The following is a 170307-nucleotide window of genomic DNA, read 5'->3' as shown; positions in this document are numbered from 1 at the left end:
TCAGCGCCCAGACAATCCGCGCCATCTTGTTCGCTGGGGCCACGCGGACCAGCATCGTCGGCTTCCGCTCCAGCATTCCCGCCAGCCAAGTGCCCGGGCGCGCCGACGCGTGGCAATGGCGCTTGATGATGACGCTGTTGGCACCGATGATCAGCAGACGCCTCAGCGAGCGCTCGCCCATCTTTGTCGTGGCCCCGAGCCTCTGCTTGCCGCCTGTCGAGTGCTGCCTGGGGGTGAGCCCAAGCCATGCCGCGAAGTCTCGGCCCTTGCGAGACATTTCCGGTGGCGGCGCCAACGTGGCGATGGCCGTGGCGATCAACGGGCCGATGCCCGGGATCGTCATCAGGCGCCGGGCGACGGCGCTCTCGCGGGCGCGGCGGCCGATCTCGGCGTCCAGCGTCTCGATTTGCTCGTCGAGCTGGGCAAGCGTTGCAGTCAGGACCGTCAGGGAGGCCCGGGCCGAGGCGGGCAGGCCCGTTTCCTCGTCCGCGACAAGGGCAACCAGGTGCCGGGTATTTGTCGCACCCTGAGGCACGACCCAGCCCTATTCGGTGAGCTGTCCGCGAAGCGCGTTGATGGCTTGGCTGCGCTGCCGGATGGGCAATTCTCGGACGCGGAAGACGCTGGCCGCCCCTTGCGTTTCCTCGCTTTTCACGGGCACGAAGCGCATGTTCGGTCTCTGCGCTGCCTCGCAGATTGCCTCGGCGTCGGCCGCATCATTTTTTTTGCCGCTTGATGAAGGGCTTCACATAGGCGGGCGGAATGAGCTTAATGTCGTGGCCGAGCTTGGCCAGCTCCGGACCTCAGAAATGCGCGCCGCCGCAGGCTTCCATCGCCACCGGGCAGGGCGACAACTTGGCGAAAAACTCAAGCGCCTGAGCCCTTCCGAGCTGCTTGCGCAAGAGCGCACTGCCTTTGCTGTCAGCACCGTGGACCTGAAACACATTCTTCGCCAGATCCGGTCCGACCGTGATAATCTCCGACATGACCGCCTCCCAATATGGATTGTTGCGATCCCACCTTGGCACGTCGATGCCGGCGGGGGGCGGTTACACCATCAAAGCCGGGTATACGCCAAAAACGAAAACGCCGGGCGCGCGTGGCGGCCCGGCGTCTGTCTCTCTGGCGAAAGGCGGCCCTGCCTATTTCTCGGGGACCAGCCCGCGCGGCGCGAAGCGCAGCACCAGAAGCAGCGTCAGGCCCATGGCGACAAAACGCATATGCGGGGCGCTGGCCAGCAGGTGATCGCGGAAGGCCCCATCGGGCAGTGGCGCCGTGATCAGGTTCATGAGTTCCGGACCCCAGACCTCGGCCTTGATCCAGAGGAACCAGATCAGCACCGCGCCAAGGACCGCGCCCCAGTTATTGCCCGATCCGCCGACGATCACCATGACCCAGACAAGAAACGTATAGCGCAGCGGGTTGAAGCCGCCCGGAGACAGAAGCCCGTCCAGCGTCACCATCATCGCGCCCGCAAGCCCGATCACCGCCGAGCCGATGACGAAGATCTGCAGGTGGCGGCCCTTGATGTTCTTGCCCATGGCGCTCGCGGCGGTCTCATTGTCGCGGATCGCGCGCATCATCCGACCCCAGGGCGATTTCAGCGCAAGCTCGGCCAGCAGGATCAGGCCCAGAAGCACGGCTCCGAAGAGGCCCGCGTAAAGCAGCTTGACCCAGATCGCCGAGGCGGTCGAGGGATCCATCCCCCATTCCGCCGCCTTGGCGACGAAGCCCGGATCGTTCTGCAGGTCCAGCTCATAAGGGACAGGACGCGGAATGCCCGACATGTTCTTGACGCCGCGCGCGAGCCATTCCTCGTTGCGCAGCACGGCGACGATGATCTCGCCGATGCCCAGCGTCGCGATGGCCAGATAGTCCGAGCGCAGACCCAGCGCGACCTTGCCGACACCCCATGCGGCGGCGGCGGCGAAAAGCGCTCCGACCGGCCAGGACAGCAGGACCGGCCAGCCAAGCCCGCCAATATTGCCCGCCGAAGCAGCATTATTCGCCTCGATCGCCACGACCGCAGGGTCAAAGACCGCGCGATACAGAACGAAGCCCAAAAGCAGCACCAGCGGCATGGCGATGAGGTTCAACGGTGCTTTCACGCGTTTCCAGATCTGCGTGGCCAAGGCCAGCGTGCCCAGTCCCACGGCCAGCGCCAGCAGGACACGCGGACCGCCTGCGGCCCAGGCGCCCTCGACCGGAGCGGTCGAGACCAGCACCGGACCCAGCGCGCCAAGCGCGAGGAAGCCCACAACGCCCGCATTGAAAAGGCCCGCATATCCCCATTGCATGTTCACGCCCAGGGCCATGACAGCGGAGATCAGGCCCATGTTCAGGATGGCCAGCGCCGAGTTCCAGCTGCCCGAGAAAAGCGCGTTGCTGGTCGTGCCTTCCAGCACGAAAAGTGCTGCGATCAGCAGGAAGACCACCGGAGCGTGCCAGCGGCTCGAGGCGTCGGCTTGACGAGTATTCGACATGTTTCAGCCCCTCCCGTTAGTAGGCTTTGCCGCGGAACAGGCCGGTGGGCCGGAACAGCAGGACGACGATCAGGATGACGAAGCTGACCGCGAATTTATATTCGGTGGACAGAAGTTGCAGCAGACCCTCGGGCTGGAAGCCCAGATAGGTCGCGATCTTTTTCCACGGATAGGTCACCGCGACTTCCGAGAAAGCGACGATGAACCCGCCCGCGACTGCGCCGAGCGGGCTGCCAAGACCACCCACGATGGCCGCGGCAAAGATCGGAAGCAGGATCTGGAAGTAGTTGAAGGCCTTGAAGCTCTTGTCGAGGCCGTAAAGCGTTCCCGCTGTCACGGCCAGCGCGGTCGCGATGATCCAAGTCAGGCGCACGATACGCTCGGGGTCGATGCCCGAAAGCAGCGCGAGATCCTCGTTATCGGCATAGGCGCGCATCGCCTTGCCCGAGCGCGATTTATTCAAGAAGCGGAACAAAGCCCAGCAACAAAGCGCGGTCACGACCAGCGTCAGGGCTTGACTGAGGCGCAGGGCCAGACCCTCGGTCAGACCGGTCCAGGCCTTGAAGTCCTGCACGCTGATCAGGAAGCGCGCGCCGTCGTCAAAGCGGATCTCATCGACGCCGATCAGCAGGCGGGTCAGGCCGTTCATCACGAACATCACGCCGACCGAAGCCATGACCATGATGATCGGCTCGGATTTCTTCTTGCGATAGAAGCGATAGACCACGCGATCCGTGCCGAGAACAAAGACCGAGCACAGCACGATGCCGATGGGCAGTGCCAGCAGGGCGACGGGCAGCGGTCCAAGGCTGATGCCAAGCGCCTGCAATCCCCAGGTGACAAGGATCACCAGACCCGTGCCGAAGGCCATGGTGTCGCCATGCGCGAAGTTCGAGAAGCGCAGGATGCCATAGATCAGCGTCACCCCGAGCGCACCGAGCGCGAGCTGCGCGCCATAAGCGGCGGCGGGGATCACCACGAAGTTGAGGATGGCCACGAGGGCGTTCAAAAAGTCCATGTCAGCCCCCAAGGAACGTGCGTCGGACCTCGGGATCGGCCATCAGGGCCTTGCCAGAGTCGGTGTAGCGGTTCGTGCCCTGCACGAGGACATAGCCGATATCGGCAATTTCCAGCGCCTGACGGGCGTTCTGCTCGACCATCAGGATCGAGATGCCGGTGCGGGCCACCTCGATGATGCGGTCGAAAAGCTCGTCCATGACGATGGGGCTGACGCCCGCGGTAGGCTCGTCCAGCATCAAAAGGCGCGGCTTGGTCATCAGCGCACGTCCGACGGCGACCTGCTGGCGCTGACCGCCGGAAAGTTCGCCCGCATTCTGCTTGCGCTTGTCGGCGACGGCGGGAAAGAGGTGATAGACCTGCTCGATGGTCTCGCGGTAATCATCCGTCCGGATGAATGCGCCCATCTCGAGGTTTTCCTCGACCGTCATGGTCGGGAAGATATTGTGGGTCTGAGGGACGAAGCCCATGCCTTTGTGGACCCGCTGCTGCGGCGTCAGGCCGGTGATGTCCTCACCGCCCAGTTTCACCGAACCTTCGCGTAGGTTCAGCATGCCGAAAACGGCCTTCATCGCGGTCGATTTGCCAGCGCCGTTCGGGCCGACGATCACGGCGATCTGGCCTTGGTCCACGGTCAGCGTGCAGCCGTTCAGGATATCGGCCTTGCCATAGCCGCCGCGCATCGCGCTGGCGGAAAGATAGGGTTCAGCCATCACAGATCTCCCGCGGGCTTGCCGTCGCCGCCAAGGCCCGCCTCGGCCCCGAGGCCGGGCTGCGCGCCATGGCTCTCGCCGAAGCTGGTCTCTTCGGCGACTTCCGCCGCCACCTTGTTCTTCAGGCCGGTGCCCAGATAGGCCTCGATCACGGCCTCGTTCTGCATGATGCTCGAGGCCGAGCCCTGCGCCAGCACCTTGCCCTGCGCCATGACGATCACCGGGTCGCAAAGGCGGCCGATGAAGTCCATGTCATGCTCGATGACGCAGAAGGTATAGCCGCGCTCCTTGTTGAGGCGGACGATGGCATCGCCGATCGTCCCCAGCAGGGTGCGGTTCACGCCCGCGCCGACCTCGTCGAGGAAGACGATCTTGGCATCGACCATCATCGTGCGGCCCAGTTCCAGAAGCTTCTTCTGGCCGCCCGAGAGATTGCCCGCCTTTTCATCCGCGACATGGGTGATGGTCAGGAATTCCAGAACCTCATCCGCCTTCATGCGCAGCGCACGCTCTTCCTCGCGGATGCGGCCGCGGCGGAACCAGGTATTGGCGAGGGATTCGCCGGTCTGCGCGCCGGGAACCATCATCAGGTTCTCGCGCACGGTCATCGACGAAAATTCATGGGCCAGCTGGAAGGTGCGCAGCAGGCCCCTATGGAAAAGCTGATGCGGCTTGAGGCCGGTAATGTCCTCACCATCCATGATGACGCGACCGGAGGTCGGCGGCAGCACGCCAGCGATGACGTTGAAAAGCGTGGATTTCCCTGCGCCGTTCGGGCCGATCAAGCCGGTAATCGAACCGGTCTCGATCGTCAGGCTGGCCCCGTCAACGGCGCGGAACCCTCCGAAATGGCGGTGCAGGTCATGGACCTGAATCATGTAGTCTCCCCATTTCTTCGCTGTTTCCGCGAAGATTGCCCCATGCGGGGTAGTGATATTAGTCAAATATAGCAGGCAAAAAGGCCCGGATCGAATCCGGGCCTCTCCGCATCAGGCGAAACGGATCAGCGATAGCCGATGACGTTGAGCTTGCCGCCCTTGAAATCGACCTCGCGATAGACGCCGGCGCTCTCGCCCGGCTCGACCAGCTCGACCGAGGTCGCGCCGACATAGTCGACGTCCTGGCCGGCAGCGATCAGTTCCAGGGCCTTCGCCAGCTCGCCCGGATAGATCTTCTCGCCCGGAGCGTTGGCGACGTCCATCACCTTGTCCTTGTAGACCTTGGCGTCGGTCGACTTGGCCGCCTGCATGGCCAACATGATCAGAGCGCTCGAATCGTAGGATTCACCGGCATAGGCCGAGGTGCCGTCGAAGCCGGCGTCCTTGGCCAACTCGGCGAACTTGTCATGGCCTTCACCCTCGGCCGAGGGGTTCTGGCCGAACGAGGTCTCCAGCTGGTCGCCGAATTTCTCGACCAGCGTGTTGTTCACCATGCCGTCGGGCAGGACGAAGGTCGAGAAGGCGCCGGTGTCCAGCGAGCCCTGGATCACGCCCGAACCGCCCTGGTCGGCATAGCCCGCAACGACCAGCGCGTCGCCACCGGCAGCAGCCAGCGCCGCGACTTCGGCCGAGTAATCGGCCTTGCCGTCGTCATGCGCGGCGACGATGGTCACGGCGCCGCCCTTGGCCTTGTAGGAATTCGCGAAGCTATCCGCGAGGCCCTTGCCATAGTCGTTGTTGGTATAGGTGATCGCGACCGACTTGATGCCTTTTTCCAGCACGATATCGGCCATGACTTCGCCCTGACGCGCGTCCGAAGGCGCGGTGCGGAAGAAGAAGCCCTTGTCGTCGATCGTGGACAGCGCCGGCGAGGTCGCCGAGGGCGAGATCATCACGATGCCGTTCGGCACGCCGACCTTTTCCAGCGAGGCGATGGTTTCGCCCGAGCACATGCCGCCCATGATGCCCTTGACGCCTTCGCTGACCAGGCGCTCGACCGCCGCGACCGAAGCTGCCGCATCGACGCAGGTATTGTCCGCGACCGCCGAGGACACCGTGGACCCTTCGAGAAACTTGCCGCTCTCCGAAACTTCCTTGATCGCCAGTTCCGCGCCTTTTTGCATCGCCGGAGAGATCGATTCCAGCGGCCCGGTCAGACCCAGCGAAATGCCCAGCTTGATCTCATCCGCGCCCGCAGCCCCCGCGAAAACCGCCCCGGCAACACTGGCCAGAAGAAGCTTTTTCATTGTCCGTCTCCCTGTTGGACTTTTCTTCTGTGGGGCAAGCTATAATCTCGACGCGGAAAAGAAAAGTGCGCAACTGCGGCAAGCATGCAAACTATCTGCGCAAATTTTACGCGACAAACGAAAGGAAATGCCCGCGATTCGAGCGCGGCGCGGATTCACCCGCTTTCCCTTGACTTTGGAGAGCCGCTAGAGTCCCAGCCGATCGCGCAGGGAATACCAGGACATACCCGCCACGAGCATCGGCCAGCGCAGCATCGCGCCGCCCGGAAAAGGTCGGGAGGGCAGCGCCGCCATGGCATCGAAGCCCTCGGAGGCACCCTGCACCGCCTGAGCCATCAGTTTCCCCGCCAGCGTCGCAAGGGCAAGGCCGTGACCCGAATAGCCGCTGGCGGACAGGCAATTCGGCGCGGGGCGGATAAAGCAGGGCATCCGGTTCATGGTAATCGCCAAGGTCCCGCCCCAGGCATGGGTGAAATCCAGATCCGCGAGGCCGGGATAGATCTCTAGAAGCGGGGTGCGGACCTTGGCCGCGATATTCGTGGGAAAGGCGTAGCTGACATTCTCGCCGCCGCCAAAGATTAGCCGCCCCTCGGGGTCGATCCGCCAATAATTCACGACGAATTTCGTGTCATGGACGGCAATGTCCCGCGCCAGAACCTCGGCGCGCCTCGGGCCAAGGGGCTCAGTCGCGACGATGAAATTGTTGATCGGCATGACCCGCGCTGCGACGCGCGGTTCCAGATCGCCAAGATAGCCATTCGCCGCGAGGATCAGGTGGTCGCAGCGCACCCGACCCTGTGCCGTGCGCAGAATGGTCGGATCCCCTGCCCTGACGCCATGCTCCAGCCCTGTCACTTCGGAAAGCTCATGGATCCGGGCCCCGGCCGCCTCGGCCAGCCGGGCCATGCCCAAAGCCAGATTGAGCGGATGCAGATGCCCCGCCCCGTGATCGATCTCTCCCGCGAGATATGCGTCCGAGGGAACCAGCGCGCGGAATTCCTCCCGATCCAGCGCCTCGATCCGGTCATAGTCATAGTCTCGCGCGAGTTTGTCGATCATGCGCCGGGCATGGTCGAACTCGTCCCGCTTGCGAAAGGCATGCGCGACGCCGTCCGCCACCGGAACCCCCGCCCGCGCGGCCAAGTGGCGGGTCAGGGCCTTGGCCTCTTCGGCGAGGTTCCACAGACGCCGCGCGGCGTCTTTCCCCGCCATCTTCTCAAGCTCGTCCACCTCGAGACGCTGGCCCGAGCCCAGCTGCCCGCCATTCCGCCCCGATGCCCCGAAACCCACGCGATGGGCCTCGAGAAGGATGACGCTGCGGCCCGCCTCGGCAAGGTGCAATGCGGCGGAAAGACCCGTGTAACCCGCCCCGATGACGACGACATCGGCCCGCGCCTCGCCGACCAGCGCGGGAAAGGGGTTAAGCGGGTCGCGTGTCGCGGCGTAAAGGCTGGGGGGATATTCCCCCAGCCGGTCGTTGGCATGGAGCAGGTTCATACGTTCAAGAGCAGGTGCTCCCGCTCCCACGGGCTGATGACCTGAAGAAACTCCTTGTATTCATTGCGCTTGACCGCCTGATAGACATCAATGAACTCAGAGCCCAGCACCTCGCGCATCGGCTGGCTCTCATCCATCAGATCCAAAGCATCGCCCAGATTATAAGGCAACTCGTCCTGCGAGATATAGGCGTCGCCCAGACATTCGGCGCGGGGGTTTTCCTGCTCGAGAAGGCCCAGATAACCGCAGGCAAGGCTCGCCGCGAGACCCAGATAGGGGTTGCAATCCATGCCCGCGAGCCGGTTCTCGATCCGCCGCGCCTCGGGACCCGAGATCGGCACGCGCAGGCCCGTCGTGCGGTTGTCCCTTCCCCATTCCAGATTGATGGGTGCCGCGAAATCAGGGACATAGCGGCGGTAGCTGTTGACATAGGGTGCCAACAGCGCGACCGCAGCGGGCAGGTGCTTCTGCATCCCGGCGATGAAATGCATGAAGGCCGGGGTCTCGCTGCCCTGCCCGTCCGAAAAGATGTTCCGCCCGGTCTCGAGGCTCACCACTGAATGGTGGATATGCATGGCGCTGCCCGGCTCATTCTCGATCGGCTTGGCCATGAAGGTGGCAAAGCAGTCGTGGCGCAGGGCAGCCTCGCGGATCAGGCGCTTGAAGTAAAAGATCTGATCCGCCAGATGCACCGGATCGCCATGGTTCAGGTTGATCTCGACCTGCCCCGCGCCGCCCTCTTGCAGGATGCCGTCGATCTCGAATCCCTGCGCTTCGGCGAAATCGTAGATGTCGTCGATGACCTTGCCATATTCATCCACCGCCGACATGGAATAGGCCTGTTTCGCGGCGGCGCGGCGGCCCGAGCGGCCCATCGGCGGGATGATCGGCTGGTTCGGGTCGATATTGCGTGCGACGAGAAAGAATTCCATTTCCGGCGCGACGATCGGCTTCCAGCCTTTTTGCCGATAAAGCTCGACCACGCGCTTGAGCACGTTGCGCGGCGCGGTCGGGACCGGATCGCCGGATTGCGTCGAGACGTCATGGATCACCTGCAGCGTCACATCGGCCGTCCAGGGCGCGGCGGTCGCCGTCGAGAAATCCGGCGTCAGGATCATGTCCGGCTCGGTAAAGGCCCCAGAGGGATTGTCGGCCCAATCGCCGGTAATGGTTTGCAGAAAAATCGAATTTGGCAGGTAGAAACGTTCCTGATGCGCAAATTTCGAGGCCGGCATGGCCTTGCCCCGCGCCACCCCTGCAATATCGGCAACGATACATTCGATCTCGTCCAGCCGACGTCCCGCGACGTAATCCTGCGCGGCCTGCGGCGCATCCTCAATCCAATGCGGTTTCATGCGGCACCCTGTTCGCGCGCGGCCGCGCGAGGGGCCTTGAAAAACACTTCGATCCGGTCAGCGATGCTGGCGGATTGCAACGGAACGCCGATGCGGGCGCGCGCGGTGTCCAGCACCGTCTCGGGGACGATGCCTTTTGCGCGGGTCTCGATCAGACCTTCGACGAAATCGTCGCGAAACTCGGGATGAGCCTGGACCGTGAAGGCACGGTCGTCATAGACCAGCGCCGCATTCTCGCAGAATTCGCTTGAAGCGGCGACGCGGGCAGCCTCGGGACGCTCGACGACCTGATCCTGATGCCAGGCATTCAGCGTGATCCGCTCGCCGTTGAAATCGTATTCCTGCGGGCCGACCGACCATCCGCCGGCATATTTGCGGACCTTGCCGCCAAGCGCCTGAGCGATGGCCTGATGGCCGAAGCAGATCCCCACCAGCGGCACATGCGCGGCATAGGCACGGCGGATGAATTCCTCGAGCGGGGGAATGAAGGGGTGATCTTCGTAGACGCCGTGTCGCGAGCCGGTCAAAAGCCAGCCTTCGGCGTCATGGATGCTGTCGGGAAATTCCATCTTCTCGACGTGGTAGCTGGAAAATTCGAAACCGCGCCCGTCGAGCAGCTTTTCGAACATGTGGTCGTAATCGCCTAATTCGCCACGAAGAGTTTCGGGCGATTGTCCGCATTTCAGAATGCCGATACGCATGATTGGCCTGTTGATTGTCCGAATCCAAGCGTAGTCGCGCGGCCGGGTGGGAACAAGTCCCCCCTTCCTGATCGGACTGGCGGTCGCGCGAGCGCCGCGCTACGGTCCCGGGAAAATCCAGAGGAGGAAAGGAAAGCCGATGCCCGGTCTTCGCCCTGATGTCGATCCCGATGGCCTGCAGGAATTCTCGGTGGTCTTTACCGATCGTTCGCTGAACCACATGTCGCAGAAATACCAGCAGGTGATGCGCGACATTTCCGCGACCCTGCGCGAGGTCTACAAGGCCGAGGCCGTGGCGCTCATCCCCGGCGGCGGAACCTGCGCGATGGAGGCCGTCGCCCGCCAGTTCGGCCGCGATGCCCATGCGCTGATCGTGCGGAACGGTTTCTTCAGCTTCCGCTGGAGCCAGATCTTCGAGATGGGCGGCTTTGCCCGCGAGACGACCGTGATGATGGCCCGCCCGCAAGGCAATGAGCCCCTGCCCCCCTTTGCGCCCGCCCCGATCGACGAGGTGGTGGCCAAAATTCGCGAAACCCGCCCCGATGCGGTCTTTGCACCCCATGTCGAGACCGCTGCCGGCATGATCCTGCCCGACGATTATATCCGGGAGATGGCCGAGGCCGCGCATGAGGTCGGCGCGCTGATGGTGCTGGATTGCATCGCCTCGGGTGCGATCTGGGTCGATATGGAAGCCACGGGCGTGGATGTGCTGATCTCGGCCCCGCAAAAGGGCTGGTCGGCCTCGCCTTCGGCGGGCATGGTGATGCTTTCGGCCCGCGCCGCCGGGCGGCTCGAACAGACCGTGTCGAACAGCTTCGCGCTGGATCTGAAGAAATGGCGTGCGATCATGCAGGCCTATGAGAATGGTGGTCACGCCTATCACGCGACCATGCCGACCGACGCTCTTCTGGGGCTGCGCGAGGCGATGGACGAGACCCGAGAACTGGGCTTCGATGCCGCATGTGACGCGCAATGGCGGCTGGGCAATGCCGTTCGCGCCGAACTGGCGCAGCGCGGGTTGCGTTCGGTCGCAGCAGAGGGCTATGCCGCGCCGGGGGTGGTGGTCTGCTATACCGAAGACCCGGACATCCAGAACGGACGGAAATTCCTGGAAAACGGTTTCCAGATCGCGGCCGGCGTTCCCCTGCAGGTGGGCGAAAGCGACGGGTTCCGCAGCTTCCGGATCGGGCTTTTCGGGCTCGACAAGCTCAAGGATGTCGAGGGCACCCTCGCCCGCCTGAAGGCGGGCCTCGACGCCGCCCTGCGTTAGGATTCCTCGCCCGGGATGGCCAAACTGTCCCGGGCGCAGGTCTGGTTGATCCGGTCAGACCGCGCCGAATGCGTTTTCCAGAATCTCAACGCGGCCGAACCGATCGACCAGCGCGAGATCGAAGCGCATCGGCGTCATCAGGCCCGCCGGCAGGTCGGCACAGAATTCCTGCGCCGCCAGAGTGATGCGCCCGATCTGCAATCGCCCGAGCCTCCGGGCTGCCAGATCATGCGTCGCCGCTTTCTTGACCTCGACGAAAATGACCTCGTCCTTCCCGCGGAAGATCAGGTCAATCTCTCCGGCCGCGCCGCGCCAGCGCTCGGCCAATGCCTCATGCCCGGTGTCCAGATATGCCCGGCTGACCGCATCCTCGGCCATGCGCCCGGCGGAGCAGGCGACAAGCCCGCGTGACGTCCTTTGACTGGAGCCTTGGGCAGCGGGCAGCCCGATCACGACATTTCCTTTTTCATCGCCACCGCCAGCGCATAGATTTCGCGACGCGGCAGATCGAACCGCGCCGCAACCTGGCTTGCCGCCTCTTTCACCGGCATGTCGCCCAGCAACCCGGCCAGGGCCGCGCGCAGGTCATCCTCGCCGATTTCGCGCGGCTCGGGATGGCCGAAAAGCACCACGACTTCGCCGCGCAAACCCTCTGCCGGGATCTGATCGCGCAACTCGGCCACGGTTCCACGCATCACCTCTTCGAATTTCTTGGTCAGTTCCCGGCAGATCACGGCCGTCCGGTTCGGCTCGGTTTCGCAGATATTCTCTAACAATTGCCTAACGCGTCTGGGGCTTTCAAAGCAGATCACCGTCGCCTCGACGGATGACCAGCTTTCGACCCATTTCCGCCTTGCCCCTGCGGCCGAGGGCGAAAACCCCACGAAAAGAAAGCGGTCGCTGGGCAGGCCCGAGACGCTGAGACCGGCCAGCGCCGCCGAAGGTCCGGGCAAGGCGCGCACGGTCAGACCGGCCTCGGTCACCTCGCGCGCCAGCCTGTAGCCCGGATCCGCGACCAAAGGCGTGCCCGCATCCGAAGCATAGGCGACCGAGAGGCCCTGTTCGAGCGCGTGAAGGATCGCCGGTTTCGCGCGTTCGGCATTGTGATCGTGATAGGCGATCATCCGGCGCCCCCGCAGCGGGATGCCGTGGATATCCAGCAAATGGCGTAGATTTCGCGTATCCTCGGCCGCCAATACATCGGCGGTGTTCAGCACGTCGAGCGCCCTGAGCGTAATGTCGCGCGCGCTGCCGATCGGGGTCGCCACGAGGAAAAGCGCGACCTCGGGCGCGCGGTCCGAAATCGTGAGCGCGATGCTGCGCGGCCCCATGCCCGATGCCTGTCCGGTTTCGCTCATCTTGCTTTCCTTTGCGCCTGCCCGGATCCGGCCGGGTCCGTTGCCAACCCCCGGATATGCCAATAACCTGTCATGGTTAATACCTCAGCTCGCAGGAACAGGGAATCACGCCATGACCGTCACGACAATCCGGCGCGGCCGCGTCGATCTGCGCCGCCTGTCCGCACGCATGACCGCCTTTGCCTCGGCGCTTCTGCTGGCCGCATGTCAGCCCTTCGAGACCGGTGTTTCCGGCGCATCGACCGGCCAGATGATCGACCCGTCCCAGCCCGTTCAGGTCGCCCTGCTCGTTCCCGGCGGCACCGGCAGCGCCGATATGGACTGGCTGGCGCGTTCGCTGACGAATTCCGCCAAGATGGCTGCCGCCGACGCCCAGGGCGCGACCATCGACCTGCGGATCTATACCGCCAGCGCCGATCCCGCGGCTTCGGTCGCGCAGGCCAATCAGGCGGTCGATCAGGGCGCCAAGATCATCCTCGGCCCGCTTTTCGCCGATGCCGCGAATGCCGTCGGGCTGGCCATGGCGCCGCGCGGCGTGAACGTGCTGTCCTTCTCGAACAATTCCGACATCGCAGGCGGCAATGTCTTTGTTCTGGGCAATACCTTCGCCAATACCGCGAACCGGCTTGCAGAATATTCGGTCAGGAACGGCAAGCGCCGCATCCTCGTCGTGGCCGAGGACGATGCCGCGGGCCAGATTGGCTCACGCGCCATTCAGGCGGCGGTGCAGCGCAATCGCGGTGCCGTCGCGGGGATCATCAACCATCCGCTTTCGCAAGAAGGCATTGACGGGATCATCCCCGGCGTGACCCAGACCACCGCCGCGGGCAATGCGGATGCGATTTTCATGACGGCCAATCAGGGCGCGGTCCTGCCCTATCTGACCGATGCTCTGGCCAATGCCGGGATCACCTCGTCGACGGTGCAGCTGATGGGCCTGACGCGCTGGGACCAACCGGAATCGCGGCTTGGCCTGCGCGGCGTTCAGGGTGGCTGGTTCGCCATTCCCGACACCCGGATGCGTGGCCAGTTCGAGCAACGCTACCGCGCCGCCTATGGCGAGGAGCCCCATGAGCTGGGCTCGCTGGCCTATGACGGCGTTGCCGCCATTGCCTCGCTTGTCCGCGCCGGGAAACGCAATGCGCTGACGACCGCCGGCCTGACGCAGAACTCGGGCTTTGCCGGCGTGAACGGCGCCTTCCGCCTGCGGCGCGACGGCACGAACGACCGCGCGCTGTCGATCGCGACGATCCGTAACGGTCGGGTCGAGATCCTCGACGCCGCGCCCCGTGGCTTTGGCGGGATCGGGTTCTGATCTTGGACGACGCGACCACCGAAAGACTGCCCCAAAGCGCCCCGGCCCTGCCCGGGGCGCATTCCCTGTTCGCCCCCGAGGAATTCCTGCCCTGGCTCAGCGAAGCGCTGGCCGAGGCGGCCGATGCGCGCGAGATACGCCGGCGCACGGTCTCGATTCTGGCCGAGGCGCGCGCCGCCGCGCTGGCCGATATCGTGGCCGGCTTTCGCTCGCATCCCCGCGCCGCGCGCGAGACGGTGCGCGCCATCGCCAGCCTGACCGATGCCACGGTCGTGGCGATCCATCATGTCGCCACCACGATCCTGCATCCCCAGACCAACCCGACCGATGCCGAGCACCTCTCGGTGCTGGCGATCGGGGGCTATGGCCGGGCCGAGATGGCCCCGCAATCCGATGTGGACCTGCTGTTCCTTACGCCGTGGAAGATCAGCGGCTGGGCGGAAAGCGTGGTCGAGTCGATGCTCTACATGCTTTGGGATCTCAAACTGAAGGTCGGCCAATCCACCCGCTCGATCGATGATTGCCTGCGGCTGGGCGCGGGGGACATCACGATCCGGACCAGCCTTCTGGAACATCGCCTCGTCTGCGGCTATGCGCCCACGGCAGAGACGCTGCGCGAAAGGCTCTGGGGCGAACTGTTCGAGAGCAGCATCCCCGAATTCATCGAGGCCAAGCTTGCCGAACGCGCCGAACGCCATCGCCGTCAGGGCGGCCAGCGCTATGTGCTCGAGCCCAACGTGAAAGAGGGCAAGGGCGGCTTGCGCGACCTGCAGACGCTCTACTGGATCGCGAAATACATCCACCGCGTGGACCGCGCGGTCGAACTGGTCGATCTGGGCTTTTTCACCAAGGAAGAGCATCTGACCTTCTGGCAGGCCGAGGATTTCCTCTGGGCGGTGCGCTGCCATCTGCATCTTCTGGCCGGGCGTCCGAGCGACCAGCTGACTTTCGACATGCAGGTCGAGGTTGCCCGCGCGATGGGCTATCGCGATCAGGGCGGCCGCCGCGCGGTCGAGATCTTCATGCAGGAATATTTCACCCATGCCACCCGCGTGGGCGAATTGACCCGTGTCTTTCTTGTCGCGCTCGAGGCGCGCCATCTCTACAAGGCCCCGCTGCTCAACGGGCTGTTCGGGCGGCGCAAGCGGTTCAAGCCCGGCTTCCGGATGGATCGCGGGCGGCTGAACTATGTCGATGAAAAGCAGTTTCTGGCCGATCCGCTGAACATCCTGCGGCTCTTCGAAGAGGCCCTGCGCACCGGCATCCTGCTGCATCCCGACGCGATGCGCGCCGTGGCCGCGAATCTGAGCCTGATCGACGACCGCGTCCGGCAGGACCCCGAGGCCGTACGGATCTTTCTGGGCCTGCTCTTGCAGCACGGAAACCCGGAACGCTCGCTCAGGCGGATGAATGAACTGGGCGTGCTTGGGGCCTTCATCCCGGAATTCGCCCCGGTCGTCGCGATGATGCAGTTCAATGTCTATCACCATTACACGGTGGACGAGCATCTCATCCAATGCGTCGCCGCGCTTTCCGCGATCGAGCGGGGCGAAGAAATCACCGACCTGCCCACCGTCAGCCGGATCATGAAAGGCAAGATCAACCGCCGGATCATCTATCTGGCGGTGCTCTTGCATGATATCGGCAAGGGCCGGGCCGAGGATCATTCGATCCTGGGCGCGCGGCTGGCGCGGCGGATCTGCACCCGTTTCGGCCTTGATCCGGACGAGACCGAGACCATCGAATGGCTGATCCGCAACCATCTGCTGATGTCGGACGTGGCGCAAAAACGCGACATCTCGGACCCCCGCACGCTGCGCGACTTTGCCAAGCTGGTCAAGACGCGGACCCGGCTCGACCTGCTGACCGTGCTGACCGTCTGCGACATCCGTGGCGTCGGCCCGGGCACCTGGAACAATTGGAAGGCCGTGCTGCTGCGCCGCTTGCATGGCGAGACCGATCTCGCCCTCAGGAACGGGCTCGAAGAACTGAACCGCGACCGCCGCTCGGGCGAGGCCAAGCGCGCGCTGCGGCATCTGCTCTCGGCCAAGGGCTGGGAGCCCAAGGCAATCAAATCCGAGTTGGGCCGCCATTACGAGAATTACTGGCCCAGCCTTCAGACCGAGACGCAGTTCATCTTTGCCGATCTGCTGAATGGTCTTGGCGATGACGAAATCCGGATCGACCTGCATCAGGATGTGGACCGCGACGCGACCCGCGCGGCCTTCGTGCTGACCGATCATCCGGGGATATTCTCGCGCCTCGCCGGGGCGATTGCTCTGGTCGGGGCGAATATCGTCGATGCCCGGACCTATACGACCAAGGACGGTTTCGCGACCGCGGTCTTCTGGATGCAGGACCGGGACGGCCATCCCTATGCGGCCGAACATCTGCCGCGCCTGCGCAAGATGATCGAGCGCACGCTCAAGGGCGAGGTCGTCCCGCGCGAGGCCCTGGCCGGGCGCGACAAGCCCAAGAAACGGGACAGCGCCTTCCGCTTCCCGACCCATGTCACCTTCGACAATGAGGCATCCGACGTCTATACCGTCATCGAAGTCGATACCCGCGACCGACCCGGCCTGCTTTATGATCTGACCCGGACTTTGGCCGAGAACCATATCCAGATCTCCAGCGCGGTGATCGCGACCTTCGGGGCGCAGGTGGTCGATACCTTCTATGTCAAGGACATGTTCGGGCTGAAGCTGCACCAGCAGCACCGCCGCGACGCCTTGTCCAAGAAACTGCAACAGGCGATCAAGGACGGGGCCGAGCGGGCAGAAAAGGCCGAGCGCACCCTTGGCGGCTCGTTCTGAGATCACGGAAAGACATTCATGCAACCGATCAGATTAATCCGGGGCTTCCTCTCGGTGGGGGCCTGGACGCTGGCGAGCCGCGTCGTGGGTTTCGTCCGCGACGTGATGATCGCGGCCTATCTGGGCACCGGCCCGGTGGCGCAGGCCTATCTGGTGGCCTTCACCCTGCCCAATATGTTCCGCCGCTTCTTTGCCGAAGGGGCGTTCAACACGGCCTTCGTGCCAATGTTCGCCAAGCGCCTCGAGGCGGGCGACAACCCGCGCGGCTTTGCCGAAGAGGCCTTTTCGGGCCTTTTCTCGGTGGTGCTGGTGGTGTCGCTCATCGCGCATCTCGCCATGCCCTGGCTGGTTCTCGCCATGGCGGCCGGTTTCAGGGGCGACGAGCGTTTCGATCTGGCGGTGGTCTATGGCCGGATCTGCTTTCCCTATATCCTGTTCATCTCGCTGACCGCGCTCTTGTCGGGGCTGTTGAATGCGGGTGGCCGCTTCATCGCCGCTGCCGCCGCGCCGGTGCTGATGAACTTCATCCTGATCGCCGCGATGCTGATGGCGGATCATTACGGCTGGGACATGGGCAAGGCCATGGCCTGGTCCACGCCGGTCTCGGGCCTGGCACAACTGGCGACGGTCTGGTGGGCCGCCAAAAAGATGGGCTTTCCGCTACGCCTGCGCCGACCCCGACTGTCGCCAGACATGCGCCGCCTTCTGGCCGTCGCCGCCCCCGCCGTTCTGGCCGGAGGCGTCGTGCAGATCAACCTGCTGGTCGGGCGCCAGGTCGGTTCCTTCTATGACGGCGCGATCGCCTGGCTGACCAATGCCGACCGCCTGTATCAACTGCCGCTGGGAGTGGTTGGCATCGCGATCGGCATCGTGCTGCTGCCGGACATCTCGCGCAGGCTCAAGGCCGGAGACAGCGATGGCGGACGCCATGCCTATAATCGTGCCGCCGAATTCGCCCTGTTCCTGACCGTACCCGCCGCCGTGGCGCTGGTCATGGCGAGCTATCCGCTGATCTCGGTCCTGTTCAAGCGTGGCGCGTTCCTTGAGGCAGATGTCGGCCCGACGGCACTGGCGCTGGCGATCTATGGGCTGGGCCTGCCCGCCTTCGTGCTGCAAAAGGTCCTGCAGCCCTTGTATTTCGCGCGCGAGGACACGCGCAGCCCGTTCCGCTTTGCCGTCTGGTCGATGGTAGTCAATGCCGCCGTGGCTTTGGGTCTGGCCCCCATCATCGGTTTTTCGGCAGCGGCTTGGGGGACGACCATTGCGGGTTGGACGATGGCGGCGCAGCTCTGGCGCGGCACGCAGGGTTTCGGCGAGGCGGCTGCGCTGGACGCAAGGCTCAAGCATCGCCTGCCGCGCATCATCCTGGCCTCGGGCGTGATGGGGGTTGCGATCTGGGGCATGATGGCCCTGCTCGGAGAGATGCTCTACCAGCCGCATCAGCGCTATCTGGCCCTGGCGCTGCTGGTGGTGGCGGGGATCGCGGCCTATGGCATTGCCGCGATCCTTCTGGGGGCCTTCCGTCCCGCGGATCTGAAGGCAGGGTTGCGCCGTCAGCGCTGACGGATCTGGCGCATGACCCGGGCGACCCCGCCCGGGATCAGCACGAAGGACATGAGAAACCCGGTGGCAAAACCCGCGATCTCGGCGATCCAGGTCTTGCTGCCGTCCTGAAACAGAATGCCAAAGACCAGTTGAAAGGCGAGCAGCATCCCGATCAGGGTAAAGGCCCGCATCCGGTTCGCGTTCTCCTGCCCGAGCCGGGTCCAGAGCAGGAAGGTAAAGGCCCCGACCAGCCCATAGACCGCCGGATAGCCGCCGATCAGCGGCTGGAAACGGAATTGCGGCAAAAGCCCCGCGACCAGCGTATAGACCAGCGCGCCCCCGATGGCCGAGCCGAAAAACAGCGCCGCCACTGCCCAGGCGCGGAACTGGCTGGCCACCAGATTGCCGAGTGCAAGACAAAAGACGATGACAAAGATCGCATGGGTCAGCGACAGATGGACAAAGGGATAGCTCAGGATGCGCCAGCTCTGATCCCAGATCAAAACCCGCATCTGCCAGAGTTGCAGCATCATCTCGGGGATATAGGCGGTGCGCTCGGCCGCGACCTGCCGCATGGCAAGCCCGGCCCCCGGCCCGCCTCCGCCCGCAAGGCCCAATTGCCCCAGCCCAAAGACCGCTTCGCAGGCGATCATCGGCAGGACCAGAGCCCAGACCACGGCGGGAACGGGGTTCAGCGGGGATTCATCGTAACCGGGACGCATGCTCTACCTTCTCTCTGAGCGGGCGGTTGCGCCCGGACGGGTCAAGGGGTAAGCCAGCCTCCGGGAATTTCCAAGCAGGTAGTGCCATGACCACGAGCTTCGCTCCGCGCATCTTTTCCGGCATCCAGCCCTCGGGCGGGCTGACGCTGGGCAATTACCTTGGCGCGTTGAAACGCTTTGCCGAGTACCAGGGCCAGGGAGCCGAGACGATCTATTGCGTCGTGGACCTGCATGCGATCACCGTCTGGCAAGATCCCGAGAAGCTGCGCCACAATACGCGCGAGGTCGCGGCGGCCTTCATGGCCTCGGGCGTCGATCCCGAGGTCTCGGTCCTGTTCAATCAAAGCCAGGTCTCGCAGCATGCCGAACTGGCATGGCTCTTCAACACCGTGGCGCGGGTCGGCTGGATGTACCGGATGACCCAGTTCAAGGACAAGGCCGGCAAGAACAGCGAGAATTCCAGCCTCGGCCTGCTCGCCTATCCCTCGCTGATGGCCGCCGACATCCTGGCCTATCACGCCACCGAAGTGCCGGTCGGCGAGGATCAGAAGCAGCATCTGGAACTGACACGCGACATCGCGGCCAAGTTCAACCATGATTACGGCGTGGATTTCTTCCCGATCACCAAGCCCATGATCGAGGGCACCGCGACCCGCGTCATGTCGCTGCGCGACGGCTCGAAGAAGATGTCGAAATCCGATCCCTCGGACGCCACCCGCATCAACCTGACCGACGATGCCGATGCGATCGCGCAGAAGATCCGCAAGGCGCGGACCGATGCCGACCCGCTGCCCGGCTCGATGGAGGGCCTGCAGGACCGCCCCGAAGCCAAGAACCTCGTCAACATCTTCGCGGCACTAACGGGCGAATCTGCTGATCAGGTTCTGGCCCGTTTCGAGGGTCAGGGCTTTGGCGCGTTCAAGCCGGCACTGGCCGAGGTCGCGGTGGAAAGCCTCGCGCCGATCACCGAGAAGATGACGCGCTTCATGGCCGACCCGGCCGAGATCGACCGCATCATGGGGCGCGGCGCGGATCAGGCGGCGGCGATTGCCCAGCCCATCGTCGAGCGCACGAAGGAAATCATGGGCATGATCCGCTCGCGCTGAAGCGACGGAAAAATCAGCCCTTTCCGCGCGGGATGTGCTAGGCTCATCCCGTGCGAGAACGGATATTCAGATGACGGACATCCTGTCCCGGCTCTTCGGGACGCGCCCCTGGCTCTTGGCCGATGGCGCGACCGGGACCAATCTTTACAATATGGGCCTTCAGCCCGGCGACGCCCCAGACCTGTGGTGCGTGACCCATCCTGACCGGGTGCGCGAATTGCACCGCCAGATGATCGCGGCAGGAGCGGATCTGATCCTGACCAATAGCTTCGGCGCCAATGCCAGCCGCTTGCGGCTGGTGGGGGCGGAGGGTCGCGTGGCCGAAATCAATCACGCCGCCGCGCGCCTCGCCCGTGAGGCTGTCGCGGAAAGCGGCCGTTCGGTCATCGTCGCGGGCTCGATCGGACCGACCGGCGAGATCATGGCCCCGGTCGGTCGCCTGACCGAGGCCGATGCCGTCCGGTTGTTCACCGAACAGGCCACGGCCCTGAAAGAGGGCGGCGCGGATATTCTCTGGATCGAGACCGTCAGCGCCATCGAGGAGCTGCGCGCCGCCGCCCGCGCCGCGCAATCGACCGGCCTGCCCTGGTGCGGCATGATGAGCTTCGAGCCCGGCGGGCGCAGCATCATGGGCGTGAGCCCGGCGCAGCTTGCCGCTCTGGTCGAGCGCCTGCCTTATCCGCCGGTCGCTTACGGCGCGAATTGCGGCACCGGCCCCGCGGAATTGCTGCTGGCCGTTGCAGGCTTTTCGGCCACGGGCTGCGAGCGCCCGTTGATCGCCAAACCCAATGCGGGCGTGCCGCGTTATCAGGATGGCGGGCTGATCTATGACGGGACGCCCGAGGTCATGGCGGAATTCGCGGTCCTCGCCCGCGATCTGGGGATCCGCATTATCGGCGGATGCTGCGGAACAACGCCAGAGCATCTCGCCGCGATGCGAGAAGCTCTGGAAAGCCGCAAGCCCGGGGCGCGACCGACCAGCGACGCGATCTCGACCCGGATCTCCGGGCTGATGGTGGATCGTTAGAACAGCGAGAGTTGGTCACCCGCCCGTGGCGGCTGCGCGAAAAGGCTGCAATCCAGCACCGGCTCGGCGCGGTCGAGGCCAAGGCGCTTGCGCGCCAGTCGGAAGCGCTGATGCAGCAATTCGGCCTCGGGTCCCTCGCCGCGAAATCGGCTGCCGAAACGCGGATCATTGTCGCGCCCGCCCCGCATCGCCTGAATGCGAGACATGACATGCGCGGCCTTGCCCGGATGGCGGCGTTCGAGCCAGTCGCGAAACAATGGCGCGACCTCCAGCGGCAAGCGGACCGGGATCATCGAGGCGGCGCGCGCGCCAGCGTCCCGCGCCGCTTGCAGGATCCGTTCCATCTCGTGATCGTTGAGCGAGGGGATCATCGGCGCCGCCATGACCCGGACCGGAACGCCTGCCTGCGCCAGCCCCTCGATCATCCGCAACCGGGTCGCGGGAGCGGGGGCGCGCGGTTCCATCTCGCGGGCAAGCTTTGCGTCGAGCGTCGTGATCGAGACCCCGACCCAGACCAGCCGCAAAGCCGCCATCCCGCCCAAGATGTCGAGGTCGCGCAGAATTTGCGCGCCGCGCGTCACCACTGAAAGCGGATGATGCCAGTCGCACAGCACTTCAAGGCAGCCGCGCATGATCCGCAGGCTGGATTCGGCGGGCTGATAGGGATCGGTATTCGTTCCGAAGGCGATCGGGGCGACGGCATAGCCGCGTCGCCCGATCTCTTGCGCCAGAAGCTCGGGCGCATTGGGCTTGGCGGTGATTTTCGTCTCGAAATCAAGGCCCGGCGACAGGCCCAGATAGGCATGGCTGGGGCGTGCGAAACAATAGATGCAGCCATGCTCGCATCCGCGGTAGGGATTCACCGAGCGGTCGAAGGGAATGTCGGGCGAGTCGTTTCGCGCCAGGATGGATCTGGCCCTTTCCAGCGTCACGTCTGTTCGCAGGGTTGCGGGTTCGATCGGGCTGTCCCAGCCATCATCCTCGCGTACGGATTGATAGGGTTCGAACCGCCCTGCCGGCCGCGCGGCGGCGCCACGGGCCAATAGGGCTTCATCCGGATTGCGAGGCGGCAGTGTCATGATCCGATCATATCGGTCGAACGAGAACATAGCAAGAACGCCTGCGGAGTTGCATCCCGCCTCGACCCGATTTCCTGCCTCGCTGGAACCCGAAATGCGGCCTTTCCGTTTTGCTGATCTCAACTCATAATGGGATCATGGGAGGTCGATATGCCGCTGCCGCGTTTTCTCATCCTGATTCTGGCCGTGATACTTGCCGCCGCGCTGACCATTTGGGCCGCCAGCAATATCGGTGTTCCGCTGCTGATCCTGGGTCTGGCCGCCCTGACGGCAGCCGTGATCGTCCATTTCGCGATGCGCGAGCAAGGCTGATCGGAATGCCGCCCTAATCGGCCAGCAGTTCGGTGTCCCAATAAAGGAAGTCCATCCAGCTTTCATGCAGGTAATTCGGCGGGAAGCGACGTCCAACCGCATGCATTTCCTCGGAACTGGGACGGCGCGCCGGGCGGCGCAGGCGCAGACCGGAATTCCGCAGGGACTTATTGGCTTTTTTCAGGTTGCAGGGCGAGCAGGCCGCGACCACGTTTTCCCAGCTGGTGACGCCCCCGCGCGAGCGCGGCACGACATGGTCAAAGGTCAATTCCCCCTTGGCCCCGCAATACTGGCAGCAGAATTCGTCCCGCAGAAAAAGATTGAAGCGCGTGAATGCCACGCGCTTCTGAGGTTTCACATAATCTTTCAGCACAACGACCGAGGGGATGCGTATGCTCTCCCGCTGGCTTCGCACCACCGCCTCATATTCGGCGATGATCTGGACCCGATCGAGACATACCGCCTTGATCGATTCCTGCCAGGGCCAGAGGGACAGTGGAAAATAACTGAGCGGACGGAAATCCGCATTCAGCACCAATGCCGGATGGTGGCGCAGGCTCGAGGGCTCGCGCACGAATTGGGTACGAAAATCGCCATGATCGTCCAGCATCGGCCCTTGCCTCGCCTGACAGGAACTTGTCGGAACTTTCTTCCGGCCGACTATATATCGCGACCAGCATCTGACAAGACCCTGAATATATGTCTCGCCGTCGCTTTACCGTGGTGAAGTGACATCTGCGTGACATAGCGGCACGCCCGCTTCGTCCTTGCCCTTGCCCGATCAAGCTGACAGGATTCAGGCATGAGCACAGCCCCTGCGGTCCTTGGCACCTTGGAATCTGCCCTGTATGCAGAAGATCTTGTGCTGGCCGAGACCTTCTGGACCGAGATCATGGGGCTAAGGGTGATCGGGCGCCAACCCGGCCGGCATGTCTTTTTTCACTGCGGGGCGCAGGTCCTGCTGGTTTTCGACCCGAAAATCACGATGGAACCGCCCCGCGACGCCCGCCTGCCTGTGCCGCCCCATGGCGCGACAGGGCCAGGGCATTTCTGCCTTGCCGCAGCATCCGGGCTGATCGACGCATGGCGTGCGCATCTGGAACGAAGCGGCGTGACAATCGAGGCGGATTTTGTCTGGCCTCAGGGAGGCCGGTCGATCTATTTCCGCGACCCGGCGGGAAACTCGATCGAGATCGCCGACCCGGCGATCTGGGACAAGGCCGGAACGCTCCGGCCCTGAAGCGAAAAAAGGTCAGCGACGGGCGCGAACAGCCAGTTTCCGCAGTTGCGGCCGCGGCATCACGAGAATGGAAACAGCGCTGACGCCGATTGCCGCAAGTGTCATCCAGATCAGATCCATCGCAACCACTCCTCATTACCTGATTTGAACCTAGGGCCTCAATCGAGCACTTCAAGCCCCAATTCGCTGCGCCGCCTATGACCTCGCGGCAAATCGCTCACGCAGGAATTGCAAGGCCACGGTCAGCCCGTCGGGTGAAATGCCATGCGGCGTGCCGCGCATCACATGGGTGCGGACATCAAAACCCGCCCGGGTCAGCCCCTCGGACGCCAGCCCCATGCTTTCGAAAGGCACGACCGGATCCTGATCGCCATGCGCGAGCAGGACCGGAGGCCGAGACCTGACATCGCGCGCCAGCGCATCGGGGTCCAGAAGCCTGCCGGAAAAGCCCACGACGCCGGCGATCTTCTCGCTTCGGCGGGGCGCAACCTCCAGCGACATCATGGTGCCCTGCGAAAAACCGACCAGCGCCAGCCGCGACGGGGAAAGCCCCTCTGCCGCGAGCACCGTGTCGAGAAAGGCATTGATGTCGTCAAAGGATTGCTCGGCCGAGGCGCGGGCCTGCTCAGGTGTCGATCCATCCATCCAGGGGATGGGGAACCATTGAAAACCCATCGGATTGTTGACGCAGCGCTCGGGCGCATCGGGCGCGTAGAAGGCCGTGCCCGGCAGATGCGGGGCCATCGGATCGGCAAAGCCCAGCAGATCGGCCCCATCGGCCCCATAGCCATGCAGAAAGACAACGATCTGCGAGGCCTGCTCGGGTCCCCTGCGTTTCGAATTCAGCTGTCGCGTCATGACTTCACCCCCTCGCGTCCTTTTGCCAGCCGGTAATAGGCCCAGAGACCCCGGGCCGCAACCGCACGCCAGGGCCGCCACGGCTCGGCCATCTCGGTCAGCGCCTTGGGGCTAGGCCGCGCGGGCAATTCGTAAAGCAGCCGCGCGGCCTCGGCCAAGGCAAGGTCGCCCGAGGCAAAGACATCCGCCCGGCCAAGGGCGAATTTCAGATAGATTTCGGCGGTCCAGCGCCCAATGCCCGGCAATGCGGTCAGCGCGGCAATGGCCTCGTCATCGGGCAGATCGCGCAAGCCCTGCCAGTCAAGCCCGGCCTGGGCGATGCCCCGCAGATAGCGGATCTTTGGGCGCGAGAGCCCCACGGCACGCAGGGCCTCGTCCTCGGCCCCGGCAATCGCCGCCTCTTCGCCCAGCCCAGCCGCAACCAAGCGCGTCACGATGGCGTTGGCGGCATGGGTCGAAATCTGCTGCGAGACGATCGCATCGCGGATCGAGACGAAACCCTCGTCCCAGCGGCGCAGCGGCAACGGGCCGATTTCTGGCAAGGCCCGCGCCCAGACCGGACAGACCCGGGCAAGATGGGCCGCGCCCTCTTGCAGATCCGCCTCGGCCCGAATCAGCCGCATCAGACCTCCGGGCCGGATTCGGCTGCGATCCGCGCCTCTTCCTTGAGGCGGGTTTCATAGGCCATGGAGATATGGCGTCGCAGCGCCGCCTCGGCGCGCGCGCCGTCATGGGCGGCAATGGCGTCGACGATTTCCTGATGCTCGTCCAGCGTCACCGTGTCGCGGCCCTTGGCCGCCAATGTCGTGCGCGCCATCAGCGCCATGCTGCGATGCACGATTTCCAGTTGCTGCACGAGATAGCGGTTATGCGAGGCCAGATGGATCTGGTGGTGAAAGCGGCGATTGGCCCGCGACAATGCCTGCGGATCACCAAGAATTCTGTGATCCTCTTCGACCATGCCCGCCAGGACGCGGATTTCTTCGGGCGTGGCATGGCGAGCGGCGAGGCGGGCGGCAAGCGCCTCCAACTCGGCCCGCACGGTATAAAGTTCGGCAAGCTGGTTATGGTCCAGCGTCGCGACGATCAGGCTGCGCCCGTCGCGCTTGAGCATGGATTGCGTCTCGAGCCGTTGCAGCGCCTCGCGGACCGGGGTGCGCGACACCCCGAAGCGCTCGGCCAATTCGGATTCCACCAGGCGGTCGCCGGGGCGGTATGTGCCATTGTCGATGGCGGAAAGGATCAGGGAATAGGCATCTTTCATGGCGGCACGATCCGCCGTCCCGCGCGGGATTGCAAGCGCCCCGCCTCGGGCTTAGGCAGGGCGCATGGATTTTGATCATGTGACGACCTGGATCTTCTGTTATAACGTTAAAGTCACTACTCGAAACGATAAGAAATATACCCATAAACATAGGAACTTAGCGAAGCGATTCGCGCCACGAACTGCACCTTACTGTATCGTGGTGGACAAAGAAAAGGTGGACAGATGGTGGACAATTCGACCGCACCCCAAAAGCCAAAACGGGGCGGATTGAGGTCTTCCGAAATACCCAGACTCAAAGACGGAAGGCATTCGGACGGCAACGGCCTAATTTTCGTGGTGCGGGGCGGTTCCCGACTCTTCGTCTATCGACATACAGACCCGCTGACAGGCAAGCGGCGGGAAGTTTCCCTTGGCTCGTATCCCGATCTCACCCTGACTGAAGCCCGCCTGAAACGCGATGCTGCTAAGTTACAGGTGAAGTCCGGCAAACGCGCCTCGCCCCGGATTGAACGTGCCGACGCAGAGCGTTCCCTGTCGATCTGGGCAAGTCGCGCCCATGAGGCAAACGCCCGACGGCTCAGGCGTGGTGGGCCGACATGGCTTCGCTGCTTGGAAAACCATATCCTGCCCCAACTTGGCGATGCGGACATAACCAAGGTGACAGCGCGGGATATCGTCGCCACGATTAGACCGATCTGGACCGAAAAGCCGTCGTCGTCGACCGAAGTCGTGTCTCGTCTCCGGGCGGTATGGCGGTATGCCGCAGCAGAGTTTCCGAATCTTGACCTGACGGTAATCGACCGGGCGGTGATCCAACTCGGCCACCAAGGACACAAGGTCACGAATTATGAAGCCCTGCCCCATGCAGATATCCCCGCCGCCTATCAGAAACTCGGCGACGACTCCCTCGGGGCATTGGCCGCGCGTCTCTTGATATTGACCGCCAGCCGAAGCCGACCGATCCGCATGGCAAGGATCGCAGATTTCGACCTTGAAGATCGGGTGTGGACTGTTCCGGGTCCTGATATGAAATCTGGCCGCCCATTCCGCGTTCCTTTGAGTGATGAGGCAATTCATGTGATCGGCCTCGCAAAGATACTGACCCGCAGTAACACACTCCTTTTTGCGGCAAGACACGAGCAGAACATCGAGAGTTCAACGATTTGGACAATCATCCGAAGAAACGGCATCAAGTCGACCGCCCATGGCTTCAGATCAAGTTTCAGGTCATGGTGTGCGGATAGCGCCATTGACTTTGCCACCGCCGAAGCAGCCCTAGATCATGTGGTCGGCAACGCCACGTCGCGGGCGTATCAACGTAGTGACCTGCTCGACCTTCGCCGCCCGGTCATGGCCGATTGGGCGAAATATGTGACAACGGCGCATGTGTGAAAGACAGAAGGCGATCCTCGAAAGGATCGCCCCCTTTTAATCCGGACTCCGGTCAACCTTCGCTTTCTGAGCAAAGATCGGCGGCCCATTCCAGAACGTCGACCTCAGTGAGCGTGTACGGGTTCCGACCCTCATCACTTCCAGGATGGACTGGCAGACCATCCATATCCGTAAGAAGGTAAAATCCGCCCCACTCACGCAGGATAAATCCATGCCGGGAAAACCTTTCCGACAAGGCTTCGAACACTTCAGCAGTCATCTGATCTCTCCTAGCAGTCGAGCGAAAATGCAAGACTGCCAGGCCTCACCAAGACGGCCCAAGCTTGACTAGCCTAGCCAACCCCGACTGCCGAGCCACACCTTCCGCGACCATCGTCGGCGAGTCTGTGGTCACTCTCCCCGGCGATGCATTCCAACTTGAATCCTAGCATCGGATCGGGCGGCGTGACTATGCATTTGTTAAGGTGTAATCCTGAAGTATTATTCCCCGATCCGTGGATAATCCGGTTTGCCCGGATCGAAGATGCGGAGTGCGCCCCCGTTCCAGAGGCGGGGGCGTTCGCATTTGTGGAACTCGGATTCACGATATCCGCGCCGCCAGTGCGCCGGGGGGCGAACTGAGTACACCCAGGCATAGTGGACAAACTCAGGCAATTTGCCTGACTGACTTCAGTCTTCGACCCGCGCCAATGCCTTCAGGCTCGACCAGACTTCGCGCGTCTGCTCGGCGTTCGGACAGGCGGCGGCGGTGATCAGCGAGCCGCCGCGATCATACCGAAACCAAAGCAGACGATGCGAAAGCCAAATGCGGACGGCATCACGCGACCAGCTTTCGCGCGGTACCTCTCTGGCGAAATGTTCAGCGGCTCTGACGTAATCGCCACGGCGGGCAAGATTCCTGCCAGCGGCGCGGCGGATCGGCTCAGTGATCAGGCGATGATTGTGATCGCGGATCGCGTGATCGGTGATTGTGCTATGGTGCATTCGTCGCTTCCCTTTCCCGACAGCGACAAGCGCCCTTCGGCCCCTTACACGGACCGGGGGCGCGTCAAGTTTCGAAGATCAGCGGGCCTTCCCCCGCATGTTTCGCGTCGGGCAGATCGGCCAAGGAATGCCCCCCGCGCAGAACGGCCAGACGCTTGACGGGCAAGCCCCGGTCGTCGGCGGTGACAAGCAGGACCGGGGTATCAGACTCGGCCAGCCCGCGTATCTCGGCGTCGAGACTGTTCGGCCCTTCGTCGAGGATCGGGGCGCGCCAATATGCGCCGCCATGCAGCTTCAGGGCGGCGCGATCCATTTCGATCACGGCCAGCGCGCGACCGATCTCGAAACCCTGTTCCCGCCCCGCCGCCTTGATCGTCGGCACCAGCGCAAGAACAACTTCCTTCGCAAAGTCGTACCGTTCCTGAAACGTCATCATCACGCGATTTCCCCTAATTTCACCGTTGCCAAAGCCCGCCGCGCGAACCGGGGCGGGCAAAGCGTGTCGAGCATCAACCCGCGATCCGTGCGGGTCTTTCCGAGCGCCGTCACGACGCGGCAAAGCTTCGCGCGGCCCAGCGTTCCGAGTCTGGCATCGAGCGCCCGCGTTGCCGCGACGACTGTCGCCGCCGCCGTGAATGAGCCCGTCCATTTGGCGCGCCAGCGGGCATCGTCATCGGACAGACCCGCCTTGAAATAGACGGGTTCGAGCGCGGGATGATCGATTGCCCCCGCCTTCAGGATCGCCAATTCGGCCTTCGGATGCGCGATGCAGGGGCCAAGGCTGGCAAGCGCCATGACGCTTTCGAAGGACTCGCGGGACATGCCGACGGGGATGATCGTGAAAGAGCCGTTGCCGTCGCCTTCGTCGGCGATGACGGTTTCGAGCCCCTTCGTCGAGACGCCAAGATATTGCGATGCGACTGCCGCCGCCAACGCATGCCGGACCTCATGCAGCGCGGCGACGGTCATGGCGATACCGTCAATTTTCGGATGATCTGCCCCGACTCTGCCGCCTGTTTGCCGCCGTTCTCGTCGCGGGGGGCATTGCGTTCGCCGCCGATCACGGCGCGGATGAAGGGCGAAGGCTCGCCCCGGATGATCGCAGCTTTGCGAAGTTCGATCTGTTCTGCCACGCGAGCCAAGGCGGCAAGGTTCGCGGCGATGACAGCGCCCCCGGCAGACTTGATCAGATGCGCGCCGTCGATCCGGTCGAGGCGGTCAGACAGGTCGGCAACCTGTTCCTTGATCACGGCCCCCGCCGCGTCTGTGACCTTGACCGCCAGCGCATCCGCTTCGGCCTCGCGGTCGGCGGCGACGGCCTGAAGCACGGCGTCGAGGATATCCGCCAAAGCCTTGCCAGATACGGCCCTGTCGCCGACTTCTGTTTTCAGCCATGCGACAAGTTGCGCGACGCGGGCGCTTTTGACTGTGGCGCTCATGCGTTCCCCCATGCATCTTGTGCAGCGGATTCCAACTCGCGGCGGGCTTCGGCCCTTTGCGCTAGGCGCTTGTCGGCGACCTCTTTTCGCTTTTCGCCAAGGGTCAGACGGGCGACCGACCGGATATGCTCAGGCAGAAGCGCCCTTTGCCGTTTCATGGCGCTTTGCAAGCGCGGCGTCGGGGTGAACTCGGACAGGATCGCTGTCGCGTCTGTGCCTTCGAGGCTCAGGGCGGTGTCGACCGCCTCGGCCAGCAAGTCTTGAACCATTGCCAGCCGCTTGCGGGCGGTGCTTACGTCCTCGGCGACCAGATGCGCGACGGCCCGAAGATGCTCGGCGGTTTCCTCGGCCTCTGTCTCGTCGGCGTCAGGCACGGCAGCGCGGATGAAAGCAAGGCTCGCGCGGGTTTCGAGCGCCACGCCGATCAGCGGCGATGCCCCGTCGGCTTCGCCCGTTTCCAGCGCGCGGGCGGCGGCGCTGAGTGACTTGCCCGCCTCGGCGCATGCCCGGATCAGGGCGACCGCCTCGCGCACGACCCCGCGCATTTCGCGTAGGGCTTCGATGACTTTGGCGGGGGCGGTATCGGGCAAACGCTTGGCGATGGTGCCGACCATACCCGTCGCGGTTTTGACCCCGCGCGATGCGAGATAGCGGCTCAGGCTCACTTCAGCCCCGCCGATGCGGAGCACGGGGGTGGATAGGCTTCGGGTCAGCATCACGGCGTCTCCTTTCCGGCGACAAGCCGCAGACGGGCGGCGATCCGGTCATCTGGCGGCGGCAAGGCGCGTACTTCGCTCACAGGGGCCGCTGGCAGGGACACGACGGCATCGGGCTCGGCCACGGCCCCCGCCGCGCTGAGTGGCACCATTTGGCTTTGTGCGCGCGGCTCATCGCCAAATGGCGTATCGGGCAAGCCTTCGCGCAAACGGGCTTCGTTTGGCGACAGGATGCCATTGATCACAAGCTTCGCCAGAACTTCGGCGCGCGCCGCCTGATCGGCCCGCAGAAGGGCCGACTCGTCCAAGTCGAGGCGCTGCGTCGGCGGCAGATTGAAGAAGCGCGAAATGCCTGTCTCGATCAGTTCGAGGGTATGGCCGAGTCCCATCGCTAACCAAAGCGAAGCAAGCGCCTCGGTCGTGCCGTATTGGCTCGCGCCAGACTGATCGCCAATCAGGGGCAGCGGGACTCTGAAGGCGCGGGCGATCTCTTTCGCGCCAAGTTCGTAACTGGCGATCAGTTGCGCGTCGACCGAATTGATCGACAGGCTTTGCCACTTCAGACCTGAACCCAGAATAGGGACGCGGCCAGAGTTCAGCGCGGCGGATTGGCTCTGCCAAGTCTCGCGCAGGACCGCCATTTGCTCTTTTGTCAGACGTTCGTCGGTCGTGATGACGCCGCTCGGACGGCTCATGTTTGAGAAGAATGTCGCCCCGTTCTGCATGATCGAGTTCGTCATCTCGATACTTGCGGCCAGATGCGCGACGGGGCTTTGGCCGACCAGCGGGCTTCGCGCCGATGTGTGAAGCCGCAGATGCAGCACGTCGCGGGCGGGCAGGATCGCCCCGGCAAGGGTGCGCGGCAGATGCGCTGAAGTCGGCAGTTGATAGAATACCGCCGTGCCGCCGTCGTCATCATAGGCAACATGCAGCGGCGTTTCGCGGGCGGGCAGCGGGTGAAGTTCGGCGATCTGATGACGGTCGTCGCGGATCGCGGCGCACATTGAGTTGCCAGTCGCGTAAAGATCGCGAACCAGACAGTCGAGAAAATCAACGCCGCTTTGATATTCATTCGGCGATCTCAGGATGCGCGACAGGGGCGAAGTCGTGACAACCTGGACTCCTTGCCCCGGCACTTCCGAAACGTGGCGGGCGGGCAGACTGGCGACAGTTTCGGCATAGGTCGAGACGCATGCCGCGACGATGGGGGAAACCCCGGCGCTGACCGGATCGCGGCCCTGTTGCCACCAATTCCAAGGCCAGCTTTCTGGGATGAATCCGCCTGTGATCGGCAAGGGATAACCCATCGCTGTCGGGGGTGCGCCCTTGACGGCGGGGGGCCGGATCGCGGCGGCGAGACGTTGAAGCAGGTTCGTTGGGGCGCGGGACATGGCGACGGCCTTTTGTCTCAGTTGTCCGACCAGCTTCCGCCCCGATACCGGTCCCTGTCAAGCGATTCCTTCTGAATTATGAGGTCCTATCAATTACTTAGTGTAGTACACTTTCGCGATTTCGACTTTTTTCGGACGGCGCGCGGTGTCGCATTTATCCAGCCAAGTATGTCGGACTCTTCGACCTCGAACCCCAGAACCGCCAGCCATTCCGCCGCGTTGCGCCAGTCCCGCGCCGTTAGGGGGCGATCCTTCGCCAGCGCATGCAAATAGCCCTGTTCAACAAACAAAAGCGCGGCGATCAAATCGCGACAGGCGCAGGGGTCGATTTCATGGGGTGGAGTCAGCCGCGCCGTCAGAACCCCTTCGAGATCGGCAAGCAAGGGGTCGGCAAGGTGTCGGACCTTTGTCGGGTCGGACAGGATGCGCCAGACCCAAGTATCAGTCGGCGGCTCTTTCGCGGGTTGGCGGTGGAATGTCATTGGCGGCGCTCCTACGGCTGATCTCTGCTCGGATCATGTCGAGGGCTCGGCGCGCCTGACTTGGGGTCGGGGTGAACGTCTCAGGGCGTTCGGTCGTGGGCTCAGGATCGGGGCTCATGGGCGATGGCTCCGGGGTTGAACGCAATCAATGATAGGTAAGCCGGGGGCAGAATCCAGAGAAAAGCCGTGCTAATTACGGGGGCGCAGAGGTCGTTTTGAGCCCATCGCCGACATTCGCGGGGCACGCGGAATCTCTCTCGGTTTGCAAGCGCAGTTCAATCTCGACATTGCCGAGGATTTCAGTGGTCGACGACAGGGAATTGAAAGCCGCGATCAGCCGCTATGCGCGCAAGCCCACGGATCGCCATGCTCGCCTTCACTTGGGACATTGGGGTTGGTCTCACGATAGGCATCTCCCCAGTCCCGCAATGACACAAGGATGGGCGCTAGGGTTCGACCGAAATCCGAGATCTCGTACTCTACCTTTGGCGGGACTTGCGGATAGACGTGTCTGAGGATCACCCCGTCAGTTTCAAGCTCGCGGAGTTGCAAGGTCAGCATCCGCTGGGTCGCGCGGGGGACGAGACGGGACAGTTCCATGAAGCGCTTCTTGCCTTCGAGCAAGTGGAACAAGATCACGGGTTTCCATGCACCGCCGATGACCGAGAGGGTAACCTCAACGGCGCAGCCGCTCTTGGGGTCAAAGCGCTTGGTTCGCATCTGTACGCTCATTTTTGATAGTACCTATCATAATTGTACATTCTTGCTGCAAGAGTGTCTACTATCTAGATCTCGGCCCTAAGCAACAACTATGGGCTATCAACATGACCTTCAGAGCTTTACTCGCCACCAAGCCCCATGACGCGATCTCAACCCAAGTCGTGGAGTTCGACGAAGCTGATCTTTCGCCCGGCGATGTCACCGTCGCGGTCGACTACTCGACGGTGAATTACAAAGACGGACTGGCAATCACCGGTCGGATGCCCATCATTCAGAGCTTCCCTCTGATCCCCGGCATCGATTTTTCCGGCACCGTGATCGCGTCGACCAACCCCGACTTCGCGGTTGGCGACCCTGTATTGGTGAACGGCTGGGCGCTTAGCCATGATCATCACGGGGGATACGCGCAGCGCGCCCGTGTGAAGAGTGAATGGCTGGTGAAGATTCCTCAGCCGCTGTCGACACGAGACGCGATGGCCATCGGCACGGCTGGTTACACCGCGATGCTCAGCGTGCTCGCGCTGGAGCATGGCGGTCTGACCCCGGATCGCGGCGACGTACTTGTCACAGGTGCGAGCGGCGGGGTTGGTTCCGTCGCGGTCGCGCTTCTGTCTGGCCTCGGTTATCGCGTGGTCGCTTCGACCGGACGGCTTGAGGAAACCGATTACCTGAAAAGCCTCGGCGCAACTGAAGTGATCGACCGCCGAGAGTTGTCTCAAGCTGGCGCGCCCGTGGCAAATGAGCGATGGGCCGGTGCTGTGGATTCGGTTGGAAGCCACACTTTGGCCAATGTCTTGGCTCAGACCAAATACCGTGGCGTGGTAACGACCTGCGGAATTGCCCAAGGCCCAGACCTGCCGGGTTCCGTATTGCCGTTCGTTCTGCGGAACGTGACTTTGGCAGGCATCGACTCGGTCAATGCGCCGCAGAAGGTCCGGCTAGAGGCGTGGTCGAGGCTCGCCAAGGATCTGGACCTGAACAAGCTGAACAGCACGACCAGTACGATTGGTCTCGCTCAGATCGATGACGTTGCGCGGCTTGTTCTGGACGGGAAAATTCGTGGGCGTACGCTGGTTGATGTGAACGCTTAAAACTCAACTGAAGCAATAGAGAATTATTCTCGGAGCCCGAGGCAAAAAGGCATACGGGCTCCGAGTAAAGAAGGAATTCGACAATCTCCATTTAGCATTAATCAGGAAGCGTCCACTTTTTGCCCTGCAGGACGATCTTGCCACGACGAAAGTCGTTGGCATGCTGCATCTGCGAACGTCTGAAGTGTCCGCATTGCCGACATGCGGGGCCTGACCAATTTCTTCGACTGCGCGTGATCAGTCGAGGGATGTTGTGCGGGGGCGCTGTGGTGGAGTGTCATTGGCGGCTCTCCTTCGGCTGATCTCGGATCGGATCACGTCGAGGGCGTAGCGCGCCTGACTTGGGGTCGGGGTGAACTTCTCAGGGTGTTCGGTCGTGGGCTCAGGATCGGGGCTCATGGGCGATGCCTCCGGGGTTGAACGCGATCAATGATAGGCCAGCCGGGGGTAGAATCCAGCGAAAAACCTTACTTTTTGCGGGGGCGGCAGGGCGCGCGATCCCCGCATTTTTTACGCGGGAAGCTCCGTGGTGCGGTCCCGACGGGGCAAGGGGCAGAAAAAAGCGGATAGGCCCCCAGAAAGAGCCGATTCCCCCGGAGTCCAGCGGATTCGACACGGATTCGCGCCGATCTCGTCGCTTTTCTGGGGATAAGTCGGGGGTGTCCCGTCGGGACAGGCGCGGGGCCGTCGAGTGTTTATTTAAGCACTCGGCGCGGGGCCGGATTCCCAGGTTGTACTACGCTTCGGGCTCAGGCTTCGCCCGATGCCCATCGCTCGACCTGTGATCGGCTCACACGTCGCGCCGCCACCATCCGAACGAACCGCTTGCCGCCCGGAAACTCGACCAGCCCCAAATGCACCATCCCGGCCCCGCAAGGTCGCGTTCCTGCATGCCAGCCCGCCGCCCCCCGTGCCAGGTCGAAGCGTAAGGTAGCGAAGGCGGGTTGATCACCGTCGTACCAGACAAGCCCCGCTTGCCCGTTGCAGGTCGTGCCTGTCCATTGAAGCGCGGCCCATCGGCCAGCCCATAGTTGACCGGATGAGCTGTCAGGCGCTCGATCTCGGCAATGCGGGCGCGCTCTGTGTTGTCGAGCGCATGCGAAAGGTGGAACATCTGGCATCACCATCGGGCCGTTAGCCTTTAGCCGCCCGTTTAGCTTCCCATCTTTTTTGGGCGGCATCACGTTCGGCTTTTTCCTCGGCGAGAATGTCAAAGACCTGATCGGCGCTCATGCCCGTATACTGGACGTATGCCCCTGACTTGCGGACATAGATGTTCACGCCGATGCGGATCACCTTCGCCCGCTCGACGGGGGTGAAGGCCGATGACGATATGTATTTCTCATCATCGAACGGGATTACGACTTTCCATGCGATGATGGGTTCTTCGACGATTATGCGCTTTCCGTCCTGCTCCATCACATCGAGCCCCACGCCCCCCAGATGATCGGGAAATACCGACACATAGGCGTTGTAATCGTGAATGCCGCCGTAATTGTCTATCACGTCGATACGTTCACCGTCGGTCGTGACAGCATAGGGTTGCAATGACCCCATACCTTCGAACCGCAGGATATGCGTGGGGTTCAGACACGTTCCGTCGGCACCTTGAATGAATGGCTTTTGCATTCCGTGGTTCTCCAACTGTTCACCAAGTCCGACCCACGGGCAGAGTCGCATGTCCGATGCCCGCGCGGCAAGTTTCTCCTGCTGGACGAGCGTTTTTCACTCGGCGGTAACGATGCATTTGGCGGTAACGATGGGCCAAACGTATCGTTACCGCTTTTTTGTTAATGAAATCATATACTAACGCGCTTCGGTAACGATGGTAACGATGGTAACGCTGTTTTCCAATCGTTAGGAAACGAGTGAAAAGTGAAAAGTGAAATTCACTTTTCACTTTTCACTGACTTCCCATTGGTTTGTCTCCATTTCTATCGTTACCATCGTTACCGGAAGATCAAATCATTGAAATAATTTATATAAATGCGGTAACGATGCCGGTAACGATACTTTTGGCATCGTTACCATCGTTACCGTTGTGAAAAGAGTGAACTACGACAGAGTATTGAAAAGGCGAGGTTTTTTTCCGCGCTTGTTTTTCACTTCGTCTCAGGCGGTAACGATGCCGTCGAGCATCCGCCGAAAACGCCAGATCGGTGAAAAAAGTGAAAAAGGCAGGTGAAAAGCCAGCCGGAAGTCGTAAATTACTGTTTTTTATGTGAAATACGGGCTCATTGGCGTTTTTCACTTCGTTTTTCACTCATGCGCCTCGACGCGGTAACGATGGAAACGCGGGTTGCTCAAAGTGAAAAGTGAAGTGAAAAATCCCGACGCCTACAAAGGGCGATCAGGCATATCATTGATATCACTCAAAAAAGGTGTTTCCCGTGACCGTTTTTCACTTTTTCACTCGCGGGTCAGCGTGCGGTAACGATGCAAATCCATCGTTACCGCACGGTAGTCGAGGCGGTGAAAAGTGAAAAAACCATCGTTACCCGACCCACCTTCTAGGCGGTAACGATGGTATCTCTCATGTCGAGCAGGGCTTTCTCACGGTGAAAAGTGAGAAAACCGGACCCTTCAGACATACGAGATCAGCACGCCGCATGGGGCATGCTGATCGCCGCATTGCCTGTCAGGTCAGTTGGCGGGTCGCCGTCGCCGTCGGCCTGTCCCCTTGGGTGGCACCGGATCGGGGTCGGTCGAGGGCATCGTTACCGATGCGCGCTCGCTCAATTTTTGCTCTTGCTTTGCTCGACCCGACAAAACCCGCGAGATCTCGTCATCCTGCCTTGCGCGTTCCTGCCGCGCCTCGTCGAGATCGACGACTTCACCCTTTGGCTTTTTATAATCGCTCGGCTCTGCCAGCCAGCGCAGATACTCGGCCTTCTGATCTTCGACCCTCTCGATCCTGTTGCGATCCGCGAAACGGTCGAGGACACGCGGGCGATGGATTTCGCCTTTCACCTTCAACTGGCCGGTATTAGGGGAAGCGCATGCGGCAACTGTTGAGCGGTTCGTTAACCAGTCGCGCGCGATATAAAGAAGCTTACTTTCGTCGGCGGACGGTTCAAGCCTAAGCATCCTCTCGGCAATATATGGTGCCGAAACAATCCAGCAGGGATCAGGTTCGCCGAGACGAAGAATTTCCTCGATCATCTCGTCATAGCGGCTTTTCCCATCCGAGATCATGGCGCGTTTCGCACTCGTCTCGCGCGGCTCACGGGGGTTGAAGTTCGACAGGTCAACTTTCTCGGTCAGGTACCGATAGACCTTTGTCAACTCGATCTCATCGCCGCCTCGGATTCTACCCTGCCAAGTGACAATATCCGGCATCACGTCGTGCAGCATTTGCGTATTACCGCCAAGGACGCTGAAACGGCGATCTCCTTCGACCAATGGCAGCGCGCCAGAACTATTCGTTGCGATCATGAACGACGTGAAAATCTCCGCCGTCTGGCCGTCATAGCCTTTGCGCTCGACGAGAACTGTGCGTTCATCGGGGTCGACCAATTCTTTCAGGCGGCCAAAAACGGCGCGACTCACACGGTAATTCTCATTGCCAGCGTCGCCTTCCTCGACCTCGCCGATGGTCAACAACAAGTTATCCGCCAGATGCGAGTTGAATTGACTCGCTTGCTTGCCGAATAGACGATTGGCCATGATCGTCGAGCAATTGCCACCGACAAGGCGGCGCATGATCTCGAAAACCGTGTTCCTTCCGCTTCCCATGACCGTCGCCACTGAGACGAGTGCGGTCATACGAGCATGCGGATTCCGCAATTTGTATCCCATCCATTGCATCACCCATTCGGCATCGCCCTCGTGCGGGAAAACGTGGCGGATCAGCCGCAGGAAGTCTGTCGGCTCGGCATCATCAACATCGGCCAGCGGAACAAAGGGCGCAAAGACGTTGATCCATCCGAGCCCGTCACCAGTCGGATTCCAACCCGGCGAGTATCTCGGATCAAGGGCGGGAAGGCGCAAGGTCTTGTTCTTTGCCCGCGTTCGCATCCATACATCGACGGGGTTTTTCACGCTGTCCCCGTCATAGACTTCATGTCCGTCCCAAAGTCCCCGCGCCCCGTCGACGGTCATCATGACCGCGCGCCCCTTGGTATCGAGGGCGATTATTTTCTCCTTCGGCGCGTACCAGACATAACCCGCGACAGTCGGAAGTGCGGGGGGCATTTCATTCTTGGGATTGCTCGCCAGCGCCGCGTCTTGTTTGCGACGTGCATGCGGGATTTCATCATCCCCTCTCGCGGCGGTTCCTTTGACCATGGCCGCGCCGCCCGCCGCGATGATCTTGGATAGACGTTGCGCAAACATCATCTTGTCGTCATCACTCAGGTCGACAGCCAAACGGATGATCAGTTCGGCATGGCGGGCCGCTGCCATAGCGGCCACCGGATCGGCAATCCCCTCGGCCTCGGCCAATGCGCGGGCAGCATCCTCGGCATCTGGCAGGACACGGAAGTTCTGCCCGCCATGGGCATAGGAATGGATAAACCAACCGTTAGGGCCGTTGTCATAGATTTGCGCTTTACCTCGGCGATCTGGTTCCAGAGGATCGGCCAGCGTTTCCCCTGCTCGATCACAGTCCGGTCGGAACAGGTCGCGCACGGGCATCACCATGCCGTCGTCGAAATGCAGCACAAAATCGCTAGAAAGGATTTGCGTCTGGCGCGCCCGGTCGAGCGATGCCTTGACGCGCGTCCTGATCTGCTCGGCCTGAGCGTCGGTTAGCGCCGGGTTCTTCGCCCGCTCGGCCTTCACATAGTCATCGGCCTTTGCCTCATCATAGGCTTCGCGAATGGCCTTTGCTTCGGCTTCCCTTTTCTCCTTGGCGTAATCGACACGGTCATCGACCGATTTTTTCTGCTTCTTCGTCAGATCAAGAATCAGCGTCGTGTCGAGAGTCGGCGGCTGATCAGGGTTCATCAGGATCGGCTCGCCTCGACGCTGTACAAGCCCATCAAGGCATGTTGCGCCAGCCGCATAGTCGACACGCTCGGCTTGCCAAACTAAAGCATCGAGCAAGGTGCGTACCAGCAAATTCCCGCTTTTTGATATGTCGATGCGCCCATACTTGGCGAGCCAGAGATGACCGATAGCGGCTTTCATCGCGCGCGGAATATCAGCGGCATTGTCGGCGATGATATAACCACGCCAGCCGCGTTGGCCTGTCAGGTTATTCCCTTCGGCGTCGTGGATATGCGACGAAGATGACGGCCACCAAAGACTCTGGCATTGCCCAAGAGCCGGAACCGCGCCTACCAGCTTCGCCAGCAGGTCTTGCGCGTCCAGACCCTCCGCACCTTCAGCCGGGTCGTAGTCCAGTAGGACGAGCCCCCGGCCTTCCGGCCAGTGGAAGTGTCCTTTCGTGCGGGGAATTATCGATGCCGCACGGCCACGGTTCATAAGCTTCTTATGCCGCGCGTCTGTGACGATCCCCCATCCCGTGTCGGGCTCCGATCCTTTTGGGATGCCAAAGGTCAGCACGTCGCGACCGGGCCGCAGGTCCTTCAGAACTTGGGCGAATTCAGTCAAATTCTCGACCTGAACTGTCCTTGCTCGGCCCCGGATCAGAGCGCCCGTGTTTTCGGTGATCAGAGCGCCAGCGGGCATCTTGGCGGTCTTGCCGACCGGACGCGGATCGGAATAGGCGATCCGCGTGAAACTCGCGGCTCCTGCCCTATTCTCAGCTTCGCCGCATACAGCATTGACGGCATTACAATCTTTTGCCATTCTTGGCCTCGATCATGGGACCCCGCTCGTTCACTCGACGCGGGGTTTCTTTGTGCCGCGTGAGGCTTAGCGGCTTCGGGGTGACATGCGCGGGTCGCAACCATCATCCCCCGACAAGCGGCGGTGACGATCACTCTCATGTTCACAGGTTTTCACAGTTTCCGTGGGTCGCCGCGCCGCCTCAGACGCCTAGACCCGACCGCCCACATGCGGCGGATGCCCTACCTCAGCAGGGCTTCTCATCTCGTCGTCACGCTACTGCGCGACCGCAGGGGGCAAGCGTCTCCCTCCGCTTGCAGCGGGCCAAAATCACTTGTCGGAACGGGGATTGCGGCCTAGATTCTAGCCAAAGCGATCCGCCGTTACGGTTCGTTTTTTCGGGGGTTCGTTGTTCGTCGCGTCGAACCCCCCTCGCCTTCCAGCTTACCCGAAGCACAAGACTGATCAAGCGGCATCTCTTGCCAGATTTGGCGAAAAAGCCTTACAGATCAAACTTGTACCACACCCCAGAAGGACCGAACCGAACTTGCCACATACCGAATAAGATTGTGTAACAAGTTCAACGCGAATTGACTCGCTCTGTACTACAGTGCCGTGCTAATCATTTCTCGATCTCCATTCCTAGTGGGTTCAAAGGCCGTCGCGCTCGACCAAAAGCCGCGACGGCCATTCTCCGAATTTCCCTCAGTCAGCGCCGAAACATGTCGACCCCGATGCGAATCGCACGGTTTCATCATGCGTCCTTCCGCCGCTTGTATGCGCGCCGACGGCGCTCGGCTTCATGGCCGATTGCGGCAAAGTTGACTTCACCAACACCGCCGAGCGTCAGCGCGAGATCGGCAGGAAGGTAGCGAATTGCACCACCGATCCGCACGAAGCGGGGTCCTTGGTTTTCCTGCCGCAGCCGGAACAAGGTCCTTTCGCTGACCTGAAGTTCACGCGCCTTCTCATCCGTGGTCAGAAAGCGGACCTGACCCGTGTCGTGTTCCTGCATGCATCCTCCTACCCCGCTTCGGGGGTCGCTACAGATTTCGGATTTGCTATGTTGCAGACGTTGAGCCCGCTGGACTTCCCGTCTAAAAATGACACTAGAAACAATGTCCTACCCTGTCAATATTGGTGGTTAACGTGGTGGCCTTAAAGCAAGATATTTCTACGTTATCCTTGTTTAACAGTAACTTATTTGACGGCGTATCAACTTGGATCTTCGATCTGGACAATACGCTCTATGCGCCCGAGATGAAGCTTTTCGACCAGATCGAACGGCGGATGACGGCCTATGTCATGCGCGAATTGGGCCTTTCAGAGGCCGAGGCCGACCATCTGCGCCAACAATACTGGCGCCTGCACGGCACGACCCTGTCCGGGCTGATGGTGGAAAGGCAGATCGACCCCCTGCCCTTCCTGCGCGAAGTCCATGACATTGATTTCTCGCATCTCGCGCCGGCACCGGAGCTCGCCGCGCTCATCACCGCTCTTCCGGGCCGCAAGATCGTGCATACAAATGCCGATACGGAATATGCCGCAAAGGTGCTTCACGCGCGCGGCTTGGATATTTTCGACGAGGTCCATGGCATCGAAACGACCGGCTTCCTGCCCAAGCCCGACCCGCGCGCTTATGCCGCAGTCCAGCAGAGCGCCGGTTTCCAGCCCAATGCCGCCGCCATGTTCGAGGACGACCCGCGCAATCTGGAAATCCCGCATTCGCTGGGGATGCGCACGATTCTGGTCGGCAGCGGACGGCACGGACCGGATGTCCTGGCCGCCGGGCAGGACCAGGCGGGACATGTTCACCACCGCACGATGGACCTGACCGCCTTCCTGCGCGCGCTTGCCGAGACCCGAGGTCACGGGCAGAATTAGGCCAACCCGTCTCGAACCCGCGCAAAGGAACGCAACATGGCGACCACTCATGCCGATCCGGCCGAAACACTTGCCGAGGCGCGCATGACGCGTGTCCTGTTTCTCTTTGTCCTTGCGCTGGTCGCGGTCGCGGTCATCGCCACCACGCTCTGGGGTCTTCCAGCCTTGGCGATGATCGGGCTGATCGGAACCCTGGCGGTTTTTGGCATGCTTCTCGCCTATGCGGCAGGTTTTTGAGCGCATGGAACGGACGGAAATCCTTGTCTCCGGTGGCGGCATTGCCGGGCTGATCGCGGCGGCGGCCTTTGGCAGCGCCGGACATGAGGTCACCTGCGTCGATCCCGCGCCCCCCATCACCGACGAGGCCGCCGACGGCTCGGATCTGCGCAGCACGGCCTTTCTGCATCCCTCGATCGCGGTGCTTTCGGCGGCGGGCCTCTGGGATCGTCTTGCCCCCCATGCGACGGCCTTGCAGGTCATGCGCATCATCGACGCCGGCGGGAAGCTGTCACAAGCGCGGCTGACGCGGGATTTCGACGCCTCCGAGATTTCCGACCAGCCCTTTGGCTGGAACCTGCCCAACTGGCTGCTGAAACGCGAGATTTCGGCCCGCCTCGCATCGCTGCAAAATGTACGTTTCCTGCCCGGAACCGGGACCGCCGATCTGGTGGCGCGAGACAGCGAGGCGCTGGTGACGCTGACCGACGGCAGCCGCCTTGCGGCGAAGCTGGTCATCGGCGCGGATGGCCGCAATTCCCCGGTGCGTCGCGCCTTGGGGATCGGGACGCGGACCCTGCGCTATGGCCAAAAGGCGTTGGCCTTCGCCGTGACCCATGAGCGCCCGCATGAGAATGTCTCGACCGAAATCCACCGCTCGGGCGGGCCGTTTACGCTGGTCCCTCTGCCAGATCGCGACGGCAAGCCCTCTTCGGCGGTGGTCTGGATGGAGCGCGGCACCGAGACCGCCCGCCTTGCCGCCCTGCCCCGCGAAGATTTCGAGGCCGAGTTGAACCGGCGCTCGGCGGGTGTGTTGGGGCATCTGACGCAGGCGACCCGTCTGACCGAATGGCCGATCATCAGCCAGATCGCTGACAGCTTTACCGGCCCGCGCACGGCGTTGATCGCCGAGGCCGCCCATGTCGTGCCGCCGATTGGCGCGCAGGGATTGAACATGAGCCTTGCCGATCTCGCCGCGCTGGTCGAGCTTTCGGCGGGCAATCCGGGCAGCCAGTCCTCGCTTGACGCTTACGCCCGCCGCCGCCGCCCCGAGGCCATGGCGCGGCTTCTCGGCATCGACGCGCTCAACCGCGCCAGCATGATCTCGGCCCGGCCCCTGCGCGATCTGCGCGCGGCGGCGCTTGGCAGCCTTTATGCCGTGGCCCCGGTGCGCCGGGTGCTGATGCGCGCCGGACTCGGCATCAGCTAAGCATTTGGCGTCGCGCCATTCCCAGTGGCGCGCCCCTCGGCAATCTGCCATTCAGGGCGCATGGCAAGATCGATCACCGCTTTCACCTGCACCGCCTGCGGCGCCAGCCACAGGAAATGGAATGGCCGCTGCGAAGCCTGCGGCGAATGGAACACCATCATTGAGGAAGCGCCCTTGTCGCAGGGGCCGGGGCGCGGCCTTGGCACGCTCAAGGGCAAGGCGATTGCGCTTTCCGGCCTTGCGACGCAAGAGACCCCACCCGCCCGCGCCCATTCCGGCATTGCCGAATTCGACCGCGTCTTGGGGGGCGGGCTGGTGCCCGGCTCGGCGATCCTTGTTGGCGGCGATCCGGGGATCGGGAAATCGACCCTGCTCTTGCAAGCCGCCGCTGCTTTTGCCCGCGCGGGCCAGCAGGCGATCTATATTTCCGGCGAGGAGGCCAGCGCACAGGTCCGGCTGCGCGCGCAGCGTCTTGGACTTGGCGATGCGCCGGTGCGGCTGGGCGCGGAAACCGCCTTGCGCGACATCCTGACCACGCTAGACGCCGAGCGGCCCGATGTTGCGATCATCGACTCGATCCAGACCTTGTGGTCAGACCAGATCGAGGCCGCGCCCGGCTCGGTCAGCCAGGTCCGCGCCACCGCGCATGAGCTGACGACCTTCGCGAAACGACGCGGTACCTCGGTCATCCTTGTCGGCCATGTCACCAAGGAAGGCCAGATCGCCGGACCCCGCGTCGTCGAGCACATGGTCGACACGGTGCTCTATTTCGAGGGCGAGCGCGGCCATCAGTTCCGCATCCTGCGCGCCCATAAGAACCGCTTCGGCCCGGCCGACGAGATAGGCGTTTTCGAGATGACCGGAGGCGGGCTCTCCGAGGTCGCGAACCCCTCGGCGCTGTTCCTGTCCGAGCGCGGCCAGCCAAGCGCCGGGTCGGCGGTCTATGCGGGGATCGAGGGCACGCGCCCTGTCCTGACCGAAGTTCAGGCGCTTGTTGCACCTTCGACACTGGCCAGCCCGCGCCGGACGGTGGTAGGGCTCGACTCGGGCAGGGTCTCGACCATCCTTGCGGTGCTCGAGGCGCGCTGTGCCATCCCCTTTGCGGGGCTCGACGTTTTTCTCAATGTTGCCGGGGGGATGCGCGTCAATGAACCGGCCGCCGATCTGGCCATAGCGGCGGCGCTTCTGAGTGCGCGCGAGGATGTTGCCTTGCCCGCCGAAGCCGTGCTTTTTGGCGAAATCAGCCTGTCCGGCGCGCTTCGCCCGGTGGCGCAAACGGAAAACAGGTTGAAAGAAGCACAAAAACTTGGTTTTTCACGCGCAATCCTGCCTACTTCCAGCAAGGTCGAGGGTATGGGCGGGATGCGGCTCGACCGTGTCCCGGATCTGACAAAATTCGTGGGCGAGACATTCGGGGCCGGATGAACTTGCCACTCAATCGCGGCGCGAACCGCAAAAGGGCGTGACATGGACGGTTTCACCATCATCGACGGCATTGTGGCGGCCGTGATCATCCTCTCGGCGATCCTTGCCTATGCGCGGGGTTTCGTGCGCGAATCGCTCGCCATTCTGGGCTGGATCGGCGCGGCGGTGCTGGCCTTCATCTTTGCCCCTTCGGTCCGCCCGATGGTGGCGCAGGTTCCGGGCCTGAACAAGTTTCTCGCCGATAGCTGCGAGCTTTCCACCATCGCCGGTTTCGCGGTCGTTTTCGCGTTGGCGCTGGTCGTCTTCTCGATCATCACCCCGCTTTTCTCCTCGGTCGTGCAGCGCTCGGCGCTTGGCGGCATCGATCAGGGCATGGGGTTCCTGTTCGGCGTGGCGCGCGGCATCCTGCTCGTGGCGGTGGCCTTCATCGTCTATGACCGGGTGATCTCGTCGCAACCGGTCGCGGTGGTGGACAATTCCCGTTCGGCGCAGATCTTCTCGCGGATGACCGGCCAGATGGACGAGCAGATCCCGCAGGACGCGCCGGGCTGGGTGGTCGCCCGCTACGAGCAACTCGTGCGCGGCTGCATGGCGACCGAACCCGTTGACGCAAACACGCCGACCCCCGCCCCGGCGACGACGCCTGCCCCTGCAAATTAAGCGTTTTCGACGCCGAGTGACCCTTTCGTGACATAAAATGCGCCCTGCCCGGCCGGCAGGGCGTGACTTCACCCGAGCGAGTCCCTATGTTAGCGGCGAAAAGCGCCACATATTCCTCCCCTCCCCTAGCCTTATGAGCCGGTGATGATGCAGCCATTCCTTGCCCATCCCTTCGATTCCGACCGATTGCATGAAGAATGCGGTGTTTTCGGCGTAATCGGTGTCGCGGATGCGGCCAACTTCGTCGCCCTCGGGCTTCATGCCCTGCAACATCGCGGGCAGGAAGCGGGCGGCATCATCTCGCATGACGCGGAACAGGGCTTCAACAGCGCCCATCGTTTCGGCTACGTGCGCGACAATTTCACGAAACAAAGCCTGATGGAAACCCTTCCCGGTTCCCTCGCTATCGGCCATGTCCGCTATTCGACCGCAGGCACCAAGGCCGCGACCGCGATCCGCGACGTGCAGCCCTTTTTCGGCGACTTCTCGATGGGCGGCTGTGCCGTCGCCCATAACGGCAACATCACCAATGCAATGGCTTTGCGCAAGGAACTGATCGAGCGCGGCTCGATCTTCCAATCGAGCAGCGACAGCGAATGCATCATCCACCTGATGGCGCGCTCGATCCAGCGCAACATCCCCGAGCGGATGAAGGACGCGCTGCGCCGCGTCGAAGGCGCGTTCAGCGTCGTCGCCATGACCCGCACCAAGCTGGTCGGCGTGCGCGACCCCTTGGGCGTGCGTCCGTTGGTGCTGGGAAAGATTGGCGACGAGGGCTATGCGCTGTCATCGGAAACCTGCGGCCTCGACATTATCGGCGCTGAATTCGTCCGCGAGATCGAGCCGGGCGAGATGGTCGTGATTTCCAAGGGAGAGATCGAAAGCTCGCGTCCCTTCGGTCCTTCGACGGGCCGCTTCTGCATCTTCGAGCATGTCTATTTCTCGCGCCCGGATTCGATCATCGGCGGCCGATCGGTCTATGAGACCCGCCGCCAGATCGGCGTGGAACTGGCCCGCGAAGCACCGGTCGAGGCCGATCTGGTCTGCGCCGTCCCTGATAGCGGCACGCCCGCTGCCATCGGTTATGCACATGAAAGCGGCATCCCCTTCGGTATGGGGATCATCCGCAACCAGTACATGGGCCGGACCTTCATCGAGCCGACCGAGCAGATCCGCAATATGGGCGTGCGCCTGAAGCTCAACGTGAACCGCGCGCTGGTCAAGGGCAAGCGGGTCGTGCTGGTCGATGACTCGGTCGTGCGCGGCACCACCTCGCGCAAGATCAAGGACATGATCCTCGATGCCGGTGCCGCCGAGGTGCATTTCCGCATCGCCTCGCCGCCGACTTCCTGGCCCTGCTTCTACGGCGTCGACACGCCCGATCGCGACAAGCTCCTCGCCGCGCAGATGTCGGTCGAGGAAATGCGCGAGTGGATCGGCGTGGACAGCCTCGCCTTTGTCTCGCTTGATGGACTCTACCGCGCCGTGGGCGAGGCCGAGGGCCGCAACAAGTCCTGCCCGCAATATTGCGACGCCTGCTTCTCGGGCGATTATCCCGTCGCGCCCTTCGACCAGCTTGAGCGCGGCTTCCGCATGAAGCCCGACTCTGAAACCGCTGGCGCAGCCATTACTGGCCACGCTGCGGAATAGGGCCCGTTCGGCGGGGCCGAACAAGAAAGGCGGGGGCTCGATGCCTGACGCATTCCGTGTGGTGGGAGGTAATGACCGTGGAATGTTCAAGTTAGACCCATGATCGAATAAGCTGCGCCCTTGCTGGGGCGCAGCCATATATAGTGGCACATGGCCACGAAGTGGCTTAATCAGGTGCCTGGAGCGGGCGCCCTCAAGTTGAGGTCGCACAACCTGCACTTCCAGCAAGTCTCCAATCACTTGCCGCTGCCCCACAATTTGGGCGACTTGCCGAAGCATCGCGCTGAGCTGAGGGCGACGACGCGGATTTCGACTGGTTATCTACCGTGTTTCATTGTCGTGAGCCGAGATAGCTGCGACAAGAGCATTTTCACTCACAAATCGAAGCCGGTGACCTTCCTGGATCAGCTCCATGCCGCGCTCGATTTTTGTTCCGAAGTGAGTGGTCCGCCAGTGCTTTGACGCACTTGATGAAACCACAAGGTAGTCTGTTCGTTTGGTCGTGCGCGGATCAAAGATGCCTCCGACGCGCTCGATTTCCATCTTGATGAATGACCGAGGTCCCATCTTCATCGGGCCAGTCAGAACAAAATGCGATCCGGCAAGGCGGATCTTATCCGGATCGGTGATCGGGTCATCCAGCTATGCAAGGGAGCCGATGTTTGGAATTCCAGTGTCAATGAAGCCGTCTCCGACAAGTTGTGCTATCCACTCCTGAACTTCTTCCGCCTCGTCACTCGTCAATACTTGATCTGCCATGGCCGCTTCGACAGCGCGACGAACCCGAGCAAAGGGCGCGGCAGACATCAAGACATTTGAGCTCCGGAACCTGTCCAGAATGGCCTGCGCTTCCCGCTCAAGAATTTTGCCATCACAGATTATTCCTGCGCAGAAGCCCAGGAACTCGTTCATTTCGTCGGATTCTGAGTATGCCGCTCGTGCTTCGACTTCGTCGCGTTTTGCTGTAATCACCACTGAAATCTGCGCCATCAGATCGTCTTCTGATGAAAAGCACCTGGCCCGCAGATCTTCGGCAAGGTCGTCTGCGTCAGGATCTTCAAAGAATTCCCGAAACTTGTCTGCCTCGGCCAGAAGCGCGATCTCCTCGCCGTCCTCGATCCTTCGTGAAGCGAGCGCTCCGTCGAGGAACCCGATCCAGTAGACCGTGCGCTTACGATCGTTGGCCGTCTTGCGGAATGCGTTGTTCCGCTCTTCCTCTTCGCGTTCCAAGATGTGCGCGGCTGCGCGATCCGACAATTTCATAGGGCAAACCTCCGCCAGTTTCATCAATACATTAGGGAAAGTAGTGGTCTTCTGGGAGAATATTGGCTGTATTCCTTGAAACAGAAGAAAAAAGTCCCGGTGATCGGGACTTTTTGTGCCTCGGAAGGGTGGATCCGCGGCTTCGAGAAAATTTTCTCGGGCGCATCACGCTCAGATCAGGCGTCGGAATCGGTCAATCAGCGCATAAAATCAAAGACCTGCCGCGCTGAGCCCGACAGGCTTTGGTGTAGGAAACTCCCACCATACGGAATGCGTCACTCGATGCCCCCGCCTTTCTTTCTTTCCCAAAGCCGCGTCAGGCCCGACCGGCGCTTTCGGGCAGCAAGACCAGAAACCGGCTGCCCTTGCCCCGTTCGCTCTCGATCTTCAGCCGCCCGCGATGACGGTTGACGATATGCTTGACGATCGCGAGGCCAAGCCCGGTCCCCCCCTTCTCGCGCGAGCGATGGGTGTCGACACGGTAGAAGCGCTCGGTCAGGCGCGGCAGGTGGATATGCTCGATCCCCTCGCCCTCATCCTCGACGCTGATCTGCCACGCCGGACCGCGCAGCACCGGCTCATGCTCCAGCCGCTCCAGACCGACGCGCACCACGCCCCCGGAGCCGCCATATTTCATCGCATTCTCGATCAGGTTGTGAAACACCTGCATCAGCTGGTCGGCGTCGCCCGGCGCCATGACCTGACCCGTGATGCCCGCCGCCTCGAGCCGCACCCCCGCCGCCGCAGCAGCAGGCGTAAGCGTGGTGACGACGGCGCGCAGAAGCGATGCCAGATCAATGCTTTCGACCGGACGGCGGCGTTCGTCCTGCTCGACCCGGCTCAGCGACAGAAGCTCGCCGATCAGCCGGTTCATCCGCCCGGCCTCGCGCTCCATGATGCCCAGAAAGCGATCCTGCGCCGCCGGATCATTGCGCGCAGGTCCGCGCAAAGTCTCGATGAAGCCCATCAGGGCGGTCAGGGGCGTGCGCAATTCATGACTGACATTGGCGACGAAATCGCGCCGCATCTGCCCGGTTTCCTCATCTCGCGAGCGGTCCTCCAGCGTGATCCCGGCGGCCCGCGCGCCCGCGAAGACCAGAGGCGTCACCAGCACATCGCAAGAGACCTTGCCATTTCGGCTCGCCATCGAGGCATTCAGCCGCGCCTGCCCGCCTCCTGCCAGCACCGAATCCAGCGCGGCATTGATCTCGGGATGGCGCAGCAGGTGCACGAAGGGCCGTCCGGCCTCGACCGGCCCCAAGAGCGCCTCCATTGCGGCATTGCCGCCCATCAGGCGCGCCTCGTCATCGACCACGACCATCGGCACGGGAACCGCGGTCAGAAGCTGATCCAGCAAGGCCTCGGTCATTCACCCGCCGCAGGTTTCAGCCCGGCCCGGAAGCGTGCCGCATTGGCGCGGTAGCCTTCTGCCGATTTCAGGAGTTTCAGCCGCGCCTGATCATCCAGTTCCCGGACCACCTTGCCCGGAGACCCCATGACCAGCGAACCGGGCGGGATCACCTTGCCCTCGGTCACCAGCGCGCCTGCGCCGATCAGCGAGCCCGCACCGATATGCGCGCCGTTCAGGATAATCGCGCCCATGCCGATCAGCACGCCATCCTCGATGGTGCAGCCATGCAGCATGGCGCGATGCCCGATGGTGCAATTCGCGCCAATGGTCAAAGGATGGCCCATATCGGTATGGCAGACCGTCAGTTCCTGCAGGTTCGAATTCCGGCCTACCCGGATCTCCTCATTATCGCCGCGCAGCACCGAACCGAACCAGACGCTCGCGCCGGGCTCCAGCACGACCTTGCCGATCAGTTGCGCGTCGGGCGCGACCCATGCATCCTCGGCCAGTTGCGGGGAAATCCCGTCCAGATCCCAGATCACTCTTCACCCTCCTCCATAAGCCCGCGCACAAAGGGGCCAAGCCCGGTCTGACGCGCCCGGCGCAGCCTTTCCGCCGTCAGAATGGTTTTCAGCGCCTCGGCGCTCTGGTCAATGTCCTCATTGACGATGACGTAATCATATTCGGCCCAATGGCTGATCTCGTCGCGGCTTTTCTGCATCCGGCCGGCAATGACATCGGGCGCGTCCTGCCCGCGCGAGATCAGACGGCGTTCAAGTTCGGTCAGGCTCGGCGGCAGCACGAAGACCGAGACCACATGCGCCCCCAGCGCCGAGGCGCGGATCTGCTGCCCGCCCTGCCAGTCCACGTCGAACAAGGTGTCGCGCCCGGCCCGCATCGCCGCCTCCACCGGCTCGCGCGGTGTGCCGTAGAAATTGCCGAAGACCTCGGCATGTTCGAGCATATTGCCCGCCGCCACCATGGCGCGAAACTGTTCGCGGTCGCGGAAATAGTAATGCTCGCCCTCGACCTCGCCGGGGCGCGGCTTGCGCGTCGTGGCCGAGACCGAGAAACGCAGGCTCGGGTCCCACTCCATCAGCCGCCGCGCCAAGGTCGATTTCCCTGCGCCCGAAGGCGAGGACAGGATGATCAGAAGCCCGCTGCGTTCCATGGTTCCGATCTCCTTCAGGTGTTTTCGGGAATGCCAGTCGCGGGCTGAATGGCGCAGACCGGGCCGCGGGGTCAAGCCCCGGCCCGCCTCGCTTAACCCTTTGTCAAGAAATTCCTCGGTCACGGAGCCAAGTCGCGCTAATCTTGCCGGGTATCACGAGTATTTCTGGTTAGGTTCGTCATATGCCCGAGGATTCCGGCCGCGATTCCGGCCCCGAGAAAAATGCCTCCCTGCGCCCGCTACATCCGGTCGCGGGTAAACTTCTGCATCTCGGGGATCATGGCAAAATGGGCGCGGATCGGATTCTGCACGAGGTGCGCAGCTACTGGAACGGGTTGCGCGACGGCAGGGCGGTTCCCTGCCGGGCCGATGTCGATCCGCGCGGCATGCGGCGGGCGCTCGATCATGCCTTCATCCTCGAACGGATCGCGCCGGGTGCCGCACGCATCCGGCTCGCCGGTCGCCATCTCGTGGATCTGATGGGGATGGAGGTGCGGGGAATGCCGATCTGTGCGCTTCTGAGCACGACATCGCGCGGGCGGTTCTCTGATGTGCTGGAAAGCACGTTCAAAGCACCGCAGATCGCCGAGATGACGCTGTGCTCGCAGGCGGCCTATGGACGGCCCGAATTGCAGGGAAAGATGCTGCTCTTGCCGCTGCGCTCCGATCTGGGCGATGTCACGCGTGCCTTGGGTTGCATCGTGGCCGAAGGAACGCTGGGGATTGCGCCACGGCGTTTCGACATGACCGCCGATGCGGTCTTTCCAGTCATCCGCGGCGCGCAGGTGCTCGACCCCTCCCCCTCGGCAAACGGCCTGACGGGCCGGCCGCAGGACGCGAAACTTCCCGCCGCGACGCGTTCCAACCCGGCGGCCAGCGCGCCACTCACGGAACCCGGTCCCGAGGAACGCCGCGCCCGCTTTCGCGTCATCAGCAACGAGCCTCAGACCTGGAGCCCACCCCACAGAATGTAAAAGAGCGGCAGACCGGATCTGCCGCTCGCTTGGCTTCGGTGCCAATCTTGCTTAGCCAGCCCTGACCCGGCGCGAATTGTCGACGCGGCGATTGCGCAGCTCTTCTGCAACCAGGAATGCCAGTTCCAGCGACTGGCTGGCATTCAACCGGGGATCACAGGCGGTGTGATAGCGGTCGGACAGATCCTCATCGGTGACGGCGCGGACCCCGCCCGTGCATTCGGTCACGTCCTTGCCGGTCATTTCGAAATGCACGCCGCCGGGGATGGTGCCCTCGGCGCGATGCACGGCAAAGAATTCGCGGACCTCGCGCAGCACCGATTCAAAGGGCCGGGTCTTGTAGCCGGAGGGCGATTTGATCGTGTTGCCATGCATTGGATCGCAGGACCAGACGACCTTGGCGCCTTCGCTTTCCACCGCCTTGATCAGGCGCGGCAGGTGGTCGCCGACCGAGCCTGCGCCGAAACGCGCGATCAGCGTCAGGCGGCCCGGCTCGTTTTGCGGGTTCAGTTTCCACAGCAGCGCCTTGAGGTCGCTGTCCGAAATCGAGGGACCGCATTTCAACCCGATCGGGTTTTGAACCCCGCGCGCGAATTCAACATGCGCGCCGTCGATCTGGCGCGTCCGGTCGCCGATCCAGATCATGTGCCCAGACCCCGCCACAGGCAGGCCGGTGGTCGAATCGATTCGGCACAGCGCCTCTTCATATTCCAGAAGCAGGGCCTCGTGGCTGGTATAGAAATCGACCGTGCCCAGCCCATGCGCGGTTTCCGAAGTCACCCCGGCCGCCGCCATGAAGGCCATGGCATCGCTGATCCGGTCCGCGATGTCGCGGTAGCGCGCAGCTTCCTCGCCGCCGGTGAAATCACTGATCCAGCTTTGAACGCGATGCATGTCGGCATAGCCGCCGGTCGAGAAGGCGCGCAACAGGTTCAGCGATGCCGCAGCCTGGGTATAGGCGGCAAGCATTCGCTGCGGATCGGGGATGCGGGCCTCGGCGGTGAAATCGAAGCCGTTGATAATGTCGCCGCGATAGCTCGGCAATTCGGTGCCGTTCAGCGTCTCGGTCGCGGCCGAGCGGGGCTTGGCGAATTGGCCCGCCATGCGACCGACCTTGACCACGGGAAGCTGCGCGCCCCAGGTCAGCACGATCGCCATTTGCAGCATCACCTTGAAGGTGTCGCGGATATTGTCCGCCGAGAATTCGGCGAAGCTCTCGGCGCAGTCCCCGCCCTGAAGCAGGAACGAGCGCCCCTCTGACACGTCGGCAAGCGAGGCCTTGAGCCTGCGCGCCTCGCCGGCAAAGACCAGCGGCGGAAATTTGGCCAGTTGGGTCTCGACGGCATTCAGGGCGGATTGCTCGGGATAGTCTGGCATCTGGAGGCGCGGATAGGCGCGCCAGCCGCGCTTGTCCCAAGCCTGGGTTGCGGTAGCGGTTTTCTGCGATGCCATGATCCTGTCCTCCTGACGATGGTGAAAGGGGTATAGTGCTTCAAGCTGGCGCTGAAAAGCCTTGCGCGCGACGGCGGGGCCTGCTGATCTGCGCCCATTATCGCATAATCCCACCCATGCCAGATTCACTTCGAGCCCCATCCGCGACTTCCGCCCCCGGACAGACCCGTCCCAGGCGCTATCATTTCCTGCTGCTTGAACGCTTTACGATGATCTCTTTCGCTGCCGCGATCGAGCCTTTGCGGCTGGCGAACCGCATGGCCGGCCAGAGGCTCTACGACTGGCGGATCATCGGCGAGGCGGCGGATTTTGCCATGTGCTCGAATGGCGCGCGCATCGCCTTGGATGCCGGACTGGGAGAAACCGGGCGCGAGGACACGATTCTGGTTTGCGGCGGGCTCGACATCGTGCGGGCGGGCACCCGCGCCATCCTCGCCTGGCTCCGGCGCGAGGCGCGGCGCGGGGCGCGGATCGGCGCGGTCTGCACCGGGGCATGGACACTTGCCGAGGCCGGCCTGCTCAATGGCCGTCGTGCGACAATCCATTGGGAAAACCAGGACGGGTTCGCCGAGAAATTTCCCGATATCCTTCTGATCCGGACGGTATTCGTCGAGGATGGCAACCGCCTGACGGCTGCCGGAGGGACCGCGGCCATCGACCTCATGCTGCATGAGATTGCCCGCGATCATGGCAGCGCGCTGGCCAATCGCGTCGCCGATCAGATGATCCATACCTCGATCCGGGGCACGGACGATCAGCAGCGCCTGTCGATCCCGACGCGCATCGGCGCGCGTCACCCCCGGCTTGCCCAGGTCATCGCCCGGATGGAGGCCAATATCGAAGAGCCTCTCAGCCCCACGCGGCTCGCGCTGGATGCCGGCATGTCGCCCAGACAGCTCGAACGGCTTTTCGCGCGCTATGTCGGACGCACGCCCAAGCGCTATTATATGGAGTTGCGTCTGGAACGTGCCCGCAATCTGCTGGTCCAGACCGAGATGAGCGTGATGGAGGTCGCGCTTGCCTGCGGTTTCGCCTCGGCGTCGCATTTCTCGAAATGCTATCGCACGACCTTTGGCAATTCGCCCTATCGGCGAGGATTTCCCGAAGGGGACGAGGCGAAGACCGGCTGAGACATCCCCTTCAGGCCGCAGTTTTCAGCCCTCTTTCGGCTCGACGATCGCGCCCTCGCGGACAAGATGGGCAAACAGCCCGTCCTGCCCGGCAAGTTCGCGGAAAGTCCCCCTTTCGACGATGCGACCGCCATCCAGAACCAGAATCTGATCGGCCGAGGCCACGGTCGACAGGCGATGCGCGATGATCAACGTCGTCCGGTTTGCCCTGAGCTTGTCGATCGCCCGCTTGATCCTGGCCTCGGTGGCGGGATCCAGGGCCGAGGTCGCTTCGTCGAGGATCAGGATCGGGGCGTTCTTGAGCACGGCACGGGCAATGGCGATGCGCTGGCGTTCGCCGCCGGACAGCGCATTGCCGCGCTCGCCGATGACGAAGCCATAGGCACCGGGCTTGCGCAGGATGAACGGATGGGCTTCGGCAAGACGGGCCGCCTGCTCGACCTCGGCATCCGTCGCATCAGGACGGCCGATTCGGATATTCTCGGCGATCGACCGGTTGAACAGCCCCGCCTCTTGAAACACCACAGCGATATTGGCGCGAAGCGAGGCCAGCGTCACCGCGCCTATGTCCTGCCCGTCGATCAGGATCGTCCCGGCATCGGGCTGGCGCAGGCGCTGCAGCAGCGCAAGCGTCGTCGTCTTGCCCGAGCCGGTTGGACCCACCAGCGCGATGGTCTGGCCGGGCAATGCCTCGAAGGACAGGTCGAACACACCCTGCTCGCTTGCCGCAAAGCGGTAGGTCACGTCGCGATAGGCGACATGGCCCAGAACGGGCTGGGCCAATGCCTCGGCATCGGGCCTGTCATCGACTTCGGCAGGGGCATCGAGCAGGTCGAAATAGCTGCGGATGACAGGTGTCGCACGAAACACGTTCCCGACAAAGGCCGAGAGCCGGTCAAGCTGTCCGACCATCAGCCCCGCGAATGCGCCGAATGAGACGATCTCGCCCACGCTGATCTCGCCCCGCTGCGCGAGGATCGCGCCTGCGGCAAAGATCACCACCATTGTGATGGTCGCCGCGGCGCGCGTCAGGACGGTCAGCAGCCCCCACCAGGTCAGGACGGGATATTGCGCCGCGAGCAGCTTTGCCGTCATCTGCCGCATCGCCTGCATCTCGCGGGCAAAACGCGAATAGCTCTGCACCACCGTCACATTGCCAAGCACATCCCCGACCCGGCCATAGAGCTGGCCGGAATAGGTCTCGACCTGGGCCTGACCTTCGCGGGTCTTGCGGATCACCAGGATATTGATGGCCAGATAAACCGCGCCCAGCACCACGAGGATCATCGCCATGCGCGGGTCGAGGCTGATCGCGGTCGGGATCAGCAGCACGATCCCTGCCAGAGCCGTCAGCTGCTCGCGCAGGATGCCGAGCCAAAGCGCGAAAAGCGCATCCGTCCCGGCAAGGATCGCACGCACGACCGTGCCCGTCCCTTTTGAGGCGTGATAGGCGATCGGCAGGGTGATCGCGCGGCTGTAAGCTTCGCCCAAAGCGGCAAGACGCGCCCGATGCGCCAGCCGGTCCGAGGCGACCGCGGTGACCGCCGAGGCAAAGATCCCGAACAGTCCGAACGCCGCCCAGAGCCCGATCAGGGCAAAGGCCCCGCTGCCCTGCGCAAGCCGGTCCACCATCCGGCCAAAGATGACGGGCTCGGCCAGTTGCACCACGGCAATCGCAACCCCGGTCGAGGCAAGCAAGGCCGCGCGCAGTTTCTCGCGCCCCAGCAGCGTGACCGTCCGGCGATAGACCTCGGCCGTCGCCATGCCGCCTTGCCTCATGCCCGCAGCCTCTTGCGTTTGAAGGGTCGCAAAAAAGACTGGGGTAACCTGCCGTCACGTCAAGAGGGAATTCTCAGGGCAGCCAGGACAGGACTTCGTCGGCCAGCGCCTCGATCTCGCCCCGGGCGATCGGGCTGCGCGCCGTGTCGGCGGCCCCGAGGCCCATGCCCAGCGTCTCGGCATAGGCGACACGATTCGCGATCTGGACTGCGGCGACCTCGGCCCCCAGTTCGCTCGCCTTTCCGGCGATCTCTCCGACAAGACGCGTGTTCGGGCGGGTCCGGTTCAGCACGATCAATGTCTCGCATTTCTCGCGCCTGGCCAGGTCGAGAACGCCTTCGGTCGCCCAGAGATCCACCTGACTGGCCGCGACGGGCACGATGACCAAGGCCGCCACGCGCAGGGCCGGGCGCAGATCGCTGTCGATCTTGGGCGGCGTGTCGATGATCACGAAATCATGGTGCTTCTTCAGCTTCTCGGATTCGTAGCTGGCGCCCCAGGCCGAGGAGGTGCTGAACTCAAGCCCGGCATCCTCGCCCAGCCGCTCGAGCCGCTCCAGAAACCAGCGCCCCATGCTGCCCTGCGGATCGGTGTCGAGCAGCGCAACGCTATGACCCCGCCCACGCAAGGCGACCGCCAGATTGACCGCGATCGTCGTCTTGCCCGAGCCGCCCTTTTGCTGCGCCACGGTGATGATGCGTCCCGCCATGATCGCCCCTCGCCCTTGCCCTTGTCGGTTCAGGACAGACTAGGGGCGGCGTCCCGGCATTGCACGATCAATTCGCAACTGCAGCATCGGGATTCGCAGGCAACTGCCAGGTTTCGACAACTTCATACATCACCGGCTCGAAATGGCGGCACATGGCATGGATCAGCCGGTTGCGCGCGCGCATTTCGGGACTGCGCAGCATCGCCTTGTAATCGTCGCGGTCGCGCCATTGCGAATAGGTGGCGATCCGGGTCTGTGCGTCATTGAGATGCACCGCACCCGAGACATAGCCGGGCTGGCGGCTGATCACCTGATCATAAGCCTCGTTCAGAGCGTCGATCACGTCATGGGCCGTTCCGGGCGTCACCTCGAAGGTGCAGATCACCGTCTGGCCGGGGAATTCCTTGGCGATCTTGGTCATGGCTGGGTCTCCTCACCTCGCTCTTTCCAGATTACGCCGAAATCCGCCCGGTTGAAGGTCTTTTGCCGAACGCGCATGTTGCGCCCGACAATTCAGGAGACCGACATGATTCCGGTATTTGACGGGCATAACGATTTTTTGCAGCGCATGGTCGATGCAGGTGCGGCACGAGACAGCCTTTGGCTCAAGGGTGACGGCACCGGCCATATGGACCTGCCGCGGATGCAGGCAGGCGGGCTTGCGGGCGGTTTCTTCGCGATCTGGACGCCCTCGCCGGAATCGGATCTGGATGCGGCATTAGCCGTGATGAAGGAAAACCCGCCCTTCTCGCTGCCCCTGCCCGATGAGGTCTCGAACGCCGATTCCCTGCCCCGCGCGCTGGCGCAGGCCGGGCAATTGATGGCGATGGAGCGCACGGGCACGCTGGCGATCTGCCGCAGCGCCGCCGATATCCGCGCCGCGATGGAGGCGGGCAAGATCGCCGCGATCCTGCATATCGAAGGGGCCGAGCCCATTGCCGACATGGATGCGCTGCATGTCTGGCACGCGATGGGGCTGCGCTCGCTGGGGCCGGTCTGGTCGCGCCCGACCCGCTATGGTCATGGCGTGCCCTTTGCCTTCCCCGGCTCACCCGATACCGGGCCTGGCCTGACCGAGGCGGGCAAGGATCTGGTGCGCGAATGCAACAAGCTTCGCATCATGCTGGACCTGTCTCATCTGAACGAGAAGGGCTTCGACGACATCGCCGCGCTTTCCGACGCGCCGCTGGTCGCAAGCCATAGCTGCGCCCATGCCGTCGCGCCCAGCACGCGCAACCTGACCGACCGGCAATTGCAGGTGATCGCCGAAAGCGGCGGCCTTGTCGGGCTGAACTATGCCGTGGGCTTCCTGCATCCCGAGGGCCGCCGCGATCCGATGCAGGGCTTCGAGGTCATCCTGCGCCATCTCGATCACCTGCTGAACGTCCTCGGCGAGGATGGCGTGGCGCTGGGTTCGGATTACGACGGCGCGCAGATGCCCGAGGACCTGTCGGACGCCTCGAAGGTGCAGAATATCGTGCAGGCCATGCTGGATCACGGCTACGGGCCGGAACTGACCGCCAAGATCGCCCATCGCAACTGGATAGGCGTGCTCGAGCGGACCTGGGGGGCCTGAGCCCCCTTCAGGGGGCGATGACCACCGGCTCCGCCCCCAGTGCCGAGGCCAGCGAGTTGAAGCGTGCGAGCGCCACCTCGCCCATCAGCGCCTGCCCGGTTTCGGTCAGGCGCAGCTCGACCTGTTTCTTCTTCTGCGAATATTTCAGCCTGCCGGCCTCGGCCGGATCCTTGATCGAGAACATCGCGCCAAAGCGCATGGCCTTGCCCAACACCTCGGCATCGCGGATCTCGGCCTCGCTCAGCAGGCTGAAGAGCGGTGCCATCGCGGAATTGGCGCGGCTGTTGCGATAGCGGTGCAACAGCGAAAGCCCAAGAAAAATCCGTTCGTTATGCGACAAAGCTGCCATGTTCGAACGAGTGACATTGTCGAAACAGGCATCCGCCCGGTAATCGGGATGCGTGCGCCAGGTCGTGTCATGCAAGAGGCAGGCCGCCTTGATCAGCCTTTCCCGCGAGGGTTCAGGGTCTTTGAAAAGCGGCTCGAGGAACTGGTAAAGCTTCTTGCCAAAGCCGGGCATCCGGGCCATCTGGCGCTCGGCAAATCGCGCCGCCTCGATCAGCGGATCGCGCGCGCGCAGGTTTTGCGGCATCTGTTCGTAAAGCAAGCCCTCGCGGATCCCGTAGGACGACACCGCCAGCGAGGGCGGCGCAAAGGCCTTGACCAGTTCCCGCAGCACCTGGCTGGCCAGCGGGACAAGCTCCATCCGGCTGGACGAGATCCCAAGCTTGCCGCGCAACTGGCCCAGATCCTGCTTTGCGATCCAATCCACCGTATCGGCGACGCTGTCGGGCGTCATGCGATATTCATGCAGCACCGTCATCGGATAATCGGCGCGCTGCATGTCCAGCCGCGCAATCGCCCGCCAGGAACCGCCGACAAGATAGATCTGCTCGTGCTCGGTGCCCATCTTGCGGGCCGCGTCCTCGATGATGGCGCGGATATGGTCGCGCAGATCGGCCGGCTTGACCTGTTGCAGTCGGAACGGCCCGAGCGGAGTGGTAATGCGGCGGCCAACCTTGCCATCGGCCAGTTCCGCGAGTTCCATCGAGTTGCCGCCGATATCGCAGACCAGCCCCCTCGCCTCGGGCCAGCCCAAGAGCACGCCCTGGGCCGAAAGACGGGCCTCTTCCTCGCCGTCGATGACCCAAAGGCGCAGCCCGGTCTCGGCCTCGACCGCCTTGCGAAAGGCGGGGCCGTCCTCGGCCTCGCGCACGGCCGCCGTGGCGACGCAGGTCAGGGGCTTGATCCCCATGCCATCGGCCAGGGCCGCGAACCGCTTCAGCGCGGCCATGCCACGGCGCGCGCCTTCGGGATTGAGACGGCCCGTGACGGCTAACCCCTGCCCCAGCCCGGCCATGACCTTTTCATTGTAAAAATAGGCGGGCGAGCGCGCCGCGCCGTCAAAGACCACCATTCGGATCGAGTTCGAGCCGACATCGACCACGCCCACCCGGCTCAACGCCCTTTCGGTCAGCCGCTCGAAAAGAGAGCGACCAAAGGGTTCGATGGTCTGTCCGCTTGTGGTCATGACACCGTTCATCGGCTTCCTTTCGTTTCCGTGCCCGTGCTGCGGCGGCAAGAGTTGGATGGGGCATTAACCTTTCAAGGTCAATCCGCCGAATGGGTGAGGGCGGGCACATCCTTGGCCCCCTTGGTACCCCGGCCGGAAAGTGACGGATTCTCCATGAAGAATTTATGACAATTGAACAGGTCCTCACGGCCGGCGGGCAGGTATCTGAGATATCGGCCATCGGGCTGCAAAAGCCAGCTTTGCGCCTCGTCGGCCAGGTTCGCCGCCATGATCTGGCTGGTGATCTGCGCCTTCACCGTCTCGTTATGGCATTCCACCAGCGTCTCGACCCGGCGCGAGAGATTGCGCCCCATCCAATCCGCCGAACTCATGAAGACCCGCGCCTTTTTCGACGGCAGCCCATGGCCATTGCCGAAGCACACGATCCGGGAATGTTCGAGAAAGCGCCCGACGATGGATTTCACGCGGATATTCTCGGAGAGGCCCTTGATGCCGGGGCGGAGGCCGCAGATGCCCCGGATCACAAGATTGATTCGGACCCCTGCCGCGCTTGCCTCGTAGAGCGCCTCGATCACGTCCTTTTCGATGACGCTGTTCATCTTGGCCCAGATCTCGGCGGGGCGGCCACGCCGGGCATATTCCGCCTCGCGTCCGATCAGCTCGATCAGGGTTTCCTTGAGGTCGATCGGCGAGATGGCGAGGTTTTCCAGCCCGTCGGGCTGCACATAGCCCGACAGAAAGTTGAAGACCTTCGAGGCATCGCGCCCCAGCGCCGCGTCGCAGGTGAAAAGCGACAGGTCCGTATAGATCCGCGCCGTGATCGGGTGGTAATTCCCGGTGCCGAAATGGGTATAGGTCACCAGCTGATCGCCCTCGCGCCGGACCACGGTGCTGATCTTGGCATGGGTCTTGTACTGCATGAAGCCATAGACGACATGCGCGCCGGACCGCTCCAGCCGCCGCGACTGACGGATATTCGCGGCCTCGTCGAAACGGGCCTTCAATTCCACGAGCGCGGTGACCGATTTCCCCGCCTCAGCCGCCTCGCACAGCGCATCCACGATCGGACTGTCCCGCGACGTGCGGTAAAGCGTCTGCTTGATCGCGACCACGTTCGGGTCCAGCGCGGCCTGATTGAGAAAACGCACCACCATGTCGAAAGTCTCATAGGGATGGTGCAGCAGCATGTCCTTTTGCCGGATGGCCGCGAACATGTCGCCCTCATGGTCCTGCACGCGCTCGGGAACGCGCGGGAAAAAGCCCGGCCATTGCAGGTCGCGGCGGTTGTCCAGCACCAACTCGCGCAGATCGGCCATGCCCAGCAAGCCTTCGACCTCGACGACCTCCTCGGGGGTGACATGCAGTTCCTGCATGATCAGGCGGCGCATCCGGTCGGGCGCGCCCGCGGTAATCTTGAGCCGGATCACCGAGCCACGACGGCGGCGCTTCAGCGCGGTTTCGAATTCGCGGACCAGATCCTCGGCCTCTTCCTCGACCTCCAGATCACTGTCGCGCAGCACGCGGAAGGCGCAATGGCCGATGTCGCGATAGCCCGGAAAAAGGCTCGGCAGATGCATCAGCAAAAGGTCTTCGAGCCGCAGGAAGCGCTTGCCGCCCGGAAGTGCCACGAAGCGCGCGATCTGCTGCGGGATCGGCAGAAGGGCCTGCATCTGCCGCCCGTCGCTTTCCCGCGCCAGTTCCACCGCTAGCGAAAAGCCGAGGTTCGGGATGAAGGGAAAGGGATGGGCCGGGTCGATCGCCAGCGGCGAGAGCACCGGAAAGACCTGCTCGGTGAAATAGCGGCGCAGGAATTCCTCTTCGGCGCGGGTGACGCGTGAGCGCGACAGGATCGAGATCTCGGCCAGTTCCATCTCGCGGCGCAGCCCGTTCCAGACCGCCTGCTGCGCGCCCATCAGCCGGCGCGCATCGGCATTGACCAGCGCAAGTTGCTGAGAGGCGGTCAGCCCATCATCGGAAATGGACGCATTGCCTTCGCGGACAAGCTCGCGCAGGCCCGCAACCCGGACCGTGTAGAACTCATCGAGGTTGGTGGCCGAGATGGACAGGAAGCGCAGCCGTTCCAGCAAGGGCACGCGGGGATTGCGGGCCTCGTCCAGAACGCGCCAGTTGAAGCTGAGCCAGCTTATCTCGCGGTTGAAGAACCGGGCCGGACCCTCGGGCGTGCCCTCGGGCAGTTCGCGGGGTTGCGGAAAGGGATTGCGAAGGTAATCGGCCTGGGTCATCGGGTCTCAATCGGCAAGGACAATGCAGAGGTTGGATCTGGCGGCGAGAGCTTGTCCAGAAGCTCGGCGGCCAGACGTCGGGTGACGGGACGGCGGTCGGCAAGCGACTTGCGGTCGATCGCCGCGACGAGATGACGGGCAAGGCCGAGGTCACGCTCCATCCGCAGCGCGAGCCAATCCACCACGTCGGGCGCGACCTGGATCTGGCGGTCGGCGAAGAGCTTGACCAGCACCGCGGGCAGAAGCGCGTCATCGGGCGGGCCCAGCACCGCCTGCGCCGCGGATTCAAGCCGCGACAGCAGGTCCGGCAGGGCGATGCCCCAGTCCCGCGGCGGCATCCGGGCGGTGATCAGCAAAAGGGCCTTGCGCGCTCCGGCAAGGTTCCACAGGTGAAAAAGCGCGTCCTCGGCCTCGGAGATCCCGGCAATTTCATGCGCGCTCTCGACCACCAGCGCGCCGCCCCAAGGGGCCAGCATGCCGACACCGGCGGGCGAGATCGTCGCGGCCCGGATGACCCTCGCGCCATGCTCTTCGGCCCAGAACCGCGCTAGATGGGATTTGCCCGCCCCGGCCCCTCCGATTAGCAGAAGCCGGCCATCGGGCCAGCGGTTCGGCGCGTCGAGCATCGCGACCGCGTCACGATTGGCGGCCGTGGTCAAGAAATCGTCCCGCGACAAGGCGGGCGGAATGGTCAGATCCAGGGCCAGTTGGCGCTCCAAGGATCAGCTATCCTTTCTCGGTCTGGTCATCGTCATTGCGCCGCGCCTCGCGGAAAAGTTCGGCGGGCGAAGGCGGCCCCGCGGTTTGCGAGACTGAGGCTCCGGGATGGCGCATGCGCATGCGGGCCTGATGCTCTTCGAGCATATCCGCCAGTTCCTGCTGGTGATGCAATTCGGCGACGCGCCGGTCATGGGAAAGCTGGGCCATGCGGCGCTCGCGCTCGACCGTGCCGCGCGGCACCAATTCAATCATCGTGGGCGGGGGCGGCGGTGGGGGAACCTCGCGCCCGGTGTAAAGCGCGCTCTCTTTGTAGCGTCCGACGGCATAGCGCACCACGACGCCAAACCCTGCGGCCAAGGGCACCGCCACGAGCAGGCCGACAAAGCCAAACAGCGTCCCAAAAACCGTCAAAGCAAGCATCAGCCAGACCGGGTGCAGCCCGACGCTGCCGCCCACGATCTTCGGCTGGAGGTAATTCCCCTCGACCATCTGGCCGATGACAAAGATCGCGATCACCGCGGCGATCCAGATCGGCTCGCCCCAGAAGCTGAACAGCGCGACCCCGATGGCGGTCGCCCCGCCGATCAGCACCCCCACATACGGAATGAAGGATAACGAGGCCGCCAGCACGCCGATCGCGATCCCAAAGGGCAATCCCACGAGCCCCAGCCCAAGGGAATAGAATGTTCCCAGAATCAGGATCACCAGCCCCTGGCCGCGCACGAAGCCGGACAGCGCCTCGTCGATCTCCGAGGCCAGCCGGCGGATCGTAGGTGCGTGCTCGCGGGGCAGCAACTCATCGAGGCGCGCCACCATCTTGTCCCAGTCGAGCAGCAGATAGAAGGCCACGACCGGCACGATCACGATCAGGGCCAGCATGCTGACCACCCCCATGACCGAACCAAGCACGGTGCTGACCAATTGTCCGCCCTTGGCGCTGACATTCTTGGCCGCATCGGCAAGGGCGGTGTTCAGTGTGCTGCCTTCGGTAAAGATCTGCGGAAACCGCGCCATCAGGAATTGCTGCAACCGCTCGGCCATTTCGGGCGCAGTGTTGATCAGGGCGGTCGTCTGTCGCACGAGCACCGGCATGACGACAAGCACGGCGACGACCACGATCAGGATCGCCAGAAGCGTGATCACCACGACCGAAAGCGTGCGCGACAGGCCCAGCCGTTCAAGCCGGTCCGCCACCGGGTCCAGGAGATAGGCCACGCCTGCCCCCAGGATGAAGGGCAGGATCGCATTGCCCAAAGTCCAGAGGATCACGAGCAGCGCAAAAAGCGCCCCGGTCCAGTACCATACCTGCTTCTGAGCCGGCAACCTCATGGGCGTTCTCTCCGTAACCCCGCGTCACCGACTATTTGGAACGTCCTGACGCGGCTTGCAAGGAAGGTTGCCCCGTCAGTCCTGCTGCGGTAACTCCCTGAACGCCAACATGAGGATAACACCATGCGTCTGTCGCGCTATTTCATGCCCGTTCTGAAGGAAGACCCGAAGGAGGCCCAGATCGTCAGCCACCGGCTGATGCTGCGCGCCGGCATGATCAAGCAGCAGGCAGCGGGCATCTATTCCTGGCTGCCGCTGGGCTTCAAGGTCCTGAACCGGATCCAGCAGATCGTCCACGAGGAACAGCAGCGCGCCGGCCATATCCCGATGCTGATGCCGACGCTGCAATCGGCGGATCTGTGGCGCGAAAGCGGCCGCTATGACGATTACGGCGACGAGATGCTGCGCATCAAGGACCGCCACAAGCGCGACCTGCTTTACGGCCCCACCAACGAGGAAATGGTCACCGACGTGTTCCGCAGCCATGTGTCCTCCTACAAGGACCTGCCGCTGACCCTCTACCACATCCAGTGGAAGTTCCGCGACGAGATGCGCCCGCGTTTCGGCGTGATGCGTGGCCGCGAATTCCTGATGAAGGATGGCTACAATTTCGACCTCGACCGCGACGCCGCGCTGCACGCCTATAACCGCCATCTCGTGAGCTATCTGCGCACCTATGAGCGCATGGGCCTGCAGGCCATCCCGATGCGCGCCGATGGCGGGCCGATCGGCGGCGATTATACCCATGAATTCCTTGTTCTGGCGGAGACCGGCGAATCCGAGGTTTTCTATGACAGCCAGATCACCGATCTGAAATTCGGCGCGCGCGAGATCGACTATGACAGCGTCGCTGAGTGCCAGGCGGTGCTGGAGGAATTCACCAGCCGCTACGCCCGCACCGATGAGACCCATGACGAGGCGATCTTCGCCGAGGTCCCCGAGGAACGCCGCCGCTCGGCCCGCGGCATCGAGGTGGGCCAGATCTTCTATTTCGGCACGAAATATTCGGAAGCCATGGGCGCCACCGTGGTCGGCCCCGATGGCAACCGCGTGCCGGTCGAAATGGGCAGCCACGGCATCGGCGTCTCGCGCCTCTTGGGTGCGATCATCGAGGCCAGCCATGACGACAAGGGAATCATCTGGCCCGAGGGCGTGACCCCCTTCCATGCCGGCATCGTCAATCTGAAACAGGGCGATGTGGCGACCGACAGCGCCTGCGAGGCGCTTTATGCCGAGCTGAAGACCCAGGGGCTGGACGCTCTCTATGACGACCGCGACGAGCGCGCGGGCGCAAAATTCGCCACCATGGATCTGATCGGACTGCCCTGGCGCATCACCGTCGGTCCGCGCGGTCTGGCGAATAACAAGGTCGAACTGACCTCGCGCCGCAGCGGCGAGTCGGTCGAAATGTCGCCGCAAGAAGCCGTGCTGCGCTTGAAAGAGATCTACAAACCGGTGTTTGACGCGGCCTACTGACAGCGCCGCCCAGTTGCGGAGGCGCGTGACCTCCTGCCGCAACCGGGCGGAAACCTGCCGTTTTGGTGCAGTGGACAGCGGGTATCCGCCTACCCCATCATCCCTCGCGTCGGGGAGGGCCGATGCGCAGGGCACGGAGAACACTTGTCTTTCTATTGCTCGCGGGGGCGATCGCCACCGCGGCTGCGGTCTGGGCCTGGCCCAAGCCCGCCCGACCGACCATTCCCGTGCCCTCGGTCGCCCTTGCGCCCGGCGAGGGCGGGACCTGGCTCGACGCCGCCCTCGTGCCCGAACAGCCCGATCTCGTGGCGCTGCCTTTGCTGGTCACGGGACGCGCCTCGGCTGGGCCCAAGGGCGCGCTCTTGCAGGAATGGCCTGGTTTCCATGCCGAGGCGCGGTTTTCGGGCACATCCGTCTCGGTGCGGTTTCAGGACAATGTCAATCGCTGGCGCGTGCTGCTGAATGACGGACGCGCCGGGCAGGTCGAAATCTCGCGCCCGGGCGTCACGGATCTGCGTATCCGAGGCCTCACGGCCGGAGAATACCGCATCCGGGTGGAAAAGATCAGCGAATCCTCGATGCCGACCAGCTTTGGCGGCATTCTCATCGGCGCGGATGCAGCGCCCCTACCCGCCCCGCAACCGGCCCCCCGGCTGATCGAATTCATCGGCGATTCGGACACGCTCGGTTTTGCCAACGGCGCCCAATTGCGCGACTGCAGCGAGGAAGAGGTCTTTTCCGCGACCGATACGAGCCGCAGCTTCGGCCCGCAGGTCGCCGCGCGTCTGGGGGCGGATTACCGCATCATCGCACGCTCCGGGATCGGGCTATTGCGCAACTTTGGCGGAGCAAGCCCGATGGCGCGCATGCCGGGGCGCTACCCGCTGGCCCTGCCCAGTGAGCCAAGTGCCGCGCGCCAACCCGAGCAGCCCGCCGATATCGTCGTCACGGCGCTTGGCTCGAATGATTTCGGCTCGGACCTGACCGAAGGCGAACCCTGGCCCGACCGGGCCAGCCTCAGCCGCGATTTCGGCCCGGCGCTGCTTGAGTTTCTGCGCGCCCGCGTCCGCGACAATCCCGCGGCGATGCAAGTGCTGCTTGCATTCGGGGAATATGGCAGCGATCTGATCCGGCCCCATCAACTCGCCGCCGAGGCCCTGCGCGCCGAGGGGGTGCGGACATTGCTCGTCCCGCTGCCGAAACTCCAGCGCACTGCCTGCGCCTGGCATCCCTCGGACGAGGACCACAGGATGATCGCGGATTGGCTGGTCGACGCGATAACCCGGTAAACCGGAAAAAAACGCTGCGAGATAGATGCATTCGTCTTGGTCTGGCGTCGTAATATTCCGCGCCGAACTGGAGGAAATGCGCCAAACCCTCGATCTGTTCGGCTCGGAAATTCATCGCGACCGGGCGCAGGACGGCGCCAGATAGATCAAAAATCACACGGGACTGACCATTCCACCCGCCAATGTGACCTTCGGGAGTTTCGATACAGTCGGACGCATCCAAGCCTCTGTCGCAAGCCTTGGATAATGCGCGGCGCAAATCAGTTGCTGATCGAGGCCGCCGCGCGATACGGGTTCCCGCCCTATGCCCAATCCACCGATGTGATCGAGGTCCGGCTGGCCGCGCAGCAAGCGACTTCGGAAAATGGATCGACATCAGTTTCGCGGTCAAGAGCAATCCCAATCCCGCCCCCTCGACTGGAGGTGAAACCTGCCCGGTCAACCCGACATCACTTCGGGGGGCTCTCCCCTGACCTTGCGCTGGCGGCGGATTGGCTCCCCGCCCACATCAACTTTACCGGTCCGGCCAATTGCGAGGCGGAACTGCGCGCCGCGATCCAGGCGGGTATGGGCGGGCTGGTGGACGAAAACCTGCGCGAGGCGCGGCGCGCCGATGCCATCGCCACCGAGATTGGCCGGATGCGGCCCCCCATTTGGGTATCGCGCCCGACCGCATGCCAAGGGATTTCGGCGACCAGATGGCGGCGCGCCCCAGCGCCTTCGGCCTCGATATCGAGGAAGTGCCCGAGAGCCTGCCCGTCTTCGCCGCCCCGCCCCATCTGCGCATCGTCGGGCTGCACATCCATTGCGACACGCAATGCCTGCGTGGCGAGGCGAACACAACGATCTCGGGCCCGTCGCTGCCGGGATCAGCCCCGACCCGGATCGGCGCAAGGCCCATCCGCGGATGGCGACGACGAAGATGGTGCTGGACCTCGGCCGCAGCGGCGGGCCGAGCGGCAATCTGGCGGCCTCGGGCAATTTCGGCATGATGATCCGGCGCACCCCGCTGATGCACCGGATCGGCCCCAGCGCGGCGCTCGAGGAAAAGCACGATATATCCCGGCCCGCTCTGCACCTCGATCGGCAAACTTGGCAGCGGGGTCATGCTGCCCCGCATGGCGATCTGCTCGCGGTGCATGGCGGGGGAGCCTATGGGCCAAGGGCAAGCCCGCTGCGTTTTCAGCACACATCCGCTGCCCACCGAGGTCATGGTGAGCGGCGGCCAGATCCGGCAGGTGACCCGGCTGCGCCGGGAATGGGCGTAAGAAGCGCCTCAGCATTGGCGCGAAAACATTTGCAAACGCGATAAAAAAGCGGTGATCGCATCCACTGATGCCAGGTTTTTCCCGAGTTGATCAGTTGTGTTTTCCCATGCCGGTCCTTTACAGTGAGGCATAGCTCCCCAGCCCCCGAAGGACGTCGATGGTCGAACAGAACCTGTTGCTCTTGCTTGTTCTGACGCCCTTCATCTCGGCCGCCCTGGCGGCGACATTGCCCGTTCAATCCCGCAATGCCGAAACATGGCTCGCCGGGCTTACCATGGCGCTCGCTCTGGTGATCCTCGCGGTCCTGGCCCCTGCCGTCACCGGGGGCGGCAAGGTCATCCGCCATGTCGAATGGGCCAGCACCATCGGGCTGGATCTGACCTTCCGTATCGACGGTTTCGCCTGGCTCTTCATGGTGCTGGTGGCGGGGATCGGGATGCTCGTGCTGGTCTATGCGCGCTATTACATGGCGCCCGAAGATCCCGTGCCCCGGCTCTACGCCTTTCTTCTGTGCTTTGCCGGATCGATGGCCGGGTTGATCCTGTCGGGCAATATCATCATGCTGGTGGTATTCTGGGAGTTGACGAGCCTGGTCTCGTTTCTGCTGATCGGCTATTGGCACCATCGTCAGGATGCCCGCGATGGTGCCCGCATGGCGCTGATCGTCACCGCATCGGGAGGGCTGTGCCTGATGCTTGCGATGATCCTGCTGGGCCAGATCGTCGGCAGCTACGATCTGGACGAGGTTCTGGCCGCGGGCGAGCGGATCACCAGCCATCGGCTCTATCCCATCGCTCTGATCCTGTTCCTGCTGGGTGCATTCACCAAATCGGCACAGTTCCCGTTCCATTTCTGGCTGCCCAACGCCATGGCGGCCCCCACGCCGGTCTCGTCCTATCTGCATTCTGCGACCATGGTGAAGGCGGGGGTATTCCTGCTCTTGCGCTTTCACCCGGCGCTCGGCGGAACCGATGAATGGTTTCAACTGGTCACAGGGGCCGGATTGATCACCCTGCTGATCGGAGCCTTTGTCGCGCTGTTCAAGCATGACCTGAAAGGGCTTCTGGCCTATTCGACGATCAGCCATCTGGGTCTGATCACGGCGCTGGCGGGGATCGGCACACCGCTCGCGATCATGGCGGCGGTCTTTCACATCGTGAACCACGCCGTGTTCAAGGCCTCGCTTTTCATGGCCGCGGGGATCATCGACCACGAGACCGGCACCCGCGACATGCGCCGCCTGTCGGGGCTGGCCCGGGCCATGCCGGTGACCGCGACGCTGGCGATCATCGCCTCGGGCGCGATGGCGGGCGTGCCGCTGCTGAACGGGTTCCTCTCGAAGGAAATGTTCTTCGAGGCGACCTATGTTTGGAACAATGGCAGCCCCATCGACAATGCGGCGCCCTATGTCGCGGTGCTGGCGGCGGCGCTTGGCGCGGCCTATTCGCTGCGCTTCATCGTGACGGTGTTTTTCGGCCCTCCCGCGCGCGATCTGCCGCATGAGCCCCATGAGCCACCGGCCCTCATGCGGCTGCCGGTCTTTGTCCTCGTGGCGGCCTGCCTTTGCGTGGGTATCGCGCCACATGCCTTGTTGGGGGGCTGGCTCGAAAACGCCGGGATCGCACTTCTGGGCGACGACCTGCCCGAATTCAGTCTCAAGATATGGCACGGCGTAAATCCGGCCCTGGTGATGAGCGTGATCGCCATGATCCTGGGGATCGCCATCTATCTGGTGCCGCGGCGCTGGATCGACCGCGGCGAAGAGGGTCTGGGGCTCTTGTCCCTTGTCGCCTTCGGCCCCGCCTTCGAGGCGATGCTTCAGTTTCTGACCCAACGCCTGCCGCGAAGCCTGTTGCGGATCGCCAACGCGCCGGGCCTTCAGGCCCAGATGCGGGTCATGGTCCTGATCGGCATGGCGGCGGCCTTTCTGTCGCTGCAGCCGCTGGAATGGAACATCAGCCCGCCGCCGATCGGGGCCCGCGAACTGGTCTTTGTCCTTTTGTGGCTGATCGGCGGGACCTGCGCGATCGGCGCGGCCTGGCAGGCCAAATACCACCGTTTCGCAGCGCTGATCCTGACCGGAGGCGCGGGGCTGGTCACCTGCACGACCTTTGTCTGGCTTTCAGCCCCGGATCTCGCCGTGACCCAGCTTCTGGTCGAGATCGCCACCACCGCGCTTCTGCTTCTGGGACTGCGCTGGCTGCCCAAGCGCGACGAAGAGATCGCCGCGGACGAGACCCCGCGCGCCCGCTTCCGCCGCTTGCGCGACCTGTTGATCGCAGTGACCTGCGGCGGCGGGATGACCGCGATCGCGCTTGCCGTGCTGCTGACCCGGCCCGGAAATTCCGTGGGCGACTGGTTCCTGCGCCATTCCTATGTCGAGGGCGGCGGCACCAATGTCGTCAATGTCATCCTGGTCGATTTCCGCGCCTTCGACACTTTCGGTGAGATCGCCGTTCTGGCCATCGTGGGCCTGACCGTCTATGCCCTGCTGCGGCGTTTCCGCCCCGCGCCGGAAAGCGTCTCGCGTCCCCGCCCGCAGCGCGAGGCCGAGGAACAGGCGCTCGAGGCCTATCTCTTTATCCCGGCCATTCTCATGCAATGGCTCTTTGCGCCGATCATCGCGCTGTCGGCCTATCTGTTCTTTCGCGGACATGACCTGCCGGGGGGCGGCTTTGCGGCAGGGGTGACCTTTGCGATCGGGCTTCTGCTTCAATATGTCGCCTCGAACGTGCGCTGGATCGAGGCGCGGCTGACGATCCTTCCGGTGCGCTGGATGGGGGTCGGCCTGATCATCTCGGCCTCGGTCGGAACGGGATCTTGGATTTTTGGCGCGCCGTTCCTGACCACGCATTACCGCTATCTGGATCTGCCGCTGATCGGCAAGGTCCCGGCCTCGACCGCCATGCTCTTTGACCTGGGGGTCTTTGCGGCGGTGGTCGGCGCGATCGTTCTGGTCCTGATCGCGATTGCCCACCAGTCGCTGCGCATCGCTCCGCGCGCCCGCAATACCGAGCCCGAGGAGACGCTCTGATGGAACTGGTCCTTGCCCTGGCCATCGGCGTGCTGACCGGATCGGGCGTCTGGCTGCTGATGCGGCCCCGCTCGTATCAGCTCATCATCGGGCTTTGCCTACTGGCCTATGGGGTCAATCTGTTCATCTTTTCGATGGGCCGGCTCTATGTCGGGGCCGCCCCCATCATGCCCAAGGGCGGCTTCGTCGATCCGACGGCCTATGCCGACCCCTTGCCGCAAGCGCTGGTCCTGACCGCCATCGTCATCAGCTTCGCCACCACGGCGCTGTTTCTCGTGGTGATGATCGCGGCGCGCGGCACGAGCGGCACGGATCATGTCGATGGCAAGGAGCGCGAGCAATGAGCGCGGATCTGCCAAATCACATGATCATAGCGCCGATCCTGATCCCGATGGTCGCCGGCGCGATCATGCTGTTCTACAATGACCGCGACCGCCAGACCAAGCTGGTGATGGGGCTGGTCGCGGCCGGGTTGACCTTCCTTGCGGCAAGCGAACTGCTCGCCGATGCCAAGGCCCTGACCGATCAGGGCGCGCCTGTGGTGACGCTCTATCGGCTGGGCGATTGGCCTGTCCCCATCGGCATCGTTCTGGTTCTGGACCGGCTTTCGGCGATGATGGTGATGCTGAGCGCGCTTCTGGCGGCTCCGGCTCTGATCTATGCGGCGGCGGGATGGCACGGCAAGGGCCAGCATTTCCACAGCATGTTCCAGTTCCTGCTTGCCGGGGTAAACGGCTCCTTCCTGACCGGAGACCTGTTCAATCTCTTCGTGTTCTTCGAGGTGATGCTGGCCGCGTCCTACGGTATCATGCTGCACGGATCGGGCGCCGAGCGGATCAGGGCCGGGCTGCATTACATCGCGATCAACCTCGCCGCCTCACTGTTTTTCCTGATCGGCGTCGCGCTGGTCTATGGCACGACCGGCACGTTGAACATGGCCGATATCGCCCGCAGGCTCGCGGATCTGGACGAGGCGCAGCGCCTGCTGTTCCATGCGGCCGCGGGCTTTCTGGGCGTGGCCTTCCTGACCAAGGCGGCGGCATGGCCGCTTTGCTTCTGGCTGCCTCCGGCCTATGGCGCGGCCTCGCCGCCCGCGGCGGCGATCATGGCGATCATGACCAAGGTCGGGCTTTATGTGATCCTGCGCATGTCGCTTTTGGTGCTCGGCCCCGAGGCTGGGCCATCCTCGGGGTTTGGGGCGGCGGTCCTGATGATCTGCGGGCTTCTGACGATGAGCTTTGGCGCGGTGGGCATCCTCGCCACGCCGCAACTGGTGCGCAAGGGCGGCTATCTCGCGATCATCTCGTCGGGTACGGTGCTGACCGCGATCGGCTTCGTGCAGGCCGGAGGCGGTGCCGATCTGCTGGGTGGCGCGCTATACTATCTGATTGCCTCGACCGCGGCGATCTCGGCGTTTTTCCTGATCGCAGAACCCGTGTCGCGCGATGACGAGACGGCCGAACAATCGCCCGATCAACCAAGGCTCGAACCCGCCAGCGAGCGCTGGGAATGGACGCCGATGGGGCTGGACACGGTCGATGACACGGCGCTTCCGGCCAGTTCGCGCACAGTCTCATGGCTGACCATGGCGATCTGCTTTGCGCTGATTTCGGCCATGCTGGCCGGGTTGCCCCCGCTGCCGGGCTTTATCGGCAAATTCGCGATGCTGCGGGGCATGATCGACACCAATATCGGACTGTCGGGCGCGCTGCCGACCATGCTGTGGATTTACGCGGCGCTGCTGATCCTGTCGGGCCTCGCAGCGCTGATCGCACTGATACGCTTTGGGCTCAGGCGTTTCTGGGCCGAGGCCGGCCCCTCTCCGCGCATCCTCGCCCTCGAGGTCGTGCCGGTTCTCTTGCTGCTGGGTATGATCCTGCTGCTGACGGTGCGGGCCGATGCCGTGCTGTCCTATGCGCGCGAGACGGCGCAATCTCTGCTCAGCCCCGCGGTCTATCGCGAGGGCGTCCTGGCCCATGCCGCCCGTGTCGATGCCGCCCCGCCGCAGAACCACGCCCCCTATGAGCCGCCAGCCGAGGAGGAGCCATGAGGCAGTTGATCCCTCATCCGCTGCTGTCGGGCAGCCTGGTGCTGATGTGGCTTCTGCTCACGCGGTTCTCGCCAGGCCATCTGGTCCTGGGCAGCATGATCGCGCTGCTCGCGGGATGGACGGTCGAGCGCCTGACCCTGGCCCGGCCGCGCATCCGGCGTTGGCAGGCCATTCCCCGCCTGGCCGGGCTTGTGGCATGGGACATCCTGAGATCGAATATCTCGGTCGCCCGCGTCTTGCTGCTGGGGCCGAACCATCCGGATTATCATTCCGGCTTCATCGAATTGCGGCTGACGCTGCGCGACCAGAACGCGCTGGCGCTTCTCGCCATCATCCTTGCCGCGACGCCGGGAACCGCATGGCTGGAATATGATCGAGAATCCGGGCGGCTGCTTTTGCATGTTCTGGACCTGCGCAGCGAGGATGACTGGCAGGTGCTGATCCGCGACCGCTATGAACGCCTGCTGGGGGAGATTTTCGAATGAGCGCTGGCCTGATCCTGCAATATGCGCTGAGCTATGCGCAGATCGCCCTGATCCTTTCGATCGCGATGACCTGCTGGCGGATGCTGCGCGGACCGCGCGCCCAGGACCGCGTGCTGGCGATAGACACCATGTATATCAACGCGATGCTGCTGTTTCTGCTGATCGGGATGGGCAATGGCAATGTCTTCTTCTTTGAAAGCGCGTTGGTCATCGCCATCCTGGGCTTTGTCACCACGGTCTGCGCGGCGAAATTTCTGATGCGCGGCGAGGTGATCGAATGACCCATCTGGAAGCGCTTCCTCCGCTCGCCGCCCTGCTCATCGCGCTGCTCGTCGTCTGCGGATCGAGCCTGGCGCTTTTGGGCAGCGTCGGGCTGGTCCGGCTGCGCAGCTTTTATCAACGCATCCACGCGCCGACCCTGTGCTATAGCTACGGGACATTTCTGATCATCCTGGCCTCGATGGCGATGTTCTCGCTCGCCGAGGCGCGGCCGGTGCTGCATGAATTCGTCATCGGAGGCTTCATGCTGATCACGCCGCCGATCAGCCTTCTGATGCTGGGCCGGGCCGCGCTACGGCGCGACCGGGATGTCAAGCTGGGCCATGACGAAGTCGTGCCTCCGCATATTCCCGCCAGCGAGGCGCCCGAAGGGGCGCCGCGCGACCTGACGCGCTATGGCGCCGGGCCAAGCGACGAGGGCTGAACCCGCCTAGCGTCGGGAAGCGCCGAGCACTGCGTGCAGCATCGCGGGATCGACCGCATCCGTGACAAAGGCCTGTCCGATCCCGCGCGCGAGGATGAAGCGCAGCTTGCCGTCCTGAACCTTCTTGTCCTGCCCCATCAGTTCCACGAGCCGCGCGTCATCGGGCAGATCGCCCGGAATATCCGCGATGCGCGAGGGCAGCCCCATCGCCGCGAAATGCGCCGCCACGCGCGAGGGCGCTTCCTGACTGCAAAGCCCCATCCGGGCCGAAAGATCGAATGCCAGCGTGCAACCGATCGCGACACCCTCGCCATGCAAGAGCCGATCGCCATAGCCGGTCGCGGATTCAAGCGCATGGCCAAAGGTATGACCCAGATTCAGCAGCGCGCGTTCGCCCTGTTCCGTCTCGTCGCGCTGGACGATCCCGGCTTTCATCGCGACGGAATGGCGCACGGCGCGTTGCAGCGCCGCCTTATCCGCAAAGATAGCCGGTCCCGCGGCTTCCAGCCAGTCAAAGAACCCTTCATCCCCCAGCAGCCCGTATTTCGCGACCTCGCCATATCCGGCCCGCAGGTCGCGCGGCGTCAGCGTCTCGAGCACGTCGATATCGGCCAGAACCAAGGCGGGCTGGTGAAAGGCGCCGATCAGGTTCTTGCCAAGCGGGCTGTTGATGCCGGTCTTGCCACCGACCGAACTGTCGACCTGTGCCAGAAGCGAGGTCGGAATCTGCACGAAACGGACCCCCCGGCGCAGGATCGCCGCCGCAAAACCCGCGAGATCACCGATCACCCCGCCGCCAAGCGCGATCACCAGATCCTTGCGCTCGATCTTCTGCGCGATCAGCCATTCGACGGCCTGGCCCAGTTCGGCCCAGCATTTCGTCGCCTCTCCGGCAGGGAGGGTCAGGGCGGGGGCGTCGATCCCCTCGCGGGCCAGCGCGTCTTGCAGGCGGGCAAGATGCAGCCCTCCGACATTCTCATCGGTCAGGATGGCCGCGCGGCGACGGCCGATCAGCGCGGTGATCTCGCTGCCCGCGCGGTCGATCAGTCCGGAGCCGATGCGCACATCGTAAGAGCGCGGGCCAAGATCGACATGGACGGTTTCAAAGGTCATTTCGGCTCCAGGATCGAAGGGTTGCGGGCGGCGATGGCGCGCAGGACCTGATCTGTCGTCGATTCGACGGTATCATCCTCACGCGCGATGACCTGAAAATCGGCCAGGGCATAGACGGGGCGGCGTTCGGCCATAAGCCGTTCCAGCGTGCCGCGCGGATCGGAGGTCTGCAACAGCGGGCGCGTCGGACGGCTGCGCACCCGATGCCACAGCGTGTCGAGATCGCAATCCAGCCAGACCGAGACGCCATTCGCCGCGATTCGCGTGCGGTTCGGCTCACGCATGAATGAGCCGCCTCCGGTCGAGATGATCGCATTACCTTCATTCAGCACGCGCGACAGGACCTCGGATTCGCGGGCGCGGAAAAAGGCTTCGCCGTCGCGGGCAAAGATTTCGGGGATCGTCATCGCGGCGGCGCGCTCGATCTCGGCATCGGTATCCCAGAAAGGACGAGCCAGTCGGCGCGATAATTCCGCACCGATCGCACTTTTCCCTGCCCCCATCATCCCGACCAGCACGATGTTTCGCCGCATCAATCCCTCGACTGCCCCCGTTTGCGCCCTTTTCCGGGCAAGTCTGCGACCCGGCCCAAGTTTGGAGGCACTGAATGGCGTGATCTTTGCGGAATTGCCATATATATTTCGAACGCGCCGGCGTAAGACCGGCCGCAAGAGGCAAGACCGAGGCTGAAAGGACGGGCGATGAGGCTATTGTGGGTTGTGGTAGGATTGGTGATTCTGCTGCTGGGCGGTCTGACAGGATATGCCTATTTCGGCGACATGAAGGCGGACCCGCGCGAAACCCGGCTGCCCGTGGAACTGGATCTGGGCAGCGAGCCCACGCCGACGCCGGCGCCGGTGCTCGGAGATGCCTCGGTTTCCGCGCCTGCGAAAGCTGCGGAACCTGAGCCCGCTGGCACGGTTTCCCCGGATGCGGAGCAAAATGACCTCGATTGAACGCGGCTTTCTTGTTGGACCGGGTCTCGCGGCGCTGATCGCGGGACTTCTGCTGGCGCCCGCATCTGGACTGGCCCGTCCGCCGCTTTCGGCGAGCGACTGGCTTTCGGGCAGCATCCGCGAGCCCGGCACGGTCTCGGCCTGGCGTCCGGGTGATCCGCGACCGCCGGATGCCCGTCCGGGCAAGGGACTTAGCGATGTCGCGAAAAGCGGCGCGGTCGAGCCGGTCGGGGTGACCCGGCTGGGCGAAGGCAACCCCGACAGCAAGGGCACGGTGTCGGCACGCAGCGCGGGGCTGCCGCAGGATCTCTGGGGCGAAAGCGATGCCGCGACGCTGGCGCGGCTGATCGGCGGTCTCGATCCCCGCCTGCCCGCCTTGCGCCGGCTGACCCGGCGCATCCTGGTGGCGCAGCTTGCGCCTCCGACTTTGGGTGACGGGCCGCAGGGCCAGTTTTTCCTGTCCCGCGTGGACAAGCTGCTGGACATTGCCGCGACCGGCGCGGCTCAGGATCTGATCGAGGCCGCCGGTCCCGCCGATCCCGAGAGGTTCCGGCGGCTCTTTGACATCGCACTGCTCTCCGGAGACGAAAGCGAGGCCTGCCGGATCATGGATCTGACGCCCGGCGTCGCGCCCAGCTTTCCCGCGCGGATCTTCTGTCTCGCCCTTGGCGGAGACTGGGCTGCCGCGGCGCTGGTGTTTCACGGCGCAGACAGTGCCGGCCTGATCGACCCGCGCATGGCAGCGCTGCTCGCGCATTATCTGGACGACGCCTATTCCGATGACAGCGCTTTACTGGATCCGCCCGAACGGGTGACGCCGCTGGATCTGCGCCTGCATGAGGCGATCGGCCAGCCGCTGCCGCTGGCCAATCTGCCCCTGGCCTTTGCCCTGGCCGATCTGGGCGCGAATGGGGGATGGAAGGCCCGGCTTGACGCGGCCGAGCGGCTGGCGCGCGCGGGTGCCATTCCGGCATCGCAGTTGCGTCAGATCTATCTGGAACAGCGCCCGGCGGCCTCGGGCGGGGTTTGGGATCGCGCCGAAGCCATCCAGGAATTGGACCTTGCTTTGACCTCGGGTGATGGCGCTGCAATCGGCGAGGCCTTGCCCGCCGCCTTCGAACAGATGGTCGCGGCCGGACTTGGCCCGGCTTTCGCCGATATGTTCGGCACCCAGCTTGGCCGCTTGCCGCTTGACGGCAAGGCCGGCCAAATCGCGCTATGGCTGGTTCTGGAATCCGGCAGCTGGCGCAGCATCGGGACGCCCCCCAGCGATGCCGATCCCTTCGACCTGTGGCTGCTGGATTTCGCCAGTGGCCTTGCCGCCTCGACGCCGCCCGCAGCGGCGGGCGCCGAACGCGCGCAGGTTCTGCTTGCGGCCTTTGGCGAGGCGATGCTGCCCGAAGAGGCCCGTCGGCTGATCGCCGGAAAACGGCGCGGCGAGGCTTTGCTTGAGGCGATTTCCGACGCGGATGCGGGGCTCGACGGGGATCTCGCCCGGGCGGCGCGGGGCCTGCGCGTGCTGCGCGCCCTGGGTCAGGGTGAAACCGCCCGGCAGGCGGCGGTCGAGTTGATGCTTTCCCCCATGCTCGGCGCCGCGCCGGGCCTTGCGGCGACGGCACCCTGATGAGCACGGGAAACAAGGCAGGCGACTGGCGGCGGATCTCGGCCTTTCTTGACGCTCAGGCCGCCGAGGCAGGATCCGCCCGCAACACGCTTTTGGCCTATGGCCGGGACCTGCGCGATTTCTCGGAATGGCTCGACGGGCACGGGCTGACCCTGCTCTCCGTCGGCAGGGATGACATCGACGATTATCTGGCCCATTGCGACCAGCTCGGCCTGTCCCGCGCGACCCGCGCGCGGCGGCTCTCGGCGATCCGCCAGATCACCCGTTTCGCGCTGGAAGAGGGCTGGCGGGACGATGATCCCGCCGGCCGCATCGCCGGGCCGGGACGGGCGCAGCGGCTGCCCAAGACGTTGGACCGGGCCGAGGTCCTTGCGCTGCTCGCGGCCTTGCCCCAGGTCGGACGGACGCCCACCGAACAGGCGCGCAATCTTGCCTTGCTGGAACTGCTCTATGCCACGGGGATGCGGGTCAGCGAACTCGTCGCCCTGCCTGTCACGGCCTGCCGGGGCAACCCCGCCGTCCTCCTGATCCGCGGCAAGGGCAATATCGAACGCATGGTGCCGCTGAACCAGCCCTCGCGCCTGGCGCTCGCGGATTGGCTCAAGCTGCGCGACGCCGCACCCGAAGACTCGCCGCTGGGACGGCTGATCGCGGGACGCGGGGGGCGCTGGCTGTTTCCCGCCGCCTCGCGCGAAGGGCATATGACCCGGCAATCGGTGAACGGGCTTCTGGACCAATTGGCAATGGCGGCCGGGATAGACCCGTCACGCGTCTCGCCGCATGTGATCCGCCATGCCTTTGCCACCCATCTTCTCGAAGGCGGTGCCGATCTGCGCGCGATCCAGATGCTGCTGGGCCATGCCGATCTGGGCACGACCGAAATCTATACACATGTCATGGATGCAAGGATGCGCGATCTGGTCCTGAACCACCACCCGCTGGCCAATCCGCGGCGCAAGGAGGACAAGGAATGATCGCCCCGAGCACCGTCGAAGCCGCCGCCGCGACGGCAGAAGGCATCGGCGCGGCAGGATCGGCCGAATTCCTCGATCCGGCCTTCTGGATGACAGTCGCCGCGATCCTGGTCCTGCTGGGCCTGTCGGGGTTCTTTTCCGGCTCCGAGACCGCGCTGACCGCATCGAGCCGTGCCAAACTGCGCGCCCGTGCCGATCGCGGCGATGCGGGGGCGCAGGCCGCGCTTTCCGTGACAGAGGATAGCGAAAGGCTGATCGGCTCGATCCTTCTGGGCAATAACGTCGTCAATATCCTAGCGGCCAGCCTTGCCACCGCGCTTTTCACGCGGATCTTCGGCTCGGGCGGCGTGGCGCTGGCGACGCTGGTGATGACGCTTCTGGTGCTGATTTTTTCCGAGGTCCTGCCCAAGACCTATGCCATCCTCGCCCCCGAGGATCTGGCCAGCCGGGTCGCCCGTCCGGTCCGCGCGCTGACCGTGGTGATCGCGCCGGTCGTGGCGGTGGTGCGGATGATCGTGCGCGGGATCCTCGCGCTGTTCGGGCTGCGCTCGGACAGCGGAGATCACGTGTTTTCCGTGCAGGAAGAAATCGCCGGGGCGCTGGCGATCGGCCATTCCAGCGGCACCGTGCAGAAAGAAGAACGCGACCGGCTGCTGGGGGCGTTGGATCTGGGCGACCGCTCGGTCGAAGAGATCATGCTGCACCGCTCGCGGATTGAGATGATCGACGCGGAACTGCCAACGCAAGAGATCATCGACCGCGTGCTGAAGAGCCCGCATACCCGCCTGCCCGTCTATCGCGGCGAGCGCGAGAATGTCATCGGCGTCGTCCATGCCAAGGATTTGCTGCGCGGCGTGAGCCGGATCGTGCGCGAAGCGGGCGAGGCGGGCGTCGAGGGTTTCGACGTCCTCAGCGTCTCGATGCCGCCCTATTTCGTCCCCGAAACCACGCCGCTGGACGAGCAGATGCGCGAATTCCTGGCGCGTCGCACGCATTTCGCGCTGGTCGTGGACGAATATGGCAGCCTGCGCGGGCTGATTACGCTCGAGGACATCCTCGAGGAGATCGTCGGCGAGATCACCGACGAGCATGATACAGAGGCCGCGCAGATCCTCACGCCCAATGCGGCGGGCGATTATCTGGTCGAGGGGGCGATGACCATCCGCGACCTCAACCGCGCGCTGGACTGGGCATTGCCCGATGACGAGGCGAACACGATCGCCGGTCTGGTGATCCATATGGCCCAGTGCATCCCGACGCAGGGGCAGGTCTTTTCATTTCACGGCTACCGCTTCGAAGTGGTCAGCCGGCGTGAAAACCGGCTAACCCGTCTGCGCATCCGCCCCTTGGGCGAGACCCCTGCCCAGGCCATGGCCGATCAGTGATCGGCCATGCTGGCGGCGCGCTTGGCCTCTTCGATGCTGGCGCTGTCAGTCCCGTTGAAAAACGCGTTCAGCCCCACCGCCGAGATCGTCGCAAGCAGGATGCCCGATTCCACCAGCGGGTGGATCGCATGCGGCATCCATTGCTTGAAATCGGGCGCGATCAGCGGGATCATCCCGAAGCCCAGCGAGACCGCGACGACGAACATATTGTTGCGGTTCACCGCGAAATCCACATTCGAGAGGATGCGGATGCCGGTCGCCGCGACCATGCCGAACATCACGAGGCCCGCCCCGCCCAGCACGGCTGTCGGTAGCGATTCCACCGCCGCGCCCATCTTGGGGATCAGTCCGAACAGGATCAGGATCACCCCGCCCGCGACGCAGATATAGCGGCTCTTGATGCCGGTGACGCCGACAAGGCCCACATTCTGGCTGAAGGACGTATAGGGAAAGGTGTTGAAGATGCCGCCGATCAGCGTGCCGAGGCCGTCCGTACGCAGGCCCGCGCTGAGGCGTTCTTGCGTGACCTCGCGGCCGGTCATCTCGCCGAGGGCAAGGAACATGCCGGTCGATTCGATCATCACCACGATCATCACGAGGACCATGGTCAGGATCAGTACCGGATCAAAGATCGGCATGCCGAAATGAAAGGGCGTGACGACGCCGAACCACGCCGCCTCAGCCACCTTGGCAAAGCTCATCTGGCCCAGGGCAATGGTCAGGACGGCACCGATCAGCATGCCCAGCAGCACCGCGATATTGGCCACGAAGCCTTTGCCATAGCGCGCAATGGCTAGGATCGCGATCAGCACCACCGCCGAAACGCCGATATTGATCGGCTTGGCATAAAGCGGGTTTTGCAGGCTGGGAGCAGGCGCGAATTTCTCGGGCAGTGCCGGGACGACGCCGGTATCGGCCATTTCTTTCAGCTGGTTCAGCCAGCCCGTCGCGACCGGATCGACGATCTTGGGCGCGGTCGAGCCGACCGGATTGCCGAAGATCCAGTTGATCCCGATCCGCATCAGGGTGACCCCGATCACGAGGATAATCGTCCCGGTCACCAGCGGCGGAAAGAAACGCAGCATCCGCCCGATGAAGGGCGCGATCAGCATGGCGATGATCCCTGCCCCGATGATCGCGCCAAAGATCATCCTTGCCCCGTCCGGTCCCGGATAGGCATTGGCCATCGCCACCATCGGCCCGACCGAGGCGAAGGTCACCCCCATCATCACCGGCAGTTGGATGCCGAACCAGCGCGTCGCCCCCAAGGACTGGATGATCGTCGCGATGCCGCAGCAGAAAAGATCCGCCGAGATCAGGAAGGCCACATCCTCGGGCGAGAGCTTCAGCGCCCGCCCCACGATCAGGGGCACGGCGACCGCGCCCGCATACATCACCAGAACATGCTGAAGTCCCAGCGTCGTCAGACGCAGAGGCGGCAGGATCTCGTCCACCGGATCCACCGCGGAAGGCGCGGGATGTGCCATGATCTCCCCCGTTTTTGTCGAATTGTCAGAATATCTTCAGATAACGACCGTCATGGCGGCCAAGGCAATGAATTTATGCGCCTTCCCGCTGAGAACCCGGCTTGCGCCGACTGGAAAGGCACAGCGCCAGCTTCGCGACGAAACTGTCGCTTCGTCAGGCGCGACATATCCGCCCACAGGTTTTTTCCCCTTCGGCCTTGCGGTTTGCGCATAATCGCGCCAGCTTGCGCAGGCAGTCGCGCGGGTTCGGGATTGGAAAAGAGCCCCTTTCGCACAGGATAGCCAAGCAATCCCAGAAGGTTGCACCGCTATCCCAGATTGCACAAAGAAGACCGGGCGCGCTATGGCCCGGATGAACCGGCAATCCCCCGATCTGCCGGGTCTTTCGTCATTTTGAGAGGTTCGGGTTGCAACCTTGCGCCTGCCTGAATATCAGGACTTCGCCCGCATCCACAGCACGGAACTCCGAAAATGGACATCGCTGAACGCCGCAAGGCAAATCCCGATCACTGGCGCCTTGCCGCCGCCATTCGCGCCCTGTCGATGGACGCGGTCGAAGCCGCGAATTCCGGCCATCCCGGCATGCCGATGGGCATGGCCGATGTCGCCACCGTCCTGTTCCGCAACCACCTGAAATTCGATGCATCGGCCCCGAACTGGTTCGACCGTGACCGCTTTGTGCTGTCGGCGGGCCATGGCTCGATGCTGATCTATTCGCTGCTGCACCTGACCGGCTACGAGCAGATGTCGCTCGACCAGATCCGCAACTTCCGCCAATGGGGCGCGATCACCGCCGGCCACCCGGAATACGGCCATGTCGAGGGCGTCGAGACGACGACCGGCCCGCTGGGTCAGGGCATCGCGACCGCCGTCGGCTTCGCCATCGCCGAGGAAGCGATGCGCGCGCAATATGGCGCGGATCTGTGCAGCCACAAGACCTGGGTCATCGCCGGCGATGGCTGCCTGATGGAGGGCATCAGCCAGGAAGCCATCGCGCTGGCGGGTCACCAGAAGCTGAAGAACCTGATCGTCCTTTGGGACAATAACGACATCACCATCGACGGCCGCGTCTCGCTGTCGGACAATACCGACCAGCTGAAGCGCTTCGAGGCCTCGGGCTGGCGCGTTCTGGCCTGCGACGGCCATGACGCCGCCGATATCGACCGCGCGCTGACCGATGCCGCGAGCGGCGCGGACGACCGCCCGGTTCTGGTCTCGTGCAAGACCATCATCGGCTATGGCGCGCCGAAGAAGCAGGACAGCTCGGGCGCGCATGGCTCGCCGCTTGGTGCCGAGGAAATCGCCGCGACCCGCGCGGCTTACGGCTGGGAGCATGGCCCCTTCGTCATCCCCGAGGACATCCTCGCCGATTGGCGCGCCATCGGCGCGCGCGGCAAGACCGAGCGCGAGGCATGGAATGCCCGCGTCGACGCGGCCGAAAACCGCGACGAATTCGCCCGCCGGATCTCGGGCGAGGGCAATGAAAAGCTCGCCCCCGCCATCGCCGCGCTGAAAGAGCAGGCGATTGCCGGCAAGCCCAAGGTCGCGACCCGCAAGGCCAGCGAAATGGTGCTGGAAGTCGTGAACCCCGAAATGCCCGAGACGCTGGGCGGCTCGGCCGACCTGACCGGCTCGAACAACACCAAGACCAAGGATCTGGGCATCTTCTCGCCCGAGAACCGCACCGGCCGCTATATCCATTACGGCATCCGCGAGCACGGCATGGCTGCGGCGATGAACGGCATCTGGCTGCATGGCGGATTCCGCCCCTATGGCGGCACCTTCATGTGCTTCACCGACTATGCCCGCGGTTCGATGCGCCTTTCGGCGCTGATGGGCCTGCCGGTCGTTTATGTCATGACGCATGACTCGATCGGCCTTGGCGAGGACGGCCCGACCCACCAGCCGGTCGAGCATCTCGCGATCTGCCGCGCGACGCCGAACACGCTGACCTTCCGCCCCTGCGATCTGGTCGAGACCGCCGAGGCATGGGAAATCGCGCTGAGCGAGGAATCGACCCCGTCGATCCTCGCGCTGTCGCGCCAGAACCTGCCGACGCTGCGCGAAGTTGCAGGCGAGAACCTGACCGCCAAGGGCGCTTATGTCCTGCGCGAAGCATCAAGCGAGGCTAGGGTCGTGCTGATGGCCACCGGCTCGGAAGTCGAGATCGCCGTCACCGCCCGCGAGACGCTCGAAGCCCAGGGGGTGCCGACCCGCGTCGTCTCGGTCCCGTCGATGGAACTGTTCCGCGCGCAGGACACCGGCTATCGCGCCGAAGTGCTGCCCGCAGGCACGGTCCGCGTCGCGATCGAAGCCGCCGTGCGCCAGCCCTGGGAATGGCTGCTTCTGGGTGAGCGCGGCCGCGAAGAGACCTCGGGCTTCATCGGCATGACAGGCTTCGGCGCTTCGGCTCCGGCACCGACGCTCTACAAGGAGTTCGGCATCACCGCCGAAGACACCGTGGCGCTGGCCCGCAAGCTTCTGGGCTGATCCCATTTTCATGAGATCGACGGCCGCGCCCTTTTGCGCGGCCGTTTGCCTTTCCAGGCATGGACCTTCCTGCATGGCGCGGGCATAAGCCGCCCCGAGGGAGTTCCCAGATGAGCCAGCCAGATACCGCCCCGCAGATCCTCGCACCCGCGGGCAGCCCTGCACGCGCCACGCAGCTTCAGGGCATCCTGCTGCTGCTTGCCTCGATCTTCATCTTCACGCTCATGGATGCGACGGCGAAGCATCTCGCCCAGAACTATCATCCGGTGCAGATCGTCTGGGCGCGATTCATCTCGAATTTTCTGATCGTGGCGGTGATCTTTGCGCCGCGTCTGCGCAGCACGATGATCACGAAGCGTCCGGTGGTACAATTGTTCCGGGGCTTGGCGCAGCTTGCGTCCGGGGCGCTCTTTTTCACTTCGCTGCAATGGATCGGGTTGGCCGAGGCCACCGCGATCATGGATATCAATCCGGTCCTGATCACATTGGGCGCAGCGCTGTTTCTGGGCGAAAGCATCGGCATCCGCCGGGTTTTGGGGATCGGCGCGGCGCTTTGCGGTGCGATGATCATCATCCGACCGGGCGCGGGCGTATTTCAGCCCGCCGCAATCCTGCCGCTGATCGCCGCCTTCACCTATGCGGCGGGCGCGGTCCTCACGCGGATCGCGCGCGAGGATTCGACGGCGACCTCGATTCTATGGTCGGCAAGCGTCGGCACGCTCATCACCTCTTGCGCCGTGCCGTTCTTTTGGCAACCCATCGCAAGTGGCGACATCTGGGCCTTTGTCCTGATCGGGCTGCTTGGCACGGTCGCGCAAGCGCTGCTGATTCGCGCCTTCGCTCTGGCCGAGGCGGCCGCCATCGCGCCTTTCGGCTATACCGGCCTGATCTGGGCAGGGCTATGGGGCTGGCTGTTCTGGGGCACGCTCCCCGATCAATGGACGGTGATCGGCGCGTTGATCATCGTCGGCGCGGGCCTATATGTGTGGATGCGGGAAGCGCGCGCCATGCATAAAGCCGGATGAAAAGCAGGACATAGATCTGCGGGATGAGTGACAAAGACGAGGACAAGGTCGAATTGATCGACCGGATCGCCAATGGCGCCTTTCTGGCGATCATGGGACTGGCGCGCATCCTGCCTTACGCGCGGCGCGTGCCCGCGACGGGCTGGTTCTTTGCCCATGTCATCGCGCCGGTGGCAGGCTGGCGCAGACGCATCCGCGCCAATCTGGCCAAGGCCCGGCCCGACCTGACCGAGGCAGAGATCCGCGACCTGACCCGCGCCGTTCCCGACAATGCCGGTCGCTCGCTGGCCGAGATCTATTCGGGCGAGGAGTTCATTCGCCGCATCCATGATGCCGACCCGCTTTGCGGCCCCGGCCTGCCTGCGCTGGAACAGGCCGCCGCCGAGGGTCGCCCGGTCATCTTGGCGGTCGCCCATTTCGGCAATTACGACGCCATGCGCGCCGCCCTGACCGGGCGCGGCTGGCCGGTCGGCGCGCTTTACCGGCCAATGAACAACGAGGCCTTTAACCGTCACTACATCCCTGCCATGCAGGCCATCGCAGAGCCGATGTTCCCGCGTGGCCGCTCTGGGCTGGCGGCGATGCTGAGATTCCTCAAGGGCGGGGGCTGGCTGTCTCTGGGCTATGACCAGTTCGACGGCAATGGCGCGAGCTTGCGCTTCTTCGGCCTGCCCACGAAAACCGTGCTGACCCCGGCAGAGCTTGCGCTGCGTTATGACGCGCTGATCCTGCCGATCGCTGGGATCCGCCAGCCCGACGGGCTGAGCTTCCGGGTCGAGGTCGGCGAACCCATTCCCCATTCCGATGCCGAAACCATGATGCAAAGCCTGAACGACCATCTGGAAGCGCAGGTGCGCGACCATATGGAGCAATGGTTCTGGATCCATCGGCGCTGGAAAACCCGGGGGTCCCGGTGACTGCGACAGGTGAAACCCTTTCCCTCGGGTCACCGCACAGGCTATAAGCTGCGCAACCGCCGTGCCAAAGGGTGCGGCCTTAAATGAAAAACTCCAGAGGACGGCATGAGCGACGATAAAAATCACGCAGGTCAGGACGAACGTACCAGCGAAGGCGATGTGGCCTTCATCCAGGCCCTGGCCGAGCTGCTCAACCGCAATGAACTGACCGAACTGTCGGTCAAGCGCGAATATGGCGAGAATGACCGTCTGACCGTGAGCCTGTCGAAACAGAGCAAGCAGGTCATCCAGACCGTGGCCGCCGCTGCCGCGCCGCTGGCCTCAGCCCCTGTCGCAGCCGCGCCGGCTGCCGCCGCAGCCGCCCCCGCGGCCAGCGAGGATCCGGCCAGCCTGCCGGGCATCGTGACCTCGCCCATGGTCGGCACCGCCTACCTGTCGCCCGAGCCGGGCGCGGCAGCATTCGTCACCGTTGGCAAACAGGTCAAAGAAGGCGAAACGCTGCTGATCGTCGAGGCGATGAAGACCATGAACCACATCCCGTCGCCCCGCTCGGGCACGGTCAAGCGCATTCTCGTCGATGACGGCAGCCCGGTCGAATTCGGCGCGCCCCTGATGGTCGTCGAGTGAGGCCGAGATGTTCGACAAGATCCTGATCGCCAATCGCGGCGAGATCGCCCTGCGGGTGATCCGCGCCTGCCGCGAGATGGGCATTGCCTCGGTGGCGGTCCATTCGACCGCCGATTCGGACGCCATGCATGTGCGCATGGCGGACGAATCGGTCTGCATCGGCCCGCCCTCCTCGTCGGAAAGCTACCTGTCCATGTCCGCGATCATCGCCGCCTGCGAGATCACCGGCGCGCAGGCGATCCATCCGGGCTACGGCTTCCTCTCGGAAAATGCAGGCTTCGTGCAGATGGTCGAAGACCATGGCATCGCCTTTATCGGCCCCTCGGCCGAGCATATCCGCATCATGGGCGACAAGATCACCGCCAAGGACACCGCGAAGGCGCTTGGCATTCCGGTCGTTCCCGGCTCGGATGGCGGCGTGCCCGATGTCGCGGCGGCGAAACGCGTCGCGGCCGAAATCGGCTATCCGGTCATCATCAAGGCAACCGCCGGCGGCGGCGGGCGCGGCATGAAAGTCGCGGTTGACGAAGCGGGTCTTGAGACCGCCTTCCGCACCGCGCGTTCGGAAGCCAAGGCCGCCTTCGGTAATGACGAAGTCTATATCGAGAAGTACCTGCAGCGCCCCCGCCATATCGAGATTCAGGTCTTTGGCGACGGTCGCGGCCGCGCGGTCCATCTGGGCGAACGCGACTGCTCGCTGCAGCGCCGCCACCAGAAGGTCTTCGAAGAGGCCCCCGGCCCGGCGATCACCCCCGAGCAGCGCGCCCGCATCGGCAAGATCTGCGCCGACGCGATGTCGAAGCTGGGCTATCGCGGCGCCGGCACGATCGAATTCCTCTTCGAAGATGGCGAGTTCTATTTCATCGAGATGAACACCCGCCTGCAGGTCGAGCATCCGGTGACCGAGGCGATCTTCGGTGTAGACCTCGTCCGCCAGCAGATCCTTGTCGCGGCTGGCGAAGAGATGGAGTTCAAGCAGGAAGACCTGCAAATCCGCGGCCATGCCATCGAGGTGCGGATCAATGCCGAGAAACTGCCGAACTTCACCCCCTCGCCCGGCAAGATCACCCAGTACCACGCCCCCGGCGGCCTGGGCGTACGCATGGATTCGGCGATCTATGACGGCTACAAGATCCCGCCCTATTACGACAGCCTGATCGGCAAGCTGATCGTGCATGGCCGCGACCGCCGCGAGGCACTGGCGCGGCTTGACCGTGCGCTTGGCGAACTGATCGTCGACGGCATCGACACCACCGTCCCGCTGTTCACGTCGCTTCTGCAGAACAAGGACATCCAGACCGGAGATTACTCGATCCACTGGCTGGAACGCTGGCTCGCGCAACTGGCCAATCCGGACAACTGACGCGAGATGACAATGCTGACCGCGGAAAGATTGCTTCTGGCATATGCGCAGGGCGTCTTTCCGATGGCTCAGTCGGCCGAGGATCCGCAACTCTACTGGTTCGACCCGCCGGACCGGGGCCTGCTTCCGATCGGAGGCGTGCATGTCTCGCGCTCGATGCGGCGCTGGCTGCGGCAATGCGGCTGGCGCGCCACGATCAACCGGGACTTTCTGGGCGTGGTGAACGGTTGCGCCGATCGCAGCGAGACCTGGATCAATGCCCCGCTTGTTGCGCTATACCTTGAATTGCACAAGCTGGGCCACGCCCATTCGCTTGAAATCTATGAGGGTGACGCGCTTGTCGGCGGGACCTATGGCGTCTCGCTTGGCGCGGCATTTTTCGCCGAAAGCATGTTTTCGCGGCGGGACAATGCCTCAAAGGCCGCACTGATCTGGATGTCCCATCACCTGCATCAGGCGGGCTTCACCTTGTGGGACACGCAATACGGCACGCCCCATCTGGCCTCAATGGGCGGGTTCATCATTCCGCGTCAGGAATATCGCCGCAGGCTGGGCACCGCGATCCGCCGCCGCGCCGATTTCACCGCAGCCGAATTGCCCGATATTCAGCTTTTGCTGCAGGACATGACCCAGACATCGTAACGCGGGTCGTCCATGGCCGACAGCGCCGGAGAGGATGCGATCATCCAGCCGGAAAACACCGTGTTGTTCGCGCGCTTGTCGAACACCGTCAACTCGGCATAGGCATCTGATTCCGGGTCATCGGCAGGAAAGCGGCACTCGGCCAGAGTGACGCGCAAGCGCCCGAATTCCGCCTGCTCGCCCGCCGCCATGGTGAAATCGAGAAGCTGACCCGTCACCTTGTCCAGCCCGCGCAGGTTCGCGCCCTGCGCGCGCGCCGTCTCGGGTCCGCGGGCCGCATCAATGGCGGCTTGGCGTTCGGCCGCCGAGGGCTCGGCGACCACCGTCGTATTCGGATCGTCGCTAAAGGCCGGATCCATCTCAAAGTCGATGATCGGTCCCTCTTCGGGGATCTCGCCATCCTCTTGCGCGCGGACAGGAGCCGCGCCAAGGATCAGCACGGCCAGACAGAATCCCTGCAGCAGGCGGATCATTCGCTTTCCTCCCCGGCCTGAGCATCCACGAATTTCATCATCAGCGAAAGCAGGCTGACGGCACCCTGCACATCCTCGATCTCGTCGCCGGGACCCAGATTCTCGGGCGCACCTCCGGGCTGCAGTTCGATATATGCACCCCCGAGCAGGCCATCGGTCTGGATCAGGGCGGCGCTGTCCGTGGGCATGAGGATGTCGCCCGGAATGCGCAGCCGGGCCTCGGCCATATAGGTCCCTGGGTTCAATTCGACTGCGCTGACCCGCCCGACCTTGACGCCCGCGACACGGATATCGGTGCCAACTTCGATTCCGTCGACATTCGGGAAAGCGGCATAAAGCTCATAGCTGTCCCCGCCCAGCCCGCGCGAGGCAGAGCCACCGGTCGACCACAGCAAAAAGCCGCAGGCCAAGGCGAGTATTGCGGCCCCGACCCAGAGTTCAGTCCGTTCCGCGGCGCTTTGCATGGCTTATTCGGGCTGCCATGCGTCATAGTCACGACGCGCAGCGGGCTCGGGGCGATAGAGCGACCCGGCCGGGTGATAGGCCGAGGCGGTACCGGTCTGGTTGGGTTGATGCGGCTTTTCCCAGGATTTCCGGGCCAGCGGGTCGGTCGTGGGCGGCTGCTTATAGGTATGGTGCAGCCAGCCATGCCATTCAGGAGCGACACGGCTCGCCTCGGCCTCGCCGTTATAGATCACCCAGCGGCGCTTGCCGCCACCGGATTGGTAGTAGATGTTGCCCTGATCATCCTCGCCCACCTTTTCGCCATAGAGCTTGGTCCAGACTTGGGTGTTGATGGTCTGGCTGTTCCACCAGGTCAGTACGCGCAGCAGAAAGGACATGGATGCGAACCTCGTCATTATTTGGCCGAGATATGGCGCAATCCGCGGTCGAGGTCCAGTGATTGCGGAGAATTCCCTTGGCCCAGTGGCGGCAATGACCTCAGGCCGCGCATGAAAAGGGGCCGACGCCTGGCGCCGGCCCTCGGATTTCTGCGGGGGGACGGGTTCAGCCCGCCGTCGCAGTTTCCTTTTTCGCATCGGTATGGATCAGGAGGGGCTTGGCATTGCTGTTATCCACCGCCTCTTCGTTCACCACGACCTCCTCGACACTGTCGAGGCCGGGCAGTTCGAACATCGTGTCGAGCAGGATGTCCTCCATGATCGAGCGCAGCCCGCGCGCCCCGGTCTTGCGCTTGATGGCGCGCCGCGCGATGGCGACCAGCGCGTCCTCGGTGAAGGTCAGCTTCACATCCTCAAGATCGAAGAGGCGCTGATACTGCTTGACCAGCGCGTTCTTGGGCTTGGTCAGGATGGCGATCAGCGCATCCTCGTCGAGATCGCCCAGCGTCGCGATGACCGGCAGACGGCCGACGAATTCCGGGATCAGGCCGAATTTCAGCAGATCCTCAGGCTCGAGCTGCTTGAAAAGCTCGCCCACGCCCTTGTCGTTCTCTTCCTTGACCGCTGCGCCGAAGCCCATCGCGGTGCCCTTGTTGCGCTGCGCGATGATGCGATCCAGACCGGCAAAGGCCCCGCCGCAGATGAACAGGATGTTGGTCGTGTCCACCTGCAGGAATTCCTGCTGCGGATGCTTGCGGCCACCTTGCGGCGGCACGCTTGCCACAGTGCCTTCCATGATCTTCAGAAGCGCCTGCTGCACGCCCTCGCCCGAAACGTCACGGGTGATCGAGGGGTTGTCGGATTTGCGGGTGATCTTGTCGACCTCGTCGATATAGACGATGCCGCGCTGCGCCCGCTCGACATTGTATTCGCTGGCCTGCAAGAGCTTCAGGATGATGTTCTCGACATCCTCGCCGACGTAGCCGGCTTCGGTCAGCGTCGTCGCATCGGCCATGGTAAAGGGCACGTCGAGGATGCGCGCCAGGGTCTGCGCGAGCAGCGTCTTGCCGCAGCCGGTCGGTCCGATCAGCAGGATATTCGACTTCGCCAGTTCGATATCGTTCTTCGAGCTGTGGTTCAGCCGTTTGTAATGGTTATGCACCGCGACCGAGAGCACGCGTTTCGCATGTTCCTGCCCGATCACATAATCGTCGAGAACATTGCAGATCTCGCGCGGGCTCGGGACGCCGTCGCCGGACTTCAGCGCCGAGCTTTTCGTCTCTTCACGGATGATGTCCATGCAGAGTTCGACGCATTCGTCGCAGATAAAAACGGTCGGACCGGCAATCAGCTTGCGCACCTCATGCTGGCTCTTGCCGCAGAAGCTGCAGTAAAGCGTGTTCTTGCTGTCGCCGCCGGTCGGATTGGCCATCAGTTCGATCCTCGTATTGCGCCAGATGTCCGGCAAGATCGCCGGGCATCCGCTGCTTCATCGCGCGAATTTGCCCGCGCCTTGCCTTTCTCCGCATGTTACGGGCCGGTTTGGCCCGTCACAATCCCAAAAACGGAACGTTCCCTTGCGGCGGGCCCGTGTCAGGCCGTGGGATCGGCCTTGCCGCGCGCCACGAGAATTTCGTCGATCAGGCCCCATTCCTTGGCCTCTTCGGGCGACATGAAACGGTCGCGTTCCAGCGCTTCTTCGACCTCTTCGAGGGTCCGGCCGGTATGCTGGACATAGATCTCGTTCAGGCGGCGCTTGAGCTTTTCGGTCTCGCGCGCATGGATCAGGATGTCGGTCGCCTGACCCTGGAACCCGCCCGAGGGCTGGTGCACCATGACGCGGCTGTTCGGCAGCGAGAAACGCTGGCCCGGCTGGCCCGCGCAGAGCAAGAGCGAACCCATCGAGGCCGCCTGCCCCACCACCAGCGTCGAGACGCGCGGCTTGATATATTGCATCGTGTCATAGATCGACAGGCCCGCGGTCACGACACCGCCGGGGCTGTTGATATACATGCTGATGTCTTTGTTGGGGTTTTCCGCCTCAAGGAACAGCAACTGCGCCGAGATCAGCGTCGCCATGCCGTCATGCACGGGGCCGGACAGGAAAATGATCCGTTCCTTGAGCAGGCGCGAAAAGATGTCATAGGCCCGTTCGCCCCGGCTGGTCTGTTCGACGACCATGGGGACGAGCGTGTTCATGTAGAATTCTGCCGGATCTTGCATGTCTTTCCTTGCTTTTATCCCTGCCTGCCCGCACCGCGATTCGCCCGGGGAAACCCCATTCGGACCGTGATAACCGCGAAACCTTGAGAGAGTCTTAGTAACGCCTGACCGCGAGGACAAGAGAGCGTTAGAAATTGCTCCCGCCCGCCGGGACCGGTATCCTGCCCGCAATCGACGGAGAAACTGATGAAACTGATCGTCGGCCTGGGCAATCCGGGCACGAAATACGAAAAGAACCGCCACAATATCGGCTTCATGGCGCTGGACCGGATCGCCTCGGATCAGGGATTTGGGCCTTGGCGGGCACGTTTTCAAGGCGAGACCGCCGAAGGGCGGCTGGGGGATATGCGCGTGACGCTTTTGAAGCCCGCGACCTTCATGAATCTCTCGGGGCAATCGGTCGGCGAGGCGATGCGCTATCTGAAGCTCGAGCCCGGCGATGTGATCGTGCTGCATGACGAATTGGACCTGCCCCCCGGCAAGGCAAGGCTCAAGCTTGGCGGGGGACATGCCGGGCATAACGGGCTGCGCTCGATCCATCAGCATATCGGCGAGGCCTATCGCCGCTTGCGCATCGGCATCGGCCATCCCGGCCACAAGGACCGGGTCGCGCATTACGTGCTGTCGGATTTCGCCAAGGCCGAGGAAGCGGGGATGGACGATCTGCTGCGCGGGATCTCGGACGGCGCAGCGGCCTTGGCCTCGGGCGATGATGCGCGTTTCATGAATGCGGTTTTGGCCCGCGTCGCGCCCGCGCGCAACAGCGGCACGCGGCCTCGGGGCGATGCCCCAACCCAATCCAAGCCGACAGCCCCTGCGGCCAAACCCGCCCCCCAAACCGAGGAACCGCAAAGCATCAGCGACCGCCTGCGCGCGCTGAGCGAGCGTTTCCGCTGAGCGAAAGGAGCGCGCAATGGACAGCAAGATCAACGTGCTGGGAGGTAAACTTGAACTTTGTTCGAATACACCTCTGACCGAGTTCTACCGCGACGGATGCTGCAATACCGGGCCCGAGGATGCGGGGCGCCACACGGTCTGCGTCATAGCCACCGCCGAATTCCTCGCTCTTTCGAAATATCTCGGCAATGACCTCAGCACGCCCCGGCCCGAGTTCCGCTTTCCCGGCCTGAAGCCGGGGGATCGCTGGTGCCTTTGCGCCTCACGTTTCCTGCAGGCGGCGCAGGAATTCGCTGCACCCAAGGTCGTGCTTGAGGCCACGCATGAGCGCACCTTGGATATCGTGCCGCTGGAACTGTTGCAGGCGCATGCCTTTCAGCCCTGAACCTCGGCAAGGTAATGGCGCGTGGCATCGACGACATGTCTGAAGCGGTCGCCGCCCAGATGCTTGCCGCCGTACCAGCGCGTCACGACCACGACATGATCGGTGAGACCGGCGCGTTCCAGCATCTGCAGGATGATCTGGCCTGCCCCGGATTCGCCGTCATCATCCTTGACCCCCTCGCCCGAGAGGATCGCGGCCCAGGTGTTATGCGTGGCCTTGGCGAATTTCTTGTTGCGTTTCAACTCGGAAATCAGCGCCTCGGCCTCGGTGCGGTCCCGCGCGGGCCCGCCCGAGACGGCATAGCGCGAACCCCGATCAGAGATGATCTTATCGAAGATGCGCAGGGTCATGGCTTGCGGCGGACGTAAAGCTCGAGCCGGTGGCGGACGATCTCATAGCCCAGTTCGGCTGCGATCTCGGCCTGCAATTTCTCGATCCGCTCGCTGACGAATTCCATGACCTCGCCGGTCTCGACATCAATCATGTGATCGTGATGCTTGCCATCGGCAGGCTCGAAACGGGCGGCGGCCCCCTCGAATTCCAGCTTGTGGATCACGCCCTGCGCCTCGAGCGCGGCGAGGGTACGATAGACCGTGGCAAGCGACACGCCCGCGCCCGCCTCGGTCGCACGGGCATAGAGCTGGCTCGCATCGGGATGGTCATCGGTCGAGGCAAGTACCCGTAAAAGCGCCGCGCGCTGCCGCGTGATGCGGATTCCTGCGCGGCGAAGGGCAGTCTCGAAGGTCTGGGCGCGGCTTTCAATATCCATGTCGGTTTTTCACCCAATCGGCGAAGGATTTCAATTCCCGCGACATTCCGCCGCTCGCGCGGGCGCGGTCTGGCCAATCGGCGCGCGCTCTGCCTATCCTGCTGATAGCCGACCCGTCAGATGGAGTTCGAGGTGATAGAGCGTCATTTGCCAAGCGCCCATCCCGATGATCCGCATTTCATGATGCGCAGCGGCTGGCTGCGCGCGGCGGTTCTGGGGGCGAATGACGGCATCGTTTCGGTCGGCGCGCTGATCTCGGGCGTCGCCGCTGCCAATCCGGACCGCGAGGCGGTGCTGGTCGCGGGGCTGGCCGGGCTGGTGGCCGGCGCGCTGTCGATGGCAATGGGAGAATATGTCTCGGTCAGTTCGCAGCGCGATACCGAACATGCCGACATCGCCCGCGAGGCCGCCGCGCTGCGCGACATGCCCGAAGACGAATTGCACGAGCTTGCCGCGATCTATGAAAGCCGTGGCATGGCCCCCGGAACGGCCCTGCAAGCCGCGCGGGAAGTCACCGCGGCGGATGCATTGCAGGCCCATCTGAGGGACGAGATCGGGCTAAATGAAATCTCGCGCGCCAATCCTTATCTCGCCGCCGCGGCTTCGGCCGCGACCTTCAGCATCGGGGCGGCCCTGCCGCTGGTCGCCGCCGCCATCGCGCCCGGAGGCGCGGTCATCCCGGCGGTGCTGGTCTCGGTGGTGATCGCCTTGGCGCTGCTCGGTGGGCTTGGTGCGCGGGCGGGTGGCGCGCCTGCCCCCCGCGCCATCCTGCGCGTGGTGCTGGGCGGGGTGCTGGCTCTGGCGATCACGGCAGGGGTCGGGCGGCTGTTCGGCGTCGCTGTCTAAACTGGCTCGCGGCGATAGGATTCGCTCGCAGCCAGCAGGTTGCGCGCGTAATCGCTGGTCGCCGCCCCCGCGCGCAGGCTCGCCTGCGGCATTTCCTCGACCACCTCGCCGCCGCGCATCACCGCCAGCCGGTCGCACATATGCGCCACCACCGCGAGATCATGGCTGACCATGACGAAAGTCAGGCCGCGTTCCTTGCGCAGATCCGAGAGCAGGTTCAGGATCTCGGCCTGCACCGAGACATCCAGCGCCGAAGTCGGCTCATCGAGAAGCAGAAGCTGCGGCTCGGCAGCCAAGGCGCGGGCAATGGCGACGCGCTGACGCTGCCCGCCCGAGAGTTGATGCGGATAACGAAAGCGGAACCCCTTGCCGAGCCCCACCGAATCGAGCAGCCGGGTGATGCGCGCATCGATCTGGTCCATGCCCTGCAGATGCAGGGTCTCGGACAGGACCCGATCGACGGAATGGCGCGGATGCAAGCTGGCATAGGGGTCCTGAAAGACCATCTGCACCGTCTTGTGGAAGGCACGCGAGCGGTGGCGGCCATGGACCGCCTCGCCCGCGACCTCGATCCGGCCCGACCAGCTGCCCGCGAGGCCGGTGATGGCGCGCAGGATCGTCGACTTGCCCGAGCCGCTTTCACCGACCAGTCCGAAGCTTTCGCCCTTGGCGACGGTGAAACTGGCCGATTTGACCGCATCGACGCGCTCATGCGCCTCGCCGAACCAGACGTTCAGCGCATCGACTTTCAACATCTGCGCCATTTCAGGCCCCTTTCACATCGTTGCGCCAGCTGTCCTGACGCTGCAAGACCGCAAGACGCTCGACCGGGTGGTCAAGCCGCGGCAGGCTTTCCAACAGCCCCTGCGTATAGGGGTGGCGGGCTTGGTGCAGGTCTTTGGCGGCGATCTCCTCGACCACCTGGCCCGCATACATGATCAGCACCCGGTCGCAGAATTGCGCGACGAGATTCAGGTCATGGCTGACGAAGATCAGCCCCATGCCGCGCTCGGTCACCAGCTTGTCCATGATGCGCAGGACCTCGTTGCGGACCGAGACGTCCAGCGCCGAGGTTGGCTCATCGGCGATCAGGATCTCGGGGTCCGGGGCCAGCATCATGGCGATCATGATGCGTTGGCCCATGCCGCCCGAGACCTCGTGCGGATAGGCGTCGAAGACCCGTTCCGGGTCGCGGATCTGCACCGCACTGAGCATCTCGAGCGCCTTTTCCCGCGCGGCCTTGCCGCCCTGGCCGGAATGCAGGCGATAGGCCTCCATGATCTGCTGGCCGACGGTCATCACCGGGTTCAGGCTGAACTTGGGGTCCTGCATGACCATGCTGATACGCGCCCCGCGCAGGGCCCGCATCCTGCGCTCCGGCAGGTTCAGGATGGTCTCGCCATTCAGGTCCAGCCGGTCCGCCGAGACCTTGCCCGGCGGGCGGACGAGGCCGAGGATCGCGCGGCCGGTCATGGATTTCCCCGAACCGGATTCGCCCACCACGCCGAGCCTCTCGCGGCCAAGGTCGAAGCTGACGCCGCGCACGGCCTCGAAGGTGCCCGAACGCGTCGGGAAGCTGACGCGCAGGTTGCGGACGGAAAGAAGCGGAGCGCTCATTCTTTTGCCCCTTTCGGGTCCAGCACGTCGCGCAACCCGTCGCCCAGTAGGTTGAAGGCGAGGCTGACAATAAAGATCGCCATGCCCGGCACGGCGGCAACCCACCAGAAATCGAGGATATAGGTCCGCCCGTCCGAAATCATCGCGCCCCATTCGGGCATCGGCGGCTGCGCGCCGAGGCCAAGGAAGCCCAAGCCCGCTGCAGAAAGGATGATCCCCGCCATATCCAAGGCCACCCGCACGATCAGCGAAGAGACGCAAAGCGGCCAGACATGGCCGATCAGCAGCCGAAGCGGCCCCGCGCCTTGCAACCGGGCGGCAGCGATGTAATCGGCATGGCGGATGGTCAGGGTCTCGGCGCGGGCGAGCCGGGCATAAGGCGGCCATGAGGTGATCGCCAGCGCCAGCACCGCATTGCCGATCCCCGGCCCCAAGGCCGCGACAAATGCCAGTGCAAGGATCAGCTTCGGGAAGGCGAGGAAAATGTCGGTGATCCGCATCAGCACCTGATCAACCCAGCCGCCCGCGAAACCCGCGACCGTGCCGACGAAAAGCCCAATGACCGGCGCAATCAGCGCCACGGTGCCGACGATGAACAAAGTGATGCGCGAGCCATGGATCAGCCGCGACAGGATGTCCCGTCCCAAAGCGTCGGTGCCCAGCCAATGCGCGGCGCTTGGCGGCTTCAGCCGCTCGGCGAGGTTCTGCGCAAAGGGGCTTTGCGGCGACAGCCAAGGCGCGAAAATCGCCATCAGGACGAGCAAGATCAGGATCGCCAGCCCGAACATGGCGAGCCTGTTGGCGCGGAAAGTCAGCCAGCCCTGGTAGATCGCGCCCAGCCGGGCCTGCCTGCGGGTCTGGGGCGCGTCGGTCAGAAGCCATGCGCGTGTCGTCATCTCGGTCATTTCGCCCTCGGGTCCAGCACGCGGTAGAGGATGTCCGAAAGCAGGTTCAACAGGACGAAGCAGGTCCCGACCAGAACCGTGCCGCCAAGGACCGCGTTCATGTCCCCCGCCAGGAGCGCCTTGGTGATATATTGCCCGATGCCGGGCCAGCTGAAGACGATCTCGGTCAGCACCGAACCCTCCAGCAGCCCGCCGAAACTCAGCGCGATCACGGTGATCAGCGGCACGAGGATATTGCGGAAGGCATGACCCCAGATCACACGGCCCTCGCTGAGGCCCTTGACCCGCGCGGTGGTGACATATTCCGCCGAAAGTTGCTCGAGCATGAAGCTGCGGGTCATCCGGCTGATATAGGCAAGGCTGAAATAGCCCAGAAGGCTCGCCGGCAGGATGATGTGGCTGAAGGCATCGGTGAATGCGCCCCAGTCTCCGGCCAGAAGGCTGTCGATCAGGATCATGCCAGTGACATTCGGAACCATGCCGTCATAGATGATGCCCTGCCGTCCCGGCCCTCCGACCCAGCCGAGCATGCCGTAGAACAGCAGCAGCCCCATCAGCCCGAGCCAAAAGATAGGCATGGAGTAACCGACCAGCGCCACGACGCGGGCGATCTGGTCGATCCAGCCGCCGCGCCGCGCCGCCGCGATCACGCCCAGAGGCACGCCGACAAAGACGCCGATCAGCGTGCCCAGCAGCGCCAGTTCCAGCGTCGCCGGGAAGACCCGTTTCAGATCGTCGAGGACCTGGTGACCGGTCGAGATCGAGCGGCCGAAATCGCCCCTCAGCACCTCGCCCATATAGCGCAGGAATTGCTGCCAGAGCGGCTTGTCGAGGCCCATGGCCTGATAGGCCGCGTCATATTGCGCCTGCGTCGCGCGCTCGCCCACCACCTTCAGGACCGGGTCGATCGGCATGACCCGCCCGATGATGAAGGTGACGAGCAAAAGCCCCAGCAGCGTCAGCGCCAAGGACAGGGCAACCCCGCCCACGCTGCGCGCCCTGCGTCGAAAACGAACGCGCCCAAATCCGGGCGCGCCGCCTTGCGCCGGAGGCAGGCTGCCCTGCCCCGGCGCTTTCACCAAATCCGTCTCGGTCACCTATTATTCCTTCGTGACCTGACGATAGAAGACCGAGCTGACCGCCCCGCCCGCATTCCAGTTCTTGACGTTCTTCTGGATACCTGCCTGCTCGATGCGCTGGAACAGCGGGATGATCGGCGCGATCTCGCGATATTCCTTCTGGATATCCAGATACATCTGCACGCGCTTCTCGGTATCGCCTTCGATGGTGGCGGCGATGGTCGCTTTGTTCATGTCATCCGGAACGGCGAAGCTGTTGCGCCATGCCAGATAGGACAGCTTCGCGTCATCGGCATTGTTCGGGTTATAGGCGAAGGTCGAGGCATTGGTGTTCGGATCGGCATAATCGGGGCCCCATTCGCCGATGAAGATCGGCACCGAACGCGCACGATAGGCGTCCAGAACCTGCGCGCCGGTCATCTGCTGGATCTCCAGCGTCAGCCCGACCTCGGCCATCGAGGCCTGCAGGGTTTGCGCCACGTTCACATATTCCTGAATGTCGCGCACGGCGGTCTTGACCGTGCCCGAGGTGATCCCGGCATCGGTCAGGATCTTCTTGGCCTTGGCGATATCATAGGTCCAAGGGTTCTCGTCCGAGGCGCCCAGATAGCCCTCGGGCAGGAAATTCTGATGGATCTTGAACTGACCCTTCAAGAAGCTGCCTTCGATCCCCTTGTAATCGACGAGGTATTTTATCGCCTCGACGACTTCCGGCTTGGAGAGCAGCGGGTCTTTCTGGCTCAGGCCCATATACAGGATACGGCCGCGCGGCTCGGTACCGATGACCAGATCTTCATCGCCCGAGATGCCATCGACATCGGTCGGCGTCAGGTTGCGTGCCACATCGACATCGCCCTGCTCCAGCAGCAGACGCTGCGCCGAGCTTTCCTGAACATGGCGCACGATCACGCGCTTCATGCTCGGCGCGCCCTGCCAGTAGCCGTCAAAGGCCGTCAGCTGCACAGCCTCGTTCGGACGCCATGCCTGCAGCGCATAGGGACCCGAGCCCGCGGCGTTGGTCGAAAGCCAGGTATTGCCGAAATCCTCGCCCTCGACATGGGCCATGACGGTTTCCTTGTCGACGACCGAGGCCACGTTCGAGGCCAAGCAGTTCAGCACGAAGGATTGGGCATAGGGCTGATCGAGCTTGAGGATCAGCTTGTTGCCGTCGAAGGTGACCTGCTGATCGACGTTTTCAGGGGTGAAGCCGAACTGGTTCAGGATGAAGGCAGGAGATTTGTTCAGCTTGACCGCGCGCTGCAGCGACCATGCGGCATCCTCGGCCCGGACCGGATTGCCCGACTGGAATTTTACGTCGTCGCGCATCGTCAGGGTCAGGGTCTTGCCCTCGTCGGTGACCTCCCAGCTTTGCGCGAGGCTCGGTTTGAAGCCCGCCGCCATGTCCATCGGGTCGAAATCGACCAGACGGTCATAAAGGTTATTGTCGACGTCATTGCCCGAGAACTCGAAGCTTTGTGCCGGATCGAGGCTGATGATGTCATCGATCTGCGCCGCGACGACCAGCGTATCGAGGGGCGTTTCAGCAAAAGCGGCGGGGGCCAGCGATACTGCGGTCGCCAGCAGAATCGCACGAAGCGAGAATTGTTTCATCATATCTTCCCTGTTGTCGCACCCCGTCGTTGCGGGGCTTGAATGGCAGCAGCTTGGCCCGAAGGATTTGATCCGGCAAGCCCCGCTTTGCGCCGCCCCGCCGGTGGACTGCCGTGACGGATCGCCGCTGCCCTTCGGGGTTGCACAAGAGGCAGCGCTCCTCCATCTCGGGAGGCAAGGAGAAAACATGCGCAAACTGACCCTGCCCGAGCGTCCCGACTGGCGCAGCGAGGCCCAGCGTCTGGGCTTCACCTTCGCCGATATGGGCGGAGAACCTTACTGGGACGAGACCTCTGCCTATCATTTCAGCCTTCGTGAAATCGACGCCGATCTGGAAGGCCCCTCGAATGAATTGCATGCCATGTGCCGCGAGGCTGTCGGCACCGCGATCCAAAGCGAGGAATGGCTGGACCGCCTTGCCATCCCGCCCGAGCATCGCGACCTTGTCGCCGCAAGCTGGGTCGCGGGTGAGCCCGAGCTTTATGGCCGCTTTGATCTGGCCTATGACGGCAAGGGTCCGGCGAAGATGCTGGAATATAATGCCGATACGCCGACCTCGCTCTACGAATCGGCCTCGTTCCAATGGCTCTGGTTCGAGCAGCAGCAGGCGCTCGGCGTTTTGGGCGGCGACACAGACCAGTTCAACGGCATCCACGAGGCGCTGGTCGCCCGTTTCGCCGAAATCTTCGCCCCCGGCGAGAACGTGCATTTTGCGGCAGATGCCGAAAACCCCGAGGATTACGCAACCGTCGAGACCCTCGCATGGGCCGCGCGCGAGGCAGGCCTCGGCGCGCATTTCACCGATCTTGCGCAGATCGGCCTGACCGAGGACGGCCAATTCGCCGATGCGGAATCCCGCGTGATCGGCGCATTGTTCAAGCTTTACCCGTGGGAGGACATGCTGCGCGACGATTTCGCGGCGCATCTCGCGCCTTCGGGCGCGCGCTTCATCGAGCCGCCATGGAAGGCGATCCTGTCGAACAAGGGGCTTCTGCCGCTGCTCTGGCAGATGTTCCCCGGCCATCCGAACCTGCTGCCCGCCTTCTTCCTCGACGACGTGCGGGACGCGATCACCGGTGGGGTGCCCGCGTCGCAGGTCGCCAAAGCATTCGAGGCGGCAAGGCCGCTTCTCGCGGCGGGCCATGTCACCAAGCCGATCTTCTCGCGCGAGGGGGCCGGGGTCACGATCTTCGAATCCGGTCATGCCACCGCCCATACGCAGGACGAGACCTATTCGCATCATCCGATGATCCTGCAGGGCCTCGCCCCCCTGCCCGAATTCGAGGGCTTCCATCCGGTCATCGGCGCATGGATGGTGGGCGAGAGTTGCGCGGGCATCGGCCTGCGCGAAGATCGCGCCCGGATCACCCACAACCTGTCGCGGTTCAAGCCGCATTTCATCGAAGGCTGACCCATGACGACACGCAAACGCTCGCGCCATGTGGCGCTGGTACTTCTTGGCACCGCGACCCTCGCCCTTGCCGCCTGCGAGGATGACCGCGTCGATGCGCAGGCCTTTCCAAATCTCGAAAGCTGCATCGCCGCGAGCAAGGAAAACGGCCTCTGGTTCACCGAAGACGACTGCCGCAAGAATTTCACCGCAGCCCAACAGGAACTGGCCGAGACCGCGCCGCGCTACGAATCGAAGGAGCTTTGCGAACAGCAGCATGGCGTGGGGAATTGCGGCGGCGATCAGGCGGCCCAACAGTCGGGCGGCGGCTTCTCCTTCATGCCGCTCTTGATGGGCTACATGATGGGCTCGATGATGTCGCGCGGCGGCGGGGTCTATTCCCAGCCGATGGTGCGCACCGCGAATGGCCAATATTCGACGCCCAAGGGCGATACGAGTTTTGCCAGCAATTCCGGCCGCGGCAAGGTCGCGCCCCAGACCTTCCAGCGTGCGCCGACGACGCTCGGCAAGCCGCCGATGTCGGCGGCGCAGGTCAGCCAGAGGGGCGGCTTCGGCGCGGCCCGCACGGCACGGCCCTCGGTCGGCGGCGGCGGGCGGCTCTTCGGCGGTTAGCGCAAACGCGGCAGCCTTGCGCCGGCGGCGGAAAAAGATCAGTCTGCCCGCGAAATTGCATTGCCCCCGAGGAGATCCGCCCATGACGCCTGAGACCCAATCCCTGACGAGCCGCGCGCTTTGTGAACTCGCCCCGGTGATCCCGGTTCTCGTCGTCAAGGACGCGGGCAAGGCCGAGGGCCTCGCCACCGCCCTCGTCGCGGGCGGTCTGCCGGTGCTCGAGGTGACCCTGCGCACGCCCGCGGCCCTCGATGTGATCCGCGAAATGGCCAAGGTGCCGGGCGGCCATGTCGGCGCGGGGACCGTCCTGACCCCCGATGACGCGAAGCGCGCCAAGGATGCCGGCGCGAGCTTCGCCGTCTCGCCCGGCGCGACCGAGCGTCTGGTGCGCGCCTGCGAGGAGATCGGCCTGCCCCTGCTGCCGGGTGCCGTCACCGCCTCGGAGGTGATGCGGGCGATGGAATATGGCTATTCCATGCTGAAATTCTTCCCTGCCGAGGCCGCGGGCGGGGCGAAATCCCTCAAGGCGCTGGCCGGGCCCCTGCCGCAGGTCAGCTTCTGCCCGACCGGCGGCGTCAGCCTTGGCAATGCCCGCGACTATCTGTCCTTGCCGAATGTGATCTGCGTCGGCGGAAGCTGGATCTCGCCCGATGAGGATGTCGCCTTGGGCAATTGGGACGCGATCGAGACCCGCGCCCGCGAGGCCAGCGGCCTGCGCTGAGCCATGAGCGCCGCCCCCGATCTGCGCCGGGCGCGGCGCAATGTCACCGTCCTTCTGATCGCGCAGGCCGTTCTGGGCGCGCAGCTGTCGATGATCTTCATCGTCGGCGGTCTGACCGGCCAGATGCTCAGCCCAAATCCCTGCATCGCCACCCTTCCCTTGTCGATGCTGGTACTGGGCTCGGCTTTGTCGGCGCGCCCGCTTGCGGGCTTCATGGCGCAATATGGCAGGAGAGCAGGTTTCCTGCTCGCATCGCTTCTGGCGGCTCTGGGCGCGGCGCTGTCTTCCTATGCCGTGATGGCGGGCAACTTCTGGCTCTTCACCTTCAGCACGCTGCTGATCGGCGTCTATATGTCGGCACAGGGCTTTTTCCGCTTTGCCGCTACGGATTGCGCGCCGCCCGAGTTTCAGTCCCGCGCCATCTCATGGGTGCTGGCCGGAGGACTGGTCGCGGCCTTTACCGGACCTATCCTTGTGCGGCTGACCGCCGAGATGACTGCCGTCCCCTTCCTCGCGACCTATGCCACGATCATTGGACTGAACCTGCTCGCGCCGCTGATCTTCGCCTTTCTCGATATCCCGAAACCCGAGCCGCGCGCGAGCGACGCGCCGCGCGGACGCAGCCTTGGCGCCTTACTGCGCGATCCCCGGATCGCGGTCGCAGTGATCTGCGCCATGGTGTCCTATGCGCTGATGAATCTGGTGATGACCTCGGCCCCATTGGCAATCGTTGGCTGCGGATTTCACACCTCAGACGCGGCCAATATCGTCTCTGGCCATGTCGTCGCCATGTTCGCGCCGTCCTTTTTCACCGGTCACCTGATCGCGCGTTTCGGCACGACGCGCATTGTCATGCTGGGCCTCGCGATCCTCGCGGCAGCCGGGGCTGTCGCGCTCTCCGGTGTCGATCTCGCGCATTTCTACGGCGCGATGATCCTTCTGGGTTTGGGCTGGAATTTCGGCTTCATCGGCGCGACCTCGATGCTGACCCGCGCCTATCGCCCGGAAGAGCGCGAGCGCGTGCAGGGACTGAACGATGCCGCTGTCTTCGGCGGGGTGTTTCTGGCCTCGCTGTCCTCGGGCGGGCTGATGAACTGCTCGGGAGGGACGCCGCGCGAGGGCTGGTCGGCGGTCAATCTCGCGATGCTGCCTTTCCTCGTGCTGGCGGGGGCGGCGCTTCTATGGCTGGCCCTGCGCCCGCGCGAGACGCTGCGCTGAAGGGCGGGGGCGCTGCCCCCGAACCCCCGGGATATTTCAGCAAGAAAGAAGCTCAGAAGAGAGACTTCTGGTCCTTCGAAGGTTTCTCCGCCCGCGCGGGTTTGCCCGAAGGGCCTTCGGGGCGGACCGGGGTGCGACCATCGGCGAATTCGATCTCGAAGCGCGGGGTCTCGGCGGCCTGCTGCGCCGAAGTGATTAGGCCCGAGGGGCCATGCACGACCGCATAGCCGCGGCGCAGTGTCTCGGTATAGCCCAAGGTCAGCCGCAAGCGGTCCAGCTTCTCGAGGCTTTCGCGGCGCGGCGGCAGGATGCGCGCCGACGTCCCGTCGAGCCTGCGGGCAAGGGTCGCCACTTCCTGCTTTTGCCGGGCAATCTGTCGCGCCGCATCGGCCAAAGCGCGGCTGCGCGAGCGGTCGAGACGCGCGGCGAGATCGGTCAGTTTTTCGCGGCGACGCAGGCTGTCGCGCGTGCTGCCAATATGCAGGCGGCGAGTCTGGTCCCCTAGCCGATCCTGACGGTGACGCAAGCCGCTGCGTAGCGCCGAGAGCGACAAAGGCATTGCACTCAGCCGGTCGCGGCGGCTGCGCATGAAGGCCCGCAGCGCGGGCTCAAGCCGCATCGAGATCAGATCGAAGCGTTGCCGCGCCGGATCGGTCAGGGCCTGAGGGCGGCCAAGCGCGCGCGCCAGATCCGTCAGGCGGTGGCGCTGACGCTGCTGGCGCTGTTGGCTCGCGCGCATCATGCGCGCCGCGCTTTCGGCCAGACGCGCCGCCAGATCGGCGCGGACCGGCACGGCAATCTCGGCGGCGGCGGTCGGCGTCGGGGCGCGCCGGTCCGAGGCGAAGTCGATCAGCGTGGTGTCGGTTTCATGCCCCACCGCCGAGATCAGCGGGATCTGGCTCGCGGCAGCCGCGCGGACGACGGATTCCTCGTTGAAGCCCCACAGGTCTTCGAGGCTGCCGCCGCCCCGCGCGACGATGATCAGATCGGGGCGCGGGATCGGGCCATCGGGGTCGAGCGCGTTGAAGCCTTGGATCGCGTTGGTGACCTGCGGGGCGCAGGCCTCGCCCTGCACGGCCACGGGCCAGATCAGCACGCGGGTCGGGAAGCGGTCGCGCAGCCGGTGCAGGATGTCGCGGATCACCGCGCCCGAAGGCGATGTCACGACGCCGATCACGCGCGGCAGATAGGGCAGCGGGCGCTTGCGCGCCTCGTCGAACAGTCCCTCGGCGGCCAACGCCTTGCGGCGCTTTTCCAGCATCATCATCAGCGCGCCCGCGCCTGCGGGCTCGATCTCATCAACAATCAGCTGGTATTTCGACTGGCCGGGGAAGGTGGTCAGGCGGCCTGTGGCGATGACCTCGATGCCCTCCTCGGGACGCGTAGCAAGCTTCGCGGCCTGCCCTTTCCACGACACCGCGGCGATGACCGAGCGGTCATCCTTGAGATCGAAATAGACATGCCCCGAGGATGGGCGCGAGACGCGGCCGATTTCGCCCCTGACGCGGACGCGGCCAAACTCGCCTTCGAGCACGCGTTTGACCGCACCCGAGATCTCGGAGACGGTGAATTCGGGGGCGTTGCTGCCAGCGGGGCTGTCTTCGAATAGTTCCATATGCCGGTTCTGGCGCGGGTTCGCGTGGGGTTCAAGGGAAGTTTCGGATTGATCCGAAGCACGCCAGTTCCTATCAGGCGCGTGACATCCGCAGAAGGGGCCTTCACATGAACATCCTGATCCTCGGCAGCGGCGGGCGCGAACATGCGCTGGCCTGGGCGATCCGGCAGAATCCGAAATGCGACAGGCTGTTCGTGGCCCCCGGCAATCCCGGCATGGCAAGCCTTGCCCGTCTGGCCGATCTGGACATCCTGTCGGGCCCCGCCGTGATCGGCTTTTGCGAGGAAAACGCCATCGACCTCGTGGTGATCGGCCCCGAGGCCCCCTTGGCCGCAGGCGTCGCCGATGACCTGCGCGCGGCGGGCATTCTGGCCTTTGGCCCGTCCAAAGCGGCAGCGATGCTGGAGGCATCGAAAAGCTTCACCAAAGAGGTCTGCGACGCATGTGCCGCGCCGACCGCCGCTTGGGCACGTTTTGACGCCGCCGAGCCCGCCCGCGCCTATATCCGCGAAAAGGGCGCCCCCATCGTGATCAAGGCCGATGGTCTGGCCGCTGGCAAGGGCGTGACTGTGGCCATGCTTGAGGCCGAGGCCATCGCCGCCATCGACGACGCCTTTGGCGGGGCCTTTGGCGCTGCCGGGGCGGAAGTCGTGATCGAGGAGTTCATGGCGGGCGAAGAGGCCAGCTTCTTCATCCTTTGCGACGGCAAGGACTGCCTGCCCATCGGCACCGCGCAGGACCACAAGCGCGTCGGCGACGGCGATACCGGCCCGAATACCGGCGGCATGGGGGCCTATTCCCCTGCCCCGGTCCTGACGCAGGAGATCCAGGACGCCGTCATGGCCGAGATCGTCCGCCCGACCGTCGCCGAGATGGCGCGGCACGGAACGCCCTTCCAGGGGGTGCTTTACGCGGGGCTGATGATCGAGAATGGCCGCGCGCGTCTGGTCGAATACAATGTGCGTTTCGGCGATCCGGAATGTCAGGTGCTGATGATGCGCCTTGGCGCGCAGGCGCTCGACCTGATCCTTGCCTGCGCCGAAGGCCGTCTGGCCGAGATGCAAGTGAACTGGGCCGACGATCACGCCCTGACCGTGGTGCTAGCCGCCAAGGGCTATCCCGGCAGCTATGAGAAAGGCACCGAGATCCGCGGCCTCGACACCCTGCCCGAGGATTCGGCGCATATGGTCTTCCATGCCGGAACTTCGGAACAAGACGGCAAGCTGATTGCCACTGGCGGCCGTGTTCTGGCCGCCACCGGGCGCGGCGCTAACCTTGCTGAGGCGCACGCTGAAGCCTATGCGCTGGCCGATGCGATCGACTGGCCGGGCGGCTTTTATCGCCGCGACATCGGCTGGCGCGCGCTTTAAGCTTCTGCCAAATTTTCGAAAGGCGGCGCAGGTTTGCGCCGCCTTTCTCGATTCTCGGGTAGAAAATGACAGTCCGCAGTCATTTCCATCTTTTCAATGACGCCACGTCGGTTCTATAGTCCGCGCCATGACTCGGATGCGACACATCGCCACGGCCCAGAACGCGCAGATCGGCGCGCGTTTCGCCGTGAATCTCCGCGGTCTCCTTCTTCTTACGCTGCGCTGAGCGGGTCTCCGGGCCACCGCTCAGTTTGGCTGCGCCCGGAACAGCAAGCGTAACGAAGGATTCCCCAAAAATGACCGACAAGAACCGCGTCTGGATTTTCGACACCACCCTGCGTGACGGCGAGCAGTCGCCCGGCGCCACCATGACCCATGCCGAGAAGCTGGAAATCGCCCAGATGCTCGATGAGATGGGCGTGGACATCATCGAGGCCGGCTTCCCGATCGCCTCGGAAGGCGATTTTGCCGCCGTCAGTGAGATCGCCAAGCTGTCGAAAAACTCGGTGATCTGCGGTCTGGCCCGTGCCCAGCTGCCCGATATCGACCGCTGCTGGGAGGCCGTGAAACACGCCCGCCAGCCGCGCATCCACACCTTCATCGGCACCTCGCCGCTGCACCGCGCCATTCCCAATCTGGACATGGACCAGATGGCCGAGCGCATTCACCAGACCGTGACCCATGCCCGCAACCTCTGCGACAACGTGCAATGGTCGCCGATGGACGCGACCCGGACCGAACATGACTACCTGTGCCGAGTCGTCGAGATCGCGATCAAGGCCGGTGCCACCACGATCAATATCCCCGACACCGTGGGCTATACCGCGCCGCGCGAATCCGCCGCGCTGATCAAGATGCTGCTCGAGCGCGTGCCGGGTGCGGACGACATCATCTTCGCCACCCATTGCCATAACGATCTGGGCATGGCGACGGCGAACTCTCTGGCTGCCGTCGAGGCTGGTGCGCGCCAGATCGAATGCACGATCAACGGTCTGGGCGAGCGTGCGGGCAATACCGCTCTGGAAGAGGTCGTCATGGCGCTGAAGGTGCGTCACGACATCATGCCCTATGACACGCAGATCGACACCACCAAGATCATGGGCATCTCGCGCCGCGTCAGCCAAGTTTCGGGCTTTGCGGTCCAGTTCAACAAGGCCATCGTCGGCAAGAACGCCTTCCTGCATGAATCGGGCATTCATCAGGATGGCGTGCTGAAAAACGTCGAGACCTTCGAGATCATGCGCCCCGCCGATATCGGTCTGAACGAGGCCAATATCGTTCTGGGCAAGCATTCGGGCCGCGCAGCCCTGCGCTCGAAGCTGAATGATCTGGGCTACGAGGTCGGTGACAACCAGCTGAAGGACGTCTTCGTCCGCTTCAAGGCCTTGGCCGACCGCAAGAAAGAAGTTTATGACGACGATCTGGTCGCGCTGATGCAGGACAGCGCCGCCAATACCGACAGCGACTATCTGCAGGTCAAGCATCTGCGCGTGGTCTGCGGCAGCGACGGCCAGTCGGCCGACCTGACCATGATCGTCGGCGGCGAGGAAAAGACCGTCCATGCCGAGGGCGACGGCCCCGTCGATGCCTGCTTCAACGCCGTCAAGGCGATCTGGCCGCATCATGCCGTGCTGCAACTCTATCAGGTCCATGCCGTGACCGAGGGCACGGACGCGCAGGCGACGGTCAGCGTCCGCATGGAGGAAGAAGGCCGCATCGCCAACGGTCAAGCCGCCGATACCGACACGATCCTTGCCAGCGTCAAGGCCTATGTCGGCGCGCTGAACCGACTGAAGGTTCGTCGCGAAATGGTCGGTGAGAATGCCGACGCCAAACAGGTCAGCATGTATTCGCATTGATCGAATACCGGATACCGGCCCCAAAAGCGGGCCGGTATCCCACGGCGAGACGCCGCCGCAGGGCGGCCTAGCCGACCTCGGCTTTCTCGACGAAACTTAGGTTAACGCCTTGTAAAAACGGAAAATCATCGGCCAGAAGCTTCTGGAAGTCATCCGCCCCGACTTCGCGGAACCAGCGCGGCCATTGCTCGCGCAGGACGCTGGCTGAATCTCCTTCGTCCCAGCGCGTCTGAACATAGCCAAAGCCGTTCACATCGGTGAAGGCGGGAAAATGCTTCGGGAGCTGGAAATGGTTCATCGCATAGATGCATCGGGCCGGAAGTCGCATCCGGACCGCCGCGCCCGCCCCGACAAAGGCCTGATGTCCCCGCCAGAAGCTGACGGGCTGGCCGTCATAGCTGCCAAAGATCAGCCCTTCGGGATAGCTGATGCCGAATCCCGGCAGATCCGAGAAACGCTGCGCATTGCGGCGGATGCGCGCGACATGATGGCGGCTGAAGGCGTCATCGTCATCGACGCGGAACTGGATCACCGGACGCCCGGCCTCGTCCGCAGCGGCAGAGAGCTTCTTTGCCAGCGCTTCCATCGGACTGCGCTTGTCGGACACGATGATTTCGATCTGGGGCACTTCGGCACACAGATCTTGCAGCCGTTCCAACCAGGGTCCGGGCATTTCCGGAGAGGTGAGAATCCAGAAGCGGAAATCCGGATCGGTCTGCGCCTTGATCGAGGGCAGGCAGAGGGTCTCGAAGGCCTTGAATCGCCGGATCAGCCTGGTCTCGGCGTAAAGCATCGGGGCGCGGGCGGCCAGAATTTCGGGCGAGCCGCCCTCTTTCGGACGCGTTTCGACCCAGTCGCATTTCCCAAGGAAGGAAAAGCGACATATCCCCACGATTGCGTCTTGCAAGACTCGTCTCCGATGTCACTGGCTAAGCTTGGTTTTCACTGTTAGGCAGAGCGTCAGATCGGGTCAAGCCATGCATCCGGGCGGCGCAATCGGCCACAGCCGGACGGGATCTTGCCACCTGCGCATATTCAGGGTTTCCGAGAACGATGCCGCGGAATATACGTCCGGCAACCTGATGAGTCATTCATCGGCAAAATCGGACAATGGCCGTCGGCAAACGACGGCAGGCAGGGCCGTCAACGGCAGGGACGGCAGAAGGGATAATCAGATGGCCTTTGGCGGGTTGTTTTCCACCGACATCGCGATCGACCTCGGCACCGCGAACACGCTGGTCTATGTCAAGGGCAAGGGGATCATCCTGAATGAGCCCTCGGTCGTTGCCTATCATGTCAAGGACGGCAAGAAGCAGGTCCTGGCCGTCGGCGAGGATGCCAAGCTCATGCTCGGCCGCACCCCCGGCAGCATCGAGGCGATCCGCCCGATGCGCGAAGGCGTCATCGCCGATTTCGACAGTGCCGAAGAGATGATCAAGCATTTCATCAAGAAGGTGTTCCGTCGCACGACCTTCTCGAAGCCGAAGATCATCGTCTGCGTCCCGCATGGCGCGACCCCGGTCGAGAAACGCGCGATCCGCCAGTCGGTCCTGTCCGCAGGCGCCCGCAAGGCGGGCCTGATCGCCGAGCCGATCGCCGCGGCCATCGGCGCGGGCATGCCGATCACCGAGCCCACTGGCAGCATGGTCGTCGATATCGGCGGCGGCACCACGGAAGTCGCGGTCCTGTCGCTGGGCGACGTCGTCTATGCGCGCTCGGTCCGCATCGGCGGCGACCGCATGGATGACGCGCTGATCAACTATCTGCGCCGCAACCACAACCTGTTGATCGGCGAATCGACTGCCGAGCGCGTCAAGACCCAAATCGGCACCGCCCGCATGCCCGATGATGGCCGTGGCGCCACCATCATGGTGCGCGGTCGCGACCTGCTCAATGGTATCCCCAAGGAAATGGAGATCACCCAGGCCATGGTCGCCGAGGCGCTGGCCGAGCCGGTGCAGCAGATCTGCGAGGCCGTCATGGTCGCGCTGGAAGCTACTCCTCCGGATCTGGCTGCAGACATCGTCGATCGCGGCGTCATGCTGACCGGCGGCGGCGCGATGCTGGGCGATCTGGATCTGGCGCTGCGCGAGCAGACCGGTCTCTCGATCACGCTGGCCGACCAGCCGATGAGCTGCGTCGCGCTTGGCACCGGCAAGGCGCTGGAATTCGAGAAGCAGCTGCGCCACGTCATCGATTACGACAGCTGATCGGGGACAGGCTGTGGCACGCAAGGGCCCTGATTATGTGGCTCCGGTCCGGCGCATCCTCGTTTCGCTGCTGATCCTGCTGCTGCTGTCGATCTTCCTGTTCTGGCAGATCGACAGCCCCCGCGCCGAACGGATCCGGTCCATGGTGATCGACCGCTTCGTGCCCGGCTTCGAATGGGCCATGGCCCCGGTCACGCGGCTCAGCCGCATGGTCGCCGGCTTCGAATCCTATGCCCGGCTCTATGAGCAGAACCAGGAATTGCGGCGCGAGTTGCAGAAGATGTCGGCCTGGAAAGAGGCCGCCGTCCAGCTTGAACAGGAAAATGCCAAGCTGCAGGCGCAGAATAATGTCCGCATCGACCCGGCACTGACCTCGGTTTCGGGGGTGGTGCTGACCGATAGCGGCACGGCGTTCCGGCAATCGGTGCTGCTCAATGTCGGCGCGCGGGACGGCATCCTGGACGGCTGGGCCACGATGGACGGGCTGGGACTGGTCGGCCGCATTTCCGGCGTCGGCCAGACCACCAGCCGGGTCATGCTGCTGACCGATCCCTCGAGCAGGATTCCGGTCAATATCCTGCCTTCGGGGCAACATGCGCTGCTGAGCGGCGATAATACCGCCTTCCCGGCGCTCGATTTCATCGAGAGCCCCGAGAACCTGCGCCCCGGCGATCGGGTCATCAGTTCGGGCGATGGCGGGGTCTTTCCGCCGGGCCTGCCCGTCGGGCAGGTCGCACAGGCCAGCGATGGCAGGCTGCGGGTGCGGCTTGCCGCCGATTACGGGCGGCTGGAATTCCTGCGCGTGCTGCGCAGCCACCCCTCCGAGCGGCTTGCCGATACCGGGCTGTTGATCCCGCCGCCTCCGGCGGAGTTCATCGGCCCGCCGATGCCGCCTGCCATGGATATCGACCCCGCCGCGCAAATCCCCGCCGAGGCCACCGCCCCGGAACCTCCGATCCTGAACACCGAAGCCAACCCGGACGGGCAGGACAATGATTGAGCAGGCCCGCCGCCACCGTCTGGCCGGGCTGATCCTGTTCATCCTGCTGTTTCTCGCCCTTCTCTTTCTGCGGCTGATCCCGCTCAATCCCGGCCGGGTGGTCTGGCCGGGCCCGGACCTCGCGGTCTGCCTGACCCTGGGCTGGGTGCTGCGACGGCCCGAGCAGGCTCCGGTCCTGCTGATCGCCCTTTTGTTCCTGCTCGAGGACGTGTTGCTGTTGCGCCCGCTCGGGCTTTGGGCCGCGATCGTCGTTATGGGCACCGAGGCCGCGCGCCGCCGCGAGCAGCATTGGCGGGAACTGCCATTCATGGTTGAATGGCTGCGGGTGGCGATCTTGCTGGCGCTGATGCTGCTGGCCTATCGCTTTGCCCTTGCGCTGTTCTTCCTGCCCCGGCCTCCGCTGGGTCAGGCGATCCTGCAATTCATCGCCACGACGGCGGCCTATCCCGTCGTCGTCGGGCTGATGCGCTGGCCTTTGGGCCTGCGCCGCAGCCTGGTCGATACCGAAACGAGGCAACGCTGAGCCATGCGCAAGTCGCAAAAGGAAATCGCCGAAAGCAGCCGGCTGATCTCGCGTCGCGTTCTCATGCTGGGCGTGATCCAGGCCGCCGTCATCAGCACGCTGGGGCTCAAGCTGCGTTCGATGCAGCTTGAACATGCCGACCAGTATCGCCTGCTCTCGGACGGAAATTCGATCAAGATCCGCCTGCTGCCTCCGGCGCGCGGGCTGGTCCTGGACCGCAATGGCACCATCATCGCCGGAAATGAGCAGAATTACCGCGTCACCCTTACCCGCGAGGATGCCGGCGAGATATCGACCGTGGTGGCCCGGCTGCGGCGGATCATCCCGATGAGCGACCGGCAGGCCGCCGAGTTGCTGGCCGAGATCCGCCGCCGCAGCGCGGTGACGCCGGTCATGGTGGCCGATCGCCTGACCTGGCAGGAATTCTCCTCGATCGCGTTGAATGCCCCGGCTTTGCCCGGCGTGACGCCGGAATCCGGGCTTTCGCGCAGCTATCCGCGCGCCGGGGATTTCGCGCATGTTCTGGGATATGTCGGCCCGGTCTCGGATTACGACCTGTCCAAGATCGAGAATCCCGACCCGGTTCTGCGCCTGCCCGAGTTCCAACTGGGCAAGATCGGGCTCGAGGCCAAGCTCGAAGAGGAATTGCGCGGCAAGGCCGGAAACCGCCGTGTCGAGGTCAACAGCGCCGGGCGCGAGATGCGCGAACTGTCCCGGCAAGAGGGCCAGCAGGGCGCGACCATCCAGACAACGCTGGACGCGCGGCTGCAGAATTTCGCGGCCCAGCGACTGGGCACGGAAAGCGCCGCCGCGGTGGTCATCGACGTGACCAATGGCGATATCGTCGCGATCTCCTCCTCGCCGAATTTCGATCCGAACAAGTTTGTCCGCGGGATCAGTTCGGTCGATTACAAGGATTTGATGAAGCACGATCACCGCCCGCTTGCGGATAAGACCGTGCAGGGTGCCTATCCGCCCGGCTCGACCTTCAAGATGGTAACGCTGCTCGCCGGGCTGGAAGCCGGGGTGATCAATCCCGGTTCGCGCTTTTTCTGTCCCGGATATACGCAGGTCGCGGGCCGCCGCTTTCACTGCTGGAGCAGGGGCGGCCATGGCACGGTGGATGCCATCCGCAGCCTCGAGCAATCCTGCGACGTCTATTATTACGAACTGGCGCAAAAGGTCGGCATCGACCGCATCGCCGCGATGGCGCGGCGCTTGGGCATCGGCGTGCGCCATGACCTGCCAATGTCCGCGATCACCGAGGGGATCGCACCGGACCGCGCCTGGAAAATGGCGCGATATCAACAGGAATGGCAGGTCGGGGACAGCATCAACGCCTCGATCGGACAGGGCTATGTGCTGGCCTCGCCCTTGCAGCTTGCGGTGATGACGGCGCGCGTGGCGACCGGGCGGGAGGTCATTCCGCGCCTTGTCCGGGCCATAGACGGGGTGGTCCAGCCCGTTCCGGATTTCGCCGATCTGGGACTGAACCCGCTGAACCTGCGCACCGCGCGGGGCGGGATGGACGCGGTGATGAATGGCAGCCATGGCACGGCGCGGCGCGCCCGGATCGTCGCGCCGGAATGGCAGATGGCAGGCAAGACCGGCACCAGCCAGGTGCGCAACATCACCGCGGCGGAACGTGCGCGCGGCGTGATCTCGAATGACCAATTGCCCTGGAACCGGCGCGACCATGCCCTGTTCGTCTGCTTTGCTCCCTATGACATGCCGCGATACGTGGTCTCCGTCGTGGTCGAACATGGCGGCGGCGGCTCGGCCGTGGCCGCGCCCATCGCCCGCGATATCATGCTGTTTGCGCTGGCCGACGGGCTGCCTCCGCTTTCAGCCTATCCGGACAGCGAACGCGCCAAGGTCGAGGAAATGTGGTCAAAGATGAACCTGATGCCCGAACCGACCAGCAAGACCGCCCGAGCGAAGGCCTGACATGAGTTACCTCGATTACACGGTCGAGCGTGTCCCGACCGGCTGGCGCAAGATCCTGTTCCTGAACTGGCCGCTAGTTTTTCTTGTGACAGCCGTTAGTTGCATCGGCTTCCTCATGCTCTACTCGGTCTCGGGAGGAGAGATCGACCGCTGGGCCATGCCCCAGATGGAGCGGTTCGCCGCGGGCATGGCGATCATGTTCGCTCTCGCCTTCGTGCCGATCTGGTTCTGGCGTTCGATCTCGGTCGTGGCCTATGTGATCTGCGTGCTGCTGCTTGTCGCCGTGGAGCTCATGGGCCATGTCGGCATGGGCGCGCAGCGCTGGCTGGTGCTTGGCCCGGTCCGGATCCAGCCCTCGGAACTGACCAAGATCGCCTTCGTGATGACGCTCGCCGCCTATTACGACTGGCTGCCGGTCGAAAAGGTCTCGCGCCCGCTCTGGGTGCTGATCCCGGTCCTCTTGATCCTGACCCCGACCGCGCTGGTCCTGATGCAGCCCGACCTTGGCACCTCGATCATGCTGATCGCGGGCGGAGGCATCGTGATGTTCGTCGCCGGCGTCAGCCTGTGGTATTTCGGCGCGGTCATCGCCATCGTGATCGCCCTGATCACCACGGTGATGGAAAGCCGGGGAACCGACTGGCAATTGCTGCATAATTACCAATTCAAGCGGATCGACACTTTTCTCGACCCCGGTTCGGACCCTTTGGGCGCGGGCTATAACATCATGCAGGCCCAGATCGCGCTGGGTTCCGGCGGCTGGTCGGGCCGGGGCTTCATGCAGGGAACGCAGTCGCGGCTGAACTTCCTGCCCGAGAAGCATACCGATTTCATCTTTACCTCGCTGGCCGAGGAATTCGGCTTTGTCGGCGCGGGAACCCTGCTTCTGCTTTACGTCCTGATCCTGGGCTTCTGCCTGCATTCGGCGCTCACCAACCGGGACCGTTTCGCCAGCCTTTTGACCATCGGGATCGCGGGGACGTTCTTTTTGTATTTCTCGATCAATATGGCGACGGTGATGGGGATGCTGCCCGCCAAGGGCTCGCCCCTGCCGCTGGTCAGCTATGGCGGGACTTCGTTGATGATCCTCTTGATGGGCTTTGGCATCCTGCAATCCGCCCATGTCCACAGGCCGCGCTAGAATGCGGGTGCTCTTCGCGGCCCCTACCCGGCTTTGGGACGATTGGGCACCGGCCTTGCAGGCCGCCTGCCCCGAGATCAAGCTTTGCCGCAAGGGCGCGCCCGAAAGCTTCGACGCGCTGATCTATGCGCCCGGCTATCCCGAGGATGGCACGCCACTCGATTTCTCGGCCTTCGTGAATGCGCGGCTGGTCCAGAGCCTCTGGGCCGGGGTCGAGCGCATCGTGACCAATTCGAGCCTGACCCAGCCCTTGTGCCGCATGGTCGATCCGGGCCTTGCGCAGGGTATGGTCGAATATTGCACCGGCTGGACGATGCGCGCCCATCTGGGCATGGATCTTTACCCACAGGACGGGATCTGGCGGCAGGGGCAGACCCCACCCTTGGCCACCGAGCGGCGGGTGACGGTGCTGGGCATGGGCGAGCTTGGCAGCGCGGTGGCGGGGACGCTGTCGGATCTGGGCTTCGCGGTCACCGGCTGGTCGCAATCGGGCCGCCCTGTCGCGGGCATCGAGGTGTTGGCGCAGAACCGACTGGGCGAAGCCCTATCCCGCGCCGATATCCTGATCTGCCTTCTGCCCGACACGCCCGCAACGCGCGATCTGCTCGATGCAAGCCGCCTTGCCCTGCTGCCCAAGGGGGCCACGCTGATCAATGCCGGGCGCGGCACGCTGATCGACGAAACTGCCCTGCTCGCGGCGCTGGAACAAGACCGCCCCGGACATGCCGTGCTGGATGTCTTCAAGACCGAGCCCCTGCCCCCGGATCATCCCTTCTGGTCGCATCCCCGCATCACCGTCACGCCCCATATCGCCGCCGAGACCCGGCCCGCCACGGCGGCCCGGATCGCGGCTGAAAACCTGCGTCGCGCCATGCGCGGCGAGACGCTGCTTCACCTCGTCGACCCCGCGCGCGGCTACTGATCGGGGCAAGGATGCTTGCCCAAAGGATTTTCCCGTCGGATAAGATGCCTGACGGGAAGAACGAGACCGCCACGAGGGAGTGATGGCATGCAATTGACCCCTGTTCTTTTGGCTGGCGGATCGGGCACGCGGCTCTGGCCCGTCTCGCGCAAGAGCTTTCCCAAGCAATTCGCGCCGCTGATCGGCGAGGAATCGCTGTTCCAGGCCTCGGCCCGCAGGCTGTCCGGGCCGCGCTATGGCGCGCCATTGGTGATGACCAATGCCGATTTCCGCTTCATCGTGGCCGAGCAATTGGACCAGATCGGGATTGCCCCTTCGGCGATCCTGATCGAGCCCTCGGGACGCAACACCGCACCCGCCATCCTCGCCGCCGCCCTGACCGTGGCCCGGACCGATCCCGAGGGGCTGCTGCTGGTCGCCCCTTCGGATCATGTCGTCCCCGATGCCGAGGCCTTTACCCGCGCGGTCGAACTGGGCATCCCGGCGGCGCAGATGGGCCAGATTGTGACCTTCGGGATCACCCCGACCCGACCCGAGACCGGCTATGGCTATATGGAGGCCGCCGCTTCGGGCGAGGGTCCGGTGCAGCTTCGCCGTTTCGTCGAAAAGCCGGATCTCGCCACGGCTCAAACCATGCTCGCCGAGGGTAATTACCTGTGGAATGCGGGCATCTTCCTGTTTTCCGCATGGGCCATGATCGAGGCTTTCCGTGAATACGCCCCAGAATTCATCGAGCCCGTCGAGCAAGCTCTGGCCGAGGCCCGGACTGATCTGGGCTTCCTACGCATCGCATCCGCGCCCTGGGACGCGCTGCCCGATCTGTCCATCGACTATGCGGTGCTGGAAAAGGCGGACAACCTGTCGGTCGTGCGCTTCTCGGGCCATTGGTCGGATCTCGGCGGTTGGGACGCGGTCTGGCGCGAGGCACAGGACGGCGCGCCCGCCCCGCGCGGCAATGTCACCGATCCGCGCTCGACCGCGATCGAATGCGACAATGTGCTGCTGCGCTCGCAGGATGAGGGGATCGAGATCGTCGGCATCGGACTTCAGGACGTGATGGTGGTCGCGACCAATGACGCGGTGCTGGTCGCGGGCATGGATCGCGCGCAAGAGGTCAGGAAGGCTGTCTCGGCACTGAAATCCAAAGGCGCGCGTCAGGCCGAGACCTTCCTGCGCGATCACCGCCCTTGGGGCTGGTTCGAGACGCTGGCTCTGGCCGACCGCTTTCAGGTGAAGCGCATCGTCGTCAATCCCGGCGCGGCCCTGTCGCTTCAATCGCATTTCCACCGCTCGGAACATTGGATCGTGGTCAGCGGCACCGCCAAGGTGACCGTGAACGAGACCGTGACACTGGTGACGGAAAACCAGTCGATCTATGTGCCTCTGGGCGCGGTGCATCGCATGGAAAATCCCGGCAAGGTGCCGATGGTGCTGATCGAGGTCCAGACCGGCGCTTACCTGGGCGAAGATGACATCGTGCGCTACGAGGATGTCTATTCCCGAGGCTGAGGCGTCAGCAGGCGCAAGTAAAGCTGGTCCAGAAAGATCTGAGCCTCGGCAAAAGGATCGTGATCGGGGCCGAGTACGGCCCTGACCTGTACCTCGAAATCGGCATAATGCTGGGTCAGCGCCCAGATCGAGAACAGCAGGTGATGCGGATCGACCTCGGCGATGCGGCCCTCGGCGATCCAGCCCGCGATCAAAGCGGATTTCTCCTCGACCAGTTCTCGCAATTCGCCACCCAAGATCGGCTGCAACCGGTCCGCGCCTTGCAGCACCTCATTGGCGAAAAGGCGGCTTTCCTGCGGGTAATCGCGCGACATTTCCAGCTTGCGCCGGGCATAGGCAAGGATCTGCTCCCTGGGGTCGCCCTCTGCCTGCAAATCGCGCAAGGGGCCAAGCCACAAGTCCAACAGCCCGCGCAGAAGAGCGCTGTGGATCGCCTCCTTGGATTGGAAATAATACAGCACGTTGGGCTTTGACAGTCCCGCCGCTTCGGCGATCTGGTCGATGGTCGTGCCGGCGAAGCCGCCTGCCGAAAATTCGCGCAACGCCGCCGTCAGGATCACCTCGCGGTTCCTTTTCTGGATGCGGCTTTGCCTGCGGGGCTGTTCCTGCATGGGTTTTCCGTGAAAGGCGCGGATCGTCCGAAAGGCGGGTATCGCGGCGCTTGACTGCCTATAGACCCGTGCTAGCCTGATCCTGACCAAATGGTCAATAATTTGCGAAAGGGTCGCAAGGCTGTCGCCGTGGCACATCGCCGACCGATCCACCGACCGCCCAAAGAAGGCGGCGGTCAGACAGGAAGGAAGACGAATGACCGGAACGGATACCGCCGTCATGCCCGCAGCCAATATGAAGGTCGATGGCGACAGGCTTTGGGACAGCTTGATGGAGATGGCCAAGATCGGCCCCGGCATCGCGGGCGGCAATAATCGCCAAGCTCTGACCGATGAAGATGGCGCGGGCCGCCGCCTGTTCCAGTCATGGTGCGAAGAGGCTGGCATGGTCATGTCGGTCGATCAGATGGGCAGCATGTTCTTGCGCCATGAGGGCTCTGATCCAAGCCTCGATCCGGTCTATATCGGCAGCCATCTCGACACCCAGCCGACGGGCGGGAAATATGACGGCGTGCTGGGGGTTCTGGCGGGGCTGGAGGTCATCCGCTCGATCCGTGATCTGGGGATCAGGACGCGCCGTCCCATCGTGGTGACGAACTGGACCAATGAGGAAGGCTCGCGCTTTGCCCCGGCCATGCTGGCCTCGGGGGTTTTCGCGGGCGTGCTGGATCTGGATGACGCCTATTCGCGCAAAGACGCCAAGGGGAAGAGCTTCGGCGAGGAACTCGCGCGGATCGGCTGGAAGGGCTCGGAGACACCGGGCGACCGCAAGATCCATGCCATGTTCGAATATCATATCGAACAAGGCCCGATCCTTGAGGCCGAGGACAAGCAGATCGGCGTCGTGACCCATGGTCAGGGCCTGCGCTGGATTGAATGCACGGTGACCGGAAAGGGGCAGCATACCGGCTCGACGCCGATGAAGATGCGCCGCAATGCCGGTCGCGGATTGGCGCAGCTGACCGAGCTGGTCCATGAGATCGCGATGAAGCATCAGCCCGCCGCCGTGGGCGCGATCGGCCATATCGACGTCTACCCGAACAGCCGCAATGTCATTCCGGAAAAGGTCGTATTCACGGTCGATTTCCGCAGCCACCTGCTTCCCACCCTGCTCGCCATGGCCGAGGAATTCGCCGCCCGCGCGCCGGCGATCTGCGAGGCTTTGGGCTGCGAATTCTCGTCGCAGATCGTTGGGCAATTCGATCCGCCCGCCTTTGACGAAGGGCTGGTCGGGAGGGTGCGCTCGGCCGCCGACCGTCTGGGCTATAGCCGCATGGATATCGTCTCGGGCGCGGGGCATGACGCCTGCTGGGTGAACAAGGTCGCGCCGACTGTGATGATCATGTGTCCCTGCGTCGACGGGCTTTCGCATAACGAGGCCGAAGAGATCAGCCCGGAATGGGCCGCAAGCGGGGCCGATGTCCTGCTGCATGCGGTGCTGGAAACCGCCGAGATCGTGGCGTGAGCCAAAGCCGGGGGCGCTGCCCCCGGACCCCCGGGATATTTAGATACCAAAGAAGGGAAGAGACATGGGCACGGTCATCAGGGGCGGCACCATTGTCACCGCGGATCTGAGCTATAAGGCGGATGTGCTGATCGAGGATGGGCGCATCGCCGCCATCGGCGAGGGGCTGGTCGGCGACAAGGTTCTGGACGCGACCGGTTGTTACATCATGCCAGGCGGGATCGACCCGCATACCCATCTGGAAATGCCCTTCATGGGCACCTATTCCGCCGATGATTTCGAGAGCGGCACGCGGGCCGCGCTGGCGGGCGGAACGACGATGGTGGTGGACTTCGTGCTGCCCTCGCCGGAACAGGGGCTTCTGGACGCGTTGAAGATGTGGGACAACAAGTCCGGCCGCGCGCATTGCGACTATTCCTACCACATGGCGGTGACCTGGTGGGGCGAGCAGGTCTTCGACGAGATGGACGAGGTGGTGCAGCGCGGCATCACCAGCTTCAAGCATTTCATGGCCTACAAGGGCGCCTTGATGGTGAACGATGACGAGATGTTCTCGTCCTTCCGTCGGGTCGGCGATCTGGGCGGCGTGGCTTTGGTCCATGCCGAGAATGGTGATGTCGTTGCTGAATTGTCGGCGCGTCTGCTGGCCGAAGGAAATGTAGGCCCCGAGGGTCACGCCTATTCCCGCCCACCTCAGGTCGAGGGCGAGGCCACCAACCGCGCCATCATGATCGCCGACATGGCGGGCGTGCCGCTTTATGTGGTCCATACCTCCTGCGAGGACTCGCATGAGGCGATCCGTCGTGCGCGCCAGCAGGGCAAGCGGGTCTGGGGCGAGCCGCTGATCCAGCATCTGGTTTTGGATGAGAGCGAGTATTTCAACCGGGATTGGGACCATGCCGCGCGGCGGGTGATGTCGCCGCCCTTCCGCAACAAGCTGCATCAGGACAGCCTTTGGGCGGGGCTGCAATCGGGCAGCCTGTCCTGCGTCGCGACCGATCATTGCGCCTTTACCACGACCCAAAAGCGTTTCGGCATTGGCGATTTCACCAAGATCCCGAACGGAACCGGAGGGCTTGAGGATCGGATGCCGGTGCTTTGGACGCAGGGCGTCGGCACTGGGCGGTTGACGCCGAATGAATTCGTCGCCGTGACCTCGACCAATATCGCCAAGATCCTGAATATGTATCCGAAAAAGGGCGCGGTTCTGGTCGGCGCCGATGCCGATCTGGTCGTTTGGGACCCCGAGGCCGAAAAGACCATCAGCGCCGGAACCCAGCAATCCGCCATCGATTACAACGTCTTCGAGGGCATCACGGTCAAGGGCCTGCCACGCTACACCCTGACCCGCGGTGTCGTGGCCGTGACCGAGGGCAAGGTCGAGAGCCACGAGGGCCATGGCGAATTCGTCCCCCGCGACGCACGTCCGGCGGTGAACCGCGCGCTTTCAGCCTGGAAGGAACTGACCGCGCCCCGACCGGTCGAGCGCTCCGGCATCCCGGCCACCGGGGTCTGAATTGGCGGTCATCGAAGCACAGGGCGTCAGCCTGACCTTTCAGACCAATGACGGCCCGATCCACGCATTGAAGGACGTGGATCTGACCATCGACAAGGGCGATTTCGTCAGCTTCATCGGCCCTTCGGGCTGCGGTAAGACCACCTTCCTGCGCACCATCGCCGCACTCGAGACCCCGACCTCGGGCCGGATCGGCGTCAACGGTCTTGGTGCGGATGAGGCCCGCCGCGCCCGCGCCTACGGCTATGTTTTTCAGGCTCCGGGGCTTTACCCGTGGCGCACGATTTCGGGGAATGTCTCTCTGCCGCTTGAAATTATGGGGTTTCCAAAGGCGGACCGAGAGGAACGCATCGCCCGCGTGCTGGATCTGGTCGAGCTGTCGGGCTTTGGCGGCAAGTTTCCTTGGCAGCTTTCGGGCGGAATGCAGCAGCGCGCCAGCATCGCGCGGGCACTGGCCTTCGACGCGGATATTCTCTTGATGGACGAACCCTTCGGCGCGCTGGATGAGATCGTCCGCGACCGGCTCAACGCCGCCCTGCTGGAGCTTTGGGCCAAGACCGGCAAGACCATCGGCTTCGTCACCCATTCGATCCCCGAGGCGGTTTACCTGTCCACGAAGATCGTCGTGATGTCTCCGCGTCCGGGCCGGATTACCCGCATCATCGAAAGCACCCTGCCGCGCGAACGCCCGCTCGAAATCCGCGACACGCCGGAATTCATCGCCATCGCCCAGCAAGTCCGCGAAGGCCTGCGCGAGGGGCACAGCTATGACTGAGGCGCGGCCATGAAACATGCCCTGCCCGTGCTGACCGTTCTGCTGGCGATCGTGCTGGCCTGGTATCTGGCCGCCGTCGCGCTGAACGCGCCTTGGGCGCAGGATCAGGCCGCGCGCGCTGGCACCAACCTGACCCCGACCGCGCTGCTTCATGCGACTATGGTGCAGGAACGCCCCGTCCTTCCCGCGCCGCATCAGGTGGCGAAGGGGCTTTGGGACGGGATCGCGGGGCAGAAGATCACCTCGAAGCGCAGCCTTGTCTGGCACGCGGGCATCACGCTTTCCGCGACGCTGGCGGGTTTCGCGATTGGCAGCCTCGCGGGTATCCTGCTGGCCGTGGGGATCGTGCATAGCCGGGTCATGGACCTGTCGGTGATGCCTTGGGCCATTGCCAGCCAGACGGTCCCGATCCTTGCCATCGCGCCCATGGTCATCGTGGTCTTTGCCAGCATGGGGGTGACGGGGCTGGTGCCCAAGGCGATGATCTCGGCGTGGCTCTCGTTCTTCCCGGTACTGGTCGGCATGGTAAAGGGACTGCGCACGCCCGACCGGATGCAGATGGACCTGATGCGCTCATGGAACGCCTCGCGCGCGCAAATGTTCTGGCGGCTGCGCCTGCCCTCGGCGCTGCCCTACCTGTTCACCAGCCTCAAGGTGGCCATCGCGGCGGCTCTGGTTGGCACCATTGTCGGAGAACTGCCCGCAGGCGCGACCGCAGGGCTGGGCGCGCGGCTGCTTTCCGGCAGCTATTACGGCCAGACGATCCAGATCTGGGCCGCGCTGTTCACGGCCGCCGCCTTGGCCGCCGCCTTGGTCGCCATTGTCGGCGGGATCGAGCGGGTCACGCTGAAGCACATGGGCCTTGCGCGATGAGTGCCGCCCTGCCCCTGATCGCGGTCTGGCTCGGCGCGCTTGGCCTGAACAGCTGGATCGCCCGGCATCGCGGCCCTATCCCTGCAGCGCTGGTCCCCTTGGTCTTTGGCGCAACCATCGTGATCCTGTGGGAGATGGCCTGTCGCAGCTTCGCGGTCCCGCCCGTGATCCTGCCCGCCCCCAGCCAGATCTGGACGGCCATCGGGGCCAATCTGCCGTTGCTTTGGGGGGATTTCATCCAGACCATCCTGAAGGGCGCGCTGTCGGGCTGGTTGATCGGCGCCGCCCTGGCCGTGGCCACCGCCATCGCGATAGACCGCTCGCCCTTTTTGCAGCGCGGCTTGTTGCCGATCGGGAATTTCGTCGCGGCGCTGCCCATCGTCGGGATCGCTCCGATCCTTGTCATGTGGTTCGGCTTCGACTGGCAGTCCAAGGCCGCGGTCGTCGTGGTCATGGTCTTCTTCCCGATCCTCGTGAACATGGTCGCGGGGCTCAAGGCCACCGATGCGCTGGCACGTGACCAGATCGCGACTTGGGGGGCGAGCTATGCCCAGGCGCTGGTCAAGCTGCGCCTGCCCGCCGCAATGCCCTTCCTGTTCAACGGCCTCAAGATCACCACGACTTTGGCGCTGATCGGGGCCATCGTCGCCGAGTTCTTCGGCAGCCCGACCCGAGGCATGGGCTTTCGCATCTCGACCGCCGTGGGCCAACTCAACATGCCGCTGGTCTGGGCCGAGATCCTTGTCGCGGCGCTGGCCGGGACCGCCTTCTATGGAATTGTCGCGCTGATCGAGACAAAAGTGACCTTCTGGCACCCCTCACAGCGCCAATAAGCCGGGGCCAATGCCCCCAACAGTGGAGAGAGTGATGAAGAAATTCCTGATCTCGGCGGGCATCATGTCGCTGATGGCGGGTGCTGCCTCGGCGGCGGATGACCTGACGCTGCAACTGAAATGGGTGACGCAGGCCCAGTTCGGCGGCTATTACGTTGCCAAGGACAAGGGCTTCTACGAGGAAGAGGGCCTGAACGTCACCATCAAGCCGGGCGGGCCCGACATTGCCCCGGTGCAGGTGCTGGCCGGAGGCGGCGCGGATGTCACGGTCGAATGGATGCCCGCCGCCTTGGCCGCGCGCGAAAAGGGCCTGCCCATCGTCAATATCGCCCAGCCCTTCAAGAAATCGGGCATGATGCTGACCTGTCTCAAGGAAAGCGGCGTGGCCGACCCCAAGACCGATTTCAAGGGCAAGACCCTGGGCGTTTGGTTCTCGGGGAACGAATATCCCTTCCTGAGCTGGATGAACCATCTCGGGCTCAAAACCGACGGCAGCCCCGAGGGCGTCACCGTCCTGAAACAGGGCTTCAATGTCGATCCCATCCTGCAGAAGCAGGCCGCTTGCATCAGCACAATGACCTATAACGAATATTGGCAGGTCATCGACGCCGGGTTGAAACCCGAGGACCTCGTGACCTTCAAATATGACGATCAGGGCGTCGCCACGCTGGAAGACGGGCTTTATGTCCTTGAAGAAAAGCTGAACGATCCCGCCATGGCCGACAAACTGACACGCTTCGTACGCGCCAGCATGAAGGGCTGGAAATACGCCGAGGAGCATCCCGAGGAAGCCGCCGAGATCGTTCTGGAAAATGACGAAACCGGCGCCCAGACCATCGCGCATCAGGCTCGCATGGCCGGAGAGATTGCCAAGCTGACCGCTGGCTCGACCGGCGCGCTCGATGAGGCCGATTACAAGCGCACGGTCGATACGCTCTTGTCGGGCGGATCAGATCCGGTGATCTCGAAAGCCCCGGACGGGGCATGGACCCATGCCATCACAGACAAGGCGCTGAACTAAATATCTTCGTTAGAGAAATATCCTTGGGGGGCGGGGGGCAAAGAGCCCCCCTTCTTAATCAGGGGTGGTCCGGCAAGGCTGGCAGGCTGCGTAAATAAAGCAGGATCGCGTCCAGATCCTCGGGGGTCATCTTCGCGAGATAGGGATAAGGCATGGGCGGCATCATCGCGCTACCATCCGGGCGCTTGGCCTCGATGATCATCGCCTTGATCTCGGCATCGGAATATTCGGCCAGCCCGTCCGCTCCATTGGTCAGATTCGCCGCGACCGAGACGCCCCAGGGGCCATGAAACTCGAAGCCCCCGGCGCCCAGACGCGTATCGACCATTGGACCCTGCGGCCCCATCGGCGTGTGGCATTCCATGCAATGGCTGACCGGCCCGGCAAGATAGGCGCCATATTCCACTGTCACCCCCGCGGGCGGAGGCGTGACGCTCGCGACCGGGGGGCCATAGGCTGGCGGCAGCGGAATGAGATATTCCGACTTGCCGGGATCGCCCTCGACGGCGGGCACACTGCGCAGATACATCACGATCGAGGCCAGATCCTCATCCCCCAGCCCGCGATACATGGTGAAGGGCATGGGCGGCCCGATCAGGCTGCCATCGGGGCGCAGCCCCTCGCGGATGGCGCGGGCAAGATCGGCATCGCTCCAATCCTTGATGCGGCTCGCCGGCGTGATGTTCGGCGCGATCATCTTGCCGGCGGGACCGTCCTCGACCAGCCTGCCACTCAGGTCGCGCGTCATGTCGAATCCATTCGGGCCGAACGGGGTGTGGCAATTGCCGCATCCGGCAGGGCCTTGGACGAGATAGGCCCCGCGCTCAAGGCTGGGCGCGGCCAGCGCCATGCTGGGGGCAAGGGAAATCAGGAAAAGAAAATTGCGGAACACAGGCATGATGGCTTCCAATCGGTGGCTCCGCGCGAAAATTATCACGAATCACGCATGCGTGAAGCCTGTCTCTTTCGAGAGGCAACGTCGCAGGTCGTCATGTCACGAAACGGGGCAATCCGGGGTGGCGTGACACCCAAGCAAGCGGCGGCGGCAGCCCCCAAGAAGAGTGAGGGTCGAGAGCCGCCACCGCTTCGAGGCACGGCCCGAATGCCGGAAAAAGGATGGGCAATTCTGCGCCACTGCCCCAGGCGACAGATTGCAACCGACCAACGATCCTGTACGGGCGAGCGTCCGCGACACCCTCGCGGCGCTGGTCGAACAGGAACGCGCTGCACATCTTGGTCGGTTCCGTTTCGGGCGGAATGTCGTCCGGCGAATGCTCACTGCCGGCTACAGGGATCGGCAACTGACCGGCACATTCGGGACTGAAACCGAGCGGTTCCCCCGACTCGGATCAAGGATCAGGCTGGCAAGATCGCCGAGTGGCGCACGTAGGCCATGCCGTGCTGTCTGCGATTGAGCAGTCGAACGAGGCGCTGATCGCGGGACCAAACGGGTCAGAAAGGCATGAGCGCGTGAACGCCACCGGGCCGAAACCTGCTCGCTCATGCGCCCAAGCGCCTGCATGACGGGTTGAGTGAGCGCTATCGCGACATGATCGCCGCAGCCATCGCCGCCGATGTCGATGTCGATGTCGATGTCGATGTCGATGTCGATGTCGATGTCGATGTCGATGTCGAGAAGCGCCACGGGCTCTTGCCTCCCGCAAGTGGAAACTCATGTGAAGCTCCCTGGCAAACAGCCCTGAGGAAGCGGGCGCTGGGGCCTTTGGCTTCACCCGCCTTCATCTTTGCGGCGAAAATCGGCGCGCTCCGCCGCTGGGATCGAGCCTCTGACCCAGAAATTCTGCCCTGCGCCACAACCATGGCGATGTTTTGGGCTCTTCCGACATCAGGCCAGATCCGGAGTCGAGAGTTTGACGGCTGGAAGGCTCTTTCTTTCCCATGCCCCGCGCCCCTGCCGCCTGACCGGAGCCAGTTCCACCTACCCGGCACGCGTTGCCAAGGAATTTCCACAACATGCGCGAGACGAGCTTTCAGCCCCTTGCCTCTGTCCTCAGCCTTGGGCAGAGCGAGGCCATGACAGAGAAACACGCGAAACACGGTCTGACCGACGATCTTCAGGGGCTCGCCTATGGCAGCTTCATGGCTTCGGTGGGCGTCCTGCTGATGACACATATGGGATTCGTGACCGGCCAGACGGCGGGCCTCGCGATCCTGATCTCCTATGCCACGGGATGGGGCTTCGGCCCGGTCTTCTTCGTGGTCAACCTGCCTTTCTACTGGCTCGGCTATAAACGCTTCGGGCTGAATTTCACGCTGAAGAGCTTTGCCGCCGTCGCGGCCCTGTCGGTGCTGGTCCAGGTCCTGCCAAAGGGCCTGCATTTCGGCGCGGTCCATCCCGCCGTCGCGGCGGTTCTTCTGGGCTGCATGACCGGATCAGCGCTGCTCGCGCTGTTCCGGCATGGTTCGTCTTTGGGCGGGATCGGGATCGTGGGGCTTTACATTCAGGACCGGACCGGATTCCGAGCCGGCTGGACGCAGATGATTTTCGACGCCTGCCTGTTCGGCTGCGCCTTGCTCCTGCGCGACTGGCAGACCGTGGCCTGGTCCTTTCTGGGCGCGGTGGTGCTGAACCTCGTCATCGCGATCAACCACCGCCGCGACCGCTATATCGCCTGAAGGGCGGCCGTCAGGCCGCCACGCCCAATGCGCGTTTCACATTCGCGGTCCAACCGAGAAGGCGGTTCTCGCCCTCGACAATGGCCGGGCGCTTCATCAGCGAGGGCTTCGCCAGCAGCATGTCCAGCGGCGAGGCGGCGCGCTCGGCCTCGGTCATGCCGCGCCAGGTCAGGCTGGCGCGATTGACGATTTTCTCGCCGAATTCGGGGATCATGCGCTGCCAATCCTCGGCCGCCAGCGGTTCGGTCTTCACGTCGCGGAAGCGGACATCCCAACCTGCCGCCTGCAATTCGGCCTGGGCCTTCTGGCAGGTCGAGCAATGGGCCAGCCCATACATGGTGAGGTGCCGGTCCATCAGACGAAGGGGACCAGCGGGACGTTGCAAGCGCAGAGCGCCAGCAGGGCAAGCAGGGACAGGGCAGTTTTCATATGCGGCTCCGGGGGATGGGTTTGCGGTCTTTATCGCGCCGCCACGCACGGGGGGCAAGAGCGCGGAGGCGTCTCAATCCCCGTCATGCAGCCTTGCCCGGATCCGCCGCATGCCGAACCAGACCCCTGCAATAACCAAGGGTGTCAGCACCGCGATCAGCACGGATTTGTCGATCCCCAAGGCCTGCCCGACCGGATAGAGCGCATAGCCCGCCAGCCCCACGGCATAATAGCTGATCGCCACGACCGAGAGCCCCTCGACGGTATGCTGCAACCGCAGTTGCAGATCGGCCCGGCGATCCATGCGCTCCATGATTTCCTGGTTCTGCGCGCCGCGCCAGACATCGACCCGGGTGCGCAGAAGCTCGCCCGCGCGCTCGGCCCGGTCGATCATCGCGCCCAGCCGACGCTCGGCGGATTTCGCGGTCCGCATGGCCGGAGCGTAGCGCCGGGCCATGAATTCGGTCAGCATCTGCCCTCCCATGAAGCGGCTTTCGCGCAAGGCCGCCACGCGGTCCATCACGATCGCCTCATAGGCGGCGGTCGCGCCAAAGCGGAAGCCATGCTGCACGGCCTCGGTTTCAAGCTTGGTCGAGACCGCCAGCAATTCATGCAGCACGGTCTCCGCAGGCCGCCCCTCATCGGCCATCCCGCGCACGATATCGCTGAGCAGCGGGTCAAGGGCATTCATCTGTTCGGTCAGTTCGCGCGCACGCCCCAGCCCCAGCATGGACATCGAGCGATAGGTTTCGAGTTCAAGAAGCCGCTGGACGATGCGCCCGATCCGGCCCGACCCCGTACCGGGCCGGACAAAAACGGCAAAACGCATCCAGCCGGCCGGATCTATGCGGAAATCCCCCGCCACGACCGCCGATTCGTCCAGCACCCAGACCGCCGCCAGACTGTCCGCCGCGAACCATTCGGAAAGCCGCGGCAGGACATCTTGCGGTTCCTCGGGCAGCAGATCGACATGGATGATGACCGCGGCGACCCTCTTGCCGGGGGCGGCGAATTGCCATTCTGCCGGGAACACCTCGCCCACCGAAGGATCGAAGGGCCGCGGCGGCAGGCCGCGGGCGAAGGCCGCATAGGTGACGAACTCGGTATGGCTTTCCCAACGCAGCTTGTGGCGGCCCATCTGTGCGGCGTAATGCCCGGCCTGCGGATCGGGACTTGGCGCGCCGTGGCGGCGGCAGAGCTCGGCCAGATGGGCCACATCGCGGCCACGGTCGCGATTGGCGGCGTCGCTCGGTTCCTTGAATGCGACGAAAACCGCCGTGCAGGGCGCTTCCAGCCGCGGCGAGGGCCTTGCGTGTAGCTCATTGACCAGCGCGTAGCGCAGCGGATGTTCTGCATCATTCGTCATGGCGGCATGATCCGCGTTGCGCCCGCGCATCGCAAGGGGGCAGGTTCCGGCTGCTCAGGATTTCGTGATTGGCCGCGCATTGCCCCACAGGCCCAAGGCAGGCAAAATCGGACAAAACGAAACCTAGGGGACAGTGATGAGAAACTGGATCTGCAGATTGGTCCTGCTTGGAGTGATCGCCGGTGTATCCGCCTGCGCTCCGAGCAAGTTCAAGAAATATTCCGGCCCGCCCGTGACGCAGGTCGTGGTCGAGAAATCCGACCGCAAGATGTATCTGCTTAGCGGGAACCGGGCGATCAAGGTCTATGATATCGGGCTGGGCAACGAGCCGATCGGACATAAGCAGTTCGAAGGCGACGGCAAGACGCCCGAAGGGATCTACTATATCGACCGGCGCAATCCCAATAGCCGCTATCATCTCTCCATCGGGGTCTCCTATCCCAATGTGATGGATACCGCGAATGCCTTTGCCTCGGGGCAGCGGCCGGGCGGCGACATCTTCATCCACGGCCAGGGGCCCGAGGGGCGCGCGCTGTCGCAATCCCGCCGCGACTGGACGGCCGGCTGTATCGCGGTGCGCGACGAGGAGGTCGAGGATATCTATGCAATGGTGCGGAACGGAACGCCGATCCTGATCGCCCCCTGAGCCACCTGTTCAAAAGGCCAGATGGGCATTGCGCGGTGTTCGCGATAGCAGTTTGCCGCAACAATCATGGCAATCCGAACTGGCACTATGTTCCTGTCTCCGCTTAGCCTCGATGAGGTGATCGATTCATCCGAGACTCAGGGTTACGTCCCCGGCGCAATCGAATCGGTCCTGAAGTTCGGCCCGAAATCGCGCTGGAGCGCGGGAGCGATCGTCACCGGGTCGCATGACCGCTCGCAAGCCGTGGCGACGCGCTGCGCGCTGCTGATCCCGCGCCGAGGCAAGCAGACCCGCAAGCTGGCGCTACATCCCGCCTTGCCGGTCGAAGTCGTGAAATCCATGCTCAATGCCCTCTGAGATGCGGGCCTAGTCGCCGCCCTGCCCGGCCTGCAATTCGATAAGGGCGCGCATCGCCTCACCGCTGTGGCTTTCGGGTACGAAGACATGATCATGGTGATAGGCCGCAACCATGTTGCAGGGAATGCCCTGCCCGGCGAGCGCCGCCGAAACAGCCGCCGTCAGCCCCACTCCCTGCAGCGCCGAAAAAACCTCCAGCGTGATGCAGATCATTGGTAGATCGCATGCCAGCCCCTCGCGCGAGGCAAGGGCAAGCGGCAGGATCAGCGAAAGGCCCTCGGCCTCGCGATAGATGCAAAGCGCCTCGGAGATCAGCCGGGCGGCTTGATCGGGGTCGGTGGTGGTGGCGAAAACAAAGCGCCCCGACCGAAGCCGGGGCGACATGCCTTTGATCATTTCACTGGCCGTGTGTGCGAGCGCCATCTTCACCACTCCTGACCAATTATCCCTTCTGCGGGTGACAGGCGCGGGCAGGACAGGCCCGCCGGCGCGAGATCACTCGATCATCGGCAGAAGCGCGTCGATCGACTTCTTGGCATCGCCATAGAACATGCGCGTGTTTTCCTTGTAGAAAAGCGGGTTCTCGATGCCGGAATAGCCGGTGCCCTGCCCGCGCTTGCTGACAAAGACCTGCTTCGCCTTCCAGACCTCAAGGACCGGCATCCCGGCGATCGGGCTGTTCGGGTCCTCTTGCGCCGCCGGGTTCACGATGTCGTTCGAGCCGATGACGATGGCGACATCGGCATTCGGAAAGTCCTCGTTGATCTCGTCCATTTCCAGAACGATGTCATAGGGCACCTTGGCCTCGGCCAAGAGCACGTTCATATGCCCCGGCAGGCGGCCCGCCACGGGATGGATCGCAAAGCGGACATTCTTGCCCCGTGCGCGCAGCTTGCGGGTCAATTCGCTGACCGATTGCTGGGCCTGCGCCACGGCCATGCCATAGCCCGGAACGATGATGACCTCATCGGCATCGTTCAGCGCGGCGGCCACGCTTTCGGCATCGATCGCGATCTGCTCGCCGGTGATCTCCATCGCGGGGCCGGTTTCTCCACCGAAGCCGCCAAGGATGACACTGACGAAATGCCGGTTCATCGCCTTGCACATGATATAGCTCAGGATCGCACCGGACGAGCCCACCAGCGCACCGACCACGATCAGAAGGTCGTTGCCCAAGGTGAAGCCGATGGCCGCCGCCGCCCAGCCCGAATAGCTGTTCAGCATCGAGACCACGACCGGCATGTCCGCGCCGCCGATGCCCATGATCAGGTGATAGCCGATGAACAGCGCGCAGGCGGTGATGATCAGCAGCCACAGGACCGGCGCGCCGACCGTGCAGTAAAGCACCAGCGCCAGAGCCGACAGCGCCGCCGCGCCTGCGTTCAGCATATGTCCGCCCGGCAGTTTCTTCGGCTTGCCGTCGATCTTGCCCGCGAGCTTGCCGAAGGCCACGATCGAGCCGGTGAAGGTCACCGCACCGATGAAGATGCCAAGTGCGACCTCGACCTTGAGCATGGCGATCTCGGCGGGGGTTTTATGCGCCAGCACGGCGGCGAAGCCGTGGAACTCGGCGCTCGCATCTGCGGCCTTGGCGCGCAGGACGCGGCCCAGTTCAAATTGCGCGTTGAAGCCGATCAGCACGGCGGCAAGGCCGACAAGGCTGTGCATCGCGGCGACAAGCTGCGGCATCTCGGTCATCTGGACGCGCTTGGCGACCACCCAGCCGATGCCGCCACCAATGGCGAGCATGACCAGAGACAGGAACCAATTGCCCGAGCCGGGACCGAACAAGGTCGCGACCACAGCCAGGGCCATGGCGGCAATGCCGTACCAGACCGCGCGCTTGGCGCTTTCCTGTCCCGAAAGCCCGCCCAGCGAAAGGATGAACAAGACGGCCGCGACCACATAGGCGGCGGTGGAAATTCCGAACTCCATCACCCTCTCCTTACGACTTCTGGAACATGGCGAGCATCCGGCGCGTGACCAGGAAGCCGCCGAAGATGTTGATCCCCGCCATCAAGACCGACAGCGCGCCCAGGATCACGATCAGCCACGAGCCAGAGCCGATCTGCAAGAGCGCGCCGACGATGATGATCGACGAGATCGCATTGGTGATCGCCATCAAGGGCGTGTGCAGCGAATGGCTGACATTCCAGATCACCTGGAAGCCCACGAAACAGGCCAGCACGAAGACGATGAAATGCGACAGGAAGCTCGCGGGCGCGAAGCTGCCGACGAGCAGCATCACCGCCGCCCCAACGGCCAGCAGCGTGACCTGCGATTTGGTCTGCGCCTTGAAGGCGGCGAGTTCGCTCGCGCGCTTTTCCTCGGGGGTGAGTTCGCGGGCCTTCTCGCGCGGCTTCTGCGCCGCGATGGCCGCGATCTTGGGCGGCGGCGGCGGCCAAGTCACGTCGCCGTCATGGGTGACAGTCGCGCCACGGATGACGTCATCCTCCATGTTCTGGACAAGCTTGCCATCCTTGCCGGGTGTCAGGTCGGCCAGCATGTGGCGGATATTGTTGCCATAAAGCTCGGAGGATTGCGTCGCCATGCGCGAAGGGAAATCGGTGTAGCCGATGATGACGACGCCGTTCTCGGTGACGAACCGCTCATCGGGCACGGTCAGGTCGCAATTGCCGCCGCGCTCGGCGGCGAGGTCCACGATCACCGATCCGGGCTTCATCGCCTCGACCATATCGGCGGTCCAAAGTTTCGGGGCATCGCGGCCGGGGATCAGCGCCGTGGTGATGACGATGTCCATCTGCGGCGCAAGCTCGCGGAACTTCTCAAGCTGCTTTTCGCGGAATTCGGGGCTCGAGGGCGCCGCATAGCCGCCGGTCGCAGCACCGTCCTGCGCCTGTTCCTTGAAATCGAGATAGACGAATTCCGCGCCCATCGATTCGATCTGCTCGGCGACTTCGGGCCGCACGTCAAAGGCATAGACCTGCGCGCCAAGGCTCGTCGCCGCGCCGATCGCGGCCAGCCCCGCGACGCCCGCGCCGACGACCAGCACCTTGGCCGGGGGCACCTTGCCCGCCGCCGTCACCTGGCCGGTGAAGAAGCGGCCGAAATTGTTCGCGGCCTCGATCACCGCGCGGTAGCCCGCGATATTCGCCATCGAGGACAGCGCGTCCATCTTCTGCGCGCGGCTGATCCGGGGCACCATGTCCATGGCGATGGCGGTGATGCCCTGCTCGCGCGCGACCTCCAGAAGATCGGAATTCTGCGAGGGATAGAAATGCGCGATCAGGGTCTGGCCATGGCGCATCTCGCGGATCTCTTCCGCGCTTGGCGGCCGGACCTTGACCACCACGTCCACGTCGTTGATGAGCGCCGAGGCGGTCGGCTCGACCGTTATCCCCGCCGCCTCATAGGCGGCATCGGTAAAGCCAGCGCGGGTGCCAGCGCCCGTCTCGACATAGACCTCATGGCCGAGTTTCTTCAGGTGGGCAGCCGAAGACGGTGTGACCGCGACCCGCGCCTCTCCCTCGTAACTCTCCTTCAAAGCGCCGATCTTCACGAGAGCACCTCCCCTGTTAGCGTGCTACAGGCGAGTTGATAGCATCGCGAAATTATCTTTCACAAGGGCGTGACGGCCGGAGTCATCCGGAAATCCGACGCCACGTTACTTGATGCATTGCTGCCAATCGTCCGCGCCTGCCATGAAAAAGGCCCCGAAAGCAAAGCTTCGGGGCCGGTCGAGACTGGCGGGAATACGTCAAGCCGCCTGCTCGGCCTTGGCTTGGAGGCGACGGGCATGCAGCACCGGCTCGGTATAGCCCGAGGGCTGGACGCGGCCCAGAAAGACGAGATCGCAGGCCGCCTGGAACGCCACCCCGTCATAGCCGGGTGCCATCGGACGATAGAGCGGATCGGCAGCGTTCTGGCGATCCACCACCAGCGCCATCTTGCGCATGGCGTTCATCACCTGCCCCTCGCCGACCACGCCATGATGCAGCCAGTTCGCCAGGGACTGCGCCGAAATCCGCAGCGTGGCGCGGTCCTCCATCAGGCCGATATCGTTGATATCGGGAACCTTCGAGCAGCCGACGCCCTGGTCGATCCAGCGCACGACATAGCCCAGAATGCCTTGGCAGTTGTTTTCAAGCTCGCGGCCTACCTCGGCATCGCTGTAATTGCGCCCGCCCGCCAGCGGGATGGTCAACAGATCGTCAAGGCGCGCAGGACGGTTCAGCGCCGCAATCTCGGCCTGGCGGGCATGGACATCGACCTTGTGGTAATGCGTGGCATGGAGCGTCGCCGCGGTGGGACTGGGCACCCATGCCGTGTTCGCGCCCGACATCGGATGGGCGATCTTCTGCGCCAGCATATCGGCCATCCGGTCGGGCATCGCCCACATGCCCTTGCCGATCTGCGCCTTGCCGGCAAGGCCGCAGGCCAGACCGATATCGACATTGCGATCCTCATAGGCCGAGATCCAGGGCTGCGATTTCATCTCGCCCTTGGCCAGCATCGCTCCCGCCTCGATCGAGCTATGGATCTCGTCGCCGGTGCGGTCGAGGAAGCCGGTATTGATGAAGGCCACGCGATGTTTGGCGGCACGGATGCATTCGCGCAGGTTCGCGCTGGTGCGGCGCTCTTCATCCATGATGCCCAGCTTGACGGTATGGCGCGGCAGGCCCAGAACGTCTTCGACATGATCGAAGATGGCGCTCGCGAACGCCACTTCCTCGGGGCCGTGCATCTTGGGCTTCACGACATAGATCGAACCGGTGACCGAGTTCCCCTCGGTCCCGCGATCAAGGTCTCGCTTGGCGCAAAGCGCGGTGATCATGGCATCCAGAAGTCCCTCGAAGACCTCATTGCCCTCGCGGTCCAAAACGGCGGGCGTGGTCATCAGATGGCCGACATTGCGCACCAGCATCAGCGCGCGGCCCTTATGGGTCACGGTCGATCCGTCGGGCGCGGTAAAGCTGACATCGGGGTTCAGGCGGCGGGTAAAGCTCTTGCCGCCCTTTTCGACCTCTTCAGTCAGCGAGCCATCCATCAGGCCCAGCCAATTGGCATAGGCGAGCGCCTTGTCCTCGCCGTCGACGCAGGCGACCGAATCCTCGCAATCCATGATCGCAGAGAGGGCGGATTCCAGAATGATATCGGAAATCCCCGCCTTGTCCTGACCGCCAACCGGGGTCGAGGGGTCGATCACGATATGGATCAGCAGGCCATTGTTCACCAGGAAGACATCGCTCGGCGCAGCCGCATCGCCGCGATAGCCCGCGAAACGCGACGCATCGCCCAGCGCAGGGGAAAATTCCCCGCCCGCGACCGAAAAGCCCGCGAGATCGGCCCAAGAGCCACTGGCCAGCGGCACAGCCTGATCTAGAAAATCGCGCCCCCATGAAATGACGCGCGCGCCGCGACCGGCATCATAACCCTTGCCCTGTGGCAGGTCGCCCAGCGCATCGGTGCCGTAAAGCGCATCGTAAAGGCTGCCCCAGCGGGCATTCGCGGCATTGAGCGCGTAACGGGCATTGGTGATGGGAACGACAAGCTGCGGCCCGGCCACCTTGGCGAATTCCGGATCCGTGGCCTGGGTTTCGATCTGGAACTCATCGCCCTCGGGAATGAGATAGCCGATCTCGGAAAGGAACGCGCGATAGGCCTGCATATCGACAGCCTGTCCCCTTCGGGCGATATGCCAACCGTCGATCGCCGCCTGAAGTTCGTCCCGCTTTTCCAGCAGGGCGCGATTTCTTGGCCCGAATTCATGGATCAGGGTCGAAAGCCCCTCCCAGAAGCGGCGCGGCTCGACGCCACTTCCCGGCAAAGCGCGATCATTGATAAAATCGGCCAGCGTCTCATCGACCCGCAATCCCGCCTTTTCGACCCTCGCCATCGTCCTGCTTTCCTTCCATATCCCTAAGTTCGGTACACTTTGGTATGCCAAACGCAGCTACCATTCAACCTTGGCCACTATAGAGCAAATTTTGAAGGTGTTTCCCGAACAAATAGAAAAACCGCCGCCCGGATGAGGGGCGGCGGTTCGTTTGCTCGTTGCGCGATCAGTTCGACGGCGCGGTTGCCGGCGGTGGGGTGGTGGTCGAAGCAGGCGGCGTGGTCGGCTCGACGGTCACGGCATCATCTACTGCCTGTTCCGCATCCTCCATCGCCTCGCCGGCAGCGGTGGCCGCGTCGCTTGCGGCCTCTTCGGCGGCATCAACGGCCTCCGAGGCAGCCTGACCCGCAGCATTGGCGGCGTCGCTGGCCGAATTTGCCGCATCCGAGGCAGCCTCGCCGACGGCAGCGCCTGCAGCCTCGGTGGCATTCTCTGCCGCGGTTGCGGCATCGCTTGCCGCCTCGCCAGCGGCATTCGCCGCGTCATTGGCTGCGTCGGCGGCGCTATTGGCGGCGTCGGCCGCGGCTTCCGGCGCGGTTGTCGCAGGTGCGGTCGAGGTCTCGGCGGGGGCCGTCGTGGTCACCGCAGGCTCTGTCCCGGTGGTGACCTCATTGCCATTCATGAAATACTGGACGACGAAATAGGCGATCGCCAGCGCGAGAAGGATGCCGATGATCAGCGGCAAGGGCGAGGCGCGACGCTCGACCGGTTCGACATAGGTCTGGTTGACCTGACCCGGATAGGGATCGACGGGATCATTCCTTTTCGGATCATTGGGATCGTAATTGGCCATCTTGGCTCTCCTCAGCACAAGGTTCCGGGGTCACGCCTGAGGATTGCGATGCATGGGCAATCGCCTCGGTGGGTTGCGACCCTGATATGCCCGGACTAACAATCGGGTTTCCGCACAAGTTCCGTGCCTTGCCAAGTTTTTTGAAGGTCCCCGACATGACCGACACGCAATATCTCTCAGATTGGCGCCCCTATCCCTATGAGATCACCGAGACCCGGCTGGAGTTCCGGCTTGATCCAAGGGCCACGCGGGTGCGCTCCCAGATCGACTTCCACCGCATCTCGGAAGGGAATCTGGTCCTTGACGGCGCGGGGCTGAAGACGCTCGCGCTGGCGATCGACGGCACGCCCCTCGATCTGTCCCTGCTTCCAGAAAGCGGCGAGACGCTGGTGATCCCGGCGGATTCCCTTCCCGAGAGCTTTACCTTCGAAGCCGAGGTCGAGATCGATCCCGAGGCCAACACCTCCCTTGAGGGGCTTTACCTTTCGGGCGGCATGTTCTGCACCCAATGTGAGGCCGAGGGCTTCCGCCATATCACTTGGTATCCCGACCGTCCCGATGTGATGGCCCCCTTTACCGTGACGGTGCATTCCGAGATGCCCGTGCTTCTGTCGAACGGTAACCCTGTCAGCGAAGCACCGGGAAAAGCCGTCTGGCACGACCCTTGGAAGAAGCCCGCCTATCTCTTTGCGCTTGTGGCGGGTGACCTTCGCGCCATCTCTGACAAGTTCACCACCATGTCGGGTCGTCCCGTCGATCTGAATGTCTGGGTCCGCCCCGGCGACGAACCGCGCGCGGGCTATGCGATGGAGAGCCTGATCCGTTCCATGAAATGGGACGAAGAGGCTTACGGGCGCGAATATGACCTCGATGTCTTCAATATCGTCGCCGTCGATGATTTCAACATGGGCGCGATGGAGAATAAGGGCCTGAACATCTTCAACTCGAAGCTGGTTCTCGCCACCGCCGAAACCGCGACCGATGGCGATTACGAACGCATCGAGGGCGTCATCGGCCACGAATATTTCCACAACTGGACGGGCAACCGCATCACCTGCCGCGACTGGTTCCAGCTTTGCCTGAAAGAGGGTCTGACGGTCTTTCGTGACCAGCAGTTCACCTCGGATATGCGCTCGGCTGCGGTGAAGCGTATCCACGATGTGCAGACCCTGCGTGCGCGCCAGTTCCGCGAGGACGCCGGGCCTTTGTCCCACCCCCCGCGTCCTGATCACTACCAAGAGATCAACAATTTCTACACCGCCACCGTCTATGAGAAGGGTGCCGAGGTCATCGGGATGCTCAAGCGGTTGATCGGGGATGCCGATTACCGCAAGGCGCTGGATCTCTATTTCGACCGCCATGACGGGCAAGCCTGCACGATCGAGGATTGGATCAAGGTCTTTGAAGATGCGACAGGCCGCGATCTGACCCAATTCAAGCACTGGTATACGGATGCGGGCACCCCCCGCCTTGCGCTGACCGAGGAATGGTCGGGTGGCAGCCTGACCCTGAACTTCCGCCAAGCGACCAAGCCCACCCCCGGCCAAGCCGAGAAGCCCGCCCGCGTCATCCCCATTGTCCTTGGCCTGATCGGCCCGAATGGCGACGAGGTGCTGCCGACCACCGTGTTGGAGATGACCGAGGCCGAGCAGAGCTTCCGCTTTGAGGGCTTGGGCGCGCGTCCGGTCGTCTCGCTGCTGCGCGGCTTCTCCGCCCCGGTGACAGTGGCCCGCGAGATGACGGCGGATGAGCAGGCCCTTCTGCTTGCCCATGACACCGACCCCTATGCGCGCTGGCAAGCGGGCCATGACCTTGCACTGGACGGGCTGATCGCCCGCGCCAAGGGCCAAGAGGGCGGCGCCGAGTTCATCCGCGCCATTGGGGGTGTCCTAGACGATGCCGAGGCGGATCCGGCCTTTGCGGCACTTTGCCTTGCCCTGCCCGGCGAGGAAGAGATCGCGACCACCATCGCGGCCTCGGGCGTGGTGCCCGACCCCGATGCGATCCACTCCGCCCGTCGCAGCCTGATGCAGGACATCGCCCAGGCCCATGAGCCGGCGCTTGCCGCGCTTTATGACGCCATGACGCCGATCGGCCCCTATGTCCCCGATGCCGAGGGTTCGGGCCGGCGCAGCCTGCGTCTGGCGGCACTTGCCTATCTCAGCCGTCTCGACAATGCCGAACGCGCCGAGGCGCTGTTCGACAGTGCGGGCAATATGACCGAGCGCGAGGGGGCCTTGGGCCAACTCATCGCCGCTGGCCGTGACGCCGACGCTCTCGCCCGCTTCGAGGCCGAGTTCCGCGACAACCGCCTGGTCATGGACAAGTGGTTCACCGTGCAGCCCCTGCGCAGCGAGTCGCATCTCGCCGTCGCCCGTGCCAAAGACCTGGCCAAACGCCCCGATTTCGACTGGAAGAACCCCAACCGTTTCCGGGCGCTGATCGCGGGCGTGACCTCGAACCATGCGGCTTTCCATGCAGCCGACGGCTCGGGCTATGACTTCGTCGCCGATTGGCTGATGAAGCTCGATCCGGTGAATGCGCAGACCACGGCGCGGATGTGCTCGGCCTTCGAGACCGTCTGGCGCTATGACGCCACCCGCCGCGCCAAGGCCAAGGCGGCGCTCGAACGCATCGCGGCGCTGCCGGGGCTTTCGCGCAACACATCCGAGATGGTGACGCGGATCCTTGCCGCCTCCACCTGAGAGAGCATCAACCTCTCTTGCACCTCCTCTCGGGCAGGGCAATACTCGCCTCATGGATGCCCGAGAGGACATGAAACAACGCCTCGATCCGCTGATAGATGAGCGGGCACCTTGGCTATTTTCAGGCCATTGGCACCATAACCTGATACGGCAGGCACTGATGTGGCTGCTACGTTACCCGCGCACTGTCGAGCTGGGGGCCGAATTTCGCGACCTGCCCACCGATGAGATCATGCGCCGCATGGCCCAGTTGATCGTGCGCGATCTGACCGTCGAAGGGCTGGAGCATATTCCGGCCACCGGGCCTGCGCTGATCGTCTCGAACCACCCCACCGGCATCGCCGACGGGATCGTGCTGCATACGGTGATCTCGGCGGTGCGCGATGACCTGTTCATCTATGCCAATCACGACATCATGCGCGTTCTGCCCCAATGCGGCAGCCTGATCGCGCCGGTCGAATGGCGGGCCGAGAAGCGCAGCCATGCCAAGACCCGCGCGACGATGGATTACACCCGCGAGGCGCTGGGGCGTGGGCGCATCGGGTTGATCTTCCCCTCGGGCCGTCTGGCCAAGCGGCGCGGCCTGACCCTGCATGAGCGGCCATGGATGGCCAGTGCCGCGATGATCGCCAAGAAATTCGATGTGCCGGTGATTCCTCTGCAGATCCGGGCGCGGAACTCGGCGCTGTTCTACCTGCTCGATGCGATGCACCCGACAGTGCGGGACGTGACGCTGTTCAATGAGGTCCTGAACAAGGGTCGCCAGCCCTATCGCGTGAGCATTGGACAGGCGATCCAGCCCGCCACCCTGCCCGTTCGCAGCGAGGACGGCATTGCCGTCCTGCGCGACGCCGTCTTGGCGCTGCCGCCGCCTTCGGACGCGGCGGTGCAACTTTCGCAGATCCGTCGCCTGTCGCAGGGACGCGGCGCCTTGGACCCACGCCCGATCAAATGAAAATCCCGCCAATTGGGCGGGATAATTCGAAGTTCAGATCGCCATGTCGTCGCGATGGATCAACGCGGCCCGGCCCGGATAGCCAAGGATCTTTTCGATCTCGTCGCTGCGATGCCCTGCAATGGCATTCGCCTCGGTCGAGGAATAGCGCACCAGCCCAGAAGCCAGCGTGCCGCCCTGCCCGTCCAGCACCACCACCGGATCACCACGCCCGAAGCGCCCCGAGACCGAGGTGACACCCGCAGGCAGCAGCGACTTGCCGCCACGCAGCGCCTGCGCGGCCCCGGCATCGACCCAAACTTCGCCCTTGGGCTTCATCGCCGCAATCCAGCGCTTGCGCGCGACATGGGGATCGGTATCGGGCAGGAACCACGTCACCCGCGCGCCCGTCGCAACCGCATTCAGTGGGTTCAGGACCGAACCTTCCGCAATCGCCATAGCACAGCCACCGGCAACGGCGGTGCGCGCCGCCATCAGCTTGGTCTTCATCCCGCCCTTGCTGAGCCCCGAGATCGGATCGCCGCCCATGGCCTCGATCTCCGGGGTGATCTGCTCGACCACCGGCAGATGCCGGGCGGTCGGGTCGGTCTTGGGATTGGCGGTGTAAAGCCCGTCCACATCCGAGAGCAGCAGCAGTTGATCCGCGCCGCAGGTCACGGCGATCTGCGCGGCAAGGCGGTCATTGTCGCCAAAGCGGATTTCGTCCGTGGCGACGGTGTCGTTTTCATTGACGATGGGCACGACGCCCATGCCCAGCAGGGTCTGCATCGTCGCGCGGCTGTTGAGGTAACGCCGCCGGTCAGTCGTGTCGTCCAACGTCACCAGCAACTGCGCGGTCTTGACGCCATGCGGGGCCAATGCCTCCTCATAGGCGCGGGCCAGACGGATCTGGCCCACCGCAGCAGCGGCCTGCGCCTGCTCGACCCGCAAGGGACCGGCAGGCAGTTCCAGCACCTTGCGGCCCAGCGCGATCGCGCCGGACGAGACCAAAACCACATCCGTCCCACGCGCACGGGCGGCAGCCACATCGTCGCACAGCGCCTTGAGCCATTCGGCCCGCAGGCCTTTGTCATCCACAAGCAGGGCCGAGCCGATCTTGACGACCAGTCGCTGCGCCCGCCCCAACTCGGGGATTACGGCTGCCAAGGTGCGATATCCTCTTCGGTCTGGGGAAGGCGCGAGGGGGCAATCTCGGTCCAGAGCGCGCGCAGGACGTCGGTGACGCCTTCGCGCGAGACGCCGGACATCAGGAAGACCGGGCCGCCGATTTCGGCCTCAAGTTCGGCGCGCTTCTCGGCCAGTTCCTCGGGGTCGATGGCGTCGATCTTGTTCAGCGCGGTGACGCGGGGCTTGCGCGCGAGTTCCGGCGAATAGTTTTCCAACTCGGTCAGGATGGTACGCGCATCGGTCGCCACGTCATCCGAGGTGCCGTCGATCAGGTGCAAGAGTACGCGCGAGCGCTCGACATGGCCAAGAAACTGGTCGCCCAGACCGCGACCCTCGGACGCGCCCTCGATCAGGCCCGGAATGTCAGCCATCACGAATTCATAGGCGTCGACGCCGACAACGCCCAGATTGGGATGCAGCGTGGTGAAGGGGTAATCCGCGATCTTGGGCCGCGCATTCGAGACCGCCGCGAGGAAGGTCGACTTCCCGGCATTCGGCAGACCCAGCAGACCCGCATCGGCGATCAGCTTCAGGCGCAGCCACAAGGTGCGCTCGACCCCCGGCAGGCCCGGATTGGCATTGCGCGGCGAGCGGTTGGTGGCGCTTTTGAAATGCAGGTTTCCGAAGCCGCCATTGCCACCCTTGGCGAGCAGCACGCGCTGGCCCGGCTCGGTCAGGTCGGCGATCACGGTCTCCTGATCCTCGTCGAGGATCTCGGTTCCGACCGGAACGGTCAGCACGACATCGTCACCGCTGGCGCCGGTGCATTGCGAGCCCATGCCATGCTGGCCGGACTTCGCGAAGAAATGCTGCTGGAAGCGGAAGTCGATCAGGGTGTTCAGCCCCGGCACGGCCTCGGCCCAGACCGAGCCGCCACGGCCGCCATCCCCACCATCGGGGCCGCCATATTCGATGAATTTTTCGCGACGGAAGGACACGCATCCCGCGCCTCCGCCACCAGAGCGGATATAGACCTTGGCGAGATCGAGGAACTTCACAACGCTATCCTTGGCAAAAACTGGGGCAGAGCGTGGGATACGCCCTTGGCCCGCTTGGTTCAAGGGCGGCGTGACTTTTCGGCGCGGCAGATGGTAAATGCACGCGCCACCCTGCCCGAGCCCGAGGCCATTCATGCCATTCACGACCTATACCACGCTTGTCACTGCGATCGTCCTCGAGGTGATCGGCACGAGTTTTCTGCAACGCAGCCAGCAGTTCACGCAATGGCTGCCGACGTTGATGATGGCGATCTGCTATGCGGGGTCCTTCTACTTCCTGTCCCAGACACTGAAGGTCATGCCCCTTGGCATCGCCTATGCGGTCTGGAGCGGGCTCGGCATCGTCCTTGTGTCGGTGATCGGGCTTTTTGCCTTTGGCCAGCGGCTCGACTTGCCCGCCATGCTGGGGCTTGCGCTGATCGTCGCCGGTGTCGTGGTCGTCAATGTCTTCTCGAAAAGCATCCAGCACTGAGCCTGCCCTTAACATTTCCGCAATCAGGGCTAGATACAGTCGAAAGGAGGGTCACGATGATCCACTTCGACAACAGCTATGCCCGCCTTCCCGAAGGCTTCTTCACCCGCACCGCGCCAACGCCGGTGCGCGATCCGAAGCTGGTCGCGCTGAACCTGCCCTTGGCCGAGCGCCTCGGCCTTGACGCGGCATGGCTGCAATCGCCCGATGGGTTGCAGGTGCTGGCCGGGAACGCGGTCGCCGAAGGCTCCGAGCCCATCGCGCAGGCCTATGCCGGTCACCAGTTCGGCGGCTTCTCTCCGCAGCTTGGCGATGGCCGGGCGGTGCTGCTCGGCGAGGTCATCGCCCCTGACGGCGCACGTTTCGACATCCAGTTGAAGGGCGCAGGGCCCACTCCTTTCTCACGTCGCGGCGACGGACGGGCATGGCTCGGCCCGGTCCTGCGCGAATATCTGGTCAGCGAGTTCATGGCCGCATTCGGCGTGCCGACCACACGCGCGCTTGCCGCCGTCACCACCGGCGAGCAGGTCATCCGCGAGACACTTCTTCCCGGCGCAGTCCTGACCCGCATTGCCGCCAGCCATATCCGCGTCGGCACATTTGAATTCTACGCCGCCCGCGGCGACCGCGAGCGTCTGCGGCTTCTGACCGAACATGTCATCGCCCGCCACTACCCCGAGGCCTCGGGCACGGCAGACCTCTTGCAGCGCGTGGTCGAGGCTCAGGCCTATACCATCTCTTGCTGGATGGGTCTGGGCTTCATCCATGGCGTGATGAACACCGACAACATGTCGGTCTCGGGCGAGACCATCGATTACGGCCCCTGCGCCTTCATGGATGGCTACCGGCCCGACAAGGTGTTCTCTTCGATCGACGCTTACGGGCGCTATGCGTGGAACGAACAGCCCAATATCGCGGTGTGGAACCTTGCGCAGCTCGCCAGTTGTCTTGTCCCCCTGATGGGCGACAGCGACGAGGCCGTGGCCGAAGCCACCCGCATCGTCCATAGCTTCCCCGAAATCTACCAGCGCGAATGGCTGGCGCGCTTTGCCGCAAAGCTGGGCATCTCGAAGCCACGCACGGAAGATCGCGCGCTGATCGAGAAATTGCTATCGCTGATGGCGCAAGAGCAGGTTGATTTCACCCGCACCTTTGCCGGATTGTCGGATGGCAAAGCACGGGACGAATTCATTGACCGCGACGCCTTCGACCATTGGGCCGCTGAATGGCAGGCCCGCATTGCCGGACTGCCCGACGCCACCGAGATCATGGCCCGCGCCAATCCGCGCCGCATCCCGCGCAACCACCGGATCGAACAGGCCATCGCTCTGGCCCGCGACGAAGGGGATTACAGCCTGTTCCACCTGCTTGACGCGGCTTTGCGCCAGCCCCTCAGCGACCGCGCGCCATGGGATGCGTTGGCCCAACCGCCCCAGCCCGAGGAAATTGTCCAACGCACCTTCTGCGGCACCTAAGCAAAGAAAGGCGCCATGACTCCTCGCACCGACCGGCTGAGACTGGCCAGCTACAACCTGCACAAATGCCGTGGCATGACCGGCCCCCGTGCCCCCGAGCGCAATCTCAAGGTCATCGCGGACCTGAAACCCGACGTGATCGCGCTGCAGGAGGTGGATCTGCGCCTCGGGAATCGACCCGAGGCCCTGCCCCGCGCCGCGATCGAGCAGACGACCGGCCTGATCCCCGCCGATTTTCTGCCGACCGGCGAAACCTCGCTGGGCTGGCACGGCCAGACGATCCTGATGCGCCCGGAACTGGCCGCGCAGGCCACCATCCGCCGCCTGCCTTTGCCGGGGATCGAGCCGCGCGGCGCGCTGGCCTTGCGCCTGCCCGGCGTGACGATCATCGCGCTGCATCTCGGCCTCGTGCGATCCTCGCGGCGCGCGCAACTGCGCCGCATCGTGGCGCAAGCCGGGCGCTTTGGCCATGACCGACTGATCCTGACCGGCGATTTCAACGAATGGCACGACAATCGCGGGCTCGAGGCGCTCGCGCCCATGCATGTGCTGGCCCCGGGCCCGAGCTGGCCCGCCCCCTTCCCGCGCCTGCGTTATGACCGCATCGCCGTCTCGCGCGGGATCGAGGTGCTGGACTCGGGCGTCTGGGACAGCGAGATCGCGCGCCAGGCCTCGGATCACCTGCCGATCTGGGCCGATCTGGCGCTGGAGCCCTGGTCCGCCGCGCCGGAGCCCGGAATTTCCGGTCGTGTGAGCGATAACCCCGCCGAATGACGCTTTTCGCCCCGTCCGAAGGGCGTTAGACAACGGCCAAACTTTGTCACGAGAGGGACGGAACATGACCGCCATCATCGACATTTTCGCACGCGAAATTTTGGACAGCCGCGGCAACCCGACCATCGAGGTCGATGTCACGCTGGAAGACGGCACGATGGGCCGCGCCGCCGTGCCCTCGGGCGCCTCGACCGGCGCGCATGAGGCCGTCGAGAAGCGCGATGGCGACAAGTCGCGCTACATGGGCAAGGGCGTCCTTGAGGCCGTCGCCGCCGTCAATGGCGAGATCGCCGAGAACCTGATCGGGGAAGACGTCACCGACCAGATCGGCATCGACCGGTTGATGATCGAACTCGACGGCACGCCGAACAAGTCGCGCCTCGGCGCGAACGCCATCCTCGGCGTCTCGCTGGCCGTCGCCAAGGCCGCAGCCGAGGCCTCGGCCCAGCCGCTTTATCGCTATGTCGGCGGCACGGGCGCGCGCATTCTGCCGGTCCCGATGATGAACATCATCAATGGCGGCGAGCATGCCGACAACCCGATCGACATCCAGGAATTCATGATCATGCCGGTCAGCGCGGAAAACATCCGCGAAGCCATCCGCATGGGCTCGGAAATCTTCCACACGCTGAAGAAAGAACTGCAAGCCGCAGGCCTCTCGACCGGGATCGGCGACGAAGGCGGCTTTGCACCGAACCTCAGCTCGGCCCGCGACGCGCTGGACTTCATCCTGAAGGCCATCGAGAAGGCCGGCTACACCCCCGGCGAGGACATCATGCTCGCCCTCGATTGCGCCGCGACCGAATATTACAAGGGCGGCAAATACGAGATGAAGGGCGAGGGCAAGTCGCTGACCTCGGCCGAGAACGTCGCCTACCTTGAGGCGCTGTGCAATGACTACCCGATCCTCTCGATCGAGGATGGCTGCGCCGAGGATGACTGGGAAGGCTGGAAACTGCTGACCGAGACGCTGGGCGACCGCGTGCAACTGGTCGGCGACGACCTGTTCGTGACCAACCCCGAGCGTCTGGCCGAAGGCATCGATAAGGGCTGCGGCAATTCGCTGCTGGTGAAGGTCAACCAGATCGGCACCCTGACCGAGACGCTGGACGCCGTCCGCATGGCTGACCGCGCGGGCTATACCTCGGTCATGTCGCACCGCTCGGGCGAGACCGAGGATGCGACCATCGCCGACCTCGCCGTCGCCACCAATTGCGGCCAGATCAAGACCGGCTCGCTCGCGCGTTCGGACCGGCTCGCGAAATACAACCAGCTGATCCGCATCGAGGAAATGCTGGGCGCCTCGGCGGAATATGCCGGGAAATCCATCCTGCGCGGCTGATTGGCTGCTGCTTGGAATGCGGAAAGGGCGGCCAATGGGCCGCCCTTTTCATATCCACCAGCGATGGATCAGCGCGAAAGCGCCAAGCGCCAGCCGTTTTCGGAATTCCGAAGGCTGGGCGGCGGCCAAGGCCTCAAGCCCCTTCGGCGCTTCGCCGAGGACAAGTTTTGTGCCCGCGCCGGGGAAAAGAAGCGGGGCCAGCGCGCGAGGCACATTGCGGCGCAGGGACCGTGCCTCGGCCAGTTTTGCACGCGCATTTTTGGCGATCTGAGCGAGGGCTTCGGGCGAGGCGTCCCAAAGGCCAAGGCCAAGCCCCTGCAGCGCGGGCAAAGCGGCGAGCCAGTTGGTCAGGCCCAAACCCTCGGCCTGAGCCTCAATGGCAGGCATCGCCGCCTTCGGCCCATCGAGGGCCTCGGCGGCGAATTGGGCAAGTGGCACCGCCGTCTCCCGCACATAGGTCGCGACCGCGGTGGGGCCATCATGGGGTTCGCGGGCAGAGTCCCGGCGGCGACCTTCGGCAATCTGGGCGAAGGCGGCGGCCCGGGGACCCCATGTTTCGGCCAAAGGCGTCAGCAATTCATGCGAGGCAATCTTGCCCTTGGCGATGTCCTCCAACCGCTCGATCCACCACTGCACGCGCATCTCGGCAATCAGCGGCTCATTCGAAGCCAAGGGCGCGCGCGCGAGTTCGAGGTTCAGCGCGTAAAGTGTGATGAGGCGCGGGCGCGCGGCGGCGGGGGCGATGAGGCAGATGCCGAAGCGCTCCGGGTCATGCGCCCGGAGTTGTTCGGCGCAATGGTCCAAGCTCATGCCGGTTTCACCCCGTCGCGGATCAGTTTCCAGCGGATTGCGTCGACCAGAGCCTCGAAGCTGGCATCGACGATATTATGCGAGACGCCGACCGTGGACCAGCGGTTCCCCTGCCCATCGGCGCTGTCGATGATGACACGGGTCACGGCATCCGTGCCGCCCGCGGTGATGCGGACGCGGAAATCGACAAGCTGCATGTCCTCGATATGGGACTGGTAGGGCCCCAAATCCTTGGCGAGCGCACGGGAAAGCGCGTTGACCGGGCCGCGGTCTTGGCCTTCCTCATCCATGCTTTCGCTGACCGAAAGCATACGCTCGTCGCCAATCTGGACGACGACGACAGCCTCGGAGACAGTGATGCGCTTGCCAAGCGCATTCTTGCGCCGTTCGACGGTGACGCGGTAACGCTCGACCGAGAAGAATTCCTGCAGCCGGCCCAGTTCGGCCAGCGCGAGCAGCTCGAAACTGGCTTGCGCGCCGTCATAGGCATAGCCCTCATCCTCGCGGGTTTTCACCACGTCGAGGATGCGCGCCAGCGCCGGATCGTCGCGGTTGACCTCGATCCCTGCCTCGGAGAGGCGGGCGCGCAGATTCGATTGCCCGGCTTGGTTCGACATCGGAATGATGCGTTCATTGCCGACGACCGAGGGCTCGACATGTTCATAGGTCGCCGGATTTTTCAGGATCGCGCTGGCATGAAGGCCCGCCTTATGGGCAAAGGCCGAGGCCCCGACATAGGGCGCGGCGCGCGAGGGGGCGCGGTTCAGGATCTCGTCCAAGCGGCGTGAAAGACGGGTCAGCCCGGCAAGGCCCTTGTCACTGACGCCGGTTTGCAGCGCCGAGGCATAGGGTTCCTTCAGCAGCAAGGTCGGGATCAGCGTCGTCAGGCTGGCATTCCCGCAACGCTCACCTAGACCGTTCAACGTGCCTTGGATCTGGCGCGCACCGGCATCAACGGCGGCCAAGGTGCAGGCCACGGCATTGCCGGTATCGTCATGGGTATGGATGCCCAGATGTTCCCCCGGAATGCCGCCCGCGATCACGGCGCGGGTGATCTGGCCGACACGCTCGGGCAAAGTGCCGCCATTGGTGTCGCAAAGCACGACCCAGCGCGCCCCTGCCTCCAGTGCCGCGCGTAAGCACGAGATCGCGTATTCTGGATCATCCTCGAACCCATCGAAGAAATGCTCGGCATCGAACAGCGCCTCGCGGCCAGATGCCACCAGATGCGCGACAGAGGCACGGATATTCTCGAGGTTTTCGTCGAGCGTGATCCCCAACGCCTCGCGGACATGGAAGGGATGGGTCTTGCCGACCAGACAGACCGCGCCGGTTCCGGCATTCATCACCGCCGCCAAGACATCGTCATTCTCGGCCGAACGGCCCGCCCGCTTGGTCATGCCAAAGGCGGTCATGGTGGCGCGGGTCATGGGTGCCGCGGCGAAGAAATCGCTATCCGTCGGGTTCGCGCCCGGCCAGCCGCCCTCGATATAGTCAACGCCAAGCTGGTCCAGCATCTGCGCGATCTCGGTCTTTTCGCTGGCCGAGAATTGCACGCCCTGCGTCTGCTGCCCGTCGCGCAGCGTGGTGTCGTAAAGGAATAGCCGCTCGGTCACAGAAGCGCCCCCAGCTTGGCCGGATCGAGGCGCGGGCCTGCGAGCAATTCAACGCCGGTCTTGGACATGCGAACCTCGACCCCGGCCTCGGTCAGTGCGGTTTTCAGCGCATCGACGCCCGAGAAATCCTTGCTTTGCATCGCATCCGCGCGCAGATCGGAAAGCCGAGCCGAGAGTTCCTCAAGCGCGCCATCGACCGAGAAATTCACATTGGCGATGCTGGTCAGGTCGTGCTGCATCCAACCGCCCATCTCGGGTTGCAGCAGGCCAAGGAACTGCGCGGATGCGAGCAGCAAGGCCGGATCGTCCTTGAGGCCGTAAATCACGGAAATCGCGCCGGCGGTGTTCAGGTCGTCAGCCAAAGCCTCGATCACGCGGGGATCAGGGCTTACTGCGGGCTCAATGTCCTTGGTCAAGACGCGCCACTCCCACAAGGTATCTTCGGCGGCTTGGGCCTTTTCGCCGGTCCAGTCCATCGGCTTGCGGTAATGCGTGGACAGCAGGACAAAACGGATCACCTCGCCCGGCACACGCTTTTCCAGAAGGTCGCGGACGGTGAAGAAATTGCCCAAGCTTTTGGACATCTTCTTGCCCTCGACCTGCAGCATTTCATTATGCAGCCAGACCCGGGCGAAATCACCATGCGGATGGGCGCAGCAGCTTTGCGCGATCTCATTCTCATGATGCGGGAATTGCAGATCGATGCCGCCCGCATGGATGTCGAAGCTTTCGCCCAGCAATTCATAGGCCATGGCCGAGCATTCGATATGCCAGCCCGGACGGCCCTTGCCCCAAGGGCTGTCCCAACCCGGCAGGCCCGCATCCGAAGGCTTCCACAGCACAAAATCCATCGGATCGCGCTTGAAGGGCGCGACCTCGACCCGCGCGCCCGCGATCATGTCATCGACCGAACGCCCCGAAAGGCGGCCATATTCGGGATAGGAGCGCACGTCGAACAGCACATGACCTTCGGCGGCATAGGCATGTCCGCCTGCGATCAGGCCCTCGATCATCTCGACCATCTGCGGGATATATTCGGTCGCACGCGGTTCATGATCCGGACGGGTTGCGCCAAGCGCGTCCATATCGGCATGATACCACGAGATGGTTTCCTCGGTCCGCTCGCGAACCAGGTCTTCGAGCGTGCCTGGGGCACCAGCCTTCTGGCGCGACAGAGCCGTCGCGTTGATCTTGTCATCCACATCGGTGAAATTACGCACATAATTCACGTGGCGCGCGCCATAGACATGGCGCAAAAGCCGCACCAAGACGTCAAAAACCACCACCGGGCGGGCATTGCCCAGATGGGCGCGGTCATAGACGGTAGGTCCGCAGAGATAGAGGCGCACATTTTGCGGATCGATCGGGACGAAGACCTCTTTTCCGCGGCTTTTGGTATTCGTCAGTCTGATGTCGACCATGACTTCCCTCGATCTGGGTATCCCGAACCTCTCCCGGCGCGGGCGTCATTGGTCACGAAGGAACGCCCGCCTGAATTTTCAGCCGGTAATGATGCAGCGGATGGTGGCGGCGTTAAGCTTCATGGCTCTGCCATAAACCATCGCCTTGCCCCTGCCAAGAGAGGCTGCAACACTTGGCCATGAGCCGCGAACTCGTCAACGGAATATGCGCCGCACAGCCGGGGGCCGAATGGTCCGATCCCTGGGGTGGCGGGCATGATTGCTGGAAAGTGGGCGGCAAGATCTTCGCGCTGACCGGAACGGTCGGCACCCATGTCGCGGTCAAGACCGACAGTGTGGAAACCGCCGCCTTTCTGATCGAGACCGGATTGGCCGAGCGCGCCCCCTATCTGCATCGCAGCTGGGTCACGCTGCCGCTCGATGCCGCGCCCGATGAACTGGGCCATCGGATTCGCCACAGCTATCGGCTCGTGCGTCTGGCATTGCCCAAAAGGCGGCAAGCCGAGTTGCCGCCGATCTGAGTTCAGCAGTGCTCAGCCCGAAATCCGCGAAGCGAGTTCATGCAGCAGGCTGTCCATCTCGTCGCACAGCGCATCCTCGGTCTTTTCCTGCTGGAGGGCGGCATCGCTCAGACTGCGCTCGACCCCCATGGCCGAAACCGTTCCGGTCTTGCCCTTGGTCTCGGCGGCATCCCCCGCCGCCGTATCGCCGGGCGGGATCATCGCGAGCAGGTTCATCTGGGTCTCGACCGCGCGACCGTCGATATAGCCCTTGTCCTGACAATAGCTCAGGACGCCCAGCTGATTGCGCGCGTTTTCATAGGCAGCGGCCATGTCGGGTTGCCCAACGGCTTGCCCGACGGCTTGACCGACAGGCTGGCCCGTCGGCGCGGCCACGGCCTCGGTCGTTGCAGGTGCCGTCACGGCCGGGCTTGCCTCCTGCGCCGGGGCCGCCGTCGCGAAGGTCATGAATGTCACGGCGGATAGAAGTGCCGGGCGAGCGATCATGCCAGATCTCCGTCTGTTACCTTTCCGAGGAAGGTGGCACGTCTATCCGGGCACCGCAATTCGAGATGGCGATTTCCCGCTTAGATTGTGCGAGATTATCGGAAAAGCACCAGCGAGCCGGGTGACCAGCTGACATTGGCGCGCGTTCCGACATCCTGCACGTCCCGGCCAAAGACATTGCGCATCGCAATGCGGACCGGGCGGGCCTTGCCGTCGAAACTGGCCGAGCCGTCCAGACGGACATCGTAATAGGTCATGTCGCCATAATAGACGACCTCGTCGATCACCCCCGGCGTGACCCGGCTCTGGCCGGGCTGGCTGGCCGAGACCAGCGACACCGCCTCGGGGCGGAAGCCCACCGAGGGCCCCTCATCGCCCGCATCCTTCTGGCTGATATTCGCGGCCGGGATCTCGACCCGGCCCAGACCGGGCACCTCGACCTCGACGCCGGATGCCGTCTCGGCCAGGATGCGCGCGGGCAGGAAGTTCATCACCCCGATGAAATTCGCGACCCGACGGCTGGTCGGGCGGGCGTAAAGCGCCTCGGGGCCGTCCATCTGGGCGATCTGGCCCTCGAACATGACGGCGATGCGGTCGGACATGACCAGTGCTTCTTCCTGGTCATGGGTGACGAGGACGAAGGTGATGCCCACTTGGCGCTGCAGCTTGATCAGCTCGACCTGCATCTGCTCGCGCATCTTGCGGTCCAGCGCCGAAAGCGGCTCGTCGAGCAGCAGCACCTTGGGTTTCAGGATCAGCGCGCGGGCCAGAGCCACACGCTGGCGCTGGCCGCCCGAAAGCGCATGGGCGGCGCGCTTGCCGTAGCCTTTCAGACCGACCATCTCGAGCGCCTCCTCGATGGCGGCTGCCTTTTCAGCCTTGCTGCGCGGATCGCGGCGCAGGCCGAAGCCGACATTCTCGGCCACGCTCAGATGGGGAAAGATCGCATAGGATTGGAAGACCATATTGGTCGGCCGGCTATTCGCGGCGACCCCATCCATATCCTGGCCGTCGATCAGGACCACGCCATCGGCAAAATCCTCGAATCCCGCGATGGTGCGCAGAAGCGTGGTCTTGCCGCAACCCGAAGGGCCGAGCAGCGAAAAGAACTCGCCCGCGCGGATGGTCAGATCGATGCCGCGCAGCGCGTGGTAATCGCCGTAATGCTTGTGGACACCCTTGATCTCGATCATCGGGCGCGCGGCCGCGGTGCGGGCCCGATGCGCGGCGGTGCTGCTGGAAGGAGTGGTCACAGAAAGCCTCCGGTATCCTTGGCGCCGGTCTTGGCGATGCCGCGACGGCGGAAATATTCGGCGATGGTCAAAAGGATGATCGACATGAGGACCAGCATCGTCCCCAGCGCCATGATCATCGGGATCTGTTTGGGGAAGCGCAGCTGGCTGAAGATATAGGTCGGCAGCGTCGGCTCGTTCCCGGCAAGGAAGAAGGCGATGATGAATTCATCGAGGCTGATGGTGAAGCTCATCAGCAGGGACGAGATGATGCCCGGCATGACCAGCGGCAGGATCACCAGCCGGAAGGCGCTCCAGCGCGTCTCGCCAAGGTCATAGGCGGCCTCTTCCAGCGAGCGGTCGAGCGAATTGAAGGCGGTCGAGAGGATCACCGTCGCATAGGGCATGCAGATCAGCGTATGCCCCAGGATCACCGTCAGGATGTTCAACTGCACCCCGATCGACAAGAGCACGACCAGAAGCGAGATCGAGACGATGATCTCGGGCAGGACCAGGGGCAGCATGATCAGGCCCATGATCGGACCCTTGCCCGGGAACTCGAAGCGGGTAGAGGCGCGCGCGGCAAATACACCGAGGCAGGTCGCAAAGACCGAGGCGGAAATGGCGATGGTCAACGAGTTGAAGAGCGCCTTGCGCATCGAGGCATTCTCGAACATCTGGACGAACCATTGCGTCGTGACGCCCTTGAGCGGGAAGGCGATCACAGTGCCGGAATTGAACGCAAAGATCGGCAAGAGCAGGATCGGCGCGTAAAGGAACAGCAGGTAGCAGATCGCATAGACATGCAAGCCCCGCCCCTTCATTGACGCACCTTCAGGAAGCGGCGGTTCAGCGCGACGAAAATCAGGCTGAGGACCGCCACGATCAGCATCGCGGTTACCGCCAAGGCCGATCCAAGCGGCCGGTTGTCAAGGTCAAGCATCTGGGATTGGATCATGTTGGCGATCATCGGGATCTTGCCGCCGCCGATCAGGGCGGGCGTGACATAATCGCCGATGGTCGGGATGAAGACGATCAGCGCGGCCGCGACCACGCCCGGCATGGCCAGTGGCAGGGTGACGCGCCAGAAGGTCATGGCGCGGCTTTCGCCCAGATCCCGCCCGGCTTCCAGCAGCGAACGATCGATCTTTTCCAGCGCGATAAAGATCGGCAGGATCGCGAAAGGCGCATAGGCATGGGCCAGCGTGATGACCATGGAATTGACATTGTAAAGCAGGAAGCCCAGCGGCTGCTCGATCACGCCCAGCGTCTTCAATCCGGAATTCACCACGCCATTATAGCCCAGGATCACCTTCCACAGGAAAACCCGGATCAGGTAGCTGGTCCAGAACGGGATGGTGATCAGGAAAAGCCACATGGCCTTGCGGCCCGGCGCCACCACGAAGCTCAGGAAATAGGCGACCGGAAAGGCCAGAACGACCGTGACCAGCGTCACCAGCGCCGCAACCGAAAGCGAACGCAGCATGATCGTGCGGACGATCGGGTCGGACCAGACCGCGCGGTAGTTCTCCAAGGTGAATTCGCGGATGACGGTCAGGTAGCCATCCTTGAGAAAGGAATAGGCAAGGATCGTCAGCAAAGGCGCGGCCATGACCAGCAGCGCATAGCTCAGGGGCGGTGCGATCAGGGTCAGACCCTGCGCGGATTGTGATCGATTGCCTGTTGCCATCCCCTGCCCTTGCGCCGATGCCCTTGCCCGTTTGTTACGCAAGCTTTCACAAGACAATGTCAAGAGGAAGGAATTTTCCGGGACGTGGAGTCAAGCGCGCTCAAATGCCTGAAATCGCGTCAATGCCACATGCCTATTCGGCGGCCTCTTCGGGGACGGGCAAGACGCCGTCATGGTCTAGCGCAAGGCGCTTTTGCGTCCGCGCGCCAAGCTCGCGCAGCATCTCGGCCTGCCGGATCACATTGCCCGAGCCCCGTGTCAGCCGGTCCATTGCCGTGGCATGGCTTTTCTGCGCCTTGTCGAGCGCGAGGCCGACATCCTCGACCGCAGCGACGAAACCGTGCAGCTTGTCGTAAAGCTGGCCCGCCCGCGCGGCGATCTGCATGGCATTGCTCTCGCGCCGCTCGACGGTCCAGATATGATCGACCGTCCGCAGCGTCAGCATCAGGGTGGTGGGCGTCGCCAGCCCCACCCGGTTCTCCATCGCGAAACGCGCAAGGTCCGGATCGACGCGCAGCGCCTCGGAGAAAGCGCCCTCGACCGGGATGAACATCAGCACATAATCGACCGAGCCATCGTCCAGCGCCTGATAACCCTTGGCCGCAAGCTGCGCGACATGGCCCCGGACCGAGGCGACATGGCGGCGCAGCGCCGCCTCGCGCAGCGCGGGATCCTCGCTGTTCACGGCCTCTTCATAAGCGAGCAGAGAAACCTTGCTGTCGATCACCAGCAATTTCTTCTGCGGCATCTTCACGATCACGTCGGGCCGCCAAAGCTTGCCCTCGGCATCGCGATGGCTGGTCTGGGTCAAATAATGGGTGCCCGAAATCAGCCCCGAATCCTCGAGGATGCGCTCCAGGATCATCTCGCCCCAAGCGCCGCGCTTCTGGCTGTCGCCCTTGAGCGCGCGGGTCAGCGCCACGGCCTCCTGCGAGATCTGCTCGGATCGCTTGTGCAGAAATTCGATCTGCTCTTTCAGCCGGGCGCGTTCCTCGTCAGTGGCCTTGTTGCGGGCCTGCAATTCGGTCTGGAAGCGATTGACCTGTTCCTTGAACGGGTTCAGGAGGGCGTTGAGCTGCTCGCCATGCGCCTTTTGCATCTCGGAGCCTTGCACGCGCAGGGTTTCATTCGCCATCAACCGGAAATGGCCGGTCATTTCCTGACGCAGTTCACGCAATGTCTGGATGTCACGTTCGGCGGATTCGCGGTCCTTCTCGGCGGCAAGCCGGGTCTCGGCCAGTTCGCGTTGCAGGCCGGACAAGGCATTGCGCTCGCGATGCAGCACATCCGTCAGCCCGTCCCGTTCTTCGATCAGTTCCTGAATGCGTTGGGACTGGCTCTCGGCCCGGGTTTCCAGCCGGCTCGCGGCAAGAAGCTGGTCGCGCAGCCCGCGCTCTTGGTCTTCGATCCGGGCGCGCAGATCCGCCTCGGCGCGGCGGGCGGCCTGGGCATTTTCCGCCGCCAGACGACGCGTTCGCGACAGCAGGATGTATAGCCAAAGCGCCGCCGCAAGGCAGAGGACAAGCAGCAACCGCAGATTGCCCGCCTCTGCAAGCCACAGCTCGATATCGTCGATCACCACATCCCTCCTTGCCTCGGCCGCGCCCGCCTTCGGCGTCTTGTTGGCGGCAAGTGTTCACCGTTTGCCCCAAAAAAGCAAGGCTTCGCGCGCCGAAGCGCGATCCGGGGCGGCCGGCTCAAGAAGTGGTTTTTTCCTGCTGGCTCAGCATGAAGGCCAGCAATCCGCTGGAGAACGCCCCCGGATTGCCGACCTGCACGTCATGCTCGGCGATCCAGTCGAACAGGGTCCCGCGGTTCGACGTGCCGAACCCCATCTCCCAGCGCCCGAAATGCCGCCCGCGCTGCGTGCCCCTGCACAGCTTTTCAATATCGCTATGGCGTGGATCGCGTTCGATCCGGGCCATGACGTCTTCGAGGGCCACCAAGGGGCCCTCGAGCCATTGATAGAAATGGCCATCCTCAAGATGCAGATAACCGGTCACGCCCAATTCGCGATTGCGCTCACGGGCCTCGTGCAGAATCTCGGTGCAAGCCGACGACTTTGCCCGCAACGTGGTCTGACTTCGATAGAGCAGGAAAGCCGTTGTCACCGTATCACTGATCCAGGAAGGACCTGAGTTTGCGCGAACGCGACGGGTGCTTGAGCTTGCGCAGCGCCTTGGCCTCGATCTGACGGATCCGTTCGCGGGTCACGCTGAACTGCTGCCCGACCTCTTCCAGCGTGTGATCGGTGTTCATGCCGATGCCGAAGCGCATCCGCAGAACCCGCTCTTCGCGCGGCGTGAGGCTCGCGAGGACGCGGGTCGTGGTTTCCTTCAGGTTTTCCTGAATGGCGCTGTCCAGCGGCAGGACCGCGTTCTTGTCCTCGATAAAATCGCCAAGCTGGCTGTCCTCTTCGTCCCCGATCGGGGTTTCGAGGCTGATCGGTTCCTTGGCGATCTTCATCACCTTGCGAACCTTTTCCAGCGGCATTTGCAGCTTTTCGGCCAGTTCCTCCGGGGTCGGCTCGCGGCCGATCTCGTGCAGCATCTGGCGGCCGGTGCGGACCAGCTTGTTGATCGTCTCGATCATGTGGACCGGGATACGGATCGTGCGGGCCTGATCCGCGATCGAACGCGTGATCGCCTGACGGATCCACCAGGTCGCATAGGTCGAGAATTTATAACCGCGGCGATACTCGAACTTGTCCACGGCCTTCATCAGGCCGATATTGCCTTCCTGAATAAGATCAAGGAATTGAAGGCCACGGTTCGTGTATTTTTTGGCGATCGAGATGACCAGGCGCAGGTTCGCCTCGACCATTTCCTTTTTCGCCTGACGGGCTTCTTTCTCGCCGCGCTGGACCTGGTTCACGATACGGCGGAATTCTTCGATATCGACGCCGACATGCTGACCGACCATGGCCATGTCGCCGCGCAGATTCTCGACCTGCGGACGCGATTTCTCGAAGAGGCTCTGCCAGCCGCGACCCTTGTTCGCCATCATCCGGTCGATCCAGGTCGGATCAAGCTCGGCGCCGCGATAGGCGTCGATGAATTCGCGACGGTTGATGCGGGCGGCGTCGGCCAGCTTCACCATGCCCGAATCGATGGTCACGATGCGGCGGTTGATGCCATAAATCTGGTCGACCAGCGCTTCGATGCGGTTGTTATGCAGGTGAAGCTCGTTCACCAGCCCGACGATGCGCGAGCGCAGGTGCTGATAGGCGACCTCATCCGCGACCGAGAAGGTCCCGTCCTCGTTCAGCGTCGCCGACATGCGGTTGTCCTGCATGTGGGCGAGCTGCTCGTAGCCGTTGGCGATCAGCTCGAGCGTCTCGAGGACCTTGGGCTTGAGCGAGGCTTCCATCGCCGAGAGCGACAGGTTCTGGCCGTCCTCGTCCTCTTCCTCATCGTCGCCGCGGCGCATCGGATTGCCGTCGGCATCATATTCCGGCTCGTCGCGGGCGGGCGCAGAGGCACCATTCGCAACCGGCGACTCGCTCGGCAGGACCTCTTCGTCCTCGCCTTCTTCGTCCATCGAACGGCCGAAGGTGGTCTCAAGGTCGATCACGTCGCGCAGCAGGATGTCTTCGTCGAGAAGTTCCTGACGCCACATGGTGATGGCCTTGAAGGTCAGCGGGCTTTCGCAAAGCCCGGCGATCATCGTGTTGCGGCCGGCCTCGATGCGCTTGGCGATGGCGATCTCGCCTTCGCGGGACAGCAGTTCGACCGAGCCCATCTCGCGCAGATACATACGCACCGGGTCATCGGTACGGTCGAGTTTCTCGGTTTCGGTTGTGGCGATCGCCACCTCGCGGGAGCCCGAGCCGGTCGTGGCCAATTCGCCGGCGGATTCGCCCTCATCGGCCTCTTCATCATTCTCGACGACGCGGATGTCCATTTCCGAGAGCATCGACATGACATCTTCGATCTGGTCGGAACTGGCATGTTCCGGCGGCAGCGCAGCGTTCAACTGGTCGTAGGTGATAAAGCCGCGCTCACGCCCTTCGGCGATCATGCGCTTGACCGCGGCCTGCGACATGTCCAGCGAAACATCGTCATCCTTGGTGTCGGGCTTCTGGTCGTCGTCGTTAGCTGCCATGCTGGCTCCCTTAAGCGGTGATTCGCGAATCAGCGAATCGGGATCGGCGTATCGGCCGTTTCTAACCAAGTCATAACCGGAATCATAGCCCGGCACATGCGATTGGCCCGTGATTCGGCCTCGGTGATTCGGCCCTGTGATTCGTTTATACGATTCGGGCCAATGATTCGGCCAAGTGATTCGGCCATAGATGAGGCCCCGCGAAGCATGGGAGCCCGGTTTTTCAGCGACGCGGTTTGCGCCAGATCTCGTTTTCCATCGCGGCTTTCAACCCCGCCGAAAGCGCGGCGCGATCCTCGCCCAGATCGGAAAGATCCGCCAGCGAAGGTCGGTCAGCCTGTTGCAGCGCGCGCGCGGATTGCGCCATGCGCCATGTCAGCCCCTCATCGGCAAGCCCCTGGATTTCGGCCTCGGCGCGTGCGGTCTCATCGCGCGCGGAGCGACGGGCCTCGATCCGGTCCAGCGCATTGGCAAGAATACCTGCGGCGGCGTCGTCATCGCTGGGGCGCAAAATGGCCGGAGCCGACTTCACATGGGGCTCGGCCATGATGCTTTCAAGGGCGCGCTGACCGGCTTGGGACTGGCTGCCCGCGAGCAGGTCATGAACCAGCGCGGCCCGGTCCCCATCGGCCGGTTCGAGCCGTTCCAGCCGCGACTCGACCGGCGCGATCAATTCAGGATGGGTGGCGCAGATCGCGAGGATCATCGCCTCGATCATCTGCTCGGCGGCACGCTCATCGGCATCGGGCGATGAGAGCCACGAGGCCCGTGTCGAGGCGACCGGCTGGACCGGAAGCGATGGCCCGCGCATCCCTTTGGGCTGCCAGGGCTGACGCGGCGCGCGCTCGGTCTGGGCCTGACGACGTGGGCCGAAAAGCTCCCATTTGAGTTGCTTCAGCGCCGAGAAATAATGGTGCTGCGTATCCTTGTCCGGGATCTTTGCGATGGCGTCGCCCAGCGCCTTGTCCAAAGCGGCCCTGCGTTCGGGACTGTCGAAGACCTTGCCATCGGTCTCGCGCCGCCAGAGCAGATCGACCAGCGGGCGGGCCTCATCCAGAATGGCGGACATCGCCCCTGCCCCACGCGCGCGGATCAGGTCGTCCGGGTCCTGCCCTTGCGGCAGGAAGGCAAAGCGCAGCGCCTGCCCCGGCCCGGTCATCGGCAGCGCCAGATCAATGAGCCGCATCGCCGCGCGCGTGCCTGCCGTATCGCCGTCGAGTGCGATCACCGGCTCGGGCGAGATGCGCCACATCAGCCGCAACTGATCCTCGGTGATCGCCGTGCCGAGAGGGGCCACCGCGCCCTCGAAGCCCGCGCGGACAAGCGCGATCACATCCATATAGCCCTCGGCCACGATCAGTGGCTTGCCCTTGGCCACCGCCGCCCGCGCCGGGCCGATATTGTAAAGATTGCGCCCCTTGTCGAAGAGCGCGGTCTCGGGGCTGTTGAGATATTTCGCCCGCGCATTCGGGTCCATCGACCGTCCGCCAAAGGCGATGCAGCGCCCGCGCCCGTCGCGGATCGGGAACATGATCCGGCCCCGGAATCGATCGAATGGCGCGCCGCCATCATCCGGCTTGGCCACCAGCCCCGCTTCGAGAAGCAGCGCCTCGGAGACGCCCTTGGACTTCAGCGCATTGAAGAGCCCCTGCCGCTGGTCGGGGGCATAGCCGATGCCGAATTGCTCGCAGGCCGCCGCATCGAGGCCGCGCCGCGCCAGATAGGCCCGCGCCGCCTCGGCCAGCCCCATGCCAAGCTGCATCCGGTACCAGCGCACCGCCTGTTCCATCACATCGACAAGTTCCGTGCGACGATCGGCGCGTTCGACCTGACGCGGATCGCGTTCGGGCATGGGAAGCCCGGCTTCGGCGGCCAGCATCTGCACCGCGTCGATGAAGCCCATGCCCTCGGCCTCGCGCAGGAAGCTCAGCGCATCGCCCTTGGCATGGCAGCCGAAGCAGTAATAGAACCCCTTCTGGTCATCGACATGGAACGAGGCCGTCTTCTCGCCATGGAAGGGGCAAGGCGCCCACCAGTCGCCCTTGGCCTGATTCGAGCGTCGCAGATCCCATGTCACCTTGCGCCCGATCACACGGGACAGGGGGACGCGGGCGCGGATCTCATCGAGGAATTGGGGCGGAAGACTCATGCCCCCTTATATCCGCTCGCGCGGGCGAGTTGGAAAGGGGAATCAGGCGCCCACCGCGCCGCGCACCAGATCGCGATAGACCGCGACGACGCGTTCCTGGTCCAGGCGGCCATCCTCGCGATACCAGTTGGTGACCCCGGTCAGCATGGCGATCAGCGCCATCGTGGTCAGCCTGCGGTCGGGTATCCGCATCACCCCCTCGGCCTCGCCGGCGGCGAGGATCGCCTCCAGCGCATCCTCGTAGCGGCGGCGCAGGGCGGCGATCTCACGCCGGTTCTCGGGGCTGAGGCTGCGCAACTCCATGTAGGACAGGAACACCGCCTCGGAACTGTCGAGGCTGGTCTGGATATGGAAGCGCAGGAAGGCGTCGAGCCGCTCCAGCGCCGGGCGCGACGCGTCGTCCCGCCATTCGGCCAGAAGCCTTTCCATATGGCCGCGCAAAAGATCCACCAGCAGCGCCTGCTTGTCCGGCGTATAGGCGTAAAGCGCGCCGGCCTGCACGCCCACCTCGGCCGCGATCTGGCGCATCGAGACGGCGGCATAGCCGTGGCGCGCGAAAAGGCTACGCGCCGAATCGCGGATCAGGGGGCCGGTGATCTCGGCTTTCGAGCCTTGGGTGCGCGCCATATCCCCTTTCTAGGTCGGGCAAGGAACTTCGGAAAGACCGCATCTTGTATCCCCTGCTGCGGCGCGCCTATTGTGTCGCCCATCCGGAAGGGGGACATTCATGACGGCAAGACGGATCGCCTTGGCCTGCGCGCTGCTGGCGCTGGCAGGATGCGACGACCGTATCGGGGATTATCCCGAATTGCTGCCGACCGACCAAATTCTGGCCGAGCCCAATCTGCCCGCCCATGCCGCCGAAAGTGCCCGCGACCCCTCGGCCGCCACCGCCGGGCTGACCAGCCGCGCCAGCGCTCTGAAAGCAAATACCCCCGGCCAAGTCGCGAATGACGAATCCATGTCGGGCCGCGCCGATGCGCTGCGCGCGCGCGCCGATGCCCTCGCCCAGACCCAGCTTGACGCCTGCCCCGAGGGCGCCGCCTGCACGCGGACGGCCGCCCCTGCCCCGGCCGACGATGATCCCGACCTGACGCGCCGCATCGAGGAGTTGCGCGCGCGCTCGGACGCCCTCACGGCGCAGCCGCAGGCTCCCTGCCCCGAAGGCACGACGACCTGCGCCCTTCCCGAGACACCCAAAGCCGTGGTCACACCGGAGGAATAAGGCCCAATGCCCGTCATCACCTGCATCGACGACCTGAAGGCGATCTATCGCCGCCGGGTGCCGAAGATGTTCTACGACTATGCCGAAAGCGGCAGCTATACCGAGAGCACCTTCCGCGAGAACACGTCCGATTTCGCCCGGATCAAGCTGCGCCAGAAGGTGGCGGTCGACATGACCGGCCGCACCACCGAAAGCACGATGATCGGCGAGAAGGTCGCGATGCCGGTGGGCCTTGCCCCGGTCGGGATGACCGGCATGCAATCGGCGGATGGCGAGATCAAGGCCGCGCAGGCCGCGAAGAAATTCGGCGTGCCCTTCACCCTCTCGACCATGTCGATCTGCTCGATCGAGGATGTGGCCGAAGCGACGCAGGCCCCGTTCTGGTTCCAGCTTTACGTGATGCGCGATCAGGAATTCCTCGAAGCCATCATCGAGCGCGCGAAACGGGCGAACTGCTTGGCCCTCGTCCTGACGCTGGACCTGCAGATCCTCGGCCAGCGCCACAAGGACCTCAAGAACGGCCTCTCCGCCCCGCCCAAGATGACCCTGCCGGTGATGCTGGACCTCGCGACGAAATGGCGTTGGGGCCTCGAGATGCTGCAGACCAAGCGCCGCTTCTTCGGCAATATCGTCGGCCATGCCAAGGGCGTCGGCGATGCCTCGTCGCTGATGAGCTGGACCGCCGAGCAGTTCGACCCGCAACTCGACTGGGACAAGATCGCCCGCATCCGCGATCTCTGGGGCGGCAAGCTGATCCTCAAGGGCATCAACGACCCCGAGGATGCCCGCATCGCCGCCGATTTCGGCGCGGATGCGATCATCGTCAGCAACCATGGCGGCCGCCAACTCGACGGCGCGGCAAGCTCGATCCGGATGCTGCCCGAGATTGTCGCGGCAGTGGGCGACAAGGTCGAAGTGCATCTCGACAGCGGCATCCGCTCGGGTCAGGACGTCCTGAAGGCGCTCGCCCTCGGGGCGCATGGCACCTATATCGGCCGCGCCTTCATTTATGGCCTCGGTGCCATGGGCGAGGCCGGTGTGACCAAGGCGCTGGAGGTCATCCGCAAGGAGCTCGACATCTCGATGGCGCTGTGCGGCGAACGCGATGTCAAGAATATCGGCCGCAAGAACGTGATGATCCCGCGCGATTTCCTCGAGCCCTATCTCTAGGGTTCGCCCTAAAGACCCCGCGCGGGGTTTTTCGGCTTTCCATTTTTACGATTCGCGGCTATAGGCCCCGCTTCGGCCATGCACCCTTGGAGGATGGCCGCGAACACTTAATGTAAGGAATACCAACATGGCCAAAGAGATCCCTGATCTGGTCGTCGAGGCACGCGCGGGGACAGGCAAGGGGGCCGCCCGCCAAGCCCGTCGCGAAGGTAAAGTGCCCGGCATCGTCTACGGCGACGGCAAAGAGCCGCAGCCGATCCAAGTCGAGTTCAACTCGCTCCTGACCAAACTGCGCGCAGGCCGCTTCCTGTCGACGCTGTGGAACCTGAAAGTCGAAGGCCAAGAAGACGTTCGCGTCGTCTGCCGCGGCGTTCAGCGTGACGTGGTCAAGGACCTGCCGACGCATATCGACTTCATGCGCCTGCACCGCGACACCCGCGTGAACCTGTTCATCCACGTGACCTTCGAGAACCACGAAGCGTCGCCCGGCCTGAAGCGCGGCGGCACCCTGGTCGTCGTCCGTCCGGAAGTCGAACTGGAAGTCACCGCCTCGGAGATCCCGGACCACATCACCGTGGACCTGACCGGCAAGCAGATCGGCGATTCGATCCACATCAACGACATCGTGCTGCCCAACGGCACGAAGCCGACGATCGACCGCAACTTCGTCATCGCGAACATCGCGGCCCCCTCGGGCCTGCGTTCGGAAGACAACGCGGAAGCCGCTGAAGGCGCCGAAGCCTGATCCCAGGCCAAGTGCTGACACTGATCGGGCGGCATCCCTCGCGGATGCCGCCCTTTCTCTTGGCCCGGCGCAGTGCTATGACGCCCGCCTGACGCGAAGGGGTAAGACATGGAACCGATCCACATCATCGGCGCGGGCCTCGCGGGCTCGGAAGCGGCCTGGCAGATCACGCGCGCGGGCGTGCCCGTCGTGCTGCACGAGATGCGCCCCGAGGTCGAGACCTTCGCCCATCGCACCGGCGATTGTGCCGAGATGGTCTGCTCGAACAGCTTCCGCTCGGATGACGACCAAATGAATGCCGTGGGCCAGTTGCATTGGGAAATGCGCGCGGCCGGCGGCCTGATCATGTCGATGGCCGACCGCCACCGCCTGCCTGCGGGCGGCGCGCTGGCCGTCGACCGCGACGCCTTCTCCGCCGCCGTGACGCAGGCGCTGCGCGACGAGCCGCTGGTCAGCTTCGCCCCCGGCGAGGTGACCGAGCTGCCCGCGGACGGCCGCTGGATCGTCGCTACCGGACCGCTCACCTCTGCGGCTTTGGGCAATTCGATCCTTGCCGCGACCGAGGAAGGCTCGCTGGCTTTCTTCGACGCCATCGCCCCCATCGTCCATGCCGACACGATCGACATGTCGATCTGCTGGCTGCAAAGCCGCTACGACAAGGGCGAGACCGAGGAAGAGCGCACCGCCTATATCAACTGCCCGATGACCCGCGAGGATTACGAAGGCTTCATCGACGCGCTTCTCGCCGCCGACAAGACCGAGTTCCATGAGGGCGAGACCGCGGGCTATTTCGACGGCTGCCTGCCGATCGAGGTCATGGCCGAGCGCGGCCGCGAAACCCTGCGCCACGGCCCGATGAAACCTGTGGGCCTGACCAACGCGCACAAGCCCACCGAAAAAGCCTATGCCGTCGTCCAGCTGCGCCGCGACAACGCCTTGGGCACGCTCTACAATATCGTCGGCTTCCAGACCAAGATGAAATACGGCGCCCAGACCGAGGTCTTCCGCCGCATCCCCGGCCTGCAGAATGCGAGCTTCGCGCGTCTCGGCGGCATCCACCGCAACACCTTCCTGAACTCGCCGCGCCTGATCGACGACCGGCTGCGGCTGCGGTCGCGCCCGAACCTGCGCTTCGCGGGTCAGGTGACGGGCGTCGAGGGCTATGTCGAATCCGCCGCAATGGGCCTGCTCGCGGGCCGCATGGCCGCTGCCGAGGCACTTGGCCGCGATCTGCCGCCGCCGCCGCCCACGACCTCGATGGGCGCCCTCGTCAATCACATCACCGGCGGCGCGGATGCCAAGACCTTCCAGCCGATGAACGTGAATTTCGGCCTTTACCCGCCGCTTGACGAAATGCGTGGCGGGCGCAAAGGCCGCAAGGACCGCTACCCGGCCTATACCGACCGCGCGAAAGCCGATTTCAACGGCTGGCTCGCGGGGCAGAATTGAACCGCACGCGGTTCGCCCCCTCGCCCACCGGCGCCCTGCATCTGGGCCATGCCTTTGCCGCGCTGACCGCCGCGAAACTGGCCGATCCCGGCCAGTTCCTGCTGCGCATCGAGGATATCGACCAGAGCCGCTGCCGCCCGGAATATGAGACGATGATCTCGCAGGACCTGCATTGGCTGGGCCTCGACTGGCCCTTGCCGGTGATGCGGCAATCCGATCGCCTGCCCGCCTACCAGGCGGCGCTCGACCGGCTGGCGGAGATGGGGCTGACCTATCCCTGCCAGTGCCGCCGCGCCGATATCCGCGCCGCGCTCTCGGCCCCGCAGGAAGGCGCCGAGCCCACGATCGGCCCGGACGGCCCGGTCTATCCCGGCACCTGCCGCCACCGCGCCATGGCCGAGGCCGGAGCGGATGACGCGATCCGGCTGGACATGGGGCGCGCGCTCGACCACCTTCGGGCCGACGAGATCGTCTTTGACGACGAGAACATCGCGCCCGGCCTCCCGCATCGCTTGTCGGCGGCGGACATGGTCTCGGGGATCGGCGACGTGGTTCTGGCCCGGCGTGGCATGGGGACGAGCTATCACCTGTCCGTCGTGGTCGATGATGCGGAACAGGGCATCACGCTCGTCACGCGCGGCAAGGACCTGCTGGATTCGACCTATATCCATGTCCTGCTGCAGCGCCTGCTGGACCTGCCCGTGCCGCGCTATTACCACCACCGCCTGATCCGCGACGACAACGGCAAACGGCTTGCGAAACGCGACGACGCCCGCGCCCTGCGGCTTTACCGCGAGCAGGGCATGAGCGCCGCCGAAATCCGTCAGTCGCTTGGGTTCTGAGGCTGCATGATCTCGACCTCGGCACCTTCGCGGATCGCGGTATAGAAGCAGCTACGGCGATTGGTGTGGCAGGCGGGACCCACCTGCTCGACCAGCACCAAAAGGCAATCGCGGTCGCAATCGACACGCATCTCCACCAGCTTTTGCGCGTGCCCCGAACTTTCGCCCTTGACCCAGAAGCTTTGGCGCGAGCGCGACCAATAGGTGACCTTGCCACTTTCCAGCGAGCGCGCCACGGATTCCGCATTCATCCAAGCCATCATCAGCACCTCGCCGCTTTGATGGTCCTGCGCGATGGCCGGGATCAGACCGTTCCCGTCATATTTCAGTGTCGCAGGGTCGAACATCGGCTTTCCTTTCGGCTGGGTCGCCCCTATCTAAACCTGAGCCACCCCAAGGAAAAGCCCGAGGCCCGCCATGTCCGACAGCGATCTGATGCAGCTTTACTCGCGCCGCATCCTTGCCCTGGCCTCGGATATTCCGCATCTGGGCAAACTCGAAAACGCGACCGGCAGCGCGCATCGTCGCTCGCCGCAATGCGGATCTTCGGTCACGGCCCATATCGTGATGGATCAGGGCCGCGTCGCGGATTTCTCGCAAGAGGTTCGCGCCTGCGCGCTGGGTCAGGCCTCGGCGGCGGTGCTGGGACAGGTGGTGATCGGCCTTACCCGCGACGAACTCGAGCGCGGCACGGCCGAGCTTGAGGCCATGCTCAAGACCGACGGCCCCGCCCCGGACGCGCCGTTCGACGGGCTCGAGGCCTTGCTGCCCGCGCGGGAATTCCCAAACCGCCATGCCTCGATCTTGCTGGCCTGGCAGGCCACGCTCGACGCGATCGACGCGATCGACGCCTGAACAAAGCTGCTTGCTGAAAAAGAAACGCCGACCCGCAAGGGGCCGGCAGTTGCGCGCTTGATCACGGCCGGGGACGGTCCGTGGGAAACCGGGCGAGGGTTTCGCGATGCGCGGGGCAGGTCGAAATGAATTCAGGCAAGCGCCGAGGGCATGATGCTCGGCAGGGAAAACAAGAAGACAGCCATCGCCGAGAGGGCGAGGACACCGATAAAATCGGCCAGAGTTTCACGGCTCATGTCAATTCTCCTCTGTTGTTCCTGAATTGTTCTCACCGAATCGCGATCAAGTAAAGAACTTTTAAGGAACATTAATGGAACTTTTACCCCGCCGTGATCATCCGGATCGCGCGGTCCTGTTCCATGAGCCAGAGCAGCAACCGAACGGCGCGGCCGCGCTCGCTTGCCATGTCCGGATCGCGCTCAAGGAAAGCCTGCGCATCCTTGCGCGCCAAGGCCATCAAAGCGCCCTGACGTTCCAGGTCGGCGATGCGAAAGCGCGGCAGGCCGGACTGTGCCGTGCCGATGACATCGCCCGCGCCGCGCATGGCCAGATCCTCTTCGGCAATGCGGAACCCGTCCTCGGTCTCGCGCAGGATCGACAGGCGGCGGCGTCCCGTCTCGGAAAGCGGCTCATGATACATCAACACGCAGCTTGAGGCCTTGCTGCCCCGCCCGACCCGGCCACGCAATTGATGCAGCTGCGCAAGGCCGAAATTCTCGGCCCGTTCGATCACCATGATCGTCGCCTCGGGCACGTCCACGCCGACCTCGATCACCGTCGTCGCGACAAGGATACCGGCACGACCCGCCGCGAAATCCGCCATCGCCGCATCGCGTTCATCCGGCGGCATCTGGCCATGCACCAGCCGCACCTGCGCGCCGAAACGCGCCCGCAACTCCTTGAACCGCGCCTCGGACGCGGTCAGGTCCACGGCTTCGCTCTCCTCGACCAGCGGACAGACCCAATAGGCCCGCGCGCCGCCCTGAAGCGCGCGATCGAGATGGTCAAGCACCTCGCCCATGCGGCTATCGGCAGTCACCGTGGTCCTGACCGGCTGGCGACCTGCGGGCTTTTCATCCAGCACCGACAGATCCATATCCCCGAATTGCGCCAGCGCGAGCGAGCGCGGGATCGGAGTCGCGGTCATTACCAGCATGTCGGGCGGCAGATGCGTGCCCTTGGTCCCAAGCTCCATGCGTTGGTTGACGCCGAAACGGTGCTGCTCGTCGATGATCGCCAGGCGCAGGTCGTTGAATGCGACGGTTTTCTGGATCACGGCATGGGTGCCGACAAGGATTTGGATCCGCCCCTCGGCCAGATCGGTCAGGATGTTGCTGCGCGCGTCCCCCTTGTCCCGGCCGGTCAGCACCTCGAGCCGGATCCCTGCGAGCGCCGCCAAGGGCTCAAGCGCCCTGAAATGCTGCCTTGCGAGGATCTCGGTCGGGGCCATCATCACGCCCTGCCCGCCCGCCTCGACGGCGATCAAGAGCGACAGGAAGGCGACCAGCGTCTTGCCCGCGCCGACATCGCCCTGCAGCAGCCGGTTCATCCGCCGCGGCGCGGCCATATCGGCTGCAATTTCCTTGACGGCGCGGGTTTGCGCCCCGGTCGGCGGCCAGGGCAATCCCGCAAGAACCCGCGCACGCAAGCTGCCGTCACCCGCGCTGACGATCCCCGCCTGCCTGCGACGGTCGCGACGCAGCAAGGCGAGTGTCAGTTGATGCGCGAAAAGCTCGTCATAGGCCAGACGCGCTCGCGCTGGATCTGTGGCCGAAAGGTTCTGCATGCCGCCCGGATGATGCGCCGCGTCAAGTGCATCGGCCCATCCCGCCCATCCCTGCCGCGTGCAAAGCATGGGATCAATCCATTCCGATACCTCGGGAAGCCGGCTCATCGCCGCCCGCACGGCCTTTTGCACGACGCCCTGCGTCAGGCGTCCCGACAGCGGATAGACCGGTTCGAAATCCGGAGGGGGAGTCGCGCCCTCGGCCAGGACGTGATCTGGATGCACGATCTGGCGGATGCCATCGAAAAGCTCGACCTTCCCCGAGACCATCCGGCGCGCGCCGATTGGGAACTGTGCCTCGATCCACTCCTTGCGGGCGTGGAAAAATACGAGTTGCAACTCGTCGCTGCCATCCGAGCAATGCACCCGCCACGGCCGGCCCTTGGCCGAAGGCGGACTGAGACGGCTGACCGACAGAAGGATGGTGACGATCTCGGGC

161 protein-coding genes and 2 pseudogenes (1 of these 163 running past the window's edge) are annotated in these 170307 nt (G+C 63.9%); 77 read left to right on the top strand and 86 right to left on the bottom strand.

Annotated elements, in window-relative coordinates:
* The 9 genes and pseudogenes from ESZ60_RS05525 to ESZ60_RS05485 form a co-directional block, all read right to left on the bottom strand.
* Nucleotides 1-986, bottom strand: a pseudogene (locus ESZ60_RS05525) (IS110 family RNA-guided transposase); the annotation flags it as partial.
* A gap of 156 nt (nt 987-1142) precedes the next feature.
* Nucleotides 1143-2483: a branched-chain amino acid ABC transporter permease gene (locus ESZ60_RS05520; RefSeq protein WP_134679420.1), complete on the bottom strand. Its 1341-nt coding sequence runs from the start codon at nt 2481-2483 to the stop codon at nt 1143-1145.
* A gap of 16 nt (nt 2484-2499) precedes the next feature.
* The gene (locus tag ESZ60_RS05515) at nt 2500-3501 is read right to left on the bottom strand and encodes a branched-chain amino acid ABC transporter permease (RefSeq protein ID WP_134679419.1); all 1002 of its coding nucleotides are present in this window, start codon (nt 3499-3501) and stop codon (nt 2500-2502) included.
* Nucleotide 3502: 1 nt separating this feature from the next.
* The gene (locus tag ESZ60_RS05510) at nt 3503-4213 is read right to left on the bottom strand and encodes an ABC transporter ATP-binding protein (protein ID WP_134679418.1); all 711 of its coding nucleotides are present in this window, start codon (nt 4211-4213) and stop codon (nt 3503-3505) included.
* On the bottom strand, nt 4213-5091 hold the full coding sequence (locus ESZ60_RS05505; RefSeq protein WP_134679417.1) for an ABC transporter ATP-binding protein: 879 nt from the start codon (nt 5089-5091) through the stop codon (nt 4213-4215). The genes ESZ60_RS05510 and ESZ60_RS05505 overlap by 1 nt, the downstream gene beginning before the upstream one ends.
* A 125-nt stretch (nt 5092-5216) precedes the next feature.
* Entirely contained in the window at nt 5217-6398 is a 1182-nt protein-coding gene (locus ESZ60_RS05500) for an ABC transporter substrate-binding protein (protein ID WP_134679416.1), read from the bottom strand.
* Between the two features lie 186 nt (nt 6399-6584).
* Nucleotides 6585-7895 (bottom strand): NAD(P)/FAD-dependent oxidoreductase, encoded by a 1311-nt coding sequence (locus tag ESZ60_RS05495; protein ID WP_134679415.1) that lies wholly within the window; start codon nt 7893-7895, stop codon nt 6585-6587.
* On the bottom strand, nt 7892-9250 hold the full coding sequence (locus ESZ60_RS05490) for a glutamine synthetase family protein (protein WP_134679414.1): 1359 nt from the start codon (nt 9248-9250) through the stop codon (nt 7892-7894). The genes ESZ60_RS05495 and ESZ60_RS05490 overlap by 4 nt, the downstream gene beginning before the upstream one ends.
* Nucleotides 9247-9951: a type 1 glutamine amidotransferase gene (locus ESZ60_RS05485; RefSeq protein WP_134679413.1), complete on the bottom strand. Its 705-nt coding sequence runs from the start codon at nt 9949-9951 to the stop codon at nt 9247-9249. The genes ESZ60_RS05490 and ESZ60_RS05485 overlap by 4 nt, the downstream gene beginning before the upstream one ends.
* A gap of 139 nt (nt 9952-10090) precedes the next feature.
* On the opposite strand from ESZ60_RS05485, the gene ESZ60_RS05480 reads away from it, so the two are divergent.
* Entirely contained in the window at nt 10091-11221 is a 1131-nt protein-coding gene (locus tag ESZ60_RS05480) for an aminotransferase class V-fold PLP-dependent enzyme (protein ID WP_134679412.1), read from the top strand.
* A gap of 54 nt (nt 11222-11275) precedes the next feature.
* Here ESZ60_RS05480 and ESZ60_RS05475 read toward each other — a convergent pair whose 3' ends face one another.
* Nucleotides 11276-11674, bottom strand: a complete 399-nt coding sequence (locus ESZ60_RS05475) for a YraN family protein (RefSeq protein ID WP_425331302.1) — start codon at nt 11672-11674, stop codon at nt 11276-11278.
* The gene (gene rsmI / locus ESZ60_RS05470; RefSeq protein WP_134679411.1) at nt 11671-12579 is read right to left on the bottom strand and encodes a 16S rRNA (cytidine(1402)-2'-O)-methyltransferase; all 909 of its coding nucleotides are present in this window, start codon (nt 12577-12579) and stop codon (nt 11671-11673) included. Before rsmI ends, ESZ60_RS05475 begins: the two co-directional genes overlap by 4 nt.
* Before the next feature lie 112 nt (nt 12580-12691).
* Between rsmI and ESZ60_RS05465 the strand changes: the two genes are divergently transcribed.
* From ESZ60_RS05465 to murJ, 3 genes are all read left to right on the top strand, one after another.
* On the top strand, nt 12692-13894 hold the full coding sequence (locus tag ESZ60_RS05465; RefSeq protein ID WP_134679410.1) for a penicillin-binding protein activator: 1203 nt from the start codon (nt 12692-12694) through the stop codon (nt 13892-13894).
* Between the two features lie 65 nt (nt 13895-13959).
* Nucleotides 13960-16707, top strand: coding sequence for a [protein-PII] uridylyltransferase (locus ESZ60_RS05460; protein WP_425331305.1), 2748 nt, complete (start codon nt 13960-13962; stop codon nt 16705-16707).
* Nucleotides 16708-16725: 18 nt separating this feature from the next.
* Complete coding sequence (murJ, locus tag ESZ60_RS05455; RefSeq protein WP_134679408.1) at nt 16726-18270, top strand: murein biosynthesis integral membrane protein MurJ; 1545 nt, start codon at nt 16726-16728, stop codon at nt 18268-18270.
* On the opposite strand, the gene ESZ60_RS05450 is transcribed toward murJ, so the two are convergent.
* The gene (locus tag ESZ60_RS05450) at nt 18261-18974 is read right to left on the bottom strand and encodes a rhomboid family intramembrane serine protease (protein ID WP_134679407.1); all 714 of its coding nucleotides are present in this window, start codon (nt 18972-18974) and stop codon (nt 18261-18263) included. The genes murJ and ESZ60_RS05450 overlap by 10 nt on opposite strands.
* Nucleotides 18975-19060: 86 nt before the next feature.
* Here ESZ60_RS05450 and trpS point away from each other — a divergent pair, with 86 nt between their 5' ends.
* Nucleotides 19061-20080, top strand: a complete 1020-nt coding sequence (trpS, locus tag ESZ60_RS05445; RefSeq protein ID WP_134679406.1) for a tryptophan--tRNA ligase — start codon at nt 19061-19063, stop codon at nt 20078-20080.
* 70 nt (nt 20081-20150) lie between these two features.
* The gene (gene bmt / locus ESZ60_RS05440; RefSeq protein ID WP_134679405.1) at nt 20151-21107 is read left to right on the top strand and encodes a betaine--homocysteine S-methyltransferase; all 957 of its coding nucleotides are present in this window, start codon (nt 20151-20153) and stop codon (nt 21105-21107) included.
* Here the strand turns inward: bmt and ESZ60_RS05435 are convergent.
* Complete coding sequence (locus ESZ60_RS05435; protein WP_134679404.1) at nt 21104-22186, bottom strand: PA0069 family radical SAM protein; 1083 nt, start codon at nt 22184-22186, stop codon at nt 21104-21106. The two genes, bmt and ESZ60_RS05435, sit on opposite strands and share 4 nt — an antisense overlap.
* A 150-nt stretch (nt 22187-22336) precedes the next feature.
* Here ESZ60_RS05435 and ESZ60_RS20690 point away from each other — a divergent pair, with 150 nt between their 5' ends.
* Entirely contained in the window at nt 22337-22498 is a 162-nt protein-coding gene (locus tag ESZ60_RS20690; protein ID WP_167620068.1) for a hypothetical protein, read from the top strand.
* Between the two features lie 13 nt (nt 22499-22511).
* Here ESZ60_RS20690 and ESZ60_RS05430 read toward each other — a convergent pair whose 3' ends face one another.
* A complete protein-coding gene (locus ESZ60_RS05430) occupies nt 22512-23108 on the bottom strand; it encodes an HNH endonuclease (protein WP_134679403.1) in 597 nt (198 codons plus the stop codon).
* 192 nt (nt 23109-23300) lie between these two features.
* On the opposite strand from ESZ60_RS05430, the gene ESZ60_RS05425 reads away from it, so the two are divergent.
* Nucleotides 23301-23738, top strand: coding sequence for a VOC family protein (locus ESZ60_RS05425; RefSeq protein ID WP_134679402.1), 438 nt, complete (start codon nt 23301-23303; stop codon nt 23736-23738).
* Nucleotides 23739-23933: 195 nt separating this feature from the next.
* Here ESZ60_RS05425 and ESZ60_RS05420 read toward each other — a convergent pair whose 3' ends face one another.
* The 3 genes from ESZ60_RS05420 to ESZ60_RS05410 are packed head-to-tail and all read right to left on the bottom strand — an operon-like array spanning nt 23934 to nt 25860.
* Nucleotides 23934-24596 carry an alpha/beta hydrolase gene (locus ESZ60_RS05420; protein ID WP_134679401.1) on the bottom strand — a complete coding sequence of 221 codons (663 nt, stop codon included), beginning with the start codon at nt 24594-24596 and terminating at the stop codon, nt 23934-23936.
* Nucleotides 24593-25219: a DNA-3-methyladenine glycosylase family protein gene (locus ESZ60_RS05415; RefSeq protein ID WP_134679400.1), complete on the bottom strand. Its 627-nt coding sequence runs from the start codon at nt 25217-25219 to the stop codon at nt 24593-24595. The genes ESZ60_RS05420 and ESZ60_RS05415 overlap by 4 nt, the downstream gene beginning before the upstream one ends.
* Nucleotides 25219-25860, bottom strand: coding sequence for a GntR family transcriptional regulator (locus ESZ60_RS05410; protein WP_134679399.1), 642 nt, complete (start codon nt 25858-25860; stop codon nt 25219-25221). The genes ESZ60_RS05415 and ESZ60_RS05410 overlap by 1 nt, the downstream gene beginning before the upstream one ends.
* Nucleotides 25861-26085: 225 nt before the next feature.
* Here ESZ60_RS05410 and ESZ60_RS05405 point away from each other — a divergent pair, with 225 nt between their 5' ends.
* A complete protein-coding gene (locus tag ESZ60_RS05405; protein WP_134679398.1) occupies nt 26086-27255 on the top strand; it encodes a tyrosine-type recombinase/integrase in 1170 nt (389 codons plus the stop codon).
* A 52-nt stretch (nt 27256-27307) separates the two neighbouring features.
* Here ESZ60_RS05405 and ESZ60_RS05400 read toward each other — a convergent pair whose 3' ends face one another.
* From ESZ60_RS05400 to ESZ60_RS05360, 9 genes are all read right to left on the bottom strand, one after another.
* A complete protein-coding gene (locus tag ESZ60_RS05400) occupies nt 27308-27514 on the bottom strand; it encodes a hypothetical protein (protein ID WP_134679397.1) in 207 nt (68 codons plus the stop codon).
* Between the two features lie 410 nt (nt 27515-27924).
* Nucleotides 27925-28239 carry a hypothetical protein gene (locus ESZ60_RS05395; protein ID WP_134679396.1) on the bottom strand — a complete coding sequence of 105 codons (315 nt, stop codon included), beginning with the start codon at nt 28237-28239 and terminating at the stop codon, nt 27925-27927.
* A gap of 64 nt (nt 28240-28303) precedes the next feature.
* A complete protein-coding gene (locus tag ESZ60_RS05390) occupies nt 28304-28675 on the bottom strand; it encodes a hypothetical protein (protein ID WP_134679395.1) in 372 nt (123 codons plus the stop codon).
* A complete protein-coding gene (locus tag ESZ60_RS05385) occupies nt 28675-29208 on the bottom strand; it encodes a hypothetical protein (RefSeq protein WP_134679394.1) in 534 nt (177 codons plus the stop codon). Before ESZ60_RS05385 ends, ESZ60_RS05390 begins: the two co-directional genes overlap by 1 nt.
* The gene (locus ESZ60_RS05380; protein WP_134679393.1) at nt 29205-29678 is read right to left on the bottom strand and encodes a hypothetical protein; all 474 of its coding nucleotides are present in this window, start codon (nt 29676-29678) and stop codon (nt 29205-29207) included. The genes ESZ60_RS05385 and ESZ60_RS05380 overlap by 4 nt, the downstream gene beginning before the upstream one ends.
* Nucleotides 29675-30397 (bottom strand): hypothetical protein, encoded by a 723-nt coding sequence (locus ESZ60_RS05375; RefSeq protein ID WP_134679392.1) that lies wholly within the window; start codon nt 30395-30397, stop codon nt 29675-29677. Before ESZ60_RS05375 ends, ESZ60_RS05380 begins: the two co-directional genes overlap by 4 nt.
* The gene (locus tag ESZ60_RS05370) at nt 30394-31785 is read right to left on the bottom strand and encodes a phage portal protein (protein WP_134679391.1); all 1392 of its coding nucleotides are present in this window, start codon (nt 31783-31785) and stop codon (nt 30394-30396) included. The genes ESZ60_RS05375 and ESZ60_RS05370 overlap by 4 nt, the downstream gene beginning before the upstream one ends.
* An 89-nt stretch (nt 31786-31874) precedes the next feature.
* Nucleotides 31875-32267 (bottom strand): hypothetical protein, encoded by a 393-nt coding sequence (locus ESZ60_RS05365; RefSeq protein WP_134679390.1) that lies wholly within the window; start codon nt 32265-32267, stop codon nt 31875-31877.
* Between the two features lie 333 nt (nt 32268-32600).
* Nucleotides 32601-32987 carry a winged helix-turn-helix transcriptional regulator gene (locus ESZ60_RS05360; protein ID WP_134679389.1) on the bottom strand — a complete coding sequence of 129 codons (387 nt, stop codon included), beginning with the start codon at nt 32985-32987 and terminating at the stop codon, nt 32601-32603.
* A gap of 104 nt (nt 32988-33091) precedes the next feature.
* On the opposite strand from ESZ60_RS05360, the gene acuI reads away from it, so the two are divergent.
* The gene (gene acuI, locus ESZ60_RS05355) at nt 33092-34078 is read left to right on the top strand and encodes an acrylyl-CoA reductase (NADPH) (protein ID WP_134679388.1); all 987 of its coding nucleotides are present in this window, start codon (nt 33092-33094) and stop codon (nt 34076-34078) included.
* A 790-nt stretch (nt 34079-34868) separates the two neighbouring features.
* Here acuI and ESZ60_RS05350 read toward each other — a convergent pair.
* From ESZ60_RS05350 to ESZ60_RS21030, 5 genes are all read right to left on the bottom strand, one after another.
* Complete coding sequence (locus ESZ60_RS05350) at nt 34869-35192, bottom strand: hypothetical protein (protein ID WP_134679387.1); 324 nt, start codon at nt 35190-35192, stop codon at nt 34869-34871.
* A gap of 20 nt (nt 35193-35212) precedes the next feature.
* Nucleotides 35213-35707: a hypothetical protein gene (locus ESZ60_RS05345; RefSeq protein WP_134679386.1), complete on the bottom strand. Its 495-nt coding sequence runs from the start codon at nt 35705-35707 to the stop codon at nt 35213-35215.
* A gap of 349 nt (nt 35708-36056) precedes the next feature.
* Nucleotides 36057-36341, bottom strand: coding sequence for a hypothetical protein (locus ESZ60_RS05340; RefSeq protein ID WP_134679385.1), 285 nt, complete (start codon nt 36339-36341; stop codon nt 36057-36059).
* Between the two features lie 380 nt (nt 36342-36721).
* Complete coding sequence (locus tag ESZ60_RS05335; protein ID WP_134679384.1) at nt 36722-39832, bottom strand: primase-helicase family protein; 3111 nt, start codon at nt 39830-39832, stop codon at nt 36722-36724.
* Between the two features lie 733 nt (nt 39833-40565).
* Nucleotides 40566-40826: a helix-turn-helix transcriptional regulator gene (locus tag ESZ60_RS21030; protein WP_209021244.1), complete on the bottom strand. Its 261-nt coding sequence runs from the start codon at nt 40824-40826 to the stop codon at nt 40566-40568.
* A gap of 170 nt (nt 40827-40996) precedes the next feature.
* Here ESZ60_RS21030 and ESZ60_RS05325 point away from each other — a divergent pair, with 170 nt between their 5' ends.
* The 6 genes from ESZ60_RS05325 (at nt 40997) to purF (ending at nt 46856) form a co-directional block, all read left to right on the top strand.
* Nucleotides 40997-41695 (top strand): pyrimidine 5'-nucleotidase, encoded by a 699-nt coding sequence (locus tag ESZ60_RS05325; RefSeq protein WP_280633993.1) that lies wholly within the window; start codon nt 40997-40999, stop codon nt 41693-41695.
* Nucleotides 41696-41731: 36 nt separating this feature from the next.
* The gene (locus tag ESZ60_RS05320; protein WP_134679383.1) at nt 41732-41932 is read left to right on the top strand and encodes a hypothetical protein; all 201 of its coding nucleotides are present in this window, start codon (nt 41732-41734) and stop codon (nt 41930-41932) included.
* Between the two features lie 4 nt (nt 41933-41936).
* Nucleotides 41937-43121, top strand: coding sequence for a UbiH/UbiF family hydroxylase (locus tag ESZ60_RS05315; RefSeq protein ID WP_134679382.1), 1185 nt, complete (start codon nt 41937-41939; stop codon nt 43119-43121).
* Between the two features lie 60 nt (nt 43122-43181).
* Complete coding sequence (radA, locus tag ESZ60_RS05310; RefSeq protein ID WP_134679381.1) at nt 43182-44546, top strand: DNA repair protein RadA; 1365 nt, start codon at nt 43182-43184, stop codon at nt 44544-44546.
* Nucleotides 44547-44588: 42 nt separating this feature from the next.
* On the top strand, nt 44589-45206 hold the full coding sequence (locus ESZ60_RS05305; RefSeq protein ID WP_134679380.1) for a CvpA family protein: 618 nt from the start codon (nt 44589-44591) through the stop codon (nt 45204-45206).
* Nucleotides 45207-45353: 147 nt separating this feature from the next.
* Nucleotides 45354-46856, top strand: a complete 1503-nt coding sequence (gene purF, locus ESZ60_RS05300) for an amidophosphoribosyltransferase (protein ID WP_134679433.1) — start codon at nt 45354-45356, stop codon at nt 46854-46856.
* 321 nt (nt 46857-47177) lie between these two features.
* On the opposite strand, the gene ESZ60_RS21825 is transcribed toward purF, so the two are convergent.
* From ESZ60_RS21825 to gmk, 5 genes are all read right to left on the bottom strand, one after another.
* Nucleotides 47178-47468 (bottom strand): BRCT domain-containing protein, encoded by a 291-nt coding sequence (locus ESZ60_RS21825; protein ID WP_425331304.1) that lies wholly within the window; start codon nt 47466-47468, stop codon nt 47178-47180.
* Nucleotides 47469-47498: 30 nt separating this feature from the next.
* Entirely contained in the window at nt 47499-48119 is a 621-nt protein-coding gene (locus ESZ60_RS05290; RefSeq protein WP_134679378.1) for a hypothetical protein, read from the bottom strand.
* Between the two features lie 316 nt (nt 48120-48435).
* Complete coding sequence (locus ESZ60_RS05285) at nt 48436-49488, bottom strand: sensor histidine kinase (RefSeq protein WP_134679377.1); 1053 nt, start codon at nt 49486-49488, stop codon at nt 48436-48438.
* On the bottom strand, nt 49485-50012 hold the full coding sequence (locus tag ESZ60_RS05280) for a gamma carbonic anhydrase family protein (RefSeq protein WP_134679376.1): 528 nt from the start codon (nt 50010-50012) through the stop codon (nt 49485-49487). Before ESZ60_RS05280 ends, ESZ60_RS05285 begins: the two co-directional genes overlap by 4 nt.
* Nucleotides 50009-50641 carry a guanylate kinase gene (gene gmk / locus ESZ60_RS05275; protein WP_134679375.1) on the bottom strand — a complete coding sequence of 211 codons (633 nt, stop codon included), beginning with the start codon at nt 50639-50641 and terminating at the stop codon, nt 50009-50011. Before gmk ends, ESZ60_RS05280 begins: the two co-directional genes overlap by 4 nt.
* Nucleotides 50642-50823: 182 nt before the next feature.
* Between gmk and ESZ60_RS05270 the strand changes: the two genes are divergently transcribed.
* A complete protein-coding gene (locus ESZ60_RS05270) occupies nt 50824-51615 on the top strand; it encodes a PAS domain-containing protein (RefSeq protein ID WP_134679374.1) in 792 nt (263 codons plus the stop codon).
* A 51-nt stretch (nt 51616-51666) separates the two neighbouring features.
* Here ESZ60_RS05270 and ESZ60_RS05265 read toward each other — a convergent pair whose 3' ends face one another.
* Nucleotides 51667-53067: a class II 3-deoxy-7-phosphoheptulonate synthase gene (locus tag ESZ60_RS05265; RefSeq protein WP_134679373.1), complete on the bottom strand. Its 1401-nt coding sequence runs from the start codon at nt 53065-53067 to the stop codon at nt 51667-51669.
* Between the two features lie 116 nt (nt 53068-53183).
* On the opposite strand from ESZ60_RS05265, the gene ESZ60_RS05260 reads away from it, so the two are divergent.
* Entirely contained in the window at nt 53184-54197 is a 1014-nt protein-coding gene (locus ESZ60_RS05260) for a GlxA family transcriptional regulator (protein ID WP_134679372.1), read from the top strand.
* A 24-nt stretch (nt 54198-54221) separates the two neighbouring features.
* Here ESZ60_RS05260 and ESZ60_RS05255 read toward each other — a convergent pair whose 3' ends face one another.
* The 3 genes from ESZ60_RS05255 to ESZ60_RS05245 form a co-directional block, all read right to left on the bottom strand.
* A complete protein-coding gene (locus ESZ60_RS05255) occupies nt 54222-55961 on the bottom strand; it encodes a glucan ABC transporter ATP-binding protein/ permease (RefSeq protein ID WP_134679371.1) in 1740 nt (579 codons plus the stop codon).
* A gap of 88 nt (nt 55962-56049) precedes the next feature.
* Nucleotides 56050-56685, bottom strand: coding sequence for a ParA family partition ATPase (gene parA / locus ESZ60_RS05250; protein WP_134679370.1), 636 nt, complete (start codon nt 56683-56685; stop codon nt 56050-56052).
* A gap of 67 nt (nt 56686-56752) precedes the next feature.
* Entirely contained in the window at nt 56753-57106 is a 354-nt protein-coding gene (locus tag ESZ60_RS05245; RefSeq protein WP_134679369.1) for an antibiotic biosynthesis monooxygenase family protein, read from the bottom strand.
* 105 nt (nt 57107-57211) lie between these two features.
* On the opposite strand from ESZ60_RS05245, the gene ESZ60_RS05240 reads away from it, so the two are divergent.
* Nucleotides 57212-58261 (top strand): dipeptidase, encoded by a 1050-nt coding sequence (locus ESZ60_RS05240; RefSeq protein WP_134679368.1) that lies wholly within the window; start codon nt 57212-57214, stop codon nt 58259-58261.
* Between the two features lie 7 nt (nt 58262-58268).
* Here the strand turns inward: ESZ60_RS05240 and ESZ60_RS05235 are convergent, their stop codons facing one another.
* The 4 genes from ESZ60_RS05235 to ESZ60_RS05220 all read right to left on the bottom strand — a co-directional run bounded on the left by ESZ60_RS05235 (nt 58269) and on the right by ESZ60_RS05220 (nt 64087).
* Nucleotides 58269-59804, bottom strand: a complete 1536-nt coding sequence (locus tag ESZ60_RS05235) for a Ppx/GppA family phosphatase (RefSeq protein WP_134679367.1) — start codon at nt 59802-59804, stop codon at nt 58269-58271.
* Between the two features lie 68 nt (nt 59805-59872).
* Nucleotides 59873-62038: an RNA degradosome polyphosphate kinase gene (locus tag ESZ60_RS05230; RefSeq protein ID WP_134679366.1), complete on the bottom strand. Its 2166-nt coding sequence runs from the start codon at nt 62036-62038 to the stop codon at nt 59873-59875.
* Entirely contained in the window at nt 62035-62757 is a 723-nt protein-coding gene (locus tag ESZ60_RS05225) for a P-loop NTPase family protein (protein ID WP_134679365.1), read from the bottom strand. The genes ESZ60_RS05230 and ESZ60_RS05225 overlap by 4 nt, the downstream gene beginning before the upstream one ends.
* 7 nt (nt 62758-62764) lie before the next feature.
* Complete coding sequence (locus tag ESZ60_RS05220) at nt 62765-64087, bottom strand: AI-2E family transporter (RefSeq protein ID WP_134679364.1); 1323 nt, start codon at nt 64085-64087, stop codon at nt 62765-62767.
* 123 nt (nt 64088-64210) lie between these two features.
* On the opposite strand from ESZ60_RS05220, the gene proS reads away from it, so the two are divergent.
* The 9 genes from proS to mnhG all read left to right on the top strand — a co-directional run bounded on the left by proS (nt 64211) and on the right by mnhG (nt 74392).
* Nucleotides 64211-65563 (top strand): proline--tRNA ligase, encoded by a 1353-nt coding sequence (gene proS / locus ESZ60_RS05215; RefSeq protein ID WP_134679363.1) that lies wholly within the window; start codon nt 64211-64213, stop codon nt 65561-65563.
* A 122-nt stretch (nt 65564-65685) separates the two neighbouring features.
* Complete coding sequence (locus tag ESZ60_RS05210) at nt 65686-66852, top strand: SGNH/GDSL hydrolase family protein (RefSeq protein ID WP_134679362.1); 1167 nt, start codon at nt 65686-65688, stop codon at nt 66850-66852.
* Nucleotides 66853-67505: 653 nt separating this feature from the next.
* Complete coding sequence (locus ESZ60_RS21235; RefSeq protein WP_245155583.1) at nt 67506-67844, top strand: hypothetical protein; 339 nt, start codon at nt 67506-67508, stop codon at nt 67842-67844.
* A 433-nt stretch (nt 67845-68277) separates the two neighbouring features.
* Nucleotides 68278-71154 carry a monovalent cation/H+ antiporter subunit A gene (locus tag ESZ60_RS05200; RefSeq protein ID WP_134679361.1) on the top strand — a complete coding sequence of 959 codons (2877 nt, stop codon included), beginning with the start codon at nt 68278-68280 and terminating at the stop codon, nt 71152-71154.
* Nucleotides 71154-71498, top strand: coding sequence for a Na+/H+ antiporter subunit C (locus ESZ60_RS05195; protein ID WP_134679360.1), 345 nt, complete (start codon nt 71154-71156; stop codon nt 71496-71498). Before ESZ60_RS05200 ends, ESZ60_RS05195 begins: the two co-directional genes overlap by 1 nt.
* A complete protein-coding gene (locus ESZ60_RS05190) occupies nt 71495-73204 on the top strand; it encodes a monovalent cation/H+ antiporter subunit D (protein ID WP_134679359.1) in 1710 nt (569 codons plus the stop codon). The genes ESZ60_RS05195 and ESZ60_RS05190 overlap by 4 nt, the downstream gene beginning before the upstream one ends.
* Entirely contained in the window at nt 73201-73689 is a 489-nt protein-coding gene (locus tag ESZ60_RS05185) for a Na+/H+ antiporter subunit E (protein ID WP_134679358.1), read from the top strand. Before ESZ60_RS05190 ends, ESZ60_RS05185 begins: the two co-directional genes overlap by 4 nt.
* A complete protein-coding gene (locus tag ESZ60_RS05180; protein WP_134679357.1) occupies nt 73686-73970 on the top strand; it encodes a K+/H+ antiporter subunit F in 285 nt (94 codons plus the stop codon). Before ESZ60_RS05185 ends, ESZ60_RS05180 begins: the two co-directional genes overlap by 4 nt.
* A complete protein-coding gene (mnhG, locus tag ESZ60_RS05175; protein WP_134679356.1) occupies nt 73967-74392 on the top strand; it encodes a monovalent cation/H(+) antiporter subunit G in 426 nt (141 codons plus the stop codon). The genes ESZ60_RS05180 and mnhG overlap by 4 nt, the downstream gene beginning before the upstream one ends.
* A 6-nt stretch (nt 74393-74398) precedes the next feature.
* Here mnhG and aroB read toward each other — a convergent pair whose 3' ends face one another.
* Nucleotides 74399-75505 carry a 3-dehydroquinate synthase gene (gene aroB / locus ESZ60_RS05170; RefSeq protein ID WP_134679355.1) on the bottom strand — a complete coding sequence of 369 codons (1107 nt, stop codon included), beginning with the start codon at nt 75503-75505 and terminating at the stop codon, nt 74399-74401.
* Nucleotides 75502-76122, bottom strand: a complete 621-nt coding sequence (locus ESZ60_RS05165) for a shikimate kinase (RefSeq protein WP_280633994.1) — start codon at nt 76120-76122, stop codon at nt 75502-75504. The genes aroB and ESZ60_RS05165 overlap by 4 nt, the downstream gene beginning before the upstream one ends.
* An 84-nt stretch (nt 76123-76206) precedes the next feature.
* Here ESZ60_RS05165 and ESZ60_RS05160 point away from each other — a divergent pair, with 84 nt between their 5' ends.
* From ESZ60_RS05160 to ESZ60_RS05145, 4 genes are all read left to right on the top strand, one after another.
* Nucleotides 76207-76461: a hypothetical protein gene (locus ESZ60_RS05160; RefSeq protein WP_134679353.1), complete on the top strand. Its 255-nt coding sequence runs from the start codon at nt 76207-76209 to the stop codon at nt 76459-76461.
* The gene (locus tag ESZ60_RS05155) at nt 76448-78085 is read left to right on the top strand and encodes a hypothetical protein (RefSeq protein ID WP_134679352.1); all 1638 of its coding nucleotides are present in this window, start codon (nt 76448-76450) and stop codon (nt 78083-78085) included. The genes ESZ60_RS05160 and ESZ60_RS05155 overlap by 14 nt, the downstream gene beginning before the upstream one ends.
* The gene (locus ESZ60_RS05150; protein WP_134679351.1) at nt 78085-79059 is read left to right on the top strand and encodes a site-specific tyrosine recombinase XerD; all 975 of its coding nucleotides are present in this window, start codon (nt 78085-78087) and stop codon (nt 79057-79059) included. The genes ESZ60_RS05155 and ESZ60_RS05150 overlap by 1 nt, the downstream gene beginning before the upstream one ends.
* An 89-nt stretch (nt 79060-79148) precedes the next feature.
* Nucleotides 79149-80444, top strand: coding sequence for an HlyC/CorC family transporter (locus ESZ60_RS05145; RefSeq protein WP_245155585.1), 1296 nt, complete (start codon nt 79149-79151; stop codon nt 80442-80444).
* On the opposite strand, the gene ESZ60_RS05140 is transcribed toward ESZ60_RS05145, so the two are convergent.
* The gene (locus ESZ60_RS05140) at nt 80438-81931 is read right to left on the bottom strand and encodes a nucleobase:cation symporter-2 family protein (RefSeq protein ID WP_134679349.1); all 1494 of its coding nucleotides are present in this window, start codon (nt 81929-81931) and stop codon (nt 80438-80440) included. The genes ESZ60_RS05145 and ESZ60_RS05140 overlap by 7 nt on opposite strands.
* Before the next feature lie 471 nt (nt 81932-82402).
* Here ESZ60_RS05140 and tkt point away from each other — a divergent pair, with 471 nt between their 5' ends.
* From tkt to aat, 6 genes are all read left to right on the top strand, one after another.
* Complete coding sequence (gene tkt, locus ESZ60_RS05130) at nt 82403-84421, top strand: transketolase (RefSeq protein ID WP_134679347.1); 2019 nt, start codon at nt 82403-82405, stop codon at nt 84419-84421.
* 110 nt (nt 84422-84531) lie between these two features.
* Nucleotides 84532-85446: a DMT family transporter gene (locus ESZ60_RS05125; RefSeq protein ID WP_134679346.1), complete on the top strand. Its 915-nt coding sequence runs from the start codon at nt 84532-84534 to the stop codon at nt 85444-85446.
* A 23-nt stretch (nt 85447-85469) separates the two neighbouring features.
* Complete coding sequence (locus tag ESZ60_RS05120) at nt 85470-86363, top strand: lysophospholipid acyltransferase family protein (RefSeq protein ID WP_134679345.1); 894 nt, start codon at nt 85470-85472, stop codon at nt 86361-86363.
* Nucleotides 86364-86468: 105 nt separating this feature from the next.
* Entirely contained in the window at nt 86469-86990 is a 522-nt protein-coding gene (gene accB, locus ESZ60_RS05115) for an acetyl-CoA carboxylase biotin carboxyl carrier protein (protein ID WP_134679344.1), read from the top strand.
* Nucleotides 86991-86997: 7 nt separating this feature from the next.
* The gene (gene accC / locus ESZ60_RS05110; protein WP_134679343.1) at nt 86998-88353 is read left to right on the top strand and encodes an acetyl-CoA carboxylase biotin carboxylase subunit; all 1356 of its coding nucleotides are present in this window, start codon (nt 86998-87000) and stop codon (nt 88351-88353) included.
* 6 nt (nt 88354-88359) lie between these two features.
* A complete protein-coding gene (gene aat, locus ESZ60_RS05105) occupies nt 88360-88995 on the top strand; it encodes a leucyl/phenylalanyl-tRNA--protein transferase (RefSeq protein ID WP_134679342.1) in 636 nt (211 codons plus the stop codon).
* Here aat and ESZ60_RS05100 read toward each other — a convergent pair.
* The 5 genes from ESZ60_RS05100 to ESZ60_RS05080 all read right to left on the bottom strand — a co-directional run bounded on the left by ESZ60_RS05100 (nt 88959) and on the right by ESZ60_RS05080 (nt 92533).
* A complete protein-coding gene (locus ESZ60_RS05100) occupies nt 88959-89468 on the bottom strand; it encodes a DUF2155 domain-containing protein (protein ID WP_134679341.1) in 510 nt (169 codons plus the stop codon). The two genes, aat and ESZ60_RS05100, sit on opposite strands and share 37 nt — an antisense overlap.
* Nucleotides 89465-89932, bottom strand: coding sequence for an outer membrane lipid asymmetry maintenance protein MlaD (gene mlaD / locus ESZ60_RS05095; RefSeq protein WP_134679340.1), 468 nt, complete (start codon nt 89930-89932; stop codon nt 89465-89467). The genes ESZ60_RS05100 and mlaD overlap by 4 nt, the downstream gene beginning before the upstream one ends.
* A 3-nt stretch (nt 89933-89935) precedes the next feature.
* A complete protein-coding gene (locus tag ESZ60_RS05090; RefSeq protein WP_134679339.1) occupies nt 89936-90310 on the bottom strand; it encodes an NADH:ubiquinone oxidoreductase subunit NDUFA12 in 375 nt (124 codons plus the stop codon).
* 166 nt (nt 90311-90476) lie between these two features.
* Nucleotides 90477-91742 (bottom strand): ATP-dependent Clp protease ATP-binding subunit ClpX, encoded by a 1266-nt coding sequence (gene clpX, locus ESZ60_RS05085; protein ID WP_134679338.1) that lies wholly within the window; start codon nt 91740-91742, stop codon nt 90477-90479.
* Between the two features lie 161 nt (nt 91743-91903).
* The gene (locus ESZ60_RS05080) at nt 91904-92533 is read right to left on the bottom strand and encodes an ATP-dependent Clp protease proteolytic subunit (RefSeq protein WP_134679337.1); all 630 of its coding nucleotides are present in this window, start codon (nt 92531-92533) and stop codon (nt 91904-91906) included.
* Nucleotides 92534-92719: 186 nt separating this feature from the next.
* Between ESZ60_RS05080 and pth the strand changes: the two genes are divergently transcribed.
* The gene (gene pth, locus ESZ60_RS05075; RefSeq protein WP_134679336.1) at nt 92720-93430 is read left to right on the top strand and encodes an aminoacyl-tRNA hydrolase; all 711 of its coding nucleotides are present in this window, start codon (nt 92720-92722) and stop codon (nt 93428-93430) included.
* Nucleotides 93431-93446: 16 nt separating this feature from the next.
* Nucleotides 93447-93815 carry a DUF2237 family protein gene (locus ESZ60_RS05070; protein WP_134679335.1) on the top strand — a complete coding sequence of 123 codons (369 nt, stop codon included), beginning with the start codon at nt 93447-93449 and terminating at the stop codon, nt 93813-93815.
* On the opposite strand, the gene ESZ60_RS05065 is transcribed toward ESZ60_RS05070, so the two are convergent.
* Together ESZ60_RS05065 and ESZ60_RS05060 are read right to left on the bottom strand one after the other, a co-directional pair.
* Nucleotides 93806-94165, bottom strand: coding sequence for a YigZ family protein (locus ESZ60_RS05065; RefSeq protein ID WP_134679334.1), 360 nt, complete (start codon nt 94163-94165; stop codon nt 93806-93808). The two genes, ESZ60_RS05070 and ESZ60_RS05065, sit on opposite strands and share 10 nt — an antisense overlap.
* Nucleotides 94162-94584 (bottom strand): Fur family transcriptional regulator, encoded by a 423-nt coding sequence (locus ESZ60_RS05060; protein ID WP_134679333.1) that lies wholly within the window; start codon nt 94582-94584, stop codon nt 94162-94164. Before ESZ60_RS05060 ends, ESZ60_RS05065 begins: the two co-directional genes overlap by 4 nt.
* Before the next feature lie 180 nt (nt 94585-94764).
* On the opposite strand from ESZ60_RS05060, the gene ESZ60_RS05055 reads away from it, so the two are divergent.
* Complete coding sequence (locus tag ESZ60_RS05055) at nt 94765-95430, top strand: VIT1/CCC1 transporter family protein (protein ID WP_134679432.1); 666 nt, start codon at nt 94765-94767, stop codon at nt 95428-95430.
* Here ESZ60_RS05055 and ESZ60_RS05050 read toward each other — a convergent pair.
* From ESZ60_RS05050 to ESZ60_RS05030, 5 genes are all read right to left on the bottom strand, one after another.
* Nucleotides 95427-96194 (bottom strand): ABC transporter ATP-binding protein, encoded by a 768-nt coding sequence (locus tag ESZ60_RS05050; protein ID WP_245155582.1) that lies wholly within the window; start codon nt 96192-96194, stop codon nt 95427-95429. The genes ESZ60_RS05055 and ESZ60_RS05050 overlap by 4 nt on opposite strands.
* A gap of 1 nt (nt 96195) precedes the next feature.
* On the bottom strand, nt 96196-97047 hold the full coding sequence (locus ESZ60_RS05045) for an ABC transporter ATP-binding protein (protein ID WP_134679332.1): 852 nt from the start codon (nt 97045-97047) through the stop codon (nt 96196-96198).
* Entirely contained in the window at nt 97044-97952 is a 909-nt protein-coding gene (gene nikC, locus ESZ60_RS05040) for a nickel transporter permease (protein WP_134679331.1), read from the bottom strand. The genes ESZ60_RS05045 and nikC overlap by 4 nt, the downstream gene beginning before the upstream one ends.
* Nucleotides 97949-98941 carry an ABC transporter permease gene (locus ESZ60_RS05035; RefSeq protein WP_134679430.1) on the bottom strand — a complete coding sequence of 331 codons (993 nt, stop codon included), beginning with the start codon at nt 98939-98941 and terminating at the stop codon, nt 97949-97951. The genes nikC and ESZ60_RS05035 overlap by 4 nt, the downstream gene beginning before the upstream one ends.
* A 111-nt stretch (nt 98942-99052) precedes the next feature.
* Nucleotides 99053-100645: an ABC transporter substrate-binding protein gene (locus ESZ60_RS05030; RefSeq protein WP_134679330.1), complete on the bottom strand. Its 1593-nt coding sequence runs from the start codon at nt 100643-100645 to the stop codon at nt 99053-99055.
* Between the two features lie 184 nt (nt 100646-100829).
* Here ESZ60_RS05030 and ESZ60_RS05025 point away from each other — a divergent pair, with 184 nt between their 5' ends.
* The 4 genes from ESZ60_RS05025 (at nt 100830) to ESZ60_RS05010 (ending at nt 104604) form a co-directional block, all read left to right on the top strand.
* Nucleotides 100830-102053, top strand: a complete 1224-nt coding sequence (locus tag ESZ60_RS05025; RefSeq protein WP_134679329.1) for a glutathionylspermidine synthase family protein — start codon at nt 100830-100832, stop codon at nt 102051-102053.
* Nucleotides 102054-102056: 3 nt separating this feature from the next.
* Nucleotides 102057-102665 (top strand): DUF1190 domain-containing protein, encoded by a 609-nt coding sequence (locus tag ESZ60_RS05020; protein WP_134679328.1) that lies wholly within the window; start codon nt 102057-102059, stop codon nt 102663-102665.
* Between the two features lie 82 nt (nt 102666-102747).
* Complete coding sequence (gene eda / locus ESZ60_RS05015) at nt 102748-103386, top strand: bifunctional 4-hydroxy-2-oxoglutarate aldolase/2-dehydro-3-deoxy-phosphogluconate aldolase (protein WP_134679327.1); 639 nt, start codon at nt 102748-102750, stop codon at nt 103384-103386.
* A gap of 3 nt (nt 103387-103389) precedes the next feature.
* Nucleotides 103390-104604: an MFS transporter gene (locus tag ESZ60_RS05010; protein WP_134679326.1), complete on the top strand. Its 1215-nt coding sequence runs from the start codon at nt 103390-103392 to the stop codon at nt 104602-104604.
* 52 nt (nt 104605-104656) lie between these two features.
* Here ESZ60_RS05010 and xseA read toward each other — a convergent pair whose 3' ends face one another.
* Nucleotides 104657-106219, bottom strand: coding sequence for an exodeoxyribonuclease VII large subunit (gene xseA, locus ESZ60_RS05005; protein WP_134679325.1), 1563 nt, complete (start codon nt 106217-106219; stop codon nt 104657-104659).
* A gap of 107 nt (nt 106220-106326) precedes the next feature.
* On the opposite strand from xseA, the gene purD reads away from it, so the two are divergent.
* Nucleotides 106327-107589: a phosphoribosylamine--glycine ligase gene (purD, locus tag ESZ60_RS05000; protein ID WP_134679324.1), complete on the top strand. Its 1263-nt coding sequence runs from the start codon at nt 106327-106329 to the stop codon at nt 107587-107589.
* Between the two features lie 296 nt (nt 107590-107885).
* Nucleotides 107886-109448, top strand: a complete 1563-nt coding sequence (locus tag ESZ60_RS04995) for a 2-isopropylmalate synthase (protein WP_134679323.1) — start codon at nt 107886-107888, stop codon at nt 109446-109448.
* Nucleotides 109449-109515: 67 nt separating this feature from the next.
* Here ESZ60_RS04995 and ESZ60_RS04990 read toward each other — a convergent pair whose 3' ends face one another.
* A complete protein-coding gene (locus ESZ60_RS04990; RefSeq protein WP_134679322.1) occupies nt 109516-110355 on the bottom strand; it encodes a glycosyltransferase in 840 nt (279 codons plus the stop codon).
* 268 nt (nt 110356-110623) lie between these two features.
* Between ESZ60_RS04990 and ESZ60_RS04985 the strand changes: the two genes are divergently transcribed.
* From ESZ60_RS04985 to ESZ60_RS04955, 7 genes are all read left to right on the top strand, one after another.
* Nucleotides 110624-111658 carry a rod shape-determining protein gene (locus ESZ60_RS04985; RefSeq protein WP_134679321.1) on the top strand — a complete coding sequence of 345 codons (1035 nt, stop codon included), beginning with the start codon at nt 110624-110626 and terminating at the stop codon, nt 111656-111658.
* 13 nt (nt 111659-111671) lie between these two features.
* A complete protein-coding gene (gene mreC / locus ESZ60_RS04980; RefSeq protein WP_134679320.1) occupies nt 111672-112658 on the top strand; it encodes a rod shape-determining protein MreC in 987 nt (328 codons plus the stop codon).
* Nucleotides 112651-113181, top strand: a complete 531-nt coding sequence (locus tag ESZ60_RS04975) for a rod shape-determining protein MreD (protein WP_134679319.1) — start codon at nt 112651-112653, stop codon at nt 113179-113181. Before mreC ends, ESZ60_RS04975 begins: the two co-directional genes overlap by 8 nt.
* A 3-nt stretch (nt 113182-113184) precedes the next feature.
* Nucleotides 113185-115128 carry a penicillin-binding protein 2 gene (gene mrdA / locus ESZ60_RS04970; protein WP_134679318.1) on the top strand — a complete coding sequence of 648 codons (1944 nt, stop codon included), beginning with the start codon at nt 113185-113187 and terminating at the stop codon, nt 115126-115128.
* 1 nt (nt 115129) lies between these two features.
* The gene (rodA, locus tag ESZ60_RS04965) at nt 115130-116269 is read left to right on the top strand and encodes a rod shape-determining protein RodA (RefSeq protein WP_134679317.1); all 1140 of its coding nucleotides are present in this window, start codon (nt 115130-115132) and stop codon (nt 116267-116269) included.
* A gap of 1 nt (nt 116270) precedes the next feature.
* Entirely contained in the window at nt 116271-117191 is a 921-nt protein-coding gene (locus ESZ60_RS04960; protein WP_134679316.1) for a 2-hydroxyacid dehydrogenase, read from the top strand.
* 87 nt (nt 117192-117278) lie between these two features.
* Complete coding sequence (locus ESZ60_RS04955) at nt 117279-118700, top strand: mannose-1-phosphate guanylyltransferase/mannose-6-phosphate isomerase (RefSeq protein WP_134679315.1); 1422 nt, start codon at nt 117279-117281, stop codon at nt 118698-118700.
* Here ESZ60_RS04955 and ESZ60_RS04950 read toward each other — a convergent pair.
* Nucleotides 118685-119311 carry a TetR family transcriptional regulator C-terminal domain-containing protein gene (locus ESZ60_RS04950; RefSeq protein ID WP_134679314.1) on the bottom strand — a complete coding sequence of 209 codons (627 nt, stop codon included), beginning with the start codon at nt 119309-119311 and terminating at the stop codon, nt 118685-118687. The genes ESZ60_RS04955 and ESZ60_RS04950 overlap by 16 nt on opposite strands.
* Before the next feature lie 196 nt (nt 119312-119507).
* Between ESZ60_RS04950 and ESZ60_RS04945 the strand changes: the two genes are divergently transcribed.
* From ESZ60_RS04945 to ESZ60_RS04920, 6 genes are all read left to right on the top strand, one after another.
* Complete coding sequence (locus tag ESZ60_RS04945) at nt 119508-120776, top strand: Zn-dependent hydrolase (RefSeq protein ID WP_245155581.1); 1269 nt, start codon at nt 119508-119510, stop codon at nt 120774-120776.
* 64 nt (nt 120777-120840) lie between these two features.
* Nucleotides 120841-122292 carry a dihydropyrimidinase gene (gene hydA / locus ESZ60_RS04940; RefSeq protein WP_134679313.1) on the top strand — a complete coding sequence of 484 codons (1452 nt, stop codon included), beginning with the start codon at nt 120841-120843 and terminating at the stop codon, nt 122290-122292.
* 1 nt (nt 122293) lies between these two features.
* Complete coding sequence (locus ESZ60_RS04935) at nt 122294-123067, top strand: ABC transporter ATP-binding protein (protein ID WP_134679312.1); 774 nt, start codon at nt 122294-122296, stop codon at nt 123065-123067.
* A gap of 9 nt (nt 123068-123076) precedes the next feature.
* Complete coding sequence (locus tag ESZ60_RS04930) at nt 123077-123940, top strand: ABC transporter permease (protein WP_134679311.1); 864 nt, start codon at nt 123077-123079, stop codon at nt 123938-123940.
* Complete coding sequence (locus tag ESZ60_RS04925; protein ID WP_134679310.1) at nt 123937-124773, top strand: ABC transporter permease; 837 nt, start codon at nt 123937-123939, stop codon at nt 124771-124773. Before ESZ60_RS04930 ends, ESZ60_RS04925 begins: the two co-directional genes overlap by 4 nt.
* A 34-nt stretch (nt 124774-124807) precedes the next feature.
* Nucleotides 124808-125794, top strand: coding sequence for an ABC transporter substrate-binding protein (locus tag ESZ60_RS04920; protein ID WP_134679309.1), 987 nt, complete (start codon nt 124808-124810; stop codon nt 125792-125794).
* Between the two features lie 58 nt (nt 125795-125852).
* Here ESZ60_RS04920 and ESZ60_RS04915 read toward each other — a convergent pair whose 3' ends face one another.
* Nucleotides 125853-126692, bottom strand: a complete 840-nt coding sequence (locus ESZ60_RS04915) for a c-type cytochrome (RefSeq protein ID WP_134679308.1) — start codon at nt 126690-126692, stop codon at nt 125853-125855.
* A gap of 253 nt (nt 126693-126945) precedes the next feature.
* Between ESZ60_RS04915 and ESZ60_RS21820 the strand changes: the two are divergent.
* Nucleotides 126946-127727 (top strand): annotated as a pseudogene (locus ESZ60_RS21820) (hypothetical protein); the annotation flags it as partial.
* 101 nt (nt 127728-127828) lie between these two features.
* On the top strand, nt 127829-128431 hold the full coding sequence (locus ESZ60_RS04905; protein WP_134679306.1) for a YitT family protein: 603 nt from the start codon (nt 127829-127831) through the stop codon (nt 128429-128431).
* A gap of 10 nt (nt 128432-128441) precedes the next feature.
* Here ESZ60_RS04905 and ESZ60_RS04900 read toward each other — a convergent pair whose 3' ends face one another.
* Together ESZ60_RS04900 and ESZ60_RS04895 are read right to left on the bottom strand one after the other, a co-directional pair.
* Nucleotides 128442-128786: an arsenate reductase family protein gene (locus ESZ60_RS04900; protein ID WP_245155580.1), complete on the bottom strand. Its 345-nt coding sequence runs from the start codon at nt 128784-128786 to the stop codon at nt 128442-128444.
* Nucleotides 128787-128933: 147 nt separating this feature from the next.
* Nucleotides 128934-130226 (bottom strand): DUF3422 family protein, encoded by a 1293-nt coding sequence (locus tag ESZ60_RS04895; protein WP_134679305.1) that lies wholly within the window; start codon nt 130224-130226, stop codon nt 128934-128936.
* A 136-nt stretch (nt 130227-130362) separates the two neighbouring features.
* Between ESZ60_RS04895 and ESZ60_RS04890 the strand changes: the two genes are divergently transcribed.
* A complete protein-coding gene (locus ESZ60_RS04890; RefSeq protein ID WP_134679304.1) occupies nt 130363-130872 on the top strand; it encodes a L,D-transpeptidase family protein in 510 nt (169 codons plus the stop codon).
* Nucleotides 130873-130938: 66 nt separating this feature from the next.
* Nucleotides 130939-131229: a hypothetical protein gene (locus ESZ60_RS04885; RefSeq protein ID WP_245155579.1), complete on the top strand. Its 291-nt coding sequence runs from the start codon at nt 130939-130941 to the stop codon at nt 131227-131229.
* Between the two features lie 9 nt (nt 131230-131238).
* Here ESZ60_RS04885 and ESZ60_RS04880 read toward each other — a convergent pair whose 3' ends face one another.
* The 5 genes from ESZ60_RS04880 to ESZ60_RS04860 all read right to left on the bottom strand — a co-directional run bounded on the left by ESZ60_RS04880 (nt 131239) and on the right by ESZ60_RS04860 (nt 137879).
* Nucleotides 131239-131652, bottom strand: a complete 414-nt coding sequence (locus tag ESZ60_RS04880) for an ACT domain-containing protein (RefSeq protein WP_209021243.1) — start codon at nt 131650-131652, stop codon at nt 131239-131241.
* A 72-nt stretch (nt 131653-131724) separates the two neighbouring features.
* Nucleotides 131725-133164 (bottom strand): NAD(P)(+) transhydrogenase (Re/Si-specific) subunit beta, encoded by a 1440-nt coding sequence (locus ESZ60_RS04875; RefSeq protein WP_134679303.1) that lies wholly within the window; start codon nt 133162-133164, stop codon nt 131725-131727.
* Nucleotides 133165-133174: 10 nt separating this feature from the next.
* On the bottom strand, nt 133175-134749 hold the full coding sequence (locus tag ESZ60_RS04870) for a Re/Si-specific NAD(P)(+) transhydrogenase subunit alpha (protein ID WP_134679302.1): 1575 nt from the start codon (nt 134747-134749) through the stop codon (nt 133175-133177).
* A 198-nt stretch (nt 134750-134947) separates the two neighbouring features.
* Nucleotides 134948-137086, bottom strand: coding sequence for a malate synthase G (locus ESZ60_RS04865; RefSeq protein WP_134679301.1), 2139 nt, complete (start codon nt 137084-137086; stop codon nt 134948-134950).
* A 166-nt stretch (nt 137087-137252) separates the two neighbouring features.
* On the bottom strand, nt 137253-137879 hold the full coding sequence (locus tag ESZ60_RS04860; RefSeq protein ID WP_134679300.1) for a hypothetical protein: 627 nt from the start codon (nt 137877-137879) through the stop codon (nt 137253-137255).
* A 155-nt stretch (nt 137880-138034) separates the two neighbouring features.
* Here ESZ60_RS04860 and pepN point away from each other — a divergent pair, with 155 nt between their 5' ends.
* The gene (pepN, locus tag ESZ60_RS04855) at nt 138035-140584 is read left to right on the top strand and encodes an aminopeptidase N (protein ID WP_134679299.1); all 2550 of its coding nucleotides are present in this window, start codon (nt 138035-138037) and stop codon (nt 140582-140584) included.
* Nucleotides 140585-140654: 70 nt separating this feature from the next.
* On the top strand, nt 140655-141539 hold the full coding sequence (locus ESZ60_RS04850; protein WP_245155578.1) for a 1-acyl-sn-glycerol-3-phosphate acyltransferase: 885 nt from the start codon (nt 140655-140657) through the stop codon (nt 141537-141539).
* A 33-nt stretch (nt 141540-141572) separates the two neighbouring features.
* Here ESZ60_RS04850 and proB read toward each other — a convergent pair whose 3' ends face one another.
* Both proB and obgE read right to left on the bottom strand, forming a co-directional pair.
* Nucleotides 141573-142685 (bottom strand): glutamate 5-kinase, encoded by a 1113-nt coding sequence (gene proB, locus ESZ60_RS04845; protein WP_134679297.1) that lies wholly within the window; start codon nt 142683-142685, stop codon nt 141573-141575.
* Entirely contained in the window at nt 142673-143704 is a 1032-nt protein-coding gene (gene obgE / locus ESZ60_RS04840) for a GTPase ObgE (RefSeq protein WP_134679296.1), read from the bottom strand. The genes proB and obgE overlap by 13 nt, the downstream gene beginning before the upstream one ends.
* Before the next feature lie 133 nt (nt 143705-143837).
* Between obgE and ESZ60_RS04835 the strand changes: the two genes are divergently transcribed.
* The 4 genes from ESZ60_RS04835 to eno all read left to right on the top strand — a co-directional run bounded on the left by ESZ60_RS04835 (nt 143838) and on the right by eno (nt 147767).
* Entirely contained in the window at nt 143838-144176 is a 339-nt protein-coding gene (locus ESZ60_RS04835) for a DMT family transporter (RefSeq protein WP_134679295.1), read from the top strand.
* Nucleotides 144177-144232: 56 nt separating this feature from the next.
* Nucleotides 144233-145651, top strand: coding sequence for a protein adenylyltransferase SelO (locus tag ESZ60_RS04830; RefSeq protein ID WP_134679294.1), 1419 nt, complete (start codon nt 144233-144235; stop codon nt 145649-145651).
* A 15-nt stretch (nt 145652-145666) separates the two neighbouring features.
* Complete coding sequence (locus ESZ60_RS04825; RefSeq protein WP_134679293.1) at nt 145667-146425, top strand: endonuclease/exonuclease/phosphatase family protein; 759 nt, start codon at nt 145667-145669, stop codon at nt 146423-146425.
* 64 nt (nt 146426-146489) lie between these two features.
* The gene (gene eno / locus ESZ60_RS04820) at nt 146490-147767 is read left to right on the top strand and encodes a phosphopyruvate hydratase (RefSeq protein ID WP_134679292.1); all 1278 of its coding nucleotides are present in this window, start codon (nt 146490-146492) and stop codon (nt 147765-147767) included.
* Nucleotides 147768-147815: 48 nt separating this feature from the next.
* Here the strand turns inward: eno and ESZ60_RS04815 are convergent, their stop codons facing one another.
* The 3 genes from ESZ60_RS04815 to cysS are packed head-to-tail and all read right to left on the bottom strand — an operon-like array spanning nt 147816 to nt 151614.
* Entirely contained in the window at nt 147816-148577 is a 762-nt protein-coding gene (locus ESZ60_RS04815) for a squalene/phytoene synthase family protein (protein ID WP_134679291.1), read from the bottom strand.
* Nucleotides 148574-150193 (bottom strand): citramalate synthase, encoded by a 1620-nt coding sequence (gene cimA / locus ESZ60_RS04810; protein WP_134679290.1) that lies wholly within the window; start codon nt 150191-150193, stop codon nt 148574-148576. The genes ESZ60_RS04815 and cimA overlap by 4 nt, the downstream gene beginning before the upstream one ends.
* Nucleotides 150190-151614 (bottom strand): cysteine--tRNA ligase, encoded by a 1425-nt coding sequence (cysS, locus tag ESZ60_RS04805; protein ID WP_134679289.1) that lies wholly within the window; start codon nt 151612-151614, stop codon nt 150190-150192. Before cysS ends, cimA begins: the two co-directional genes overlap by 4 nt.
* A gap of 179 nt (nt 151615-151793) precedes the next feature.
* Here cysS and ESZ60_RS04800 point away from each other — a divergent pair, with 179 nt between their 5' ends.
* Nucleotides 151794-152135 (top strand): MmcQ/YjbR family DNA-binding protein, encoded by a 342-nt coding sequence (locus ESZ60_RS04800; RefSeq protein ID WP_134679288.1) that lies wholly within the window; start codon nt 151794-151796, stop codon nt 152133-152135.
* 12 nt (nt 152136-152147) lie between these two features.
* On the opposite strand, the gene ESZ60_RS04795 is transcribed toward ESZ60_RS04800, so the two are convergent.
* The 9 genes from ESZ60_RS04795 to ESZ60_RS04755 form a co-directional block, all read right to left on the bottom strand.
* On the bottom strand, nt 152148-152621 hold the full coding sequence (locus ESZ60_RS04795; protein WP_134679287.1) for a pore-forming ESAT-6 family protein: 474 nt from the start codon (nt 152619-152621) through the stop codon (nt 152148-152150).
* 95 nt (nt 152622-152716) lie between these two features.
* The gene (locus ESZ60_RS04790) at nt 152717-153814 is read right to left on the bottom strand and encodes an ABC transporter ATP-binding protein (RefSeq protein ID WP_134679425.1); all 1098 of its coding nucleotides are present in this window, start codon (nt 153812-153814) and stop codon (nt 152717-152719) included.
* A 56-nt stretch (nt 153815-153870) separates the two neighbouring features.
* Nucleotides 153871-154677: an ABC transporter permease gene (locus ESZ60_RS04785; protein ID WP_134679286.1), complete on the bottom strand. Its 807-nt coding sequence runs from the start codon at nt 154675-154677 to the stop codon at nt 153871-153873.
* Nucleotides 154674-155543, bottom strand: a complete 870-nt coding sequence (locus ESZ60_RS04780; protein ID WP_134679285.1) for an ABC transporter permease — start codon at nt 155541-155543, stop codon at nt 154674-154676. Before ESZ60_RS04780 ends, ESZ60_RS04785 begins: the two co-directional genes overlap by 4 nt.
* A gap of 133 nt (nt 155544-155676) precedes the next feature.
* Nucleotides 155677-157122: a DNA recombination protein RmuC gene (locus tag ESZ60_RS04775; RefSeq protein ID WP_245155577.1), complete on the bottom strand. Its 1446-nt coding sequence runs from the start codon at nt 157120-157122 to the stop codon at nt 155677-155679.
* Between the two features lie 118 nt (nt 157123-157240).
* A complete protein-coding gene (locus ESZ60_RS04770) occupies nt 157241-157654 on the bottom strand; it encodes a BLUF domain-containing protein (RefSeq protein ID WP_167620064.1) in 414 nt (137 codons plus the stop codon).
* A 4-nt stretch (nt 157655-157658) separates the two neighbouring features.
* Nucleotides 157659-159647: an RNA polymerase sigma factor RpoD gene (gene rpoD / locus ESZ60_RS04765; RefSeq protein ID WP_134679282.1), complete on the bottom strand. Its 1989-nt coding sequence runs from the start codon at nt 159645-159647 to the stop codon at nt 157659-157661.
* Between the two features lie 223 nt (nt 159648-159870).
* Nucleotides 159871-161796 (bottom strand): DNA primase, encoded by a 1926-nt coding sequence (gene dnaG, locus ESZ60_RS04760; protein ID WP_134679281.1) that lies wholly within the window; start codon nt 161794-161796, stop codon nt 159871-159873.
* Between the two features lie 42 nt (nt 161797-161838).
* Complete coding sequence (locus ESZ60_RS04755) at nt 161839-162423, bottom strand: TetR/AcrR family transcriptional regulator (RefSeq protein ID WP_134679280.1); 585 nt, start codon at nt 162421-162423, stop codon at nt 161839-161841.
* A gap of 100 nt (nt 162424-162523) precedes the next feature.
* Between ESZ60_RS04755 and ESZ60_RS21025 the strand changes: the two genes are divergently transcribed.
* The 5 genes from ESZ60_RS21025 to gluQRS all read left to right on the top strand — a co-directional run bounded on the left by ESZ60_RS21025 (nt 162524) and on the right by gluQRS (nt 167227).
* Nucleotides 162524-163021, top strand: coding sequence for a hypothetical protein (locus ESZ60_RS21025; protein WP_209021242.1), 498 nt, complete (start codon nt 162524-162526; stop codon nt 163019-163021).
* A gap of 6 nt (nt 163022-163027) precedes the next feature.
* Nucleotides 163028-164191 carry an alpha-hydroxy acid oxidase gene (locus ESZ60_RS04745; RefSeq protein ID WP_134679279.1) on the top strand — a complete coding sequence of 388 codons (1164 nt, stop codon included), beginning with the start codon at nt 163028-163030 and terminating at the stop codon, nt 164189-164191.
* A 127-nt stretch (nt 164192-164318) separates the two neighbouring features.
* Complete coding sequence (locus ESZ60_RS04740) at nt 164319-164936, top strand: 50S ribosomal protein L25/general stress protein Ctc (RefSeq protein ID WP_134679278.1); 618 nt, start codon at nt 164319-164321, stop codon at nt 164934-164936.
* Nucleotides 164937-165044: 108 nt separating this feature from the next.
* Nucleotides 165045-166385, top strand: a complete 1341-nt coding sequence (gene trmFO, locus ESZ60_RS04735; RefSeq protein ID WP_134679277.1) for a methylenetetrahydrofolate--tRNA-(uracil(54)-C(5))-methyltransferase (FADH(2)-oxidizing) TrmFO — start codon at nt 165045-165047, stop codon at nt 166383-166385.
* Nucleotides 166382-167227 carry a tRNA glutamyl-Q(34) synthetase GluQRS gene (gene gluQRS, locus ESZ60_RS04730; RefSeq protein WP_134679276.1) on the top strand — a complete coding sequence of 282 codons (846 nt, stop codon included), beginning with the start codon at nt 166382-166384 and terminating at the stop codon, nt 167225-167227. The genes trmFO and gluQRS overlap by 4 nt, the downstream gene beginning before the upstream one ends.
* Here gluQRS and hisI read toward each other — a convergent pair.
* Nucleotides 167209-167574 (bottom strand): phosphoribosyl-AMP cyclohydrolase, encoded by a 366-nt coding sequence (gene hisI, locus ESZ60_RS04725; RefSeq protein WP_134679275.1) that lies wholly within the window; start codon nt 167572-167574, stop codon nt 167209-167211. The two genes, gluQRS and hisI, sit on opposite strands and share 19 nt — an antisense overlap.
* 70 nt (nt 167575-167644) lie before the next feature.
* Between hisI and ESZ60_RS04720 the strand changes: the two genes are divergently transcribed.
* Nucleotides 167645-168082 carry an iron-sulfur cluster assembly scaffold protein gene (locus ESZ60_RS04720; RefSeq protein WP_134679274.1) on the top strand — a complete coding sequence of 146 codons (438 nt, stop codon included), beginning with the start codon at nt 167645-167647 and terminating at the stop codon, nt 168080-168082.
* Between the two features lie 319 nt (nt 168083-168401).
* On the opposite strand, the gene recG is transcribed toward ESZ60_RS04720, so the two are convergent.
* On the bottom strand, nt 168402-170307 hold the 3' portion of the coding sequence (recG, locus tag ESZ60_RS04715) for an ATP-dependent DNA helicase RecG (protein WP_134679273.1). The gene runs 206 nt beyond the window's last position; the window shows 1906 of its 2112 coding nt (coding positions 207-2112); the start codon falls outside the window, past its right edge; it ends in the stop codon at nt 168402-168404.

Source organism: Paracoccus ravus (genome assembly GCF_004522175.1).
Lineage (GTDB): Bacteria > Pseudomonadota > Alphaproteobacteria > Rhodobacterales > Rhodobacteraceae > Paracoccus > Paracoccus ravus.
The sequence above is the reverse complement of the archived record's forward strand: the minus strand, read 5'-3'. Positions and strand labels throughout refer to the sequence as shown.

Excerpts from the sequence above, each read along its gene's own strand:
- bmt (WP_134679405.1), top strand. The coding sequence starts at position 20,151 with ATGACGGACATCCTGTCCCGGCTCTTCGGGACGCGCCCCTGGCTCTTG.
- ESZ60_RS05270 (WP_134679374.1), top strand. The coding sequence starts at position 50,824 with ATGCCCGAGGATTCCGGCCGCGATTCCGGCCCCGAGAAAAATGCCTCC.
- ESZ60_RS04955 (WP_134679315.1), top strand. The coding sequence starts at position 117,279 with ATGCAATTGACCCCTGTTCTTTTGGCTGGCGGATCGGGCACGCGGCTC.
- ESZ60_RS04720 (WP_134679274.1), top strand. The coding sequence starts at position 167,645 with ATGTCCGACAGCGATCTGATGCAGCTTTACTCGCGCCGCATCCTTGCC.
- pepN (WP_134679299.1), top strand. The coding sequence starts at position 138,035 with ATGACCGACACGCAATATCTCTCAGATTGGCGCCCCTATCCCTATGAG.
- ESZ60_RS04895 (WP_134679305.1), bottom strand. The coding sequence starts at position 130,226 with ATGACGAATGATGCAGAACATCCGCTGCGCTACGCGCTGGTCAATGAG.
- ESZ60_RS04800 (WP_134679288.1), top strand. The coding sequence starts at position 151,794 with ATGAGCCGCGAACTCGTCAACGGAATATGCGCCGCACAGCCGGGGGCC.
- ESZ60_RS04915 (WP_134679308.1), bottom strand. The coding sequence starts at position 126,692 with ATGCCTGTGTTCCGCAATTTTCTTTTCCTGATTTCCCTTGCCCCCAGC.
- ESZ60_RS21030 (WP_209021244.1), bottom strand. The coding sequence starts at position 40,826 with ATGCAGGAACACGACACGGGTCAGGTCCGCTTTCTGACCACGGATGAG.
- ESZ60_RS04875 (WP_134679303.1), bottom strand. The coding sequence starts at position 133,164 with ATGGAGTTCGGAATTTCCACCGCCGCCTATGTGGTCGCGGCCGTCTTG.
- ESZ60_RS05495 (WP_134679415.1), bottom strand. The coding sequence starts at position 7,895 with ATGAACCTGCTCCATGCCAACGACCGGCTGGGGGAATATCCCCCCAGC.
- ESZ60_RS05065 (WP_134679334.1), bottom strand. The coding sequence starts at position 94,165 with ATGACCCTGCGCATCTTCGATAAGATCATCTCTGATCGGGGTTCGCGC.
- ESZ60_RS05195 (WP_134679360.1), top strand. The coding sequence starts at position 71,154 with ATGGAACTGGTCCTTGCCCTGGCCATCGGCGTGCTGACCGGATCGGGC.
- mlaD (WP_134679340.1), bottom strand. The coding sequence starts at position 89,932 with ATGCAAAGCGCCGCGGAACGGACTGAACTCTGGGTCGGGGCCGCAATA.
- ESZ60_RS05230 (WP_134679366.1), bottom strand. The coding sequence starts at position 62,038 with ATGACCCAGGCCGATTACCTTCGCAATCCCTTTCCGCAACCCCGCGAA.
- ESZ60_RS05450 (WP_134679407.1), bottom strand. The coding sequence starts at position 18,974 with ATGCGTCCCGGTTACGATGAATCCCCGCTGAACCCCGTTCCCGCCGTG.
- ESZ60_RS04950 (WP_134679314.1), bottom strand. The coding sequence starts at position 119,311 with ATGCAGGAACAGCCCCGCAGGCAAAGCCGCATCCAGAAAAGGAACCGC.
- ESZ60_RS04925 (WP_134679310.1), top strand. The coding sequence starts at position 123,937 with ATGAGTGCCGCCCTGCCCCTGATCGCGGTCTGGCTCGGCGCGCTTGGC.
- ESZ60_RS05025 (WP_134679329.1), top strand. The coding sequence starts at position 100,830 with ATGCGCAAACTGACCCTGCCCGAGCGTCCCGACTGGCGCAGCGAGGCC.
- ESZ60_RS04830 (WP_134679294.1), top strand. The coding sequence starts at position 144,233 with ATGATCCACTTCGACAACAGCTATGCCCGCCTTCCCGAAGGCTTCTTC.
- pth (WP_134679336.1), top strand. The coding sequence starts at position 92,720 with ATGAAACTGATCGTCGGCCTGGGCAATCCGGGCACGAAATACGAAAAG.
- ESZ60_RS04745 (WP_134679279.1), top strand. The coding sequence starts at position 163,028 with ATGCCCGTCATCACCTGCATCGACGACCTGAAGGCGATCTATCGCCGC.
- hisI (WP_134679275.1), bottom strand. The coding sequence starts at position 167,574 with ATGTTCGACCCTGCGACACTGAAATATGACGGGAACGGTCTGATCCCG.
- ESZ60_RS05490 (WP_134679414.1), bottom strand. The coding sequence starts at position 9,250 with ATGAAACCGCATTGGATTGAGGATGCGCCGCAGGCCGCGCAGGATTAC.
- ESZ60_RS05500 (WP_134679416.1), bottom strand. The coding sequence starts at position 6,398 with ATGAAAAAGCTTCTTCTGGCCAGTGTTGCCGGGGCGGTTTTCGCGGGG.
- aroB (WP_134679355.1), bottom strand. The coding sequence starts at position 75,505 with ATGACCTTTGAAACCGTCCATGTCGATCTTGGCCCGCGCTCTTACGAT.
- ESZ60_RS05320 (WP_134679383.1), top strand. The coding sequence starts at position 41,732 with ATGGCGACCACTCATGCCGATCCGGCCGAAACACTTGCCGAGGCGCGC.
- ESZ60_RS05510 (WP_134679418.1), bottom strand. The coding sequence starts at position 4,213 with ATGGCTGAACCCTATCTTTCCGCCAGCGCGATGCGCGGCGGCTATGGC.
- ESZ60_RS05255 (WP_134679371.1), bottom strand. The coding sequence starts at position 55,961 with ATGGCGACGGCCGAGGTCTATCGCCGGACGGTCACGCTGCTGGGGCGC.
- ESZ60_RS05395 (WP_134679396.1), bottom strand. The coding sequence starts at position 28,239 with ATGCACCATAGCACAATCACCGATCACGCGATCCGCGATCACAATCAT.
- ESZ60_RS05155 (WP_134679352.1), top strand. The coding sequence starts at position 76,448 with ATGACCTCGATTGAACGCGGCTTTCTTGTTGGACCGGGTCTCGCGGCG.
- ESZ60_RS05305 (WP_134679380.1), top strand. The coding sequence starts at position 44,589 with ATGGACGGTTTCACCATCATCGACGGCATTGTGGCGGCCGTGATCATC.
- ESZ60_RS04890 (WP_134679304.1), top strand. The coding sequence starts at position 130,363 with ATGAGAAACTGGATCTGCAGATTGGTCCTGCTTGGAGTGATCGCCGGT.
- ESZ60_RS05190 (WP_134679359.1), top strand. The coding sequence starts at position 71,495 with ATGAGCGCGGATCTGCCAAATCACATGATCATAGCGCCGATCCTGATC.
- ESZ60_RS04835 (WP_134679295.1), top strand. The coding sequence starts at position 143,838 with ATGCCATTCACGACCTATACCACGCTTGTCACTGCGATCGTCCTCGAG.
- ESZ60_RS05265 (WP_134679373.1), bottom strand. The coding sequence starts at position 53,067 with ATGGCATCGCAGAAAACCGCTACCGCAACCCAGGCTTGGGACAAGCGC.
- ESZ60_RS05120 (WP_134679345.1), top strand. The coding sequence starts at position 85,470 with ATGAGTGACAAAGACGAGGACAAGGTCGAATTGATCGACCGGATCGCC.
- trmFO (WP_134679277.1), top strand. The coding sequence starts at position 165,045 with ATGGAACCGATCCACATCATCGGCGCGGGCCTCGCGGGCTCGGAAGCG.
- ESZ60_RS05370 (WP_134679391.1), bottom strand. The coding sequence starts at position 31,785 with ATGTCCCGCGCCCCAACGAACCTGCTTCAACGTCTCGCCGCCGCGATC.
- ESZ60_RS05400 (WP_134679397.1), bottom strand. The coding sequence starts at position 27,514 with ATGACTGCTGAAGTGTTCGAAGCCTTGTCGGAAAGGTTTTCCCGGCAT.
- ESZ60_RS05425 (WP_134679402.1), top strand. The coding sequence starts at position 23,301 with ATGAGCACAGCCCCTGCGGTCCTTGGCACCTTGGAATCTGCCCTGTAT.
- ESZ60_RS05245 (WP_134679369.1), bottom strand. The coding sequence starts at position 57,106 with ATGACCAAGATCGCCAAGGAATTCCCCGGCCAGACGGTGATCTGCACC.
- eno (WP_134679292.1), top strand. The coding sequence starts at position 146,490 with ATGACCGCCATCATCGACATTTTCGCACGCGAAATTTTGGACAGCCGC.
- ESZ60_RS20690 (WP_167620068.1), top strand. The coding sequence starts at position 22,337 with ATGCCGCTGCCGCGTTTTCTCATCCTGATTCTGGCCGTGATACTTGCC.
- ESZ60_RS05410 (WP_134679399.1), bottom strand. The coding sequence starts at position 25,860 with ATGAAAGATGCCTATTCCCTGATCCTTTCCGCCATCGACAATGGCACA.
- ESZ60_RS04975 (WP_134679319.1), top strand. The coding sequence starts at position 112,651 with ATGATTGAGCAGGCCCGCCGCCACCGTCTGGCCGGGCTGATCCTGTTC.
- ESZ60_RS05465 (WP_134679410.1), top strand. The coding sequence starts at position 12,692 with ATGACCGTCACGACAATCCGGCGCGGCCGCGTCGATCTGCGCCGCCTG.
- ESZ60_RS04815 (WP_134679291.1), bottom strand. The coding sequence starts at position 148,577 with ATGAGCTTGGACCATTGCGCCGAACAACTCCGGGCGCATGACCCGGAG.
- ESZ60_RS05055 (WP_134679432.1), top strand. The coding sequence starts at position 94,765 with ATGATGCGCAGCGGCTGGCTGCGCGCGGCGGTTCTGGGGGCGAATGAC.
- ESZ60_RS04945 (WP_245155581.1), top strand. The coding sequence starts at position 119,508 with ATGACCGGAACGGATACCGCCGTCATGCCCGCAGCCAATATGAAGGTC.
- proS (WP_134679363.1), top strand. The coding sequence starts at position 64,211 with ATGCGTCTGTCGCGCTATTTCATGCCCGTTCTGAAGGAAGACCCGAAG.
- ESZ60_RS05125 (WP_134679346.1), top strand. The coding sequence starts at position 84,532 with ATGAGCCAGCCAGATACCGCCCCGCAGATCCTCGCACCCGCGGGCAGC.
- ESZ60_RS05365 (WP_134679390.1), bottom strand. The coding sequence starts at position 32,267 with ATGACATTCCACCGCCAACCCGCGAAAGAGCCGCCGACTGATACTTGG.
- ESZ60_RS04795 (WP_134679287.1), bottom strand. The coding sequence starts at position 152,621 with ATGATCGCTCGCCCGGCACTTCTATCCGCCGTGACATTCATGACCTTC.
- ESZ60_RS04850 (WP_245155578.1), top strand. The coding sequence starts at position 140,655 with ATGAAACAACGCCTCGATCCGCTGATAGATGAGCGGGCACCTTGGCTA.
- ESZ60_RS05430 (WP_134679403.1), bottom strand. The coding sequence starts at position 23,108 with ATGCTGGACGATCATGGCGATTTTCGTACCCAATTCGTGCGCGAGCCC.
- rsmI (WP_134679411.1), bottom strand. The coding sequence starts at position 12,579 with ATGAGCGAAACCGGACAGGCATCGGGCATGGGGCCGCGCAGCATCGCG.
- mnhG (WP_134679356.1), top strand. The coding sequence starts at position 73,967 with ATGACCCATCTGGAAGCGCTTCCTCCGCTCGCCGCCCTGCTCATCGCG.
- aat (WP_134679342.1), top strand. The coding sequence starts at position 88,360 with ATGACAATGCTGACCGCGGAAAGATTGCTTCTGGCATATGCGCAGGGC.
- trpS (WP_134679406.1), top strand. The coding sequence starts at position 19,061 with ATGACCACGAGCTTCGCTCCGCGCATCTTTTCCGGCATCCAGCCCTCG.
- ESZ60_RS05360 (WP_134679389.1), bottom strand. The coding sequence starts at position 32,987 with ATGCGAACCAAGCGCTTTGACCCCAAGAGCGGCTGCGCCGTTGAGGTT.
- dnaG (WP_134679281.1), bottom strand. The coding sequence starts at position 161,796 with ATGAGTCTTCCGCCCCAATTCCTCGATGAGATCCGCGCCCGCGTCCCC.
- acuI (WP_134679388.1), top strand. The coding sequence starts at position 33,092 with ATGACCTTCAGAGCTTTACTCGCCACCAAGCCCCATGACGCGATCTCA.
- murJ (WP_134679408.1), top strand. The coding sequence starts at position 16,726 with ATGCAACCGATCAGATTAATCCGGGGCTTCCTCTCGGTGGGGGCCTGG.
- ESZ60_RS05435 (WP_134679404.1), bottom strand. The coding sequence starts at position 22,186 with ATGACACTGCCGCCTCGCAATCCGGATGAAGCCCTATTGGCCCGTGGC.
- ESZ60_RS05240 (WP_134679368.1), top strand. The coding sequence starts at position 57,212 with ATGATTCCGGTATTTGACGGGCATAACGATTTTTTGCAGCGCATGGTC.
- ESZ60_RS05515 (WP_134679419.1), bottom strand. The coding sequence starts at position 3,501 with ATGGACTTTTTGAACGCCCTCGTGGCCATCCTCAACTTCGTGGTGATC.
- ESZ60_RS05380 (WP_134679393.1), bottom strand. The coding sequence starts at position 29,678 with ATGAGCGCCACAGTCAAAAGCGCCCGCGTCGCGCAACTTGTCGCATGG.
- ESZ60_RS05020 (WP_134679328.1), top strand. The coding sequence starts at position 102,057 with ATGACGACACGCAAACGCTCGCGCCATGTGGCGCTGGTACTTCTTGGC.
- ESZ60_RS05070 (WP_134679335.1), top strand. The coding sequence starts at position 93,447 with ATGGACAGCAAGATCAACGTGCTGGGAGGTAAACTTGAACTTTGTTCG.
- ESZ60_RS05260 (WP_134679372.1), top strand. The coding sequence starts at position 53,184 with ATGCCAGATTCACTTCGAGCCCCATCCGCGACTTCCGCCCCCGGACAG.
- ESZ60_RS05185 (WP_134679358.1), top strand. The coding sequence starts at position 73,201 with ATGAGGCAGTTGATCCCTCATCCGCTGCTGTCGGGCAGCCTGGTGCTG.
- ESZ60_RS05285 (WP_134679377.1), bottom strand. The coding sequence starts at position 49,488 with ATGACCGAGGCCTTGCTGGATCAGCTTCTGACCGCGGTTCCCGTGCCG.
- ESZ60_RS05050 (WP_245155582.1), bottom strand. The coding sequence starts at position 96,194 with ATGGCGCAGATGTTGAAAGTCGATGCGCTGAACGTCTGGTTCGGCGAG.
- ESZ60_RS05505 (WP_134679417.1), bottom strand. The coding sequence starts at position 5,091 with ATGATTCAGGTCCATGACCTGCACCGCCATTTCGGAGGGTTCCGCGCC.
- ESZ60_RS05480 (WP_134679412.1), top strand. The coding sequence starts at position 10,091 with ATGCCCGGTCTTCGCCCTGATGTCGATCCCGATGGCCTGCAGGAATTC.
- xseA (WP_134679325.1), bottom strand. The coding sequence starts at position 106,219 with ATGGAACTATTCGAAGACAGCCCCGCTGGCAGCAACGCCCCCGAATTC.
- ESZ60_RS21025 (WP_209021242.1), top strand. The coding sequence starts at position 162,524 with ATGACGGCAAGACGGATCGCCTTGGCCTGCGCGCTGCTGGCGCTGGCA.
- ESZ60_RS05145 (WP_245155585.1), top strand. The coding sequence starts at position 79,149 with ATGACAGTCGCCGCGATCCTGGTCCTGCTGGGCCTGTCGGGGTTCTTT.
- clpX (WP_134679338.1), bottom strand. The coding sequence starts at position 91,742 with ATGGCCAATCCGACCGGCGGCGACAGCAAGAACACGCTTTACTGCAGC.
- parA (WP_134679370.1), bottom strand. The coding sequence starts at position 56,685 with ATGGCGGGACGCATCATCACCGTGGCGCAGCAAAAGGGCGGCTCGGGC.
- ESZ60_RS05140 (WP_134679349.1), bottom strand. The coding sequence starts at position 81,931 with ATGGCACATCCCGCGCCTTCCGCGGTGGATCCGGTGGACGAGATCCTG.
- ESZ60_RS05080 (WP_134679337.1), bottom strand. The coding sequence starts at position 92,533 with ATGCAAGATCCGGCAGAATTCTACATGAACACGCTCGTCCCCATGGTC.
- ESZ60_RS05180 (WP_134679357.1), top strand. The coding sequence starts at position 73,686 with ATGAGCGCTGGCCTGATCCTGCAATATGCGCTGAGCTATGCGCAGATC.
- ESZ60_RS05090 (WP_134679339.1), bottom strand. The coding sequence starts at position 90,310 with ATGTCCTTTCTGCTGCGCGTACTGACCTGGTGGAACAGCCAGACCATC.
- ESZ60_RS05045 (WP_134679332.1), bottom strand. The coding sequence starts at position 97,047 with ATGAGCGCTCCGCTTCTTTCCGTCCGCAACCTGCGCGTCAGCTTCCCG.
- ESZ60_RS05200 (WP_134679361.1), top strand. The coding sequence starts at position 68,278 with ATGGTCGAACAGAACCTGTTGCTCTTGCTTGTTCTGACGCCCTTCATC.
- ESZ60_RS05290 (WP_134679378.1), bottom strand. The coding sequence starts at position 48,119 with ATGAAATTGTCGGATCGCGCAGCCGCGCACATCTTGGAACGCGAAGAG.
- ESZ60_RS04920 (WP_134679309.1), top strand. The coding sequence starts at position 124,808 with ATGAAGAAATTCCTGATCTCGGCGGGCATCATGTCGCTGATGGCGGGT.
- ESZ60_RS05405 (WP_134679398.1), top strand. The coding sequence starts at position 26,086 with ATGGTGGACAATTCGACCGCACCCCAAAAGCCAAAACGGGGCGGATTG.
- purF (WP_134679433.1), top strand. The coding sequence starts at position 45,354 with ATGCAGCCATTCCTTGCCCATCCCTTCGATTCCGACCGATTGCATGAA.
- ESZ60_RS04755 (WP_134679280.1), bottom strand. The coding sequence starts at position 162,423 with ATGGCGCGCACCCAAGGCTCGAAAGCCGAGATCACCGGCCCCCTGATC.
- ESZ60_RS04960 (WP_134679316.1), top strand. The coding sequence starts at position 116,271 with ATGCGGGTGCTCTTCGCGGCCCCTACCCGGCTTTGGGACGATTGGGCA.
- tkt (WP_134679347.1), top strand. The coding sequence starts at position 82,403 with ATGGACATCGCTGAACGCCGCAAGGCAAATCCCGATCACTGGCGCCTT.
- ESZ60_RS04780 (WP_134679285.1), bottom strand. The coding sequence starts at position 155,543 with ATGGCAACAGGCAATCGATCACAATCCGCGCAGGGTCTGACCCTGATC.
- ESZ60_RS04995 (WP_134679323.1), top strand. The coding sequence starts at position 107,886 with ATGACCGACAAGAACCGCGTCTGGATTTTCGACACCACCCTGCGTGAC.
- ESZ60_RS04930 (WP_134679311.1), top strand. The coding sequence starts at position 123,077 with ATGAAACATGCCCTGCCCGTGCTGACCGTTCTGCTGGCGATCGTGCTG.
- ESZ60_RS05385 (WP_134679394.1), bottom strand. The coding sequence starts at position 29,208 with ATGACCGTCGCCGCGCTGCATGAGGTCCGGCATGCGTTGGCGGCGGCA.
- ESZ60_RS05520 (WP_134679420.1), bottom strand. The coding sequence starts at position 2,483 with ATGTCGAATACTCGTCAAGCCGACGCCTCGAGCCGCTGGCACGCTCCG.
- ESZ60_RS04880 (WP_209021243.1), bottom strand. The coding sequence starts at position 131,652 with ATGGCGCTCGCACACACGGCCAGTGAAATGATCAAAGGCATGTCGCCC.
- hydA (WP_134679313.1), top strand. The coding sequence starts at position 120,841 with ATGGGCACGGTCATCAGGGGCGGCACCATTGTCACCGCGGATCTGAGC.
- ESZ60_RS04860 (WP_134679300.1), bottom strand. The coding sequence starts at position 137,879 with ATGGCCAATTACGATCCCAATGATCCGAAAAGGAATGATCCCGTCGAT.
- ESZ60_RS05415 (WP_134679400.1), bottom strand. The coding sequence starts at position 25,219 with ATGCGGCTGATTCGGGCCGAGGCGGATCTGCAAGAGGGCGCGGCCCAT.
- gmk (WP_134679375.1), bottom strand. The coding sequence starts at position 50,641 with ATGGAACGCAGCGGGCTTCTGATCATCCTGTCCTCGCCTTCGGGCGCA.
- ESZ60_RS04790 (WP_134679425.1), bottom strand. The coding sequence starts at position 153,814 with ATGATCGAGATCAAGGGTGTCCACAAGCATTACGGCGATTACCACGCG.
- accB (WP_134679344.1), top strand. The coding sequence starts at position 86,469 with ATGAGCGACGATAAAAATCACGCAGGTCAGGACGAACGTACCAGCGAA.
- ESZ60_RS05150 (WP_134679351.1), top strand. The coding sequence starts at position 78,085 with ATGAGCACGGGAAACAAGGCAGGCGACTGGCGGCGGATCTCGGCCTTT.
- radA (WP_134679381.1), top strand. The coding sequence starts at position 43,182 with ATGGCAAGATCGATCACCGCTTTCACCTGCACCGCCTGCGGCGCCAGC.
- ESZ60_RS05210 (WP_134679362.1), top strand. The coding sequence starts at position 65,686 with ATGCGCAGGGCACGGAGAACACTTGTCTTTCTATTGCTCGCGGGGGCG.
- ESZ60_RS05420 (WP_134679401.1), bottom strand. The coding sequence starts at position 24,596 with ATGACGCGACAGCTGAATTCGAAACGCAGGGGACCCGAGCAGGCCTCG.
- ESZ60_RS05315 (WP_134679382.1), top strand. The coding sequence starts at position 41,937 with ATGGAACGGACGGAAATCCTTGTCTCCGGTGGCGGCATTGCCGGGCTG.
- rpoD (WP_134679282.1), bottom strand. The coding sequence starts at position 159,647 with ATGGCAGCTAACGACGACGACCAGAAGCCCGACACCAAGGATGACGAT.
- ESZ60_RS05235 (WP_134679367.1), bottom strand. The coding sequence starts at position 59,804 with ATGAACGGTGTCATGACCACAAGCGGACAGACCATCGAACCCTTTGGT.
- ESZ60_RS05390 (WP_134679395.1), bottom strand. The coding sequence starts at position 28,675 with ATGATGACGTTTCAGGAACGGTACGACTTTGCGAAGGAAGTTGTTCTT.
- purD (WP_134679324.1), top strand. The coding sequence starts at position 106,327 with ATGAACATCCTGATCCTCGGCAGCGGCGGGCGCGAACATGCGCTGGCC.
- ESZ60_RS05010 (WP_134679326.1), top strand. The coding sequence starts at position 103,390 with ATGAGCGCCGCCCCCGATCTGCGCCGGGCGCGGCGCAATGTCACCGTC.
- ESZ60_RS04865 (WP_134679301.1), bottom strand. The coding sequence starts at position 137,086 with ATGGCGAGGGTCGAAAAGGCGGGATTGCGGGTCGATGAGACGCTGGCC.
- ESZ60_RS04825 (WP_134679293.1), top strand. The coding sequence starts at position 145,667 with ATGACTCCTCGCACCGACCGGCTGAGACTGGCCAGCTACAACCTGCAC.
- mrdA (WP_134679318.1), top strand. The coding sequence starts at position 113,185 with ATGCGCAAGTCGCAAAAGGAAATCGCCGAAAGCAGCCGGCTGATCTCG.
- cysS (WP_134679289.1), bottom strand. The coding sequence starts at position 151,614 with ATGGTCGACATCAGACTGACGAATACCAAAAGCCGCGGAAAAGAGGTC.
- ESZ60_RS05335 (WP_134679384.1), bottom strand. The coding sequence starts at position 39,832 with ATGGCAAAAGATTGTAATGCCGTCAATGCTGTATGCGGCGAAGCTGAG.
- nikC (WP_134679331.1), bottom strand. The coding sequence starts at position 97,952 with ATGACCGAGATGACGACACGCGCATGGCTTCTGACCGACGCGCCCCAG.
- ESZ60_RS04740 (WP_134679278.1), top strand. The coding sequence starts at position 164,319 with ATGGCCAAAGAGATCCCTGATCTGGTCGTCGAGGCACGCGCGGGGACA.
- rodA (WP_134679317.1), top strand. The coding sequence starts at position 115,130 with ATGAGTTACCTCGATTACACGGTCGAGCGTGTCCCGACCGGCTGGCGC.
- accC (WP_134679343.1), top strand. The coding sequence starts at position 86,998 with ATGTTCGACAAGATCCTGATCGCCAATCGCGGCGAGATCGCCCTGCGG.
- ESZ60_RS04900 (WP_245155580.1), bottom strand. The coding sequence starts at position 128,786 with ATGGACCGGCACCTCACCATGTATGGGCTGGCCCATTGCTCGACCTGC.
- ESZ60_RS05350 (WP_134679387.1), bottom strand. The coding sequence starts at position 35,192 with ATGTTCCACCTTTCGCATGCGCTCGACAACACAGAGCGCGCCCGCATT.
- ESZ60_RS05030 (WP_134679330.1), bottom strand. The coding sequence starts at position 100,645 with ATGATGAAACAATTCTCGCTTCGTGCGATTCTGCTGGCGACCGCAGTA.
- ESZ60_RS04885 (WP_245155579.1), top strand. The coding sequence starts at position 130,939 with ATGGCAATCCGAACTGGCACTATGTTCCTGTCTCCGCTTAGCCTCGAT.
- ESZ60_RS04985 (WP_134679321.1), top strand. The coding sequence starts at position 110,624 with ATGGCCTTTGGCGGGTTGTTTTCCACCGACATCGCGATCGACCTCGGC.
- ESZ60_RS04785 (WP_134679286.1), bottom strand. The coding sequence starts at position 154,677 with ATGAAGGGGCGGGGCTTGCATGTCTATGCGATCTGCTACCTGCTGTTC.
- eda (WP_134679327.1), top strand. The coding sequence starts at position 102,748 with ATGACGCCTGAGACCCAATCCCTGACGAGCCGCGCGCTTTGTGAACTC.
- ESZ60_RS05100 (WP_134679341.1), bottom strand. The coding sequence starts at position 89,468 with ATGATCCGCCTGCTGCAGGGATTCTGTCTGGCCGTGCTGATCCTTGGC.
- ESZ60_RS04905 (WP_134679306.1), top strand. The coding sequence starts at position 127,829 with ATGACAGAGAAACACGCGAAACACGGTCTGACCGACGATCTTCAGGGG.
- ESZ60_RS05220 (WP_134679364.1), bottom strand. The coding sequence starts at position 64,087 with ATGAGGTTGCCGGCTCAGAAGCAGGTATGGTACTGGACCGGGGCGCTT.
- ESZ60_RS05160 (WP_134679353.1), top strand. The coding sequence starts at position 76,207 with ATGAGGCTATTGTGGGTTGTGGTAGGATTGGTGATTCTGCTGCTGGGC.
- ESZ60_RS05345 (WP_134679386.1), bottom strand. The coding sequence starts at position 35,707 with ATGCAAAAGCCATTCATTCAAGGTGCCGACGGAACGTGTCTGAACCCC.
- ESZ60_RS05060 (WP_134679333.1), bottom strand. The coding sequence starts at position 94,584 with ATGGATATTGAAAGCCGCGCCCAGACCTTCGAGACTGCCCTTCGCCGC.
- ESZ60_RS05485 (WP_134679413.1), bottom strand. The coding sequence starts at position 9,951 with ATGCGTATCGGCATTCTGAAATGCGGACAATCGCCCGAAACTCTTCGT.